Origin of the sequence: Corallococcus exiguus (assembly GCF_009909105.1) — a bacterium.
Taxonomy (GTDB): domain Bacteria; phylum Myxococcota; class Myxococcia; order Myxococcales; family Myxococcaceae; genus Corallococcus; species Corallococcus exiguus.
On sequence record NZ_JAAAPK010000010.1, the window covers coordinates 56,395 to 285,694 of the forward strand.

The 229,300-nt window shown below is 68.8% G+C and carries 184 protein-coding genes and 1 pseudogene (2 of these 185 running past the window's edge); 99 read left to right on the forward strand and 86 right to left on the reverse strand.

The genetic code is table 11. From position 1 onward, the window contains the following. From GTZ93_RS31150 to dacB, 4 genes are all read right to left on the reverse strand, one after another. Window positions 1–673, reverse strand: the 5' portion of a protein-coding gene (locus tag GTZ93_RS31150; protein WP_180946125.1) for an alanine racemase. Its footprint begins 422 nt before the window's first position; 673 of the gene's 1,095 nt are visible here — the first part of the coding sequence; its start codon is at window positions 671–673; its stop codon lies beyond the left edge, outside the window. 56 nt (window positions 674–729) lie between these two features. After that, window positions 730–1,152, reverse strand: coding sequence for a hypothetical protein (locus GTZ93_RS31155; RefSeq protein ID WP_139920458.1), 423 nt, complete (start codon window positions 1,150–1,152; stop codon window positions 730–732). A 90-nt stretch (window positions 1,153–1,242) separates the two neighbouring features. Then, window positions 1,243–3,423, reverse strand: a complete 2,181-nt coding sequence (locus GTZ93_RS31160) for a prolyl oligopeptidase family serine peptidase (RefSeq protein WP_139920460.1) — start codon at window positions 3,421–3,423, stop codon at window positions 1,243–1,245. A 37-nt stretch (window positions 3,424–3,460) separates the two neighbouring features. After that, the gene (gene dacB / locus GTZ93_RS31165) at window positions 3,461–4,948 is read right to left on the reverse strand and encodes a D-alanyl-D-alanine carboxypeptidase/D-alanyl-D-alanine endopeptidase (RefSeq protein WP_161663165.1); all 1,488 of its coding nucleotides are present in this window, start codon (window positions 4,946–4,948) and stop codon (window positions 3,461–3,463) included. 190 nt (window positions 4,949–5,138) lie between these two features. Between dacB and rdgC the strand changes: the two genes are divergently transcribed. From rdgC to GTZ93_RS31180, 3 genes are all read left to right on the forward strand, one after another. Then, window positions 5,139–5,789 (forward strand): recombination-associated protein RdgC, encoded by a 651-nt coding sequence (gene rdgC, locus GTZ93_RS31170; protein WP_120578242.1) that lies wholly within the window; start codon window positions 5,139–5,141, stop codon window positions 5,787–5,789. After that, window positions 5,776–6,465, forward strand: coding sequence for a hypothetical protein (locus GTZ93_RS31175; RefSeq protein ID WP_139919567.1), 690 nt, complete (start codon window positions 5,776–5,778; stop codon window positions 6,463–6,465). Before rdgC ends, GTZ93_RS31175 begins: the two co-directional genes overlap by 14 nt. A 107-nt stretch (window positions 6,466–6,572) precedes the next feature. Beyond that, window positions 6,573–7,445 (forward strand): SGNH/GDSL hydrolase family protein, encoded by an 873-nt coding sequence (locus tag GTZ93_RS31180; RefSeq protein ID WP_139919568.1) that lies wholly within the window; start codon window positions 6,573–6,575, stop codon window positions 7,443–7,445. Between the two features lie 36 nt (window positions 7,446–7,481). Here the strand turns inward: GTZ93_RS31180 and GTZ93_RS31185 are convergent, their stop codons facing one another. Continuing rightward, on the reverse strand, window positions 7,482–9,095 hold the full coding sequence (locus GTZ93_RS31185) for an alkaline phosphatase family protein (RefSeq protein WP_120578244.1): 1,614 nt from the start codon (window positions 9,093–9,095) through the stop codon (window positions 7,482–7,484). Window positions 9,096–9,188: 93 nt separating this feature from the next. On the opposite strand from GTZ93_RS31185, the gene GTZ93_RS31190 reads away from it, so the two are divergent. The 4 genes from GTZ93_RS31190 to GTZ93_RS31205 all read left to right on the forward strand — a co-directional run bounded on the left by GTZ93_RS31190 (window position 9,189) and on the right by GTZ93_RS31205 (window position 11,680). After that, window positions 9,189–9,599, forward strand: a complete 411-nt coding sequence (locus GTZ93_RS31190) for an acyl-CoA thioesterase (protein WP_139919579.1) — start codon at window positions 9,189–9,191, stop codon at window positions 9,597–9,599. A gap of 42 nt (window positions 9,600–9,641) precedes the next feature. After that, window positions 9,642–10,607 (forward strand): class II fructose-bisphosphatase, encoded by a 966-nt coding sequence (gene glpX, locus GTZ93_RS31195; protein WP_121781475.1) that lies wholly within the window; start codon window positions 9,642–9,644, stop codon window positions 10,605–10,607. Window positions 10,608–10,655: 48 nt separating this feature from the next. Beyond that, window positions 10,656–11,081 carry a type II toxin-antitoxin system RatA family toxin gene (locus GTZ93_RS31200; RefSeq protein WP_120578247.1) on the forward strand — a complete coding sequence of 142 codons (426 nt, stop codon included), beginning with the start codon at window positions 10,656–10,658 and terminating at the stop codon, window positions 11,079–11,081. 419 nt (window positions 11,082–11,500) lie between these two features. Then, window positions 11,501–11,680, forward strand: coding sequence for a hypothetical protein (locus GTZ93_RS31205; RefSeq protein ID WP_043321424.1), 180 nt, complete (start codon window positions 11,501–11,503; stop codon window positions 11,678–11,680). Window positions 11,681–11,784: 104 nt separating this feature from the next. Here the strand turns inward: GTZ93_RS31205 and GTZ93_RS31210 are convergent, their stop codons facing one another. Then, complete coding sequence (locus tag GTZ93_RS31210; RefSeq protein WP_139919569.1) at window positions 11,785–12,873, reverse strand: ADP-ribosylglycohydrolase family protein; 1,089 nt, start codon at window positions 12,871–12,873, stop codon at window positions 11,785–11,787. An 80-nt stretch (window positions 12,874–12,953) separates the two neighbouring features. Here GTZ93_RS31210 and eno point away from each other — a divergent pair, with 80 nt between their 5' ends. Genes eno through GTZ93_RS31225 form a run of 3 tightly spaced genes read left to right on the forward strand, consistent with a single transcriptional unit; the run spans window position 12,954 to window position 15,975 of the window. Further along, the gene (eno, locus tag GTZ93_RS31215) at window positions 12,954–14,252 is read left to right on the forward strand and encodes a phosphopyruvate hydratase (RefSeq protein ID WP_120578248.1); all 1,299 of its coding nucleotides are present in this window, start codon (window positions 12,954–12,956) and stop codon (window positions 14,250–14,252) included. A gap of 2 nt (window positions 14,253–14,254) precedes the next feature. Continuing rightward, window positions 14,255–15,046 (forward strand): 5'/3'-nucleotidase SurE, encoded by a 792-nt coding sequence (surE, locus tag GTZ93_RS31220; protein ID WP_139919570.1) that lies wholly within the window; start codon window positions 14,255–14,257, stop codon window positions 15,044–15,046. A gap of 44 nt (window positions 15,047–15,090) precedes the next feature. Beyond that, window positions 15,091–15,975: a LysM peptidoglycan-binding domain-containing M23 family metallopeptidase gene (locus GTZ93_RS31225; RefSeq protein WP_257979279.1), complete on the forward strand. Its 885-nt coding sequence runs from the start codon at window positions 15,091–15,093 to the stop codon at window positions 15,973–15,975. Here GTZ93_RS31225 and GTZ93_RS31230 read toward each other — a convergent pair. Beyond that, window positions 15,972–16,982, reverse strand: a complete 1,011-nt coding sequence (locus GTZ93_RS31230) for a 2-dehydropantoate 2-reductase (RefSeq protein ID WP_139919572.1) — start codon at window positions 16,980–16,982, stop codon at window positions 15,972–15,974. The genes GTZ93_RS31225 and GTZ93_RS31230 overlap by 4 nt on opposite strands. Continuing rightward, complete coding sequence (locus GTZ93_RS31235; RefSeq protein ID WP_139919573.1) at window positions 16,979–18,508, reverse strand: acyl--CoA ligase; 1,530 nt, start codon at window positions 18,506–18,508, stop codon at window positions 16,979–16,981. Before GTZ93_RS31235 ends, GTZ93_RS31230 begins: the two co-directional genes overlap by 4 nt. A 131-nt stretch (window positions 18,509–18,639) precedes the next feature. Here GTZ93_RS31235 and GTZ93_RS31240 point away from each other — a divergent pair, with 131 nt between their 5' ends. From GTZ93_RS31240 to GTZ93_RS31265, 6 genes are all read left to right on the forward strand, one after another. After that, window positions 18,640–19,422 (forward strand): SDR family NAD(P)-dependent oxidoreductase, encoded by a 783-nt coding sequence (locus GTZ93_RS31240; RefSeq protein ID WP_139919574.1) that lies wholly within the window; start codon window positions 18,640–18,642, stop codon window positions 19,420–19,422. 63 nt (window positions 19,423–19,485) lie between these two features. Next, on the forward strand, window positions 19,486–20,517 hold the full coding sequence (locus tag GTZ93_RS31245; protein WP_233597151.1) for a CsgG/HfaB family protein: 1,032 nt from the start codon (window positions 19,486–19,488) through the stop codon (window positions 20,515–20,517). 17 nt (window positions 20,518–20,534) lie between these two features. Then, window positions 20,535–21,677: a tetratricopeptide repeat protein gene (locus GTZ93_RS31250; protein WP_139919575.1), complete on the forward strand. Its 1,143-nt coding sequence runs from the start codon at window positions 20,535–20,537 to the stop codon at window positions 21,675–21,677. A gap of 2 nt (window positions 21,678–21,679) precedes the next feature. After that, window positions 21,680–23,014 carry an AHH domain-containing protein gene (locus GTZ93_RS31255; RefSeq protein ID WP_139919576.1) on the forward strand — a complete coding sequence of 445 codons (1,335 nt, stop codon included), beginning with the start codon at window positions 21,680–21,682 and terminating at the stop codon, window positions 23,012–23,014. Between the two features lie 8 nt (window positions 23,015–23,022). After that, window positions 23,023–23,589, forward strand: coding sequence for an imm11 family protein (locus tag GTZ93_RS31260; RefSeq protein WP_139919577.1), 567 nt, complete (start codon window positions 23,023–23,025; stop codon window positions 23,587–23,589). A gap of 38 nt (window positions 23,590–23,627) precedes the next feature. Beyond that, the gene (locus GTZ93_RS31265; RefSeq protein WP_139919578.1) at window positions 23,628–23,834 is read left to right on the forward strand and encodes a hypothetical protein; all 207 of its coding nucleotides are present in this window, start codon (window positions 23,628–23,630) and stop codon (window positions 23,832–23,834) included. 125 nt (window positions 23,835–23,959) lie between these two features. On the opposite strand, the gene lexA is transcribed toward GTZ93_RS31265, so the two are convergent. After that, complete coding sequence (gene lexA, locus GTZ93_RS31270; protein ID WP_120578257.1) at window positions 23,960–24,628, reverse strand: transcriptional repressor LexA; 669 nt, start codon at window positions 24,626–24,628, stop codon at window positions 23,960–23,962. Between the two features lie 196 nt (window positions 24,629–24,824). Between lexA and GTZ93_RS31275 the strand changes: the two genes are divergently transcribed. The 6 genes from GTZ93_RS31275 (at window position 24,825) to GTZ93_RS31300 (ending at window position 39,869) form a co-directional block, all read left to right on the forward strand. Then, window positions 24,825–28,163: a response regulator gene (locus GTZ93_RS31275; protein WP_139922659.1), complete on the forward strand. Its 3,339-nt coding sequence runs from the start codon at window positions 24,825–24,827 to the stop codon at window positions 28,161–28,163. Beyond that, window positions 28,160–29,998: a sensor histidine kinase gene (locus tag GTZ93_RS31280; protein ID WP_139922656.1), complete on the forward strand. Its 1,839-nt coding sequence runs from the start codon at window positions 28,160–28,162 to the stop codon at window positions 29,996–29,998. The genes GTZ93_RS31275 and GTZ93_RS31280 overlap by 4 nt, the downstream gene beginning before the upstream one ends. Before the next feature lie 32 nt (window positions 29,999–30,030). After that, window positions 30,031–31,029 (forward strand): FecR domain-containing protein, encoded by a 999-nt coding sequence (locus GTZ93_RS31285; protein ID WP_139922654.1) that lies wholly within the window; start codon window positions 30,031–30,033, stop codon window positions 31,027–31,029. 183 nt (window positions 31,030–31,212) lie between these two features. Next, on the forward strand, window positions 31,213–33,117 hold the full coding sequence (locus GTZ93_RS31290) for a hypothetical protein (RefSeq protein ID WP_139922651.1): 1,905 nt from the start codon (window positions 31,213–31,215) through the stop codon (window positions 33,115–33,117). Window positions 33,118–33,140: 23 nt separating this feature from the next. Further along, window positions 33,141–36,746, forward strand: coding sequence for a flagellar motor protein (locus tag GTZ93_RS31295; RefSeq protein ID WP_261778918.1), 3,606 nt, complete (start codon window positions 33,141–33,143; stop codon window positions 36,744–36,746). Window positions 36,747–36,761: 15 nt separating this feature from the next. Further along, the gene (locus tag GTZ93_RS31300) at window positions 36,762–39,869 is read left to right on the forward strand and encodes a hypothetical protein (protein ID WP_139915502.1); all 3,108 of its coding nucleotides are present in this window, start codon (window positions 36,762–36,764) and stop codon (window positions 39,867–39,869) included. On the opposite strand, the gene GTZ93_RS31305 is transcribed toward GTZ93_RS31300, so the two are convergent. Then, the gene (locus GTZ93_RS31305) at window positions 39,853–41,208 is read right to left on the reverse strand and encodes a response regulator (RefSeq protein WP_139915501.1); all 1,356 of its coding nucleotides are present in this window, start codon (window positions 41,206–41,208) and stop codon (window positions 39,853–39,855) included. The two genes, GTZ93_RS31300 and GTZ93_RS31305, sit on opposite strands and share 17 nt — an antisense overlap. Before the next feature lie 27 nt (window positions 41,209–41,235). Here GTZ93_RS31305 and GTZ93_RS31310 point away from each other — a divergent pair, with 27 nt between their 5' ends. After that, the gene (locus GTZ93_RS31310; RefSeq protein ID WP_121760309.1) at window positions 41,236–41,625 is read left to right on the forward strand and encodes a VOC family protein; all 390 of its coding nucleotides are present in this window, start codon (window positions 41,236–41,238) and stop codon (window positions 41,623–41,625) included. A 59-nt stretch (window positions 41,626–41,684) separates the two neighbouring features. Beyond that, on the forward strand, window positions 41,685–43,265 hold the full coding sequence (locus GTZ93_RS31315; RefSeq protein WP_139915504.1) for a GspE/PulE/PilB domain-containing protein: 1,581 nt from the start codon (window positions 41,685–41,687) through the stop codon (window positions 43,263–43,265). Between the two features lies 1 nt (window position 43,266). Here the strand turns inward: GTZ93_RS31315 and GTZ93_RS31320 are convergent, their stop codons facing one another. Beyond that, window positions 43,267–44,226, reverse strand: coding sequence for an alpha/beta fold hydrolase (locus GTZ93_RS31320; RefSeq protein WP_139915500.1), 960 nt, complete (start codon window positions 44,224–44,226; stop codon window positions 43,267–43,269). A 514-nt stretch (window positions 44,227–44,740) separates the two neighbouring features. Here GTZ93_RS31320 and GTZ93_RS31325 point away from each other — a divergent pair. Beyond that, a complete protein-coding gene (locus GTZ93_RS31325; protein ID WP_139915499.1) occupies window positions 44,741–45,571 on the forward strand; it encodes a hypothetical protein in 831 nt (276 codons plus the stop codon). Here GTZ93_RS31325 and GTZ93_RS31330 read toward each other — a convergent pair. Next, the gene (locus tag GTZ93_RS31330) at window positions 45,564–46,487 is read right to left on the reverse strand and encodes a serine protease (protein WP_139915498.1); all 924 of its coding nucleotides are present in this window, start codon (window positions 46,485–46,487) and stop codon (window positions 45,564–45,566) included. The genes GTZ93_RS31325 and GTZ93_RS31330 overlap by 8 nt on opposite strands. A 421-nt stretch (window positions 46,488–46,908) precedes the next feature. On the opposite strand from GTZ93_RS31330, the gene GTZ93_RS31335 reads away from it, so the two are divergent. The 15 genes from GTZ93_RS31335 to GTZ93_RS31405 all read left to right on the forward strand — a co-directional run bounded on the left by GTZ93_RS31335 (window position 46,909) and on the right by GTZ93_RS31405 (window position 61,667). Next, window positions 46,909–47,910 carry an isopenicillin N synthase family oxygenase gene (locus tag GTZ93_RS31335; RefSeq protein ID WP_139915497.1) on the forward strand — a complete coding sequence of 334 codons (1,002 nt, stop codon included), beginning with the start codon at window positions 46,909–46,911 and terminating at the stop codon, window positions 47,908–47,910. Further along, window positions 47,903–48,634, forward strand: coding sequence for a PIG-L deacetylase family protein (locus GTZ93_RS31340; protein WP_121753201.1), 732 nt, complete (start codon window positions 47,903–47,905; stop codon window positions 48,632–48,634). Before GTZ93_RS31335 ends, GTZ93_RS31340 begins: the two co-directional genes overlap by 8 nt. Then, window positions 48,631–50,544: a glycosyltransferase family protein gene (locus tag GTZ93_RS31345; protein WP_139915496.1), complete on the forward strand. Its 1,914-nt coding sequence runs from the start codon at window positions 48,631–48,633 to the stop codon at window positions 50,542–50,544. Before GTZ93_RS31340 ends, GTZ93_RS31345 begins: the two co-directional genes overlap by 4 nt. 38 nt (window positions 50,545–50,582) lie before the next feature. Next, window positions 50,583–51,686 (forward strand): class I SAM-dependent methyltransferase, encoded by a 1,104-nt coding sequence (locus GTZ93_RS31350; RefSeq protein WP_139915495.1) that lies wholly within the window; start codon window positions 50,583–50,585, stop codon window positions 51,684–51,686. Between the two features lie 171 nt (window positions 51,687–51,857). Further along, window positions 51,858–52,538: a thioredoxin domain-containing protein gene (locus GTZ93_RS31355; protein WP_139915494.1), complete on the forward strand. Its 681-nt coding sequence runs from the start codon at window positions 51,858–51,860 to the stop codon at window positions 52,536–52,538. After that, on the forward strand, window positions 52,538–54,037 hold the full coding sequence (locus tag GTZ93_RS31360) for a methyl-accepting chemotaxis protein (protein WP_139915493.1): 1,500 nt from the start codon (window positions 52,538–52,540) through the stop codon (window positions 54,035–54,037). Before GTZ93_RS31355 ends, GTZ93_RS31360 begins: the two co-directional genes overlap by 1 nt. A gap of 42 nt (window positions 54,038–54,079) precedes the next feature. Next, the gene (locus GTZ93_RS31365; RefSeq protein WP_139915492.1) at window positions 54,080–55,291 is read left to right on the forward strand and encodes a proprotein convertase P-domain-containing protein; all 1,212 of its coding nucleotides are present in this window, start codon (window positions 54,080–54,082) and stop codon (window positions 55,289–55,291) included. 98 nt (window positions 55,292–55,389) lie between these two features. Beyond that, on the forward strand, window positions 55,390–55,821 hold the full coding sequence (locus GTZ93_RS31370; RefSeq protein ID WP_139915491.1) for a MauE/DoxX family redox-associated membrane protein: 432 nt from the start codon (window positions 55,390–55,392) through the stop codon (window positions 55,819–55,821). 334 nt (window positions 55,822–56,155) lie between these two features. After that, window positions 56,156–57,679, forward strand: coding sequence for a hypothetical protein (locus tag GTZ93_RS31375; protein WP_139915490.1), 1,524 nt, complete (start codon window positions 56,156–56,158; stop codon window positions 57,677–57,679). A 162-nt stretch (window positions 57,680–57,841) separates the two neighbouring features. Then, entirely contained in the window at window positions 57,842–58,195 is a 354-nt protein-coding gene (locus GTZ93_RS31380) for a hypothetical protein (RefSeq protein WP_161663166.1), read from the forward strand. Window positions 58,196–58,199: 4 nt separating this feature from the next. Further along, window positions 58,200–58,814 carry a fimbrial protein gene (locus tag GTZ93_RS31385; protein ID WP_161663167.1) on the forward strand — a complete coding sequence of 205 codons (615 nt, stop codon included), beginning with the start codon at window positions 58,200–58,202 and terminating at the stop codon, window positions 58,812–58,814. An 89-nt stretch (window positions 58,815–58,903) separates the two neighbouring features. Beyond that, window positions 58,904–60,013, forward strand: a complete 1,110-nt coding sequence (locus GTZ93_RS31390) for a tetratricopeptide repeat protein (RefSeq protein WP_139915487.1) — start codon at window positions 58,904–58,906, stop codon at window positions 60,011–60,013. A 75-nt stretch (window positions 60,014–60,088) separates the two neighbouring features. Further along, the gene (locus GTZ93_RS31395) at window positions 60,089–60,715 is read left to right on the forward strand and encodes an SRPBCC family protein (RefSeq protein WP_120594446.1); all 627 of its coding nucleotides are present in this window, start codon (window positions 60,089–60,091) and stop codon (window positions 60,713–60,715) included. Next, the gene (locus GTZ93_RS31400) at window positions 60,715–61,044 is read left to right on the forward strand and encodes an ArsR/SmtB family transcription factor (protein ID WP_014396181.1); all 330 of its coding nucleotides are present in this window, start codon (window positions 60,715–60,717) and stop codon (window positions 61,042–61,044) included. The genes GTZ93_RS31395 and GTZ93_RS31400 overlap by 1 nt, the downstream gene beginning before the upstream one ends. A gap of 107 nt (window positions 61,045–61,151) precedes the next feature. Further along, window positions 61,152–61,667: an OmpA family protein gene (locus GTZ93_RS31405; protein WP_126933813.1), complete on the forward strand. Its 516-nt coding sequence runs from the start codon at window positions 61,152–61,154 to the stop codon at window positions 61,665–61,667. Window positions 61,668–61,717: 50 nt separating this feature from the next. Here the strand turns inward: GTZ93_RS31405 and GTZ93_RS31410 are convergent, their stop codons facing one another. Beyond that, window positions 61,718–62,743 carry a methyltransferase gene (locus GTZ93_RS31410; protein WP_139915486.1) on the reverse strand — a complete coding sequence of 342 codons (1,026 nt, stop codon included), beginning with the start codon at window positions 62,741–62,743 and terminating at the stop codon, window positions 61,718–61,720. Between the two features lie 75 nt (window positions 62,744–62,818). On the opposite strand from GTZ93_RS31410, the gene GTZ93_RS31415 reads away from it, so the two are divergent. Both GTZ93_RS31415 and GTZ93_RS31420 read left to right on the forward strand, forming a co-directional pair. Continuing rightward, a complete protein-coding gene (locus GTZ93_RS31415; RefSeq protein WP_139915485.1) occupies window positions 62,819–63,556 on the forward strand; it encodes a class I SAM-dependent methyltransferase in 738 nt (245 codons plus the stop codon). Between the two features lie 68 nt (window positions 63,557–63,624). Then, window positions 63,625–64,929, forward strand: coding sequence for a hypothetical protein (locus tag GTZ93_RS31420; protein ID WP_139915484.1), 1,305 nt, complete (start codon window positions 63,625–63,627; stop codon window positions 64,927–64,929). Window positions 64,930–65,056: 127 nt separating this feature from the next. Here GTZ93_RS31420 and GTZ93_RS31425 read toward each other — a convergent pair whose 3' ends face one another. The 5 genes from GTZ93_RS31425 to GTZ93_RS31445 form a co-directional block, all read right to left on the reverse strand. After that, complete coding sequence (locus GTZ93_RS31425) at window positions 65,057–65,476, reverse strand: hypothetical protein (protein WP_257978949.1); 420 nt, start codon at window positions 65,474–65,476, stop codon at window positions 65,057–65,059. Window positions 65,477–65,567: 91 nt separating this feature from the next. Then, on the reverse strand, window positions 65,568–66,395 hold the full coding sequence (locus GTZ93_RS31430) for a crotonase/enoyl-CoA hydratase family protein (protein WP_139915483.1): 828 nt from the start codon (window positions 66,393–66,395) through the stop codon (window positions 65,568–65,570). Between the two features lie 48 nt (window positions 66,396–66,443). Beyond that, window positions 66,444–67,400: a hypothetical protein gene (locus tag GTZ93_RS31435; protein ID WP_139915482.1), complete on the reverse strand. Its 957-nt coding sequence runs from the start codon at window positions 67,398–67,400 to the stop codon at window positions 66,444–66,446. Between the two features lie 5 nt (window positions 67,401–67,405). Continuing rightward, on the reverse strand, window positions 67,406–68,722 hold the full coding sequence (locus GTZ93_RS31440) for a hypothetical protein (protein ID WP_139915481.1): 1,317 nt from the start codon (window positions 68,720–68,722) through the stop codon (window positions 67,406–67,408). A 112-nt stretch (window positions 68,723–68,834) separates the two neighbouring features. Further along, window positions 68,835–70,469 carry an LVIVD repeat-containing protein gene (locus GTZ93_RS31445; RefSeq protein ID WP_139915480.1) on the reverse strand — a complete coding sequence of 545 codons (1,635 nt, stop codon included), beginning with the start codon at window positions 70,467–70,469 and terminating at the stop codon, window positions 68,835–68,837. Window positions 70,470–70,598: 129 nt separating this feature from the next. On the opposite strand from GTZ93_RS31445, the gene GTZ93_RS31450 reads away from it, so the two are divergent. Then, the gene (locus tag GTZ93_RS31450) at window positions 70,599–70,982 is read left to right on the forward strand and encodes a hypothetical protein (protein ID WP_139915479.1); all 384 of its coding nucleotides are present in this window, start codon (window positions 70,599–70,601) and stop codon (window positions 70,980–70,982) included. Window positions 70,983–70,992: 10 nt separating this feature from the next. Here GTZ93_RS31450 and GTZ93_RS31455 read toward each other — a convergent pair whose 3' ends face one another. Further along, window positions 70,993–71,586 (reverse strand): hypothetical protein, encoded by a 594-nt coding sequence (locus GTZ93_RS31455; protein WP_139915478.1) that lies wholly within the window; start codon window positions 71,584–71,586, stop codon window positions 70,993–70,995. A 22-nt stretch (window positions 71,587–71,608) separates the two neighbouring features. Then, window positions 71,609–72,634, reverse strand: coding sequence for a methyltransferase (locus tag GTZ93_RS31460; RefSeq protein WP_139915477.1), 1,026 nt, complete (start codon window positions 72,632–72,634; stop codon window positions 71,609–71,611). A gap of 91 nt (window positions 72,635–72,725) precedes the next feature. On the opposite strand from GTZ93_RS31460, the gene GTZ93_RS31465 reads away from it, so the two are divergent. From GTZ93_RS31465 to GTZ93_RS31475, 3 genes are all read left to right on the forward strand, one after another. Continuing rightward, window positions 72,726–73,736 carry a methyltransferase gene (locus tag GTZ93_RS31465; protein ID WP_139915476.1) on the forward strand — a complete coding sequence of 337 codons (1,011 nt, stop codon included), beginning with the start codon at window positions 72,726–72,728 and terminating at the stop codon, window positions 73,734–73,736. 102 nt (window positions 73,737–73,838) lie between these two features. Further along, window positions 73,839–76,712 carry an ATP synthase subunit B family protein gene (locus GTZ93_RS31470; protein ID WP_139915475.1) on the forward strand — a complete coding sequence of 958 codons (2,874 nt, stop codon included), beginning with the start codon at window positions 73,839–73,841 and terminating at the stop codon, window positions 76,710–76,712. A gap of 127 nt (window positions 76,713–76,839) precedes the next feature. Continuing rightward, on the forward strand, window positions 76,840–77,169 hold the full coding sequence (locus GTZ93_RS31475; protein WP_139915474.1) for a hypothetical protein: 330 nt from the start codon (window positions 76,840–76,842) through the stop codon (window positions 77,167–77,169). A gap of 68 nt (window positions 77,170–77,237) precedes the next feature. Here the strand turns inward: GTZ93_RS31475 and GTZ93_RS31480 are convergent, their stop codons facing one another. The 3 genes from GTZ93_RS31480 to GTZ93_RS31490 form a co-directional block, all read right to left on the reverse strand. Further along, window positions 77,238–77,633, reverse strand: a complete 396-nt coding sequence (locus tag GTZ93_RS31480; protein ID WP_161663168.1) for a hypothetical protein — start codon at window positions 77,631–77,633, stop codon at window positions 77,238–77,240. A gap of 39 nt (window positions 77,634–77,672) precedes the next feature. Next, window positions 77,673–79,442, reverse strand: a complete 1,770-nt coding sequence (locus tag GTZ93_RS31485) for an SH3 domain-containing protein (protein ID WP_139915472.1) — start codon at window positions 79,440–79,442, stop codon at window positions 77,673–77,675. A 121-nt stretch (window positions 79,443–79,563) separates the two neighbouring features. Next, a complete protein-coding gene (locus GTZ93_RS31490; protein WP_139915471.1) occupies window positions 79,564–80,346 on the reverse strand; it encodes an endonuclease/exonuclease/phosphatase family protein in 783 nt (260 codons plus the stop codon). 180 nt (window positions 80,347–80,526) lie between these two features. On the opposite strand from GTZ93_RS31490, the gene katG reads away from it, so the two are divergent. From katG to GTZ93_RS31515, 5 genes are all read left to right on the forward strand, one after another. Beyond that, window positions 80,527–82,719: a catalase/peroxidase HPI gene (gene katG / locus GTZ93_RS31495; protein ID WP_139915470.1), complete on the forward strand. Its 2,193-nt coding sequence runs from the start codon at window positions 80,527–80,529 to the stop codon at window positions 82,717–82,719. A 126-nt stretch (window positions 82,720–82,845) separates the two neighbouring features. After that, on the forward strand, window positions 82,846–83,136 hold the full coding sequence (locus GTZ93_RS31500) for a hypothetical protein (RefSeq protein ID WP_139915469.1): 291 nt from the start codon (window positions 82,846–82,848) through the stop codon (window positions 83,134–83,136). Between the two features lie 18 nt (window positions 83,137–83,154). Beyond that, window positions 83,155–84,654 (forward strand): hypothetical protein, encoded by a 1,500-nt coding sequence (locus GTZ93_RS31505; RefSeq protein WP_139915468.1) that lies wholly within the window; start codon window positions 83,155–83,157, stop codon window positions 84,652–84,654. After that, entirely contained in the window at window positions 84,651–85,280 is a 630-nt protein-coding gene (locus tag GTZ93_RS31510) for a hypothetical protein (protein WP_139915467.1), read from the forward strand. The genes GTZ93_RS31505 and GTZ93_RS31510 overlap by 4 nt, the downstream gene beginning before the upstream one ends. Before the next feature lie 157 nt (window positions 85,281–85,437). After that, a complete protein-coding gene (locus tag GTZ93_RS31515) occupies window positions 85,438–87,837 on the forward strand; it encodes a M20/M25/M40 family metallo-hydrolase (protein ID WP_139915466.1) in 2,400 nt (799 codons plus the stop codon). A gap of 117 nt (window positions 87,838–87,954) precedes the next feature. Here the strand turns inward: GTZ93_RS31515 and GTZ93_RS31520 are convergent, their stop codons facing one another. Next, entirely contained in the window at window positions 87,955–89,478 is a 1,524-nt protein-coding gene (locus tag GTZ93_RS31520) for an Ig-like domain-containing protein (RefSeq protein ID WP_139915465.1), read from the reverse strand. Window positions 89,479–89,900: 422 nt separating this feature from the next. Then, the gene (locus GTZ93_RS31525) at window positions 89,901–90,827 is read right to left on the reverse strand and encodes a LysR family transcriptional regulator (protein ID WP_139915464.1); all 927 of its coding nucleotides are present in this window, start codon (window positions 90,825–90,827) and stop codon (window positions 89,901–89,903) included. A gap of 108 nt (window positions 90,828–90,935) precedes the next feature. Between GTZ93_RS31525 and GTZ93_RS31530 the strand changes: the two genes are divergently transcribed. After that, window positions 90,936–91,574 carry a glutathione binding-like protein gene (locus GTZ93_RS31530; protein ID WP_121754941.1) on the forward strand — a complete coding sequence of 213 codons (639 nt, stop codon included), beginning with the start codon at window positions 90,936–90,938 and terminating at the stop codon, window positions 91,572–91,574. Between the two features lie 95 nt (window positions 91,575–91,669). On the opposite strand, the gene GTZ93_RS31535 is transcribed toward GTZ93_RS31530, so the two are convergent. After that, the gene (locus tag GTZ93_RS31535) at window positions 91,670–92,959 is read right to left on the reverse strand and encodes a hypothetical protein (protein WP_161663169.1); all 1,290 of its coding nucleotides are present in this window, start codon (window positions 92,957–92,959) and stop codon (window positions 91,670–91,672) included. Window positions 92,960–93,285: 326 nt separating this feature from the next. Here GTZ93_RS31535 and GTZ93_RS31540 point away from each other — a divergent pair, with 326 nt between their 5' ends. The 4 genes from GTZ93_RS31540 to GTZ93_RS31555 all read left to right on the forward strand — a co-directional run bounded on the left by GTZ93_RS31540 (window position 93,286) and on the right by GTZ93_RS31555 (window position 97,935). Then, entirely contained in the window at window positions 93,286–94,083 is a 798-nt protein-coding gene (locus tag GTZ93_RS31540) for an endonuclease/exonuclease/phosphatase family protein (protein ID WP_257979518.1), read from the forward strand. Window positions 94,084–94,097: 14 nt separating this feature from the next. Next, window positions 94,098–94,751: a hypothetical protein gene (locus GTZ93_RS31545; RefSeq protein WP_257979517.1), complete on the forward strand. Its 654-nt coding sequence runs from the start codon at window positions 94,098–94,100 to the stop codon at window positions 94,749–94,751. A gap of 144 nt (window positions 94,752–94,895) precedes the next feature. After that, entirely contained in the window at window positions 94,896–97,367 is a 2,472-nt protein-coding gene (locus GTZ93_RS31550; RefSeq protein WP_139923320.1) for a PQQ-dependent sugar dehydrogenase, read from the forward strand. Window positions 97,368–97,416: 49 nt separating this feature from the next. After that, window positions 97,417–97,935 carry a GFA family protein gene (locus tag GTZ93_RS31555; protein WP_120596921.1) on the forward strand — a complete coding sequence of 173 codons (519 nt, stop codon included), beginning with the start codon at window positions 97,417–97,419 and terminating at the stop codon, window positions 97,933–97,935. 13 nt (window positions 97,936–97,948) lie between these two features. On the opposite strand, the gene GTZ93_RS31560 is transcribed toward GTZ93_RS31555, so the two are convergent. The 5 genes from GTZ93_RS31560 to GTZ93_RS31580 form a co-directional block, all read right to left on the reverse strand. Beyond that, entirely contained in the window at window positions 97,949–98,326 is a 378-nt protein-coding gene (locus GTZ93_RS31560) for a hypothetical protein (protein WP_257979516.1), read from the reverse strand. After that, complete coding sequence (locus GTZ93_RS31565; protein WP_261778919.1) at window positions 98,323–99,075, reverse strand: DUF1361 domain-containing protein; 753 nt, start codon at window positions 99,073–99,075, stop codon at window positions 98,323–98,325. Before GTZ93_RS31565 ends, GTZ93_RS31560 begins: the two co-directional genes overlap by 4 nt. A gap of 145 nt (window positions 99,076–99,220) precedes the next feature. Then, complete coding sequence (locus GTZ93_RS31570) at window positions 99,221–100,018, reverse strand: hypothetical protein (RefSeq protein ID WP_139916023.1); 798 nt, start codon at window positions 100,016–100,018, stop codon at window positions 99,221–99,223. 116 nt (window positions 100,019–100,134) lie between these two features. After that, window positions 100,135–102,120, reverse strand: a complete 1,986-nt coding sequence (locus tag GTZ93_RS31575) for an ankyrin repeat domain-containing protein (protein WP_139916022.1) — start codon at window positions 102,118–102,120, stop codon at window positions 100,135–100,137. Window positions 102,121–102,239: 119 nt separating this feature from the next. Further along, window positions 102,240–105,833: an InlB B-repeat-containing protein gene (locus GTZ93_RS31580; RefSeq protein ID WP_139916021.1), complete on the reverse strand. Its 3,594-nt coding sequence runs from the start codon at window positions 105,831–105,833 to the stop codon at window positions 102,240–102,242. A 188-nt stretch (window positions 105,834–106,021) separates the two neighbouring features. Between GTZ93_RS31580 and GTZ93_RS31585 the strand changes: the two genes are divergently transcribed. Then, the gene (locus GTZ93_RS31585; RefSeq protein ID WP_161663170.1) at window positions 106,022–107,488 is read left to right on the forward strand and encodes a serine hydrolase; all 1,467 of its coding nucleotides are present in this window, start codon (window positions 106,022–106,024) and stop codon (window positions 107,486–107,488) included. A 28-nt stretch (window positions 107,489–107,516) separates the two neighbouring features. Here the strand turns inward: GTZ93_RS31585 and GTZ93_RS31590 are convergent, their stop codons facing one another. The 4 genes from GTZ93_RS31590 to GTZ93_RS31605 form a co-directional block, all read right to left on the reverse strand. Further along, window positions 107,517–108,440: a hypothetical protein gene (locus tag GTZ93_RS31590; RefSeq protein ID WP_139916019.1), complete on the reverse strand. Its 924-nt coding sequence runs from the start codon at window positions 108,438–108,440 to the stop codon at window positions 107,517–107,519. Between the two features lies 1 nt (window position 108,441). Further along, window positions 108,442–111,192, reverse strand: a complete 2,751-nt coding sequence (locus GTZ93_RS31595) for a TonB-dependent receptor (RefSeq protein WP_139916018.1) — start codon at window positions 111,190–111,192, stop codon at window positions 108,442–108,444. A gap of 144 nt (window positions 111,193–111,336) precedes the next feature. Beyond that, complete coding sequence (locus GTZ93_RS42195) at window positions 111,337–111,921, reverse strand: hypothetical protein (RefSeq protein WP_167548520.1); 585 nt, start codon at window positions 111,919–111,921, stop codon at window positions 111,337–111,339. Window positions 111,922–111,954: 33 nt separating this feature from the next. Next, window positions 111,955–112,161 carry a hypothetical protein gene (locus tag GTZ93_RS31605; RefSeq protein WP_139916017.1) on the reverse strand — a complete coding sequence of 69 codons (207 nt, stop codon included), beginning with the start codon at window positions 112,159–112,161 and terminating at the stop codon, window positions 111,955–111,957. 46 nt (window positions 112,162–112,207) lie between these two features. Here GTZ93_RS31605 and GTZ93_RS31610 point away from each other — a divergent pair, with 46 nt between their 5' ends. Next, window positions 112,208–112,789, forward strand: coding sequence for a hypothetical protein (locus GTZ93_RS31610; RefSeq protein ID WP_139916016.1), 582 nt, complete (start codon window positions 112,208–112,210; stop codon window positions 112,787–112,789). Here GTZ93_RS31610 and GTZ93_RS31615 read toward each other — a convergent pair. From GTZ93_RS31615 to GTZ93_RS31635, 5 genes are all read right to left on the reverse strand, one after another. After that, window positions 112,706–116,626: a M36 family metallopeptidase gene (locus GTZ93_RS31615; RefSeq protein WP_139916015.1), complete on the reverse strand. Its 3,921-nt coding sequence runs from the start codon at window positions 116,624–116,626 to the stop codon at window positions 112,706–112,708. The genes GTZ93_RS31610 and GTZ93_RS31615 overlap by 84 nt on opposite strands. A gap of 87 nt (window positions 116,627–116,713) precedes the next feature. After that, entirely contained in the window at window positions 116,714–120,373 is a 3,660-nt protein-coding gene (locus GTZ93_RS31620) for a choice-of-anchor A family protein (protein ID WP_139916014.1), read from the reverse strand. A gap of 135 nt (window positions 120,374–120,508) precedes the next feature. After that, on the reverse strand, window positions 120,509–122,362 hold the full coding sequence (locus tag GTZ93_RS31625) for a Hint domain-containing protein (RefSeq protein ID WP_139916013.1): 1,854 nt from the start codon (window positions 122,360–122,362) through the stop codon (window positions 120,509–120,511). A 61-nt stretch (window positions 122,363–122,423) separates the two neighbouring features. Then, a complete protein-coding gene (locus GTZ93_RS31630) occupies window positions 122,424–123,815 on the reverse strand; it encodes a S8 family serine peptidase (protein WP_257979023.1) in 1,392 nt (463 codons plus the stop codon). A 269-nt stretch (window positions 123,816–124,084) separates the two neighbouring features. Then, window positions 124,085–124,975: a sigma-70 family RNA polymerase sigma factor gene (locus tag GTZ93_RS31635; RefSeq protein ID WP_139916012.1), complete on the reverse strand. Its 891-nt coding sequence runs from the start codon at window positions 124,973–124,975 to the stop codon at window positions 124,085–124,087. A gap of 154 nt (window positions 124,976–125,129) precedes the next feature. On the opposite strand from GTZ93_RS31635, the gene GTZ93_RS31640 reads away from it, so the two are divergent. Then, a complete protein-coding gene (locus GTZ93_RS31640) occupies window positions 125,130–126,311 on the forward strand; it encodes a serine/threonine-protein kinase (RefSeq protein WP_161663171.1) in 1,182 nt (393 codons plus the stop codon). A 156-nt stretch (window positions 126,312–126,467) separates the two neighbouring features. Here the strand turns inward: GTZ93_RS31640 and GTZ93_RS31645 are convergent, their stop codons facing one another. Then, window positions 126,468–126,968: a hypothetical protein gene (locus GTZ93_RS31645; RefSeq protein ID WP_120578743.1), complete on the reverse strand. Its 501-nt coding sequence runs from the start codon at window positions 126,966–126,968 to the stop codon at window positions 126,468–126,470. Between the two features lie 86 nt (window positions 126,969–127,054). On the opposite strand from GTZ93_RS31645, the gene GTZ93_RS31650 reads away from it, so the two are divergent. Beyond that, entirely contained in the window at window positions 127,055–127,633 is a 579-nt protein-coding gene (locus GTZ93_RS31650; protein WP_139916010.1) for a hypothetical protein, read from the forward strand. Here the strand turns inward: GTZ93_RS31650 and GTZ93_RS31655 are convergent. From GTZ93_RS31655 to GTZ93_RS31670, 4 genes are all read right to left on the reverse strand, one after another. Beyond that, window positions 127,620–128,372 (reverse strand): class I SAM-dependent methyltransferase, encoded by a 753-nt coding sequence (locus GTZ93_RS31655; RefSeq protein ID WP_139916009.1) that lies wholly within the window; start codon window positions 128,370–128,372, stop codon window positions 127,620–127,622. The genes GTZ93_RS31650 and GTZ93_RS31655 overlap by 14 nt on opposite strands. Window positions 128,373–128,449: 77 nt before the next feature. Beyond that, window positions 128,450–130,900, reverse strand: a complete 2,451-nt coding sequence (locus GTZ93_RS31660; protein ID WP_139916008.1) for an ATP-binding cassette domain-containing protein — start codon at window positions 130,898–130,900, stop codon at window positions 128,450–128,452. Then, window positions 130,897–131,226, reverse strand: a complete 330-nt coding sequence (locus tag GTZ93_RS31665; RefSeq protein WP_120595786.1) for an ArsR/SmtB family transcription factor — start codon at window positions 131,224–131,226, stop codon at window positions 130,897–130,899. The genes GTZ93_RS31660 and GTZ93_RS31665 overlap by 4 nt, the downstream gene beginning before the upstream one ends. A gap of 46 nt (window positions 131,227–131,272) precedes the next feature. Then, window positions 131,273–131,917 (reverse strand): nuclease-related domain-containing protein, encoded by a 645-nt coding sequence (locus GTZ93_RS31670; RefSeq protein ID WP_158626951.1) that lies wholly within the window; start codon window positions 131,915–131,917, stop codon window positions 131,273–131,275. A 186-nt stretch (window positions 131,918–132,103) separates the two neighbouring features. On the opposite strand from GTZ93_RS31670, the gene GTZ93_RS31675 reads away from it, so the two are divergent. Further along, on the forward strand, window positions 132,104–132,739 hold the full coding sequence (locus tag GTZ93_RS31675) for a collagen-like protein (RefSeq protein ID WP_139916007.1): 636 nt from the start codon (window positions 132,104–132,106) through the stop codon (window positions 132,737–132,739). Window positions 132,740–132,744: 5 nt separating this feature from the next. Here the strand turns inward: GTZ93_RS31675 and GTZ93_RS31680 are convergent, their stop codons facing one another. From GTZ93_RS31680 to GTZ93_RS42485, 3 genes are all read right to left on the reverse strand, one after another. After that, the gene (locus GTZ93_RS31680; RefSeq protein ID WP_139916006.1) at window positions 132,745–133,281 is read right to left on the reverse strand and encodes a DinB family protein; all 537 of its coding nucleotides are present in this window, start codon (window positions 133,279–133,281) and stop codon (window positions 132,745–132,747) included. Window positions 133,282–133,384: 103 nt separating this feature from the next. After that, on the reverse strand, window positions 133,385–133,930 hold the full coding sequence (locus GTZ93_RS31685) for a hypothetical protein (protein ID WP_139916005.1): 546 nt from the start codon (window positions 133,928–133,930) through the stop codon (window positions 133,385–133,387). Next, window positions 133,927–135,108, reverse strand: a complete 1,182-nt coding sequence (locus GTZ93_RS42485) for an SH3 domain-containing protein (protein ID WP_222595349.1) — start codon at window positions 135,106–135,108, stop codon at window positions 133,927–133,929. Before GTZ93_RS42485 ends, GTZ93_RS31685 begins: the two co-directional genes overlap by 4 nt. A 157-nt stretch (window positions 135,109–135,265) precedes the next feature. Here GTZ93_RS42485 and GTZ93_RS31695 point away from each other — a divergent pair, with 157 nt between their 5' ends. From GTZ93_RS31695 to GTZ93_RS31705, 3 genes are all read left to right on the forward strand, one after another. Continuing rightward, on the forward strand, window positions 135,266–136,063 hold the full coding sequence (locus GTZ93_RS31695; RefSeq protein WP_139916004.1) for an endonuclease/exonuclease/phosphatase family protein: 798 nt from the start codon (window positions 135,266–135,268) through the stop codon (window positions 136,061–136,063). 102 nt (window positions 136,064–136,165) lie between these two features. Next, window positions 136,166–137,155 carry an alpha/beta hydrolase gene (locus GTZ93_RS31700; RefSeq protein ID WP_139916003.1) on the forward strand — a complete coding sequence of 330 codons (990 nt, stop codon included), beginning with the start codon at window positions 136,166–136,168 and terminating at the stop codon, window positions 137,153–137,155. Next, on the forward strand, window positions 137,152–137,661 hold the full coding sequence (locus GTZ93_RS31705) for a GNAT family N-acetyltransferase (protein WP_139916002.1): 510 nt from the start codon (window positions 137,152–137,154) through the stop codon (window positions 137,659–137,661). Before GTZ93_RS31700 ends, GTZ93_RS31705 begins: the two co-directional genes overlap by 4 nt. Here the strand turns inward: GTZ93_RS31705 and GTZ93_RS31710 are convergent, their stop codons facing one another. From GTZ93_RS31710 to GTZ93_RS31735, 6 genes are all read right to left on the reverse strand, one after another. After that, on the reverse strand, window positions 137,662–138,696 hold the full coding sequence (locus tag GTZ93_RS31710; RefSeq protein WP_139916001.1) for a hypothetical protein: 1,035 nt from the start codon (window positions 138,694–138,696) through the stop codon (window positions 137,662–137,664). A 66-nt stretch (window positions 138,697–138,762) separates the two neighbouring features. After that, a complete protein-coding gene (locus GTZ93_RS31715) occupies window positions 138,763–140,031 on the reverse strand; it encodes a hypothetical protein (RefSeq protein ID WP_257979022.1) in 1,269 nt (422 codons plus the stop codon). Window positions 140,032–140,112: 81 nt separating this feature from the next. After that, window positions 140,113–141,948: a hypothetical protein gene (locus tag GTZ93_RS31720; protein ID WP_161663172.1), complete on the reverse strand. Its 1,836-nt coding sequence runs from the start codon at window positions 141,946–141,948 to the stop codon at window positions 140,113–140,115. A gap of 42 nt (window positions 141,949–141,990) precedes the next feature. Beyond that, complete coding sequence (locus GTZ93_RS31725) at window positions 141,991–146,145, reverse strand: MG2 domain-containing protein (protein ID WP_139918700.1); 4,155 nt, start codon at window positions 146,143–146,145, stop codon at window positions 141,991–141,993. Window positions 146,146–146,330: 185 nt separating this feature from the next. Next, on the reverse strand, window positions 146,331–147,749 hold the full coding sequence (locus GTZ93_RS31730) for a hypothetical protein (protein ID WP_199733850.1): 1,419 nt from the start codon (window positions 147,747–147,749) through the stop codon (window positions 146,331–146,333). Between the two features lie 257 nt (window positions 147,750–148,006). After that, entirely contained in the window at window positions 148,007–149,620 is a 1,614-nt protein-coding gene (locus GTZ93_RS31735) for an LVIVD repeat-containing protein (protein ID WP_139918702.1), read from the reverse strand. 123 nt (window positions 149,621–149,743) lie between these two features. Here GTZ93_RS31735 and GTZ93_RS31740 point away from each other — a divergent pair, with 123 nt between their 5' ends. The 5 genes from GTZ93_RS31740 to GTZ93_RS31760 all read left to right on the forward strand — a co-directional run bounded on the left by GTZ93_RS31740 (window position 149,744) and on the right by GTZ93_RS31760 (window position 155,519). Then, window positions 149,744–150,226, forward strand: coding sequence for a hypothetical protein (locus GTZ93_RS31740; RefSeq protein WP_139918704.1), 483 nt, complete (start codon window positions 149,744–149,746; stop codon window positions 150,224–150,226). 232 nt (window positions 150,227–150,458) lie between these two features. After that, window positions 150,459–151,244 carry a hypothetical protein gene (locus tag GTZ93_RS31745; protein ID WP_139918706.1) on the forward strand — a complete coding sequence of 262 codons (786 nt, stop codon included), beginning with the start codon at window positions 150,459–150,461 and terminating at the stop codon, window positions 151,242–151,244. A 50-nt stretch (window positions 151,245–151,294) separates the two neighbouring features. Further along, window positions 151,295–151,909: a hypothetical protein gene (locus GTZ93_RS31750; protein WP_139918707.1), complete on the forward strand. Its 615-nt coding sequence runs from the start codon at window positions 151,295–151,297 to the stop codon at window positions 151,907–151,909. A gap of 149 nt (window positions 151,910–152,058) precedes the next feature. Further along, window positions 152,059–153,948, forward strand: coding sequence for a hypothetical protein (locus GTZ93_RS31755; protein WP_139918709.1), 1,890 nt, complete (start codon window positions 152,059–152,061; stop codon window positions 153,946–153,948). Then, window positions 153,945–155,519, forward strand: coding sequence for a tetratricopeptide repeat protein (locus GTZ93_RS31760; protein WP_139918711.1), 1,575 nt, complete (start codon window positions 153,945–153,947; stop codon window positions 155,517–155,519). Before GTZ93_RS31755 ends, GTZ93_RS31760 begins: the two co-directional genes overlap by 4 nt. Window positions 155,520–155,618: 99 nt before the next feature. Here GTZ93_RS31760 and GTZ93_RS43005 read toward each other — a convergent pair whose 3' ends face one another. After that, window positions 155,619–155,750 carry a hypothetical protein gene (locus GTZ93_RS43005; protein ID WP_257979185.1) on the reverse strand — a complete coding sequence of 44 codons (132 nt, stop codon included), beginning with the start codon at window positions 155,748–155,750 and terminating at the stop codon, window positions 155,619–155,621. 132 nt (window positions 155,751–155,882) lie between these two features. Between GTZ93_RS43005 and GTZ93_RS31765 the strand changes: the two genes are divergently transcribed. The 6 genes from GTZ93_RS31765 to GTZ93_RS31790 all read left to right on the forward strand — a co-directional run bounded on the left by GTZ93_RS31765 (window position 155,883) and on the right by GTZ93_RS31790 (window position 165,053). After that, complete coding sequence (locus GTZ93_RS31765) at window positions 155,883–156,422, forward strand: hypothetical protein (protein WP_139918714.1); 540 nt, start codon at window positions 155,883–155,885, stop codon at window positions 156,420–156,422. A 58-nt stretch (window positions 156,423–156,480) separates the two neighbouring features. Then, complete coding sequence (locus GTZ93_RS31770; RefSeq protein WP_139918715.1) at window positions 156,481–157,290, forward strand: methyltransferase domain-containing protein; 810 nt, start codon at window positions 156,481–156,483, stop codon at window positions 157,288–157,290. A gap of 42 nt (window positions 157,291–157,332) precedes the next feature. After that, window positions 157,333–157,602 carry a hypothetical protein gene (locus GTZ93_RS31775; RefSeq protein ID WP_139918717.1) on the forward strand — a complete coding sequence of 90 codons (270 nt, stop codon included), beginning with the start codon at window positions 157,333–157,335 and terminating at the stop codon, window positions 157,600–157,602. Window positions 157,603–157,732: 130 nt separating this feature from the next. Then, window positions 157,733–159,496, forward strand: a complete 1,764-nt coding sequence (locus GTZ93_RS31780) for a hypothetical protein (protein WP_139918718.1) — start codon at window positions 157,733–157,735, stop codon at window positions 159,494–159,496. A 210-nt stretch (window positions 159,497–159,706) separates the two neighbouring features. Further along, window positions 159,707–163,702, forward strand: a complete 3,996-nt coding sequence (locus tag GTZ93_RS31785; protein WP_139918720.1) for a tetratricopeptide repeat protein — start codon at window positions 159,707–159,709, stop codon at window positions 163,700–163,702. A gap of 385 nt (window positions 163,703–164,087) precedes the next feature. Continuing rightward, window positions 164,088–165,053, forward strand: coding sequence for an IS630 family transposase (locus GTZ93_RS31790; RefSeq protein WP_139918722.1), 966 nt, complete (start codon window positions 164,088–164,090; stop codon window positions 165,051–165,053). A gap of 182 nt (window positions 165,054–165,235) precedes the next feature. Here GTZ93_RS31790 and GTZ93_RS43325 read toward each other — a convergent pair whose 3' ends face one another. Continuing rightward, window positions 165,236–166,264 carry a TIGR03915 family putative DNA repair protein gene (locus tag GTZ93_RS43325; protein WP_276528797.1) on the reverse strand — a complete coding sequence of 343 codons (1,029 nt, stop codon included), beginning with the start codon at window positions 166,262–166,264 and terminating at the stop codon, window positions 165,236–165,238. Between the two features lie 83 nt (window positions 166,265–166,347). Between GTZ93_RS43325 and GTZ93_RS31800 the strand changes: the two genes are divergently transcribed. From GTZ93_RS31800 to GTZ93_RS31810, 3 genes are all read left to right on the forward strand, one after another. Further along, window positions 166,348–167,034 (forward strand): sigma factor-like helix-turn-helix DNA-binding protein, encoded by a 687-nt coding sequence (locus tag GTZ93_RS31800; RefSeq protein WP_257979186.1) that lies wholly within the window; start codon window positions 166,348–166,350, stop codon window positions 167,032–167,034. 10 nt (window positions 167,035–167,044) lie between these two features. Beyond that, on the forward strand, window positions 167,045–167,839 hold the full coding sequence (locus tag GTZ93_RS31805) for an alpha/beta fold hydrolase (RefSeq protein WP_139918723.1): 795 nt from the start codon (window positions 167,045–167,047) through the stop codon (window positions 167,837–167,839). 77 nt (window positions 167,840–167,916) lie between these two features. Then, window positions 167,917–168,420, forward strand: coding sequence for a hypothetical protein (locus GTZ93_RS31810; protein ID WP_161663173.1), 504 nt, complete (start codon window positions 167,917–167,919; stop codon window positions 168,418–168,420). A gap of 48 nt (window positions 168,421–168,468) precedes the next feature. Here GTZ93_RS31810 and GTZ93_RS31815 read toward each other — a convergent pair whose 3' ends face one another. Together GTZ93_RS31815 and GTZ93_RS31820 are read right to left on the reverse strand one after the other, a co-directional pair. Next, a complete protein-coding gene (locus GTZ93_RS31815) occupies window positions 168,469–169,428 on the reverse strand; it encodes an NmrA/HSCARG family protein (RefSeq protein ID WP_219629100.1) in 960 nt (319 codons plus the stop codon). Window positions 169,429–169,463: 35 nt separating this feature from the next. Further along, window positions 169,464–170,750, reverse strand: coding sequence for an SET domain-containing histone-lysine N-methyltransferase (locus GTZ93_RS31820; protein ID WP_161663174.1), 1,287 nt, complete (start codon window positions 170,748–170,750; stop codon window positions 169,464–169,466). A gap of 164 nt (window positions 170,751–170,914) precedes the next feature. On the opposite strand from GTZ93_RS31820, the gene GTZ93_RS31825 reads away from it, so the two are divergent. Then, on the forward strand, window positions 170,915–171,448 hold the full coding sequence (locus GTZ93_RS31825) for an RNA polymerase sigma factor (protein ID WP_161663175.1): 534 nt from the start codon (window positions 170,915–170,917) through the stop codon (window positions 171,446–171,448). Between the two features lie 52 nt (window positions 171,449–171,500). Here GTZ93_RS31825 and GTZ93_RS31830 read toward each other — a convergent pair whose 3' ends face one another. Beyond that, window positions 171,501–173,318 (reverse strand): PHA/PHB synthase family protein, encoded by a 1,818-nt coding sequence (locus tag GTZ93_RS31830; protein WP_139921620.1) that lies wholly within the window; start codon window positions 173,316–173,318, stop codon window positions 171,501–171,503. Window positions 173,319–173,330: 12 nt separating this feature from the next. Then, a complete protein-coding gene (gene phbB, locus GTZ93_RS31835; RefSeq protein WP_120576496.1) occupies window positions 173,331–174,056 on the reverse strand; it encodes an acetoacetyl-CoA reductase in 726 nt (241 codons plus the stop codon). 210 nt (window positions 174,057–174,266) lie between these two features. On the opposite strand from phbB, the gene GTZ93_RS31840 reads away from it, so the two are divergent. Together GTZ93_RS31840 and GTZ93_RS31845 are read left to right on the forward strand one after the other, a co-directional pair. Next, complete coding sequence (locus GTZ93_RS31840) at window positions 174,267–175,409, forward strand: patatin-like phospholipase family protein (protein WP_158627563.1); 1,143 nt, start codon at window positions 174,267–174,269, stop codon at window positions 175,407–175,409. Window positions 175,410–175,445: 36 nt separating this feature from the next. Further along, window positions 175,446–175,772, forward strand: coding sequence for a hypothetical protein (locus GTZ93_RS31845; protein ID WP_120576498.1), 327 nt, complete (start codon window positions 175,446–175,448; stop codon window positions 175,770–175,772). Window positions 175,773–175,845: 73 nt separating this feature from the next. Here GTZ93_RS31845 and GTZ93_RS31850 read toward each other — a convergent pair whose 3' ends face one another. Continuing rightward, window positions 175,846–177,297, reverse strand: coding sequence for a hypothetical protein (locus GTZ93_RS31850; protein WP_139921624.1), 1,452 nt, complete (start codon window positions 177,295–177,297; stop codon window positions 175,846–175,848). Window positions 177,298–177,480: 183 nt separating this feature from the next. Between GTZ93_RS31850 and GTZ93_RS31855 the strand changes: the two genes are divergently transcribed. Both GTZ93_RS31855 and GTZ93_RS31860 read left to right on the forward strand, forming a co-directional pair. Beyond that, a complete protein-coding gene (locus tag GTZ93_RS31855; protein WP_120565777.1) occupies window positions 177,481–177,786 on the forward strand; it encodes a hypothetical protein in 306 nt (101 codons plus the stop codon). 122 nt (window positions 177,787–177,908) lie between these two features. Next, window positions 177,909–178,331, forward strand: coding sequence for a hypothetical protein (locus tag GTZ93_RS31860; RefSeq protein WP_120576500.1), 423 nt, complete (start codon window positions 177,909–177,911; stop codon window positions 178,329–178,331). A gap of 61 nt (window positions 178,332–178,392) precedes the next feature. On the opposite strand, the gene GTZ93_RS31865 is transcribed toward GTZ93_RS31860, so the two are convergent. The 4 genes from GTZ93_RS31865 to GTZ93_RS31880 form a co-directional block, all read right to left on the reverse strand. After that, entirely contained in the window at window positions 178,393–179,004 is a 612-nt protein-coding gene (locus tag GTZ93_RS31865; RefSeq protein WP_120576501.1) for a glycoside hydrolase family 19 protein, read from the reverse strand. Between the two features lie 97 nt (window positions 179,005–179,101). Continuing rightward, window positions 179,102–183,838, reverse strand: coding sequence for an nSTAND1 domain-containing NTPase (locus GTZ93_RS31870; protein ID WP_161663176.1), 4,737 nt, complete (start codon window positions 183,836–183,838; stop codon window positions 179,102–179,104). Then, the gene (locus tag GTZ93_RS31875; RefSeq protein WP_139922190.1) at window positions 183,835–185,019 is read right to left on the reverse strand and encodes an ABC transporter substrate-binding protein; all 1,185 of its coding nucleotides are present in this window, start codon (window positions 185,017–185,019) and stop codon (window positions 183,835–183,837) included. The genes GTZ93_RS31870 and GTZ93_RS31875 overlap by 4 nt, the downstream gene beginning before the upstream one ends. Continuing rightward, a complete protein-coding gene (locus GTZ93_RS31880) occupies window positions 185,012–187,327 on the reverse strand; it encodes an MFS transporter (protein WP_139922192.1) in 2,316 nt (771 codons plus the stop codon). Before GTZ93_RS31880 ends, GTZ93_RS31875 begins: the two co-directional genes overlap by 8 nt. Before the next feature lie 125 nt (window positions 187,328–187,452). Between GTZ93_RS31880 and GTZ93_RS31885 the strand changes: the two genes are divergently transcribed. The 5 genes from GTZ93_RS31885 to GTZ93_RS31905 are packed head-to-tail and all read left to right on the forward strand — an operon-like array spanning window position 187,453 to window position 193,551. Beyond that, window positions 187,453–188,691: a porin gene (locus GTZ93_RS31885; protein ID WP_161663177.1), complete on the forward strand. Its 1,239-nt coding sequence runs from the start codon at window positions 187,453–187,455 to the stop codon at window positions 188,689–188,691. Window positions 188,692–188,706: 15 nt separating this feature from the next. After that, a complete protein-coding gene (locus GTZ93_RS31890; protein WP_120576506.1) occupies window positions 188,707–189,465 on the forward strand; it encodes a cache domain-containing protein in 759 nt (252 codons plus the stop codon). Continuing rightward, window positions 189,462–191,525, forward strand: a complete 2,064-nt coding sequence (locus tag GTZ93_RS31895) for an MFS transporter (RefSeq protein ID WP_161663178.1) — start codon at window positions 189,462–189,464, stop codon at window positions 191,523–191,525. Before GTZ93_RS31890 ends, GTZ93_RS31895 begins: the two co-directional genes overlap by 4 nt. Beyond that, complete coding sequence (locus tag GTZ93_RS31900) at window positions 191,522–192,574, forward strand: D-alanine--D-alanine ligase family protein (protein ID WP_139921104.1); 1,053 nt, start codon at window positions 191,522–191,524, stop codon at window positions 192,572–192,574. Before GTZ93_RS31895 ends, GTZ93_RS31900 begins: the two co-directional genes overlap by 4 nt. Beyond that, the gene (locus tag GTZ93_RS31905; protein WP_139921106.1) at window positions 192,571–193,551 is read left to right on the forward strand and encodes an ABC transporter substrate-binding protein; all 981 of its coding nucleotides are present in this window, start codon (window positions 192,571–192,573) and stop codon (window positions 193,549–193,551) included. Before GTZ93_RS31900 ends, GTZ93_RS31905 begins: the two co-directional genes overlap by 4 nt. Here GTZ93_RS31905 and GTZ93_RS31910 read toward each other — a convergent pair. The 4 genes from GTZ93_RS31910 to GTZ93_RS31925 form a co-directional block, all read right to left on the reverse strand. Next, window positions 193,523–194,356, reverse strand: a complete 834-nt coding sequence (locus tag GTZ93_RS31910; RefSeq protein WP_139921108.1) for a hypothetical protein — start codon at window positions 194,354–194,356, stop codon at window positions 193,523–193,525. The genes GTZ93_RS31905 and GTZ93_RS31910 overlap by 29 nt on opposite strands. A 109-nt stretch (window positions 194,357–194,465) precedes the next feature. After that, window positions 194,466–195,707, reverse strand: a complete 1,242-nt coding sequence (locus tag GTZ93_RS31915; protein ID WP_139921110.1) for a hypothetical protein — start codon at window positions 195,705–195,707, stop codon at window positions 194,466–194,468. A 102-nt stretch (window positions 195,708–195,809) separates the two neighbouring features. Next, window positions 195,810–196,559: a hypothetical protein gene (locus tag GTZ93_RS31920; RefSeq protein ID WP_161663179.1), complete on the reverse strand. Its 750-nt coding sequence runs from the start codon at window positions 196,557–196,559 to the stop codon at window positions 195,810–195,812. Between the two features lie 9 nt (window positions 196,560–196,568). Then, on the reverse strand, window positions 196,569–196,913 hold the full coding sequence (locus GTZ93_RS31925; RefSeq protein ID WP_139921114.1) for a putative quinol monooxygenase: 345 nt from the start codon (window positions 196,911–196,913) through the stop codon (window positions 196,569–196,571). Window positions 196,914–197,162: 249 nt separating this feature from the next. On the opposite strand from GTZ93_RS31925, the gene GTZ93_RS31930 reads away from it, so the two are divergent. Both GTZ93_RS31930 and GTZ93_RS31935 read left to right on the forward strand, forming a co-directional pair. Beyond that, window positions 197,163–198,560 (forward strand): hypothetical protein, encoded by a 1,398-nt coding sequence (locus tag GTZ93_RS31930; protein ID WP_139921116.1) that lies wholly within the window; start codon window positions 197,163–197,165, stop codon window positions 198,558–198,560. 167 nt (window positions 198,561–198,727) lie between these two features. Next, the gene (locus GTZ93_RS31935) at window positions 198,728–200,566 is read left to right on the forward strand and encodes a glycoside hydrolase family 15 protein (protein ID WP_139921118.1); all 1,839 of its coding nucleotides are present in this window, start codon (window positions 198,728–198,730) and stop codon (window positions 200,564–200,566) included. A gap of 53 nt (window positions 200,567–200,619) precedes the next feature. On the opposite strand, the gene GTZ93_RS31940 is transcribed toward GTZ93_RS31935, so the two are convergent. Together GTZ93_RS31940 and GTZ93_RS31945 are read right to left on the reverse strand one after the other, a co-directional pair. Further along, entirely contained in the window at window positions 200,620–203,088 is a 2,469-nt protein-coding gene (locus GTZ93_RS31940) for a phosphoketolase family protein (RefSeq protein WP_180946143.1), read from the reverse strand. A 13-nt stretch (window positions 203,089–203,101) separates the two neighbouring features. Continuing rightward, complete coding sequence (locus tag GTZ93_RS31945) at window positions 203,102–204,166, reverse strand: class I fructose-bisphosphate aldolase (RefSeq protein WP_139921121.1); 1,065 nt, start codon at window positions 204,164–204,166, stop codon at window positions 203,102–203,104. Between the two features lie 206 nt (window positions 204,167–204,372). On the opposite strand from GTZ93_RS31945, the gene GTZ93_RS42490 reads away from it, so the two are divergent. Then, complete coding sequence (locus GTZ93_RS42490; RefSeq protein ID WP_261778920.1) at window positions 204,373–205,887, forward strand: Cof-type HAD-IIB family hydrolase; 1,515 nt, start codon at window positions 204,373–204,375, stop codon at window positions 205,885–205,887. A 66-nt stretch (window positions 205,888–205,953) separates the two neighbouring features. On the opposite strand, the gene GTZ93_RS43015 is transcribed toward GTZ93_RS42490, so the two are convergent. Both GTZ93_RS43015 and GTZ93_RS31955 read right to left on the reverse strand, forming a co-directional pair. Then, window positions 205,954–206,103 (reverse strand): hypothetical protein, encoded by a 150-nt coding sequence (locus GTZ93_RS43015; RefSeq protein WP_257979539.1) that lies wholly within the window; start codon window positions 206,101–206,103, stop codon window positions 205,954–205,956. Further along, on the reverse strand, window positions 206,046–206,360 hold the full coding sequence (locus GTZ93_RS31955) for a DUF488 domain-containing protein (protein ID WP_257979538.1): 315 nt from the start codon (window positions 206,358–206,360) through the stop codon (window positions 206,046–206,048). Before GTZ93_RS31955 ends, GTZ93_RS43015 begins: the two co-directional genes overlap by 58 nt. Before the next feature lie 233 nt (window positions 206,361–206,593). Between GTZ93_RS31955 and GTZ93_RS31960 the strand changes: the two genes are divergently transcribed. From GTZ93_RS31960 to GTZ93_RS31980, 5 genes are read left to right on the forward strand one after another with little or no spacing between them, the layout of a single operon-like run. Then, window positions 206,594–208,045 carry a cytochrome ubiquinol oxidase subunit I gene (locus GTZ93_RS31960; protein WP_139923613.1) on the forward strand — a complete coding sequence of 484 codons (1,452 nt, stop codon included), beginning with the start codon at window positions 206,594–206,596 and terminating at the stop codon, window positions 208,043–208,045. A gap of 36 nt (window positions 208,046–208,081) precedes the next feature. After that, on the forward strand, window positions 208,082–209,089 hold the full coding sequence (gene cydB, locus GTZ93_RS31965; protein ID WP_120576519.1) for a cytochrome d ubiquinol oxidase subunit II: 1,008 nt from the start codon (window positions 208,082–208,084) through the stop codon (window positions 209,087–209,089). A gap of 7 nt (window positions 209,090–209,096) precedes the next feature. After that, window positions 209,097–210,782, forward strand: a complete 1,686-nt coding sequence (gene cydD / locus GTZ93_RS31970; RefSeq protein WP_161663180.1) for a thiol reductant ABC exporter subunit CydD — start codon at window positions 209,097–209,099, stop codon at window positions 210,780–210,782. Then, window positions 210,779–212,425 carry a thiol reductant ABC exporter subunit CydC gene (cydC, locus tag GTZ93_RS31975; RefSeq protein ID WP_139918623.1) on the forward strand — a complete coding sequence of 549 codons (1,647 nt, stop codon included), beginning with the start codon at window positions 210,779–210,781 and terminating at the stop codon, window positions 212,423–212,425. Before cydD ends, cydC begins: the two co-directional genes overlap by 4 nt. 27 nt (window positions 212,426–212,452) lie before the next feature. Then, entirely contained in the window at window positions 212,453–212,599 is a 147-nt protein-coding gene (locus GTZ93_RS31980; RefSeq protein WP_161663181.1) for a hypothetical protein, read from the forward strand. A gap of 24 nt (window positions 212,600–212,623) precedes the next feature. Here the strand turns inward: GTZ93_RS31980 and GTZ93_RS31985 are convergent, their stop codons facing one another. The 6 genes from GTZ93_RS31985 to GTZ93_RS32015 form a co-directional block, all read right to left on the reverse strand. Then, complete coding sequence (locus GTZ93_RS31985; protein WP_139918624.1) at window positions 212,624–212,926, reverse strand: hypothetical protein; 303 nt, start codon at window positions 212,924–212,926, stop codon at window positions 212,624–212,626. Between the two features lie 13 nt (window positions 212,927–212,939). After that, window positions 212,940–213,290 carry a hypothetical protein gene (locus tag GTZ93_RS31990; protein ID WP_139918625.1) on the reverse strand — a complete coding sequence of 117 codons (351 nt, stop codon included), beginning with the start codon at window positions 213,288–213,290 and terminating at the stop codon, window positions 212,940–212,942. Beyond that, on the reverse strand, window positions 213,212–213,805 hold the full coding sequence (locus GTZ93_RS31995) for a hypothetical protein (RefSeq protein ID WP_139918626.1): 594 nt from the start codon (window positions 213,803–213,805) through the stop codon (window positions 213,212–213,214). The genes GTZ93_RS31990 and GTZ93_RS31995 overlap by 79 nt, the downstream gene beginning before the upstream one ends. A gap of 202 nt (window positions 213,806–214,007) precedes the next feature. Continuing rightward, window positions 214,008–214,313, reverse strand: coding sequence for a hypothetical protein (locus tag GTZ93_RS32000; protein ID WP_139918627.1), 306 nt, complete (start codon window positions 214,311–214,313; stop codon window positions 214,008–214,010). Between the two features lie 293 nt (window positions 214,314–214,606). Further along, window positions 214,607–216,004 (reverse strand): DUF1552 domain-containing protein, encoded by a 1,398-nt coding sequence (locus tag GTZ93_RS32010; RefSeq protein ID WP_139918629.1) that lies wholly within the window; start codon window positions 216,002–216,004, stop codon window positions 214,607–214,609. Window positions 216,005–216,009: 5 nt separating this feature from the next. After that, window positions 216,010–218,346, reverse strand: coding sequence for a DUF1588 domain-containing protein (locus GTZ93_RS32015; RefSeq protein WP_139918630.1), 2,337 nt, complete (start codon window positions 218,344–218,346; stop codon window positions 216,010–216,012). Between the two features lie 269 nt (window positions 218,347–218,615). Between GTZ93_RS32015 and GTZ93_RS32020 the strand changes: the two genes are divergently transcribed. Further along, on the forward strand, window positions 218,616–222,311 hold the full coding sequence (locus tag GTZ93_RS32020) for a tetratricopeptide repeat protein (protein WP_167548522.1): 3,696 nt from the start codon (window positions 218,616–218,618) through the stop codon (window positions 222,309–222,311). A 61-nt stretch (window positions 222,312–222,372) separates the two neighbouring features. Here the strand turns inward: GTZ93_RS32020 and GTZ93_RS43445 are convergent. Then, window positions 222,373–223,070: pseudogene (locus GTZ93_RS43445) on the reverse strand (IS5 family transposase). A 90-nt stretch (window positions 223,071–223,160) separates the two neighbouring features. Here GTZ93_RS43445 and GTZ93_RS32035 point away from each other — a divergent pair. Further along, window positions 223,161–223,589: a transposase gene (locus GTZ93_RS32035; protein WP_257979182.1), complete on the forward strand. Its 429-nt coding sequence runs from the start codon at window positions 223,161–223,163 to the stop codon at window positions 223,587–223,589. 23 nt (window positions 223,590–223,612) lie between these two features. Continuing rightward, complete coding sequence (locus GTZ93_RS32040; protein ID WP_139918635.1) at window positions 223,613–224,137, forward strand: DUF1993 domain-containing protein; 525 nt, start codon at window positions 223,613–223,615, stop codon at window positions 224,135–224,137. Between the two features lie 71 nt (window positions 224,138–224,208). Here GTZ93_RS32040 and GTZ93_RS32045 read toward each other — a convergent pair whose 3' ends face one another. The 6 genes from GTZ93_RS32045 to GTZ93_RS32070 all read right to left on the reverse strand — a co-directional run. Next, window positions 224,209–224,622 carry a Tsi3 family protein gene (locus GTZ93_RS32045; protein WP_139918637.1) on the reverse strand — a complete coding sequence of 138 codons (414 nt, stop codon included), beginning with the start codon at window positions 224,620–224,622 and terminating at the stop codon, window positions 224,209–224,211. Between the two features lie 120 nt (window positions 224,623–224,742). Then, the gene (locus GTZ93_RS32050) at window positions 224,743–225,498 is read right to left on the reverse strand and encodes a DUF5953 family protein (RefSeq protein WP_139918639.1); all 756 of its coding nucleotides are present in this window, start codon (window positions 225,496–225,498) and stop codon (window positions 224,743–224,745) included. After that, window positions 225,495–225,707: a DUF6310 domain-containing protein gene (locus GTZ93_RS32055; RefSeq protein ID WP_139918640.1), complete on the reverse strand. Its 213-nt coding sequence runs from the start codon at window positions 225,705–225,707 to the stop codon at window positions 225,495–225,497. Before GTZ93_RS32055 ends, GTZ93_RS32050 begins: the two co-directional genes overlap by 4 nt. A 53-nt stretch (window positions 225,708–225,760) precedes the next feature. Further along, window positions 225,761–226,621 carry a hypothetical protein gene (locus GTZ93_RS32060; protein ID WP_139918642.1) on the reverse strand — a complete coding sequence of 287 codons (861 nt, stop codon included), beginning with the start codon at window positions 226,619–226,621 and terminating at the stop codon, window positions 225,761–225,763. A 145-nt stretch (window positions 226,622–226,766) separates the two neighbouring features. Then, window positions 226,767–227,957: an ARPP-2 domain-containing protein gene (locus GTZ93_RS32065; protein ID WP_139918643.1), complete on the reverse strand. Its 1,191-nt coding sequence runs from the start codon at window positions 227,955–227,957 to the stop codon at window positions 226,767–226,769. Then, window positions 227,954–229,300, reverse strand: partial view of a hypothetical protein gene (locus tag GTZ93_RS32070; protein ID WP_257979181.1) — the 3' portion only. The gene runs 156 nt beyond the window's last position; the window shows 1,347 of its 1,503 coding nt (coding positions 157–1,503); the start codon falls outside the window, past its right edge; it ends in the stop codon at window positions 227,954–227,956. Before GTZ93_RS32070 ends, GTZ93_RS32065 begins: the two co-directional genes overlap by 4 nt.

A 229,300-nucleotide genomic window follows, 5' to 3' on the forward strand; every position in this document is an offset into this window, starting at 1 on the left:
GGGATTGCCAGAGCGTCGGCGTGGAGCCGCCACTGACCACCTCCGGCGGCAGACCCGCGCTTTCCAGTGCGTCCACGAACGTCGCGACCGCATCGGACTGGGACTGCATCACCGCGGGCAGCTCCGCCTGGGGGACGCGGATGTGGCCCGCGTAGAAGGTCAGCCCGCGAAAGGCCACCCCAGACGTGGACGCCGCCGCGCGCGCCAGGGCCAAGGCTTCGTCCGGCGAGCGCAACCCCACGCGGCGCATGCCCAGGTCCACCTCCACGAGCACGCCCACGGTGCGCCCCGCATCCCGCGCCGCGCGCGCCAGCCCCTCCAGCACCTCCAGGGAGTCGAGCGCCACGGTGAGTCGCACGCGCGAGGGCAGGGCCATCAGCCGTGCCAGCTTGCGCGCACCCACCGGCGGATACGCGAGCAGCACGTCGTCGGACACGGCCGCCATGACCTCGGCTTCCAGGAGGGTGGCCACCGTGACGCCAGAGGCTCCCGCCGCGACCTGCATCGCGCCCAGTTCCTCGGTCTTGTGCGTCTTCGTATGGGGGCGCCAGCGCAGGCCATGCTCGCGGGCATAGGCCGCGACGCGCTGGAGGTTCCGCTCCACGCGGTCCAGGTCCACGAGCGGCGCGGGCGTGTCGAGCGAGTCGAGGAAGGTCGAGGACATGCGGCGCATGCTGGCACCGCGCTCCTCGACCCGTCATCCGAATCCCTGGACTTGCGTTCGCGAGGCTACGCCACCGGGTCGAAGCTCACCGTGGGCCGCTGCCAGCTCCAGCCGCCGCCCTTCAGCGCCTCCGTCGCCTGCGCATCCAGCACGCGCAGCGCCGCGAGCACCTCCGCGGGGGGCCGGGGGGCTCCGGGCGCGCTCTCCACCTCGAAGCGCGGCGGAATGGTGCTGGCGTCCTGGCCGCCCAGCACCACGCGGATGCGGCAGTTCTGCGGGGACAGCTCCGTCTCCCCGGACCAGGACACGTCCTGGACGACGAGGTCCACCGCGCCCAGCACCTTCTGCCCCTTCAGCCGCGTCACCACCGCGTCCAGCGAGCCCTTCGCGCGCGCGTTCCGCTTCTTTCCAAGACGGGTCAGCGTCCACCACGCGAGGCCGCCCGCGACCACGGGCGAGAGGATGAAGTAGGGGATGAGCGGGCTCATGGGGCGGGAGGCTGCCACGAAACCCGAAAGAAGAAACGCCCGTCTTCCGAGCCGCAAGGACTCGGAGGACGGGCGCAGGCAGAAGCCCGGCTACTGCGGCGCGGGCGCGGCGACCTTCTTCGTCGCGTTGGGCTTGTACGTCATGCCCAGCTCGTTGAAGACGAAGGAGTAGACGTCCACCTCCTCCTCGATGCGCGAGGACAGCGGCGTGCCCATGCCGTGGCCCGTCTCCGCGTCGGCGCGCAGCAGGATGGGCTTGGGGGACGCCGTGGCCGCCTGCATCCGGGCCACCATCTTGCGCGAGTGGAACGGATCCACGCGCGGGTCATTGGCGCCAGAGGTGAAGAGCACCGACGGGTACTTCGTCCCGTCCTTCACGCGGTGCACCGGCGAATAGCCATACAGCGCCTTGAACTGCTCCGGGTCCTTCACCGAGCCGTACTCGGTCACGTTGAACTGGCCGTTGGGCGTCAGCTCCGTGCGCAGCATGTCGTAGATGCCCACGCGCGCCACCACCGCGCCGTACTGCTCAGGGTGCTGCGTCAGCGCCGCGCCCATCAGCAGGCCGCCGTTGCTGCCGCCCTGGATGGCCAGCTTCTTCGGCTGCGTGTACTTCTGGTCCACCAGCAGCTTCGCGCACGCGTAGAAGTCGTCGAACACGTTCTGCTTGTTCGTGAGCGAGCCGGCCTTGTGCCACTCCTCACCGAACTCCGAGCCGCCGCGCAGGTTCGCCACCGCGAACACGCCGCCCTGCTCCAGCCACATGCCCGTCAGCGGGCTGTAGCCCGGGTTGATGGACACGTTGAAGCCGCCGTAGCCGGTGAGCCACGTGGGGTTGTTCCCGTTCAGCTTCGTGCCCTTCTTCTTCAGGATGGAGAGCGGCACCTTCGTGCCGTCCTTGGACGTGGCCTCCGTGCGCACCACCTCCACGTCGCTCATGTCGATGGGCGCCGTGCGCGCCATCGCCGTCTTCGTCACCTTGCTGTCCGCCGCCGTGAAGCGGAACCACGCGGCCGGCTGGGTGAAGCTGCCGTTGACGATGAGCAGGTCGTCCGCGCCCTGGCGCACCAGGCCGCCCACGAACGACACCGGCAGCGTGGACACCAGCCCCAGCTCCTTGCCCGTCAGGTCCACCATGCGCAGCTGCGACGGACCGCCCAGCTGCTCCAGCAGGTACAGGCGGCTCTTCGTCGGCACCACGGCCTGCACTGTCGCCTTGCCCTCGGGGACGACCACGGTGGCCTTGTCCAGCGTGGGCGTGGCCAGCGGCAGGCGCAGCACCTTGCCCTTCGACGCGTCCTTGCGGCTGAGCAGGTACGCCGCGCCGTCGCTGCCGAAGCGCGCCGACACCACCTTGTCCGCGTACTTCGCCACCTGCGTCCACGTGCCCTTGGGGCCGTGCAGGTACAGGTCGAACTCGCCGCCGTCGCCGTTGGCCACGCGCGCGAAGGTGTACTGACCGTCGTCGCTGGACTCCAGGTCCGTCATCGCGATGCGCGGGAAGTCCTTGCCCAGCGCGTACGTGTCCTTCTCCGTGGGCGTGCCCAGCGTGTGGAAGTACACCTGCTGGTACACCTCGCGGTCCACGGGCGGGCGCTCCTCGCCGCGCGGGTAGCGCGTGTAGAAGAAGCCCGTGCCCTGCGCGTTCCACGCGAGGCTGCCGCCCGCCGTGCCGCCGTTGACGCGCGGAACCAGCTCGTTGGCCATCGCCTTCGCCGTGGCCACGTCCCACACGGACACGTCACCGCTCTCCGTGCCGCCCTTGGACATGGAGACGGCGACCTTCTTGCCGTCGTGCGACAGCTGGAACCAGTCGATGGTCGTCTTGCCGGACGTGTCCACCTGCGTGGGGTCCACCAGCACGCGCTCCTTCGACGTGTCGTCCAGCGAGCCCACCACGATGAGCGTGGGCTGCTGCTTGGGCGGCTGGAACTTCAGCCCCAGCAGCGTGCCGCCCTGTTCGTCCAGGGCGCCGTAGGAGGGCGACTTCCAGGACAGGAGCTCCGTGATGCGCTGGCGTAAGGGCTCACGGCCCGGGAGCTTGTCCAGGTACGTGCGCGTGTACGCGTTCTGCGTGTCCGTCCACTGCTGCACCTTCGGCTCCGTGGCGGACTCCATCCACTGGTAGGGGTCCGAAACGGCGGTGCCGTGGTAGGTCGTCTCCACGGGCTGCTTCTCCGCGGCGGCGGGCTTCGCGGGAGCCTTCCCCGCGGCTCCGGACACGAGCGGCAACAGCAGCGCTGCGGTCGTGACTGCGATTCTGGACTTCATGGTTCACCTCGCATGCGGGTGTTTCCCTGCGGGACGCTCATCGCAGGGGCAGCTCCACCAGGGCGGTGGAGAAGGTGTCGAAGGTCTCGTTGGCGTTGGGCTTGGTGCCCTCGTCCATGTTGCCGAGCATCAGCGCGAAGACGACGCGCGGGTGCTCCGTGTCGTTCGGCCGCTCCGCCACGCCCACGAAGCACTTCTGGCCCGTGAGCGTGCCCGTCTTCGCGCGGATGCGGCCCGCGGTGGACTGCGTCGTCTTGCGGCCCGCCAGCGTCCCGTCCACGCCCAGCACCGGCAGGCTGTCCACCAGCGCGGCGCCATACGGCTCCTGGAGACTGGTGAGCAGCACGCGCGCCATGCCCCGAGGCGACGCCAGGTTGTAGCGGGACAGGCCGCTGCCATCCACGGGACGCAGGTCCTTGGTGGGCACGCCCCGGCGCGCCAGCTCCGCCACCAGGGCCGTGCGCAGCGCGACGTAGCCCTCCTGGCCGGTGCGCTCGCGAGCGAAGCGCATGCCCAGCCGCTCCGCGTACAGGTTGAGGCTCTCCTTGTTCGTCACGCGCACCAGCTCCGACAGGGGCGGGCTGATCAACTCCACCAGCGGCGACGGCATGGGGGGCAGGGGCGGGGTGGGGGCTTCAAGGGACAGCGGCAGCCGCGTGATTCCGTGCCGAGCCAGCGCGTCGTCCACGCACGCGGCGAAGAGGGCTTCCGGCGCGTCCACGGACAGCTTCACCGCGGCGGCCTGGGGGCACGGCCCGCCGGTGGGCGAACGCCACGTGCAGCGCACTCCGCCGCCGCCGCGCACGCAGGCCAGGTTCGCGCGCTCGGCGTTGACGTCCACGTTCACCACCGCGGACAGCGTGGCGAAAGTGGGGGTCCACTGGACAGAAGGCGCGTCCGCGCAGGTGGCTCCGGGGGCTCGCGCCAGCGCCAGGTCCACCACGTTCTCGCGGAAGACGAAGGGCGTGGGCGCCGCGCTGTAGGCATAGGCCGCGTCATCCCAGGCCCAGCCCGGGCCCATGCCGCCGTCCATGCCGTCCGTGCCGGAGATGCGCACGTTGCCGCGCCACTGGTGGATGCCGCGCGCCTGGAAGGCCTCCGCCACGCGGTCGCACGCGAGCGCCGTCTCCGGGAAGCGCCACGAGCCCAGCGACGGGTCCCCGGACGCCTGCGCCACCACGTCGCCCAGGAACAGGCCTCCCGCCTGCGAGCCCTCCAGGAAGACCGGGGTGGTGAAGCGGAAGTCCGCTCCCAGCGCGGACAGCGCGGCGGAGGTGGACACCACCTTCATCGTGGACGCGGGCAACAGCCGCACGTTCTCTCGGTGGGTGAAGAGGGGCTCGCCGGTGCGTGCGTCCACCACGTACGCGCCCGCGAGCGCGCCGTCCGCCTCCAGGGTCTCCAGCAGGGCCCGGGTGACTCCGGGCAGCGTGTCGCGCGGGGCGCCGTCCGGCGTGGCGGCCGTGTGGGTGCAGGCGGACAGGAAGAGGGCAACGACGCTGGCGGAGAGGAGTGCGCGGCGCATGGCGGCGGCCACCGTATGTCGCGTGCCTGGGAGTGTCATGGATTCCCGCCAGCGGGGTGGGGCGGAGACGTGCACGGTTGGACGGAGCCCGGCCAAACGAATATCGGCGGGGGCTATTCCCGGCCCTTCGCGTCCAGCCACACCGAGTGCCTTGACGCGACGCCACGCGACCCCCATCCTGCCGCGCCCCATGCCTGTCCTACGTGGTGCAGTGACCTTTTCGCGCTTCCGGACCGAGCCGGCCAAGGATGCGCCGTCCGACGTCAAGCGCTGGATGACCAAGGGACTCAAGTCCCATGCGTTCGAGCCCATCGACCGCCGCTCCGAGGAGGAGCGCGCCGCTGGCTTTGTCGAGCTGGAGAACCCGGAGTCCTCCGAGTTCGCCACCGGCAACCTCTACTATGGCGAGTACGCCCTGTTCTCCTTTCGCATCGACACGCTGAAGGTGCCCGCGTCGATGATGAAGTCGGAGCTGGACAAGTGGTCCGCCGCCTTCGGCAAGGAGAACGGCCGGCCGCCCGCGCGCGCGGAGAAGAACAAGCAGCGCGCGGAGTTGAAGCAGCTCTTGCGTCAGCGCGCGGTGCCGCGCACCAGCACGCTGGACGTGACGTGGAACCTGAAGACGCACACGGTGCAGGTCTGGGCCGCGTCGCGAAAGACGGTGGATGAAATCTGCGTGGCGCTGGAAGGCGCCCTGGCGGTGAAGGTGATTGGCATCACGCCCGCGTCCATGGCGCAGCGCGCGGGCATCGACGAGAAGGCCCTGGGCCCCACGGCGGAGCTCATTGGCATGGACCTGCCGGCGACGGCTTCGGTGGAGGACACCCATGGCGAAGCGTGAGCAGGCGAGGGAAGAGGCGGCGTTCGCTCGGGGCGACGTGGGCGTGGATGGTGCCGCCACCGAGGAGGAGAAGGACGAAGCCGAAGTCGAAAAGGGCAAGGCCCGCGAACAGCTGCTGCGCGGCCGGGCCTACCTGGGCCGCGAGTTCATGACGTGGCTGCTGTGGCGCTCGGAGTCGGGCGACCCGCTGGTCGAGTACGCCGGCGCGGGCGTGGTGGTGCTCTACCTGGGCAAGGTGGTGCTGCGCGGCGTGGCGGGCGACGTCACGGAGATGAGCGCCAAGGGCACGCTGGCGCCGTATTCGGAGAACGTGCGCCACTCGCTGGACCGGGGCCTGCTGGTGTCCCAGGCGCGGCTGCGCATCTCGCACGGCGAGCGCGAATACGAAGTCACCCTCGATTCCGAGTTCCTGGACATCCGCGCCGCCAAGCTGCCCGCGCTCATGACGGAGGAAGAGGATGATCAGCTCTCCGAGCGTCTGGAGCTGACCGAGCAGCTCTCCGCCATCGTGGACGCGCTGGTGCAGGACTTCCTGGCCGTGCGTGCTGGCCGCGCCTGGAGCAAGCAGGTGGTGCCCGCGCTGAAGGCGTGGATGAAGGGCGAGGAGAAGGGGAGCGACCTGCTCTCCAAGGCCGCCCGCGCCAAGGGCCGTGACGCCCGCGCCGCCCGCGGCTGAAATATCCGGATTAAAACAAGCAAGAGCTGAAATTCATGTGAAAGCTCCGAGGCTGGTGACACACTGCGTAGCGTCGTGTGTCTCCACCACCTCGGAGCCTTCTCACCATGAAGTCAGCTTCCTTGTTGTTCGCGGCCGTCGCGGCCGTGCTTCTTCCGCTGCACGCGGGTGCGCAGAGCAGTGTCATCGCGTTCGGCGACAGCCTGAGTGACAACGGCACGTACAGCACCGCCACCAGCGGTCCGAACACGAACCCCTCCAGCCAGATTTCGGGACCGTGGGTGGAGCAGCTCGCGGAGCAGCTGGGCCTGACGCTGGTGGCGTCCGACGAGGGCGGGACGAACTACGCCCAGGGCGGCTCGGTGACGGCGGATATGACGAACCAGGTGAACGCCTACCTGCGGGCGCACCCGGTGGCGTCTCCCACGGCGCTCTACGTCCTGTGGGGCGGCGGCAATGACATCAACCACAAGGCGCAGGACAACCCGTTCGATTCCGCGGCCATCAAGGCCTCCGCCACCAAGGCCGCGTCGAACATCGACGGGCAGATCCGCAAGCTGGTGGCCGCGGGCGCGAAGTACGTCCTGTGGGTGAACATGCCGCCGCTGCACAGGACGCCCGTGGCGCTGGCCATTCCCTTCGGCCTGGGGACCACCGTGCTCTCGCCGCCCACCAACGAGTTCAACACGCGCTGGACGGCGGCGCTGACGAAGCTGCGTCAGGACTTCCCGACGGTGAAGTTCATCGGGATGAACGCCAATACGAAGTTCAACGCCATCATCGCGTCGCCGTCCTCGTATGGCCTGACGAACGTCACCGGCACGTGCAAGGGCAAGAACGTGGACCCGGACACGTACCTGTTCTGGGATTCGCTCCACCCGACCAGCTATGCCCACAGCATCTTCGCGGACTACGGCTACGACCTGGTCACGGCCGCGTACAGCACCAGCGCGGCGCTGAGCGCGGCTTCCAGCGACTGACGAATGCCGGGCTGGATGCGCTGGAGGACCCCACCTTCATTTCACCAGCGCCTCCACGCGAGGCTTGCCCTCCGCCGACGCGGGCATCCCCATCTCCAGCAGCGCGGACAGGGTCGGGGCCACGTCCACGGGGTTGATCTCCTCCAGGAACAGCCCCGGCTTCACGCCCTTGCCGGCGAACACCACCGGCACCTGCGTGTCGTACGAATACGGCGTGCCGTGGTTCGTGCCGCGCGGGTAGTCGCTGACGACCTGGAACGGCTTCGCCATGAACAGCACGTCGCCGCTGCGCACCGGGTAGTAGCCACGGCGCATCGCCGCCATGAGGCCCCCCTGGTCCGGCGCCGTGTCCAGGTCGTCCTTCGCCACCGCCCATACGGCATAGGGCTGCTTCGCCAGCCACACCGCCGCCGCGCGCCGCACCGCCACCGCGTCCACCTGGCCGGACTCCAGCGCCTTGCCGCCCAGGTACACGTCCAGCTCCAGCAGCTTCACCGTCACGTCCACGCCGAACTTCGCCTTCAGCTCCTGCGCCAGGCCCTTCGCCGCCTCCACCGGGTTGAGCCGCGCCGCCGGCACGCCCGCCTGCGCCCACGCCTCCGGAATCTCCGCGCCGCCGTGGTCCGCCGACAACGCGATGACCAGGTTCGCCTTGCCCCCCGCCGCGCGCTCGGCCGCGGCGATGAGCTCTCCCATCGCCACGTCCAACCGAAGCATCGTGTCCTGCATCTCCCACGAGTACGGCCCGAACGCGTGGAACACCGCGTCCGTGCCGCTGAAGCTCACCGCCAGGATGTCCGGCACGTCGTCCTTGCCCAGGCCCTCGCCCTCCAGCGCCGCCTTCGCCGCCTGCACCAGCAGGTCATGCGAGAACCCCGACACCGCGAACGCCCGGTACGACGCCGGCCCGGGCGCCTGGAGCCCGCCCTTGAGCTCATGCGGGAACACGCGGCCCATGCCGTATGCCTCCGGCTCCATGGGGCGGTCGTCCTCGCCTACGTACTCGGCGCGCGGACGCAACAGCTCCCACGTCTTGCTGAACGCCGCGTCCGGCATTTTGCGCGCGTTGAACGCCTGCATCCACGCGGGCTCCGCCTTCGCGTACCAGGTGCTCGTCACCATCCGGCCCGTCGACTCGTCGAACCACCAGGCCTGACCCTGGCGCCCGGCCAGCGGAATGGCCGCCCGCGACTTGTAGGACAGCGCCACCACCTTGCCCCGGCCCTGCGTGGACACGCGCAGCCGGTCCGCCAGCGTCTCCGCCATCAGGTTCACCGGGCTGGTGTCCGACCCTGGAGGCGTCTCCCCGTTCAGCACCGGATGCGTCGGGTCCGTGTAGACCTGGACCGCCTGGCCGGCCGCGCGGTCGTAGATGTCGTTGTCCACGATGCCGTGGCGCCAGGGGTTCGCGCCCGTGGCCAGCGTGGCGTGGCCCGGCGCCGTCCGGGCCTCCGCGTAGGCGTACCGGGCGTAGGGGTAGTAGGCGCCCGTGGAGAGCAGCCGGCCCAGGCCCCCTGTCAGGCGCGGACGGTTTCTCAGCAGGACGTCGCTGCCCATGGCGTCCACGCTGATGAACAGCGTGAGCTTCGGGGCCTTGGCGGAGGCGGGCAGGGCGAACAGGACAAGGAGGGCGGCAATCAGGCGCGACATGGTGCGGCAGCCTCTCCGGCCGGATGAACAGAAGCAACCAACATGCGCGCCCACCGCTTGGACACGTCACCCCGCCCTGATATGGGCGCCTCAATGGTCGAGGCACGGCTGCGCGTCATCTACGGCGACACGGATCAGATGGGGGTCGTCTACTACGCGAACTACTTCCGCTACTTCGAGTTCGCCCGCGGCGAGTTCTTCCGTGCCCACGGAGGCAGCTACCGCGAACTGGAGAGCACCGGGCTGCTGTTGCCCGTGGTGGAGGCCAGCGCCCATTACAAGGCGTCCGCGCGCTACGACGACATGCTCCTCATCCGCACCACCCTGGGAGAGTTGCGCCGCGCGTCACTCGTGTTCACCTACGAGCTGCTGCGCGACGGTGACTCCCCCACGCTGCTGTGCACCGGCCGCACCCTGCACGCCTGCGTGGGGCGCGACGGCAAACCGCAGCGGCTGCCCGAAGCCATCGCCCGCCTGAAGGCCGCGGACGACTCCGACACCTGACCTTTTTCCCTTCCCGAATTCCCGAACGAGGAGCACCCGACAATGGATCGCAACCTGGCAATGGAGGTCGTGCGCGTCACCGAGATGGCGGCCATCGCCTCCGCCCGCCTCATGGGCCGCGGCAACAAGGACGAGTCCGACCAGGCCGCCGTGGACGCGATGCGCCGCGCCTTCGACGCGCTGAACATCGACGGCACGGTCGTCATCGGCGAGGGCGAGCGCGACGAGGCGCCCATGCTCTACATCGGTGAGCGCGTCGGCGCCCGCACCGCCGGCGCCCCCGAGGTGGACATCGCCCTGGATCCGCTGGAGGGCACCAACCTGTGCGCCTACGGCCGCCCGGGCTCCATCTCCGTCGTGGCCATGTCCAGCCACGGCGGCCTGCTCAACGCGCCCGACACGTACATGGAGAAGATCGCCGTGGGCCCGCGCGCCAAGGGCGCCATCGACCTGACGAAGTCCCCCACGGAGAACCTGCGCGCCATCGCGGAGCGCATGAAGCTCTACGTGGAGGACCTCACGGTCATGATCCTCGACCGCGAGCGCCACGCCGACCTCATCAAGGAGGTCCGCGCCGCGGGCGCGCGCGTGCGCCTCATCGAGGACGGTGACGTCGCGGGCGCCATCGCCACCTGCTTCGAGGGCTCCGGCGTGGACGTGCTCATGGGCATTGGCGGCGCGCCGGAAGGCGTCATCGCCGCGGCCGCCATCCGCGCCACCGGCGGCGACCTGCAGGGTCGGCTGGTGCCTCGCAACCAGGGGGAGATCGACCGCGCCAAGAAGATGGGCATCACCGACATCCACAAGATCTACACCGCGGAGGAGCTGGCTCGCGGTGAGGTGATGTTCGCCGCCACGGGCGTGACGAGCGGCGACTTCCTCAAGGGCGTGCGCTTCTTCGGCGGCGGCTGTGAGACGCACTCCGTCGTCATGCGCAGCAAGACGGGCACCGTCCGCTTCATCCAGTCCATCCACAAGTTCGACAAGAAGCCGGGCTACGCGCCGTAAGCTGTCCGGCAGCCTCGCCCGTTCCTCAAGCCTTCCGGAGACACCGTCATGGCCGGCGCCACGCGCACCATCACCATCAACGCCCCCGTCGAGAAGGTCTTCGACATCATCACCAACTACGACCGCTACGCGGAGTTCCTCCCGGAGGTGAAGAAGGTCTCCACCTCCCAGCGCCAGGGGAACACCGTCCAGGTGCACTACGAGGTCGATGTGGTGAAGCGCATCCGCTACACCATCCGCGTCACCGAGGAGCGCCCCAAGCGCATGTCCTGGACCTTCGTCGAGGGTGAGGTGATGAAGGACAACAAGGGCAGCTGGACGCTGGAGCCCGAGGGCGAGGGTAAGACGCGCGCCACCTACAACGTGGAGATGGCCCTGGGCGCCCTCATCCCCAAGGCCATCATCAACACCCTGACGGAAACCCAGCTCCCCAAGATGCTGGAGGCCTTCAAGCGCCGCTCGGAAGCCCCCTGACGGCTTTCGTCGACAGCTTTCGTCACCCCTGACGTCACGCGTCAGTTTTCCGCCCGCCTGCCTGTCATCCCGTACGGCCCGTGCCGTGCAAGGGAGCAGGAAGGCGGGCGGGCCCTTTCAGGCTGGAGCCGTGCCACGCGAGCGGAGGGGGGCCACCTGAAGTGAGTCGTGTTGCGGCGCGCGGCGGACCCATTAGGATCATGCGAATTTTGAACGTCCACGGACACTTCCCTGACATCGGTGGCACGGTTGCACTGTCCCGGATGTCAGGAGGTGGACGAGCAGCCATGCGGAATCAGGGCGCCATCCCCAGAAAGAAACCGGGGTTCTTAATTTGCATCAAAGAGATGTGGAAGTGGTAAGGGGGCGGGACGGCGGGCGTACATCGGGGTACGTAGGCTGAGGGAGAAACCGAACCCATGCTCGACGCGTTCATCATTGAAGAAATCAAGCGCCGCGAGCGGCTCCGCCGCGAGGATTACGAGCGGCCGGTGGTGGAGCTCCCACTGCCTGCACCCGATGACCGTCCCCACCGGAGGACGGACACCGAGGAAGAGAAGCCGTCACGAGGCGTCGTCGTCATCGACCTTCTCGGCTGATGACCCATCCCACCCGTGGCCCCGGAGCCACGGCGTGTCCCGGAGCCCGCGCCGGGCTGTCCCTCAACGGACAGCCCCCGCGGGCTTCGCACTTGCGGGCTTCCTCACCCCGGAGCCAGCAGCAGCAGGTGCCGGGGGTGGTACACCTCCCACAGCACCGTTCCCTTCTGGAGGGGGTTGTAGGGCTGGAGGGCCAGGAGGACCTTCTGGCGCCATTCCTCCGGCAGCGCTCCTTCACCGTGGAAGGCGCCCACCAGCGCCCCGGTGACGGAGGCGTGGACCTCCGTGTCTCCGCCCCGGTGGACGACGTCCAGGAGCGCCCCTTCCGCGGTGGGGACGTGGAGCAGCTCCCAGAAGGCCAGCCGGAACGCCGCACGCACCGCGTTATTGCCGGGCCGGTGCATGTGCAGCTCCGGGCCGTAGAGCTGCGGGTCGTCCTGGGCCGCCAGGGCCAGGTCCTCGCGCAGGAGCTTCGCGGCGAAGGTCACCTCCTGGACGTAATCTTTCTCCGTCTTCCCCAGGGCGGCGGCAGCCAGGGAGATGCCCACCTCCGCGGCGGGCAGCAGGTCGGCGGCCTTCAGGTTCGGGCCGCCCGTCACCGCCTTGGCGATGGCGGCGCACAGCCCCGCGCCAGCCAGCTGGCTGCGCGGGTCGAAGTGGGTGAGGGCGGTGTCCTCCAGCGCCGCCTTCGCCAGGGCGAAGGAGTCCTTCGTCAGGAGCACGCCCAGGGGCACCACGCGCGGCAGGGCGCCCGCGGGGGCCAGCCGCCGGAAGTTCTTCAGCCACACGCGCTTGCCGGCGTCCTTCACCTGGGGCGGGAGGCTGGCGTCACACTCCTGGAACAGCTCCTTCATGGGGTCGCTGACGGAGATGGCGTGCGACTGCCAGGCCCGGTAGCGCTTGAGGGCGTCCCCCGCGTCGTAACGCTTCATGTCGCGCAGGCTGAGGGCCAGCGCCACCGCGAGCTGGGTGGGCTCCGTCACCTGCCCCTTGCGCAGGTCGTGCGGGCCGCCTCCGTACATGCCCAGGTACGGCCCCTCGGCGAGCTGGGGGAAGGCCGGCGCGTAGAGGGGCTTGCCCGCGACGGGGACGGCCAGGGCGTTGCCGATGGCGAGGCCCAGGAGGGCGCCCCGGGCGCGCTGACCGGGGAGCGGGTCGGGGCCCGTGACGCGGCGCTTGGGAGGAGGAGGCATTCGGCGGCTGGACACTGTAGCAGGCGGCCTGTGCGAGCGTGCTTGCCCGTTCCGTCCGTGCTTCGTAGAACCGGCGCCCTATGACCGAGATCGCTCAAATCCTGGCGCGTGAAGTGCTCGATTCCCGTGGCAATCCGACCGTGGAGGCCGAAGTGCTGCTCGTGGGCGGCTCGCGTGGCCGCGCGACGGTGCCCTCCGGTGCTTCCACCGGCGAGCACGAGGCGCACGAGCTGCGTGATGGGGACAAGGGCCGCTACCTGGGCAAGGGCGTGCGCAAGGCCGTGGACCACGTGCGCGACACCATCGGGCCGGCGCTCATCGGCATGGACGCCGTGGACCAGGTGGCCGTGGACCAGCGGATGATCGAGCTGGACGGCACGTCCACCAAGTCCAAGCTGGGCGCCAACGCCATCCTCGCCGTCTCCATGGCCACCGCGCGCGCTGCGGCGGACGCGCACGGCCTGCCGCTGTACCGCTACGTGGGTGGTCTGCAGGCGCGCACGCTGCCCGTGCCGCTGATGAACATCCTCAACGGCGGCGCGCACGCGGACACCCGCGTGGACGTGCAGGAGTTCATGGTGGTGCCCGCCGGCGCGAAGACGTTCGCGGAGGGCCTGCGCTGGGGCGCGGAGGTGTTCCACGCGCTCAAGAAGATTTTGAAGGGCCGCAAGCTGGCCACGGGCGTGGGCGACGAGGGCGGCTACGCCCCGGACCTGCCGGCCAACGAGGAGGCGCTCAAGCTCATCATGGAGGCCATCGACGCCGCGGGCTTCAAGGCGGGCGAGCAGCTGTTCCTCGCGCTGGACGTGGCCGCGAGCGAGTTCTTCGACAAGGGCTCCAAGAAGTACAAGCTCAAGGGCGAGGGCAAGGAGTACGACTCGCAGGGCCTGCTGGAGTACTACCGGGGCCTGTCCCAGAAGTACCCCATCATCTCCATTGAAGACGGCATGGCGGAGGATGACTGGGAGGGGTGGAAGAAGCTCACCGACGCGCTGGGTGACAAGATGCAGCTCGTGGGCGACGACCTCTTCGTCACCAACGTGGAGCGTCTGTCCAAGGGCATCGAGATGGGCACGACGAACTCCATCCTGGTGAAGGTGAACCAGATTGGTTCGCTGACGGAGACGTTCGACGCCGTGCGCATGGCGCACAAGGCGGGCATGACGTCCATCATGAGCCACCGCTCCGGCGAGTCCGAGGACACCACCATCGCGGACCTGGCGGTGGCGCTGGACTGCGGGCAGATCAAGACGGGCTCGGCGTCGCGCTCCGACCGCGTGGCCAAGTACAACCAGTTGCTGCGGATTGAAGAGGAGCTGGGCGCCGGTGCGCGGTACGCGGGCCGGTCCGCCTTCCGCTCGCTCGCGAAGAAGCAGTGACCGTGAGCACCTCTCGCCCCCGCATTCTCGTCTCCAACGACGACGGCTACTTCTCCGAAGGGCTGCAGACGCTCGTGGAGGCGGTGAGCCCCCTGGGCGAGGTGTGGGTGGTGGCGCCTGACCGCGAGCAGAGCGCCGCCTCCCATGCCATCAGCCTGCACCGGCCGCTGCGCATCAAGGAGGTGCGCGAGCGGTGGTTCGCCGTGGACGGCACCCCCACGGATTGCTCGTATCTGGCGGTGAACCACTTGCTGAAGGACAATCGTCCCCAGCTCATGGTCTCCGGCATCAATCACGGCGCGAACCTGGCGGACGACATCATGTACTCCGGGACGGTCGCGGCGGCCATGGAGGCCGCGTTCCTGGGCATCCCGGCCATCGCGTTCAGCCTGGTGACGCGGGGTCCGTTCGACTTCGGGCCGGCGGGCCGCTTCGCGCGGGCGCTGGTGACGGAGGCGCTGTCTCGGCCCCTGCCGCCCCGGATGCTCCTCAACGTGAACATCCCCGGCGGCGTGGAGCCGGACGGCTACGTCATCACGAAGCAGGGGCGGCACTCCTACGGCAGCAACGTCGTGGAGAAGGAGGACCCGCGCGGCCGCAAGTACTACTGGATTGGCGGCACGGAGTACGCGCACGACGACATCCCGGGCAGCGACTGCAACACCGTCATCGACGAGAAGCGTGTGTCGGTGACGCCGCTGCACTTCGAGATGACCGACCACGGTCGCATCCCCGAGCTCTCGGGGTGGAACCTGCAGGGCTTCAAGCGGCACGGTTCGGGCGGCGGTGCCTGAGGTTGGTGCCGGGCGGCTCCAGCCGAGCGGGCAGGGCGCTCTGGGTGTTGCTCGCGGCCGCGCTGTTCAGCGGCTGCGTGGGCACCCAGGCCGCTTCCTCCTCGCAGCTGGACACGACAGGCGCACTGCCTGCTTCCACGCGTGACGGCAAGCCGCTGGCCTTCGCGCTGAGGCCCACGCACGAGGAGCCGGAGCTGGTGGCGGTGCGCCACCGCGTGGCGGCGGGCGAGACGATGTACCGCATCGCCAAGACGTACGGCATCACGGTGGAGGAGTTGGCGCGGGCCAACGGCATCAAGGATCCGCGTGAGCTGGCGGTGGGAAAGGACCTGCTGATTCCGGGCAGTGAGCCGCCGAAGTACGGCGACCCGGGGCCGCTGTCCGACGAGGAGCCGGAGTTGGTGCTCTCCAAGCCGGGGCAGGCGCCGGTGTCCACGCCGCGCCGCTCGGTGCCGGCGGTGTCGCGCCGCGAGGATCCGCCGCGTGCGCGCGTGGTGTCGGGGCGTCCGGGCGCGCCGTCGCGTCCAAGGCTCGCGACGCAGGGGATGCTCGACTGGCCGTTGAGGGGCGTGCTGTATGGCCGCTTCGGCAAGAAGGGCAAGGAGCCGCACGACGGCATCGACCTGGCGGCGCCCGCGGGCACGCCCGTCAAGACGGCGCAGGAGGGCACGGTCCTCTACGCGGGCGAGCAGAAGGGCTACGGACTCATCGTCATCGTGGAGCACGCGGCGCCGCTGATTACGCTCTACGCGCACAACCGCGACCTGCGCGTGAAGACGGGGCAGAAGGTCCGGCGCGGGCAGGTCATCGCCACGGTGGGCGAGTCCGGCCGCACGTCCGGTCCACACGTCCACTTCGAGGTGCGCGTGGACGGCAAGCCGGCGGATCCGCTGGAGTACCTGGGCGTGATGCCGTCCGCGAACGACTAGGTCGCTTCGGGAGCGGGCGGCGTTGCGCGGGGCGGGTAGCCTCCGGCGTGGCGGGCGCGCTCTCGCACCAGGGCGAGGATGTTCTCGCAGGTGGGCATGGGCTTGCCGGTGAACTGGCCCAGCTCCACGACAGCGCCCAGCAGCGCGTCGATTTCCATGGGGCGCCCGCGCTCCAGGTCCTGGAGCATGGACGTCTTGTGCGCGCCGACCTGGGCCGCGCCCTGGATGCGCTGGTCCACGTCGATGAGGAAGCGCGTGCCCAGCGTTTCCGCCACCGCCTGCGCCTCCAGCATCATCGTGCGGGCCACGAAGCGCAGGTCCGGCTGGCGAGCGAGGACGTCGAGCGTCGCGCCGGTGAGCACGGACAGCGGGTTGAACGCGAGGTTGCCCCAGAGCTTCACCCAGATTTCATCGCGGATGCGCGGGCGCACGGGCGACTTGAGGCCCGCCTTCATCATGAGCTGCGAGAGCGCCTGCACGCGCGGGCTCTTGCTGCCGTCGGGTTCGCCCAGCGTCACGCGGTCGTTGTACGTGTGCACGATGACGCCGGGAGAGACGACCTCCGCGGCCGGATACACCACGGTGGCGATGACGCGCTCGGGAGGCAGGGTGCGCAGAATCACGCCGCCTGGGTCCACGCTCTCGACGTGGCGGCCCGCGTACGGGCCTTCGAGTCCGTGGAAGTACCAGTAGGGCACACCGTTGATGCCGGTGACGAGCGCCGTCTCCGGGCCCAGCAGCCGGGCGATTTGAGGCGCGGCGGCGGGCAGGGCGTGGGCCTTGAGCGTGAGGAAGATGTAGTCCTGCGGGCCCGCGTCGTCGGGCGAGTCCGTGCAATGTGGACGCACGGTGACCGTCTCACCGCCGCTGGTGAGCGTGACGCCGTGGGCGCGCATCGCGTCCAGGTGGGCGCCTCGTGCGATGAAGGTGACGTCCGCGCCGGCCTGGAGCAGCTTGACGCCCAGGAAGCCGCCGATGGCGCCCGCGCCGAAGATGGCGATCCTCATGACGTGAGCCCCAGCCGCTCCGCGAGCCCGATGCGCTGCACCTTGCCGGTGGGGCCCTTGGGCAGCTCCGTGAGGAAGACGATGCGGCGGGGCACCTTGAAGTCCGCCACGCGTGAGGCCACGAAGTCGCGCAGCTCGCGCTCGGTGGGAGTGTGGCCCTCGCGAGGCACGACGGCCGCGGCCACGTCCTCGCCGAGCTTGGGGTGGGGCATGGCGAACGTCACGGCCTGCTGCACGGCGGGATGATCCAGCAACACGGTGTCCACCTCCAGCGGGCTCACCTTCTCCCCGCCGCGATTGATCAGCTCCTTGAGCCGTCCGGTGAGCCGCAGGTAGCCCTGTGCGTCGAGCGTCCCCTGGTCGCCCGTGCGGAACCACCCGTGGGTGAAGGCGCGCACGTTGGCCTCGGGGTTGTTCACGTAGCCGGACATGACGTTGGGGCCCCGGATGACCACTTCGCCCAGAGCACCTGGAGGCAGCAGCTTGCCCGAGTCGTCCATGATGGCGACCTCCGGTCCGGCGGCGAGCCCCACCGACCCCGCGTACCGGGGACGCGGAGGCAGCGGGTTGGATGCCATCTGGTGCGCGGCTTCGGTCATGCCGTAGCTCTCGATGACGGGCACGCCGAAGACGCGCTCCAGTTCCTCCATCACCTGCGGCGGCAGCGACGCGGAGGAGGACCGGATGAAGCGCAGGCGGTGTTCCTTCAAGCTGTCCGCGTTGCGATGGGCTCGCTCTAGCAGCGCTTGATGCATGGTGGGGACGGCCGTGTACCAGGAGGGGCGGACCTCCTCGAACCAGGAGAAGAAGCGCAGGGCGTTGAACCCGGGAGTGCACACCACGCGGCCACCGGCCCCCAGACTGGAAAGCACCGCAGCCACGAGCCCGTGGATGTGGAACAGCGGCATGATGTTGAGGCACGCATCCGTGGGACCCAGGCCCAACTGAGCGCCGATGTGCCGCGCGGAGGCGCTGAGGTTCGCGTGCGTCAGCGGCACCTGCTTGGGCCGCGCGGTCGTGCCCGACGTGTGCAGCACCAGCGCGACGTCGTCCACGGCGGCGAGGCCAGGACGATGTGCCGTGCCCGAGAACGGCTGCCCGGCCACGAGCGTGAAGTGCCCCGCGGGCCCCTCCTGCGTCGGACGCAGTTCGATGAGCGGGAGGTCGCGTGCGCGCGCGACATCGCGAGCAGGCCCCTCCGCTCCTTCGAGCACGATGAGGGCACGGGCCTTGAGGTCGTCCAGGTAGAACGTGAGCTCGTCCGCGCGGTAGGCGGGATTGAGCGGCGCGGTCGTCGCGGCACCTGCCACGGCGAGGAAGGCCGCCGCCATCTCCGGTCCGTTGGGGAGCACGAGCGCGACACGGTCTCCTTGTCCCAGGCCCCACGCATTCAGTTGCTCGCGGACCGTCGCGGTGAGGTCCCGCAGCGCGCCGTACGTCATGCCCTGCCTGCCGGGCGCACCGAGCGCTACGTCCTCCGTCCGTCCGCGTGCGAGCAGTGCTTCGAGGGTGTCCATCCGCTCCATGCCGGGCTCCACGTCCTCGGGGTCCTCATCCGAATATGGCCGAGGATCCCCAGGGGCAACCGCTTTGTGCGCGGGCTTGGGGCCTGCTGCTCGCGGAGTGCTGCTATATCGGCCCGCCAGGAGGCATCACCATGTCGCGGAAAGTGGCGCTCATCACCGGCGCGTCGGCGGGGCTTGGAGTGCAGTTCGCGGAGCAGTTCGCGAAGGACGGGTACGACGTCATCCTCGTCGCGCGCGGCGTGGCGAAACTGGAGGAACTGGCCCGCAGGCTGGAGCAGGCGCACGGCGTGAAGGCGCACGTGCTGCCCGCGGACCTGGGACAGGCTTCCGCGCCGGAGCAGCTCTTCGCGCGCGTGCAGGAGCTGGGGCTCGCGGTGGACTTCCTCGTCAACAACGCGGGGTTCGGTTCCTCCGGGCCGTTCCTGGAGCAGGACCTGGGGCGCGAGGCGGAGATGGTGGAGGTCAACTGCGCCGCGCTGCTCAAGCTCACGCACCTGTTCGCGAGGCCCATGCGCGAGCGCAAGCAGGGGCGCATCCTCAACATCGCGTCCACCGCGGGCTTCCAGCCGGGGCCGTACATGGCCACGTACTACGCGACGAAGGCGTTCGTGCTGTCGTTCACGGAGGCGCTCGCGGTCGAGCTGGAGGGCACGGGCGTGACGGCGACCTGCCACTGTCCGGGCGCCACGAAGACGGAGTTCGCCGGGCGCGCCGGCAACGCGGAGTCCCGCCTGTTCAAGCGGCCGGGCGTGGCGGAAGCGCCCGAGGTCGCGGGCCATGCCTACGCGGCGATGATGAAGGGACGGGTGGTCTCCATCCACGGCGTGCTCAACTGGCTGGCGGCCTTCTCGGTGCGGGTCAGCCCCCGCGTCGTGGTGCGTTCCATCGCGGCGAAGCTCAACCAGCAGGAGTGAGCGGGCAGGGAAGCAGCCACGGAAGGCCTGGGCGTGGGCCGGGAGGAGGGTAGAGTGTCGGCCGTGTCCCGCCTCCCCCGGCTCTTCATCGCGTGCTTTGTATCGCTGGCGTCGCCTGTCTTCGCCCAGGAGGGGGCGGCCGTCGCCGAGCCGCTCACGGTGGCGGTCCTGCCCCTGGCGGCCAACGCGGCGGGGAAGGATGCCGCGGAGGGCATCACGTTGCTCCTCTCCGGCCGGCTCGCGGAGTCGCCCCGGCTGCGCGTGTTGTCCCAGCGAGAACTCCAACAGCGGGTCGGCACTGAGCGCCAGCTGGAGCTGGTGGACAGCGCCCCTTGCGAGAAGGGCGAATGCGTCCAGGAGCTGTCCTCGCTGACGGGGGCGCGCTACGTCCTCACGGGGCGGTTGGATCGCTTCGGGGGGCAGTACCTCCTCGACGCGAGCCTCGTGGACACGCGGGATGGCCGCACCCTCGCGCGGCCGCGCACGGAGGCCTCCGAGGACGGTGAGCTCCTGCGCGCGGTCGTCGCCGTGTCCGACGAGCTGCGCGTCGCGCTGGAGTCGCCCGGTGAGGTCGTTCCGGCCCGGCCGCTCCTGGGCGGCGCGGTCGCGTCGTCTCCAGGGGGCGGGCTCACGTTGGGGCTGCGCTTCAACAACAGCTTCATCGACAAGGTGTCGTCGTTGAATCCCGGCCTGGACCTGGAGGTGGGCTACTGGTTCCACCCGGAATGGCAGGGCTTCGTCCAGGTCGGCTTCACCTGGGTGCATGCCGGCGGCGACGAGGAGGGCGAGCTCAACGTGCTGCCCAGCATCGTGGGGGCGCGGCACTATCACCGCCTGGAGAAGGACCTGCGGCCGTACTGGGGCTTCGGCCTGGGCGTGCAGTTGTCGTTCGGCGACTACGGCATCTTCCAGAGTACGGGCCCGCTGCCGTCCGTCGTGGGATTCGTGGGGTTGGAGTACCTGCTGGCGGGCCACGTGGGCTTCCAGTTGGAGCTGGGAACGAACATCGCGCAGGCGGTGCTGGGGCTCGCGGACGACGGCGCGGGCGACGGCCTCAACTTCGATGTCAACGCCGGCATCGCGTATCACTTCTGAGTCTTCCGGAGCCTTTCATGTCCTCGCGTCTGCGTGCCCTGCCGCTCATCGCCCTGCTGGCCTCCGGGGCCTGCACTGAAACGCCGAAGCTCGACCCGAAGGACCAGGCGGAAGGGCTCTACCTCCAGGGCAACTCCGAGTACCTCAAGGGCAACTTCGACGCCGCGCTCAAGTCCTTCGACGAGATGAAGACGCTGGCGCCCGCGGATCCACGCCTGCCCGCCGCGAGGGGCGAGGTGCTCCTGTCGATGAGCCGGTTGGAGGAGGCCGAGAAGGAGTTCGAGGTGGCGCTGCGGTTGGATGCGAAGCGCTCCACCAACTGGAGCCGGCTGGGGTTCATCCAGGCGCAGCTGGGCAAGAAGAACGAAGCGCGGCAGTCGCTGCAGAAGGCGCTGGCGCTGCATCCGAAGGACTTCAACGCGCTGGAGCAGCTGGGCGAGCTGGCCGAGGAGCGCGGCGACCACGACGAGGCGGTGCGCGACTTCACGCAGGCGGCCGAGGCCGCGCCAGACGCGTCGAAGGCCGACCTGTTGGTGCGGGCGGTGGACGTGCTGACGAAGCAGGGGCGGCAGGACGAGGTGCTCGGGCTCTTGCGGAAGGTGACGGGGCAGGGCGTGCGCACGCCGGAGGTGCTGACGGCGCTGGGAGACGCGGAGGTGCGAGCGGGCCGGTTGCCGGAAGCGGCGGCGGCGTACGAAGAGGCCGCGAAGAAGTCGCCGAAGGATCCGACGCTGTGGGAGCTGGTGGCGGAGATCCAGCTCAAGCTGGGCAAGCGCGAGGAAGCGCTGAAGGCCTACGGCGAGTCCCTGAAGGTGAAGGACCGCGCCATCGTGCACGTGGCGCTCGCGAGAGCGCACCTGGCGACGGATGCTCGAGCGGCGGCGGAAGGGGAGCTGCAGAAGGCCCTGGAGACGGTGTCAGGGGCGGACGTGGGGGAGATGCAGGCGCTGGCGGACCTGCTCACGGTGATGGGGCGCAAGCAGGACGCCCTGCGCATCCTGACGAGCCTGGGCTCGGAGCCGGGGCACGCGAACAACACGGAGCTGCAGTTGTCCACCGCGAGGCTCGCGCGTGACTTGAAGGACACGGCCACCGTGCAGGCCTCGTGCGCCCGGGTGGCCGCGGCTGCGACGGATGGTGGCGTGGTGAAGTGCCCGTAGTAATGCGTCGTGGGGGGCTTTGCCTGCTGTTGCTGGTCCTCCTGACGGGCTGCGCGTCCGGCCGGGTCGTGCGTCTGGACACGGGGCGTGCGGAGCCTGTGCTCGTGACGCCCCAGGTGGAGGAGGAGGCTCCGCTGGAGGACGCGGAGCTGACGAAGGGCGAGTTCAAGCAGGCTGTTGCGGAACTCGCGCGGGAGGTTCGCCCGTTCGCGCATCCGCTGCGAGACGCGCGGCTGTTGTTCGGCATGCCTGAACGCAGTGGCGTGTTCGGCTACGAGGCGAGCACGCATCGGATCCGTCCCCTGGGGGAAGCGGAAGCGCGGGAGCTGCACCTGCTGGACGATGCGTCGGCGGAACTGACGCGTGCCTACGGCCGTTGGTGCGAGCGCAAGAAGCAAGGGCGGGACTGCCTGTCGTTGCTGGAAGAGGGCCCACTGCTCGGAAGCGACGGGCGGTATGCGTTGGCCCTGGCGTTGGCGATGGACTCCGTGTGGGAGGAGACGGCGGAGGCGCTGCGGGGCGTGGTGAATCCGCAAGCGGTCCTGGCCACCGTGACGGCCTCCGTCACCGTGTATCTGCTTCTGTGGTCATTGCCCGAGCCCGTGTCGAAGGGCATCTCGGCGCTGATGACCGCGACTGCCATCGCGTACCTGGGCGTGGACACGGTCTGGGGACTGCTGGACGGGTGGTTGACGCTGGTGAAGCAGGCGGACCGCGCGCTGACGTTCGACGATTTGCGCGAAGCAGGGGAGGGCTACGGAAAGGTGCTGGGGAAGAACGCCGCGCGGGTCTTCGTGATGCTGGCCACTGCAGCGGTGGGCAACACGGTTGGACTCGCGGCGAAAACTCCGATGCTCCCGGGCTCAGCGCAGGCCGCGATCGCGGTAGAGGCCCAGGCGGGCTACGCGTACGCGGGCATGGGTGGCGTGCGGTCCGTGGTCATGACCGCGGATGGCTTCACCATCGCGCTGGCGCCCAACGCGGTCGCCATGTCGTCGCGGGGCGACAGCCAGAAGCACCACCTCGCGACCATCAGGAACAACGTTTCCACGCAGCGTGGCGGACCCTGGACACCGCGGTTCCAGCGCATCTTCAAGAAGGCCGGGATGCAGCTGAAGGACCCGGAGAACGTCGTCGAGGTTGCAGGACATCGCGGTCCGCATCCCGAGGCGTATCACCGCATCGTGTACAAACGTTTGTACGAGGCGACCGAGGAATGCCGCACGGTGACGACCTGCCGAACGGCACTTGAGGAGGCCCTCAAGCGATTGGCGAGGGACGTCGCGACCCCTGGAACCGACCTCAACCTACTCGTGACGCAAGCTGCTCGACCCTGACTGTTGCCATGACCTCACGCTTTTTTGAACTCTCGGATGACGCCTCTTGGCCTGGGCGCTGGCTCCTGGATGACCCCATGGATGCAGGTCTGCAGGAGCTCGAGGATGCTCGAATCTTCAATCGCGGGCATCGCGTGCGAATTGAAGGGCGCCTTCGGATCCCCGTCGAGCATCCCGGACAGGCGCTCGACTTCACTCAGACCTCGTCGATGGTTCCAGTTGTCGGTCGTCGTGTCGCGGCCATCTTCGCGGACCTGGCTCCCAACGACGTTCAGCTCATTCTCGCCAACGTTGAAGGGGAAAAGGATCCCTTCCGCATCCTGGTGGCGACCCGGCTGATCCGCTGCATCGACGAGCCGCGCTCGCGGGTCCAATTCTGGACCGCTGAAGACGGACTGCCTGAGAAGGTCGGGAAGTACTACGCCGTGGATGATCTGCACATCGACCCAACCCAGGTCGGAGAGGCGAAGGTATTCCGGCTGGAAGGATGGGCCGGAACCCTCATTGTCTCCGAGGACATCAAGCTCGCGCTGGAACGCATCCGCGCCACGGGAATGCGGTTCACGGAAGTCTGATTGTCATGCCGTGACGGAGCGCGCCGAGGATGGGCCGCGTGCACATCGCCCAAGGCTTTCCCGTCTGGCGCAATGGTCAGCTGGACATCATCGAAGACGGTCTGCTGATCCGCATGGCTGTCGCGAACTCGGGCCTGTTCTTTCCCAAGAACATCAGTCCGCCGCTGTTCGTCCTGGGAGACAGCGTGGGGCTGACGCTGCTCACGATGGCGAACGCCTGCCGAAGTATTCGCGTCAGCTGCTGAGACGACCGCTTGAGAGCGCCGGTCAACGGCACACCGCCTGGTCGCATCGACTGCGGCGCCTGTCCCGTCCGCTGAAGCCGCCCGCCCGGGCTCACGTTGCCCGGGCGGAAGTGCCACGAGCTGCTTTAGGTCCGGCCGCCCTGCAGCTTCCGGTACACGCCCACGACCTGCCCCAAAATCATCGTGGAGCGGAAGTCCGTGCGGTTCACGTAGATGGGCTGCATCGTCGCGTTCGCCGGCTGGAAGCGGATGCGGTCCTGCTCCGGGTAGTAGCGCTTCACCGTGGCCTCGTCCTCGATGAGCGCCACCACGATTTCACCCGGCTGCGCCGACGGAGTCTTCTTCACGAAGAGGTAGTCCCCGTCGTGGATGCCGTCGTCGATCATCGACTGGCCCTTGACCCTCAGCGCGAAGACCTCCCGGCCGTTCACCCCGCCCAGGAGGAAGCTGTCGATCTTGACCGAGTCCTCCATGTGCTCCTGCGCCAGCGCCGGCGCACCCGCCGCCACCTTGCCCAGGAGGGGAATCTCGATCATGCCGGACTCCCGGCTCTTCATCCCCAGGCCCAACAGCAGCCTCGCCCGCTTGGTGGGCACCAGCGAGCGGCTCTGCTGCTCGCCCCGGGTCAGGTAGCCCTTGCGCTCCAGGGCCTTCAGGTGGTCGTTCACCCCGTTGGTCGACCGGATGTCCATGTGCTCCCCAATCTCCCGGATGGTCGGGGGGAAGCCTCGGACCTCCGACTCCTTCACGATGAAGGTCAGGATTTCGCGCTGGCGCTCCGTGAGCTCTTCCATGGCCGCACTCCTTCGCTCGGTCGCCCGCCTGCTCTGGCGGTGATGGGCAACAGAATTTCAGTGCCCCATGCTCCCTGAACATACGTGTAGAGTCAATCTGTTCAGTACCCCCACCCATACCCGCCGTGCTGCCCCCCGCCCGACCTTCTCGCGGCTTGAGGAGGTGCGTTGATCTCGGCGTACACTTGGCACCGCCGTGTCCGACCTCCGCCACACGCTGCTCTTCGTCGATGACGAGGCCGACGTCCTGGACATCCTCAGCCGGATGTTCCAGCGACGTTACCGCGTCCTCACCGCTCCCCACGGCAAGGCAGCCCTGGAAATCCTGCGTACTGAGTCCGTGGACGTGCTCGTCACGGACCAGCGCATGCCGGAGATGACCGGCATCGACCTGGTCAACGCCGCCAGGGCGGAGGGCATCGACGTCACCACGTTGCTGCTCACCGCCTACACGGATCCGCAGGACATCATCGCGGCCATCAACCAGGGCCAGGTGTACCGCTACGTCACCAAGCCCTGGGACGTGAACGACCTGCTCATCACCGTGAAGAACGCGGTGGAGTTCGCCCAGCTCAAGAAGGACAAGGAGAAGCTCATCCGCCAGCTGCACCAGCGGGTGGAGGCCCTCTTCGTCCTCTATGAGGTCAGCCGCGCCAGCGCGAACGACCCGGCCAGCTACGACGCCATCATCGACCGCGTGCTCACCGCCGTGGCCCGCGTGCTGCCGTACGACTGCGGCGCGGCCCTCATCGCGCCGGACGGGCAGCGGGGCGCCACGCTGCGCCTGCGCTGCGTGGGCAACGTGGGTGAAGAGGCGCTGCTGGGCGTCAAGGAGTCCATGCTCGGCGCGTACCGCAAGAGCAGCGGCCTGACGCTGCCGGAGGACCGGGTCATCACCCGCGTCACCGGCACCACCACCAAGGACTCCTCGTCCCCCGTCGTCTACCCCAACCAGCTCACGGTGAACCTCACCGCCGCTGGGAAGCCCGTGGGCATGCTGTCGCTGTTCTCCCACCGCGCGGACGCGTTCACGGAGGACGACGGGCTCTTGCTGGACGTGCTCGCCAACCAGACGGCGGACGCCATCCAGTCGCTGCGCTCCGCGGAGGAAGAGGCCCGACACCGCATGGAGCGCATGGTCGCGTCCATGGCGGACGGCGTGGTGCTCACCGACGAGAAGAACGACATCGTGGTGATGAACCCCGCGGCCCGCCGCATCCTGCACGCGGGGGAGGAAGGGGAGGGGCCCTCCAACCGGCTCCTGGAGGAGCGCCTGGGCTTCCAGCCGTTCCAACTGGTCCGCAACCTGGAGTACAGCGGCCACCAGGTGCTGCGCGAGGACGTGAAGCTCTTCGAGCGCACCGTGCAGACCACCGTGACGCCCGTCAACGACGCGCGCGGCACCCTGCGCGGCGTGTGCGTGGTGCTGCGAGACATCACCGACCAGAAGCGGTTGGAGGAGCGCAAGGACACCTTCGTCTCCATGGTGAGCCACGAGCTGCGCACGCCGCTCACCTCCATCACCGGCGCCCTGGACCTGGTGCTCAACCGGATGGCGGGGGACATCAACGAGCGGCAGCACCGCTACCTGTCGCTGGCCAAGGACTCCGCGGAGAAGCTCAACAGCATCGTGGATGACCTGCTGGACCTGTCGAAGTACGCGCAGGGCCGGCTGAAGATGAGCTTCGAGCGCATCTACCTGGAGGAGCTCGTCCAGCGCGTGGTGGAGAAGTACGGGCCCGCCTTCGCGGAGAAGCGCATCCGCGTGGTGCCCCTGCTGCCCCAGCACCCGCTGCGCGCCATGGTGGACCCCAACCGCGTGAACCAGGTGCTCAACAACCTGCTCAACAACGCGGTGAAGTTCACGCCGGACGGCGGCGAGGTGCGCGTGGAGCTGCGCGCCACGTCCAGCCTGCCCGGCTACGTGGTGCTCTCCTGCTGGAACAGCGGCGACCCCATTCCGGAAGAGAGCCTGGAGCGCATCTTCGACCGCTTCGAGCAGGCCCGCACCCAGGCGAACCGCACCGTGCGCGGCACCGGCCTGGGCCTGCCCATCTGCCGCAACATCGTGGAGGCCCACGGCGGACGCATCTGGTCCGAGCCGTCCCACAACGGCGTGCGCTTCATCGCCGTGCTCCCCACGGAGCCGCCCCAGGACGTGCTGTCGCAGGCGACCGTGGACACGCTCCTGCCGTCGCCGCAGCCCATCCGCGCGGACTCTCGCGGCAAGGTGCTCATCATCGAGGGCGAGCCCGAGGTGGGCCACATCATGAAGGCGCTGCTGGGCGCCCGGGGCTACCGCGTGCGCCTGGCGGGCTCCGCGGAAGAAGGACTCTCCGCCGCTCGCAACCTCCACCCGGACGTGGTGCTGGTGTCGGTGCGGCTGCCGGACGTGGACGGCCTGCGGCTGGCGGAGATCCTCCGGAATGATCCGGAGACGCGCCGCGCGCCGCTGCTGCTCACCTCCGCGTTCGACGAGCGCCAGCGCGCCTTCCGTGCCGGCGCGGACGCGTTCCTCGTGCGCCCCCTGGCCGGCGACAAGCTGCTGGCCACGGTGGACTCGCTGGCGCGGGGCCGCGCCGGGGCACAGCACGGTCGCGTGCTGGTGGTGGACGACGACGCGAAGATCGCCTCCATCTGCCGCGAGGTGCTGGAAGGCCTGGGCTTCGAGGTCGGCGTCGCGCACACCGTGGAGGAGGGCCGGCGTTCCCTTCGCGAGCGCAGGCCGGACGCGGTGCTGCTGGACGTCACGCTGCCGGACGGCGACGGGTTCGCGTTCCTGGAGGAGATCAAGGCCGAGCGCGCCAGTGGCCACATCTCCGTCATCTTCATCTCCGCTCGCACGGAGACGTCGTCCAAGGTCCGCGCGCTGAAGCTGGGCGGAGACGACTACATCACCAAGCCCTTCGACGCGCTGGAGCTGGGCGCGCGCGTGGAGAGCATGCTGCGGCGCAAGGAGCAGGAGCTGTCCTCGTCGCCCACCACGCAGCTGCCGGGCTCCACCGCCATCGAGCGGGAGGTGCAGCGCCGGTTGACCGCGCGCCAGCCGTTCGCGTTCTGCTACCTGGACCTGGACAACCTCAAGGCCTACAACGACTACTACGGCTTCGCGAAGGCGGACGGCGTGGTGCGCCAGACGGGTGACCTGATGCGGGAGGTCTTCCAGCAGGAAGGCGGCCCGGGGGACTTCCTGGGCCACGTGGCCGGCGACGACTTCGTCTTCATCACCTCCGTGGAGTCCGTGGACCGGGTGTGCCAGCGGGCCATCGAGCAGTTCGACCGCATCATCCCGCTCTACTACGACCGGCAGGACCGGGAGCGCGGCCACATCGAGGCGGAGGACCGCTTCGGGGAGAAGCGCGAGTTCCCCATCATGAGCGTGTCCGTGGTGGCGGTGATGACGGACGGCGTGGCGCATGACCACGCGGAGCTGGCGCGCCGGGCCGCGGACATGAAGAAGCGGGCCAAGGCGATTCCCGGCTCCGTCTTCCTGCGCAGCGACTTAGAGCGCGTGGTCCGGTCCGTCACCGGATGAGGCTCTACCAGCAGCTCGTCCTCTTCATGCTCGCCGCGACGGTGCTGCCCCTGGCCATCGTCGGCTTCCTGCTGCTGTCGCGCTCGGAGCACGCGCTGGCCCAGCGCATCGATGAGCAGCAGCGTGCGCTCGCCACCGCCACCGCCGAGGCCGTGGAGGCGAGCCTGATGGAGGTCGTCAACGGCCTCGCCCGCTCCGCGGAGCTGTTGCCCTGGGAGCGCGCCACGCCCGAAGAGGTGCGCGGCATGCTGATGCTCCTGTATGGCCAGTCCACCTCGGTGAGCGCGGTCATCCAGGCGGACTCGAACGGGCAGCCCCTGGGGCCCGCCGTGTTCCGGAGCGCGGAGCCGTTGGAGCGCCATCCCGCCTTCGACGCCGCGAACGTCCGTCAGCTGGCGCACGCGGTGCCGGTGGAGAACTTCCGGGACGGTGGCAAGGGCCAGGCGGCGCTGGGCAGCGCGTATGTGCACCCGGGCTCGGGCGTGGCCGCCGTGGCGGTGGCGGTGAAGCTGGGGGCCTCGGAGGACGCGCCCTACGCCATCGCGGAGCTCGTCTTCACGCAGTTGGAGGCGCTGCTCGCGCGGCGCGCGATTGACGGACAGCGGCTGGACGTGGTCGACGCCGAAGGGCGCGTCGTGGCCAGCTCCCAGCCCGCGCGGCGCATGGCGGCGCTGGAGCCCGAGCTTCGCACCTCGCTGGAGTCCGCCCTGGGCGCGGAAGGCGGGCGCAGCTTCCAGCTGAAGGACCCCGCGCGCCGGGTGAGCGTGGCGTGGGTGAACACGCTGGAGATGGGCGTCGTCGTGACGGAGGACGAGGCCCTGGCGCTGACGCCCGTGCGGGAGCTGCGCACCACGGTGCTCGCGTCCGTGGCGGGCGCGCTGGTGGTGCTCCTGGCGCTGGGCGCGCTCTTCACCCGGCGGCTGGACCGACGGCTCGCGGACGTGGTGCAGGGCGCGGAGGCCTATGGCCGAGGAGAGCTGGAGCGCCGCCTTCGCGTGGAGGGTCAGGACGAATTGAGCGAGCTTGCGTCCACCTTCAACCGCATGGGCGCGGAGCTGGAGGCGTCTCGCTCGCGGTTGATGAGCTGGAACGACGATTTGCGTGTCCGGGTGGAGGAGGCCACGGCGGACCTGCGCGCGGCGCAGCTGCAACTGGTGGAGGCGCAGAAGCTGGCGGCGGTGGGCCAGCTGGGCGCGGGCGTGGCGCACGAAATCAACAATCCGCTGGCCGGCATCCTGGGCAACGTGCAGCTGCTGCTCCTGGACCGCGAGGCGGATGACGTGGACTTCGAAACGCTGCGCAAGATCGAGCAGAGCGCCAAGCGCTGCAAGGACATCACCCAGAACCTGCTGCGCTTCTCCCAGCAGCGCGAGCGCCCGGACCTGCGGCCCATCGACCTGAACGCGGTGGTTCGCGACGCGCTGAGCCTCACGGAGAACCAGACGCGCGGGGAGGGCATTGACCTGGTGACGGAGCTGAGCGTGGAGGTGCCTCGCGTGAAGGCGGACCCCGGGCACCTGTCGCAGGTGGTGCTGGCGCTCTTGTCCAACGCGCGCACCGCGATGCTGAAGACGCCGGTGAAGCGGCTCACCCTGCGTACCGGGGAGCGCGACGGGATGTGTACCCTGGAGGTGGAGGACACCGGCAGGGGCATCGCGGAGAACATCCGGCCGCGCATCTTCGAGCCCTTCTTCACCACCAAGGACATCTGGTCCAATGTGGGCCTGGGACTGAGCGTCGCGTGGCGCATCGTCACGGAGGCCGGGGGGACGCTGGAGGTCCGCTCGGAAGAAGGGCAGGGAGCCCGGTTCACCGTGGTGCTGCCCCGGGCATGACGCCCGCCGCGTGTGGTAGCTAGGACCTTCGCATGGCTGCTTCTCCATCCCACAGGCGACAGGCTCCGTTCCTCATCGGGCTCGTGCTCATCCTGGCCGCGCTGCCGGTGGGCTGGTTCGTCTTCCTGCGGGAGCCTCCCGCGCCGCTGCCGCCGCCCGAGCCGCCCCGCCGCGTCGTCACGGATGCGGAGGCGGAGGCGAAGAAGGCCGTGGAGCTGGTGCTGAGCTCCTTCGAAGGAACCGTGGACGTGAAGCACGGCGAGGCCGGGACCTGGGAGCCCGCCAGCAAGGACATGCCGCTGCGGCCCACGGACGTGGTGCGCACCGGCCGCGGATCCTGGGCGGTGCTGCTCAACGGCGAGTCCGTGGAGCTGCGCATGGAGGCCGAGACGGAGATCTCCGTGGAGGAGATCTCGAACGAGCTGTCGAAGGTGATGCTGAGCAGCGGTCTGGCCACCGCCACCGTGCGAGGCCGTCCCAACGTGCGCCATACCTTCGTCCTGAAGGCGAAGAACGGCAACGCGGAGGCCAGCACCTCGCAGGGTACCTTCACCATGAGCAACAACGGGACTGGCACCGTGAGCGTGGGCACGCGTGAAGGTGACGTGAAGCTGTCCGACAAGGAGGGCAAGTACGTCATCGTCCGCGCCGGCCAGCGGTCCATCGTCCGCCCCGGCAAGGGGCTCTCTGAGCCGGAGCCCATCCCCAGCACCGTGTTCCTGAAGATGGAGTGGCCCACGGGCGAGCAGCGCCAGCGCGAGGTCACCGTTGTCGGCCGCACGGATCCGTTCAACCGGGTGACGGTGGACGGCGTCAGCGTGTTCGCCAACGAGGCTGGGACGTTCAAGCTCGACGTTCCGCTCGCGGAGGGCTCCAACCTGGTCAAGGTGGCCGCCGTGGGCGTGGGCGGCGCGCGCCAGGACGAGCAGCACGAATTGACCCTGGTCCCGCCGCCGCCTCCTCCTCCGCCTTCGCGGAAGAGGCCGGGGACAATCGAGGTCGACGCCGGAGGGATCTGGGATCCTCCCTGATCCACCGGGTCGGCCTGCGGGTCCTACGCGGAGGACCTCACATGGCGGGTGGGGTGGTTTGACGGAAATGTCCGCGGGCCGGACGGAGAGCCCCTTCGCACGCCCTGCGGCACCAAAGTGGTGCAGTCCCGGCGGAGGGCCTTGTAGAGTTGGGAAGCCCTGGAACGTCTCCTGCTCTCCGCGATGGTCTTGTTTTGTGCCCCGGTCTGGGCGGCTTCGCTGGAGCTGCTCGGTCCGGACGTGCCCGTGCCTCCAGAGGGCTTCACGGTCGCGGTGGTGCGCCGGGACGCCGGAGGTCGGCCGGTAGCGTTCACTCCGTCGTCGGTGACGGCGGAGGGCGCGGAGCTCAAGCCCGGACCGGACGTTCCGCCGCTGCGCACCTGGGTCGTGGTGCCGAAGGCCCAGGCGCGCGAGGTGGTGGTGCGCGTGAAGGGGGACGGCGAGGAGGCCCAGGCCCGCTATGACGTGGGGCCGCCCGCGAGCCACATGGAGTTGTCGCTGGAACCCGCGCTGCCCGTGAAGGGGCGCGACACGGAGGCGACGCTCACCGTGAAGCGCCTGCGGCCGGACGGGACGCCGGATGACAGCGGCGCGCCGCCGGTGCTGCGCGCGAGCACCGGACAGTTGGAGGGGCTCAAGCACACCGGGCCGGGCACGTACACCGCTCGCTACGTGCTGCCTCCGACGCGCCTGCCCGAGGCGGCCATCCTGGTGGCGCTGTCCGCGTGGCCGCATCCACAGTCGGTGCATGGGGCGTACGGGCGGCTGCTGGTGCCGCTGGCGTCGTCGGTGAACCTGCCCGGCAAGAGCGAACCCGGAGGCCAGGTGTCGCTGGAGGTGGCGGGGACGCGCTTCGGGCCCGTGCCGGTGGACGCGGCCGGGCGCTTCGTGCTGCCGCTGGTGGTGCCTCCCGGCTACCCGCTGGCCCGTGGCGAGGTGAAGGACGAATCCGGCCACGTGGAGCGCATCAGCATCGACCTCCAGCTGCCGCCCACGGATGGCCTGGCGTGCGTGCTCAACCCGCAGCGGCTGCCCGCGGACGGCGTGTCCCAGGCCCGGCTGCTGTGCGCGACGAGTGATCCGAAGGGGCAGCCCGTCGCGGATGCGCGCGTCACGGTGAAGGCGAAGCACGGCCGGCTGGAAGGGCCCCGGCGCGACGCGAACGGCATGCTGGAGTGGCGCTACACGGCGCCGCGCACGCTCGCGGCGGATGAGCGCATCGAGGCGGCGTGGCCGCAGCGGGGCCCGGGGTCGCGCGAGTCGCTGCCGATGCAACTGGTGCAGGGCGCGGTGCGCGACGTGACGGTGTCGCTGTCCGAGCCGGTGGTGCACGTGGGGTCGGTGGCGCGGGTGGTGGTGGCGGCGCGGGACGCGGCAGGGCAGCCCCGGCCGGAGGCGAAGGTGGTGCTGACCCCGGCCGAGTGGACCGCGGGGCCGGCGGTGGAGTCCCCTCCGGGGACGTTCACGGTCCCGTGGACCGTTCCGGAGAACGGGTATCTGGTGAACGCGGACGTGACGGTGCGCGCGTACGGTCCGCTCGGGATGGAGCCCGCGCGGATCGCGGTGTGGCGGCAGGACACGGAACTCGTCGCGGGCGTGGTGGACCTGGCAGGCTGGCCGGTGCCCCGTCAGCCGCTGCGGGTGAACGGCGCGGCGCGGGTGACGGGGGAGGACGGGACGGTGTTCGTGGGCGGGCTGGTGACCGGCAAGGTGCGCGTGTCGCACGACGTGTGGCCGGGGCTCGACGTCACGGTGCACGTACTGGCCCCCCAGGGACCGGTGTTCCCGGAGTCCGCGCCGCTGGTGCCCGCGCCTGTCGTGGAGCGGGTGAAGCTGGCGCCGCCGCTGCCGGTCAACGTGCGGGTGCGCGTGGAGGGCCCCCGGGTGACGTGCTGGGTGGAGGACCCAAGCGGGCAGGTGCTGCGCGACCGCCCGGTGCACGTCGCGTTGTCCGAGGGCGAGCGGGGTGAGCAGTCCGTGCAGGATGGGCTCACGCGCTTCACCGTGCATGGCGCGAAGGGCCCCGTGAGCGTGTCCGTGGCGGACGTGCGCACCGGCGTGACGGCGGTGGAAGAGGTGCGGCCTTGAGGGCTGGGGTGTCGCGGAGGGCCTTGGGTCCGGGTACCACCGCGGGCTTCCTGCTCGCGCTGCTCCTGCTGTCGTCCGTGGCGTCCGCGCAGTCGCTGTCGTCGGACCTGCCGACGCAGGCGTCGACCATCGCCGGGCGCGTCTGCGTGGACGTGGACGGAGATGGACTCTGTGGGCCCGACGAACCCGGGCTCGCGGACGTGCGCCTGGTGCTGGCCACCGGCCGTGAGGTGCGCACCGATGCCTTCGGCCGCTACCACCTCACCGGCGTGGACTCGCGCGTGCCGGACCTCATCGGCGGCCCGCACCTTCGCCCCGGCCGCCATGCGCTGAAGGTGGATCCGCGCAGCCTGCCGACGTCCAGCCAGGTGGTCCCCCGCGTCGCGACCGTGGAGGTGCCCTGGGGCGCCGTCGCCCTCCAGGACTTCGCCGTGCGTCCGCCACCCACGCCCCCGCGCGCGGCCCCCACCTCCGAGCAGAGCCGTCCCCCGGAAGCGCGCGCGGCCGACAGCGGGAAGCTGCGCTTCCTCATCAGCGGCCAGGCCTCTCCCGGAGACCGGGTCCGCGCGGGCGACGTGGACGCCACCGTGGAGGACTCCGGCGCGTGGCTCGCGACCGTGCTGCTGACGCCGGGCTCGAACGTCATCTCCATCACCACCACCTCGCAGGGCGGCGCGGTGGAGTTCGCCCAGCAATCCTTCGACGTGGTTCGGCGCGGTGAGCACGGCTGGATCGTCATCCCTCACGCGAAGGAGCGCCTGGGCGCCATGCGCGGGCTGTCCCCGGACGTGCCCCTGCCCACGGGAGACACCTTCCTGCGGCTGGAGGTCGCCCCTGGTACCCAGGTGACGACCCCTGACACCCAACTCTTCGCGGGCCCCGACGGGGAGGTCCGCCTGCCCGTGCGACTCGTCCCGGGACGCAACACCGTCCGCATCTCGATGGCTCCGCCGCAGCGGTCCTGGAGTGCCGTGACCGTGACCGTCGAGGCGCGTGCCCAACCCTTCGTCGTGGGCCTGCTCGACGTGGAGGCCAGCATCGCGCCGGCCGGTGGTGGCTTCCGGTTGCGGGGACGCGGTGCCCTCCATGGCGAAGCCCAGCTGGGGCCCGTGCAGGTGGTGGGCGAGCTGGACCTCACCGACACCGACCTGCGCCAGTTGGACGACGCGCCGCTCGCGGACTGGCTGCGTCCCCGGAGGCCCGAGCGCTTCGACCGCTGGCCCGACCCCGACCTCGCCCCGGCGGAGTGGGGCGACAATTCCGTGTCCCTCACGCCCAACCCCGCGGAGGGACGCCTGCGCCTGGAAGCGCGGCACGAGCAGTACGGCCGCGCGGGCTTTGGCACCTATCGCGCGCTCCTGCAGGACCGCGAGGTGGGCCGCTACCACCGCCCCCTCTTCGGTCCCTACGCGGAGCTGCGCGAACAGCTGGGCCCCGTGAGCGTGGGGCTGGACGCCTTCGCTGGCGGGCTCGTGGACCCCACGCGTGGCCTGGCCGCGACGCCCGCGCACGAGGAGCTGAGTGCCACCGGCGGCAGCCTCTACTACCTGGGCGGCGGCATCGTGGCGGAGGGCTCCGAGCTGGTTCGCGTGGAGGTGCGGGACGGCGTCACCGGCCTGCCGCTGGGCGAACAGCACCTCATCCGGGGCCGCGACTACGAAATTGATTACCTGGCGGGCCGCATCCTCCTCGCGCGCCCGCTGTCGTTCCTCATCGGCGCGTCGCTCCTGCGCACGGACGCGCTCACCGAGACGCCGGCGCCGGTGCTCGTCGTGGACTACGCCGTGCTGCACACGGGGGATCCGCGCGACTCGGTGGGCGGCGAAGCCTGGGCGCGCTGGCGCGACTCCACCGTCGCCCTGGCCGCCGTGCGCGAGCGCCGGCTGGGAGCCCCCTTCCAGCTCCTGTCGGGGCGGGGACAGACGAAGCTGTGGGGATACTCGCTCCTCGCCGAGGCCGCGAGCAGCCGGGGCATCGCGGTGGAGCCCACCGTCTTCGGTGTGTCGGACGACGGCGGTCTGTCCTTCCTCCGCCCGGTGGGCACGCTGGACGACCACGGCGGCGCGGTGACCCTGCGCGTGAGTGGCCCCGGCGTGCTGGGCCCCGGGAAGGGGGGCTCCGTGGACGCCGCGTGGCGCGAGCGCTCGAGGGGCTTCTCCGACGGCGAGCACCTGGACGCGGCCCGCTTCCGGCAGCTGTCCCTGCGCGCAATGCAGCCCGTGAGCCCGGTGGCGATCACGCTCCTGGGCGACGAGCGGCGCTCGGCGGATCCGCGCCTGCCCTTCGAGGACACGCCCTTCGGTGCCCGCACGCTGGGCGCCGCCGTGGCCTATGAGCGCTTCGACGGAAGCGTGCGCCTGGAGCTGCGCGACAGCTGGCTGCGTGCCACGGAGGTGCCCGGGGAGGGCCCCGCGCTCGAAGGCGGCCGGACGTCCCTGGGCGTATCGGTGTCCCGCGTGCTGACGTCCCGCCTCACCGTGTCCGCGGCGCACCGGCAGCGGCTGCTTGAGCGCGGCGAAGGCCTGGGCCGGATGAACGACACGTTCACCTCCGCGGGCGTGGAGGTGCAACTGGACGACGCCGCCGCCGTGGGCGTGAAGGCCGGCTGGGGCCCGGAGCTGGGCCCCCAGGCCTGGCTGGATGCGCGCGTGCAGCGCGGCCGCGAGACCTACTACGGCGGCTACTCCGTGGACGTGGACGGGCCGGACTTTGGCGCGGGCCGCGCGGTGACGGGCGCTCGCACGGAGGTCGGGGATGGCACCACCTTGTTCGTGGAGGACGTGAGCGCGCACGACGCCATGGCGATGCGGCGGGCGCGCGCCGTGGGCTTCCAGTGGGCGGCGGGACAGAGTGGCTTCAGCGCGGGTGCCCGCTACGAGCGCGGCGTGCGCAGCCCGCTGGACATCCAGAGCGACCTCACGCGCGACGTGGCCAGCGTGTCCGCGCAGTGGCTGCGCGAGCGCTTCCGCGCGGACGTGCGCGCCGAGCTGCGCCATGAAGAGGGCACGCCCGTGCGTGGCGCCTCTGGCCCGGTGGACCGCACCCAGGTGGTGCTGGCGCTGGCCGCGGAAGGCCAGTTGATGAAGGACGTGACGGCTTCCGGACGGTTGGACTTCGCGCACACCGCGGGCCAGGAAGGGCTGGAGGCCCGGTTCGCGCAAGGGTTCGCGGCGCTCGTCTGGCGGCCCGGTCCCTGGCTGGTGGTGGCCCGCTACGGCCTCACGCGCGAGCTGTCTCCGGGTGCCCGCTTCGCCTTCGGAGACCGGATGCTCCAGACGGTGTCGCTGATGCCGGCGGTGCGGCTGGGCGAGCGGCTCTCCGTGGCGTCCGGCCTGCACGTCGGACGCTCCAGCCTGGGCGAGTCCTCGCGCTGGGTGTGGACGGGGACGCTGCGGCCCTCGGTGCGGCTGCTGGGCGGACTGGAGGTCGCGGTGGAGGCCGCCCGGCGTACATCGGCGGCGGACGACCAGGGCCTGACGGCGCTCCGGCCAGAGGTCGCTTACCGGCTGGACGAGCGCCTGCGGGTGGCCCTGGGGTACACGGTCCTGGGGTTCAGCGGCTTGGGTCTGGAGGCCGAATCGGAGGATGCTCCGGATCGCCTCTATCTCCGGGCGGAAGTGGCCTGGTAGGCGCCGGGCAGAGGGATGACGAACGTGCGATTCGGGTGGCTCATCCTGGGACTGGGGTTGTGCGCGGGCGTCGCCCAGGCGCGCTGGAGGAACGTCGCGACCCAGAGCTATCCGAAGGACGTGACCGTCTTCCGGCCCGGCTTCTTCGCCGTGGCGACCGATACGCAGTTGTACGTGTCGCGGGATGGCGTCGTGACGACCCTCAACGTCGGCACGGCGGGCAGCTTCCTGCGCGGGTCCAACTGCGTGGTGGGCATCCGCATGGACGGGACGCTCCAGAGCGTGGCCGGTTGCTCGCCCGCGGATGACGGCAAGCGTCTGTTCCCTGACGACGGCAACGACTACGAGGTAAAGGCCGCGCGCGTCACAGCTGATGGGGGCGTGGGGTATGCCGTCGCCGCCGAAGGTCCCTTGCTGACACCGCGGTTTCGGACCTCGCTCCTCCCGAAAGAGGGAACGGCCGAGTGGGGCACCCTGACGACCCCGCCGACGGACCTGAGCGCCCAGCCGCATCTCGCGGTGCTGCCCCCTCAGTCGGATGGGCAACCCCAGGCGCTGTTCTCCGTCTCCGCGAACAAGGCGAACTTCCTCTGGTACCGGGGCACGGGCGCGGTGTCCTATATCGCCACGGGCATCGCCGCTCCGAACTCGGCCCATGGCGTCGCCCTTCTGCCGGGCTCGACGGCGGAGCAGCCGCTCGCGTTCTTCGGCAACGACTTGGGTCTGTTCCGAGGCACGCTTGGCGGCTCCACCTATCCGTTCGAACCCATCCTGCTGGCGCCTGGGTCGGTCGACGCGCTCGCGCTCGACGTGACGAGCGGCTCCAGCGCGGGGACGGGCTTCGGGCTGCTGCTCATCAAGCAGAAGTCAGACGGCAATGTGGTGGCGTACAGCGCGGAGCCTGTGGTTCCCCCCGAGCGTCCAGGCACGCTCTGGCGCCGGAATACGGACTTCCCCATGGGCATCACCCAGACCGCGGTGCAACTGGCCTGCGCGGATGCGTCCTACTGCGTCGCCATTCTCTACGGCTCCGCGCAGAACGTCCTCATCTACGAGAACTTGAGCCCGCCCAACGTGAGCGAGCTTCCTGACACCATCTTCGTGGACGAGGGCAAGACCGAGAACGTGGAGCTCAAGCTGCGTGACCCGGATGGGGATGCCGTGCGGCTGTCTGCCACCGTGCGAGCGGGCAGTCCCATCCGCGTCGTTCAGGGGCCGCTCGACTCGCACGAGGACAGCGGGCTCAAGCTGACGCTCACCGCGCCCACGGGCATCTGCAAGACCGAGACGTCCTGGCTGGACGTGGTGGCCTCCGACGGTCTGGGGGCGCACGACACGCCGAAGGATGTGAAGCTGGTGGTGAACCACACCGTCAAGCCTGGAGCCCCCCAGGTGACCGTCGACGCGGTGGATGGCAACGACTTCTTCGCGGGAGGGCCTTCCGGCACCTTCACCGCCACGCGAGGCATCACCGGCTGCGCGCCCGTCAAGTACACGTGGACGGTGCCTCCCGGGGCACCCGGGCTCGTGACGAATGCGGGCGTGGCCACGTTCACGCCCCCTTCCACCCGGGAGGACCGCTGCAAGCCGGACACGGCCAACTTCACCTACGCGGTGACGGCGAATGACGGAACCTGGGACTCCCCGCCCTCGACCGTCACGGTGCGGCTCCACCCATGGGGCCCCCCTGAGGTCCCGTTTACCGCCCCCTCGCGTGAAGTCTTCACCAAAACGGCTTTGCTTCCCCAGGCGACCCACGTGTGCGGAGGCTCTCCCGGAACGCCAGGACTGCCGCCGGTGTCGACGTTCTGGTCGGTCCTGGAGAAGCCCTCGGGCGCGACGGTGACGGCCGTCCAGGGGAACGACCGGCGTCCCGTGGACCTGGAACCCGTCGAGGGCAACTCCGTGCTGCTTGACGGGGCGACGTGCGTGGAGGCCCTGAAGCTGAAGCTGCGTGCCTTCAACCGCATCACCGTGGAGGGCTTCGTCCTCGACAGCCCCACGGCCGCCGTGGAGGTCACGGTGAAGCCGCGCTGGGTGCCCGTGGAATCGGTGAAGACGCTGGTGAAACTGGAGCCGGCGGAGGAGCGCATGCTGCGCGGCCACGTGACGACGGATCAGCCACTCAACTGCACGGGCATGCGTCTCCTTGCCACGGTGGTGACGCTGGAGGACCGGGACGACCCCAAGAAGGTGTTCGACACGTGGACGGCCACCGGAGGCGGAGGCGACTTCGCGCTGGACCTGCCCCCTACGTGCGGCAGCGCCAACTACACCGTGCGCGCGCGCGTGCATGAGACCCTGCCCGATGGCGGCGTCATGGCGCCGGAGGCGACGACGGAATTCCTCCGGTCGGCGCGCGAGGTGGTGCTGGGCGAGCTGAGCGGTGAGCTCATCGCCACCTGCGGCGAGGGCGCCCGGGGCACGCTGCGCCAGACGATTCCGGAGGGGGCCTGCTCGGCGGTGAAACTGAAGTGGGACCCTGCCGGAGGACCGGAGCTGGCGCCGCCCGTCACCCAGGATGACTCGGCGTCGCTGGCCACGGTGGACACGCAGCTGGAGTCCCTGGTGGGCGAGTTCGTCACCCTGAAGGTGTCGGCCGAGGGCGAGGGCGCCAGCGGGGCGGAGCGCGAGCACGCGGTGCGCATTGGCGCGCGGCCCTTCGTGACGGTGGAGCGGCGCACGGAGACGGGGGAGGGCATCAACTCCGGCCAGGTGGGCGTCACGGTGACGCTGCGCAACGACACTGCCTGTGACGTGAGCTCCATCCGCTACCAGGAGACCGTCACCGGCGCGCAGGTGGTGCCCCAGAGCGTGACGTTGAATGGCCGGCCGGTGACGCCGGCGGACGCGTCCGCGCAGCACTTCGCGGTGGAGCCGGTGCCGCTGCCCGCGGGCTCGACCGCGACGCTCACGTACGTGGTGCGCACGGCGCTCCTGGATCCGCCGAAGTACTCGGGCACTGCGTCGCTGCGCGAGGTCGTCGTGTCGCACACGGAGCCTCCGCCTCCCTCCACGTCGGGCTGCGGCTGCTCCGGCGGAGGCTCGGGAGTGACGGCGTTCGGGCTGGGCGCGCTGGCGTGGGCCGCGCGGCGCCGGCGGGGCGTCAGAGCCCGAAGCTGATGCGCTGGCGGCGGTTGGGCGTCTGCTGACGCTCCTCCAGCACGCCGGACAGCTCCAGGCCGCGCAGGGTGGCCAGGGCCTCGCGCTCGGACAGGTCCGTGAGGGCGAGCAGGTCCTCCACCGTCTTCGTGCCGTCCGCGAACGCGAGCAGCATCGCCTGGGGCCCCGCCAGCTTCAGCTCGTGCAGGCCGTAGGGCGGATCCGCCGTGGGGAACAGGCGGCGCCCGGGCGCCATGCGCTGGCGCAGCGCCACCAGCGTCTCCGTGCGCGTGACGCCTTCGAGGATGAGGTCCCCGGGGAAGAGCGACAGCGGCACCAGGTCCGCGCGCTGCGGCCTCATGGGGCTGAAGCCGTAGCCACCCTCCGTCCACGCGAAGGTGGACCAGAGGATGTCCTTCACCTGCTCCTCCAGCAGCTGACGGCGCTGCTTGGGGCTCAGCAGGCCGCGCTTGAGCAGGGCGTCGCCGGTGCGCAGCGAGTGCTCGCGCGCGTAGCCCGCGGCCTCCGCGAGCTGCGCCTCCGTGAGCGCGCCCTTGCGCAAGCAGAACCGGCCGAAGCGCTCCGGGGCCAGGTTGGAGGCGGCGTACACCACGCGGCCCGCCTCGAAGTAGACGACCTTGAGCACCGTGCCCTGGCGCAGCTTCAGCTCGCCGTGGTGGCGCGCTTCGTAATAGGCGTTGAGCAGGCGCGGCACCGACGTGTGCGCCAGGTCTCCGCCGAGCGACCACTCCGGCAACTGACGCCGCTGACGCACGGGCGCGGGCGCGGCCTCCGTCCACACGGCGCCACGCTGCGCGAAGGGCAGGGGCAGGGCCTCCGACACGTCGGCGGGCGCTTCCGAGGGCGCGGGTTCGTTGGACTCGGACGGGGAGAGGACGGACTCGAGCGCGGGCTCATCCTCCGCGGGCGTCTCCTGGACCAGCTCCTCCAGGACGAGCAGGTCCACCTCATCGAGCAGCTCCCCGTGCGTCACGGGCGGCACGCCCGCGGCCTCCTCCAGCGCGTTGATCACGCCGTCCAGTTCGAAGGGCTTCTCGAAGAAGGCGCAGGCGCCGTGGACCTGCGTGGCTTCCCGGGCGAAGCGGTCGCCCTTGTACACACCGCTGACGGCGATGGCGGGGATGGCGTGCGCGCGCAGGGCTCCCAGCACCTCGCTGCCGCGGATGTCCGGCAGCAGCAGGTCCACCAGCGCGGCGTCGAAGCGCGAGTGGGGACCCAGGGCCTCCAGCGCGGATTCACCCGTGAAGACGGTGACCGCCTCATGGCCTCGGGTCTCCGCGACCGTGGCGATGAGGGAGGCGAGTTCCTGGTTGTCCTCCACGATGAGCAGTCGCGCCATGGGCCGGCAGACCCTACCATCAACCCCATGAAGGACGTTCAGGGCTTCCACCACGTGGCGATTCAAGCGAAGGACGTGGAGCGCGTGACGGCGTTCTATCGCGACCTGCTGGGCTTTCCGGAACTGAAGCGCCACCTGCGGGAGGACGGCACCCTGCGGAGCGTCTGGGTAGGCGTCCCAGGGGGCGCCTTCCTGGCCATCGAGGCGGTGGACGGGACGCCGGAGGTGGAGCCGTTCCGCCATCCGGCGCCGGGGCTGCTGATGCTCGTGTTCCGGATTGCCCGCGAGGCACGGGGTGGGGTGGTGGAGACCTTGGCCCGCGCGGGCGTGCCGCTGGAGCACGAGACGCGCTGGACGCTCTACGTGCGGGACCCGGAGGGCAACCGGGTGGGGCTGAGCCACCATCCAGACGACTAGGGGCGAGTGCCCGGCCGGGTGCTTGCGGAGGGTGACGGGGCATGGCTACAAGCGGCCCCATGCGCCTGGGTGAATTGCTCGTGAAGGACGGCCTCGTGTCGGCGGCGGGGCTGGAGGAGGCGCTGGAGTCCCAGGTGGTCCACGGCGGCCGGCTGGGGACGAACCTGGTGGAGCTGGGCCTCCTGTCCGAGCAGGACCTGTCCAAGGCGCTGGGTCGGCTTCACAACTGCGCCTACGCGTCCGGGGAGATGGTGCCCGACCCGAAGGCCGTGGCGCTGGTGAACCCCAACGATGCGGACGACAAGGAGTACCTGCCCATGCGGGCGGACGCGACGCGGTTGAGCGTCGCGGTGCTGAACCCGCATGACTTCACGACGTTGGACGCCATCGCGTTCAAGACGGGCAAGCGCGTGGTGCCGGTGGTCATCCCCGAGTTCCGGATGAACCAGCTGCTCCGTCGGCACGCGAAGGCGTTCCGGCAGCTGCGGGCCATCGACATGAACGCCGTCCGCCCGAGGCCCGCGAAGGGCGCGGCGGCGGCGGAGCTGGCGAAGGCGGCGGAGCGGCCGCCGGACCTGATGAGCGAGGAGGAGTTCCAGTCCGTCTACGCGCAGGCGCTGCGCGGTGGCTCGGATGCGGAAGCGGACGTGCTGGAGGGGGAGATCATCATCACCGGCGAGGAGGTGGTGGAGTCGCCCGTGGCCACGCCGCCCCAGGGCCGGCCCGCGATGCCGGCGCAGCCGCGTCCCGGAGCGGCCGTGCCGCCGCGAGTGGACATCCCCGCGCACGTCGCTCCGTCCGTCCCGGCGCAGGGAGTACCCGCGCAGATGGCCCGTGCCGCCGCGAGTCCGGCGGGGCAGGGCGCGGCGAAGCAGGGAGTGCCCGCGCACGTCGCGGGGCAGCCCGGAGCAGCGCAAGGCGTTCCTGCCCATCTCGCGGGTCAGCCTGGAGCGCAGGGCGTCCCAGCCCAGGCTGCGGCGCAGGTGCGTGGCGGGCCGGGAGCCGCCGGTGTCCCCGCGCATGTGGCTGCCCAGGCGGGTGCGCAGGGCGTCCCCGCGCACGTCGCGGCCCAGGCCAGTGCGACGGGCGCGATGCCGCCGGGCGCCGCCGCGAGCCCACCCGTGGCCGCGAAGCCGGTGGCTCCCCCTCCCACGCCGCTCACGTTCCCGGAGGCCCAGGCGGAGCTTGCGCGCAGCTCGGACCGCGAGGACGTGGCCCGCACGGTGCTCCGCTTCGCGATGGGCAAGTGGCGCCGGTGCCTGCTGCTGTCCGTGCAGGGCAACCTCGTCACCGGCTGGCACGGCATGGGGCAGGGCGTGAGCGACGAAGGCGTCCGTCGCATCGGCGTGCCGCTGCGAGACCAGAGCACCTTCCGCCTCGTGCGCGACCTGCGCTCCCACTACGTCGGTCCAGTGAAGCGCGACGCGGCGATGGGCATGTTCTACCAACTGCTCGGCGGCGGGTTCCCCACCACGGCGGTCATCCTGCCGCTGCTCGTGCGCGGCAAGGTGGTCCACCTGCTCTACGTGGACAACGGAGCGGAGCAGTTCACCCCGCCGGACGTGGGCGAGCTGCTCATCCTCTCCCAGGGCGTGGGCCGTTCGTACGAAGCGATGATGCGGCGTCGCAAGAGCGCGTAGCTCAATCGCCGCCGGTGGACCGTTCAGCTGTGTGCGCCAGCACGGGCATCGCATCCGGGCGGTCCCACAGGACGAAGTGGCTGCACCCGTCCAGCTCCACCACGTCGAGCCCCGGCTTCGCGCGCCCGGCGCTCTCGCGCATGGACGCGGACTCCAGCACCCGGTCCTTCCCCGGAACGAGCACCGTGCCGCGCCGCAGGTTGCCGAACAGGGACGCATCGCGCGCCTGGCTCCAGGCTTCGATGTCCCGCAGGTTGGCCATCATCGTCGCCACCCGCTTCGGGTTGAACGGGAAGGCCATGATGAGCTCGCGCTTGCGAGCATTCTCCAGCGGCCCCCATGCGCCCCGGTTGTGCCGCGCGATGGGCGCGAGCCGCCACAGCGGGATGAGGAACGGCAGCAGCCAGAGCTGCGAGGGCGTCAGGCTCCGGTAGGGGCGGGCCTGCGGGAGCACGGGCGCCTCCAGCACGACCTCCACCCGTTCGAAGAGGTCCGGCCGCAGCTTCGCGGCCTCCAGGACCACGGCGCCTCCGCGCGAATGCCCGTGGACGCGCACGACGTCCGTCCGGGGCAGGTGCTCCAGGGCCTGCACCAGCACCGCGGCGTCATGGGAGATGGTGCCCTCCGGTTCGGCAGGCACCTTGGCCCAGGGGGCGGGTTCCTCGCGAGGGTCGGTGATGGGCAGGTGGTAGTCGCAGCTCGTCAGCAGGATGAGCTGAAGGTCGGGCTCGCGGTAGTGGTGCGTGAAGTAGCGCATGTCCGCCACGAAGCCGTGCATGACGATGACCGTGGCGCGGGGCTGCTCGCAGCGCCGTTCGGCGATGACGGCCTTGCCCACCCGGTAGACATGTCCGTCGAAGGGCTCACTACCGCGGGGTGTGCCCACCCGGTGCATCAACCACCAGCGCGCGGTGGGCACCAGCACGGCGATACCAGCGAGGACTCCAAGAGCGACGGACATGCGTTCACCCACGGCAGGAAGGGCCCGTGACACGGCGCGCATCATAAGGACAGGACTCAGCGTTTCACGAGCAGGACCGGGTCGCGTGCGCCAGGCGCGGACGGCGCGTACCCTTGCCCAGGAGGGCTTGGAGCGCGTCAGGCCCCTTCGAGGCGGTGCGTCCCCAGCGCGCACTCGCGATGTGGAGCTTGCGATGAACGACGAGCCGGAAGCGCGCCTGACCTGTCCCCGCTGCGGAGGGAGCTTCGGGGATTCCACCCGTGAGCGTGGCATCGTCTTCACCCCCTGTCTTCGGTGTGACCAGGCCATGGCGGCTGCCTGCTGTGCGCCCATCCCTGGGACGGCGTCTGGGTGGCGCGTCCAGATTCTCTGGCGCGGGCCCGAACTGACGCTGAAAGAGGCGGCCTCCCTGCGGCAGATCCTCCCCGTCCACGCGAAGGAGTCGATTCAGGAGGTGCGCGACCAATATCGAGGTCTGCCGGGGTGGACGGGGCGGAGACTCTCGCACCCGGAGATGCTCGAGCTCAGTGCGGCGGCGGAGGCCTGTGGGTTCAAGGTGATTGTGGAGGAGGAGGACAAGCACGTTCCCCGGCTGCACCTGCCTCCGCATCCCGCGACGTTCCATGGCGTCGAGCTAAGCCCCTCGTTCTTCGAGAAGGGCGCGCTCGCCACGATCTTCCGCGAAGCCCACGGCACCCTGGTGATTGCCAGCGAGAGCCTGCCCCTCCCGGAGTGTGTCCCCATTCCCCAGGAGCGAGGACGCCAGTTCCTCGATGAAGTCGCGAGCCTGGATCCGTTGGGGATGACCGACTCGGACGTCATCGGGATGGATGGAATCAGCCTCTATTTCCGCCTCCGTCATTCAGGCGAAGAGCGCGGCTTCGTCGCGTGGAGCCCGGGCACCCACCATGCGCCCCGGCATCATGCCCTGGTCCTGGCGCTCTTTCGGCTCGCGACCGAGCTGGCTCGAGAGGCCGGCAGCATCACGTTTCTGGAAGGCATCCACGGCTACCTGGATGCGGGGCTCCCCGTGAAAGTGTTCGAGGAGACGCCGCGCCGAGTTCGTCTCTTCGGAAGGCTGTCGTCGTTGTCGTCCGAGGCCCTGGACTCGCTCTTCGCGGCGACTCCCCCAGAGACACCGCTGTTGATGGATCTGACGGGCTTCGAGGGAATGGGGACGCTGCTCTATCCGCGCTTCGCCCGGTTTCACCAGCGTCCCGGGGGGACGGTGTGGTGGGTCAACCGCATCGCCGCTCGTCAGTTGAAGGAGGCGGGAATCCCCGAGGCGAGCCTCTACACGGACCTGGAGTTGGCGAAGGCAGCCCTTGCCGCGAGCCCTACCTGACGGCGCTGAGGCTCCGGATCTGCGTGTTGATCCACGGGATGTAGTTGGAGACGCGCGTGTAGATGCCGGGCAGCCCTGCCCGCGCGCAGCCCACCCCGAAGCTCACGATGCCCTGGAGCACGTAGCCTTGGGGTCCATTGACGACGAGCGGCCCGCCGCTGTCGCCCTGGCATGCGTCCCTGCCTCCTTGCGCATACCCAGCACCGAGCATGGCATTCTCGTCGATGACGATTCCTTGTGAGCTGTAGCTTTGGGCGACGCTCCGAGGATTGAGGACGGGGACTCCCACCTGCAGCAGGATGCTGGACGTGTCTTGGCCCCCCTCCCGTGTCAGGCCCCAGCCCGCGACCGTCGCCATCGTGTTGTCAGCGACGCGCTCCCCGGAGGCTGGGAGGCACACTGGGAAGCGCGCGCTGCCGCCCGCGAGCTGGGCCGCCGGGTTGGGGCGCATGCCCGAGGACTGGCCGCAAGCCCCGGCGGAGGTCGTGTCGAACTTGATGGGCTTGTCGAGCTTGAGGACGGCGATGTCGTTCATCGTCGTGTCTGGATTGTACTGGGGGTGGTAGACGGCCTTCGTCACCCGGGCTGTCACTTGCGTGGACGTGGGGTTGTACAGGTTATGCGCCCCTGCGACCGCCGTGACATTGGAGAGACCGTCATAGACGCAGTGGGCCGCGGTGAGGACGATGTCGCTCTCCTCCTTGTTGTCGCTCACCCGCACCAGGCTGCCCCCGCAGAAATGGCTGCCGTACTGCTGCAGGCTGACGATCCAGGGGTGGGAGTTCGGCCGGGCCTCGACGCCTCCCACGATCTCCTGCGCCGTGTGACCCACTGTCTCGTAGGGGGCCTGCTCGGCCTCCGGACCACCGCACCCGAGAAGACCGACCGCGACGACGACTCCGCTCATGAAGCGCATGCATTCTCCTGGAACAAGTGCGGAGGGAGACAGCAAGCGACGTGCCGCGCTCATGTGCCGTGGTTGTCCGGACGCGACGCGCACCTGGACGTGCGACGGAGCGTCGTCTTCGTCGCCGTGTGACGTGTCAGCGGAGGTGCATGACGCGTCAGCCGCGCCGGGCGGGGAACCGGCACGCGGCCGGAGCGAGTGATGATCAGACGTCTCGCATGCGGAGCCATGACAGGAATTGGGCGCGAGCCCTGGGGCCCCCGTTCACGGAGCGCGACCCTTGCATGCGTGAATGACGGCGCGTGCGTACCGGGCGACCTGGGAGGTGACTGGGTTTGAGAGGCATTGGACCCGGGTCCGGGTCCGGGTGGATCCACGCATGTCAGACGCCACCCGTAACCTGCGACACGTTCCAGCCTGAATCCCACCCATGACGACCCGACATCCCATGCCCGCCACCGCGCCACGGACACCGGCACCGTCCCTGCCACCCAGACCCTTCACCTCCGCGCGGGACGGCCTCGTGCGCCGCCAGCCCCAGCGCTTCGCGGGTATCCGGCCGCTCAAGCTGGAGGACTTCGTGTCCGGGACGCCGCGCCAGCGGGAGTCCTTCGCGCGGCGCCTGGTCACCCAGCTGTCGGAGCGCGGCTTCTTCTACCTGGAGCGCCCCAAGGCCTTCCTGGAGCGCCATGCCCTGGCGGGGCTGTTCGAGCGCTACGAGGCAACCTTCCAGCACGCGCTGCTGGCGCATCCGTACCTGCACGCGCTCCTACCCGCGGCGACGGTGTTCGAGACGGGCTACAACGCCACCTGGTACCCGGAGTCGCCGGTGGTGCGGCAGCCCATCGAGGCCTTCATGGCCAAGCCCGCGACGTGGACGGTCTTCCGCCGCCGCGTGGTGCCGGAGCCGGTGCGGGAGCTCCTGGAGGCCTCGGAGGACGCGTACGACGCCTGTCATGCCGTGGGCATCGTGCTGCTGGAGGCGCTGGAGCTGGGCTACGGCCTGCGCGCCGGGGGGCTCACGCGGCTGTTCCGCCGCCGCACGGAAGGGGCGGTGCGGTTCGTGAAGTACCACGCGCCCAGCACCGCGCGGCGCAGGCGGGAGGTGGTGGCGCACGCGTCGGAGCCGCACTCGGACAAGAGCTTCTTCACCTTCAACCTGGGCGAGTCCCGGCCGGGGCTGGTGTGGCTGGACGGGAACACGCCGCGCCTCATGCCCAACGACGAAGGGCACTGGCTCATCACCTCCGGCCGCTTCTCCGAAGGGCTGACGCGCGAGCTGGACGCGCCGGTGCGGGCCTTCCGGCACACGGTGCACAACGACGGTGAGCGCGTGGTCATCCTGGGCTTCGTGACGCCCGAGGGCGACCTGCACGACCTGCCGCTGGACGCGTGGCCCGCGCCGCCGCTCGCGGGAGGCGCCCGTGGCTGAGCGCGCGCGCAATGGAAGGAGCGAGGGGCCGGAGCACGTCTTCTTCTCCCCGCATCCGGACGACGTGGCGCTGGGGGCGTACGCGAGCCTGCTCGACGTGCCCCGGGGCATCGTGCCCACGCTCGTCACGGTCTTCTCCCAGAGCTGCTGGGAGTTCGTGCTGCCGGTGGACCCGTCGCGGGCCATGGCGGTGACGTCGCTGCGGATGGGCGAGGACCGGAGATTCGCCCGGGCGCACGGGTTGGACCTGGTGCACCTGGGCTTCCGCGACACCAGCCTGCGCGCGCCACCGGGCGGCCCCGTGGAGTCGGAGGAGGCGCGGTCGGCGCTGGCCTCGCGCGTGCTGCTGGCGCTGGACGAGGTGCTGGCGAGCGTGTCCCAGGACGCGGTCTGCTACGTACCGCTGGGCATCTCCAGCCACGCGGACCACTTGATGGTGCGCGACGCGGTGCGGGCCCTGCGCGGCGAGCGCAACGTCGTCTACTACGAGGACCTGCCGTACTCCGCGCACCACCCGGAGGATGAAATCGTCGACTACGCGTGGGCGCTCGGGCTGTCGCCCCGGTGCCTGGACGTGACGACGCTGTGGTCCGCGAAGCTGCGCGGGCTGTCCTTCTACGCGAGCCAGCTGGAGCCCCAGACGCTGCCCGCGGTGGAGTCGCACGCGCGGCGGCTGGGCGCGGGCCGGGGAATGGCCGAGCGCGTGTGGACGGTGGCGCCATGAGCACGCGGGAGCCCTGGGCGGAGGGGGAGATGCTGGTGCACCTCTCCTATGAGGCCACGCGCACGCTGGGCGGGATGGGCGTGGTGCTGGAGCACCTGCTGTCCGCGCCCGAGTACCGGCAGGCCTTCCCGCGCACGCTGCTGGTGAGCCCCACGGTGCGGCCGTGCGGCCTGGGGAGCTACGCGCCGGAGGAGTCGCTGGCGCGCGACCTGGAGACGCACGGCGAGGTGTTCTACAGCGGCCTGCGCCGGGACAACCCGGAGCGGTGGGCGCGCGTCTTCCGGCCGGTGGAGGAGCAGCACGACGTGTCGTTCGTCTACGGGCGGCGCGACGCTCCGGGCGGCCCGGTGGAGGTGCTGCTCGTGGACCTCACGGACGTGCTCCGGGGCTACCGGGTGAGGATGGGCACGCTGCCGAAGTTCCTCGCGCGGCTGCACACGCTGCTCGGGGTGGACCTCCCGTTCGACTGCCGGGGGCCGCGTCCGGCGGCGTGGCGGGGGCTGTCACGCGTGTGGCGAGAGCGCTTCGGCACGCGGCTGGGCGCGGCGCCCTGGGTCAACCGCCTGTTCCGCAAGGCGGTCCGGCACGGCCTCCTGGACGCGCCCGCGTTGGACCACGACGCGATGCTGGCCATCGTGCTCGCGGAGCCCGTCTTCGACGCGCTGGAGCGGCTGCGCCCGAAGGACGGGGCGGGGACCGTCATCCTGGCGCAGGAGCACCTGTCGCTGCCGCTCGCGTACAAGGCGCTGCTCGACGGGCGGCGCTGGTGCCGCACCGTGTACTACGCGGGCGAGGTGCGCACGCCCCGGGTGCTCGTGGAGTACGGCGAGGCAGGGCAGGGCGCGTCCGACGCGCGCTTCTACAACATCCAGCGGCTGGGGCTGGAGCAGGGGAAGACGCTGGACCAGGTGTACCCCGTGAGCACCTGGCCCAACTTTCAAATCCTGCGCAACGGCCACCTGTGTGACCGCGTGGGCGCGGTGAGCGCGTCCGTGGCGGACGAGCTGCGGTTCCTGGATGAACGCTATGCGCTCCAGCCGGTGACGGTGGTGCCCCACGGGCACCGGCCCATCGAGACGGGCTGGGACGCGAAGGAGGCCGCGCGCACGAAGGTGCTGGCCCATGCGCGCAAGGCGTGGGGGAAGGACTTCCGCCTGCTGCTCACGCACATCGCGCGGGACGAGGTCTGCAAGGGACTCTGGCGCGACGTGGACGTGTGCGAGCACCTGGCCACGTTGCTGCCACCGGAGCGCAAGCCCGCGCTGCTGATGATGGTGACGGAGTGGAACGAGGCGGAGCCGTCCGACAACCTGCGTGCCCTGAAGGCACGCGTGGACGCGTTCAACGCGAAGGACACGGGCCTGCACATCGCGCTGGTGAACCAGCCCACGTGGCCCGCGGGCCTGGACTTCACGCGGGACGACCTGCACCGCGCCACGGACGTGTCCCTGGGGCAGTCGCTGTATGAGTCCTATGGCCTGGCGCAGCTGGAGGCCCTGGGCTGCGGCGCCATCTGCGTCATCTCTGGAGCCAGCGGCGCCCGGCGTGCGCTGAAGGCGGTGTGCGAGCGGCAGGGGCTGTCGGAGGCCGCGCATCCGAACCTCGTGGTGTCGGACCCGGTGGCGGATGCTCGGGTCGCGGGCCTGGCGCACTCGATGGAGACCTGGAAGGCGCTGCCCGCCAGCGTCCTGCGGGATGAGGAGCTGCGCACCGCGGTGCGCGTGGCGGAGGAGGTGGTGCGGCGGCTTCCGCGTGACGCGCACGAAGGCCGCCTCCTGCTCGCGACGGGCTGGGCGCTGTCGGAGCGGCTGCACTGGGAGCCGCTCATCCGCGAGCAGCTGCTGCCGCTGCTCCGCTTCCCGAAGGAGGAGGCGCAGGACGTGTCCGACTGGAGCGCGGCCCATGGCTGAGCCCCTGGCGGAATCCCTTTCAATGTGGAGCGCGGAACATGGCTGAGAACGAGCAGGCCCCGGCGCTCATCGTCGTGGCACACCCGGAGGATGTGGTCCGGTTGTTCAGCACGGTGGCGCCGGGGGCGGACGTCGCGGTGGTGACGGAGGACGGGAGCGCGGGCCGGGAGCTGGAGGCCGTGGGCCGGGCCCTGGGCACGAGGAGCACGCACCTCCTGCTGTCCCCGTCGGAGGTGGGGCCATGGTGCCGCGAGCAGCGCTCCCGGGGCGACGTCCGCGTCTTCACGCACAGCCCGCAGGAGGACGCCCCGCTGCACCGCGAAGTGGCGCTGCTCGTCAGCCGCGTCTTCGAGCGACTGTGGGTCCCCGCCACGGGTGCCAGGCCCACCGCCTGCACGGTGCTGGACGACGCGGCCTTCCAGCGCAAGTTGGGCCTGCTCAACGCGCTCTACCGGGAGCGTCCGGACGGAGCCCGCGCGGGCGCCTGCACGGACCCCGTGCGAGACGGGCCCGGCATCGAGGCCTTCGCGGAGGTGCGGGCCGGAGACGTGGTGCGCGCCCTGTCCCTCACGAAGCCGGAGATCTTCTCCGAGCTCGCGGACCCCTGGGGCTTCGCCCAATCCACCTACGAGGGGGAACGCTTCGCCCTCACCGCGAAGGTGCTCGGGACGCTGCGCGACGCGGGCGCGCCCCGGCGCGTGGTGGACGTGGGCGCCTGCGAGGGGCTGATGACCGAGCACCTGCTGACGCTCTTCCCGGAGGCGAACGTCCGCGCCGTGGAGTCCGAGCCCCGCTTCGTCACGCGCCTGCGCGAGCGGCTGGGCAGCCACGCGCGCGTGCGCATCGTGGAGGCCAGCGCGGAGGACGTGGCGCTGGAGGCGGACCTGGTGCTGCTCGCGGAGGTGCTCTACTACCTGTCCGAGGACGCTGGCCACGACCTGTTGAACCGGCTGCGCGCGTCCCACCTGCTCACGTCCTATGGCGGAGGCTTCGGCGCCCAGGTGCACGCCGCGCTCGTCGCGCGCGGTTGGAGGTGCGTCCAGTCCGCGACGCTTCCGGGCCGCATCGAGCCGGTGGACGGCGCCGCGAGCCCGCTGCTCGTGCGCCGTGCAGGGACCGAAATCCGGCTCTGGGAACGGTGATAACAAGAATTCAGGGGTAGAAGTCCGGGCTTGCCCGCAAGGAAGGCGGGCTTCTCTCCCGGAAGAGGCTGACGACCGGGCTTGTCGTTATTCCCGGGTTGGGGAGTGTATGGACTTGGTTGCTTGAATACGCGTTGCCATTGGCACGGGAATTCTTCAGCATGACCATGCATGTCCGCCCCGGTTGTCTCGCAGGGCCCCGCGGATGCCCCGGCCCGGGCGTCCCATGACGAGGGCCTGAAACACAGTGCGCTCCGGCGCCGGGCGCTGCCGTGGTTGGTGGGTGGCTGGCTCGTGGCGAGCGTGTTGGGGCTGGGGCTCATGGGAGCGCGGGCGAATGTCGCGGGGCTCGCGGCCACGCCCCCTGTCCGGTTGCCGGAGCGCTTCACGCGGGCGCCGGGCATGTGGACGTTGCTCGTCTTCCTCCACCCGCGGTGCCCGTGTTCCCGCGCGACGCTGTCGGAGCTGGCGAAGCTCCTGGACCGGCACGGCGCGCGGCTCTCCACGCACGTGTTCGTCTGGGCGCCGCATGAAGCCCCGCCGGGCTTCGAGCGCTCGGAGCTGTGGACGCGCGCCGTGGCCCTGCCAGGGGTGGAGGTGGTGGCGGACGTGGACGGGCAGGTGGCGCGAGAGCTGGGCGCGCGCACCTCGGGACAGCTGGTCCTCTTCTCTCCGGACGGAGTGGAGCGCTTCGCCGGCGGCATCACCCCCTCGCGAGGCCACGAAGGTGACAGCGAGGGGGGCGGTGCCATCCGGGACCTCCTGGACTCGGAGGCCTCCAGCCCCGCCACCGCGCCTGTTTTTGGCTGTGCCCTCGAAACACCGCTCACGCCCGCGGGTGATGACACGTGATGAGAATCCAGCTGTCCGAATCGGTCGTGTCCGAGCGTGCGCGCCAGCTGTTCGATGCGCAGTGTCTGTCATTGGGCCGGCGGACGGACCGGACCTTCGTGGTCCTGATGGCGTTGCAGTGGCTGGGCGGCATCGCGGCGGCGGTGTACCTGTCGCCCCGGGCCTGGGAGGGGTTGCAGAGCACGGTCCACTCCCACGTGGTGGCCGCTGTGGGGCTGGGCCTGCTCCTGGGCGGCCTTCCGGTGGTGCTCGCGCTCACGCGGCCCGGCCTCGAGTCCACACGGCACGTCATCGCGGTGGGGCAGGCGCTGATGTCCGGGCTGCTCATCCACCTGATGGGCGGCCGCATCGAGACGCACTTCCACATCTTCGGCTCGCTGGCGCTGCTCTCCATCTACCGGGACTGGAAGGTGCTGCTCACCTTCAGCGGCGTGGTGACGGCGGACCACCTCCTGCGCGGCCTGCTCTGGCCGGAGTCCATCTTCGGCATGCACGCCCGCGAGTCCTGGCGGTGGATGGAGCACACCGCGTGGGTGGCGTTCGAGGACATCTTCCTCATCGCCTCCTGCGTGCAGGGCCGGCGCGACCTCCGGGAGTCCGCGCGGCGCGAGGCGCAGCTGGAGCTGTCCCGGACCGCGGTGGAGGAGCAGGTCGTCCGGCCGTTGATGGGATCCGCGGACGCGCTGCGCGACTCCGTGCGGACGCTGACGGAGTCCACCGGCGAGCAGCGCCACGAGCTCTCCCGCCAGGCCCGCGCGCTGGAGGAGACGCGGGTGACGGCGGAGGAGATCCGTCAGACGTCGCTGGTCGCCTCGGAGCAGGCGGCCCGGGTGCTGAATGCCACGCAGCAGGCCGGGGACGTGGGCGCGGCGGTGGAGGAGGCCATCGGCCGGAGCGTGGAGGGACTGGCGGACCTGCGCGCGCAGACGGAGGACCTCTCCGCGCGCATCCAGGAGCTCGCGGCGTACACCGAGCGGATCGCCGGCATCACCCGGACCGTGCAGGACCTGGCGGACCAGTCCAACGTGCTCGCCATCAACGCGGCCATCGAGGCGGCGAGGGCCGGAGAGGTGGGCCGGGGCTTCGCGGTGGTGGCGCGGGAGATCCGGGGCCTGGCCACCCAGTCCGTCACGGCCACGCAGCAGGTGCGCGGGGTGCTGGATGACACGCGCTCCCGAATCCAGGGGGTGGTGGACCTCACCCGCCAGGGTGGCGAGCGCATGGGCCGGGGCATCGAGACCATCCGCGCCTCTGGCGAACGGCTGGGCATGCTGTCCGGGCTGGTGAAGGGCAACGTGGACGCCGTCCGCCAGATTTCGGCGTCGGTGAGCCAGCAGTCGGCGGGCGTGGCACAAATCTTCACCGCCGTGTCGGACCTGACGGCGCTGATGCAGGCCTCGGTGGCCCGCGTGGAGGCCACCCACGCGGCGGCGGACCGCCTCCAGCAGGTCACCGACCAGGTCCACGGCGTCATCGCCCTGTATCAAGAGAGAACCTGAACGGTCACCGACACGCGGCCTTTCTTGGAGTACATGGACGCCATGAACTCCAGACTCCGTCGTTTTCTGTCGTTTTCCTCGGTTCCCCTCCTCCTGAGCTGCGGCGCTGCCGCGGTGTCGGACACGCCGGCCGAAGCGCTGGCGGTGCAGACGCAGGAGCTGGCCACGGGCACGCCCGCGGGCATCGGAGTGGTGATGTTCCTCAACGAGTACGCCCTGACCTTCAACGTGCTGGACACGCAGGTGCCGCTCAACGCGCTGGCGGCGCAGAGCATCATCAACTACCGCTTCGGGCCGGACGGCATCCCGCACACGGCGGATGACAAGCGCTTCGTCTCCATCGAGCAGGTGGACGCGCTGCCCCAGGTGGGGCCCGCGGCGCTGGCGGCGTTGGAGGCGTACGCCCGGGGCACGGGCCGGGTGGAGCTGCCCGTGGACGGCTGGGTGGGCACGTACCAGGGCGTGCCGTTCAACGTCGCGGAGGCGCGCCGGGTCCTGGCGGTGGTGAACACGCAGTCGCTGACGGCGCTGCAGTCCACGTACAACGTGCCCTCGGCGGCGGCGAACGCGATGGTGGCGGCGCGGCCCTTCTACGACATCCTGACGCTGGGCCGGCTGCCGGCCGTGAACACGGTGGCGCTCCAGAACCTCAAGGCGGCCACGCAGCTGGGCGAGGAAGGCGACCCGTGCACGGGCGCGGGGACGTGCGGGACGAACCTCCACTGCGAGGGCAAGCCGTATGACGCCTCCAGCCTCTACGGCCGCTGTGTGACGACGCTGGCCATCCCGGGCGACCACGAGTCGTGCTCGCGCTTCGTGCCGTGTCAGGAGGGGCTGGCGTGCCACGGCCTGGACTCGGGCGCGACGGAGGGCTGGTGCCGTCCGGCGTGGATGTCGGGCGAGTTCACGGCGTACGCGGACCTGACGCTGCAGGGCAACACGACGCCGCTGACGGCGACGCAGGCGGTGGTGGGCCTGGCGACGGTGCCGGAGGACATCACGGTGGAGCTGGACCTGGCGCACAACAACCCGTCCAAGCTGGTGCTCACGTTGGAGGATCCGGGCGGTGAGACGGCGCTCCTGTGGGACGGCCCCAACGAGGGCACGCCGCCCAAGCGCATCCCGGTGACGCGCGGCATTCCCCGCGACGGCACCATCAACGGCCTGTGGAAGCTGCACATCGTCAACCCGTCGGGCGTGGGTAACGGCAAGCTGCGCGAGTGGAAGCTGAAGCTCACCAGCCGCTGGGACTGACGCGCATCCTTCGAGTCCATCGAAGAATGATTTGACGCCCGCGAGCCTTGTCCTCGCGGGCGTTCAGAGGGACACGGGAAGCCTCTGGAGGTTTCCCGATGCCCGCGCCCTCGCAGCCTGTCGACAACGCACGCCTCGCGCACGCCCTGGCCCGGGTGGGCCTGGGGATGAACATCGCGCTCCACGGCCTCTTCCGCCTGCCGCAGCTCACGGCGTTCGCGGTGGGCATGCGCGACTCCTTCGACAAGAGCCCGCTGCCGCCCTCGTGGGTGTACGCGGTGAGCCTGGCCATCCCGGTGGCGGAGGCGGTGGTGGGACTCCTGCTGCTGGTGGGCGTGGAGGTGCGGCGGGTGCTCGTGGCGGGGACGCTGCTGATGATGTTGCTCATTGGAGGCGCCTGCTCCGCGCAGAACTGGAACGCGGCGAGCATCCAGATGACCTATCTGGGCTTCTACGTCGCCCTCCTCGCCGCCGTGCAATACGACCACCTCTCCGTGGATGCGTGGAGGCGGACCCGCGGCGCGGAGTAGGGCTGTGCTATCACTGAGAGTCCCTTCAGCCGGGAGCCTTTCGTGAAAGCACGTCTGTTGATGGTGTTCGCGTCGGTGTCGTTGGGATTGCTTGCCGCGTGCGGCAGAGTGGACATGGATTCCACGTCGCTGGCGCGGAGCGAATCCGCGCTCGGGTCAGAATGTCCCTGTGGTGGCGTGGGCCCGTGGAACTGTCTGGCAGCCTGACGTGCGGGGATTACCTCTGCGAGGCCCACGAGATGGGCTGGTGCTTGGACTGCGGCCCCATCTGCACGGGGCCGAACTGCCCGCAGGTGCCGCAGGATCCGTAGCCACGGGGGCAGGCCAAAGAACCATGCAACACATCCATCGTCGTAATGTGCCCGCTGCGGCCCTGTCGCTGGCGGGATTGCTGGCGTTCGCGGGTTGTGAGCCAGAGGCCCGCGAGCCCGCCGCGGTTCCTCGTGAGGCCCTCGCTGCCACCGCGGCTCCACTGGCCCTCGGACTTGGAGGCGACACCTCCTGCATCTGGGGAAGCCCGGACTGCAACCTGTGCAGCCCTGATGTGCCGCTGCGCTTCCAGGAGTTGAGGGATCACGGCGAGGTGCTCGGCTTCCAACCCGGGCCGTTCAACCTCAACGTGGCCTACCCGGGCAGCAATCACTGGCAAGGCATCCAGCGCCTGTCGACCCGCTCGGGACGCCTCCTCGTCCTGTCCAAGCGGGATGACGCCCCCGGGGGCAACGTGGGGCACCTGGTGCACATGGCCACCCGCAACGGGGAGGGTGGTCGCTTCCGCTCCAACCGGCTGAGCCCCTCCATCAAGAAGCCCGAGGATACCTCTCCGCCGGGCGCGGACGCCGCGGTGGCGGCGCTGCCGGTGCTGGACGGCTACCGCCACGGCGGCGGCATGCAGGCGGTGGGCAGCATCCTGGCGCTGCCCATGGAGCAGGGGCCCGGTCTGGGGCGCATCGCGCTCTATGATTACAACCCATCCCTGACGCCGAGCCCGTTTGCCTTTGTCCACGGTGAAACGGCGACCGCGGGCACGGCCTCGTTCACGAAGCTGTCGGACGGGCATTTCCTGCTCCTGCTCGGGCAGGTGGACGCGAACACGCTGGAGGTCTTCCGCTCCTCGGAGGCCGACCTCCACTCCGCGACCAACCAGTGGGTGCGCGTCGACACGTGGCGGAAGTCGGAGCTGCCGGACGGGCAGTGGGGCGCCTTCCAGAACCTCAACTTCGTGACGGACTGCAATGACTCACAGCTCTACCTGGTGGGCACCCGGCTGGGGGGCCTGCGCTGGGGCGCGGTGAGTGACGACTACGCGCACCTGTACCGGGTGCACCTGGACGGCCACATGCGCCTGGAGCACGTCGCCTCCAAGCACCTGTACTGCAGCAACGATGGCTCACGGCAGTGCAACCTGGACGCCGCCGCGGGTCTCTTCGTGGGGCCCGACCGCGGCCTCATCCTCTACGGCACCGAGCACGCGGATGACGGTCCCGGTTCGACGGTGAAGATGGTGGAGTTCCGCGGCATCTGGGCGGACTCCCGCTGCCGCACGGACATCTGGCACGCCTACGTCGACTTCTACGACGACTCGAACTTCAGCGACCGGGGCGTCATCTTCGACTTCGAGGACCAGGGCCTGAAGAACTGGGCGCGCTTCGACGACGTCGACAGGTTCAACGACAAGACCTCGTCGGTCCGCTGGTGCATTCCGCCGGGCTACCGGGTGCGGCTCTACGACGACTCGAATTACAAGGGCAGCTACAGGGACCTCGTGGGCGACGGCACGCTCCACGAAGCCAACCTGAACAGCAAGGCCTGGGGCTTCAACGACAAGGTGTCCTCCGCGCGCTGGCTGAATGAGTGACGCGGAGGGCGGCTGGCGGTGCGGTGCGGGGAGGTGTTATCGCAGGGGGTCATGCGATCTCGCCTCTCGCTGCTCGTCCCACTGCTGCTCTGCGCGTGTGCAAGCGGTCCGTCACCGCGCGCGGAGGAACCCGGCGAGGAGCGCCTGCCGCCAAGGAGCCCCATGAATCCGGATGCCCCGTCCCTCAAGCGTGGTGAGGCGCTGTTGCGCCATGGCACCGGCAGCGACGCGGTCCTGCCGGCCGAGCCGGTCCCCACTGCCCAGGAGCTCGGAGCCCTCGCGGGGTTCGGCCAGACCTGGACGTCGTGCTCGGCCCGAGCGTCGGTCTACCTGTTCGACAGCTACGGCGACGCGACCACGGCGGATGCGCGGCTGAGGAAACAGGTGCCCGAAGGGAAGCACGGCGCCGTGACGGTCAACGGAGACTGGCTGATATGGGCCACCGCCGATGCGACGGACGAGGCCGGCCGCGACGTCATCGAGCGGGTGGTCTCCGCCTTCGCGGGCGAGGAGTGAGGCCGTGAATCAGGACGCAGGGACCCGCACGGGTGAGGAGGGTCGCTCCCGCCGGAAGTGGGTCTTCATCGTCCTTGGCGTGATGGCCTGTTCGTGTCTGGGCGTGGTGGTTGTCAACACGGTCCGCAACTTCGTGCGCTTCGGACAGCGCTCCAAGGCAGCGGAGTGCAAGACGAACCTGAGGTACTGGTACGTGCTCCAGAAGCGCCACTACCAGGACACGAAGACCTACGAGCCGGTCTTCGCGAAGGTGGGCTTCGTGCTCGAGCGGGGCAACCGCTACGCGTACTTCGCGGGCCGGGGGCCGATGGAGATTCGCGACCATGAGCGAAGCGAGGTCCCTGACGGAGCGGTGTCCATCGGCGTGGACACCTTCCGGTTCACCTACCTGCGCCCCATCGACGTGGAGGCGCTGCATCCGTCGTTGAGGGCCCGGCTTGGTGTCTCCGGCACATGCCCCGATTGCAACATCACCCTGGCGTGCGCGGGGAACACTGACGAAGACGCGACCCTGGATGTCTGGATCATCTCCACCGGACCGTTGGATCTCCAGGACGTGGACGGAGAGGCCGCGGAGCCCGGCTTCCTCGTGCAGCTCGTGGACGACACGAAAGACTGATCATGTCCTAACCATGATGAAGGCATGTGGGGCGGGTGACGCGGAGCGAAGGGGCAGGCGTACGATGCTCACGCCCAGAAAGGCGGACCATGCATCGCCCCTTCTTCTTCCTGCTGCTGCCGCTCACCTTCGGCTGTGCCTCGACGCCCGCCACTCCTCGCGCCGCCGCGCCCGTGCAGGCGGCCCCCGCGGAGAAGAAGGGCCTGCTTTCGCTGCCGGAGATCCTCCAACGCATGGAGGCTTCGCCCGTGAAGTACGAGCTGGGCGAGAAGGACTCCCCGCCGGACGGATGGGCTGACACGCTCTGGCCCCAGCGGATACCTCCGCTGCCCTATGCGCGAGTCGTGAGGGAAGGGGGCTCGGCCACCCTCGCGCCGCCACACGAGACCCCCGAGTCAGAGCGACTGCTCGCGGAGGCCGAGCCGCACTTCAAGGACAACCGCTTCGACGAAGCCGCGAAGTTCTACGCGCGCGCCACCGACGCCTGTCCGACGTGCGCGAACGCCTGGATCTTCCGAGGCGACGCGGCGCTCTTCGCCGCCAGGCCAGAGGAGGCGCTCGGCTACTACCGCAAGGCCGCCGAGCTCAACCCCGATGACTATCGCGGGCACTTCTTCATGGGGCACGCGTTGTCGCGGCTGGGGCGGCGTGCCGAGGCCCGCGAGGCCTTCGCCTCCGCGCTGGTACTCAACCCGCGCCTGCCCACGCTGCGCACGCTGCTCAAGAAGTATCCCGGGTTCGGGCTCGTCATCACGCCAGACGTGGTGGTGCCGCGCGGCATGGCCGAGCGAACGGAGACCGGCGTGGCGGCGAGGTACGACGGTCACTACGGCACCGCGTGGCTCGCGTTCGCGGCGTGCAAGGCGATGTGGCTGGGGGAGCCATCGCATCGCAAGGAGATGACGGGCAGCGACAGTGACACCCAGTTCACCTCCACCGAGGAGCTCGAGTGCCTGAGCGCCGCGCTCACGGGCTACGAGGTCGCGAAGGAACAGAAGGACGCGGACACGGACACGACGATTCCAGACAAGGGCCTGGAGCGCCTGGAGCGCATCGTCGAGGCCGGGATGGTCGACATGCTCGTGCTCTTCGAGCTCGCCTCGCGCGTCCATCCGCAAGCGACGTTGACGATGAGCGAAGACGCGCGCCAGCGGCTGCGCGCCTACATCCTCGAGTTCGTCCTGCTGGAGCGCGGCTGAAGCCCTGGAGTCATATTAGAATTGACTAATATGAGTGTGGACTGTAGTGACTCCGTGAACGGAGGAGGTCCACACATGCTTCACCAGCTCATTGGCGCCCAGTTCCGCACCTGCGTCGAACGTGACTACGAAGGCAAGCCGGCCCACGTGGTCGTCGCGCAGCGCGTGTACCCCACGAACATCGAGGACCTGTGGGACGCGGTCACCAACGCCGAGCGCATCCCTCGTTGGTTCGCGCCCGTCGAGGGCCAGCTGCAGAAGGGCGGCCGCTATCAGATCAAGGGGAACGCGGGAGGCACCATCACCCGGTGTGACAAGCCCTCGGCGTTCGACCTGACCTGGGAGATGAACGGCGGGATGAGCTGGGTGACCATCCGCTTGGCGCCGGAAGGGAAGGGCACGCGGCTGACGCTCGAGCACATCGTGCACTCTGCGGACGTGGAGCAGTTCTGGAGCCAGTTCGGCCCTGGCGCCACGGGCGTGGGCTGGGATTTGAGCTTCCTGGGCCTGGGCATGTACCTGGAGACGGGCAAGGACGTGGCCGCGGAGGCCGCCGCGTCGTGGGGGACGTCCGACGAGGCGAAGACCTTCATGCGCGCGAGCGCCCAGGCCTGGGCCGACGCACACGTGGCGGGCGGAGAGGCGCCGGACGTGGCACGCGGGATGGCCGAGCGCACGGCCGCGTTCTATACAGGGGGCTGATGCACGCCTTCGACGTCCTCGGCGATCCGGTCCGCCGCCGCATCCTGGAGCTGCTCGCGGAAGGCGAGCACGCTTCGGGCGAGGTCGTGGACGTGATCCAGCGTGAGTTCGGCATCACGCAGTCCGCTGTCTCGCAGCACCTGAAGGTCCTGCGGGACAACGGCTTCGCGACGGTGCGGGTGGATGGCGCCCGGCGTCTGTACGCCGTGGACGCCGCGCCGCTGGCGGAGGTGGACGCCTGGTTGGACCGCTTCCGTGCGTTCTGGACGCCGAAGCTGGACGCCCTGGCTACAGAAGTCGCGCGGGGAAAGAAAAAGAGGGGCGAGTAGGCGGCAGGCGCCCCCACGGCCCACGCCGTGTCACTGGACGCGGCGCGCTGCCCTCGGCAGCGTCTGGCTCCGGCTCCCTTCCCCCTGGAGCCCAAGGAGTCCCAAGGATGAAGCTCAAGGCGCTCTGCATCGCCGTATCGCTGCTGGCCGTCCCGGGCGTGGCCACCGCGCAAGGCGCGCTGGATTCGCTCAAGAAGGCCGCGGGCGACGCCGGCAAGTCCACCGTGGAGAAGCGCGTCAACACGAAGCTCACGGACGAGGGCCGCAAGAACCAGTGCAGCTTCAAGACGGGCACCGCCGAGTTGGCCCCCGGCTGCGACGCGAAGCTCAAGAAGCTCACCAACGCCCTCGTGGACGCGAAGAAGCAGCTCGTGGCCGCCGGTGTCAAAAGCTACAAGTTCGAGGTCTCCGGTCACACCGACTCGACGGGTGACGCCGCGAAGAACAAGGCGCTCAGCGAGCAGCGCGCGGAGGCCATCGTCAAGGAGCTCGTCGCGCGAGGCATCCCCCGCGGCGAAATCACCGCCGTGGGCTTCGGCTCTGAGCGCATGCTGGTGAAGCCGGACAACACCGAGGCGAAGAAGGCGCAGAACCGCCGCTACGAGCTCCAGGTCCGGCTGTAATCCGTCTCACGGTGTGACAGAGGGCGGCGGTCGTGGCGCCGCCCCCTCACTCAGGCCTTCACCACATCGAGGATGCTGGTCCCGCTCTGGGTGGGGATGAGGCGCTGGACCTTCCAGCCGGTCGCGCTGAGCAGTGCCTGGAACTCGTTGTAGGTGCGCTCGCGCCCGTTGGCGACCACCAGCATGTTGAGGTCCATCAGGTGGATGATGTCGGGCGTCCGGTTGTCCGGAATCACCATCTCCACCACGAAGAGCCGGGACGAGGAGGGAGCGGCCTCATGGAGCCGGCGCAGGAGGGTGGAGCAGGCGTCATCCTCCCAGTCGTGGAGGATGTGCTTGAGCAGGTAGGCCTCGGCTGCCGGAATGCCGGGCTCGAAGAAGTTCCCGGTCACCACGTCCACCCGGCTGGCGATGCCCCGGGACTCCAGGACGGGCTTCGCGCTTTCGGCGACCTGGGGCAGCTCGAAGAGGATGCCCCGGCAGGAGGGATGGGCGCGCAGCACCTGCGCCAGGAGGTCTCCGTGGCTGCCTCCAATGTCCGCCACGCGGGCGAAGGGGGAGAAGTCGACGTGCCGGGCCACCTGGCTGGCGACCATCTCGGACCAGTCCCCCATGGACCGGGCGAAGTGCTCCGCCTCGTCGGGGTTCTTGGCGAAGTGGGCCCAGATGTCGGAGCCCAGCGCGGCCTCGATGGGAGACTTCCCGGTGCGAATCGCCTCGGGGAGGCGCCCCCAGGGCAGCCAATGCGACGGGCTGGCCTGGATGATGGCCAGCTCCCTCAGTGAGCCCGGGACGTTCGAGCACAGCCCCTCGCCCATCGGCGTCAGGGCGAAGGTCCGCTCGGCGAAGGCCACGAAGATGCCCGTGGCGAGGCCGGCGCGCATCAGCCGGAACAAGGCGTCTGGGTGGACGCCCAGCTGGGTCGCCAGCGAATCACTGTCGCGGGCCCCTTCCTCGAGCAGGTCCGCGATTCCCAGGCGGGCCACGGTGCCAATGACCTGGGTGCGCCAGTAGCTGGTGATGGCCAGGTGGAGCTGCTGCGTGGGGGACGGACTCTCGCCAGGCATGTTTTCCATGGCGCGAGTCTAACGCCGGGATTCCCGGAGTAGGCTCTTTCCGTGGAAGGCGGATGCCAGGAAAGGTCGTGCGGAATGTCGGCGCAATACGATGACATTGGCGTGAAGGTGGCGGACTGGGATGTCCTCCCGGTGCGTTCGGAGTACATCGAAGGTCACACCTTCTTCAAAGCGCTCGGCTCCGTGAAGGGGCAGTCCGTCCTGGACCTGGCCTGTGGTGACGGGCTGTACACGCGGCAGTTCCAGGCGCGGGGAGCTCAGCGGGTGGCCGGCGTGGACATCTCGGAGGAGATGATTCGCGCAGCCCGGCAGCACGAAGCAGCCCAGCCCCTGGGAATCGAGTACCACGTGTCGGACGTGGCGGACATGGCGCCGCTGGGTGTCTTTGATTGCGTGACGGCCGTCTATCTCCTGCACTATGCGAACTCGCCCGAACACCTGCTGCGCATGTGCCGGAACATCCACGCCCACCTGAAGCCCGGGGGCCGCTTCGTCACCTACACCTTCAACCCCGGGTTCAGCGCGAAGGGGCCCAACAGCACGCGCTATGGCATCACGATGTTGGACTTCCCGGAGTCACCCAGGGAAGGGCAGGGCATCTCCGCGCAGTTGCACACGAAGACGCCCTTCACCATCCACTTCTCCCACTGGAGCCGGGACACGTACGAAAGCGCGCTGCGCGAGGCGGGCTTTCAACACCTCACCTGGATGCGCCCGGAATGCTCCCCCGAGGGCATTGCCCGGTACGGCCAGGAGTTCTGGCAGGACTATCTGGACAATCCGCACGCGGTCGCGCTGCGCTGCGAGCGTTGATCCCTCGTTACGCTCCTCCCAACCGGCTGCCAGGGTTCGGTTCGCCGGATCCTGATAAACAGGAACTTATGAGAAGCAATCTTCTTTCCCTTTTTGCGTTTGTCACCGCTGCTCTCGTCCCTGCTCCGGTTCTGTATGCGCAGACCCAATCGGCGCCTTTCGTGCTGCGGCTGGACATGCAGGGCAACAAGGACCGCAATTTCAACAATGGCAGCTACAGCGTGCTGGTGAACATCCGGCCCGACAGGGTGGTGTATGCCAATAATTTCTTGGTGGAGAGCGCCTCCACGAAAACCTACCTCAGTGGTCATATCTCCACGATCACGTCGCCGGTTGTGTCAAAGCCTTTCGTCGTGAGCCTCGAAGAGAATCGCCTGAATCTGCCCTACGGCGCTCCCGACGGATTCGTGGAACTTGATCCCAGAGCGCAGGCCTTTACCCGTTTCGAAAATTTCAGCTCCGTGCTGACGACCAACAACAGTGTCGCTCTGTTCGGTGCAGCCGTACGATCGGAATCGGAGTTCTATCCCTTCTCCAGCCGGCTGACCAACGTGGGGCACCTCGACAACTCCTACCGGGAAGGCGGCACCTTCCTGATGCTGGACTGCGCCAACTGCCGGATCAAATCTGTCGATGCCAACGCGAACTTCCAGGCGGGCGTGTTGGAATCCTATACCCCAGAAATCTCGTACAAGGTCTTCAGCAGCCAACTCAATGGCGCCAGCGTCGTGGTGGGAACCGACGTTGTGCAGAAGTTGAATGACCCGATTGCCCGCATCTACCAGGATAATGTCTTCGTTGCTGCAACAACCCGAGCCTCGGCTACGGATTTCATCCGGGATGGCGGTTTGACGCTCGCGAAGTTCGATCGTGCGGGAAAACTGGTCGCCGAATTCGGAAGCAATGGAAAGGCTTCTATCCCAATCACCTCCGGCAAATTCACACCGCAGACGATCGCCTTTCAAGGGAATGCAATCTATGTTGGTGGGAAGCTCGGCGAAAAGGGGCTCGCTGTCATCAAGTTGAAGGCGGATGGAACATTGGACGAGAGTTTCGGTGGAGACGGTATTTCCGTGAAGTATATGGTCGGTAGCAACATCCAGTACGGCGATTTGGTGGTTGGCCCTTTAGGTGTCTACATTAGTGGTAGTTATGGGAAGGCCGCCTTCGTCACCAAGCTGAATCCCGACGGGAGCTACGATCAAAGCTGGGGTGTGGTTGGAACCATGGAATGCAGTGACCTGAGCGATTGGTTCGGTTCTTCTATCCCAATCGATAAGGTCGAGCAGATGACTCCCTTCAAGATAGCTCTCGTCGGCAGCGGCATCAGTCAGCGCATAGTGGTCGCTGGAAATGCTCAGGTGCGCCGATAGAAGTCGCATGCCTTTCCCTTGGGGTCTGCCGTTTCCCTATGTCTTGCCTTTTGCTCGTCGGGCAGATGTGTCGAGGATGAGCCCCCCTCGGCCCTATCGCTTTGGGGCAATTCATCATGCGTCTGATCTAAAAGGAGGGTGCGTCGATGCGTCGTCGCTGTGACCGTGTCGACCGGTGTTCAGGCCACCAGTCAATGTGACCGCGGCTGCGTGAGAAAGAGATGCCACGGTTGGCATCCAGGACCTTCTCCCAGACACTGCCGCCGTTCTTCTTCTTGAGTTCGCCCGTTGGCTTGCCCAGGAGCTTCGACGCCGTGAAGTCGTTCACGCCCGAGGGCAGCTTGAGCGCGAGCGGACCGTCGTAGTTCTTGCCGAGATGCACTTCGCGGATCGCACCGTCGCGCCCGACACTGACGGTGATGCCGCGCTTCGCGTCGCTCACATGCCTGCCGAGCAGCGACACCCGCCCGCGCGGAAGGGGCGCGCGCTTCTTCACGCCCGCGCTCACCACGGGCGCGGGCGTGGCTTCGCGCTGGTAGGTCCGCACGTTGAACTTCGTGGGCTTCGGTGTCTGGACCTGCTCCTTCGCAAGCCACATGCGCAGTGTCTCGCGCTCGTGGCCCTGGAAAGCCCTTTCCTCAGCGTCCCTGGAACTTGGGTGGACGGCGCTCGGCGAAGGCGGAGAAGGCCTCCGTCAAATCCAGTGACTGGAGGAACGCCGAGTTCCACACCGCCACGTAGCGCAGCCCGTCCGCGATGGACTTGTCCGCGCAGTACTCCATCACCTGCTTGGCGCCTTGGACCACGAGCGGCGGGTTGTCCGCGATGCGCCTCGCCGTCGCCCGCGCCTCCGTGAGCAGGGCCTCGGGGGAGGGGAAGACCTCGTTGACCAGGCCCATGCGCAGCGCGCGTGCCGCGTCCACGTCACCGCCGGTGTAGGCCAACTCCCGCGTGTTCCCCTCGCCGATGATGCGCGGCAACCGTTGCAGAGCGCCCAGGTCCGCGACGATGCCGACCTTCACCTCTCGCAGGGAGAACTTCGCCTCCTGCGAGCAGTACCGGAAGTCACACGCCGCGATGAGGTCCATGCCACCGCCAATGCACCAGCCATGCACCGCGGCGATGACGGGCTTCCTGCACCGGGCCATTCCCTCCGTGGCCTGCTGCATCTCCCCAATCAGCTTGAGCAGCCGACTGCGCTCCAGCGCCAGGTTGCTCTCGCCGGTGAGCAGCGGCCCCAGGGACTCCATCATCCCCATCAGGTCCAGGCCGTAGGTGAAGTTCTGCCCCTCACCGCGCACCAGCAGCACGCGCACGTCGTCGTCGGCGTCCAGCGCTCGGAGCGCCTCGGGCATCTCCCGCCAGAAGTCGGGGCCCATGGCGTTGCCCTTGCCCGGGCCGGTGAGCACCAGCTCGGCGATGCCGTCGGCCTTCCCGATGCGCAGTGACTTGTACGTGCCGTCCATCCGTTCCCTCCCAGCGAAGTGAGCGGACGGCACTTGAGCAGATGCCGCTCAGGCGGGCCAGAACCGGTGGCACTCCGCGCTCCATTCGGCATGGCGGGCGCGGCCGGACATCCAGGTCTTGTAGCGGTACTCATGGCGGCTGCGCTTCTGGAAGTAGAAGGACCAGCGCCCCGACTCCCGCACCCCGAACACGGTGCCGAACTGCATCAGCTCGTCCTGGTCCACCTTCCAGAACGACCGGAAGCCATGCGTGCCCACGTCGTACCAGGAGGCGCCGCTCACGCCGCGCTCGTATTCGAGCTGGGCGGTGCCCGCCGTGCTCAGCATTCCGGGCATGTAGTCATGCATCGACGCGGAGGCCGACGACTGCTGGCTGCCGCCCAGGGTCCTCCGGGCTGCGTTGAAGCGGGCCTCCATGACCTGGACCTTCGCCTGATACCTCGCCGCGTCGTTGGGCGCGTTCGCTCCCGCCGAGTTCGCGTTCAGGTGGTACACCGTCGGCGAAGCGGGGTCTCCGGTGACGAAGATGGAGCACCCCTGGAGGGCGGCGGTGACGAAGTAGTTCGCGTGCGAGCCCAGCCGCACGCTGTGGGTGCTGTCGAAGCCCCAGTGCAGGTAATAGATGTCGAAGGACTGCGCCACCACGGGGCCGCCCACCACCAGGGCCAGCAGGTTGTGGTCCCCGTTGAACATGACGCCGGTGCCCGGCTCGGTGATGGGGTTGGTGTTCTCCGACAGGTCGACGGCCTCGTGCAGCGCCCCGCTGAGCACACAGCCCTGCGTGTCGTAGACCGTGGCCTCCAGTCCGTGCGGGTCCAGGTTGCGCTCGTGCATCAAGCGCTTCAACCCGACGAGCGACCGCTGCTGGGACGGCGGCGCCGGCACCGTGAGGGACGGGAAGACGGCCTGCTTCGAGGCCTTCTTCACCAGGTCTTGCGGCTTGTAGAGGGGAACGAGCGCCAGGGGCCATCCTCCGCGTTGGGGGCCGCGCGAGCATAGCGCCATCGGCGTCAGGGCACGTCCATGGCCGTGGGATCCGCCTTCCAGCGCTGGAGCTGTTCCTTGGAGGGAAAGCCCGTCACGCGGTAGCGCTCCGGGTACACGCCCAGCTCGGGCATCAGCAGCGTTCCGGCGTCGCGCACCACGAGGTCCCAGCGGACCGTGGCCACCGGGGGCGCGTCGGGGCCCAGCGTCGCGTCCACGAAGAGGATGACGTCCGCTCGCGGGAGCAGCGACTCGCCTTCGTTGGACCAGACGGTCTGACCGAAGTAGCGCCCCTCGGCGTCCTTCACCGGGAGGAGGCTGGCGACGAAGACCTCGCCGTGCTCCTGCTCCTGTTGTTTCCGGAGCCTGTCGGTCTGGTCCTGGTAGCCGCGCACCTTGCTGGTGAACGCGAGGTTCTCCAGGATGCTCCGCGCCGGGCTCTTGGGTCCGGGGAGGAAGGGCTTCCATCCGTCGGCGGTGAGGCGCAGCGCGCTCCCGTCCACGGGGCGCGGCGCCTGGACGCCCTCCAGCGCGGCCTCCGCCAACGTGAGCAGGCCCGTGGCGTCGTCGGCGCCGGTGATGAGCACCGTGTCCCGGTTGGGGACGACCACCACCGGATCGCCCTTCACCTCGCAGCCGCGCACCACGTCGTCCAGCAGCAGCCGTGAGGCACCGTAGCTGTCGTTCGTGAAGATGGCGCAGACGCCCAGGGTCAGGTGCCGGAGCGGCACGGCCTCCATCCGCCGCAGGTTGGCCATCGCATCGGCGCGGGCCTGCTCGTAGGAGATGCCCCAGCGCGCCAGCTCCTCCGTGGGCACGTAGCGCATGGCATCCGGAGTGTCCTGGACGATCGCCTCCGCCAGCACCTCGCCCACCGGCCGCCAGGACACCGGCGCGGACTCACCGGCCTGCTGGGAGAATGCCTCGAAGGTGTCGCGGGCACGCACCACGAGCCTCAGCAGGGGACGCGCCTGTTCGTAGGTGGCCGCGGCTTCCGGGAGCACGCCCGCCCGCCCCAACCGCGCGAGCACCTCGCCGCGCCGCTCGGGCGGGGTGGCCTGGTACTCGCGGTAGAAGTTCGCGAGGAAGAGGGACATCCCCAGGCCGCCGTCCGGGGCGATGCGCTGGATGAGGAATTGCTCCGGGTCGTACTTCAGCTCGCCCGTGGGGTCCGCGTCGCGGAGGGCGGCCAGGGCCAACTGGACGTATTCCTCCCGGTCGCTCCGCGCCGAAGACAGCGTTTCATGAACCTCAGGCGAGCCGTTGGCGAGGACCAGCGCGGCGATGAGCACCAGGGCCGACACACCGAAGCCGGCCACCTTCCACTGCGTGTTGCGTGACATGGGCCCGGCAGCAGACACCCGCCGGGCCGCATCGCGCAACCACGCCGCTCCGGCAGCCTTCCTACGCCGTCCGCGCGCGGCGGCGGCGCAGCTCGCACCCCAGCACGCCAGCTCAGGGCTCGTTGAAGATGAGCAGTCCCCTTGCGGTGTCCACGACATACACGTGGCCGTCTCCGGGAACGCGGATGCCAATGGCTCCTTCGAGCAGGTCATCACCCCGGTGAATGTCGGACTCACGGAACGTGTTGAAATGAGCGATTTCACGCGGCTGTGGGGGAACGGAGACGTCCAGCACGCGCAGTCCCTCCTGGTACCAGGCGATGTAGAGCCGCGTGCCCCTGAGGATCATGTTGTGGATGGAGGTCTGCGGCCGCAGCTTGAAGCGCCCCATGAGCTGGATGTTCGTGGGGTCCGTGACGTCCAGCACGCGCAGGTGGGCGCCCTGGTACTCGCCTCCCTCGAATGCGACGGTCTTCCCCGCGAAGGTGCCCACCGCGCTCGCGTGACTCGTCGAGAAGCTGTTGTCGGTCTCGAACGTGTAGTGGCCCAGTTCCAGCGGGCTCATCGGGTCCTTCACGTCGAAGACGACGTAGCCCGCGCTGAAGTGGTTGACGTAGAGCCGATCCTGGTAGGCGAAGGAGTCATGCGCCGAGGGAACCGCGGACTCCGTGTCGGCGGCGGTGAAGCGATTGAGCAGGACGGGTTGAAGCGGCGTGGAGATGTCGAAGATGAGCGTCTCGCCGGTGGGGGCGGGGCCCGGCGACACGGCGTAGAGCCGGTTGCCATCCACGAACATCGTGTGGACGTCGATGGGTCCGCGGCCGGGCACGCTGCGCACGAAGGTCGGGTCCGCGGGATGGCTGATATCGAAGACGATGACGCCCGAGCTCTTGCTGGCGATGTAGAGCGCGTCGTCCTTGGCCCAGGCTGCGTTCCAGTACGAGTCTCCCGGGAGGGTGATCTGCTTCTTGATGACGGGGTGACTCGGGTCACGGACGTCGATCACCGCGAGCCCTCCCGGGGCCTGCGTGAGCGGGTCGTCAATGGAGACGACGTAGGCGTGGCCCCGGTGGACATACACATCCACCGGGCGCACCGCCTGGACATGGGTCTCGGAGAGGAGTCGCAACCCTCCCGAGGATTCAGCCTCGCCCCGCGCCCAGGTCATCCGCGCGGCTTCGAAGGTGCCGGAGGTGGCGACCTTGCCATCGGTGCAGCGGGCGAAGCAGCCCGTCACCAGTCCGGGCCCGGTGACACCGCAGCCCGCGAAGACCAGGTTCCGGACGGTGTCCCGGAAGGTGTACTGCGCGGAGAAGCGGAAGCCTCCCTGGAGTTGCTGCCGGGTGACGGGAGCGCTCCGCATCGTCGGGAGGTAGTTCATCGTCGCGGTGCCGCCATCCTCGGGGACCCGGATGCCGGCGAAGTCCGCGAAGCCCGAGGCGTGGCGCATGTCCACCTGGTAGATGCCATGCGGTTCCAGGGTGGCGAGCGAGGCGGTGTCACACTTCGACAGGTCGAAGAGGGACGGGTCGTCGCAGTCGGCGACGGTCCCCGGGGGCGGTGTGAACGCGCAGGGCGCGTACTCGCCCCGGTCGACCCAGTCCGACGGATCGACCAGGGGCGTATAGCTCCCGTCCCAGGGGTCCTCGGGAGGAGGCGGCGGGGGCTCGGATGTTTCGGAGCAGGAGGACGACAGCAGGGCACAACCGAGGATGACTGCGCGCAGGGCAGGGGACTCGAGGGCCATGCCCGGGAGTGTATAGCGTTGCGCCGGGTGAGAGGGATTCGCCTCCTGCCTTTGTGGCCCGAGCGTTCAGTGGCCAATCACTCGCGAGGAGGTGCGCATGTCGGGTAGGTTGCCCCGATGCTGGTAGCCATGTTCATCTTTGTCGTCGCACTCTTCCTGGCCATTGGAGGCCTGCTTTTCGTCGGCATCCCGTCCTGGGAGCAGAACCGATACGAACGCGTCCGTCGCGAGGGTCAACGCTATCTCGCCGTCATCAAGGAGGTCAGCACCTCCAATAACGACCGAAGCCAGGCGTGGCTCCTGCTGAAGCTCGAGACTCCGTCGGGACCGGTGGCGAAGCGGCTGATCGTGAAGTTCACGGAGGCGATCACCTGGGAGTTCCTCTCCACGGCGCGCGTGACGGATCGGCCGGTGTACGTGCACTGCCTCCTGGACGAGCGCGTCGGTGAAGACGTGCGTCAATTCGGCTTCGTCCTCGAAGAAGCGCCAGTCACGCCTGGCGCAAGGGGGTGAAAAGCCCTGCTCAATCCGTCATCAGCACCATCAGCACCTCCGTCAGGGACCGGGCCTCGGCGTGATTCGGATTCAGACGCAATGCCTCGTCGACCATCGCCTGGGATTCCCCCAGCCTGCCATTCTCCTTGAGGTACGCGGCGTAGGCGTAGAAGGCCTCCGCCGACTCCGGCTCCTTCGCGATGCGGTCCAGGAGTGGCTTCTCCTCGGCGTCAGGCGGCAGGAAGGCTGAGTCGGGAGGGCAGGGGTCGCCGTACTGGCCCTTGATGCTCTTGGAATACGCACCCGGCGCGTGTGCCTTCACCGCCTTCATGAGCTTCTTGATGTCCGTGTCGCCGCCCTTGGGGCACAGGCCGAGGACGGCGATGTACAGCCCCTTGTTGAGGCCGGGATATTCATCTGACTTCGACACGCCCGGGAACCCGGTGGTCGACAGGCGGACCCAGAGCACCTTGGGCTTCAGCTTGTCGAGCGCGGCCTGGGCTTCGGCTTCGGTCTTCCCTCCGTCGACGATGACGATGTCATAGGTCCGCGGCTTGGGCTCCTTGGCCAAAGCCGTGAAGGGAAGACAGACGCTGAGGAGGAGCAGGAGTCGTGAGGTCATCCCACGACTCTAGTTCAAACGCTCAGGCCTTCACCGTCTCGATGATGCTGGCCCCGCTCCGGGTGGGCAGGATGCGCTCCACCTTCCAGGACGTGGCGGTGAACAGCGCCTGGAACTCGTCCCGGGTGCGCTCGCGCCCGTCGGCGAGCACCAGCATGTTGAGGTCCATCAAGTGGCTGGGGTCTGGATTCCGGTTGTCCGGAATCACCATCTCCAGCACGAAGAGCCGTGCCCCGGAGGGTGCTGCCTCGTGGATGCGGCGCAGGAGGGTGATGGAGGCGTCATCCTCCCAGTCATGGAGGATGTGTTTGAGCAGATAGGCTTCGGCCGCGGGGATGCCGGGCTCGAAGAAGCTCCCGGTCACCACGTCCACCCGGCTGGCGAGGCCCCGGGACTCCAGCGCCGCCTTCGCGCCCTCGGCGACCTTGGGCAGGTCGAAGAGGATGCCCTGGCAGGAGGGATGGGCGCGCAGCACCTGCGAGAGCAGATCGCCGTGGCTGCCTCCAATGTCCGCCACCCGGGCGAAGGGGGCGAAGTCGATGTGGTGTGTCAGTTCGCTGCCCACCAGGCCGGACAGATTTCCCATGGCCTGGGCGAAGTGCTCCGCCTCGTCGGGATTCCGTGCGAAGTGCTCCCAGATGTCGCAGCCCAGCGCGGCCTGCACCGGGGCCCTGCCGGTGCGCACCGCCTCGGTGAGGAGCCCCCAGGGCAACCAGTGGGACTTGTCGCTCTGCATGATGGCCACCGCCCGCAGCGAGCCAGGGACGTCCGCGCGCAGCCCTTCTCCCATCGGCGTCAGGGCAAAGGTCCGTTCGGAGGCGGCCGTGAAGAGGCCGGCGGTGATGCCGCCTCGCATCAGCCGGAACAAGGCGCCCGGGTGGAGGCCCAGCTGCGCCGCCAGCGAATCACTGTCGCGGGCTCCTCCCGCGAGCAGGTCCGCGATCCCCAGGCGGGCCACGGTGCCGATGACCTGGGTGATCCAATGGCCATTGATTGCCGCGAAGAGCTGCTGCGTGGGAGACGGATTCTCGCTGGTCATGGTCTTCATGCCGCGAGCCTAATCCCGTTTCCATCGGGCCGGCGCCGCCTTTTCCTCCGGTGGATTGACGTCTGGATTTGACCGGGAGTACGACCCGGAGATGACCTCACCGACCGTCCATCCGGCGCAGCTCATCGTCGACCTTGGCTTTGGTTTCATCGTCTCCGGCGCGCTGGCCACGGCAGCGGAGCTGGGGGTGGCGGACCACCTGGAGCAGGGCCCGAAGAGCGCGGCCCGGCTCGCGGAAGACGTGGGCGCGGATGCGGCGTCGCTGTACCGGGTGCTGCGGCTGCTGGCGAGCGCTGGCGTGTTCTCCGAGGACGGTGATGGCAACTTCGCGCTCACCCCCGCGTCCGACCTGCTGCGCACCCAGGCCCCCGGCTCCCTGCGCAGCGCGGTGTTGATGCTCACGCAGGACATCTTCTGGGCACCGACCGGCGCGCTCACGCAGACGGTGCGGACCGGGAAGAACGCCTTCGAGCGCATCTTTGGCAAGCCCTTCTTCGACCACCTCGCCAGCAACGCGGCGGCGGGTGCCACCTTCCACCGGGGCATGTCCAGCCTGTCCGACCTGGAGAACGGCGCCATCGCCCGAAGCCATGACTTCAGCGCCTGCCGCCAGGTGGTGGACGTGGGTGGAGGCCACGGCGGCTTCCTCATCGAAGTGCTTCGCTCCTCGCCGTCAGTCCGGGGCGTGCTCTTCGACCACCAGCACGTCCTGGACGAGGCACGCATCGCCTCGGAGGGGCTCTCCGAGCGCTGCGAGCTGGTGGCAGGAGACTTCTTCCAGACGGTGCCTTCCGGCGCGGACGCGTATGTCCTCAAGCGCATCCTCCACGACTGGAGCGATGAGGTGTGCGTGGACATCCTGCGCCACTGCCGCCGCGCGATGGCCGAGGGCGGCCGGGTGCTGGTCGTGGACACGGTCATTCCACCGGGGAGCGCGCCGCACGGGGGCAAGGTGCTCGACGTGATGATGCTGGCCTCTCTCCCGGGCCGGGAGCGCACCGAGGAGGACTTCCGCAAGCTCTTCGCCCAGGCGGGCCTGCGCCTCTCGCGCGTCATCCCCACGCCCGCCGCGCTCAGCATCGTGGAGGCCGTGGCGGGGTAGGGCGCCGACGGTTTTTCGCCGGGGAAATGCAAAAGAATTCAGCGGGGTGACATCCCTCTGGTGGGCGCGGATTTCGCGCTCGTCGAGGGGGATGGGCACACCATGGGGATTCAAAGCACCACCGCCGCCAGCACCTTCCGCGCTCCGACGTCGCCGGGGACGGGGCCCACGGCGGTTCCCAGCCGTCCGGCCACTCCCGCGCCCGTGCAACGGGCCCCGCTCTCCTACACGAGCCGGGACAGCTTCGCCGCCGCGCCCACGTCGCGAGGCCCCAACCTCACGGGAACGGCTCCCGCCGCTCCACTCGCGGAAGCCCCGACGTCGTCGTCCCTGGTCATGCGCGCCATCAGCACCGGCGGCGTCCAGAAGGCGCCCCAGGCCGGCGGTGTCTCCATTCCGTTCCGCATCAAGCTGACCGGCCTGTCCGCCCAGCAGCGCAAGGAACTCACGCCCGGGGAGCTGCTCGTCCAGTTCGCCATGCAGTACAACCGCGTGGACCGGACGCGCGCCGAGGCCATGGTGGCCGCCAAGGAGGTGGGCTGGACCAACGGCACGCCTGAGATCACGGACGCCATTCGCAACGGAGCCTTCTACGAGATCAACGTCACGGACACTTCGCTCAAGCCCTTGAGTCCGAAGGACGAGAAGGCCGTGGACGGGCTGCTCAATGGTCTGCCGCCGGGCGACAAGAAGCGCCTCAAGAGCGAGGCCAACAAAGAGTTCGAGTCGCGCACGAACGGCATCTACCGAGGCACGCCCCAGGACAAGGCCTACCTGAAGAACATCGAGGGAGACCTGCTCGCGAAGGAGCTCTTCAAGAACGTGCCTCCGCACGTGCGCGACATCCTCTTCAAGGAGGGCGCACCGGCGCCCAAGGACTATGCGTCCGCCCTGCGTGCCGCGGAGGCGCTGTCGAAGCTGTCCCCGCTGGAACTGGCGGACTACCTGAGCAAGACCACCGGCACCACGTCGGACTGGGCCGCGTTGGACAAGTCCATCGACTCCTACCGGGCCGACCGCGCGGAGCGGCTCCAGGGGTTGGAGGCGCTCGATGGCTACTCGAAGCGGCTCGAAGGGACCGCCGCCCTCTACGAGGAGCTCAAGGCGTACGACTACCGGACGAACAACCCTCCGGCCCTGGCGGCGGAGGACTCCAACGAGCTGACCCAGCATCTGAACAAGCTGGATGGGATGAGGGCCAACCTCGCCTCGGAGCTGCAGCGGCACGGCATCTCCAGCATCGAGGAGTTCCGGGGCCTGCTGAGTGACTACCGGACCTCCTTCGAGAAGGAGACCGTGTCGGTGGCGAAGGAGCTGATGGCCCGGACCGACCACTCGCTCTACGAATTGCAGAACAAGTACCAGGACCCGGCCGTGGCCCAGGACCTCTACCAGCGCCTGGCGAAGGCGCGCGAGTACGAGGCCAAGGTCGTCGAGGCTGAAACCACGGCGGCCACCCTGAAGCAGGGCGCCGTGGACTCGCCGCGCCTGCAACCGCCGCAGCTCCTCCGGCAGGCCGAGGAGGCCAGGAACGAGGCACGGTCCTTCCGCGCCCAGGCGCGCGAGGAGGCGAACCGGATCGCCCGAGACCACCCGCTCCTGCGCGACGAGAAGCTGGACCTGCGCACGCTGGTGCAGGCCCGTCCGGAGGGCATCCAGGCCCTCATCCAGAAGCACCTCGCGGCGCGCCGGCAGGACATCCAGAAGACGCGGAGCAACATCGAGCAGGACCCCAGCCTCATCTACGGCTTCGACGTGCTGATGAAGTCCTCCAAGCAGCTCCAGGGCATCCAGCCCGGCTCCGTGCAGGACCTGGTCATCAACGACCGGGGCGCGGAGATCCAGCGCAAGGAGCAGCTCATCGACCTGGGCCTGTCCGCGATGGGGCTCGCCGTCGGACTCATCCCCGGGGGCGCGGCGGTGCTGCCCATCATCCTGGCGGGTGGCATTGGCGCCGCGCAGGTGGTCCGCAAGGCGCAGGACTACATGGTGCAGGACGCGGCCCACGGGGCGGGCCTCTTGAAGGATGATCCGTCCATGGCCGAGGTGGTGATGGCCGTGGTGGAGACAGGCTTCGACCTGGCCGCCGCGGGCCCGCTCCTGGACGCCGTGAAGGCCTTCCGCATGTCCAAGGCGAAGGACCTGGGGAAGTTGGAGAAGGAGCTGAAGACTCTGCCCGACGTGAGCGATGCGCTGGCCGGGCGCATCGTGGACGTCGAGCGCCGGGGCCTGTCCCAGGCCGCGACCCAGGGCACGAAGAGCGTCGACACCGCCGTGACGGACCTGCGCAAGGTGATGCGCGCGTACGCCAACGAAGAGGTGGACGGCGCGGCCCTGCGCGCGGCCTACCTGCGCTCGGTGGAGGACGCCGGAGGTGATGCCCGGGTGCGCGCGACGCTGGGGAAGTTGAAGGACTCCGTGCTCCGCGAGGCCTTCGGCTCCCCGGAGGCGTTGCTCGCCGCGGCGGCGTCCAAGGACCCGAAGCAGGTCGAAGCGCTGCTGTCGCTGCTGGAGCGGCAGGTGGGGCGGGACTCGGCGGACGTCGTCATGTCCAACGCGGTCCGCGACGTGGCGGGCAAGGCGAAGGTCGGTGTCGGCCGGGTGGTAACGGATCCCAAGGAGATCCAGCGGCTCTTCCGCGAGAAGTTCGGCGGCAACGAAGCCGTCTTCTACCGGGGCATCCGCGTCCAGGAGGGCGCACAGCTCCAGGGCACGTACAAGGGGGCCCAGGGTGGGCAGATGCTCAGCGACAGCAAGAGCGCGGCGCTGACGTACGCGAACCAGGCGCCGGGCCTCAAGGCGGGCCGCGACCAGGCGACGAAGCGCATCGTCATCGAGGTCCGCATCCGCCCCGAGGACATCCTCCAGGACCCGTACGGGACGATGGAGCACGTCATCCTCAAGCCCGGCGTGGACCTCACGAAGTTGCCGGGCTACCGGCAGCTCACCCCGGAGGAGATCGCCAACCTGAAGTAGCGCATCAAGCATGTCTGCTGATCCGCTTCAGCGGACCTACTGCGGGTGTGAGCAGGTTTCTCGATATTGCAAGTCATTATCGATATCCTCCGATTCAAAGACAATCCAGTCTTGGGAGGATATCGCCATGCGCAGAACCGCTCTTCGTGCTGCTCTTGCCGTCGCCACCGTCGCGGGCATCGCCATCTCATCCAGTGCCGCGTTCGCCGAGTCCGCGACCGACTGGGAGTCGGGCCTGACGTTCTACAGCGGCAATTTCGTGACGCCCGTGGCGAACTTCCCGGTCCCCGACGGCCAGTGCCATGCGTTCCCGGCCACCGCTGGCACCCTGGTGGGGTGGAGCAACTTCGAGAACGTGATCGCCTATAAGACGGCGGACTGCACCGGCCAGCAGATCTGGCTCGGCACGCTGCGGTCGTTCCGCCCGGGCGAGTTCGCGAGCTTCAGCGCCTACTGAGGCTCCACGGCGGATGGGCGCTTCTTCCGGGGGCGCCCGTCTGCAGCGGCACGTCAAGGAGCCGCGGGTCACGCGTCGTCGGGCATAAAGACGAAATGATCCACGGGCAGTCGCCCCGACCCTGCAAGCTCGAGGTATTCATCGCGGCTGCGGATGGTCGCGACGACCTCTGGGGTGCCGTTCTTCATCACCACCACCGCGCCGATGGTCCCGGGCTCATCGGCGTTGAAGATGGCGGTTAGCGCGGCCCGTTGAATGGGGGAGGGGCGCGCGCGGAACTCGCGAATGATCGCAATGACGATCCCCGTGACGGCGGTCGAAAGCAGTGTGACGAACAGCCAGTCCACCTGTCCCGTGGACCCGGGCTCGCGTGAACTCACATGGAAGACCAGTCCCGTGGCGATGATGGCTGTTCCCAGCCACAGCAGTCCCGCGAGCACCCACCATGGAGTCTGTCTCTTCACCCGCTACCCCACCGGACCGTGATGGCCCTGTGCCCGAACTCACCGAGCCATCGACTGGCGAATCCCTTGCTCGACTTCATCACCCACCAGTGCGTCCACGATGTAGTACCCGGCGAAGCCGATGATGAAGCCGACGGCATTTCCAAGCAAGGGGACCTCCGAGCCAGCGAGCGCGCCGATGGCCCCTGCTGACAGCGCGCCACTGATGGTGCCCGCGACAGCGGCCCGAGTCCCCGTGGCGACATAGTCCGTGGTCGAGTGTTCCTGCTCATCGAGTGCCAGCATGGCCATCGAAAAGACGGGAGCCGCCACGCCGCCCCCCGTGGCGCCGCCGACCCCTCGGCCAAGGCCCGAGGCCATCCAGGAGCTTGTTCCTCGGCTCGTGAGCTGACGCGCCAGAGCGCTTCCCATGTTGCTGGTGACAAGGTTCTCGGTGACTCCGCCCGTCAGCCCCGACGCCGCGCCCGCGAGGCCCACCTTTCCCAGGCGAACACCGGCGTCTGATGGCCATGGGTTCAGCAGCATCGTCCCTCCGTCGAAGGCCATGGAGACGAAGGCCCCTCCCATAGAGCCCCGTCCTCCGGAGATGCCCGCGGACGCCAGATTCCCGCGGAGTCCTCCTCCATACCTCTGGGCCATCAACAGCTCCGGGAAGAGCCACGTCCTGAGCTGGGCCGTGGTCATCTGGGGATTGGCACGACCCACCTGCTGACGGAAGTCGAGCAGGCGGACGAGGTGCTGCCTGCTGATGCCGTTGGATCGGACACGGTTGGCCAGTTGCTGCCGTACGCCACGAAGCGCTCTCTCGATCTGCTTGCGCACCGTGAAGTCCGTCCCGGACGCGTGTTGGAGACGCAGCAGCGTCTGGTACGAGCGGTACGTCGCGCCGTTGACTCGCACGGGCTCGGCGTTCAGGAGCTGATCGGCGAGCTGCGAGTAGGCCTTCTTCGTGTAGTTGGCGGGGTCCTTCAGCGCGGCCTGGAATGGTTCGACGTGATCGGCGTTGATGGAGATGTATCCATCCTCCATCATCAATGCTGTGCCCTCTGCGGCGGGGAGCTGCGGAAACAGCAGGGTGCGCGCTCTCACGAACTTGCCACTTCGGATCCCCAGCATGTCCGCCATGCCTTCCAGGTAGGTCGAGTGGGGGTCTCCTCCTGAACCTGGATCGCGGACGCTGGTCTTCACCGAATTGAGTCCGCCGAACGGTCCACTCAAATCGAAGACGGGATGATTCGCCTGGATGATGTTGAGGTTCCGCTGAGGAAACAGTCCCTTGTGCTGGGCGGAGAGTTCCCCGAGGGAACCGCGCCACTTGTTCTGGCTGGGGACGGAACTCCCTGGAGCCTTCGAGAAACCGCCGGCCGCGTGTCGATCAAAGGCTGGGAGGTGATGCAGGCTGTTGACATAGCCCGCCATCGCCGACTCCGACACGATGGGGACGGAGTGGTGCTGCAACTGTTCTTGGAGCTGCGCTTCCGTGAGTACGCTCCGGGCCTTGTTGCACTGATGGGCCGGGACCTTGTTGACGACGAGTACGTCTCCATGCGGCACGAGCTCGTAGTAGGTTTTCGACGTGTCGGGCCGGGTGGGCGCGACCGTCTCTTGCGAAACGTACCCCTGGAGCGTCTTGCCCTGGAGCGTTACCTTGATTGCGAGCCATCCACCCTGTTGCCCCGTCACCTCGACTGGCGTGCCACGGGGAAGGTCCGCGACAATTCCTTGGTGCGGATGTTCGGAGTCCTTGTAAGGCTTTGAGCGAAGCGCCACGCTCCAGCGGCAAACGATTCCACTCCTGAATCCAGCCACGACAGCCTCCGCGTCGTTACCTTCTGGGAAACGGTCAGTGATACGGAGGGAGAAGAGAAGGACCAGCGGGGTTGGATGAGGCCACTTGTCCCTGTGCCGGGTGCGTCTGCCCTGACACCTATCAGCGCAGCAGCCGCGCGGAGATGGGCAGGTGGTCGGAGGGCTCTTGCTCCGAGGGCATGGGCGTTTGCTCCTCCAGCGCTGGCAACGCGTCGGGTTGGGCTCGCAGCGCGATTGAATGGAAGAGGAAGTCGATGGACTTGGGGATGCCGTTCGCGTTGCAGGTCGGCTGGTGCCGCCCCGCGTAGGCATCCCGCAGTCCAGCCGCTTCGAACGCCTGGACCAGCGGCTCTCCGGGCCGGGCATTGAAGTCACCGCACACGATCCACAAAGCCTCCGGGTCCTTGCGGATCAGTTCGTCGATCAGCTCGGTGGCCTCCTGCATGCCCTGGTGTTGCTCCACCGGTCTGTCAGGCCGGTCCCAGCGCAGGTGCGTGCAAGCCACGCGCAGCCGCTCTCCGCCGACGTCGAAGTCCACGACCAGGGCCAGGTGCCCGGAGATGCGTCCGTCCTCCAGCCGGTCCCTGAAGTAGTGGGCCCGGTGCCCCAGACTCTGTCCTATGCGGTGGAGCACCGCGCAGCCATCGGGACGGTCTTGCTGCTTCTGGGCCATCACCCCTGTGTATCCGTGCGGCTTCAGCGCATCCTGGAGCGCGGCGAAGCTGTCTGGCTCCACCTCCTGAAGGCAGACGATGTCCGCGTCCAGCTCCACGATGCGGCGGGCCAGCAGCGCGTGGCGGCTTCGTGGCCGGAGCAGGTCCGCGGGCGTGTGCGGGAACCACTCGGGCTTGATGTAGGCATCCGCCAGGATGTTGTACGAGGCGATTCGCAGGTCCACCGTCATGGGCAGGGTCTCCCGGTCCTCCCCATGCTGCCATGAGCGAACCGTCCGCCACAGGCGCTCGGCGCGGAAGTTGGGTTCGGTAGCGAACGGCCGTCAAACCCAACCGGAGGGCCGGAAACCGGCGATCGCGACGCCGACCTACGGTTTCGGTACACGGCGCCCCCCGCTCAGGAGACCCGCATGAACGACGAATCGAAGTGCCCCGTCGCGCACGGCCCCCGTCGCGCACGGACGAACACGCAGTGGTGGCCGGACCAGCTCAACCTCGCGATGCTGCACCAGCACTCCTCGCTGTCGGATCCGATGATCGAGGACTTCAACTACGCGGCGGAGTTCCAGACGCTCGACCTCAACGCGGTGGTGAAGGACCTGCACGCGTTGATGACCGACTCGCAGGACTGGTGGCCGGCGGACTACGGCCACTACGGCCCGTTCTTCATCCGCATGGCGTGGCACGCGGCGGGCACCTACCGCATCTTCGACGGCCGCGGCGGCGCGCGCTCCGGTGAGCAGCGCTTCGCGCCCCTCAACAGCTGGCCGGACAATGGCAACCTGGACAAGGCGCGCCGCCTGCTGTGGCCCATCAAGCAGAAGTACGGCCGCAAGCTGTCGTGGGCCGACCTGATGATCCTCACGGGCAACGTGGCGCTGGACTCCATGGGCCTCAAGACGTTTGGCTTTGGCGGCGGCCGGGAGGACATCTGGGAGCCGCACTCCATTGACTGGGGCCCGGAGTCCACCTGGCTGGGCGACGAGCGCTACAGCGGCGAGCGTGAGCTCGCGCACCCGCTGGCGGCCGTGCAGATGGGCCTCATCTACGTCAATCCGGAAGGCCCGAACGGCAAGCCGGATCCGGTCGGCTCCGCTCGCGACATCCGCGACACGTTCGCGCGCATGGCGATGAACGACGAGGAGACCGTCGCGCTCGTCGCCGGTGGCCACACCTTCGGCAAGTGCCACGGCGCCGGCCCGGTGCACCACGTCGGCTCGGAACCCGAGGGCGCGAACGTGGAGGAGCTCGGGCTGGGCTGGAAGAGCACCTACGAGAGCGGCGTCGGCGAGCACGCCACCACCAGCGGCCTGGAGGGCGCGTGGACGCCCACGCCGACGAAGTGGGACATGACCTACTTCGAGACGCTGTTCGGCTACGAGTGGGAGCTGACCAAGAGCCCGGCCGGCGCGCAGCAGTGGAAGCCCGTGGGCAAGAGCGGCGACGGCACCGTGCCGGACGCGCACGTGGCCGGCAAGCGCCACGCGCCCATGATGACCACCGCCGACCTGGCGCTGCGCTTCGACCCCGTCTACGAGCGCATCTCCCGCGACTACATGGCCCACCCGGCGAAGTTCGCGGACGCCTTCGCCCGCGCCTGGTTCAAGCTGACCCATCGCGACATGGGTCCCAGGTCGCGCTACCTGGGCCCGCTGGTGCCGAAGGAGGACCTGCTCTGGCAGGACCCGATTCCGGCCGTCAACCATCCGTTGGTCGACGCCGCGGACATCGACGCGCTCAAGGCCGAGCTGCTCGGCTCCGGCCTCTCGGTGCAGCAACTGGTCAAGACGGCCTGGGCTTCGGCGACGACGTTCCGGGGCAGCGACATGCGTGGCGGCGCGAATGGCGCGCGCATCCGCCTGGCGCCGCAGAAGGACTGGGAGGCCAACGAGCCCGCCGAGCTCGCGAAGGTGCTCGGCAAGCTCGAAGCCATCCAGCAGAAGTTCAACGGCGCGCAGCGCGGCGGCAAGCGGGTGTCTCTGGCGGACCTCATCGTGCTGGGTGGCACCGCGGCCGTCGAGGCCGCCGCGCGCGACGCCGGCCACAAGGTCGCCGTGACCTTCACGCCGGGCCGCATGGACGCCTCGCAGGAGCAGACCGACGTCGAGTCGTTCCTGGTGCTCGAGCCGGCGGCGGACGGCTTCCGCAACTACGTCCGCGCGGGGGCCGAAGCGACGACCACCGCCGCGCTCATCGACCGTGCCAGCCTGCTCACGCTCACCGCGCCGGAGATGACGGCACTGGTGGGCGGCCTGCGCGCGCTGGACGCCAACCACGGCCACACGCAGCACGGCGTGTTCACGAAGCGCCCGGGCAAGCTGACCCCGGACTTCTTCGTGAACCTGCTCGACATGCGCACCGCGTGGAAGCGCTCGGAGAAGACGCCGAACCTGTTCGAAGGCCGCGACCGCGCCACGGGCGACCTGCGCTGGACGGCGACCATCGCCGACCTCGTCTTCGGCTCGAGTTCGCAGCTGCGCGCGCTGGCGGAGGTCTACGCGGCCCGCGACGGCGAAGCGCACTTCGTGCAGGACTTCATCGCCGCGTGGACCAAGGTGATGAACCTGGACCGCTTCGATCTGCCGGGGAAGAAGACGATTTAAGCGACGAAGAGCCCGGAACCTCGCGTTTCCGGGCCCTCGCACGGCACTGCCAGATGCGTGTAGGTTCGAGCATCCGCGCCTTCCGCCTGACGGAGCCACGTGATGCCTCATGACAAGCCACAGTGGATGCTGGACCGTCTCGCCGCGCTCGAGTCCTCTCCTCGCGAGAAGTCGACTCCCTGGTCGAGGTTCAACGACCAGGCCCGCGTGTCGGTGGTCCAGCTCGTGGACGCCACGCCTCCGGCGCCGGGGGTGGACGTCCTGGCCGACTCCTTCCAGACGCAGATGACCGTGGTCAAGCCGGTCAACCCTTCGGATCCCTGGTCGTTCCTGGAGCCGTTCGATTTGACGTACCGAACCGAAGGAATCTGGCCCCCCGAGGTCCCCGCGTCTGTCGACACGGATCCGCTGGTGTGAGCGGGAAGGAAGACCGTCATGGGCATCATCAACTACCCTGGAAACCTGTCCCCGGCGGTCATCCTGACGTGGCAAGGCGAGACCGTCGCCAACGCCATCAGCACGACCCTCAAGAAGTTCCCGTACACGCTCGCCAACGAGTCGGTGACCGAATTCACCATCACGGCCGCGACGAGCGCGAAGACCCTCACGCTGACTCGAAAGGCGGCAAAGGGTCAGCGGTTCTTCAACGAAACGCTGAACACCTTCACGACCGCGCCCACCTCGGGCCTCGGCCTCGAGGACCTTGTCGCCGCGGGGACGAAGGCAAACTGCACCATCGACCTGACCTTCACCTACGCGCGCTTCTTCGACGCGCTGTTGGAGCAGATGACCCTCACCGGGCCCGCCTCGAACAACCTGGCGAACCCGAGCGATTCAAAGGCCATCCTCGATACCTTCACCCATGCGGTGCCATCCGGGAAGATCACCATCGGTTACAAGACGGCGACCCAGTCGTTGAAGGCGCTCCCGTGCCGTCTGGTGAAGAGTGACGTGAAGCCGGGGCCCGCGGGCAAGCCGCCAGCGGTCACGCTCACCTTCGAGTTGGACTTCCTGACGGGCATCGACGCCGTTCGCAGGGAAGCTATGCGCAAGCTCATCGCCATGGATTGGTCCAAGATCGCCCGGTTGGGGACCGACGCGGCCTCTGGCAAGCCGGAGATCAAGCTCTGGCGACAGAACGTGATGGCCTACCTGGTCAACTACACGGACATGGCCCGGGGAGAGCAGTTCCGTGCCGGCCTCGTCAGCCGCCACAAGGGCAAGAGCGCGGTGGTGCTGGCTACGGATCTTCGAGACGACATCGATGGCCTGGTGGTGACCGCGAATCACTGGGGCCAGGCACGAGAGGATCTCAAGACGGAACGGCACCAGCGGCTGCTCTCCGACCTCTTTGGAACCCTGCACCAGTCGACATGGGTGTCATCGCCGGTCAGCTTCCTCCGGGAGATTGGCAGCACCTACGGGTTCAACGTCCATAAGAGCGCGGCGCTGGCGCTGCAATATGGTTCCGGGCACTGCGGTGAGCACGCCCAGGTTTCATTCTCCGTGCTCGCGGACATCATCAAGTCCCCTGGGGCGCAGGTCTCCCATGCGGTCTTCACTGGCAACGCGAACATCGACCATGCGTTCGTGGTCTACAACCTGGACGTGGCGACGGTGGTCCAGACCCTTGCCACCGCCGCGAACAACACCCGCGTGAAGAAGGGGGAAGAGATCAAGGTGTGGAACCTTCGCGACGCCATCACCAAGAATTCGCCAAAGCTCGGGTACGTGATGGATCCCTACCTCGACAAGACCGTGATGAAGCCCACCGCCGATGAGCTGCTCACCGCGCTCAACAACAAGGCGCGGAAGGCCTCGGTCAAGGACACGGACTTCCTGGCCTTCGCGGGGGAGTATCCCTCCAGCTTCACGACCGAGGACCTCCGCAAGAAGACCGAGGCTGAGCGCAAGAAGCTCGTGAAGAACGTATGAGGCTCGCATCGTTCGTCGCACGGCTCCTGTGGGTGCTGCCGCTCCTCGGGTGTGCGGAGCGGACGCCGAAGGAGGCCGTGCGTCAGAAGGCGCCGGAGCAGGCGAAGGGAGCGCAACCGATGAAACCGATGGACGACACGTGCGCCTCACCCAGGCCCGCAGGTGCCCTAGCGGATCAGGCGCGTGAGGAGCTGGGGCAGGGCATGGTGGGCGCGGAGCTTGCTCCCGTGCTGCCGACGCAGTGGCCCCCGAAGGGGGGCGGGCTCGAATACTTCGTGTACCGGAAGAAGTCGCTCCCGACCGGGCTGGTGAAGTTCGAGGTCCAGGGGCCCACCGAGCGGGTTCATTTCGCCACGCCCGGTGCGAAGCCTCGCGTGGAGTCCCTCGAACCGGTGGCGGCGCTTGGGATCGAGGACACGACCGTGCAAGAGCTGTCGGACTCCTCCCGGAGCCACGTCGAGCGAGCGGAACAGGCCCTGCTGGACGTGGTCGCTGGGTGCCGTTCGCTGGATGAGGCCCGGGGCGACCTGGAGGGCTACCTCGAATGGGTGGCGCAAAATCCGCTTCAGGGCCAGGACCTGGAGCGGCGCGGCGCCACGCTGTTCTCGTGGCTGCGGAGGCGCTGAACACGGAGGCGCAGCAGTGCCTGCCGCCGGCCACGGCGGCGTGTCCGCCGGATTCCGGGTGACGTAGAGTGCCCGCGCGATGGACACCCCCTTCAACGGGGACTCCGCGAACCCCCCGCGGCCCCCGAACGGGTGGGCGCCCTTGAAGGATTGAAACATGAGCGACACCGCCCCGACCGCGGGCCTGGACCGGAGTGCCTCCTCTCGCGCGTCGTCGGTAGCACGGTGGGTGACCGCGGTGCTCGGCCTGGGTGTGATCCTCCTGGTGCTGCGCGGAAGCCCCCTGCCAGAGCCGGTGCCCGCCTCCGCGCCCGGGGAGCGGTTCTCCGCCGAGCGCGCCCGGGAACACCTGCGCTTCATTGGCGCTGAGCCGCACGCCCTCGGCACGCCGAGGCACGCGGAGGTGCGCGACTACCTGCAAGCGCGCCTGCGCGACGTGGGCGCGGAGGTTCAAATCCAACGCGAGCCCGTCTTCGCGCCCGCACAGGGAATCCCCCGGCCCGCCGCGAACGTGGAGAACGTCGTGGGCCGGCTGCGCGCGAAGGACGGCGCGAAGGGCACGGCCGTGATGCTGGTGGCCCACTACGACTCCGTGCCCACGGGGCCGGGCGCGTCCGACAACGGCGCCGCCGTCGCGTCCATCCTGGAGGTGGCGCGGGCGCTCCAGCAGGGGCCGGCGCTCGCGGGCGACGTGCTGTTCCTCTTCACGGACGCGGAGGAGCAGCACCTGCTGGGCAGCACGGCCTTCGCGGCCTCGCACCCCTGGGCCCGCGAATCGGGCGTGGTCCTCAACGTGGACGCGCGCGGCAACGCGGGGCCGCTCCTGATGTTCGAGGTCTCCCCGGGCGGCGGCTGGCTCGTGCGCAGGCTCGGCGAGGAGGCCCCGGACGTCGGGGCCGGTTCGCTCTTCGCGGCCGTGTATCAGCGCATGAAGAACGCCACGGACTTCACGGCGCTTAGGCAGGGCGGTTGGCAGGGGCTGAACTTCGCCAACGTGGAGGGCACGCAGGCCTACCACTCACGCAAGGAGACCGTGGACGCCGTCTCCAACGGACTCCTCCAACAGCAGGGCGACACGCTGCTCGCGCTCACGCGGCGCATCTCCCGCGAGGCGTCCGTGCCGGAGGGCGAGGAGCTCATCTTCTTCAACGCGGGGCCACTGCGCGTCCACTACCCCCGGTCCTGGGCCGTTCCGCTGGCGGTGGTCTGGGGCGGTCTGTTCGTGTTCGCCATCTTCCGCGCGCGCCAGCGCAAGCAACTGCGCCTGTGGGCCATGCTGCGGGAGTCCCTGGTGTTGTTGCTCGTGGGCTTCCTGGCCAGCAGCCTCGCGCGGCTCGCGTGGCCGCTGCTGCGCGCCCTCCAGCCCGGCTTCCGCGCCCTCAGCCGGTCGGAGACGCAGGACAACTCGCGCTTCATCCTCGCGGTGGTGCTGTGGGTGATGGCGGCGATGGGCGTCGGGCTGTACCTCCGCCGGCGCGCGCCGGTGATGGAGCTGGCGGCGGGCGGATGCGTGCCGTGGGCGGTGATCTGCATCGCGGTGAGCATCGTGTTGCCGGGCGCGAGCGCGCTGTTCCTCTGGCCCCTGGCGGGCATGGTCCTGCTGCTCTTGTGGCTGGGCGGCCGGGGGACGGAACCACTCCCTCGATGGCACGTGCCGCTGTGGGGGCTGGCGGCGCTGCCGCTCCTGCTGTTGCTGCCGAACGTGCTGGCCACTTTCTACACCGTGCTGCCTTTGGAGCGGGCCGCGGTGCCTTCCGACCTGTTGATGCTTGGCATCTGTCTGCTCGCGCCGGGCTGGCTGTGGTTGGCGGGCCGTGGGCTTCCGTGGGTCTCGGGCGGGGCCGCGCTGCTGGGCCTGGGCCTGCTGGTGTCGCTCGCCGTGGGGCAGCGCTTCGACGCGCGAAACCCGCGCCCCACGGGCCTGCTGTATCTGGTGGACGCGGACGCCAGGACGGCGCGCTGGGTGTCCTCGGATCCCGTGCTCAATGATTGGACGCGCGCGTACCTGGGCGGCGACCCGAAGCGGGAGGCCATGGACGCGCTGCCGGAGGTGAAGGGCCCGTTCTGGAACGCGCCAGCGCCCACGCCAGGGGAGGACGTGCGGGGGCCCGCGGTCGAATCGCGGCTGGAGGCAGGGGAGGGCGGGCGCCGGAAGGTGTCGCTCCACATCACCCCGTCCCGCCCGGACGCGGCCTTCGTGGATGTGCAGGTGTTGCCCGGGGACGCGGTGCTTTCAGCGCGGCTCGCGGGCCAACAGGCCCCGGGCGACACGCTGCGGACTCGCAACGCGGCCCAGGGCGTGCTGTTTCGCTACTGGGTTCCGTCCACCGACGGCTTCGACCTGGAGCTGGAGCTGACGGCCAGCGGCAGCCCCACCGTGAGGGTGGGCGAGCACACCTACGCGGTGCCTGCGTCGGTGACGCAGGGGCTGCCCGCGCGCCCGGAGGACAGCATGCCGGTGCCCTTTGGAGAGGGCCTGGACGAGGGCACGCGGGTGACGCGGACGCTGCGGTTGGATGCCTCGGCAGCGGAGGGCTCTCCCGGCCCCATGCCCTGACCGGCAGCCAATCCCGGATGCCTGTCATTGAACCGGTGTCCCGCCGACCAGGGTTACTGACGACGTCTCACCCGGAGGCCGGGCATCCGCGCAGGGCGGATGCCCGTCTCACTCAGCTCAGGGCACGGTCACCGTCACCGCGTTGCTGCGCCGGCTGTTGCCCGCGCGGTCAGAGGCAATGGCGACAATCGTGTGCGTGCCGGACAGGCCCGCGGTGTTCCAGGTCCGGGTGTACGGGCTGGCCCCGACGAAGTACGTCGCCACGCCGTCGATCTCGAAGATGACCTGGAGCATCGCCTGGGAATCGCTCGCGTTGGCCGTCAGCGTGACATTGCCGCTGACCACCGCCCCGTTGGCGGGCGAGGTGAGGATGGACGTGGGCAGCTGGTTGTCGACGATGAGGTTGCGGGTGCTCGTCTGGACGTTGCCCGCGTTGTCCGTGGCGCGAAGCGCCAGTGAGTAGGAGCGGTTGCCCAGCACCCGCGTGTCCCAGGTGAAGTCGTAGGTGTAGCCGGAGTAGCCGGGCGCCGTGGCCTTGACGATGCCTTCCTGGATGAACTCCGTCTGCGCCACACCGGAGAGGCTCTGGTCCGTCACGGACCAGCCCACGGTGACGATGCCGCGCACGTAGTACTGGCTCGTGGGGTTGTACTGGGGGACCCCGAGATTCACCACGGGCGCGAAGTTGTCCACCATCACCGTCACGGCGCTGGACGTCGTCGAGTTGCCGGCCGCGTCGAAGGCCTGCGCCGTCAGCGAGTGGTTGCCGGAGGTCGCGCCCGTGGTGTTCCAGTTCACGCTGAAGGGCGCGGCGGTGGAGGAGTCGATGAGGGTCGCGCCGTCGTAGAAGTCCACCTGCGTGACACCCACGTCGTCGGAGGCGTTCGCGGTGATCACGAACGTGCCACGCAGGAAGCTGGCCGGGGCCGGCGAGCTGATATCCACGGAGGGCGGCGTGGTGTCATCAAGCAGCAGGGCGCCCACCTGCTGGCGCGAGTTCGCCGAAGCCGCGGCGACCCGTCCCTGACCCGGAGAGGTCGTGACGCGGTCGGTGAGGGCCTGGAGCGCCGTCTTGTACGCCTCCGAGCCCGGCGCCCGCGAGGCCAGGTCCTGCCAGCGCTGCGTCCAATCCCGCGCCTCCGCCGGAGTCCGCGCCGCCAGGACGTAGCTCAGCGTGACGGTGAGGCCCAGCGGGTTGCCGCTCGCGTCCACGCCGCCGAAGACGAAGCGGCCCTCGCCAGCGCTGCCCCGCGACGCTTCGAACGCTTCCGGGTGGTGGACGATGGCCTCCAGCCGCAGGGGCGCCTTCGCCAGGTCCAGCGAACCGTCCGCCAGCGTTGGCCACGTTTCGAGCAGCCTCGCGACGAGCGTCCGCGTGGTGGCGTCCTGTCCCGCCCACCGCGGAAGGTTGTCGCGCACGAAGTCGGAGGGCGCCACCGGGCCGCTCATCGCGGTCACCAGCTGGCCGAAGCTCCACTCCGTGCGCGTCGAATCGTTCAGCACCGCCGCGTCCTGGATGACGACCTGGGACGGGGTGTTCTCCTGCGGGGTGGGGAGCTCGCCACAACCCGCGGAAACCCATGCGCCTGCACCGACCAGCGCGAAAGCGAGGCGACGGAACCTTCTCGAAACCATGCTCATTGGGGGTGTTCCTTTCGGAGCGCGGCGCCTGCGAAGAGGCGGCACCGGCGGATGCGCAATATCAGACTCCACCAGACTTCAGGGAGAGCCAGCGCCTACCCGTTCCCGGGTGTCCAAGGACTCGCCGCCCATTCGAGAACGGCGGCCCGGCAGATGCCAGGCCGCCGAAAATCTCAATGGCAGTAACACTCCGTGCGGGTGCACCAGCCAGAGCTGAAGCCCATTTCGATGCACTGCTCGATGCAGGCGGAACATTCATACGGCGCCGGAGCATCGGGAGGCGTGGCAAGGGCTTGCGTGGCGCTGAATGACAAGACAGCGCCCGTGGCAACGGCGAGCAAGGTCTTTCCCGCCTTCTTCACGAAGTCAATCATAGACACCTCTGGGAGTGGTGTGGCACCGCTGTGGACAGCCACGGCACGCTACCCCACCGCGAGTCCCCGAGGCACCGTGGACTCGAGCGCGGCGAGGAGGCGGAGCGCGGAGTCTCCGACCTCCTTCCTCCAGGCCATCCTCCACGGCCGCCGCAAGGGCCCGGACGCGAGCCGCTTCACGACCAGGTCGCCCTTGCCCAGGTGCGGGGTGGAGATCCACTCGGAGAGCACGGCGACGCCCAGGCCCGCCCGGGCCACGTCGAGGATGGCCTCCGTGAGTGGCAGCCGCTCCACGCGGAGCCGGGGCCGCTCGCGGCCGAAGACCTGCGTCATGAACCAGTGCGACTCCGCCGCGGGCGTCTGCCCCGTGAGAACGGTGTGCTCGCGGAGGTCCTCCCGGGTGAGCGCACGGCGGGACGCCAACGGGTGCGACGCGGACACCACGAAGATGATCTCATCGGAGAAGAGCGGCCGGGTCTCCAGCCCGGCGCGAGGGACGGTCGACGTCGTGAGGAGCGCCACGTCCAGCTCTCCGGCCACCAGGGCGGGGACGGGGTCCTGGGTGTGCTCCACCGCCAGGGACAGGTGGAGGCCCGGCAGGCTCTTGCGCAGCGTCACCAGCGCGGACGGCAGCCAGTGATAGGCGGTGTAGCACTCGCACACGAGGCGCAGGCGGATGGACGGGGCTACCGGCGCGCGCACCCGGTGCTCCAGGTCGCCCAGCTCCACGAGGATCCGCGTGGCGCCCGCGACGAGCTCATGCCCCGCTGGCGTGGGCACGAGCCCGCGCGGGGTCCGGTCGAAGAGTCGCGCGCCCAGCCGCTCCTCCGCCGCGAGCAGCGCGCGGCTCACCGCCGGCTGCGTGAGGTGCAGCGCGGCCGCGGCCCTGGCCGTCGTTCCGGCGGCGGCCAGGGCCAGCACCACGCGCAGGTCGCGCACGTCGAGGCGGGGGGAGGGCGGGGCAATGTCTTCCATGCATCGAGTCTATGCCAACGATGCGTTGGACGCATCCCATCCGGAGGCGGAGAGTGGCCCTCGCTTCTTGCCGCGAAGGCCCACGCTCGACGTCCTGGAGGACATCCCATGCAGCTCTACTTCTCTCCCCTGTCCTGCTCCGCCGCCACCCGCATCTGCTTCTACGAGGCGGGCACGGAGGCGACGTACATCGAGGTCGACTCGAAGACGAAGCGCACGCTCGATGGGAGCAACTACCTGGAGGTGCATCCGCTCGGGCTCGTCCCCGCGCTCCGCACCGACGAAGGGGACGTGCTCACGGAGAATGCCGCCATCCTGCAATACCTGGCCGGGGCGCTGCCCCAGGCTGACCTCGCGCCGGCCGACAGCCGGGGGCGTGTGCGGCTCCAGCAGTGGCTGTCCTTCATCGGGACCGAGCTGCACAAGGCGACGTTCTCCCCGCTCCTCGACGCGTCGTCGACCGAAGGCGCCCGGAGTTATGCGCTGGAGAAGGGGACCGGCCGGCTCGCCTACCTGGAGAAGCACCTCACCGGACGTGAGTTCCTCATGGAGCGCTTCAGCGTCGCGGACGCGTACCTGGCGACGGTGCTCGGCTGGAGCGTGGCGACGCCCATCGACCTGAAGAAGTGGCCCGCGCTCAGCGCGTACTTCGCGCGCATGCTGGAGCGGCCCAGCGTCGCGAAGGCCTTCTCCGAGGAGCGGAAGCTCTACATGGCCCAGCTCGAAAAGCGCCAGCCGCGTCCGTGACGGCGGTGGCGCGGTCCTCGGACGGCAACTCCCTCCACCTCCTCCTGAAGCGATGGAGGAGGGGAGGGAGCTTTCAATCCAGGGCGAGGTGCCCGTCAGGAGGCCAGGGGCTGGGTGCCGCCGGGGCCGTTCTTCAGCTCCTTGCGCACCGCCTCGGCGACGCGGTCGCGGACCATGTTCGCCATGCGCTCGCGGAGGTCCTCACCCACGCGCTCGCGGATGGCGGACACGAGGCTCTCCGTGTCCACCGGGCCCGGGCCCTGCGCCTGGTAGCCGCCCATGTGCTGCTCCCCGAACCCGCCCCGCATGGTGTGACCCATCCCGCCCACGGCGCCCAGCGACTCGCGGAGGGCGTCACCCAGCCGGTCGCGCAGCGCCTCCTGCAGGTGCTCGCGGAGGTTGCTGGACAGCCGCTCGTGGAGCGCGTCGACCAGGCGCCCGCGGAGCGCCTCGGCGATGCGCTCGGGGTCCATCATCCCCACGCCCTGCGGCTGGAAGCCCATCACGCCCTGGGTGCGCTCGCTCATCCGGGCGCGCAGCTCGTCGCCCAGCCGCTCGCGCAGCGCGTCGCGCACGCGCTCACGCAGGCCGCTCTGCACGCGCTCGCGGAGGGTGTCCGCGAGGCGGTCGCGGAGGGTGTCCGCGAGGCGCTCCGGGTCGATCTGGCCCATCTGCACCCGGCGCTCGGACAGCGCGGAGCGCAGCATGTCCGTCAGCCGCTCCTTCAGCGCCTCACGGATGCGCTCGCGCACGACGGTGTGGATGCGCTCGGACACGTTGTCGGCGAGCCGGGTGCGGAGGGTGTCGGCGATGCGCTCGGGGTCCATCCCGAAGCCCTCCATGCCCATCCTCCGCTCCGACATCGCGGAGCGCAGCGCCTCGCCCAGCCGCTCGCGGATGGCGTCGCGGACGCGCTCGCGCACGACGGTGCCCAGCCGGTCGCGCAGGGCGTCCTCCAGCTTGATGCGCACGCGCTCGGCGATGCGCTGCGGGTCGAAGTGCCCGTGCCCCTGCTGCATGCTCATCCAGTTCTCGGCCAGGGCGGAGCGCAGCGCCTCGCCCAGCCGCTCCCGGAGCACCTCGCGGGCGCGCTCGTGCACGCCGCTCACGACGCGCTCATGGATGACGTCGGTGAGGCGGTTGTGGATGGCCTCGGCGATCTGCTCCGTGTCGAACTGCGTCCCGGCCCCCTCCCCCTGCGGCATGTTCATCATGCGCTCACGCACCGCACCGCGAATCGCGTCGCCGACGCGCTCGCGGATTTCCGAGCCGATCCGCTCCTCCAGGCCGGACACGACGCGCTCGTGCACGGCGTCGACGATCCGAGCCTTGAGGGCTTCGGCGAACATCTGCTGCCCCTGCATGGAGAACTGTTCCTGATTCATTCAGCTGCCTCGTGGGTACCGCGGGTAGGACGGCGGGCGCGGAAGGTTTCGGCCTGCCACGCGAGGCGAAGAGATAGAGGCAGTGGGCCAGCGCGAATACGGGGCCCGGGTCTCGCGCGAGAGTTGGCGCGCGCATTCCAGGCCGTGCTCGCGGGGAGGGTAGGCGTGCGCACCAGCCAATGGTGAACTGTGTTCCCTCCCGAGCATGCAGGCATGGGCCTCATCCCCATGGAAGTCTTGGGGGTTGCGCGGCGTTCGTTGCCGGAATGAGTCAGTCCTTGCGGTGCGAAAAAGCACGCCCGGCCGTCTGGTTGGGGGCGCTCCTGATGCTCGGTTTCCTGACCGGGTGCCCCATCATGGCGGGTTATTCCGACGCGGAGGGCCCGCGCTACAGCGGAGACTTCCGGCCCGTGCAACCCGTCGCCGTGGAGGGCCCCTCCTCGGTCACCGTGGTGACGTACAACCTCGCCTTCGCCGAGCAGGTCACCGAGGCGGTTGCGTCCCTGTCGAGCCCTCCGCTCTCGGAGGCGGACGTCATCGCGATGCAGGAGATGGACGCTCCCGCCGTGGAGAGAATCGCCCGGGAGCTGGGGATGTCCTACGTGTACTACCCCGCCTCCGTGGCCAAGGACGGTGATGACTTCGGCAACGCGGTGTTGAGCCGGTGGCCCATCACCGCGGACCAGAAGATCAACCTTCCCCACGACGACCCGTATCACCAGCAACACCGCATCGGGGTGGCCGCGACGGTGGACATCCGGGGGACTCCCTTCCAGGTGGTCTCCGTGCACGGCGCGACCCCCATCGTCGGGCTGGGCGCGCGGCTGGATCAGGCGGAGACCGTCATCCAGGCGGTCGACGGCGCGGCGCGGTCGCAGGTCATCGCCGGCGACTTCAACACCTCCGACCCGGGGAGCCTGACGCAGACCGTGAAGCTGTTCTCGCAGTGGGGCTTCCAGTGGGCCTCCGAAGGGGTGGGGGACACCGTGGACTCCGTCATCGGCGGACTGCCGCTCGACTCGGTCTTCGCCCGCGGGCTCACTCCGGTGGCGCGCGGCGTGGACAAGCGTCCCTCCGGGAGCGACCACCAACCGGTCTGGGTGCGCTTCGCATGGCCGCAATGACGCCGAGGCCTTTCATGCGCGCCCTGTGGATGGGTGCGCTGCTCCTCTGCGCTCCCGGGTGTCTGAGCGGCGCGCGGAACCTGGGCGCGGCGACGACGCCGGTGGGGACGACCGAAGTGGGCGTCTCCGTGAACACGATTGCCTTCGAGCGAGGCCGGGAGCGGGCGTATCTGCCCAACCCCGAGCTCACGTTCCGCAAGGGCGCTGGCGAGAACTGGGATTGGGGCGGACGCATTACCTTGCTGGGCCTGGAGCTCGGGACCCGGCATCGGCTCATGGAGCGCTCACCCTGGACCGTGTCGGTCGCCCCAAGCGCGGGCGTCTGGTACGTGCCCGTCACCAACAACGGCACGGAGCCCGTCAACTTCCGTCTGGGAGGCCAGACGCTGGTCGACTATCGGCTCAATGCAAGGTGGACCCTGACCGGGGGCGCTTCACTGATGGGGGCCTTCGCGGGCCCGCTCACCGTCTTCCAGGGCAAGCTCGGCGGCTCGCACCTGATGGTCGCGCCGGGCGGTTCGCTGGGCGTGGCGTACCGGCTGAATCCCTCGCTCGAGCTGCGAGCGGAGGGCGGCATCGAGCTTCCGTTCGACGTGAGGGACGGCCGCCGTCAGCCAACGGGTTATGCCGGACTGACGCTCCGCTGGGGGCGCACCTCCCGTCGCTGACGTGGGAGGCCGCGAGCGCTCGGCCCTCTTCGGCTGGGGTGGCGCGCGTAAGGTGACAGCGGTCCATGGCCCCGGGACGGGTGGCTGGAAGGAGTGGAGGCACCAGCTTGCGCCCACTCTTTTCGCACCCGTTGGAGGGGGCCCATGTCCTTGCCGCGCCGCTGGCCGGATCCATTCGCCATCTGTCTTTGTCTCGGGCTGGGCTGGGTGTTGCTGGCGGGGGCCAGGGCTCCAGGGCCCCCCGCGCGGGCGCTGCCGGGAGGCTTCTCGTCCGAACTCGTGGTGGGAGGCCTGCACTACCCCACGACGTTCGCGCACCTGCCGGATGGGCGCATCCTCGTCGCGGAGAAGGCGGGGGTGGTCCGGCTGGTCAAGGACGGCGCCCTGGTGGCCACGCCCTTCCTCGACGTCAGCGCGCGGGTGAACAACCACCATGACCGGGGCCTGCTGGGGCTCGCGGTGGACCCCGCCTTCGCGCAGAACGGCTACGTCTACCTGCTCTACACCTACGACGACGACGCCACGGACGACGACGGGCCCAAGACGGGGCGCCTGGCGCGGTACACGGCGGTAGGGGACACGGCCTCGCCTGACAGCGAGTCGGTGCTGCTGGGCACCGCGGTGGCCGGCTCCTGCAAGGACCTTCCTCCCGGCTCGGACTGCATCCCCTCGGACAGCGCGTCGCACTCCGTGGGCAACGTCCGGTTCGCGCCGGATGGCACCCTCTTCGTGTCGCTGGGGGACGGGGCCCGCTTTGACGCGGTGGATGACGACGCGCTGCGGGCGCAGGACCCGGACTCGCTGGCGGGCAAGGTCCTGCGCGTCTCGCGCACCGGCGCGGGTGTGCCGTCGAATCCGTTCTGGAGTGGGAATGGCCAGGACAACCGCTCGAAGGTGTGGGCGCTGGGGCTGCGCAATCCCTACCGCTTCAACCTGCGGCCCGGCACCGCCACGCCCTACGTGGGAGACGTCGGCTGGGGCGACCACGAGGAGATCAACGTCGCGACGCCCGGCGCGAACTTCGGCTGGCCCTGCTACGAGGGGCCGGGGCGCCAGCGCGGCTATGAGCCCAAGCCCGTGTGCCAGGCGCTGTATGCCAAGGGGCCGGACGCGGTGCGGCCGCCGCTGTATTCCTGGACGCATGCCGAGGGCCAGACATCCACGGGCGGCGCCTTCATCCAGGACCCGGCGTTCCCGGCGCAGTGGCGGGGTGCCTACTTCTTCGCGGACTACACCCAGCAATGGATCCGGATGCTGCGAGTGGATGCCAATGATCAGCTCGTGCCGGACAGCGTGGCGCCCTTCGCCACCGAGGCGGGCGGCGTCGTCGACCTGAGCAGCGGGCCGGGCTCCCAGCTTCACTTCGTGGACATCCTCGCGGGGGAGCTGCGCCGCATCCGCTACCCGGCCAACAACACGCCGCCGGTCGCGGTGGCCTCGGCGACGCCGCGCGAAGGCGTGCCGCCCCTGCGGGTGTACTTCTCCAGCGCCGGCTCCCGCGACATGGACGGCGACACGCTCCAGTACGTGTGGGACTTCGGTGACGGCAACTCCGTGTCAGGCGTGGCGAACCCGGAGCACCTGTATGAGATGGCCGGCCTCCATGTGGCCCGGCTGACCGTCAGCGACGGACACGGCGGCAGCCACACGGCCTCCGTGCGCATCTCCGTGGGGAACCTGGCGCCGGTGGTGTCCATCCACGCGCCGTCGGAGACGTTCCGCTTCAAGGTGGGGGACGTGGTGACGTTCGCGGGCTCGGCGAGCGACGCGGAGGACGGCGCCATCCCGGGTGACCGGATGGCGTGGACCCTCACGCTGGTGCACTGCACGCCGGGCGCGTGCCATTCCCATCCCTATGAAGAAGGCCAGGGGCCTGGCGGGACCTTCACCATCCCGGACCATGGCGACGACGTGCGCTTCCAACTGACGCTGACCGCGACGGACTCCGCGGGGCTGACGGGCAGCCGGATGGTGACGCTGTTGCCCCTGAAGGTGCAGGTGACGCTGGAGACGTCGCCTCCCGGGCTGGAGGTGGTGTTCGACGGGACTGCCAGCCCGTCACCGCTGGTGCGCTCCGTGGTCGCGGGCTCTTCGCACGCGCTCTTCGCGCCGTCGCCCCAGGGCAACCAAGGCTTCGTCGGCTGGTCCAACGGCGGGGCCGCGGAGCACACCCTCCTGGTGGGCACGGAGGACGTGAGCGTCACGGCCTCCTTCGAATCCGTCGCTCCCGCGGAGTGCCCGGCCGGGCAGTACCGCGCGGAGTACTTCGCCAACCGGGAGCTGGCGGGCGTCCCGGGGATCGTGCGCTGCGAGGGGGCACCGCTCTCGAACTACTGGTGGGCGGGCAGCCCCGTGGAGGGCGTGGGCCCGGATGACTTCTCCGTGCGCTGGACGGGGCGGTTCTACTTCGCGACGGGCCTGTACTTCTTCATGGCCCAGGCGGATGACGGCATCCGGGTCTTCGTGGACGGCAGCCGCATCATCAATGGCTGGAAGGACCAATCTTCCACCAACTACATGCAGGCGCGTTGGATGCGCGCCGGTGAGCACACCGTCGTCGTCGAGTACTACGAGCACGACGGTGACGCGGTGGCCGGGCTCGGGTGGTTCCGGTAGCCCGGCGAAAGCGCTCGTGATTGCGCCGCCGTCGGAATAGAGGAGGCGGATGCCCGAGAAGAACGACGTCATCCGGATCGCCACCTGTGCCTGTGGACAGGTGGAACTCGAGGGGCGGGGGCCGCCCATCATCCACGTCGAGTGCTACTGCGACGACTGCCAGGAGGGGGGGCGCCGCATCGAGGCCCTTCCGAACGCGCCGTCGCCTCGCGGCCCCTTGGGCGGCACGGATTTCCTCCTCTACCGGAAGGACCGCCTCCGCGTCTCCCGAGGTGAGTCGCTCCTGTCGGGCTTCAAGCTCAAGGACGCTTCAGCGACGAAGCGGCTCGTCGCGACGTGCTGCAACTCGGGGATGTTCATGGACATGGGCCCGGGGCCGCACTGGTTCTCGGTCTACCGGAACCGGTTCACCGGCGAGGTGCCCCCGTTGGAGCTGCGCACCTGCACCCGGTACAAGCCCGCGGGCGTGGAGCTCCCCAACGATGTTCCGAACCATGCGAGCTTCCTGTCGGTCCGGTTCATGACGAAGCTCTTCCTCGCGTGGCTGCCCATGCTGATGAAGCGCTGAGCCGGCGGCCCCCTCAACCCAGATACGCGGCGATCTCGAACCATCCTTCGTCAATCACCTCGATGGAGAGCGACCGCGTGGACAGCTCCACCTGCATGCGCACGAAGTCCGCGCCGTCCGGCCGCTTCAGGTTGGCGTAGAACGTGAGGCCCCGCGCATCCCGTCGCGGGGCCTCCCAGGCCGCCAGCCCGCGCTCGCCAAGGGTCCCGCTGTGGATCACCTCCGGCCCCGGCTGATCCAGCGTGAGGAAGTGCAGGGACTCCTCCGTGCGAATCACCTTGGCCCCGGTCGTGAGCTCCACGAGCTCCAGCAACTCCTCGAAGCCCGCCTCCGAATCCAGCTCCACCCGGGAGGCGCGCAGCGCTTCGTTGAGGTCGCGCTCGACTGTCACGGTGCATCCTCCCGACGGGCCTGGCGGCGCCATGTCCACCTCGCTCCGGCGCCGGGAAGTGTAGCGCGCTGGCGGCACAGTCGGGCGACGAGCGCCTCATAGCCGGCGTAGGACAGCGGCAGGAGCAGGGCGAAGAAGAGGGTGAGCGAGGGCAGGGCGGGATGGGCCAGGGGATCCCTCACGTGTGAGGCCATGGCGCGCAAGAGGCGGCCCGGCTCCGAGAGCACGTCCCAGCTGTTCCAGCGCTCCACGCGGCCCAGATAGATGCCATAGCCACACAGGCCGGAGGTGATGGCGACGAAGGCCCATGCCGCCGTGCGGCCCCAGCGCTCTTCCAGCCACCGCTTCCAGATGTCCAGGGACAGCAGGCCCAGCAGCCACCCGGTGGCGGCGAACAGGGCCAGGAGCGCGGCGTCGAACCAGAGTGGAACCACGGGCCGCTGACGCAGGTGGATGAAGTCGGTGACGAGGTAGGGCGCGTTGGGAAACAGCGCGAGCCAGCCAAGCGCCAGTGGGGCCAGGAGCCACGGACGGCCCAGGCCTCGCACCATCAGCCCCCGTGCGATGAGGGCCAGGGTGTACGGCGCCCAGGCCAGGAACAGGTTCCACGACAGGAAGGCGAAGCTGGCGCGCTCGCTCCAGTCGAGCCGCAGGGCCAGCAGGTCCACCGCGAGGATGCTGCACAGGATCGCGGGCAGCAGTCCGTGACGGCTCGGGATGGAGGCGAAGGGGGAGTGCGGTCGGGACATGGTGGCGTGTGGCGCCACAGCCGCGCACCGTGTCGGAATGGCCACGGTGCAACGGCTCCGGGAAGGGCGTGGACCCGGAGCGCCGTCATTGGAGCCCTCGGGTCTGCCCTTCAGCAATGCGCGGGCCAGCTGCCCCGCTCCGTGCTCAACAGTCCAGGTTGTACGTCTTGACGTCATCGTTCGGCGCGACGACCTTGACGGTGTTGGAGCCGTCGAACGTCGCGGTGAACGTCCCTTCGCTCGTATCCACCTGCACCATCCCCGCCGTGGGGCACTGGTGGTCGCAGCGCTGGTAGCCAGACACGGTCGTCGTCGAGCTGAGGCCGCCCTTCGTGGCCTGTGACGTACTGTCCACGGTGATGCACCCGCTGCCCGCCACCCAGGTGACCGTGCTCGTGGACGTTCGCGAATCGAAGCGATTCGGCGAGAAGCTGTTGGAGGTGACGGTCACCTTGCGCTGGTCACCTTGCGGCGGGGAGCCGGCGATCTGCAGCGAGAGGTTGTACGGCTCCCCGTTGATGGTGAGGTCGGTGGAGTTGGCCGTGGCGGCGAGCTGCCCCTGGTTGTCGGCGAGCACCACCTCCACGCTGCCGGAGATCTGCGTGAGCGAGATCGCCGCCTGGCAGTTGTTGAACGTGTAGTTCACCGTCGCGCCCGTCGCGGTCGCGGTGGCGCAGCCGGAGGGAGTGAAGGCGGTGGAGGCATTCGCCGCGAGCTGGGTGGCCGCCGTGGCCGGGTCGACAGCCATGGCCTGCACCTTGCCGATGGCGTAGTACCAATAGCTGTAGACAGGGTCGACCCATGCGTAGGACCAGGCCGCGTCATACGCCCCGTAGTACGGATCGTAGTAGGCGTCGTCGTAGTAGTACGGGTCGTAGGTGCTGGTGCAGGCCATGCCCGCGCCCAGCGACAGGAACAACAGCGCCGCTTTCATCTGTCTCATCCACCGCCCCCTTGAGTGGTTTTTCCGAACGGGCCCAAGGTGGGTCCCGGTGGTGGGCGGGAGTACTGACCCGCGGAACAGCCCGACTGCGGGATGTTGGTCCGCGGGCTCACCTGTCAGTCCGGGCTCCGGAGCGCACTTCCCGCCTTGCGCAGGACGTTGAAGAGCTTTTCGCGGTCCAGTCGCGCTCGGTCGAAAGCCTTTGGCACGAAGAGCTTTTTGAGTGATGCGTCCGTGGCGTCGAAGTCCCCCGCGGCGAAGTGATGCGGTGCCTTCACCTTGGCCTGCATGTCGTGGTCATCCGCGATGACCGCCTCGGCCTTCAGCACGCCGCCGACCCGGAGCGTCGCGTCGTTGCCGTGCCCCCAGACGACCTGCGCCTCCAGGTCCTGGCCCACGACCAGCTCCCCATCCGTGTCCACGCCGCTGGCGCGCAGCGAGCCGCCCACCACGAGCAGGCCTTCAGGCCCTGCGTTGCTCAGCACGCCCTTCACCGTGAGGTTGCCTGTCACCAGCAAGGGACCGTCCACATGCACGTCCCCCTTCACCACCAGGTCCCCGCGAACGAAGCGTGGGAGCTTGGAGGGGGAGGGCGCCTTCGCTTCGGCAGGGAGCGCTTCCCGGGCGAGCACCACCAGGGCCATGGCCGTCCAGGGAGGCAGGCCTTGCACCGCCGCCGCGAGCGCGTCCCACGATGTGGCGCCTTCCAACGCGAGCCGACTCAGGACCTGCTCGACGGAGTCCACATCCTTGTCCTCGTAGTACCAGGCCTTGAGCAACGCCTTCCGCTCGCGGGCCAGCGCGTCCAGCATCGGCTGCACGTCCAGCGCGCCCTTCTTCCCCGAGGGCGCCCTGGCACCCATGAGCTGGGCGAGGTGCGCGTTGCCGTGCTCCAGCGCCTCCTGCACGGGCGTCTGTCCCGCCGAGTTCTTGCCATTCACATCCGCCCCGGCCTGGAGCAGGACCTCGATGACGGGCCCCCGCTCCTTGACGCGCGCGTGCTGGTGCAGCGGCGTCCAGCCCTTGCCCGCGTTGGGGTTGGCGCCCGCGTCGATGAGCGCTTGCGCCACGTCCGCCCGCCGCGCGTTGAAGAGCGCCGTGCGCCCCGCGTTGTCGAGCGCGTCCACGGGAACGCCGCCCTTCGCCAGCAGGGCGATGCAGGCCGTGCAGCCGTGTTCCGCCGCCGCGTGGAGGGGCGTGGCCTTCGCTGAGTCGGTCGTGTCGGCGGGAGCCCCCAGCCGCAGGAGCTCCTTCACCAGCGATGCGTCCTCCACCCGCGCGGCCAGGTGGAGAACGCCACCCTGGGTCTTGTCCCGGGCCTCCAGGTCGGCCCCCAGTGCAAGCAGGGCCAGCACCCGGCCCGTGCGCCATTCCCCTTCGAAGCCAGGGCCGAAGAAGGGGGCCGCGTCGAGCCCCGCCGCCTGCAGGAGTCCGTTGTCCAGGGCCTTGGCCTTCTTCGCTGGGGGACGCGCCGCGGGCTTCTGCTTCCGGAGCCACGCGTGGAAGCCTTCGTCGGAGAAGGCACCTTCCAGGCCCTGGAAGGGGAACGGATCCTCGTTGCCCTCGTCGTCGCGGGCGCGTGGGTCGGGCGCCGCCTCCACCAGGGCGAGCAGCTTCCGGTAGCCCTGCTCCGGAGGGCCCCGCCGCAGCGCGTGCCACGCTTCCAGCCCTCGACGCGCGCGGGCATGGTCCGCGAGGTCGCGCAGGCCTTCAGCCTCCACCAGCGCGGCCTCCGCCTGCTGCAGCTGCGCGTCCGTCGGCTTGCGCCGCAACAGGTCGTCGGCCCACTGGCTCAGCGCCAGCGCGCGCGCCTTCTGCCCGGTCGACAGCTTTCCTCCGGGCTTCGTCCCTCGGGTCAACTCAAGGACGCGGTCGCGAACGCGCCAGTGCTCGGCCTTCACCTCGCGCTCCCAGCGGTGGGGCTCCACGCGCCGCGTCGGGTCCAGGGCCCAGTTGAGCGAGTGCAGCGCCAGCAGGTGCTCCGGATCCGCCTCCACGATTTCGCGCAGGAGCAGGATGGCCGGGTCCAACTGGGGCGGCATCTCATCCAGCAACGCGTCCGCCTTCTTCATCAGCGCGGCGGGGTCGGGCTTCTTGGGCATGGCAAGGGACCTTGCCAGGAGGCGCCTTGTGTTGCCCGGGCAAACAGCGGCGTCACACGACAAGGCCCCGGATGCTCACAGGCAATCCGGGGCCTTCGTTCTTCAGCCGCGACGTGTGGCTACTTCACCGTCACGCGCCAGGTGCGGCTCTCCGTGGTGCCACCCCGGCCGTCCTCGGCGAGGACCTTCCAGAAGTAGTCCCGGCCGCCCTCCAGCTTCACCGTCCTGGACTGCTCGGGCACGCCCTTCGTGCAGGCCGCGTAGGTGAAGCGGGTGTTCACACTCCAGACGCAGTGCCGGTAGACGACGGCGTCCCCGTCCTTGTCGTACGCGTCCTTCCACTCGAAGGTCACGCTCGACGAGGTGATGGCGTTCTCCTTCGGAGTCACCAGCTCCAGCGTCTCGGGCGCGAGGTTGCGGCCCAGCTTCTCCGTCGTGACGAACGTCTTGGCGAAGACCGGATCGCCGGTCGCGGCCACGTCCTGCGCGCAGTCGCGCAGACGCTCCTTCGAGACGCCCTTGCACAGCGCCTCCGCCTGCTCCAGCGGAATGGCCTTCAGCGGCTCCACCACCGGGATGCCGGGCGGCGCCTTCTCGATGCGGCAGCTGTCCGCCTTGTATCCGGGCCATTCGCGCAGCGTGTACGACTCGGTGGAGTACCCGGAGGCGTAGTCGAAGAGGGACGTGTTCTTGGTCACCCGCCAGGACTCGCCGAACTTCTCGTACAGGCCGACGTAGCGGTCCCCCAGGTCCGAGGGACGCTCCCCCAGCTGTGAGCCGTCCGGCAGCACGGGCAGCCAGTTGCCCGGGGCGATGGGGCCCAGCAGGCCCTCCCTGGCGCGCGCCTGCCGCACGTCGATGTTCATGTACCAGAGGCCGTAGTGCGCCCACCAATCCGTGGTGACGGTGATGCGCGTGCCGCCTGCGGATTCAATGCGGATGCCGCCGGTCGTCCCCGTGGACGTGATGCGTCCTCCGGCGGGGAGCAGCAGCTCCTTGTCCAGCGTCACCGGCTTGCCGTCGACGCGCAGCACCAGCAGCTCCGGCTTCTCCGCGTTCATCTGGTAGCTGACGCGATGCGGGCCGACGCGCACCGCCACCGCCGTCGTGATGCTCGCGCAGGCCGTCAGGCCGGTGTGCGGATCCGGCCCCACGGGCTGCTCGGTCTGCACGGGCGTGTGGCGCGCCTGGAGCTCCAGCCCCGGGTCGCGCAGGAGCACGTACTCACCGGCGCCCTGGAAGTCGTAGCGCACGCCGTCCATCGTCGTCAGGTGCGGGTCGCCCCAGAGGGAGGGATTGCCGCCGATGATCCACCGCCGGAGGGTCTCGACGTCCGTCTGGCTCAGCGGCGGTCCGCCACACGGCATCATCCCGTTCGGGCAGTCCTCTGATGTGCGGGTGATGCGGTCGAAGAGCGGCCCCGTCTCGCTGGTGGCCATGGGCGCGGCAATGGCATACGACGCCGTGAGCGGATTCACGCCGGGCGCGCTCTGGTCCTCGGCCAGGTTCAGGTAGGTGCCGAAGTTCTTGTACGGCGGGTAGTCCAGGCCGCCGTGGCACTCGATGCAGGCCTTGTTGAAGATGCGCTGCACGTCCGTGTACGTCGGGTAGTCGCCCACGGGTGGCAGCGAGGCCAGCGTCGTGTTCACCGCTGGAATCAGGCTGGCGCAGGAGAAGGGCGCCGCCAGACCGGGGATGGGGTCCGCCGTCAGGTTGGCCTCCAGCTCCGTCTGGAGCGCGCCGGTGTACGTGCTGAACACGTCGGCGAAGCCATAGGCGCGCGAGCGTCCGCGCACGCCCAGGGACCACTTGTCCACCGACACGCCGAGCGGCTCCAGGAAGTACCGGTACAGGGCCACCAGGTTCGTGTTGGGGCTGTAGTTCTCCCGGTCCACGAGGATGCCGCCCATGACCGTCGAGTCCGGGGCCGGGTTGTCGATGGGCCGGCGGAACACCTCCTGCCTCAGCCGGGTCAGCGACACGTCCGTCGACGCGCTGGTCGCGGCGCCGTACTGCGGAATGAGGCCGTTCACCGTCGTCCCGGTCATCAGATAGGGGTCGCCCGCGCGGCTCAGGTTGAGCTTCTCGATGTCGGCCTTGCGGCGCGGGATGCTCTGCGTGCGCGCCAGGGTGTCGTCGCGCAGGGCGTTGATGCCCATGCCGTTGCGCGACGTGAAGAAGGGCAGGTTCACCGCCAGACCCGAGGGGCTGCTCTGAACCGTATTCAGCGAGCTGTTGATGGTGAGGCAGCCCTTGGTGATGGCCAGGGCCACCGGACGCGGATCGACGTACACGCTGCCAGTCGCCCAGCGGTGGCTGGCGAGCTCGTCCGCGATGCGCCGCTGGTTGAGGCTTCCATCGAAGCCGCCCAGCAGGTCGAACAGCTGGACGCCGCGCCCCTCGTCCCCGGAGATGAGCGAGTCATGGAACAGCGTGACGGACGGGCCACCCCGGGTGACGGAGGTGAGCGCGCCCGAGCCAGGCTGGGCGTTGAAGGCATACGCCGTCGCGATGGTGGCGGTCCCCGATGGAACGGGCTCCGTCGTCACCGGGGGCGTCAGGTCGAAGCTGAAGCGCGGCGTCCCGTCGTTGGGGCCGCCCCGGTAGCGCGTGATGAGGTGGGGGCTCCCCGCCGAAAGCCGTCCGGGCGGTTGCAGCCGGAGCTGTTCGATGAGTCGGCGGACCTCGGGTTGCGTTCGCCACGTCCAGGGGTTGAAGAGCTTGCGGAACGCGGCGGTGTCCACCGAGCCCTGGTAGAGGCGATCCCGGTTGAAGGGGAGCATCCCGCCCCAGCTGTCGTAGGGGTCCCAGTTGGGCTTGTTCTTCGTCTTGATGACGCCCACCGGGAAGCCAGTCGTACCGGGGATGCCCGTGAGGTTCAGCACGTTCCGCGTCGAATGGCAGGCCGCGCACTTCCCATCATCCTTCTCGATGTGGCGCGAGCGCGGAGGGATGGAGCCCATCTGGGGGATGGTCGTGAGGATGATTTCGTGGAAGCGGAAGTTCTTCGTCGCCTCGTCCCACTGCATGTATTCGATGACGTCCGGATGCGAGCCTGGATAGGACGCATGCGGCGCGGGCCCGATGGAGAAGACGGACCGGGCGGTCTGGCTGGAGAGCAGCAGGCGCGGGTGCTCCGCGGTGCCCGTCTGGAGGCTCTCTGAACGCGCCATCAGGATGGGGCTGGCCCTGTACTCAGCCGGCAGCGCGCTGATGAAGCGGGCCACGGTGTTCGTGGCCGCGTTGGCGGGATTGTTGAGATACGCCTCGATCTCCTCGGGCGTGATGGCGCTCGTGTTGACGACGGGGATGGGATTGACGGTGCCCGCCGCGAGCCGGAAGACAGGCTTCACGGAACGAGCCACGCCCATGGACAGGGTGCAGCTGGGCGTCGTCCCCGTGCAGTCCGGCGTGGACGACAGGTCCGCGTCCAGGTCGACGTTCCAGCCCTGGAAGGAGGACCCCGCGGACGGCGTGGCGGTGAGGGTCACGGACGCGCTGGCGCTATAGGTTTCATCGCAGTCGCTGCCGACGATGTTGGTGCAGTTGATGCCCGTGCCGGTGACGGTGCCGGAGCCAAGCCCCAGGGGCATGACCCGGAGGGCCGCGGCTTCGGCGGTCGCCGTGCACAGCGACGCCGCGAGAACCAGTGTGCCCAGTGCGGGGCGGAGATGGGGAAGGCGGAACGAAGCAATGAGTCCGTTGCGTCTCATGCGTGGACCTCCGTGGGAGTGCCCGGAAGCGCTGCAAGGAAATGGCCGCGTTCAACCGCGCGGAATCACACCCTGGCGTCCACCTCTCACGTGGCCCGAGAGGCTACGAAGCCCGCGTGGAGGTTGCTTCGCTGGCAACGCCTGGCCTTCGGTGCTCGTGTACTCTCGCAGTGAAAAAGGAGAACACCGTGGCCAGTTCCAATCCCATCATCCGCGTCCTGACCCTCGCGAATCAGACCCTCTTCGTGACCGGCTTCGAGGGGCTCGCCCCGGGGGAGTGCCTCATTCCGGCGGGGACCCGGATCCTCCCCGGCGAGAAGACCTACGCGGATGTCGCACGGCTGGACCTGACCCCGGCGGAGCCGCGGCAGATCGGGGTCTATCTGGGGCTGACGCGCGCGAGCCGGGACTTCACCTGTTTCATGCGCACGGATGGCAAGAGTCCCCAGCTCCTCTTCGGGCTCTACCAGGGAGACGGCGCCGCCCCCGGGCCTCTGGATGACCAGTACGGTTACGCCAAGCCGTTCACCGACGGGCTGCGTGAAGACATCTGGCAATATCAGTTGAGCAAGATGCCGCCATTCCCGGCGGCCCATGCCCGGCTCCAGCCGCTCGTGGAGGGCGCGGCGTTCGCGGGCGACGTCTTCCAGCTCAAGTACCAGCTCCCCAAGCTGGTGATGGGCGCCATCGTCCGGGGCTCCGATGGATCCTTCGCGAGCTCGGTCCTCGGCTGGGGCGGTAGGGATTGCCTGGAGCCGGATGCACGGACGCTCGTGCCGCTCGGCTCCATCACCAAGGCCTTCACGGGACACCTGCTCGCCAGGATGGTCGTGAAGGGGCAGGCCCGCTTCACGACGCAGGTCTCCCAGAATCCGGCCATCCGTCTCATCGACCTCGTCACGCACACGAGCGGCCTGCCCCGTGAGGTCTCACCGAACATCGGGCTCGAAGCGCCGGAGCCGGAGCTGCTGCCGTCCGTCTTGTTCCCGCCGGGAACGGGGGCGCTCTATTCGAACGTGGGCTTCAACGCCCTGTCCCGGGCGATGGTCGAACAGTGCAACCCGTCCGGGGCCGCGTCCTTCTACGAGCTGTTGAACCAGGAGGTGCTGGCTCCACTCCAGCTCGGACACACCTCGTACAACGCGCCGCCCTGGAAGGTCGGGTGCACCGACGACCGCACCCAGAACCTGTTTGGCGGCTACCAGCCGGACGGCAAGCCGTGGCCCATGGCGAACGGCAACGGCCAGCCGACCCATGACTCCACGCCACGGGGCGCCAGCGGCCTGTACTCGACCCCCGGGGATCTGCTCCGGTGGCTCCAGTGGCACCTGGAGGCCGGTGGAACCGACACGGAGACGCGGTTGTTGAATCACGCCACCTACGTGCAGCGTGACGGGCTGCACCCCGTCCTCGGCCTCGACGAGTCCGGCCACATGGATGCGATGGGGCTGGGCTGGGTCGTGATGATGCCCAGGGGCGACCGGCCGTTCATCCTCCAGAAGGCCGGGGCCACGAGCGGCGTGTTCAACTACCTGGCGTTCTCACCCGTTCGCGGGGTCGGGTTCTTCATGAGCATCGACAGGTTCGACGTCGGCGCGGCGACGGAGATGCCGCAGATGATCAACGACCTCATCGCCAGCGCCGCACCGCGCTGAACCCGGTTCCCGGGAGGGACGGCGGTGCTCAGGGCGTCCAGCGAGCCCGGCGCACCACCCATGAGCTGCCGCCGCGCCCGTCCCGCACCACGGCCCAGAACGTCACCTCCTGGGCCGCCGCGCCTTCCGCTGGCTCCCACTCCACGCGGTGGCGTCCCTGCTGGCCACCGAAGTCCGCGCCGCCCGTCTCCGACAGGTTGAACTCGCCCAGCGTGGTGTACCAGGCGATCTCCCACGCCTCCTTGAGGTTCACGGCCTGCAGGCGCAGGCCCGGGACGATGTAGTTCTCCTCGCGGTCCGACACGTCCTCGGACGTCATCACGAAGGGCCCGGGGCCGCTCAGCTCCAGCGGCTCACCTTCCGGCCAGGCCACGTCGTCCACCCGCAGGCCCGGAAGCACGGGCTGCTCGTTGGCCTTCATGCCCTCCACCACCGGGCACCAGAAGACCATCAGCTTCTGCGCGTAGATCTCCTCGTCGCCCGCCGACACCCTCAGGACGAGCGGCATGCGGATGCCTCCCAGCCCCTTGTAGGCGTCCTCCGCCAGCACGCGCTCCAGCAGGAGTTTGTCCTGAGAGACGCGGGCCGCGCCGGGACGGATGGGGAGCGTCAGCTCGCCCGCGGTCGTGGTGCCCTCCGCGAGCAGGGCGCGGTCCGCCTCCGTCGCGCACGTGCGGTCGTCCTGATCCGCGCAGGCCCACAGCTGGTACTGGATGGGGCGTCCCGCGCCGGCGGGGTCCACCACCAGCGCGCGGTACGTCACCTCCTCCGCCAACTCGTCGAAGGCCTCCGGCGTCTGGTCGCAGGTGGAGGCGATCAGCTCGGGCCGTTCCGTGGATACGCCGAGCACGCGGAGGTCGTGCACGCTCGACGGCTTGTCCTCGGGTTCGACGCACGCGAGGGCGGTCAGCGCCAGCAGCAGCAGGCTTCCGGTGTTGAGCAGGGCTTTCATGTCAGAAGCTTCCTTTCACGCCCACCACGGGGAGGATGGGGATGCCGGGCACCTCGTACTCCCGGCGCTGCCGGTAGTCGTTGAAGGTGAACTCGACGTTCTCCGCGTTGTAGAGGTTCTGCACGTCCAGGTAGACCCCCAGCGTCCAGCTCTGGAATTGCCAGCTCTTGTCCAGCCGCATGTCGAGCTGGTGGAACCCGGACGTGCGCGCCGAGGCGTAGGGGCCGTACGTGCCGTTGAAGCGGTTTCGGTCCACCTGGTACTGGTCGAACGTGTGGTTGAGCGGCGTCGTCGGGCGGCCGGTGGTGTAGCGGAAGCGCCCGCCCAGCTCCCAGCCGTTGCCCAGCACGTAGGTGCTCACCAGCGTGAGGATGTGTGTCTGGTCGAAGGGGCTGAGGCCATACGTCTCGTCGCCGCTGCCACCGAAGCCCCCGCCGAAGTCTCCACCATTCCCTTCGGGAGCGCGGCCCGTGCGCCCGTCGAGTGACTGGCTGAAGGTGTACGACAGCCATCCGGACCACTTGTCCGTCGCGGACGCGCGCTGCTTCTTCACCATCACCTCCAGGCCCAGGGCGCGGCCGATGCCCTGGTTGGAGTACGGCAGCTGGACCACGCCTCCACCCGGGAGCGAGAGGATGTCGCCGGGCGCCGCGATGTTGTCGAAGCGGCGGTTGAAAAAGCCCGTGACGTCCACGTTGAGCACGTCGGTCAGCCGGTGATCCACGCCCAGGCTGCTCTGGAACGCGCGCTGGTAGGCCAGGTCCGGGTTGCCGTACGGCAGGGAGATGAAGCGGAACGTCTCCGCCGGCTGGCTGTAGAGGCCGAGCGAGCCCTTGAGCTGGGTGCGCTCGGTGGCCGCGAAGCTCACCCACAGCCGGGGATCCAACGCCACGTTCCGCGCGTCGCCCGCGCGCTGGAAGTTGCCGCGCACGCCGGGGGTGAAGGTGAACCTACCCACCTTCAGGTCCGCCTCCACGAAGAGCGCGCCGTCGAAGGAGCCGAGGCCAATCTTCTCCACCAGCAGCTCGCCCACGGACTCGGCGCCGGGGAAGGCCACGTACTCGAAGTTCTCCGGGGCGGGGAACTCCACGTCGAAGGACTGGTGCTCGTAGACGAGGTCCAGGCCGGTGCGCACGGTGAGGCTGGAGGACAGCTCCAGGCCCAGCACCTCGCGCGCGCCCACCGTGTAGCCCACTCCATCCTGCTTCGCGGCGCCGAACTTGAAGCTGGTGCCGTCGTAGCCCACGTACGGCGTGAAGACGGACGTGAGCTGTCCCTTGCGGTACGTCCAGTCACCCTTGATGCGGTGGAAGAGGGTGTGCGTGTCGACCGTCAGGTCGCGCTCCGTCTCCGGGCCGCCGGTCACCAGGCGGAGCTGGTCGTCACTGCCGAAGGCCATGACGTAGCCGGTGCTGCGCGCGCTGCCCGCCAGGGCCTGGGCCTCCTCTTCGGAACGGGCATCCCGCTTCGCGCCGAAGTCCACGCGCAGCTGGTAGTCCCAGTATTTGGGGACCACGGACAGGGTGCTGCCCTCGCTCTTGGGGAGGACGGCGGGGAGGATGGTGTCGATGTACGAACGGCGCGCGGCGGCGGCCACGCTGATGCCGTCCGTCACGGGGGCTTCCAGGAAGAAGCCCGCGTCCAGCAGGTCCACCTTCACCGAGCCATGGAACGTGTCGGCGGCGCCCTTGCGCGTGCCGACCTCCACGATGCCGCCCACCGCGCGGCCGTACTGGCTGCCGTAGCCGCCCGGGAAGAAGTCGAGCTGGTCGATGAACTCCGCGTTCACCACCGAGGGCCCACCGAGCAGGTGGAAGAGGAGGGGGATGCCGACCCCGTCCATCATCGTCGCCGTCTGACCGGGGTTGGAGCCGCGCACCAGCAGCTGGCCGGAGATGAAGGGCGCACGCGCCACGCCCGGCAGGGTCTGGATGACGCGGATGGGGTCGCCGAAGGTGCCCGGCGTCCGCTGCGCCTCCTGGCGCGTGATGGTCCGGCGCACGACCTCCTTCTTCGGCCGGTCGGAGCGCACGACGGTCTCCAGCGCGCCGCCGGTGGGGGCGAGGAAGAAGTTCACCTCCGTCGTCTCGTCCTCCTGGAGCAGCTCCTTCGTCTGGTAGAGCTGGTAGCCGGACGCCACTACGCGCACCGCGCACTCACCAGGGGGCACGTCGAGGCTGAAGCGGCCGTCCGCGTCGGAGAGGGCCTCGGGCGCCTCCGGGTCGTCACCGCAGCGCACCGTGGCGCCGGCCACGCGCGAGCGGCTGCCTCGCGAAATCAGCTGGCCCTTGAGCGTGGCCTTGCGCGCCACCGGGGCCTGGTCGGGTCCGGGGGCCTCCTCCGGAGGGGCGTTGAGGGTGAAGTGGTAGATGTATTCCACCTGCACCGGCGCGGGCACACCGTCCACCTCCGCGGGCGAGAAGCGGAACTGGCGCACCGCCGCGATGGCCGCCTCGTCGAAGCCATGGCCCGCGGGCTCCGTGGGCAACACCTCCGACACGGAGCCATCCGCGGCGATGGTGATGATGAGGCGCACGGAGGCGGTGACCCCCTCCGCGAGCGCTTCGGGAGGGTAGGTGGCCTCCACCTGCTGCAGCAGCTCCGGAGGCTTGGTGATGACGGGCTGGGCCTGCGCGGGCGGGGCCGCTTCCGCGGGCGGCGCGCCGGCCTGCGGTGCCTGTGCCAGCGCCGGGGGCGTCAGCAGGAGCGAGGCCGCGGCGAGCGCGCTTCGGGCGTTCAGGGACGGGGACATGGGGCGCGGAGCATACGGGATGAGGCCCCGGGTTCCGCATGCCTGAAGCAGTCACGGGACTGAATGTCACCGGCCCGTGCGCGCCGCGATGCCCGGCTGCTCCTACCGGAGGTGCTTGCCCGGGGCCAGACGCCGCCGGGGCCCTCAGCCGCCTCGCTTCGCCCTCGCGGCCTTCTTCGCCACGGTCTTCTTCACGGCGGTCTTCTTCACCGTCGCGGCCTTCTTCGCCGGGCTTTTCGCCTTCGCTGCCTTCTTCGCTCCTGCGCCCACGGCCTTCGGAGTCCGTTCACCCGGTGAGCGCGGGACGGTCGCCTGCTCCATCGCGGGCACCCGAGGTTCGGCGGGCAGGCCCGGGCCGACGTCGTGGGCGGTCGTCCGCCAGGCCATCCGCGGGCGCAGGTGCTCCCCCCACGCCGGGTGCGTCAGCTGGATGTCCAGGAAGGGGCCGGACCGCGTCACCTTCGACACGAAGGCCCGCGCGTTCGCGTTCATCCACTCGCTGGTGAAGACCTTGCGCCCCCCCACCTCCCGCACGAGCGCCGCGTCCTTCAGGTGTCGGTAGTTGCTGAACTCGGCGTCCTCCGCCTTCTCGATGGGGTCGTAGATCAACATCAATGCGAACACGGCGTGAGGCGCGGGCTTCCCGGCGTCAGGGTGAACGCGCGCCACCGACAGGCGGACGGCCTGCCGGGACACACCGAGGACTCGGACCGCGTAGAGATCAGACATCCCACGAGGATACCGCGCGCACCGCGGGCCGGCTCAGCTCCCCGGAGCGGTCGAGGCGTGGGCCATCATGGGCAGGACGTTCCGCGGCCCGGGCACGTTCGAGCCCAGGCGCAGGAAGCGCAGCCAGGCGCCCCGGGGGGAGCGGTAGGGGCGCACGCGGCCGTCGTCGACGCGGTGGACCTGCGTCTCCAGCTCCACCACCGCGCCCCCGGGGTGGGCCGCCGGGCGGCACACACCCATCCTCGGGCCTCGCACCGGAGTCAGCGAGCCCGAGGGAGCGCACACCATGTCACGGTCGCAGCCACGTCCCGCGCAGCCTTCCCTCGAAGCGATGACGGACGCGGTGCGCTCACCCGACGCGACCCGGGCGGACACCGACCTGCTCATCGCGTCGCTGCGACGGGCCCCCACGGAAGAGGAGACGTCCCGGGCACGGGCGGATCTGCTGCTGGAGTTGCTGGCGCCGGACCACCCGCTGGGCGACCGCGCGGGCCGCGAAGGGGTGACGGTGCGGCAGGCGGCGAAGGACGCCCTGTTGGATCTGGGCCATCCCTACGCGCTGGAGTTGCCGCCGGAGGTGCTGGCTCGGGAAGCGCGGCGCCGGACGCGACTCGGAGGGTTCGGGGTCGCCGTCGCGACGGCCTCCATGCTCTACCAGTCGGGCCTCTTCTACGCGTTCCTGCTGCACGACGGCGTGGTGCACAACCAGCACTCCAGCCACCGCCCGCCCGAGCAGCTCACGCGAGACCGCGTGGTGCCCTGCTGGAGGACGCGACTGAGCTCCTCAACGCCCGGCCCGGCGCAACGCAAGGCGCCGGGCCGCGAGCATTCCGACCAGCCACCCCACCCAGGCGGTGGAGGGCTCTGAGGTAGGGGAGGCACTGGCGCAGCCCCCGCCACCTACGTTCGGATCCGGATCCGGGTCGGGATCCGTCGTCGGGTCCTCGGGCTTGACCCGGATCTCCAGCGTGTCCGTGTCAACGAGCAGCGGACCGACGCTCACGGTCAGCTCGAAGTGCATCGGCGTTTCGCTCGAAACGATGGGCGCCAGGAACCACGCGGACGCGGTGCCTCCGCCCGTCAGCTCCACGGGCGGACCATCGAGCTGCCGCCACGTGTACGTCATCACGGTCCCTGGCGCGGTCGAGTGCCCCGAGCCCTGGAGCGTGACCGCCGCGCCACTTTCGACGAGCTGATCCTCACCGGCGTTGGCGCTCGGCATACAGGTGCCCGCGTTGGGGATGACGGCCTTGAACGGCTTGCCGACCACGCCCGACAGCACGACGTTGTCCACCTCCCAGCCATGGGACTCCACGTACCAGGGTGAGCCGAACCGGAACCGCAGCTGGACCGTCTTCCCGGCGAACCGCGAGCCGAAATCCAACTTCGTGCCCTGGTTCATCCGTGGCCAGAGGCTGCTCTGCGCGACGTATGCCTGCTGTCCGCCCAGGGGGTTGCTCGTGGTCGAGTCGAGCTTCCCCCCGTACCCCGGGTCGACATGCTTGCTCACGTCCTCCCAGGGCTGGCCACCGTCCTGGGTGAGCTCGATCACGCCGCCCGTCCAGAAGGTCTTCTGGCCCGTCCAGGAGTCCACGTCGAAGGCGAAGCGATGCCGGTGGTCGAACGTCACCGTGAAGGGCACGGAGCCCGACACCGTGAGGCGGGGCGACACCAGCGCCGTGTCCGCGAGGTCCGGGCCGTCCGCGATGAACCAGACATGGTTGGCCGCATCCACCGTGCTGTCCGGGGCCAGCACCCGCTGCCACGCCTGGTCCGCGGCCCCCTTCAGCACCACCGTGCTCCACGCCGTCGAGGGGCTCTCGAACGTGTCCGTCGTGGAAGCCTCTTCGTCGTGATCCACCTTGAGGATGTGCCGGAGCGGGACGGGGGCCTGGCAGAAACCGGAGCCGCTCGGCGTGAGCGTCAGCTCCAGGTCCCGGGGGCGCGTGGGGGCGACGGCCAACTCGATGGGGATGGCCATGGAGATGGACCCGAAGGGCGGCACCGGCGGCACGGACAACTTTCCCGTGGGGAGGGACACCTCGCTCGGCCGGCTGCTGGTGACGGTCACGTGGGTTTCCGGGGAGGCCTTGGGCCCCAGGTTCGTGATCTTGAGGTGCAGTGAACCCGCCTCCCCGGCATCGAGGATGCCATCCGGCACCGCGTCGCACGTGCGGCGGGCATCATCCACCTTCACGAACTCGAATCTCAGGTCCGCCTGGACCGTATAGGCCTCGTGGACCTCCGTGAAGTTCAGGGACCTGCGTGGAGGGGAACGGGCGCAGGTGCCCGCGCCCCGCCCCGCGAAGGCCTCGGCCAGGAGGTGCATGTCGCGCGGGTCCTGGCTGCCAGCCGCCATGAGCAACGCGTCGCGCTGCTCCGTGAGCGTGGGGTCCACGGGCGCCGCCACCATCCCGGCGACGACGTAGTCCGCCATGCGCCGCTTCGCCTCCGCGAAGGACGAGCCCGTCTTCTCGGCCTCGTCGATCAGCGCCAGGTAGCCATCGAAGAGCATCGAGGCCCAGACCTCGCCCGCGTTGTGCGATTCGGAGTTGAACCCGCCGTTGTCGCGGAGCGGGGGCCCCACGGGAAGGGTTTCGTCGTCGCTGATGTGGCGCAGGCGGAGCGCATTCTTCGTGGGGTCGCGGGAGTAGGGGACCCGGCGGATGCCGTAATAGAGGCTGTCGCCAAGGACATGCGCGGCATATCCGCCAATCCCATACGTGCCGTTGTATTCGGAGGCGTCTTTCTCCCGGACCATCAGGTGGAGCGCGATGAAGTCCCCCCAGCCCTCGCTCTGCGCGAGGCACACGGGCAGGTGGCACTCCACCAGCCGCAGGTGGAGCAGGTGTCCCCACTCATGCGACACGATGGTGTTGTCAATCGTCCCGTCCCGTTCAGGGTCTGACGTGATGCTCATCGTCCCCGCCACCGGCCCATTGGCGAGCAGGCCCTTCAAGGTCTGCCCCGTCTCATATGAAACGGACATCAGCGGAAGGGTGGGATTGAGCAGCGGATCCGACTCGAACATGTTGGGGGGAGGGGCGCCCTCGGTGTGGTTGAGGACGATGAGGCCGGCCGCTCCCGCGGCCTGGGCATTCACCGCCTTGAGCTCGTAGGAGCAGGTGCCGCCCCGGTCGGCCAGGACGATGGCGCCCGAGACATCATTCGTCAGCGCCTGGCACGCGGTGGTCACCGACGCGGAGCCGCTCTGCGCCAGGACGAGCCGGAGCGAGTCCAGGTGGAAGGTGCGTGGGCCGAAGTTGGCCCGGCCCGTGGCGTAGTCCACCTCCGCGACCTGGAACGACCGGGTCTCTGGCATCTCAAAGAGGTACATCTCCATGCGGGGAGGCAGCCCGTCAGCCGGCACGTAGATGGCCGCGTTGTTGCGGACCTGTGGGTTGGGCCCCTGATTCTGGGCCTCGGCGAGCAGCGCGTCGCCCTCCTTGCCGCCCCGGCCATGGTTGTTCTGCTGCGCGTTGCCTTTGTCTTCCGTGAAGCCAGACGCGTAGTAGTAATCGTGCAGCCAGTTGGTCGTGTAGAAGAGGCTGGTGATGGCGGCCTGCGTCTGCGACGGCCGGGCCAGGGGGCCCAGCGTGGGCTCGTAGTCGTAATGGAAGTTCCGGGTGGCGGGATTCACGAAGGCCCAGGTGTCGGAGCCCTCGGTATAGCCATCCGGGTCGAAGTGGTCCGCATAGGCGGACACGTTGTTGCCGGAGGTGGTGGTCGCGCCCGGAGGCAGCCAGGAATCCACTCCGCCCGCATGGGCGCGTCCGTCCACGGTGATGTTCCGCGGGGACACGAAGGCCGGCTCGGGCGGGTCCTTGCGATACGGCGTGAAGTCCTGCAGGGGGCCGTCCTGGGGCGTTCCATCCGCGTCCGCCCAGACGCGGTAGGAATAGCTGTCATGGAAGATGCGATTGCTGCGCTGGAGCGTGCCACCCTGGTCGGCATCCACCAGGTACTCGTAGCCGCGCCGGCCTTCCTGCCCGGTACGCTCCGCGAGCACGTTCACGGACCACGCGGGCACGAGCCGGTTCGCCTGGGGGAAGTACACCTGCCGGACCTCGGCGGGGACGACCAATGAGACGCCCGCGCGCTTCACGCCCCGGCTGGACGTGAGGTCGAACCGCTGGCGGCCCGACGTCGTGGCCTCCGCCCGGGCCACCACGGCCGTGTCCTCCAGCGTGATGCCGTAGAGGTCTCCCAGCGTGGCGGCCACCGCCTGGGACGCGGACGTCCGGAAGGCGCTCCGGGCTGTCGCCGGTGCACCCTCCACGCCGTCATACAGGTTGCCGGTGATGGCGACGAGCGACAGGTCGCGCGTCATCAACACCTTCAGCTCGTTGCGGACCACGTCGATGCCACCCACGCGCTGGCGGAAGGCCACGATGATGCCGCCGCGGCCCGTGTCGTGGACCCGGTGCACGAAGGCGGCTTGCAGCGCGGTGGGGGACAGCCGGTACAGGGACGCGTGCTGCTCCAGGTGCCGCCGCGCGGCGGCTTCAGGCGTTTTCTGCCCCGAGCGAGCGGCAGGTGCTCCCAGCGGTGCCCACGCCATCGTCGGGACGCCGCGCTCCGCGTCCCTGGCGACGACGGTGAGTGGCTGTGTTGCGTCCGTGACGTCCCCGGCCTGCGTTCCCAGGCCGGGGACCTTGTCAGTGGGGGCTTCCGCCGCGCAGCCCATCCAGAAGGCGAGCAACATTCCTCCCGTGGCAGCGCGGCTCCTCAGATTTTTGAGCACCTTGGTCCCCCACTGTCGCGGTTTCTCGCGGATGCGTGAATCCTGCCATCAATCGCAGATGTCGGTGTCCCGCAGCCGGCTGAGCTGCCCGACGGCATTGCCTTTCAGTGAGCGTGCGTAGATTCCACCCACCCAGCTCCCGCCTGAGAAGGTGACGTTGGCATTGGGGGCAAGAACCGTGCCGTAGAAGCCATAGTCAAAGGCAGTGAGAGCGGTGGCATCCGGGAGGTTGAAGAGGACGCCGTGCTCGTCGATGCCGCCGCTGAAGGCGTGTCCGAAGTTGGTGAAGGTCGCGGCCTTCCCCCGGATGTTGATGACCGCCAGGCTGTTGGCGGGAGCCGTGATGGACAGCAGCGTGGCGCCGGTGAAGTACGAGGCCTTGACGTCGAAGACATTCACCTTCGGATCCTTGCCGGTGAGCATGACGCCTCCCCAGGACTCGCGCGTGGCGACGCCGTTGGAGGGCAGGGCCCCCAGTTCGGCGGAGAGTGCCTTCAGCGCGCTGCCCTGGTTGGTGAAGTTGATGGGCGTCGCCCGGGCCACGGTCCCACGGGGATAGAAGACGTTGGAGTCCTGGGCGAGCTTCCCGCCGTACCGGGCATCCCCCCAGACATAGCCATTGGCCAGGGAGAGGGTGCCGCCCGCGACCAGGGCGTTGGCCGTGTCGGTCGCGGGCAGCTTCTCGCCCACGGAGAAGTTCTGGAGGGTGATGTTGCGGCCCGCGGCCAGCTTGCCCTGGATCTCGTTGCCCTCCTGGTAGTCCTCCAGCACGAAGAGGTTGTACTCGCCCAGCCGGATCGGGATGCAGGACGCGGGGCTTTGGTCCCCCACCGAGACGGTGATGCTGGTGAGCACCGTGCCGTTGCGGACCATGACGGTGGCCATGCCCTTGGAGACGCCCGTCAGCGTCCCGTCCGCGGTGATGGTGGCGATGCTCGTGTTGGAGACCGAGTAGAGCGTGCCTCGCGAAGGCGAGGAGATGTCCCTCACCACGCCGTCCGAGTACTTGCCGTTCACCACCAGCTTCAGCTTCGCGCCGGGGCCTCTCAGGAAGGCGTCCCCGTTGAGGAGCTGGATGGAGCTCAGCTGGGCGGAGCTGCTGACGGTCAGGGGGATGCTGGTGGAGCGCACCATCCGGCCCTGGCTGTCGATGCCGAACGCGACGAGCGTCAACGAGCCGAGCGCCTGCGCCGGAATCTTGAACGTGGTCGTGAACGGCCCCGACTCGAGGATGGAGGCCGCGCCCTCGGTCATGATGAGGACGGTCTCTGGCTGGAAGCCCACCGCCCCGGCGACGCTCACCGTCAGCTTGCCGCCCGGCGAGACCACGGTGCCGGGCTGGGGGGACGTGATGACCACGGTGCCCGTGGCGGCGGTGGCGACAGCCTCAACGGCGGGCCGCGGGGGGGGCAGCGCGGTGAAGCCCGCGCAGCTGTTCACCGTGGGAACCGTGCTCGGCCTGGGGATGGAGGGGACGAAGAGCGGCCCTCCCACAGGGCTGTTGAGCAGCTGGAGGATCCGATCCCGGTGGCCCGCGTTGATCTGGACCTTGAAGTGCTCCGTGTTCCGGTTCGCCAGCGCCACGGTGAAGGGGGTGATGGCCTGGCTGCCCGTCACGGTGCCGCCCTGCTGTTCCGCGGTCCCGGCGAAGATGTCGTGCGGGTCGTTGCAGAAGAGCGTGCTGTCGGGACCCAGGATGAGCTTCTGCCGCAGCTGCAGGGTCTTGCCGCGGGAGTCCGGATGGTAGGTCTCCATCTGCTGGTAGAGCACCCGGATGCCGTCCGGAAGGAGGGCCAACGTAGAGGTCCGTGGCAGCGGCTGTGCTCCCTGGCCGGTGATGAAGTGCGTGGGGACGTCCGTCTGCCGGAGGTTGTTGATGAGCGCGCTGCCCACCTTGAGGTCGTCAATGGCCGAGCCTCCATCGACGTCGAGCGAGATCTTGTGAGGTATCGCGAGGGCGTCCCGAACCAATTCCCAGGGGCCGGAGGTCTCGGCCTTGAGGATGTCGCGCATGCGGACGAGCTCGGTGGCCATGCGCGTCCCCTCATGGGGCGTGTTCAGGCTGATGAGCCGGTTGATGTCACCTTCCATGAAGTTCGTGGAGCTCCGGTAGTTGGCCCAGTCGATGTACTTGCGGGTCAGCAGACCTCCCGCGCCGTGGGCGACGACGTCCACCTGGGTGACGGCGTTCTGGTCCTGGCGCATCTTGGTCAGCGCCGCTTGGATGGCGTCGGGGAGCGCTTCATCGTTGGCCTTCAGGTTCAAGCTGGCGGAGCTCGTCTCGGAGTAGTTCGCGCACGTCGTGTTGAAGAGTTCGCTCGTGGCGATGCCGTCCGTCCCCTGCCAGGCGGAGCACGAGGACCAGACGTCATGCACGAGCACCAGGGGCGGCCGGAGGATGGAGAGCTCGACCGTCGACGTGTAGCCCACTCCTGACTCTGGCGTGTACGCGCCGGAGAGGGTGACGGACCGGGTCCTGGCGTTCTCGAAGCCTCCGGTGTTGAAGTCCGGGGGGCTCGTGTAGAGCGCGAACGCATGGTGCACGCCACCCACGAGCACGGTGGGGACGGTGACGGAGGCCGCCCGGGTGGAGGTCCCGACCGCGCCCAGGCCGCCGTTGGCCGGGCTGGTCCCGCTGAGCGAGAAGGTCATGGACCCGGCGAAGGACACCTTGGTGCGCACCAGGACCTGCGTCACGCCGTCCGCCGCCACGCCCTGGACCGGGGGGATCGCGTCGGACGAAGGCCTCGTCAGCCGCAGCGGGTCCTCATCCACGGCACCCGTATATGTGCGGATGAGGTTCGGGTTCGGGTCGACCACCTCCAGGCTGGTGAAGGTGATGTTGTCGATGATCACCGCGGAGTCCAGGACGCCGTCACCCAGGTCGCTGATCTCGAATTCGATGGTGGTCTGCCCGCCGCGCATGACCTCGAAGTTGACGGTGCGGAAATCGGTGATGCCCGCATCGGGGAACAGCATGATTTCAGGCGGGTATGTGGCCGGGAAGTAGTCCACCCCGGACGGATCGTCCGCGAACAGCGTGTCGTAGCCGGTGCCCGCCGCGCGCGTGGAGGAGACGTCGAAGAACTGCGCGCTGTTCACCGACGCGTCCGCGACGGTGCGCGTGCCCAGCCCATCGAGGGCGCGCGCGGTGAACGTGTCATTGAACTGCGTCCCGATGTACTCGGGGGACTCGGCGCTGAGGAACCGGAAGTCGAAGGTCACCCGGTTGCTGTTGTCCGGCACGTTGAGCGTGACGCGGTAGGTGACCTTGTCGCCCTCGGCACCCGCGGGCGGATAGTCCGTGCCCGGCTCCGGCAGGTTGGCGACGTTGATGTTGCCCGTGCTCATGATGAACAGCGAGCTGCCCCTGCGCGGCAGGATGTTGCCGTAGCTGGGCGCCACCATGGACGCCTGGGGATTGGGGCTCGTGAGCGAGGCGCTCGCCACCACCCCCGCCGGCAGGTCCAGCGCAGTGTTGACCTCTGCGGTGCTGACAAGCGAGGCCTTGACGGTCCCGGGCCTCGCCAGGGCCTTGCTCGCGATGCGCTGGCGCTCGGCCAGGGCCTCGGCGCTCAAGACCCGGAGGGGCTTCTCGGGAGTGGCGGGCTCGGGAGTGGTGGGCTCGGGAGTGGCGGGCTCGGGAGGATCTCCGCACGCCGCCAGGGCGACGAACAGCGGGAGCAGGTAGGTCTTGAACGGCTGCATCGGGTTCACTCCGTGACGTTGAACGCGTGGGTGCTTCGCGAAAAGGGAAGGGCGTCCCCACGGCGGCAACGGCACGGCCACCCCACGCTCGAAAGCCGTGGGGTGGCCGCATCAGCCATGCCGTGGGGGCTGGGGTTACTTGCGCTGGAGCGACAGCTGGTAGTCGCGGTGCCAGCGGCTGGGGAGCCGGGCCAGCATGTCGCCCGTCTTGGGCTGCTGCGCGATGGCCTCGTACTTCTTCTGGATCTGCCCGTCGCCCACCAGGAAGCCGTTGGCGTACACCGCCGTCTGGTCTTCACCGAGCAGGGCCTTCTCCGTCTTGGAGCCGACCTTGACGTTGTAGACCTTGCCGGTGAACGCCTCGCGGGTCACCGCGGTGAGCTTGCTGGGACCCGTGCGGGTCATCACCAGGTCCCCCGTGCGCAGGTCGCGGGCCTGCACCATGCCGCGCGCCACGGCCTGGATGGGGTGCATCTCCGTCATCAGCAGGCTGCGGCCCGCCTCGTCGCGGATGCGCACCATGGGGGTCGTCTCGATGCCGACGGCCGTGTCCATGATGGTGAGGGACGGGTTGTAGGGGTTGGTGACGTGGTCACCGGCCTTCAGGGACTCGATGGCGGCCGGCTTGCCTTCGGCCATGGCGATTTCGGTGCCCTCGGCCAGGCAGCTGTTGGTGACGGTGATCTTCTTGAAGACGTAGTCCGGGCGGACTGCGGCCGGGTCGTTGCTCAGGGTGATGGAGGAGCGGTACTTCGTACCTGCGGAGATGAGCGGCAGGGAGATGAGCGCGGTCAGCTTCGCGGAGTCCTGCATCTGGCGGCAGCCGTCATCGAAGAAGGCGGCGTTGGTGCCCGTGAGGTCCCAGGAGAAGGTCTTCTTGTCCGTGCTCAGGGTGACGCGGTTCCAGAACTGGTTCATCTTGCCCACGAGCGTGTTGCCGTCGGTGACGTCGCAGCCGCCGCCCGTGTTGGTGAGGATGAGCTTGAGGTGGCCGGCGTCCGGGCGGGCCACGCCCGAGTTCAGGTCCGCCTTGAGCTGGGTGATGACGGCGTCGTCGAAGACGTGGCTGCTGGTGACGGAGATGGAGCCCTGCAGCGGCAGCTTGACGGAGTTCAGGTTGCCCGTCAGGTCGTAGTCGCAGTCCTGGGTCCAGGTGCGGTTGAGGCACACGGAGATGAGGTTGTCGTTGAACGCGACGTCGAGCGGCGCGAGCACCGTGAGGCCGCCCAGGCGGGGCGCCTCGTTGACGACGGGGCCGCCTTCGACGCCCATCTCCGTGAAGATGTACGAGTCCGTGACGTTCTGGCCGGCGGACTCCTCGACCTTGTAGGAGGACACGCGGTAGCGCTTGAGGGTCGTCAGCGCCAGGTTGCCCGTGGCGTTGATGGTGACGTTGTAGCCACCGTCGAACTCCTCGCGCCACGCCAGGTCGCCCAGCGCGTTGCCGCTGGAGTCCGAGTAGCTGGTGTCGACGTAGGTGTAGATGGCGCCGCCCGGGAAGGTGGAGCTGGCGGTGCCCAGGCCGTCATTGGCCACCGCGGTCGTCTCACCCGTGCTGGCCTCCTCGATGAGGTGCATCTCCTGGCGGTCCGCGGTCCCCACCAGGCTGTTGGCCTCCGGGGGCAGCAGGCCGGGCGCGTAGCCACGGGCCACCTGGTCCTGGCGCCGCTGCTCCAGGGCCTTGAACAGGTAGGGCGAGTTCTCCGGCGTCTTGCCCGCGAGCTTGAGGCGGGACAGGGCGAAGCGGTGCTGCGCCGGGTCCGCCAGGTTCAGGCGGATCCGCACGTCCGGCTTCGCGATGGAGTGCAGGTACTTCTGGTCGGAGAGGTAGGTGGTCCACTCGGCCCGGCTCAGCCGGCCCGGTTCACCCAGGCCCTGCTGGTTGCGGCCGTGGAACTCCGGCGTGGACTCCTGGGGATTCGACGTGCAGCCGGACAGCAGGCTCAAGCCGGTGCCCGCGAGCACCAGATAACGACGCATGCGCATCATGTTGCATCCTCCTTGCTTCAGACGATGGGGTAGGGACGCGAGAGACGAGACGGCTTGAAGGTCACTGGCAGGCGTCGGCGTAGTCCGGGCAGCAGTCGCCGTACTGGACGCAGCTCTCTTCGCAGAAGCAGCCGTAGCCGGGGCCACCGCACAGGCCCCTGCAACTGGCGACCGTGTTGCTGCAGGTGTAGTTGCCCTGGTTCAGGTCGCTGAAGAGGAAGGTGTTGGGGGAGCCGCGCGTGTCCGTGACGCACTCCAGGCTCGCGGAGCCCTTGACGTTGGCCTCCACCTGGGTGGTGCGGGCGTTGAGGTGGTCCGTCAGGTATTGCGCGGCCACGCCCGCGACGTGGGGACTGGCCATGGACGTGCCGTCGATGACGTTGGTGGCGGTGGTGCTCCCAATCCAGGCGCCGAGGATGGTGACGCCCGGCGCGAAGATGTCCACGCAGTTGCCGAAGTTGGAGAACCACGCGCGCCGATCACTGTCGTCCGTGGCGGCCACGGTGATGGCCCCGGGCGTGCTCGCCGGAGAGCGGGTGCACGCGTCCGTGGACTCATTGCCCGCGGCGACGACGAAGGTCACGCCCGCGTTGATGGCGTTGGTGACGGCGGCGTTGACGGTGGGGGACACCCCGCCGCCCAGGCTCATGTTGGCGACGCAGGGGCCGTTCTGGGTGGCGCAGTTGGAGCGGACGAAGTCCACACCGGCGATGACGCCCTCCCACGTTCCGCCGCCGCCACAGTTCAGCACGCGGACGGGGTGGATGCGGGCCTTCTTGGCCATGCCGTACTGGGTGCCCGCGGCCGTGCTGCTCACGTGCGTGCCGTGGCCGTGGCAGTCCTCCACGCCGCGCCCGTCGTTGATGGCGCTGAAGCCGTTGCCGATGCGGCCGGTGAACTCGGTGTGGGTCGAGTTGATGCCGGTGTCGACGACGTAGAGGTGCACGCCGAAGCCGGTGCGGCCGTGGTCGTTGTAGATGCCGTCGCGGCCCAGCCGCTGATCCACGCGGTCGGTGCCGTCCGCGGGGCTGGGGAAGGTGGTGTTGATGCTGACGGCCGCGTTCTCTTCGATATAGGCGACGGCCGGGTTGCCGCGGAGCCTGGCGAGCTCCGTGGCGTCCAGCTTCGCGGAGAACCCGGGCACGATGGAGTACTGGTGCATCAGCGCGTTGGCGCCGCCCGCCTGGACGACCTCCGCCACCGCGGTGTCGATGGCGGACGTGTTCACCTCCGACTCGAAGACCACGATGTACTCACCGGAGATGGCCAGGCCCGGAGGCGCCGCGTTCAGGGGCGCCACGCGGCTCATGAGCTTCGCCGGCGGCGGCGTGCCGGCGTCCTGGGCGCCCGGGTCGCTGCATCCGCCCAGCGCCAGCGTGAGCATGCCCATCCAGGGCAGGAGTTGGCTTCTCATGGCGGTGGCGCGGCTGGGGCGTGTCTGGTTTGTCGACATGTGGCCTCCTGTGCTGCAGGTGTGGATGTGCCTCCGGCGTCGTGGCCGTGGGGGCCGAACGCGCTCGGGCGGAAGGTGGGTGATGGGTGCGGTGGGGCAGGGGCGGGTGCCGTGCTCCACCAGGGCGATGCTGTGTGCTGTCCGGCACAGACCGGGTGTTCGCGTCTTAAAGACGCGACCCGGAATCAAGCTATGCAATCTTTATCAGAATTCACGAGGAGTGAATTGTTATTGCGTGGCTGTGCGGCGCCGCATCGTGGAAAACCGCATCAGGCTTCCGTGAGGATGCGGCTGAGGCTCAAATCGAGCTGGCTCTCCACGGAGCGCAGGACGCTGGTGAAATCCTGGGAGGAGAGGTCCAGGCGTTCCTTCAACAGGCGCCGCGTCTCGTCATGGACGTCCTGCTGGGCGCTCTGGAGCCACCGGGACGCGGTGGATTGGTTGACGTTGAACAGGGCGCCAATCTTGGTGGTGGACAGCCGGTCCACGAAGTGGAGGCGCAGCAGGTACCGGGGCTTGCTGGACAGGGCGGCGAAGGCGTCCTCCATGGCCTGGCGGAACTCGCCCTCGTAGCGCCGCTGGATGGCCTCCGTCTCTGGGTCTCCCACGGAGGCGGGCAGGGACTCGAGGATGGCCTCGTCGCCCGTCGCGTCCTCCTCGCGCGCCGTGCGCAGCATGCTGAGGGCGGTGCGCACGGACACGACGCGCAGCCAGTTGGCGAGCGGGCTGCGGCCGGAGTACTCCGAAATCCGAGGAGGCCTGTTGGTGCGCACCAACAGGTGTTCACGCACCTGTTGCCGGACGTCATCGAGCACGGACTCCGTCAGCTTCATGTGCCCCAGCGTCGCGGGGATGCTCGCGATGTAGCGTCGCTCGAACGCGGCCAGCGCCGCGGGGATGCCCCCGGCGCAGGCGCAGGCCAGGTAGAGGTCGCCGGGAGTGAGCTGAGCGAAGACCCCTGCGATGCCGGTTCGGACTGACGGACTGGGAGTGTGTGTAGCCAGGGAGGCAACGAAGGCGGCCTGGGAGAGGGGAATGTCCGGCCAGGGCCGACATCCTTCCGCCCAGACCTGCAGCAGCACGCCCTCCAGGGCTTCGAGTTGTGCTGCCTCGTCGACGTGCCAACCCGCGCGCGACAGGAACGCTGGTGCGAGTTTCATGCTCCCCCCCTTCACACGACGACCTGATTATGCCTTGAGTTCTCGTTTTAAGGCTAGTCGTATGGTCATGGCCCTCTGGAACCACGAAACATCGCAATGGATCCGGAACATGAACGTTACATGCGAGGCTGCCGCTGGCTGTTTCGAGGGGGGGATGAGATTGCCGTCTAATTGCCTATGCGATGAGGACGTTGTTGCCCTGTTCGAGGGCCGGCTGCCGGTGACGGCGAACGTCCTGGCGCATCATCATGCGGCTCGCTGCACCGCGTGCCGGGCGCTGCTGGTGACGCTCGCGCATGGAGACGCCCTACCGCCAGAGGCCCAGCCGCTGGAGGGCGGAGGGCGCTGTTCGCGTCGTCCTTGCGTGACAGGCGCCACCTGGACGCCGCCGGAGGTTCTGGACGGGTTCCGGTTGGAGCGGTTGTTGGGGCGGGGTGGCATGGGGGCCGTCTACCTGGCGCGGGACGCGTCGGGGGAGCGCCGGGTGGCGCTGAAGGTGTGTGTCGCGCTCCAGCCGGATGCGGGAATGCTCGCGAGCTTCGCCACCGAGGCGCGCGCCATCGCACGGATCCAGCACCCGAACGTGGTGACCATGTATGGCGCGGGTGAGTTCGACGGGCGGCCGTACCTCGTCTACGAGTACGTGGACGGAAAGAGCCTGGCGGAGCTGCGGACGCCACTGCCATGGCAGCGGGTGTTCGACATCGCGGAGGGGCTCGCGTCAGGGCTGCGCGCCGCGCACCAGGGTGGGGTGCTGCACCGCGACCTCAAGCCCGGCAACGCCATCCTGAAACCCGACGGCACGGTGAAGCTGATCGATTTCGGGCTCGCGACATTCGTGGGGCGCGGAGTCACGGCGCCGCGAGTGGTGCGGGAGGTGGTGGGGACGCCGCGCTACATGGCACCGGAGATCCGCATGGGCGAGTCCGCGACCCCGCGGAGTGACCTCCATGCGCTGGGGTTGCTGTTGTTCGAGCTGTGCACGGGCCGGTTGCCTCCGGCGCGGTGTTGCCCGGCGGCGCTGTTGACGGAGTGGCTCCCTGGAATCAATCCGGGCTTCGCCGCCGTCATCGCGTGCTGTCTCGCGGAGGACCCCTCGGAGCGATTCGCACAGGCGGACGTGCTCTGCGCCGTGCTGGAGCACCTGCGGCCGTGGTTGGCCTCAGTCCCGTGCCCAGAGCACATCCCAGGTCCAATCCGGGAAGGTCTGCCCGGGTCGGGTGATCCGCACGCGAACCTGGGAGGCGGCGACCTGGGCGCCCTGTCGTCGCGCCTCATCGAACAGCTGGGTGCGCAGGCCGGGCACGTCCACGTAGCTCGCGAACAGCATGCCTGACTCCCCCACGGGCTCGGGCGGGGAGAGGCCAGGCTCGGCGGGCTCGAGCCCCCATTCCACCATGACGTCCGGATACACCTCGTCCAGGTCCATCAGTTCGACACGGACGCCCCGGGCCCCACAGGGACAATGGGTTCGGGCTTCATGGGGGCACGATCAGAGCATGGGGGAGAAGGGCTTCTTGAGGGTCAGCGTGAGGCCAATCTCCCGGCCATACGGGAGGCGGCCTGACAGGTCCCTCCCGTCCTGGAAGGGGACGTTGAAGCGGAGGCCCACGGAGCCGTAGACGAAGCCGAGGAAGGGCGCCACGTGGAGCGACGTCGTGGGCCGGTGGGCCGCCGTCCCCGTTTCGTGGGCCACGCCCGCCTCAAGCCCGAAGAGCAGGAAGGTGCCCTGGACTCCGCCACACAGCCGCGCATGGTCGCCGTCCATCCACTGCCCCTGTCCAAAGACGCCCACGGCGCCCGACCTGAAGGATCTCATGCTGTTGTTGTGCATCGCCACGTTGAGCGTGGACTCCAGGCCCACGCCCCAGGTGGTGTCCTCCTGGCGGCGGCTCACGCTCAGCAGCGGGCCCACCGTGTACCAGGGTTGCGGCGAGCCGTAGTCAGGCGACGCGGCTGGGACCATCAGGGCGAGCAGGGCAAGGGCGTTCATCGCGCCAGGGTACGCGGGAGCCCCGCCATCACCCCGGTTCCCCTCCAGACACTGTCCATGCAAGGGGATGCGTTACGCTCTTCCCCATGGCTCCTTCACCCTTCCATGCGGAGTTCCGCGTACTCATCGGCCCGGACTGGGTGCCGCTTCAGTCCCTGGAGGGGCTGGAGGCCGAAGCGGTGGGCATGTACCTCCGTCGCCCGTCCGTGACCTGTTGCAGCTTCCAGGGCGGATTCTTCATCGACGTGGGCGGCCACCCCTTCAGCGATGACGGCTCGGTGGACGAGTTCTGGATGACCTGGAGCTGGTTCTTCGCGCTGAAGGCGCTGCTCGATGGCGCGGCGGAGGCGGGCGCCAACCCCTGGGAAGAGTCACACATGCGGCTCTGGCGCCAGGGGGACGTCTTGAGCATGGAGGACCGGAGCGCCTCGGAGAAACCCCTCTCGCCCCGGGTCGAAGTGGCGTTTCTTCCCTTCGTCCAATCCCTGGCGCGGCAGGGGTTTGCGTTCCTTGCGTGGGCGGAGCGGGTGCTCGCGGCGCTCGATGCGCGCGAGCCTCCGGTGCCTGATGCCCTGAAGGCGGAGTTCAGGCAGTCCCTGACGCTGCCCCGCGACGTCCTGGAAGACGTCGCCTCCAAGGTGGGCGTGACGGCTACCGGGAGATGAGGATCACATCCTCATCCTGTTCCAGCCGGTACGTTCCGTCAGGCTGCTGGCAACGCTCGGCATGCGCACGGATTCGCGCATCGAGCCTTCCCGCCTCGTCCGGGTTCAGGACCGCCAGCTGCGCGGCCGTGTAACACCCCTCCAGCACGAGGAAGCGGCAGAGCGTGTACATCTCCTCGAAGGTCTGCGCGGCGAACCCGCTCATCGTCGGGATCGCCTCGTGGGGTAGGTGCTTCCGCTGCAACTCGGCGACGACCTCCTCGCTGAAATGCAGGGTGTCGGAGAACTCACGGCACATCGCATGGGTCGGCCCGCGGGCAGCGGCCATCACAATCAGACAACTGCCGCCGGGCCGCACGAAGCCGAGCAGTCTGTCAATGAAGCCGCCCCATTCAGACACAGGGACGTGATACAGGACGTGCGAGCAGACGACGAGGTCATATCTGTCATTGGAAGCATACCGCTCCAGGGGGACAGGGATGACCGTCGCCTTCTCATGATGGAAGCCGGAGCTCTGCTCGGGGTGGGGTTCGAGCAGGGTGAGCGAGTCGAAGTGCGGCGCGAGCCGTTCCGCGACCTTGCCCGCCCCCGCTCCGACGTCCAGCAGGGTGGGGTGCTTGGAGAGACCTGGGAGCAGTCTCTCCGTGACGATCTGGTGGAGGTTCGTTGGATGCCTTGCGGACGCCGCGAGAATGCGGAACGCCGTGGCGTACTCCTGCGGTGACATCGTGATTGCCATGATTCTCCCCGGTGTCAGGACGACTGCCGGGGAGAGGCTACCATTCCGTCGCGCGGGGGGCTCGGAGACCCGTCTTGCTAAGACTTCTTCTGGGAACGAGCCCGGGTCGGCTCGGGTGCCTTCCCCGAGGCAGCCTTCGCAGCGCCACTGACGAATTCCGCCAGGTGCTTGCCGGTCAGCGTCGACTTCGCCGCCACCAGGTCGGCCGGGGTGCCTTCGAACACGATGCGTCCGCCGTCGTGGCCCGCGCCCGGCCCCAGGTCGATGATCCAGTCCGCGTGCGCCATCACCGCCTGGTTGTGCTCGATCACGATGACGGACTTCCCGGAGTCGACCAGCCGGTCCAACAGCCCGAGCAGCTGCTCGAGGTCGGCCAGATGCAGACCGGTGGTCGGCTCATCGAGCACGTAGACGCCGCCTTCGTCCCCCATGTGCGTCGCGAGCTTGAGCCGCTGCCGCTCGCCACCCGACAGCGTGGTGAGTGGCTGGCCGAGCCGGAGGTAGCTGAGGCCCACGTCGGCCATGCGCTGAAGGATGGCGGACGCGGCCGGCGTCTGCGCCTTGCCGGAGCCGAAGAAGGCGACCGCGTCCTTCACGGGCAGGTCGAGCACCTGGGCGATGTTGAGCCCGCAGAGCTTGTACTCCAGCACCGACGCCTGGAACCGCCGGCCTTCGCAGTCCTCGCAGACCGTGGTGACGCCGGCCATCATCGCCAGATCGGTGTAGATGACGCCAGCGCCATTGCAGGTAGGGCAGGCGCCTTCGGAGTTGGCGCTGAACAGGGCGGGCTTCACGCCGTTGGCCTTCGCGAACGCCTTGCGGATCGGCTCCAGCAGGTCGGTGTACGTCGCCGGGTTGCTCCGCCGCGAGCCGCGAATCGGAGCCTGGTCGATGGACACCACCCCGTCCCGGTTGCCCACCGAGCCGTGGATCAGCGAGCTCTTGCCGGACCCCGCCACGCCGGTCACCACCACCAGCACGCCGAGCGGGATGTCGACGTCGACCTTCTTCAGGTTGTGCGTGCCGGCGCCGCGCACCTTCAGTACGCCGGACGGCTTGCGCACGGACGACTTCAGGGCGACCCGGTCGCTCAGGTGGCGCCCGGTGAGCGTGTCGCTCGCGCGCAGCGCCTCGACGGTGCCTTCGAAGACCACCTCGCCGCCAGCGGTGCCGGCTCCGGGGCCCAGGTCGACGACGTGGTCTGCGATCGCGATCATCTCCGGCTTGTGCTCGACCACGAGCACGGTGTTGCCCTTGTCGCGCAGCCGCAGCAGCAGTTCGTTCATCCGCTGGATGTCGTGCGGGTGCAGTCCGACCGTCGGCTCGTCGAAGACGTAGGTCACGTCCGTGAGCGAGGACCCGAGGTGGCGGATCATCTTGGTGCGCTGCGCCTCACCGCCCGACAGCGTGCCGGCGGGCCGGTCGAGGCTGAGGTAACCCAGGCCGATCTCCACGAACGACTCGAGCGTGTGCCGCAGCGACGCCAGCAGCGGCGCGACGGACGGCGAGTCCAGGCCGCGCACCCACTCGGCCAGGTCGCTGATCTGCATCGCGCAGGCGTCGGCGATGTTGATGCCCTTGATCTTGGAGGACCGGGCGGGCGCGCTGAGCCGGGTGCCCTTGCATTCGGGGCAGGAGGTGAACGTGACCGCGCGCTCCACGAACGCACGGATGTGCGGCTGCATGGCGTCCACGTCCTTGGACAGGAACGACTTCTGGATCCGCAGGATGAGCCCCTCGTAGGTGAGGTTCATCTTGTCGACCTTCACCTTGGTCTGTTCCTTGTAGAGGAAGTCGTGAAGCTCCTGCTTGGTGTACTTGCGGATCGGCTTGTCCGGGTCGATGAAGCCCGAGGCCCCGAAGATGCGCACGAGCCAGCCGTCCACGTTATAGCCGGGGATGGTGAGGGCGCCCTCGTTGAGCGACTTGCTGTCGTCATACAGCTGGGTCAGGTCGATGTCGCTGACCTGCCCCATGCCCTCGCACTTCGGACACATGCCGCCGGTGACGTTGAAGACCTTCTTCTCGGTCTTGCTGCCCTCGCCCTTCTCGACGGTCATCTCGCCTGTGGCGCGGACCGACGGGACGTTGAAGGAGAACGCGTTGGACGAACCGATGTAAGGCTTGCCCAGGCGGCTGAACAGCACGCGCAGCATGGCGTTGGCGTCCGTCGCGGTGCCGACCGTTGAGCGGGAGTTCGCGCCCATGCGCTCCTGGTCGACGATGATGGCGGTCGTGAGTCCTTCCAGGACGTCGACCTCGGGGCGGCCCAGCGTGGGCATGAAGCCCTGGACGAACGCGCTGTAGGTTTCGTTGATCAACCGCTGGGACTCCGCGGCGATGGTGCCGAAGACGAGCGACGACTTGCCGGAGCCGGAGACGCCCGTGAAGACGGTGAGCCGCCGCTTGGGCAGCTCCACGCTGACGTCCTTCAGGTTGTTCTCGCGAGCGCCCTGGACGCGGATGAGGTCATGGCTGTCCGCGGGGTTCGAACGGCGCTGAGCGGCGGTCTTGTCGGAGGAGGTCATGGGTCCATTTTCTCCAGCAGTTGTTCGAGGCGGTCGACGTGCTCCGACCAGAACGCGCGGTAGTGCGCGATCCAGTCGATGAGCGGCTTCATTCCGCGTGGATCCACCCGGTAGTAGGTGCAACGCCCTTCACGCCGGCCCTTCACCAGGCCAGCGCCCTTCAAGGCAGCGAGGTGCTGGGAGACCGCGGGCTGCGAGATGTCGAATCGCGCCGTGAGGTCCTTCACCGCCGCTTCGCCACGCGTGAGTGACACGAGAATCGCCCGGCGGTTCGGGTCCGCCAGTGCCTGGAAGATCTTGTTCTCGGCCACGGCCACGCGCTGCATGCGCGACGCATAAGTTGAGGCTTATGGATAGTCAAGCGCGGGGCGCTCAGCCCCAGGTCGCCATCTGCTGGGCGGCCCTGGCGAGCGCCATGACTTCGTCCCGCCCCAGCGTGACTTCCTGGGCGAGCAGGGCCGTAACCAGTTCGTGATCTCCGAGCACCGGGACGTTCCTCGGTGGCTCCCTCACCACGAGCTCCGCGTCCACGAAGACCAGCAGGCTTTGGACCCAGAGCGAGCGGAGTCGCGTCGCCGCGAGCAGCTTTTCACGGACCCGCTTGGCCTCTGCTTCGCCCTTCCTCACGTAGTCCTTGTTGGAGCCGCCGACCTTGATGACGTTCCCGGCGACCCACACGTTCTGGCGGAGGAACTTGGTGTTGATGACGTAGACGCCCGGCGGGCCAATCACGAGGTGATCCACGTTCGCGCCGTTCTGGCCAATCCTGACGTCGTGCTGGATGAACCAGCCCTGCGCTCGCAGGGGTTCGAGCAACCGGCCTACGCGTTCCTCGCCTTCGGCGCCGCGCCCCCAGGCACGCTCATCGGTGTGCATTCCGAAGAGCCGCGTGAAGAAGGTCTTGATCGGCGCGGCCTTCGCGAGCGCGTTCTGCTTCTCTCGTGCGCTCTCTCCGGGCCGGCGGACGGAGTACCCAGCGGCGTTCGGATCATCCGCTCCGTTGTGTTGCTTCGGCATGACACCCCCACGCATGACCTTGGTTGAGCCCGACTGAGCATACCCCTCCGGAGGGATTCACCGGAGAGGGTGCGGAGGCCTATTGGTTCCGCCATGCCAACGCGCTCCCTCGTCGTGGTTTCAATGTGTGTCTTCCTGTCTCTCGTCACTGCCTGTCTGGGGGATGAAGGGTCCCTGGGACCCCAGATGTCTCCGGAGTCCCTTGTCACCGTTTCCGACAGCCTCGTGGGCGCGGTTGTCTGCGAGCCCGGCAGGACCTTCTGCGACGGCGCGCACCTTTTCTCGTGCAGCCGCTCTGGTAGGGATGCGTTCAGCCTTGGTGCTTGTGCTGGAGGCTCGGACAGCAATCCGGTGGGCTGCTTCACGACGGATTGTCCCGGTGGCGCCACGGCTTGCTGCCGGCCCGCGAAGGCCACTTGTGACTGGTCGTTCACGAGCCCCGCCATCTCGGGTCAGACCTTTGGCTTCGATGAAAAAAGGGACAAGGAAAACTATTGCGTGGCGCCTTCGACCTGCGACCAGAACAGTTTCACCTTCTACATTGCTCCGCCCAAGACGACGGGAAGCTGCCCCGAGATGATCGGCCGCTCCATCCAGGTCATCATCGGCCGCCCGCTTCCGCTGGCTGGACAAGTCGTGACGCTGCCAGATTCGAGAGTCATCATTCATTCCGGCAGTGCCACGACCGCCTGCTCCGCATGGACAGGGACGCTCATCATCCATTCGGATGTTCCCAGTTGGCGGGTCAGCATTGATGCGACGTGCAGCAATCCGGGGTCGAGCGACATCCGCATCGTGGGAACCGCCAGCGGCGACGTCTGATCCAACTACCTGTCCGCCACGGCCAGGACGAAGCGCGCGTAGCCCAGCTCCGCCGCGTTCTTCATCAGCTCCAGGTTCACCCACGCGACGATGTCCGCGAAGGGCCTGCCCTCCAGGGGCCACCGGGTGCGCTTCGACGCGTGCAGCTCTGCGCCGTCCAGTCCCGTGACGGAGTTCCTCCACTGGTCGTGCAGGCGTGCAATCCATGCCTGCACGCCCTCGGCGGTTCCGGGCCAGTGCACGTCCTCGCGCTTCAGTGTGCCGAGCCCGAATGAGTGGTCATGCACCATCGACCACCAGAAACCCATGTGCCAGGTCAGCCAGGCGATGGACGCGGGCCCGATGTCGTAGCCCTCTGACTCCGGCCACTCCGCGCGCCAGACGCCGTCCGTGCCTTGCTCCACGTGCAGGCCCTTTCGTGCGGGCCGGAGCAGGCACTCCTGCGTGGTGAGCCCGTTGAGATGGTATTGGGTGAGCGCCCAGGCCGTGTCCAGCTGGGTCAGCAACACGATTCGAAGGCCGCTGTTCTCCTGGTTTTCCATCCAGCGAGCCTTCCATGGCGGAGCACGTGCCTCAAGACCCAGCTGGACCCCACCGGCGGGTCATGGAGAAGCGGGCGGAAGGGGAGGTGGCCCGCGGAGTCCTTTATCCGATGGGAACTGGCGAAGGCGGACCCCCGATGAAGCTCGCGGGCGTCAACAAGTAGTGAAGGCAGAGCGCGAAAAGGCCACCGAACAGCAGTAACGCCACGGCCAGCGCGGCTCGCCGTCTCATCGGCGAGTCTAGGCGCGAATGGAGGAGCACCGCAGGGCCAGTAACGCCGATCGCCAACCAGATGATGAGGCAGGCCAGTGAGGCCCCGAGCCAAACAGTCGCCAGCAATCCCAGCCGCTCGGAATCGGTCATCAGCGTGAAGCCCGACAGGACCCAGAGGCTCGTGAGCAGACTACCTACCGACAGGGCCGCTCCCAGTCGCCGGAGCCGCGTGAACCCATGGAGCCGTGCGAACGCCTCCAGTCCGAGGTCCAGTGTCGCTACGACCAACAGGGGGGCCACCATCAAGGCAAAGGGTGGTGGAAACGCGAAGAGCGCATTGAAGGCGACGACATAAACCCAAGGCGCGGCTAGCAGGCCCGACAGCAGCGCACCGAGTCCGATCGCGCCCGGGTTCTTCCAACGTGCGGCGGTCATCGGCGTACGGCTCCTGCGGCGGGAACGGGAACCGTGAACTCCCGCTCGAAGGCGATTCGGGTGATGAGCGGTACATACCCATGTTGGAACTGTAGCTGCCACCAAGCCGTAATGCCCTGTGACGCGTCGCTGTCGAATCCGCCATCCGCGCCATACTCTTGCAGGTCGTCATCATCCAGACCGAAAACGTCGTAGAAGACATACTCTAGTTTGATGGTGTACTCGCTCTTGGGTCGGTCGAACCGGTACTCCTTTGCGATGACGACGACGTGCTGGATGCCATTGATCATCACCCCCAGTCCATTGCTGAAATCACCTGTGTGCCACGCGGGGCTGCCTTCGTTGAACGCGGGTACGCCCAACCCTTTTATGGGCGTGACCGCATTGATGTTCCAGCCCACTTTTTCGAGCGCCTGATGGATTCGCACCTGTCCCGCTGTGCGCTCCGGCGAATTCGGTGCGGACAGTGCTCGATGGACGAAGGTGGTGATGTTGGGATGAGCCTCAGCATCCGCGGTGAGGCCAGAGTCACTCCAGAAGAGCAAGGCGCGCTGTGGCTTGAGAAAGGCATCAAACAGCCGCCGGGCCTTGCCTCGGGTGTCATTGCCCGCGAACTCCTTCAACAGGCGGCGCATCTTGCCATCCAGGGCAGCGGGAGTTGTACCCACGCTGGGTCCATGAGGCTGCGCACGTCCCGTTGCGAACGAAAGGTCCTGGCCGAACCCCAGTACGTGCTTGCCCGGAAGCTTTGGGTCCGCAATGAAATGCGTAGGCTTTAAATATGTGTCCGTGGCGATGGCGATGATCTTCGGTTGGGTTAGTTGAAATGCTACAGAGGGGTCGTGAGCCGAACTGTAATCTTGCCGGACGGGGGAACCAAAGTGCTGCGGTGTGACGACCGTTTTGGCGTTCTGAGAGCCGGCCGGGGACGAGTGTGTGGGTTGGGCGTGCTTGATTAGCTCACGTGACACGTATCCCTTCAAGGGCATCCGGCTTTCGTGACGGCACTCAACGTAAAGCCAGTCACCCGAGCTGGAAACGATCTGGACGTTTTCTCCATGTGGCAGATCCGCCAGCGTACGAGTGCTTTTGGCCGGCCCGTGCCTGAGCGCGGCACTCCAAGGAATGACTTTGCCAGGCCAGGGATACGTGGTGGGCTGCTGGGCTTCGAATGGCATGGCATCCGCCAGTGGTCGTATGGTTCATCGCCATGGTATCACCCCTTTTCTGTCCCTTGCGATGTGAGTCACTGTCTGGATTCATGGTGGGGTGGGTATCGAGAGACGCGCCGTAGACGAAAGCCCCCGCGATGCCCGCGGAGGTAGTCTGTCCGGCATGCCGCTGAAGGTGATGACGCTCAACACCCTGATGGGAGGCGAGGAGCGGATGCCGCTGCTCCTGGCCCTCATCGCCCGTGAGCGCCCGGACGTGCTCGTGCTGCAGGAGTGCCTGGGTTGGGAGGACGGCGAGCGGCTCCGTCAGGTCGCCGCCGCGCTCAACCTCCCCGCCACCGACGCCCACGTGAGACTGGGCATCGCGCGTCCCCGTCCCAGCGGCAGCCGCTACCACGTGGCCGTAGCGAGCCGCTTGCCCCTGCGCTCGGTTCGCGCCCATGCCAATGCCCATTTCATCGGCCACTGCCTCCTTGAGTGTGAACTGGAGACGGGCGCGGAGCCGCTGACCCTCTTCGCCGCCCACTTCGACTCCCACCATGAGTCCCTGCGCTTCGTGGAGGCGCGCTATCTGAGTTCCCTCATCGAGCCCACGGTCTTCGGTGAGCGGGCCTTCATCCTGGCCGGGGACCTCAACTCCCTGTCCCGCGCGGATCCCTATCCGGTGGACCTGGCCGACCGCGTCCGCCGTGCGCGGGTGGACAAGTACGGGCATCCGCCACGCTTCGACGTCATCGACGACCTGGAGGGCTTCGGCTGGCTGGACACACTTCGCCTCAAGCCGGCCGATTCCCAGTGGGTTACCGCCCGGCGCCAACGCGAGGGGGAGGTCATCGACTTCCGCACGGACTTCGTCTTCGCCTCGCCCAGGTTGGCTTGGCGGCTGCTCGCGGCTCAAGTGGTGGACGTAGGCACGGCCTCCGACCACCACGCCGTGACCGCGCGCTTCAGCGACGCGTAAGGCGCCTCCTCGTGAACAAGAAGAGCAACCTCTGCTTCTCGGCCCAGCGTTCAGTCGCAGAGATCGTTTGACGCGAGCACCGAGGCTTGATCCTCTTCGAGGATGAGCGCTCACCCTATTGAATTCGACCCACAGTTGGCCGCCCTCCTGCCCGCGCTGGAGGGGTATGTGCCCCGGCAGATGACGCTGGCGCAGTTGGAGCATTTCCGTGGCTTGAGCCGCGTGGCCCGGGAGGACCTGATTGGCGACGCGAAGGTCCACTGCGTCGATTACAGCATCCCCGGTTATCAGGGCGCAGAGATCACGGTCTCGGTCATTGCCCGGCAGGGCCACTCGGTCCCGGGGCCTGCCGTCTATTTCATCCATGGCGGCGGGATGGTGATGGGGACCCGCTTCGCGGGAGCGAAGCCGCTCGTGGACTGGGCGCTCCGTCATGACGCGGTCTGCGTGACGGTCGAATACCGGCTGGCGCCCGAGCATCCGGCGCCGACCCTGGTGGAGGATTGTTACGCCGGGCTGCTCTGGATGGCGGCGAACGCCGACCGGCTGCGGTTTGATCCGAAGCAGTTGGTCATCTTCGGCGGAAGCGGTGGTGGCGGGCTCGCGGCCGGAACCACGCTCCTGGCCCGGGATCGGCACGGCCCGAAGCTGTTGGGTCAACTGCTGCAATGCCCGATGCTGGATGACCGCAACGAGACGGAATCCGCCCGTCGGTATGACGGCGTCGGAGTCTGGGACCGCACCAGCAATCTGACGGCCTGGCGCGCGGTGCTGGGCGAGCGCTGTGGGGGCCCGGACGTGTCTCCCTATTCCGCGCCCGCGCGCGCCACGGACCTGCGGGGGCTGCCGCCGACCTTCATCGACGTCGCGGCAGGGGAGACGTTCCGGGATGAAGCCGTCGCCTATGCGCGTAGCATCCTCGATGCGGGCGGCGAGTGCGAACTGCACGTCTGGGGCGGAGCCTTCCATGGCTTCTACGACATCGCCCCCCAGTCCGACGTGGCGCGCGCCTGCATTGCGACGCGCGACGCGTGGCTGGGACGGATGTTCGCCCGCGGTGTTGCGAGCGGGGGCACACTGCCTGTCCCATGAGTGTGCATCCCCCTGCGCGCCTGCGCCCCGCCCGCCTCGACGAGATCGCGCGTGTGCGCGAAATCGAGCGTCTCTCCGCACGCCGTTTCCTGGGCACGGACCTCGCGGCCCTGGTGGAGGATGAACCCACCGACGCGGACACGCTCGCGGCCCGCATCGCCACGGGCGGGCTGACCGTCGCGGAAGGGGAGGATGGGCGTCCGGTCGCATTCCTGATGGCACGACCCGTGGAGGGTTGCGGTTACATCGAGCAACTGGACGTGCTGCCGACCCATGCCGGACGGCGGTTGGGCGCCGCGCTGATTTCGGCCCTCGAGCCGGCATGGCCCGCCCTGTTGCTCTCCACCTTCCGCGACGTGCCGTGGAACGCGCCCTACTACGCGCGGCTGGGCTTCCGGGTCGTCGAGACCCTGACGCCGGCCCTGGAGGTCATCCGGGCCGAGCATCTTGCACGGGGGCTCGACGAGAGCCGGCGGGTGTTCATGCGCAAGGACAAGATGCCCTGATCACGGTTGTGCCACGCCCATCTCGTACGCCTTGCGGACGGTCTGGGCACAGGCGCGTGACTTCTCGCCCTCCTCGGTGCCGAGCTGACGGCTGCGGGCCAGGACCATGTACCGGGTCCTGGCCGCGTTCACCCAGGGATAGAAGCCGAACGCCCCCGCCGACGAGTGGCCCGTCACGGTCCAGGAGCTGCCGACGGTCTCTCCTTCAATCCAGTGCCCAAGCCCGTAGTACGCCTCGCCCGCGGCGGACCACGGCGTGTAGGCCACGTTGGGGCCTCCCGACCAGGCGGGGACGGAGTCCACGGACAGCTTGGAGGACAGCGCGTACTGACTGTTGATCATCTTCAGCAGGAAGACGCGGTACTGCGCCGCGCTGCCGGAAAAACCTCCCGCCACGGCGACATCGCTGTCGGACTCCGGGAATGTGGTGCCCAGCAAGGGATTGAGCCAATCCATGACGCTCAGGAGGCCCGTACCCTTGCGCGCGCCGATGTCATCCAGGGCCAGCTTCTGCATGTGCCCGCCGTTGTAGAAGAAGCGGCCGTTCTGGAGCGGGCGATAGGTGACGTCCTTGAAGGAAGGCCCGTAGCACGCGGAGACGGTCGTCCCGGCGGCGTCACACAGGGTGGTGTTCTCGTCGATGTAGCCGCTGGTGAAGTTGAGCCGCTTCTTCTCATCCGCGGTGAGGTTCGCGTACCCCTTGGACTGCACGTAGGCCCCTGCGTAGAGCCACTTGCTCGCGGACGCGATGGGCATCACCGTCGTGGCCGTGACGCCGCTGCCCTTCGTGAGGCCGTAGAGCAGCCCGGACCCGTTGCCAATCTCCCAGTAGAAGTTCCCGAGCGACTTGCAGCCCGCCGCGTTGTTGGCCGTATCCAGCGCGGCCTGCTCGTACACGGTGAGGGCCGCCTGCGACGTTCCCCAGGTCACGCCATCGCCGGAGTCGAACGTGTCCTCCGGGCTTCCACAGCCAGCGGTGCCCAGGGTCCACAGCGCGCACGCCCAGATGAACTGCGTCGTTCCGCTTCGCTTCATGGGGAATTCCTCCAGGAAAGCCCCCATGAACCCGGACCGCGCGCGGAAGTTGCGCGGGAAACGCGCTCAGAATCTGAGGTTCCACCCGGCCAGGTGCTGCAGGTCACGGGCGCCGCCGTGGGGGATGCGCTCCGGTACGGGCTGGCCGTGCGCGGGGGCGGGGACATCCATCGCGATGCGTTTGACCCCAGGAGTCTTATCGAGACCGCCGCACCAGGTCTGCCATCGCTCGCCATTCAGGCGGTCCCGGAAACCGATGCCCGTCACCTGGTCCGCCGTGGGCGGAGTGGGGGAGAGCAGGTCGAGGAACTCCATCCGGCCTCGGCCGTCGGTGCGCACCTCATGGCAATAGGCGGCACCCCACAAATCCTCGCGGAAGCGGATGGCATACACGCTGCCCGGGGCTGGCGGGCCGGGGATGGACTTGGGCCGGGCGCCGGCCGGGCTGGCCGTCTTGCGGCGCGCGGTAGACGCTGCTGAGGGCGGAATGGGCTCCGCCGTCGGTCGCTCGAGATGGCCGAACAGTGTGGCCACCAGCGTCTCCTGGAGGCCCTCCTTCGCCGACCACCACGCCAGCGGCGCCGGCACCTCGACGCGGACGGAGGGGCGCTGGTCACGCTCGATGGCGGTCGTGAAGCAGGTCATCAGGCCCGGGTGCTCGGGCGTCTGCAGGATGCCGATGAACGCGAGCGCTTCCAGCACGGTCCCGCAGCGCGAGGGACGGCTGGCACTCAGGAGTCCAGCCTTGTGGAGCGCGGTGCGCGCCTGGCTGTAGCGTGCCGTGGAGGGAAGGCCACGCAGCAGGTCGAGCACCTGGTGGAACACCCAGACGTCTCGCGGCGTGGGCTTCGGCCAGGCGGACGGTGGACTGGCGATGGCGGCGTTCAGTGCGAGGACGCCGTTGACCGGTTGGGTGTCGCCCCAGCCCGCGCCCTCCAGGTGACGGAAGTACGCGGCCTGGGTGGTGTCGATGACGTCCGCCTTGAAGAAGCAGACACGGCAGCTGCCGCCGCCCATGGGGTCCTCGGCGTGGACCGGCATGGCGCGCCCGAGGACAGCGGCGGGCAGCACGGTCAACCAGGCGAGGTCGGCGGACCCCATCGAGGCCACGAACGCATCGGCCGCCGGGCGCAGGTCGACCTTCGCGGCAGACTGGCGCAACCGGGTGATGACCTCGTCATGTCCCCACTGGATGAAGACATTGGGCACCAGCCCGGTGTCCCTCAGTTGCTGATGCTCCGCCTCCGTGAAGGTGGAGGGGATCCGATGGCTGTAGCGTCCCTCCGCATCGAAGTGGCTGTTGCGGGAGTCGTAGACGCGGGCCAGCAGGGCCATGACGGAGGTATCGGGATGGGCCATCTCAAGGGTGCGGCGCGGGAAGAAGCTCCCGTTCTATCGTAGAGAGAGGCTGTCACGTCACGGCCAGAAGCGGACCAGTCCCGGCTCCGGCACCGTCTTCGCGAGCAGACAGCCATTGGGCTCACGGATGAAGCCAGACACGGAGTTCAGCCGGACGTCCAACCGGAGGATGCCGTTGGTGCCAAACCCCGGGTCCACCGGCCCGTGCCGGGTGAAGCGCACCACCGCCAGCCCTCCACCCCCCTCAATCTGTCCCACCGTGTAGGGCGTGCCTGCGTCATCGAAGAACAACTCATTGGCCGAGCCGATGGCGAGCTGGCGCGGCGGCATCGTGGTGCTTCCCGTGCCGAAGTAGATGCGCGTGCCGGTCTCGTCGTACCACTGCACGAGGAGGTCATAACCGGGGGCATACGTGTTGAGGAGTGAGACGAACCGGCCGTGCCCGTCCGTGGCGACGTTCCGATGGAGATTGGGGCTGCTTTCCACCGACCACCTGGCCTGCCCGGTCTTGCCGTCCATGCGGACGAACCCCAGTCCGTGGTTGCCCGGGCTGCCACTGTCGAAGAGCGAGACGGCGATGACCACGGTTCCGTCCTTCGTCTGGAGGGCCTCGCGTAGGTTGTTGAAGCGCTGTTCATAGGCCGGGAGCGCGTACGTTGCCCGCCCCTCCGTCCCGAACCCCGCGACAGGCCTGCCATCCGCTTCCCACCGTTGCACGGCGTAGACGTAGGGTCCGCTTTGGGTCAGGTCGTAGTCGTAGTACGTCAGGGCCACCGACACCCGGCCCGCCTCGTCCACGAGGAGTTTCACCAGGGAGCGGGAAGCGGAATTGAAGCGCGTCGACGCGACGCCCTCGTCCCCGAAGCTCGTATCGAGCATGCCCGTGGCGAGATGGCGCGAGACGCGGATCGTGCAGGGGGTCGCGTTGTCGCCGTCGTGGCAGTCGGCGGCGGCGCCCGCCACGAGGCTGCCTCCCGTGGGCAGGGCCTTGAACGCGAGCATGCGTGACATCGCCGGACGCGGGTGCGTCACCGACCCGAGCATCCCGAACGTCAGGTCCGGGATGCCGTCCGCATGGTGGCGATCGAGGACGTAGCCCTGGGCGCTCGGCGAGGAGGCGTTGGCGATGGGATAGGCCGTGAGCAGCTTGCCGTCCGGCGACACGTCGAGGAACCGCGACCAATCCGCCCAGCCCAGGGGCACCACGGGGAAGGTGGGGTCCAGCGTGAAGGAGGGGCCCGCGACCAGCATCCGCAACGGACGAGAGGTGGACCGGCCCTCCGCGGTGGCCACCAGCGTGGCGTCAAGGCGGGTCCCCGGCCCGACGCGCCCGGACACACTCACGGCCAGCGCCGCCGCGCTCGTGCCCTCCGACACACTCCGGTCGGCCACGAAGAACTCGGAGGGCAGGCCACGGATGGAAAGGGTGACGGGACCGGTGAAGCCCTCGTGCCGCTCGACGCCGACGCGCAAGACCGCGAAGTCGTCGCTGCGCACGAGCAGCTCGGACGGGGCGCTCAGGTCGACAGGCAGGGGCAGGGGCACGTCCGGGCCGGCATCCGGAGCGCCGGCATCCGCCGTGCCGGCATCCGTTACACCGCCATCCGCGGGGCCCGCGTCGGGGGATTCGACGATGACCCCCGCATCGCAGGTGGCGCTGGCACAGGAGGCGTCGGGCGTCGTCGAGGTGGACGCATCCTGACCGCCCGCATCGGCCTGGGTTTCGACGGGGCCGGGCTTCTGGATGGGCTCCTCGTCACCACAAGCGGTGGTGAGCGGGAGGAGGAGGGCGAGCGCCACGAAGAGGGCGCGCCGGCACTGGGGAGGACGGGAGGGCTGGGGCCGGTGGGTCATGGACGGGAGCAGGTACGGGTGTACCTGCCTATACGTCATGCCCACCGGTCCCTGGTCGGAGGCCCGGTCGATTCGGTCCGGCTACGGCTTCGGTGCGATGGAGACCTTCACGCCCTCGCTCCACACCTTGTGCTCGTCCGCGTAGTACAGGTACGCGCGGCTGGACGGGCCCGTGTAGGTGCCGGGCACCGCGGCCACCAGGGACAGCGGCACGTCGATGCGCTTGTTCGGCTCCATGCCACGCCAGTACAGGACGACGTCGCGCCCGAGCACCTCGTACGCATCCACCACCTGCCGCTTCACCAGCTCCTTGAGCTGGTCGTGGCGCACTTCCAGTCCGCCCGGCACGCCGAAGATGGCCACCGCCGTGGGCAGCTTCTGGCCCGTGCGGTTGGCCACCACCACCCGCGCCTCCGTGGGCTCACCCTCGGTGAGGGCCGTCTTCGCCAGCGCCACCTCCAGCGTCACGGCCGTGTCCTTGGAGCTGTCCGGCGTCAGCATGTTGTAGGTGACCTCCACCGAGTACGGCAGCTCCGCGCCTCCCTCCATCCGCAGCTCCACGCGGCGCTCGCCCGTGCCCAGCAGCGCGCTCACGTCGGGCAGCTTGAGGGCTTCCTGGGTGGAGCCGTCGAAGCGCACCGGTTCGCCCACCGGACGGCCATCCACGTAGACGCGCACCAGCCCCGGGGTGAGCTTGGACGCGCGCGCCTTGTCGTAGGCGATGATGGCGCGCAGCGCGAGCACCGTGCTCTGCGTCGCGCCGTAGCGGCCACCGTCGCTGGACTCCGCGAGGAACTTCATCGCGCGCTCCACGTTACCCACGTAGGCGGGGTCGCGCATCCACGCCAGCGTCGCCAGCGCGGTGGTCTCGATGTTCAGCGTCTCGCCCATGCTGCCCACGATGGACTGCGTCGCGCCGTCCACCACGCCTGCCTTCCCCTGCGAGGAGGCGAGCCGGCCCATCAGCTTCCGGGCCTCGGCGGTGTCACCGGCGAGCGCCAGCACGTTGGCCGCCAGGGCCACCACGTAGCTGTTGGTGCTCTTCGCCGCCGCGGCCTTCACCGAGGCCACCTCGCGCGACAGCTCCTTCGCCTGCGAGGCCGGCTGGCCCGCGCTCTCCAACAGCGTCCAGACGATGTACGCGTTCGACGTGTCCGGGTCCTCCACCCACACGTGCAGCGCGCGGCGCTTGCGATTGAAGCCGCCCTGGCCGTCCCGCTGCTGGAGCAGCCACTCGCGCGTGCGCTCCATCATCGCGGTGTCCACGTCGCGCACCTGGCGCATGTCCGTGAAGTGCAGCAGGCCGAACGCGGTCAGCGCCTCATGGCCGGGCTTCTCCCCGAACCACTCGTAGCCCTTCTCGGGCGTCTCGAAGCCCATCAGCCGCTGGTAGCCGCGCTCCAGCTTCTCTTTCGCGCTCGCCACCAGCTCCGGGTTCACGCCGGTGTGCGTCTGGAAGTACTGCTGCGCCATCGTCATGGGGTACGTCGTGGAGCTGGTCTGCTCGAAGCAGCCGGAGGGCTCCTGGATGAGGCGGGCCAGCGACTCCGTCATGTTGGCCAGCGGGCCCGGGTACACGGCGATGGACGTCCGCACGGTGCCGGGAACCAGGCTCTTGGGCAGCACCACCGGGTGCACCGCCGGTGCCTTCGCGGACACCAGCCCGCCGTAGGACACGCGGCCCGGGAAGCCCCGGGGCTTGATGGACAGCGTGCGGGTGACGACGTCCGTGTACTCGCCCGCGCTCGCCGTGAGCTTCACGTCCACCGGCTTTGCTTCCTGGCCAATCTCCAGGGAGAAGAGCTGCCGGCCGCGCGCCTGCGAGGCCAGGTCCAGCGTGGAGCCGCCGGAGACCTTCACGTCTCCCTTCAGCTCCACCTTCACCCCCGCGCCCGAAAGCCGCGCCTCCGTCCCGTTCACCAGCGCCACCGGCAGCCGCACCACGTCTCCTGACGTCACCTCCAGCGGCAGCTTGGGCTCCGCGTAGAACGGCTGCACGGACTCCAGCTCCGCCACCGCCGAACCGAGCGCGCCGTCACCGCCCACGGCTCCCGCGAACGCCTTGAACGTCGTCACCGAGTCGCTCATCGCGAAGGACACCCGCGCCTCGCCGGTGCGGGCATCCGTGCGCACCCCGGCGTTCCAGTAGAGCGTCTCCGCGAAGTCGACCCGGTCTCCCGACTTGCGGTTGGGCCGCGCGGTGTGCGCGAACTCGCGGAGGTAGATCAGCTGCCCCTGGATGACCTGCTTGTCGTCGGCGTTGAAGTCTCGCTTCGCGCGAAGGCTCCTCCTGCGCTCCATTGGCGCCTCTTCCTCCTTCGCCGCCTGGAGCACGGGGGCCGGTGCCTCCACTTCCGCGGGCGCATCCGCCGGGGGCATGGGAGGCGGAGCCGCCGCGGCGACGGGGGCCATCTGGGGGATGGCCGCGCCCTCGGCCGCGCCGGCGAAGGCGTCATCCTCGTCCTCGACGTTCCGGTCCATCAGGGGCTCTTCCATTCGCAGCATTCCCCCCACGGCGGCGCCGCGTCCGGCCTTGGCGATGGCGGACGGCCGGGGCTTGCGGACGGGCTCCGGCGGCCAGCGCACCGCGAGCACGCGCATCGCCGCTTCACCGTGCCGGGCGAGGAAGGCCTTCGTGTCGGTCAGCGCGAAGCGCCGCCAGCCCTGCGTTCCCAGCAGCAGGTCCACCGCCAGCCTGGACTTCGGATTCTTCGCGTCGAGGTAGAGCTGCGCGTCGGCCAGTTCCTTCACCTCCGGCTCCAGCAACACCATGACCGGGAGCTGCGGCGCCTGGTCGCGATTCTCCTGGAGCTCCAGCACCGCGTCATCCGTCACGGTGAGCATCACCAGCGCGGAGACCGGCTGACCGCCGCGCGTCGTCCGGGCCGTGAGCTGCACGGGGCCACCGGGCACGTAGCGCGTGCGGTCCGCCTTCAGCTCCACCGACAGCTCCTTCGAGGGCTGGCGGAACACCAGCCGCTCCGCGAGGGGCCGCCCGTCGTGGTCCCACACCGTGGCGACGAGCACGCCGTCCGCCTCGCCGGGGTTCAACGTCACCGGCCCGCCCTTCACGTCGTCCAGCACCGCGGAGGCGACGCGCACCTCGCGCTGGCTCAGCGTCACCGTCGCGCGGCCGACGTTGGTCAGGCCCACGACGAGCTGCACCAGCTTGCCCGCGGGAACCACGTCCTCGCGCACGCGGATGACGGCGCCCCTCGGCTTCACCTCCGGCAGCGGGAAGCTCTTCCGGATGCCCGACGGCGAGTCGATGCGCAGCGCGTACCGCACCCCCGCCTGCGGGGTCAGCTCGAAGCGGCCACGGCCCTCGTGCTCGGAGCTCACGCGGGCGACGACCTTGCCGCTCTCTACCTCCACGATCCGGCCCATCAGGTCCGCCGGCTTGCGCGCGGGAGTGCGCGCCTCGAAGTAGACGCGCGAGGCGAGCCCCGCCACCAGGTCGCCGCCCTCCGGGTACATGGCCAGGTCCAGCGTCTGGAGGAGGATGGGGATCGTCTTCGCCGCGGACTCCACCACGCCGCCGTCCTGGATGGTGAAGGCCAGCGTGCCCTCGCCGCGCTCCATGGCGGCGGGCAGCGGGAAGCTCACCGTGCAGCGCCCCTTCGCGTCCACCGTGCACGGCACCTGCGCCACGTTGGCGCCATCCACGAGCGCGTTGGCCGTCACCTTCGCGCCCGCGGGCACGCCGCCCTCCGCGCGCTTCACGTCCAGCGTGGCGGTGACGGTGTCGCCCGGCCCGTAGCCGTCCCGGAGGAACTCAATCTGGGACTTGAGCCGGGGGGCCCGGTAGGCGCGCACGTCGAACTTCCGCTCCGCGGGGGCCGCGCCCGTCCACGGATAGGTGACGCGCAGGGTGTACTCGCCGCCGGCCTGGCCAGCGGGGATGGGCCAGGCGTAGCCCCACACGGAGTCCGCCGTGGACGCCGTGCTGGTGGTGACGACGTCCCCCTTGGGCCCGCGCACCTCCACCTGCGCATGGAGTGAGCCCGCGTACGGCTTGCGGTTCAGGGCGTCCAGCACCAGGCCCCGCACCAGCACCTGCTCCCCGGGGCGGTAGAGCGGCTTGTCGGTGGTGACATGGGTCAGGTAGCGGTTTTCGCCCCCCAGGGAGCGTGAGGTCGCCCGGGCCGCGAGGACCTGGGGCGATAACGTCACGAAGACGGCTGCGAATCCCAGCGGCAGGAGCGCGCGCAGGGCAAACGGTACGAAGTGGGCCATGGCGGCATTCAACGGCCAGGCACGCCAGAAGTTCTAGCCCTCCCCCAGGAGGTACTGGAGGACTCCGTGCCGCCGCTCCTGCGAGGCGCGGATGCGGTGGTGCAAGCGCACGGAGTTCGTGGCCTTGTCCCGGTTCCGCGGCGCTCAGCGAGGAGTGCCACGGAACCGAGACCCCTCCGGGTCCTTCAGCGGTCGTCGCCGTCTCGCCCCGCGGAAGCGTCTACCGTGGGACTGACCTCCTGGCGCCCGCCCGTCAGCAGCCAGGCGCGCTGACTGGGGGCGAAGCGAGGTGCGAGATAGCCATCGTTGATCTCGCGAGTCACCGCGAAGCGGTTGAACGCCGTGGCGGGGATGAACAACCGCGAGTTGTCCGCGAAGCCATCCGAGGAGGAGTCGACGTCACCCTCGGCGGCCGAGACGACGCCGTCACCATTCATGTCGACCCGCGCGACTTCCCGGGCATAGGCCTGGAAGAGGCGGCGGTTCAGGTTCTTCTCCCAGGGCATGAACGACGCCAGCCGGACATAGACATCCAGGAAGATTTCGTTGGCGAGCCCGCTCGGGATGAATCGCTGGCGGAACTCACGCTGGGAGTCGATTTCCGCGTCGAAGAGGTCCGGATCGCGGGGACGATACGGGCTGTCTCCATACTCTTGCGGAAAGTTCTTCACGCCCAGGGGTCCCGAGCCGGGGACGATTGACTTCAGCAAGCCAATTTCACCGTCCTCGAAGGCGTCAGGAGGCGCCCCAATCTTGTCGGGGAAGCCACCGGTGAACGGCAGCTCGTAGAGCGGGTGGACCCAGTTCGTGGTGTAGTTGAACTCCCAGTAGTTGTGGACATCCAGTTGCTGCAGGGCGTTGTACGCCCCCATGCTGAGCTGGATGGGAACGACGTTGCTCTGAATCCACGGGAAGCGATCGTTCTCGCTCGGGAACCGGACGCCCTTCCCATCCGTCGTGAAGAGATTCCCGGGGACGTTGTTGTGGTGGCCGATCTTCGCCAGCATCGCCGCATCGGCGGCGGTCATCGTGCCGAACTGGGCTCGCCCGTCAGGACGCGGGGGCGCGACCGGCGGGACGACCAGGTCGTGGATCATCCAGCCTTCGTACCACCCGCTCTCGTTGTTGATGACGAAGAGCCCGGAGATGTCCGTGAAGACGTCGATGAAGGCACGGACGTTGTTCGGGTCGGTGGGAAGCCCGGGCTTCGGCTCGACGACGAGCCGTACCGACGCGATGGTGGGCAGCCCGCAGTTGCCGCCCGTGGCCGTCAACATCGCGGTGTCATTGACGCCGGGAATGATGCTGACGAAGACGTTGCGCTCGAAGCCATTGGTATCCAGCAGGTAGTACTGGAAGAGTTGGCTCGGCGTGTCCGCCTCCGCATAGGCTTGCATGGGGAGGAAGGTGTGCGGCCGGCTTGCGAGCCGGAGGATCCGATCCTTCAGCGGCGTGGGCAGCGCGACGATGTCCCCACGTTTGGCCACAGTGGCGACATCCGCGTTGGCATTCGGGTTGGGATGGCACGGCGGCGGCGGTTGCTCCGCGTGAGCCTGAAGCGGAATCCATGGGGTGACCAGCGCGAGCCATGCGATGGCACCCATGGCGCGTCTGCGCACGTGCATGAATGGAGAGACAATGTGGGGAGCTTGCACTTCGATCCTCCTTCGGGCGGCGTGCCGACCGTGTACGGAAGAGGACAGGGGACGCCTGCCTTGCTTCCTCGACTGCGCCGTGGATCTAGGCCCTGGCCCGCTGGACGTTCAGTGTCCGAACGTCCTTTCCGCGTGAGCAGAATGCGACGGCCAGGGGGCCCGATCGTCTCAGGAGCGCAGGCTCCTCCCTCTCACTTCTCGCGCACTCAGGGCTCGTTGAAGATGAGCAGCCCGCGCGAGGTGTCCACCGCGTAGACAAACCCGTCGCCCGGGACGCGCATCCCCATGACGCCCTCGTAGACGACGCCCAGCCGCTTCGGGTCGGTCTCACGGTAGGCGTTGAAGTAGGCAATCTCCTTGGGGAGCGTGGGGTTGGCCACGTCGAACACGCGCACGCCTTCCTGGTACCAGGCGACGTACAGCTTCGTGCCCTTCAGGATCATGTTGTGGATGGAGGTGGTGGGACGCAGCCGGTGCTCGCCGATGAGCTGGATGTTCGCCGGGTCGGTGACATCCAGCACGCGAAGGTGCGCGCCCTCCTGCTCACTGCCCTCGAACGCGATGGTGCGGCCCGCGAAGGTCCCCACCGCGCTGGCATGGCTGTACTGCCGGTTGTAGTGGTACTTGCCCAGCTCCTTGACCTGCATCGGGTCGCTCGGGTCGGTGACCAGGAAGCCGATGTCCGTGTGGTTGATGTAGAGGCGGCCCTCGTAGGCGAAGGAGTCGTGCGGATAGCTGGTGACGAACTCCTCGGACGAGAAGACGACGCGGTTGAGCAGGACGGGGTCTCGCGGGGACGTGATGTCGAAGATGATCGTCTGCGCGGGCCGCAGCGCCATGGCGTAGAGCCGGTTGCCATCCACGAACAGGGTGTGGACATTCGGGGGCGCGCCGCTGGGCACGCTGCGGAGGTAGGTCGGATCCCCCGGGTTTGAAATGTCATACAGGATGACGCCGGAAGCCTTGGTGGCGACGTAGAGGACGTCGTCCTTGGCCCACGCGGCGTTCCAGTACCCGTCGCCCGGCAGGGAGATGACCTTCTTCAACACGGGGTGGTTGCGGTCGCTGACGTCGAAGACCGTCAGGCCTCCCGAGGGCATGTCCGGCTTGAGCTGGATGGACACCACGTAGGCATGGTTCTTCGTGACGTAGACATCCACCGGATGGCCAATCCCGACGACGGACTCGGAGACGAGGTTCAGGCCCCCGGAGGACTCGGCCTCACCGCGGCTCAAGACCAGGCGGTCCGCGTCGAACGTCCCCTTCTCCGTGAGCACGCCGTTGGTGCAGACCGCATAGCAGCCGGTGATGTGGTGGGGCTGGGGCACGTCACAGCCCGCCAGCGCGGTCTTGATGGCCACGCCCCGGGTTGTGGTGAAGACGCTCGTGAGGAGCATGCCCTGGTCATCGAACTGCTGCCGGGTGAAGCGATCGAAGTTCGAGGTTCCCGTGCCGCCCCCTTCCGGGAGCAGGAGGCCAGCTCCGCCCCAAGGGTACTCGCCGGTGTCCGGTCGCAGCTCGGTCTGGTAGATGCCGTGCCGTGACGCCGTGCGGAGCGCGCTCGGGTTGCATTGCGACAGGTTGAAGAGGGCCGGGGTGTCGCAGTCGATCTCGGTTCCCAGTGGCGGGGTGAACTCGCAAGGAGCGAAGACGCCGCGGTCAAGCCAGTCGCCCTTCTCTTCGATGGGGGTGGAGGTGCCATCCCAGGCCACGACAGGGGGCGTGCCGGCATCCGGTGTCCCCCGGGTTTCAGCGCAGGCCGTCAGCACCAGGGAGCAGGCAAGCAGCCGCACCCCCAGACCACGAGGAAGAAAGGTCATCGATGGGCTCCCTTGCAGCGTTGTTCTCTGAATGGATAGGAGCCCCGCGCCGCCGCCGTGATGCATTCCGGTTCCAGGATTGTGTCCTGGCGAGGTGTCACCCGGGGGAGTATGAGCAATGCCATGAGCAACGAGCAGACGCCCGCCGAAGCCGAAGTGATGGAGCCGACGTTCTGGCGGAAGAACGGCTGGACGGCCAAGGTCATCAAGAACGAGGACGACGACGGCTGGGCCGTGGAGATCCGCAAGCAGGGGATCCCCGAGCCCGTACTCATCAGCCCGTGGGTGATGGGCCGCGACAAGAAGAATCCCAAGCCCTTTGATGCGCCGGCGTTCGCGACCTTCGTGAAGACGGCCTCGGAGGTCCTGGATCGCTCCGCGCGACAGCACGAGCAGGCCATGACCAAGAAGCTCTCCATCGCCTGGGAGGGCCTCTGGTACGAGGTCCGGCTCGAGATGGTGGCCGATGAGTATGACCCCCACGCGCTGCTGTCAGCCATCGACGACGCTGGCGCGACCGTCGCGAAGCATCGCGTGCCGGTGAACTTCAAGTTCACCCGGGATGCCGCCAACGCGTGGGTGCGCGGCGGCTTCAGCGAGCCCTGAGAACGCAATCCGGACGCAGGACGACTTCGAGCTCGCCTTCCTGCGTCCGGACTTGACCGACAGGGTTTCATCGTCGCCGTGAGCCACCGGGCTGGATGGGTTGGGGTTGCCTTTCCAGTGTCTCCATCATGTTTTGATCTTCTTGCAATATCCGGGTTGCTGCCTCAGGCTGGAAGTCTACGAACACCCGATATCCTGGTTTCGAGGGGGTGTTGCAGAGGGGGAGTCTTCCATGCCGATGCGTCTCAACGTTGCCGCGCGGAACCTGTTTGACCTGGCCATTCCTGGCGGTGCCAGCCATGACCATCCGTCGTTCACGGTGGATCAAGCCCTCTCACGGCTGGACCAGATGGGGATCCTCCAAAGCAACGTCCGCTACTACGACGCCGGTCGGCAATCCCATGCCGAGGTGGAGATCGTAGGGGGAAAGATCGTCCGCACCAGGGATCGCCACTTCTGGAGCAGCACCCGGGAACTCCTCAATTACAATGGGCTCTTCGCTGTTGGAATGGATGGCCGGGTCCTCGTCACGCAGGACGAAGGGGCGAGGGGCGTGGGCGCGGAAACGAGGAAGAAGCACAGCACCATGTTGGCGGGAGGTCAGGCGTTGGCTGTCGGTTGCTTCTCGACGAACGCCCAGGGATTCTTGACCTCAATCGACAACAACTCCGGGCATTACGTACCCAGTGCTCAATCCCTGAACTGGTTCCTCGCGCAGTTGATCCAGCAAGGCCTCAACCAGATGAACCTGGCTGGGGTCCGTTACGTGTATTCGACCCAGTACGGCCCACAGAGTGTGGTGGTCAACCTGATCCGGTGGAATGCTCTTCAAACAGCGATGAGGTTCAATCAGCCGGCTCAGGTGCCTACAGGCAATGGGCTGTTGAGTTTCAACCGGGTGGTAGGGCCGCAGGCGAACGCCGCGCGTGCGGTCGCCCCTCAAGGTGCGGCGCCCAGGCCGGGCAGGCTTGTTAACTGCTGTTTCTCATGTTGCAAAATCGACCTGGAGGGGGAGTGACAGCGATGAACATGTTCAGGCCGATGTGTGTCCTTGGCTGTGGAGTCCTGGTGTCGTGCGGCGCCCCGATGCAGGACGAAGAGGCGGCGGTGCTCGGCGCGCGGCAGGAGGGCCTTGCCCAGGTCTTCACCCAGCAGGCGGACTTCGCCGTGGCCACCGGGGCCACCCAGCTCCCGTTCCCCGCGAATGCGTTCGACGCGTATCCCGACCATCCCTCAGGTGCGGCGTCGAGCTGCGTCCAGACGCAGCGGGGCGTCGACCTGCCGTGGGGCTTCAGTGCGCCCACCGTCAACGTCCTGGCGCCTCGCGCCAAGACCTGGCTCTGCTTCGTGGGACCTGGCTGGAATCACAACAACACGAATCCCCTGCCCGTGACGCCCACGCTCCTCGCCAACGGTGAGGACGACTTCGAGATCGCCTTCTTGCGTCCCGTCTCCGCCGTGGGCCTGGAGCTGCTCACGAACAGTCTGGCCCAGCACAAGGTGACCCTGACCTTCACGGACGCCACCCAGGAAGTCTTCGAGGACGCGGTGCTCGATACGGGTGCCAATGCCTTCGAGTTCGTGGGGTTCCAGTCCTCCAAGCGCATCCGGTCCATCTTCATCGACTCAACGGGCGGCGCCTCGCAGAACGAGGGCATCGCCGCCATCTGGACCGCGCCTTGACGGACCGCGGCCTGTAGCCGCGGGGCCCATGCCAGTCGCGGGTGGAGACTCACCGATAAGCCTCACTGGACTGTTGCCCGGGCCAGCCCTGCTGCAAGGAGCGGAGCACCATGTACCGATGCAGTATGTGTGCCGCCACAGGCCCTTCCATGCGTCGCTTCGTGCACAAGTGGAAGGGTTGCGCGGGTTCAGTCGACGAGATGGCTTCGAGCAGCCCGGCTGCCGCCGCGGCCCCTGCAGGGGCTTCGTTCTCCTTGTTGTCCGCCCCCGCGGCGAAACCCGCGAAGAAGAAACGCGCCGCGTCGCGCAAGCCTCGCCCCTCGGTGGCCTTCATGGACCGGGAACTCAAGGCCGTCACCAGCAAAGCGAATGTCACCTTCGCCGGGAGGTGGACGCCCGAAGTGTGGCTCAGCGGCGCCGCCTCATTCTCAGGACGCCGAGACATCCAGGTCCTGCGCCATCTCTCGGTGCAGTTTTTCCACTACATCCGAAACACGCTCAATATGAAAGGCGAACAGGAGGTCCAGGCAATGCTCGTGAATGATCGAATCGTCATTGCCGCGAACCTCGACGACTCGATCAATGCTTTGTTCAAGGCGCTGCGCCAGGATGACACTGGAGGGCCGCCCTCCAACGCCGTCCAGAACCTGCTGCAGTCGGTCCAGAATCCCGATGACAAACGGGCCGAGGGGGCGGCGAAGAAGCTCGGGGGGCTCTTCTCGGGGACGAGGTCCCTCTCCAACATCCCCACGGCGATGAACGTGCTGGGCAATGACAACGAGCGCCTCCTCCAGCGGCTGGACTATTCGAATGCAGCCGACTGCGCGGCCAAGATCGTTGGGGCGGCGCACCACGGGCGGCTCATCTTCGTGAACGCCGGTGGAGACAGCATCCACGCCGAGCAGAAGCTCCTCCTCGCTCTGCTTCGCTCGGGTACAAGTAAGTCGACGGTAGCAACGATTTACGGAAAGAAGCGGCCCTGCGCGGGTTGCTATCTCACACTCCTTTTCGCGGAGGAGAGACTCGGACTGAAGATTGAATTCAACCGTCACCCGGGCGGCTTCTGGGGGCCCGCTTTAAAGGGGTTTCGCGCGCTGTTCGACCAGGCCAAGGGCCACATGCAATCCAATTCCCCTGGAGACGTATGCACGTGGCTCCACGACCAGGCCGCTGCACTGGTGACGCACCAGACACAATACCTGGGCGCTGACGAGAAGCGCTCGATGCTTCAGGACGCGAAAGCACAGTTCGTTGCCCTGGGGAAAGTCGATCCCCGCCACACAGGCTACGATTCGCCATCGGATAGCGATCCGGATGACGACGATGGGGATGACGACGATGGGGATGACGACGAGCTGGCTGGCAGCGCCATGGAGGATGACGGCCCTATGGAGGATGACGGCGCGCTGTCCGCGGCGGGTTCAGGAAATCCCTTCTCGCTCCTTCCCTCGCCCCCGGCCGTTCCGAAGACTCCAGCTCCAGCGGCGGCAGCCGCGGCATCATCATCTGCCGCAGTGGCGGCGCACCCCTCCGCTCCCTTCTCCGTGGTGCACTTGAAGAGCGATTCAAAAGCGAGTGATGGCAAGTCAATCGTCGCGCCCGCACCGGATCTCTCCGCTGTACCAAGCCCGACGCTCCAGAGGGCGCTTGCAGCGAAGAATTTTGTCCGAGGGGCGGCCTCCTCGCAGGGGCTCAACTGTTTCCTGCACAGCTTCCTTCAGCTCTTCCACAACATGCCGGACGATCCCAATTACACACTTATAGGCGAAGTTTTGAGGATTCGCCGTAATTGGAATGTGATCGGAGCCGCGGTGAAAGGCCAGGATCTCAACCTGGAGAATGCTTTCACACGCGAGGAAGTGCATCAGCTCGCAAACTTCCATAGGTGCCTCATCTTGATATGGGGCTTCAATTCAGGCACCAACCAACTCTACGAGGTGTGCCGCATGGGCGGCATGGGCGGCATGGTGGGGCAGCCTCGTGAGATCAACATCCTCTGGTATGGCCCTCACTTCGAACCGCTCAGGAAGAGGGCATGACGATTGGCGCCGAGGACAGCTTGACGACGCTCGAGACGAACAAGCCCCTCTCGGAGTCGGTGCTGTGGCGAGCCCAGCGCAGCTACTTCGAGCGTGTGGGAATTGACGCCTGGCGTGATGCCACGGTGCCACACTATGTCACGTGCAACCCGACGCTCGCGCACGCCATGGCCCAGGTGGTGCTCGGTTTCCTTCGGGACTGTCACGCAGGAGAGGCCCGCGCAGGTAGTGAGCCGTTCCATGTGCTGGAGCTTGGAGCGGGGAGCGGGCGCTTTGCCTTTCTCTTCCTCCGGGTGCTCGCCGAACTGCGCGAGGTCATGGGCTGGAGCCACGTCCCCATCCGCTACGTGATGAGTGATTTCACGGAGTCCAACCTGCGGTTCTGGCGGGCACATCCGGCTCTGCGTCCATTCGTCACCGCGGGCTTGCTGGACTTCGCGCTCGTCGACGTGGAGCGCATGGACAGCACCCTCGAGCTCCTGGAGTCCAAGACGATGCTTGGGGCCGGAAGCCTGGGGCGGCCGCTCACGGTCATCGCGAACTACGTCTTCGATGGCGTTGCGCAGGATGCCTTCTTCATCGAGAAGGGGCAGCTCTCCGAGTGCCTCTTCACGGTCGCCACCGAGACCCCGGAACTCGACCTGAGTGCTGCGAACGTCCTCACGCGATTGCGCCTCGCGTCCTCTCGGCGTGCCGTGCATCCCGACTATTATCCCGAGCCGGAACTCAATGGGCTGCTGCGGGGTTATACCGACCGGCTCGATGGGGGCTCGGTGCTCTTTCCGGCCCCCGCCCTGAGGTGCCTGGAGAAGCTTTCTGCGCTCGCGAGCGGGAGCCTCTTCCTCCTCTCCGCCGACAAGGGGCACCTCGACGAGGCCTCACTCGCCCTGGAGGTGGATCCTCAGGTGACGGTGCATGGGAGTTTCTCCCTGCCGGTGAACTACCACGCCTTCCAGCAGTGGTTCCTTCGCAAGGGCGGTGAGCACATCTGCGCGGACCACCGGCAGTCGAGCCTCGTCGTCGCCGCGTTCATCCTCGGCGCGCCAGCCCGAGGCATGCCCGAGGCGCGCCTCGCCTATCACCTCGCCTTCAACGGCCCCAGTCCCGATGGTTTCTTCCGATTGCGGCAGGGCCTCGAGGCGCACTACGAGATGCTTGAGTTCGAGCAACTCCTCGCGCACGTGCGACTGAGCCGGTACGACGCTCGCATCCTCGGCGACTGCCTCCCAGCGTTCAGCCAGAAGATGACTACGCTGTCAGCGCAGGAGCGCGTGGCGCTCGCGCAGGCCATCGGGCGAGCGTGGGCGAACTACTTCCACATTGGTGAGAGCCGGGATCTGGCGTTCGCCTTCGCGGCTTGCCTGTACCAGCTTGGCGAACCTGCCTCGGCACTCGCGCTGTTCGAGGAGTCGCTCGCCCTGTACGGAGAGGATCCGCGCACGTTGTGGAACCTCGCGATGTGCCTGTTCGCGCTGGGGCGCTCGGAGGATGCGGCGCGCTCGCTCGTGAAGGCCGGCGAATCGTTCCCTCTGCTTCACGCGCACATCGGATTGCTGCCGAAGTCGGGGTGAAGGAGTTGCCCTCGTCAAAGGCTGGACTCGATGGTGAAGGTCTTCTGCCAGTGCGACGAGCCCACGTTGCGGAGGGAACTTCGACGCCTTGGGGCTCTTCTAGCGCATCCGGTCCATCTTCATCGACGCAACGGGCGGCGTCTCGCAGAACGAGGGCATCGCCGCCATCTGGACCGCGCCTTGATGGACTGCCTCCGCCTCACGGTTCAATACCACCATCGTCGCCAGCACGTTCCCGCCTCCCCGGGCGAGCGCCCGCATGTTCCTTGGGATGTAGCGGGGCTTGGGGTTTTATTGCAATTGTGTTGCGGTTTTGACGGGCGGGCTGGGATATAGCACCGGCCTGTGAACAAGCACTCCAGCATGAAGGTATTCGTCATCATCAGCGCCACGGTCGCCCTTGGCATTGGCGTGGGCGTGGTGAGCATCGGCCTCAAGGAGGGGGGCTTCCTGACGACCTCGGACGTGGGCGGACTCCCTGAGCTGGCCCAGGTCCAGGAGCAGCTCCGGCCGCTCGAGGCCTGTTCGCTCACCTACCAAATGCGCGACAAACGAGGACAGCGCAAGCACCCGGACGCGGTCTTCATCCAGCCGTGCACGCGGGGTGAGTACATCAGCGTTGTCATCGACGTCCCGAAGACCTGGGCGGCCAGGGGAGTTGGCTTCGAGATGACCCGTGGCTCCATGACGGAGCCATGGGAGATCCTGGTCGAGAAGAAAGAGGTTCCCTTCCCCGACCTCAAGGAGGCCCTCGAGCACTTCGCCCCCCTCATCGTCGCGAGCTACCCCGAGAGGCTTCGTGAGCGACGCGGGGGCGCGAGTGAGATGGAGCGCCAGCTGAACGAGCAGCGGCGCATGGAGCAGGAGCGCAAGGAGCGCGCGAAGGGCTCGTATCCGGAGTGATGCTCGGCGTGCGCGGGTGATTCCGCGGGTGTCGGCCCTCGGATCGAAAGATTCGCCGATGCCATCCGAAGCCGCGCCCTTCCGGGGTCTTCGCAAGCTGCCTACCGTTGGCTGCATGGACAACGTGGCGACGATGACGGAGAGGCTGCTGGCGGGCGCGGGACTCCGGGCGGGAATGCGGGTGCTCGATGTCGGCTGTGGAAGGGGCGACGTGACCTTCATGGCCGCGAGCCAGGTGGGCGCGCAGGGGCAGGTCGTGGGCGTGGACCGCGATTCCGGGGCGATTGAACAGGCCCGCGTGAGGGTGCGGGAGCAGGGCCTGTCGAACGTCACGTTCGTGGAGGGAGACCTCCATGCGCTCCCGGAAGAGCAGGGCCTGTTCGACGCGGTCGTGGGGCGGCGGGTGCTCATGTACCAGGCGGACGCCGTTGAAGCCGTGCGGAGGCTCGCGAGGGCCGTGAAGCCCGGAGGGCTGGTGGTCTTCCAGGAGCACGACTCGACGGTGGGCCCGGCGAGCCTCAGGCCCTTGCCGCTTCACGCGCAGGTGCGTGAGTGGATCTGGCGCACGGTGGAGCGCGAAGGCGCGAACATCCACATGGGCTTCGACCTGGCGTCGGTCTTCACGATGGCGGGACTCACGGTCGAACAGGTCCGGGCGGTGGCCGTCGTGCAGACGCCGACGCAGGCGCATCCCACGGGCGCCATCGTCCGCGCGATGATTCCCCGAATCGTGAAGCACGGTGTCGCGACGGAGGCGGAGCTCGATGTGGACACGCTCGACCAGCGGCTCACGGAGGAGCGCGTGAAGGCGGGTGCGACCTACATCGGGGAGCTGGCCTTTGGAGCCTGGGCGAGGGTGCCCGGGTAGACTGGGGCCCCTGGAAGTCCACTGCGTCTGTATGCTCGGGGGATGTCCCCGTCATTCCTGGTGTTGTTGTTGATCGCAGTGGTCATGGGAGCCCTCATAGGCTTCTGGTTGCGCTCCTCTCATCGTGAGCAGCCAGCGGAGCCGCCCACGCCGCTGTCTCCGGAGGAGGGGCAGCAGAGCCTCGCGGAGTTGATCGAGTCCGGGCAGATGATCAACGCCATCAAGCTCTACCGCGACCAGCACGGCGTGGGCCTGAAGGAGGCCAAGGACGCGGTGGAAGCGATGCGAGCCGACCTGCTCCGGCGGGGATGAGGGGCCGAAAGAGCCAATCTCAATGATTGGCGAAAGGTGCATGACCTCCTGGGTTGGAGGCGGCCATCGTCGGCGCATCTGTCCATTTTCACTGATAGTGTGGCGTCGCTCCCTTCGCGCTGGAGGTTCGATGCCGTTCACGCCCGTTCCTGGAACCAATCCCATCGAATACACCTGGACCAACGGCATGGGGACCGTCGCGGTCAACAACCACATCGCGGCGGTCGGTGGCGTCGCCACGGGAGGAGCGCCAGGGGGCCCCGCAGCCACCCAGCTCACCGCGAAGGACTGGGCCATCGCCATCGACCCGCGTGACTCCGCCCCGGGGGCTCCCGTGCGGCCTGGCGGCGTCAACCTTCAGGCGCGCTACAACACGCTGGGCGTTTGGTTGAACCGGGCACCTGCCGAGTCCGCCCGTGTCTTCGAGGAACTGGCGGAGAGCGTCCGTCAGGCGGAAAGCGCGGCCCATGGACTGCCCACCGCGACGCCCGCGGCGCGGTTGGTCGCCATGCCGGCTGGCACGACGACGGCACTCGCGATCAACAGCGACATGACCGGCGACCTGTGTTGGCTCATCGTCGCCATGAAGCTCTGCCCCGAACTCGCGGTGGCGGTCCGCATCGGTCCGACCGAGAAGCATCTGCGGGTCTGCTCCGACATGATTGGTCAGCTGGTCGGCGAAGGCCTGGGCGGGCGGACCATCCTCGTCACCGGGCCCACGCCGCACCGGCACGCTCCGGTCCCGGACTGGGCGAGGGGGGCCAAGGCGACGCACTGGCATCCCGTCCACATCACACTCTTATCCCTGCCGGCGCGGACGTTTGTCGAAAGCTGTTTGAGCACGTCACGCCGGGTCTTCGAGGCCGCGCGGGAGCAGGCGTTGGATGATCAGCGCTCGGTCGCGGATGTCGCCTGTGAGTTGTTCAACCAGAGCCTGACGCAAAACCTGGGGAACGCGGATCGGCTTGCCATTGATGGCGCGATCCAGACCTTGACCACGAATCCTGGCTGTCTGAGCACCCATGCTGGCTACATCCTGCTGGCCAACCGCGTCGAGGATTACAACTACCAGCACAACACCACCGCGGCCCGGCTCGCCGCGGTCGACGGAGCCCGTGGCGCTCGAAGGCTGGTGACCTTCGGGCGCCCTCCGGTGGGCGGTGGCGCCAATCACATCGACCTCTACACGAATCATGCTCGCACCGACGGGCAGCGCGCCTACTTCTGGGCCGCCCTCAAGGTGAGGATGCGGCAGCTGGGACGCGATGTCGTGATCGTCGGAGGGCGGAGTGGAACCTTCGATATCGCCTACCACTCGGGAGAGGAGCCCACCGGTGGTGGGTTGTGTTGGGACATCGCCGGTGCGGCACGGCGCGATCCCGAAGTCGATCGACTCCAGCAGCAGGCCGGTCCCGGCGGTAACAGCGGCCTGAGCCTCGCCGCCCTGGCGCTCATCGCATCGGACCGCAACAACGGCGGCGGCGAGGTGGGCGATATCGCCGCGAGGCTGACCGCTCTGCTCAACGGCGGAGCACCGGGCGCGGTCCGCAATGCCACCTTCGCCGTCGGTCCAGCGACCCAGATTGCAGGTGCCGAGAGCCAGGCGATGCGCAACGCGGAGGTGGGCCGCGCCCTCTTTCAAGGTCAGACCGCGGGGACCATGGGCTCCGTCCAGCTTGGAACGACGCAGCGACTGTCGGATCAGATCGTCAGCGATGTGGCCTGGAGGGAGGCCACCACGGCACGTCGGGCAATGCCGGGGGTGGCATTGGCTCATCCCGCGGCGGTTCCGAAGCCCAGTCCCCACGCAGTCCAGTTCCGGTGCCCGGTCTGTGGCGACACGCAGCCAATGAAAGCCAGGTACCGGCTCCGCCGGATTTTTGACAAGCATTGATGGTGGAGGCGGCGGGAGTCAGGCCCGCATCAAGGACGTGCGGCTCAGGGGCTCCCCGTCAGCGTCCCTCACCTCCTGCTCTGCCCCCGACCGCTACGCCCAAGAGGGCTCCTGTCCTTCCTATGCTCCGGCGCGTTGGGCGGTGAGGGAGGAGGGGGCCTCGCCTGTCCGCATGCTGGGCGTAGGGCCAGCAGACGGTACGATGAGACCATGAGCGCAAGCGTTCAGAGCCCGCGCAGGGTCGATGTCGTGATCCTCACGGCGATTACACTGGAGTATCAGGCGGCACTGGAGGTGGAGGCGGGAGCTCTGCCCGGGAGTCATTGGGAACGGCAGCAGGGTCCCAATGGCCTTCCTGTGGCGTTCCGCGTGGTCCGTAGCAAGAGTGGCCGGCCCCTCCGTGTGGCCGTGGCCCAGGCTGCGGGCATGGGCGGCGTGGAGGCCGTGAAAGCCCTGCTGCCCCTGGTCACAGCCTACCGCCCGAAGTGCGTGGCGATGTGCGGTGTCTGCGCGGGACGCCCGGGCAAGACGAACCTCGGCGATGTGATTGCGCCGGATCGCCTGTTCTTCCACGACACGGGCAAGAGGCTGCCGGACAAGGTGCAGCAGGACCTCAAGACGTACAACCTGCGCAACGATTGGAAGGTGGCCCTCGAGCACTTCGATTTTCGCGGGCGCTTCCGGAACGAGGAGTGGTGGAGAAGGAGGCCCATCCCCTACGAGTGGCAGGAGAACTGGCTGCTGGCGAAGCTGCACCAGGGGGTCTCGGATCCGGCGTCCCTCCCGGAATGCGATGTGTTCTGCCCGAAATGGGAGAAGGTCACCGGCTCGCTATGGAAGTCGGGCCATCTGGTGGACGGTACACTCTCGCTCACCGATGCCGGGAGGCAGCGCATCGGCCGGGTCTTGACTCAAAACCGCAATCGCCTCCCCGACCTATCCGGCGAGGGCTCACTGTTCCCCTTCAACGTCCATGTGGCCCCGATGGGCAGCGGCAATCAGGTCATCGAGGATGAGGCCATCTGGCCGTTCATCTCCGAGTCCATGCGCACGACGCTAGGTTTGGAGATGGAGGCCTCGGCCATCGGTGCGCTGGCGGAGGCTCAGCGTGACATGAGGCTCGATGCCCTCGTCATGAAGGGGGTGATGGACTTCGCCAACCCGGGCCGGGATGACCACTTCAAGGAGTTTGCCGCTCGCGCCTCGGCCGAGTGCCTGCTGGCCTTCCTGCGCGAGCACCTCGAAGGCGAAGTCGTCGCTGATATCGACGATCTTCTGGTCCCAGGGAGCGATGCGGCACTACCGAAGGACCCACCCGCATCGGCATTGCTCCATGCGCGCTACGAGGTCGTGCCCTTTCACGGCCGTGAAGGGGTCCTCGCGGAGCTGGATCGCTGGAGTGACGAGGGGCCCTCCGTGGCGGTGCGCCTAGTTCATGCCGAAGGCGGCGTGGGCAAGACGCGGCTCGCGATCGAGTGGCTTCGCCGCCGCCGGGAGCAGCATTGGGCCGCCGGATTCCTCCCCAAGGAGGTTCCCGAGGACTGGTTCACACGGCTGACGCAGCTCGGCCAGCCAGTCGTGGTGACGCTCGACTACGCGGAGAGCCGAGCCGATTTGAGCAAGACGCTCCTTCGAGCGCTTCGCTACGCTCAGCAAGAGGGGACGCGAGCGCTTCAGCGGATCCGGCTCCTGCTCCTGGCTCGCAATGATGGCGACTGGTGGCAGGCGCTGCGGCAGACCGATCCCGCGCTGGATGCGTGGCTGGGGAGCACGCCCCCGCTCGAACTGGCGCCGCTGGCACCGAATGAGCTCGAGCGCGAACAGGTATTCCACGAGGCCGTGCGGAGGTTCGCCGCGCAGCGAGGCAGGAAGTACGCGGGGCAGGCCACGGCCTCGTTCGCCGACGCGCGCTTCGAGCGGGTGCTCTATCTGCACATGGCCGCGCTGGCTGCGGTGGAGGGGCTCGAGTTCCAGGCGAACACGCTCATGGACACCATCCTCGACCACGAGGAGCGCTTCTGGGAGCTGCGCGCGCGTCAGGATGACATCAGCGGCTCGATGCAGCGCTCGGTGGCCCGGCAGATGGTCGCGGGCGCAACGCTCCGGGGTGGGTTTGCGGACTTCGAGTCCGCGGTGCGCGTGATGGGAAGAGTCCTCGGGCAGTCTCTCTCCGAGGAAGAGAAGAAGGTTCTCTGGCTGCTCCACCGGATCTACCAGCGCGCGGACACGGGCTCCGGCGCGTTCCTGCCCCCCTTGGAGCCAGATCTCCTGGGCGAAGGACTCGTGCTTCGAGTGGCAGCGCCGAAGCCCAAGAGGGGGGAGGTCCCTCCACCTTCCAACTGGATCGAGCGGATGTTTCCTGCTGATGAAGCAGAGGCGTTCGTGAGCACTGGCCTGGAGGTGCTCGGCCGTGCCTCCGTTACCGCTCCAGAGCTGGCCCGGCCGTGGATCGACCGGCTGCTGGCGGAACCGCTCCATGCGAGGGCAAAGCTCGCTTTGGAGGCGGCCAAGGCCATTGGGTTGCGTACCGCGTTCTCGGCGCTGGGGGATGCTCTGGCGGACCGGCTCGAAGCCGGTGGGGATGCCCAGCTCGCCCACGCGCTGGAGGCGGCAGGAATCCCCTACCCAACGGTTTCTCTCCTCAGGGTCTCCGCGTGGACGAGCCGCACGCTCTCGAACGCGCTGGCTGGCGAGAAGGGAGTCGAGGCGATGGCTGCGCGCGCGGTGTTCCTCGACAAGCTGGGCACCCGGTTGGGTGGGCTGGGAAAGCTCGAAGAGGCGATGCGCGTCTCAGCCGAGGCCGTGGCTACCTACCGGGAGCTGATACAGCACGATCCCCAGCTCCTGCACAGCCTTGCCTGCAGTCTCAACAACCTGAGCACCCGGTTGAGCAACCTGGGACGCAGGGAACAGGCGTTGGACGCCTCTGCCGAGGCGGTCAAGCTCTACCGGGAACTGGCGCAGCGTGATCCTGACGCCTTCAATCCCATGCTTGCTGGCAGCATCATCAATCTCGGTAACTACCTGAGCGAGCTGGGGCGCCTCGAAGAGGCCTTGAGAGCCTCAGGAGAGGCCGTCGAACTCCTCCGGACCCTGGAGCGGCACCATCCCCGCCGCTTCCAGGCCGACCTCGCCTTGAGCCTCAACAACCTGGGGGCAAGGTTGGGCGATCTGGGGCGCTGGAAGGAATCGCTGAAGGCTCTGGCTGAATCCGTCGAGTTCTACCGTGCCCTGGCGCAGCGAAACCCCGATGCCTTCCAGCCGGCTCTCGCCAACAGTCTCTGCAACCTGGGCGCCATAACGAGCGTGCAGGGCCAGCCCGGGAAGGCGCTTGAGTTCGCGCGTGAGGGGGCTGACATCGCCCACGCCCTGGCCGAGCGCAATCCGGACGCCTTCCGGCCGAAGCTCGCCGTGAGCTTCAGGACCCAGGGAGACGCCTTGAGCAAGCTGAGCCGGCACGAGGAGGCGCTGGAGGCCACGAGCAAGGCCACGGCGTTGTACCGGTCGCTCGCTCAGGACAATCCAGAGGCCTTCCAGCCAGCCCTTGCCAACAGTCTCAACAGCCTGGGGGTGGTGCTGAGTGATATGGGCCGCTGGGAGGAGGCGCTGAAGGTCAAGAGTGAGGCGGTGGAACTCTTCCGAGGGCTGGAACGGAGCAATCCTGAGGCAGTCCGGCCGGACCTCGCCATGAGCGTCAACAATCTCGGGGTCGCGCTGAAAGCCTTGGGCCGCGGCGAAGAGGCGCTGCGCGCCAAGGGAGAAGCCGTCGAGTTGTACCGGTGGCTTGCCCAGCGCATCCCCGAGGCCTTCGAGCCGAATCTCGCTACCTGCCTCCACAATCTGGGTGAAGACCTGCTCCAACTGCGGCGATGCGAGGAGGCGCTGAAAGCCCTGAGCGAGGCCGTCGAACTCCGCCGCGCCCTGGCCGCGCGCAATCCCGAACGCTGTGTGCCCAAGCTGGCGAAGAGCTTCTACCGCCTGAGCTATTGTTTCATCGGCTTGTTCAATCCCGGTGAAGCGCTGGGGGCACTGGAAGAAGGCCTCGATACGGTATGGCCGCACTTCGAGCGCTCCCCAAGCGTGTTTCAGGCAGACGTCTGGCTTCTGCTTGAATTCTTGAAAAAACTCTACGAAGGTTTCGATGTCCCTCCCTCTTCCTCGCTCCTGGAGCGTCTCGCGACCTTCGAACGACTCACGAGGACCTGAGCGGCTCCAGCGTCAGTGAATGCTCGTGGGACCGCGGCCTTTATGTGGCCGACCCGTATGTGTCGCGGATCACTCGTGTCAACACGGTGGAGGGCGCGGGAGGCCGTCGTCAGCGATCCGGTGCTCACCGATACTCGAAGCTCGGATTGAGGAGCGAGCCCGCTAAACGGCGAGGCGTGATTCCCGATCGGCCCGGAGGGTAGGCAGGCGCGGGACGGGTGGGGAAGCGGCAGGAACCCGCTCCGTTCGGCCTTGTGTGCGCAAGAACCAGAAGGAGAAGCGAGCCCTGCCACAGGGGGAACAGCTCCGCCTACGCAGTCGTGACCGCAGGCGCCTGATTCGCTGGGGTGAGAGGACTGGCTGCCCGCTCACCCTGCGACGGTGCATGGCGGTGGCGAAGGTGGCCAGTGGCCAGTCGCGAGCGCAGGCATCGCGAGAGTTGCTGTGCGCTACCTCCACCGTGGTGGCCGCCGTCCAGCGCTACCTGGAGAGTGGACGTGAAGGGCTGGTGGACCGACGTGCTCGAAATGGACAGCGCAAAGTGGATGAGCGCTTCCGAGCAACGCTCTGCCGGGTGCTGAAGGGCACACCTCAGCAGTCCGGCTGGCGACGCACCACGTGGACACGCGAGCTGTTGGCGCGCGAGGTGGAGAGGCGCGGCCGCGTGCGCGTCTCGCCTACCACCATGGGACGCGCCCTGGCGTCGGTGGGCGCACGGCTGAAGCGGCCCCGCCCCGTGGTGCGCTGCCCCTGGCCCGCGCGCCAGCGGCAAGAGCGACTGTGGCAACTGAAGTGCCGGGCGGCCTACGCCCGGCCCGAGGAGCCCGTCTTCTACGAGGACGAGATGGACGTGCATCTCAACCCCAAGGTGGGGCCCGATTGGATGCTGCCCGGAGAACGGCGGGAGGTCGTCACTCCGGGCAACAACCAGAAGCGATACGTGGCCGGAGCGCTCAACTCACGCACAGGCGAGTTGACGTGGGTGAAGGGGGAGCGGAAGACGAGCGCCCTTTTCATCGAACTGGTACGGGCGGTGAGCAACGCCTACCCCACGGCCAGGCGCCTGCACTTCATCCTGGACAACGCGGCCACCCATTCGAGCAGGCAGACGAAGCAGGTACTGGTTCAGATGGGCGAGCGGGTGGTGCTGCACTTCCTGCCGCCGTACTGCCCCGAGGGCAACCGCATCGAGCGGGTGTGGTGGGACGTGCACGCCAACGTCACCCGCAACCACCGGTGCAAGAAGATGTCGGCGCTCATGGCCGAGGTGGATGCCTACCTGGAAGCTCGCAACGCGCAGCAGACTTCAAGTCCGCTGCTGCGCGTCGCTCCCTCTCGACGCGCAGCATGAGACCATTCGAGAATCACGGTTCGTCGTTTAGGCGCTCGGACTCGAAGGAGGGCGACTCGTGCAGCTTCGCGGTGAAGCGGCCGAGACGCCCCCAGCGTGCTCGGCAGGGGATGTTCCTCGCACAGCGTGCGAGACAGCCAGAAGAGCTGTCGGATCGTCTCCGGACGACCCTCGTGACTACATCAAGCAGGGCGGAGCCGAGGCTGGAGGAGGAGAGCCCCGCCTTTGCCTCGACGGTGGAGGAGTCGGGGAAGGAGCGCACACCCCGTTTGGACTGGGCCGGGCTGCTGCGCAGGACGTTCGCCCTGGATGTGTTCGCGTGCTGGAGGGTCCTCCGTGTCTCCGGGCTGCTCACCCACGAGCATCAGCCGTGCCCCTACGGGCCCTTCGCCGAACACCGTGTGCGTGGCTCGCTCGTGCAGCGGACAGGCCCGGCAGCCTCGCGCCGCCTGGGCGAGCGACGCGAGGTCCCGATGCTCGGGCAGGAAGCGGCTCGACTCGGAGTGCTCCAACTTCGGGCTCACCATGTGCGAGGTGCGCTCAGGCGCCTGTCGCACCAGCTCTGGAATGAGCCGGGTCTCGGGCAGCGTGGCCCAGTGCTTCTTGGGCATCTCCGCGCGCATGGCCCGCACGTTGAGCCTCGCCGGATTGAAGGTCGACGCGTAGTACGTCCCCCACATCTCCTCCAGCGCGTCTCCCTCCGGGGCTTGCGAGCGCGGCACGCCCGGCCCGTACGTGAGCCGCTCCAGGTCCCAGGACACGCTCGCGTCCGGCGTGAGGATGCTCCAGCGCATGGAGGGAAAGCGCCGCGCGAAGAAGGGCGCCACGTGGCGCACGATGAGGTGCTCGGGCCGGTGCCACGCGATGAAGTACTCCTCGCCCTCACGCTCCACCCGCCGGAAGCGCACGAAGGCCTTCATCTTGTGCGCGTCGCGCTGCACGCCCTTGGCCAGCATGAGCACGCGGTACACGTCCGCGTCGCTCTCGACCTCCAGCAACTTGCGCTCTCCGTGCGTCAGCCGCCACAGCACCCAGTAGAGCAGCCCCCAGCGCTCGGGTGAGCGGTGGCAGGCCACTTTCTCCGCCAGCTCCAGGAACGCCGGAGGCACGGACAGCCCCGCCACGGGCGCGCTCGCGGCCACCACGTCTGGCGCGAGCAGCGAGCCCTGTCCGTGCCCCTCCTCGGTGAACAGCACCTGCTCCGGGGACACTTCGCGCGCGAGCAGTCCACGCGCCGCCGCGCAGCCCTCGGGCCTGGCTCTTCCGGGTCGCGAGCAACCTGTGGATCAACCGGATGCGGCAGGCGCGAGAGCTCCCGGCCTCCGATGGCGTCGAGGTCCCGGAGCCGGCGACGCACCCTGAACCTCGCGCGACGCGTGAGGCGGCGGGGACGCTGATCTCGCAGCTCTCGCCGCAAGAGCGTGCCGCGGTCGTGCTCAAGGATGCCTTCGGGCTGTCACTCGAGGAGACCGCCGAGGTGCTCTCCACCTCGACCGGAGCCATCAAGGCAGCCCTGCACCGGGGGCGGGCGAAGCTGGTGACGCCGGAACCGGACGCGCCGGCGCCGGTGACTCCCGCCGTCCTCAACGCCTTCTGCGACGCCTTCAACGCGCGGGACCTCGATCGTCTCACGGCGCTCCTGCTCGACACCGCGACCCTGGAGTATCCGGGCTTCAAGATCGAGTCCGGGGCCCGGGCGGTCAGGGACGGCTCGTTCACGGGAACGCTCTTCGGCTGTCCCGAGGCTGGCTACGTGGTCGTGGATCCGCCTCGTTGCGAGCTCCGCGCGCACCGTGGCGAATCGCTCTTCCTCTGGTGGTCGGGAGACGAAGTGCATTCCGTCGTACGCGTCGAACTGGACGGCGACCGCATCGCGCGGCTGCGGAACTACTACCACTCGCCCGAGGTCGTGACCGAGGTCTGTCGCGAGCTCGACGTGCCCTTCCGCACGCACGGCTATCATCCCGCAGCCTCACCCTGAAGGAACTGCCATGACCCTCCACACCGTCACGTCCGCCGATGGGACGCGCATCGCGTTCGAGACCACCGGCCATGGGCCACCGCTCATCCTGGTGGGCGGAGCGTTCTGCGACCGCACGGCGCCGACCTCGGGGACACCGCTGGCGGCCCTGCTGGCCCATCGCTTCACCGTGTTCAGCTATGACCGGCGCGGCCGAGGGGACAGCGGGGACACACCGCCCCATGCGCTCGAGCGGGAAGGGGAGGACCTCGCGGCGCTCATCACCGCCGCCGGCGGATCCGCCGCCGTGTTCGGCAACTCGTCGGGCGGCCTCCTGGCCCTCGACGCCGCGGCGCGAGGCCTGCCGATTCCGAAGCTGGCCGTCTATGAGCCTCCCGTCATCCTCGATGCGGGGCGGGCCCGGGCATTCGAAGACCTCGCGAAGCAACTGGATGAGGCCGCCGCGGGGAATCGGCGTGCGGAGGCCGTCGAGCTGTACTTCACGAAGGTGATGCAGGTGCCCGCGCCAGCCGTCGCACAGCTGCGCAAGGCACCGATGTGGACGGGCCTCGAGCACCTCGCTCACACGCTGAGTTACGACCTGCTCATCACGGCCCGTGGCCCCTCGCGGCTCGAGCAGGTGTCGGCCGTCCGTGCGGCGACGCTCGTCATGGACGGAGGCGCGAGCCCGGGCTGGATGCGCGAGGCGATCCAGACCCTGGCACGGGCCATTCCCAGCGCACGCCACCGGACGTTGGAGGGACAGGCGCATGCCGTGGACCCCAAGGCGCTCGCGCGAGCGCTGGAGGAGTTCCTGGGCGACTGAAGCCCCGGGCTTCACGCGCGACCAGCTCCTCCGTCTCCTCCGAGGGAGCCATCTCCCATATCCAAGGAGACAAGACCGTGAGCGGCGACGACAAGCAGAAGCAGTATCCCTTCTTCTGGGGCATCTACTACGGCCTCGCGAGCAAGCCACCCCAGCTGTTCGTCGGTGGGCTTCGCACGCTCGGGCAGCTGGGCCTGCAGGGCCCGCAGCAGCAGCAGGTGATCCAGTACCACAACCTGCTCACGGCCCGGGCGATCCGGGCGGGGCTCCGGTACGCCGCGGGGCTGAACGTCGATCCGGCGACCGTCGCGACCCTCTGGAAGGCGCTGCCTCCCGAGGCTCAGCAGAGCACCCTCGACTGGGGACAGCAGCAGGTGGGGCAGTTCATCGGCGGCTCGGCGTTCAGCTGGGTCCTGGGCAAGGGGCTCGTGAAGTACCTGCCCAAGAAGATCGTCACCCCCGCGCTGTTCTTCCTCAGCTGCCAGGGCGCGATGGGGCTCTTCTGGAAGGATGGCTGGGACAAGGGGCCTCCGCCGCCTCCTCCCGGGGTGGGTGGGGGAGGCCGGGAGATCTCGGTCTGAAAAACAGGCCCTGCCTTCCGTGGACCGGGAGGCAGGGCCTGGCGCCCGTCACGCCGCGCGCACGAAGCGGGCCTTGTTGCGTTCAATCCACCGGGCCAGCGACTGCACCTGCGGATTCAGCTCACGCGTGCGCTCGGGGTCCCGGGCGGCGCAGTACTCCTCTGAGAAGTCCCGCATGAACTGGAACATGTTCGCGAGCTCCGACGCGCCGGGGAAGTTGAACGTCCGGTAGACCTCCGGCTCCATGGAGTGGAAGCGCACCTCCTGGCCCAGCACCTGCTGCAGCGTCCGGGCGATCTCCTGGCCCGTCAGGTGCTCGCTGGCCAGCCCCACCGTCTTGCCCGCCCATGCCTCCGGCCCGCGCTGGAAGAGGGTGTGGACGCATCCGCCCACGTCCTCCGTGGCGATGCCGGGCAGCTTCTGGTCCTCCGTGGGCAGCACGAAGTCGAACGTGCCGTCGGCGTTGCGCTTTCCTCCCAATCCGAACGACAGCAGGTTCTCCCACGAGAACGAGGTGCGCACGAACGTCACTGGCAGGTCCAGGCCGCTGAAGTACGCATCGCTCGCGCCCTTCACGTCGAATTGCGGCACGCGGTAGTGCCTCTTGAGCATGGGCATCCGCGTGTCTTCCGCAGGGATGAGGCGCCGGGTGTCTTCCTGGGTGGACCAGATGACGTGCGCCACCCCCGCCTCCTTCGCGGCGTGCGCCATCGTCCGCGCCTGTGCCAGCTCGCGCTCCGGGTCGGGCTTCTCCCAATAGCTGGTGACGCAGAAGGCGCCGTGCGCTCCGGTGAACGCGGCCTTCAGGCTCTTCGCGTCGCTCACGTCCGCCGCGACGACCTCCGCGCCCAGCTTCGCCAGCCGGCGCGCCAGCTCCGAGCCTGGCTTGCGCGTGAGCGCGCGCACCGTGAAGCCGCTCTGCGTGTCCGCGAGGATGGCGCGCGCAAGGCCGCCTCCCTCTTCGCCCGTTGCTCCCACCACCGCGATGATCTTCTTGTCCATGGTCATGTCCTGTCGTCCTGAAGTCTGGGAATGAAGCCGGCTCATCCGCCCACGACGGGGCCGGGCAGGCTGGGGCTCAGCGCGGGGAGGAAGGCGAGCGCCAGGCCCGCGTAGGCCCGCAGCAGCCGCTTCTCACCGCGCCGCAAGAGCAGGCAGTTGCGCGCGTTGCGCGACAGGTCCGCCTCCTGGAGCAATTGCTCGTCCTCCTCCAGCGTCGTCTCGAAGCCCGCGAGCCGTGCCTCGCACGCGTCGTGGAGGTAGCGGAAGACGCGCTCCTCCGTCTCCGCGCTCAGTGGTGGCACTTCGCCCAGGCCCTGCTCCTCGCGGGCCTCCTCGGCGAGCCGGGCCAGCTCCCGCGCGTTCGCGCACGCCACGCGCAGGAAGGAGAACATCGCCACCGTGGAGGCATGCCCGTAGTGCAGCGGCACCTCGAAGCGCCGCCGCGACGGCGGAGTCGCCAGCGCGAGCAGCTCCCGCTTTCCCTCCGCCTCCACCGCGTCCTCGAGCACGCCCAGGTAGAGCACCAGCGTGTCGTCCGGGTTGTCCTCCGGCACGAAGCCGTAGCTCAGCAGGAACCGGCAGCTGGACTTGATGCCATAGCTGATGTGCAGTTCCTCGCGCGCGGCCACGGGCTCGTGCGCCACCAGCACGAAGGCCTCACCGTCCTCCGTGTTGCCCCACACCAGGCGCGGCGAGGCCCGGTGGTTGAGCATGTCCGCCACCGGCACGAAGCACCGCGTGAGCTTGCCCGCCACCGTCAGGCCGAAGCTGCGGCTGATCAACACGTGCTGCGCCCAGAGGTACGCGTCGGGCGTGAAGCGCTCGAAGCCCGGCACCCGCTGCGCCAGCATGGCGTAGCGAGCGAGCAGCATCTCCTTCCACCGCGCCACCTCGCGCAGCGCGGAGGAGCCCTGGAGCAGCGACAGCTCCTGCGCGTCGAAGAACAGCGGCAGGTGCGGGAAGGACTGGGGCAGCACGTCCAGGTACGGCTTCCAGGCCGAGTCCTCGCGCTCCTTCTCCTGGAGCAGGAATGCCGCCAGGTAGCACTCCTCGCTCGTGTCCGGTGCGTGCGCGTCGATGAGCCGGCCGATGTCCGACGCTCTCGCGACGTCCAGCGTCACCAGGCACGCGCGCGGCACCCGCAGCACCTCTTCTCCCGCCGCGATGGGCACCTTGGCGAAGACGCCACGCTCGTCGCCCTCCAGATGACCCACCCACAACTTCGGGAAGCTCGCGCCCGCCTGCCTGCTCCACTGGAGTGCGAGGTGTTCCTTCAGGGGGTTCGCTTCCTCGAGGGTGTCCTGCTCCGCTTCCTGTCGCGCGCTCATTGGCTCCGCCATGCGTTCGGGGGGTGAACGCCAGGAAGACGCTGGTCGCTACGGCTTGTGATTTCCCGTGGATTTCCGGGCTGCCCTTTTTGGAGATGATCAAGGGTTGTTCACAGACATCTCGCTGCTCCGTTTCCAGATGCACTTTTGGAGCCCTGGAAACCGTGAGCGAAAACACCAATCCCTCTTTCTGGCGTGTATGGGAGCAGCACAAGGAGCCGTTGTTGCAGCAGGCGCTGCGGCTGATGGGCGGGAACGTGGTGGACGCGGAGGACGCGGTGGACACCGCGATGCTCCGGGCCCACCAGAACTACGTGTCGCCCGGGAAGATCCTCAACCCGAGGGCGTGGCTGGGACGCATCCTCCACAACGTCTGCATGGACATCCACCGCGAGCGCCAGCGCTGGGGCGACACCGAGGAGTGGATGGAAGACCTGGAGGCCGCGGAGCCTCAGTCCCAGGAGCAGCTGCCCGACGCGGGCCTGCTCCAGCGAGAGAGCGCCGCGGCGGTCCGCGAATGCATCGAGGCGCTGCCCCCCAATCTGAGGGTGCCCCTGGTGATGCGCTACCTCCAGGACATGTCCTATGCCGACATTGCTGAACAGCTCCGGTTGACCAGTTGCAACGTGAGAAAGCGCATCCAGCTCGCGTACGGAATCCTTCGGACCACCCTTTCGCAAGAGCCGTGCCCCCGCTGAGCGCAAGTCCGTGCTCCGTCCGAGCAGGCCGGCGGAGCACGGCTCGCGCGACTCATTCCGGGAGGATGCGCGAGCGCACGTAGCGCCCCGGAGCCGCTTCAATGACGCGAAGCCCTCCCTCGCCGGGGCGCCGAGCCGGGACGCGTTCTCCCGAACGCTCGGATTGCCAATACTCCCAGTCCGTCCACCAGGACCCTGAGTGTTCTTTTGCGTCCTGAAGCCACGCATCGGCGTCCGCGTGCGACGCAATTCCATCCGCGTCCATGAAGGACGCCGATGCGTCCGGTGTCGACGCAATCACATCCGTCTTGCCGCGGAGCGCAATCTCATCCGCGTCCTGGAATGACGCGACTGCGTTTGAATGCGACGCAAATGCATCCGCGTTTGGGATGGACGCAGGTGCGTTTCCAGGTGACGCGCCCGGACGGGGCTTCGGGACCCAATAGCGATACCGGTTCGCGGACGGCGGGTTGATGACGCCAGCGACATGGCCCGAGCCCGCGAGCACGAACCGCACGGGACCCCGGTAGTTCCTCGCTCCCCGGTACACCGAGCGGAAGGGCGCGATGTGGTCCTCCCGGCAGGCTTGCACGTAGAGGGGCGTCTTCACGCGGCCCAGGTCCAGGGGGACGCCAGCGAGCGACAGCGCGCCCGGCTGGACCAGGCGGTTGTTCAGGTACAGCTCCCGCAGGTACGTCGCGTGCGCGCGCGCGGGCATGCGCGTGGGGTCGGTGCTCCACGCGAGGAAGTCACTGGGGGCCGGCTCCCGGCCGAGCAGGTAGTTGTTCACCACGAAGGGCCAGACCAGGTCCTTCGCTCGGAGCAGGTTGAAGGTGGTCATCATCTCCAGCCCCTCCAGATAGCCGCGCTCGCGCATGTGGGCCTCCAGCCGCTCCAACCGCGGCGCGTCGATGAAGGCCCCCAGGTCCCCCGGTTCGCTGAAGTCCACCTGAGTGGTGAGCAGCGTCGCGCTGGCGATGAGCGAATCATTCTGGGCGGCGAGCCACGCGAGCCCCGACGCCAGCAGCGTTCCTCCGATGCAGTAGCCCAGCGTGGAGACCCGCTCCTCGCCGGTGGCGCGGCAGACGGCCTCCAGCGCGGCAATCAGTCCGTGCACGAGGTAGTCCTCCCAATCCACGTCCGCGTGCGTTTCGTCGGGGTTCACCCAGGAGATGAGGAACACCGTGTACCCGCGGTCCACTGCCCAGCGGACGAACGAGTTCTCCGGGCGCAGGTCCAGGATGTAGAACTTGTTGATCCACGGCGGCACCACCAGCAGCGGCTGGCGGTAGACGGTGGGCGTGGTGGGCCGGTACTGGATGAGCTGGAACAGGCGCTCCTCATGGACCACGTCGCCCGGCGTGGTGGCCAGGTTCTCCCCCAGCCGGAACGTCCGCCGGTCCGTCATGCGCGTCGCCAACTGGCCCTGGCCACGCGCCAGGTCCTCGCACAGCGCCTCCAGTCCCTTGAGCAGGCTCCGGCCGTGGGACTCGCGCGCGGCGCGGAGCACCTCCGGATTGAGCGCGGGGAAGTTGGACGGAGACAGCGCGTCGGTGAGCTGGCGCGCGTAGAAGCGCGCCTGGTGTGCCGTGTGCCGGTCCACGCCCGGCGCTTGGGCCACCAGGTCCTCCAGCCAGTCCGCGCCGGTGAGGTACGCGCGGCGCAGGCCGTCGAAGAAGGGCTGCTCCCTCCACGCCGGGTCTCGGAAGCGGCGGTCCGGCGCGGAAGGGGCGGGCTCCGGTGGGACGCCCCCGCGCAGGGAGCGTCCCCACAGGTCGATTCCCGCCGCGAGCATCCGCTGGGGGTCCATCGCCAGCCGGAGGAGGACTTCCAGGAAGGCGCGCCGCATGGGCTCCAGGGATGCGTTCATTCGCGGCCTCCTTCAGTACATGTGCTGCCCACCATTGATGGTGAGCGTGGAGCCGGTGATGAAGCCGGCCTTGTCGGAGGCGAGGAACGTCACGGCGCGGGCGATTTCGTCGGCGCGCCCCAGGCGGCCCACGGGGATGCGCGTGCGAATGCGCACCAGTTCCTCCGGAGGCACGGTGCGCACCAGGTCCGTGTCGATGTAGCCCGGCGCGATGAGGTTGGCGGTGACGCCGCGGGCGGCGCCCTCGCGCGCCAGCGCCACGGTGAAGCCATGCATGCCCGCCTTGGCCGCCGCGTAGGCCGTCTGTCCCAGCTGGCCCGTCTGCCCGTTGATGGACCCGATGTTGATGATGCGGCCGAAGCCACGCTCGCGCATCGGGCCCACCACGACGTTGCACAGGTTGAAGCACGAGGTGAGGTTCGTCTGGATGACCTCGTTCCACTGCTCGGACGTCATCTTGTGCAGCATGGCGTCCCGGGTGATGCCGGCGTTGTTCACCAGCACCTCGATGGGACCCAGCGCTTCGACGATCTTCTTCACGCCCGCGACACACTGGGCGGTGTTGGCGGCGTCGAAGCGGAACGCCGGGATGCCGGTGCGCCCCGTGAAGTTCTGCGCCGCCTGCTCATTCGCATAATAGGTGACCGCCACGCGGTAACCCTGCTGCCGCAGGGCGTCGGCGCTCGCCGCGCCAATGCCGCGCGTTCCTCCTGTCACCACTGCCACGCGTCCACTCATGTCTGTCTCCAGGGTTGAAAGTTGCGCCTGAAGGACGCGGACGCCCGCCGGATGTGAATGAGGACCGGCGTGGATTCACAACCGCGTGGCCGCGGCCGTCCCTGGAGCGCTGCCTCGGGGAGCGGGGGACTGGGAAGGGTGGATTGGGATCCATCAGCCCCCCGCTCCTCCGGGGCAGCACTCCACCGCAGCATTCGCGAGAGGACATCCATGACACAGCCGCAAGCACCCCAGGAGCGCCCGCAGGTCATCGTCGTCTTTCAAGGCGGCGGGGCCCTGGGCGCCTACCACGTGGGGGCCTATCAGGCCCTGGAGGAGGCTGGCCTGCATCCGGACTGGGTCTCCGGTATCTCCATTGGCGCCTTCACCGCCGCGCTGGTCGCGGGCAACCGCCCGGAGCAGCGGCTCGAGCGGCTGGAGGCGTTCTGGCGCGAGGTGTCCTGGCCGGGAAGTGAGTGGGGCTCGCTCTTCAAGGGCCGCCTGCGCCAGCTCTTCAACCTGGGCAGCCACATGACCAGCCTGCTCTTCGGCCAGCCCGGCTTCTACGCGCCCCGCGCGCTGTCCCCGCTGCTCGCGCCGCCGGGCTCTCCGGAGGCGCTGAGCTTCTATTCCACCCGGCCCATGCGCTCGACGCTGCGGCGGCTGGTGGACTTCGAATACATCAACTCCCGTGCGACGCGGCTGAGCCTGGGTGCCACCCGTGTGAGCGACGGCCACCTGGTGTTCTTCGACAACACGCGAAGCGCCCTGGGGCCGGACCATGTGCTCGCCAGCGGCGCGCTGCCGCCCGCCTTCCCGCCCAGCCTCATCGACGGGGAGCTGTACTGGGACGGCGGCTGCGTCACGAACACGCCGCTCAACGCCATCCTGGACGACCCGCCCCAGCGGCACTCCCTGGTCTTCATGATTGATTTGTTCGAGGCGCGCGCGCCGCTGCCCCAGAACATGGACGAGGCGAGCTGGCGCATGAAGTCCATCCAGTTCGCGGGCCGCACGTCGCAGCAGGTGGACCAGTTCGCGACCGTGTGGAACCTGCGCCAGACCTCGAGCCGGGTGACGCGGCATATGTCAGCGTCCTCGCCGCTCGCGTTCAGCGACGAGCCCCTGGCGAAGCCCGCGCCCCGGCTGGACATCATCCACCTGACGTACCAGCGCGGTGAGCACCAGATCTCCAGCAGCGATGCGGAGTTCTCCCGCGCCTCCATCGCGGAGCGCCAGGCGGACGGCTACCGGGACATGAAGCGTGCCCTGGCGACCTCGCCGTGGACGCAGCCCATGGCGAACGGGCCCCAGGCGTTCGGTGACGAGGACCTGGCGCCGGCCGAAGGGGGCGCCGTCGTCCACCGCCTCTAGAAGAACCCACCTGTCTTGACCCGAAGGAGCAATGCCATGACCGAAGCGAAGAGAGTCGATCCGTACGCCCACCTGATGGACCTGGGGCGGGGCGCCCTGCACCAGGCCATCGCCGCCCAGCGCTCCGCGCTCGAATACTCCCGCCAGTTCGTGGAGGGGGACGCCGCCGCGCGGCCGCTGCGCTCGCAGCACGAGGAGTGGGCGCGCAAGGCGCTGGAGACCCTGGCGCCGTTCTACGCGCTGGAGCAGCTGGTGCACGACCAACTGCTGAAGGCGCAGGCCAGCATCTTCGAGCTGGCCGACGACACCCTGCGCAACCTCACGCTGCACGGTGTGGAGCGCCGCGGGCACCGCTCGACCTGAGCCCTGGGCGTCGCGAAGCTCGAACCCCGGGGGGCCCTTGCGCGCCGCCCGGGGTTCTTGTTGTTTCAAACCGTCAGCGCGGAGCCAATGGCAGACGCACGGCCGGGTCGCCCAGGAGCACGTAGCCGCCCAGGTCCTGACGGAGCATCCACAGGTGCGAGCGCCGCAGCGGATCCACCGTGGAGGGCTTCCCGGCGCTCCGGGCCGCCTCTTCCTGGTCATACAGCGTGGTCAGCTCCAGGTTGGCCTGGTGTCCCCCTCGCAGCAGCCAGCTCAAGCCCAGGCCCACGCGCCGGCCCCGGGCCAGCTGCTGGAGCGGCTCCATGAAGCGGGACACCTTGCCCTGGCGGTGGTCGCGGTCCTGGAAGCCATACGTCCACGCCAGGTCCACGTGGCCGATGACCGCCAGCGGTCCCTGGGGGTTGGCCAGCACGGACTGCGGCAGCGCGGCGACGAAGGGGCGTTCCCCGGGCCGGGGCAGCGCCGCGGTGAGTGATTCCAGCCTCCCGCTGAACTGGCCTCCCGCCTGCAACTGTTTCAGCCAGTGATGGAAGGCGCTGCGCGACGGCGTGCCCGCGCCGAAGCACGCGAAGAGGAACCAGATGCCGCCGGGCAGGAAGGGCCGCTGGGCCAGCGCCGCGCCATCCAGGTGCTGGCCTTCGCCCAGGTTGAGCGCCCCCTGGAGCGCGAGCTTCGCGTCGGTGCTCCGCCAGCCCGCGCGGGGACTGCCCAGGCCGTGGCTCATGGAGAAGAGCAGGGTGGGGTCCTGGTGCGCGGCCTGCTCCAGCAGTGCGTTGGCGCCGGGCTCTCCCGGCATGCCCAGCTCCAGCACGTCCCGCGCGGGGAAGCGGCCCAGCTCCCGCGCCTGCCGGGCCGACGCGATGGCCGGGGCCACCAATGATTGGTAGCCCGTCCGCGTCGCGGCGGTGCCGTCGTGGACGGTGAAGAAGAGCGAGCGGGGCTGGCGCTCGGCGGAGGGCGCGTTCTCCCAGCGCAGCACCTTGTCCACGTAGGCCGCGTAGTCCTCGTCGCGCCGGAAGGCCAGCCGCCCCACGTAGGCGTCGTGGGCCGCGGCCTGCTGCAGCTCGAAGGGCACCTGGTGGAAGTCCCCCAGGAAGAGCAGGTAGCGGGGCCGGTCCGCCACGGGCACCGCTTCGTCGTCCAGCACGACGCGCACCCAGCGGGTGAAGTCCTCCAGGTTCCGCCCCTCCGCCGCCAGCTCCGCGCTCACCCGGTAGACGCGCACCGGGTGGCCCTCCTGCTGCTCCTGCCGGTGCCGGCGCAGGGGCTCCATCAGCGCGAGCAGCCGGTCTCCTTCAGGCCCCTCCGGCGCGACCAGCCCCCAGCGCTGCGCGGGCAGGGAGTTGGGGTCTTCCCCGTCGTCCCAGAGGTGGCGCTCCTCGCGCCCCTGCGCGTCGTCGTCGCGCGGAGCCTGCATCGCGGCGTCGGCGGGCAGGCCGTCGGGGGCCACCGGCTCGTGTGAATCGGCGTGGGACAACAACAGCTCGACGTTCTGCGTGCTCATCTTTGGGGATGGCTCCTGGCGTGCGCGCCCGGGAAGTCGTGCGCGTGACGGCAGGACGCGGCGGAGGGCGGCCGTGTGAGCCGGGGATGTCTGGCGTTGGCATTCACACACAAATGGCGTGCGCCGTCCTCTGGACGCAGTGCCCGGCACATCCGCCGTCAACCCAATCCCAGGAGCACGCCCATGCAGTCCGCCGCCCAGCTGTCCGCTTACATCATCGCCTTCGCGGGTGCCGCCCGCACCGCGCAGCGCCTCATGTCGTCCGGCATGGATCCGATGACGATCGCCGAGTACTACTTCGAGGTGAACCTCACGAGCGACTTCGAGATCAAGAGCGAGACGGACGTTGCCCTCAACGTCTGGCGCATGAGCATCAAGGAGAAGCTCACGCTCGACTACAAGGAGCACATGGGGCTCACCGTGAAGTGCACCATCAAGCCCGCGGCGTTGCTCGCGGCCCAGGGTGGCAGCACCGGCGGCGGCGCCTGAAGCCAGCCGTCTGTCTGACCGGAACACGCTGAAGCAAGACACACCCGTCGCCGCCGGTGCTTCGTTCTGGAGCACTGGCGGTGGCGGTTCGCCATCCACCCTTCCTTTCTCAATCCCATCCCATGGCAAAGCCCAATCCCACGCCTGACCACGCGCAAGTCCTCATCCACGACCTCATCCTGGCCGTCCAGTCCTCGCTGGACATCGCGGAGGAGACGGCCCGAAAGCACTATTCCTTCTCCGTGGCGGAGCTGGAGGTCTCCGCCAGCTTCGAGTTCGAGATGACGGAGCAGGACAGCGACATCCCCGAGGACAAGCCGCAGCCCAAGCGCTGGTTCTCCCTCTTCGGCGGCGGCACCAAGAAGGAACACACGCGCCTGCACGACCTCAACGAAAAGGACTCCAGCAAGCTCACGGTGCGCATGCTGTTCCGTCCCGGAGGCAAGCACCTGGCGGGCGGCACCGTCGAGTCCTCCGACGGCAGCGCCTCCACGGAGGAGGAAGCGACGACCGAGCCCGCGTCCACTCCGTCCAAGCGCAAGTAGACGCCATGACGACAACGGAGCCCGCGGCCTTCTTCAGGTCGCGGGCTCTTCGTGTTTCAGCTCACTTCTTGTCCAGCAGCCGCAGCGCGCGCTGGTAGTAGGCTTCGCGCGAGGCCTTGCCGTTGTAGCCGCCGTTGATGCGCCGGGTGATGGCGTCGAACTCGCCCTTGTCGGCGTGCTTGTTGAGGTTGCGGCTGTTCCAGAACCAGGCGGCGGTGCGGAAGCCCACGTCCAGGTCGGCCGCGCGGGCGGGGTTCTCCTCCAGGTCCAGCTCCAGCGCCTTGCCCGCGGCGCGGTAGTTGGTGCGGCCGGTGATTTGGATGGGCCCGCGGCCCTTGTAGCGCGCGCCGTCGCCCGGCTTGACGTTGCCCAGGTCCTTGCGCCGCTCGTAGGCGCGGCCGGTCGCCAGCTCCTCGAAGTAGCGGAACTCGGCGCTCTCGTGCGCCAGCTGCGCCAGGAACGCGGCCTGGCGGCGCGGGGTGTTGATGCCCGCCTCGGACATGGCGTCGTTCAGGTGCGGCAGCACCTCTTGCGCGCGCGCCTTGGGCAGTCGGGTCAGGAACGAACGCAGCTGCTCCAGCGTCAGCGCCTGGAATGTCTCGCCTTTCGGCTCGGTGGACTCGTCGGACTGCGAGGGTTTGGGGGACTTGGAACCAAAGCCAAAGAGGGCCATCGGGTGGACTCCCGGGTTGCCGGCCCCGGCGGAGGCCGGGCCGTGGGTGCCTGGAAGACGCCGGGTGTCTGGGATTTGTGAGCGCCGCTGGGAGGCTTCAGGGCTCGTCCGGGAGCGGTGCGCGTCCGTGCCGCTGCTCACACGCGGCGTTGGCCTCCAGGGCCTTCGCGGGCAGGTCGCCCAGCAGGCCGCGCCGCTCGCCGGGCGTCAGGCACGCGGAGCTGGTCGCCTGGAGCTTCTCCTGGAGCCGCTCGATGGGGAGCGGCTCGCGCGGACGCCACACCCGGGCACTGCCGTCCGTGGAGCCGGTGACGAGCCGGGGTTCCTCCGCGCGGGGGCTGAACACGGCCGAGGTCACCTCGCCCTCGTGCGCGGAGAGGACGAGGTACGGCTCGCCGGGCGCGTCCGTGAGCCAGACGCGGGCACGGCCGTCCGCGCACGCGGTGACGACGCGGCCGCCATCCGGGCTCCAGGCGGCCCAGGGCACCGGCGCGTCGTGGCGCAGGAGCGCGCGCACGCCTCGCACGCGGCCGTTCTCCACGGTCCAGAGGCGCGCCGTGCCGTCCTGCGAGGACGTGAGCACCTGGGTGGGGTCCTTCGGATGGAAGGCGGCGGAGAGGACCCAGTCGTCGTGGCTGTAGAGCGTGGCGGTGAGGCGCCCCTCCGCGCTCCAGATGCGGGCGGTGCCATCTTGAGATGCGGTGATGAGGCGCTGGCCGTCGGGGCTGAAGGCCACGGAGCGGACCTGGTCGCCGTGGCCCTCCAGTGCAACGGGCGGCCGCGCCCCAGCCACGCTCACGATGCGGGTGGCACGCGGGCTGGATGCGAGCGCCACGCGCTGTCCATCGGGGCTGAAGGCGGCGCCGAAGAAGGGCTCGCGCTGGGACGCCAGCACGCGCCGGCCCGCCGTGCTTCCGTCCGTCGGCCACAGGCGCGCGGTTCCATCCAGCGAGGCCGTCAGCAGCCACCGGCCATCTGGACTGAAGACCACGGAGCGCACGTCCTGCGCATGGCCCCTGAGGACATGCGTGGCCCGGCCGTCCTCCGACCAGAGGCGCACCGCCCCGTCCTGCGACGCCGTGGCCACCTGCGTGCCGTCCGGGCTGAAGGCCACAGACCAGAGGAAACCGGCGGACGTCTGGAGCGGGAGCGAGTCCTGGGGCGCGTCCAGGCGCCACACTCGCGCGGTGGCGTCGACGGAGGCGGTGACGACCTGCTTGCCGTCCGGACCGAAGCCGCCCCACAGCAGGGTGGACCGGTGGCCGAGCAGCAGTCGGGGCGGCGTGTCCTCGCGCGCGGACCACAGCCGCGCCGTGGTGTCCGAGGAGACGGTGAGGATCCACTCGCCCAGCGGTCCCCCGAAGGTGGCCAGGCGCACGGCGCCCTGGTGGCCGCGCAGCACGCGGGGCTCGCCTCGCCCATCGGCCTGGAAGAGGCGCGCGGTGGTGTCCACCGACGCGGTCACCACCCATTGCCCGTCTGGACTGAAGCGCGCGGTGGTCAGCTCGCCCTGGTGTCCCTTCAGCGCCACGGGGGCGGTGGTTCCGTTGACGGGCCAGACGCGCGCGACGCCGTCCCGGGCCACCGTCAGCACGTGGGTGCCTTCCGGGTCGAACGTGGCGGAGGTGACGGGGGCGGGGTGGGGCAGCTCGCGCGGGCCTTCCGTCCCCTCCACGCGAACCAGGCGCGCGGTGCCGTCCAGCGAGGCCGTCAGCAGCCACCGTCCATCCGGACTGAAGGCCACGGTCTGCACGGCGCCCCGGTGCCGCACCTCGCGCGGCTCGCCGGTGCCGTCCACCCGCCACAGCCGCGCCAGCCCGTCTCGCGAGGCCGTGGCCACGCGCTGGCCGTCCGGGCTGAAGGCGCCCCACTGCACGACGCCGCGGTGCCGGAACGTGTGCAGCAACGCGCCGTCCTCCGTGTTCCACAGCCGCGCCGTGCCGTCATGCGAGGAGGTGAGCACGCGCTGCCCTCCCGCCGGGCTGAAGGTGGCGTGGTAGACGGGCCCCGCGTGGCCGGTGAGCACCACCGGCGCGCCCTCGCCACTGGTCCGCCACAGCCGCGCGGTGCCGTCCTTCGACGCCGTCACCACGCGCTGCCCGTCCGAGCTGACCTCCACGTGGACCACGGCCTGGGCGTGGCCGCGCAGCACCGCGCGGCTCAGCGGCTCCTGGAGGACCGCGGACACATCCTGGGCCCAGCCCCGGAGCCGGCCGGGCTCCTGGACCTCGCGAAGCATGAGCAGGGCCAGCGTGGGATTGTCCCGCCGCAGCTTCCGGGCGACGTCCAGCAGCACCAGGTCCCGGGCGCGCTGCGCGTGGTGCTGCGCCTCCTGCCGCTCACTCTGGGCTCGGGCCTCCAGCTGGCGCGCGTTCCATGCGAGCGCCGCCATGCCCCCCGCCACCACCAGCGCGGCCACCAGCATCCGCACCAGGCGCTGGCGCGCCGACGCGTCGTGGGCCTCGGCGGAGGCCATGCTGGCGTCCAGCAGTTGGAGGACGTCCTCGCCCGGCTCCTCGCTGTAGCGCCGCAGGATGTCCTGCGCGTAGCCCAGCCGGCTTCCGGACAGGAGGTAGGGCGCGCCGCCGTCGGGAGCGCTCCGGTGCGCGATCCAGTCCCGGGCCCAGGACTCCAGCTCGCGGAAGTGTTGGATGCGCTCGCGGTCCGCGCGGGCCCACTCCGCCAACTCTGGCCAGGTGCGCAGCAGTGACTCGTGCGACAGCTGCAACCACTCCACGCCCGCCGCGTCCTCTTCCCGGGTCAGCAGCCGCGCGGTGAGCAGGACGCCCAGCACCCGGTCGAAGTCGGCGCGGGGCTCCGGTGGAGTGGGGCGCAGCTGCTGCGAGCGCACCCGCCGACGCCTGCCATGCGAGGGCCCGCCCTGGAAGTCCACCAGCTCCACCAGCAGCCGGCGCGCCTGCTCCTGCGCGCTCGGGGGCAATGATCCATAGAGCCGGTTCGCCGCCCGCTTCAGCGCCCCCGCGACGCCGCCCAGGGCCGCGTAGGCGCGGTGGGTGAGCTGCTGTCCCTCGCGCTCCTCCCAGAGTTGATCCAACGCGTACTGGAGCAGCGGCAGCGACCCGGGCTCCTGCCCCACCTCCTGGAGGAGCCGGTCCACCAGCCCGGCCTCGAAGCGCAGGCCCACTTTGTGCGCGGGGCCCTCGATGGCCGCTCGCAGCGCATCGCCCTGGAGCTCCGTGACGAAGAGGCGGTGGGCGTCCGAATACACGGCTGCGTCCAGACGCGTGCCCTCCTCGTCCACCACCAGGTCGCCGCAGCGTCCCAGGTAGTCCACCTGGAGCGTGGCCAGCACCACCACCCGGCGCTCCGGATCCTTCGCGAGGCTCCACAGCGCGGTGGCCAGGTCGCGGCGCGCCGGGGACTCCATCGCGGTGAAGAGGTCCTCGAAGGGGTCCACCAGCAAGAGCTGCCAGCGCTCGGGTGGGACCTGGCGCACCTCGTGGAGCGCCTCCGCCGCGCCTTGTCCGGGCTTGAGCAGCCGCACCTCCCAGTCCGCGGCCCGAAGCTCCTGGGGCAGGCCCGCGAGGGCGAGCGAGGACTTGCCGCTGCCGGAGACGCCGGCCAGCACCTGGAAGCGGGGACGCTGGCCCTCCACGGCCTCGTGGACGCGCTGGAGCAGCTCCTGCTGGAGCGACCCGCGGCCGAAGAAGAAGCGGCGGTCCTCCTGCTGGAAGGGCAGCAGGCCCCGGTAGGGCCGGAGCGCCACCGGGCGCGTGTCTCCGCCGTGCTCCGCGCGCGCGTAGAGCTGGAGCGAGACGTGATCCACCGCGGTGGTGTCCAGCGCCAGCAGGCGCCGGGCGTGCCCCACTGCCTCCTCCAGCGACGCGGGCGTCACCAGCAGCGCTCGGTAGAGGGCGCGCGTGAGCACCACGGAGCCCGGCACGGAGAGCAGCAGGCGCGAGGCCACCACCGCAGGCAGTCCCGCGCGATGGAGCGCCTGGGCCACGCTGCCCAGGTGGTTGTCCGTCGCGCCCGCGCCACTCTGGCACGCGCACAGCACCACCAGCCGCAACGTCGCCGCGTGGGGCATGAGCAGCTGACGCAGCGTCGCGCCATCCACCAGCTCCGGTTCGCCGCCCTCCCATGACGCGTCCCAGAGCAATCCATACGTCTGTCCGCGCCGGCCGCCGTGGCACAGCAGGTGGAGCACGGACACGGGTTCGCCGGGCCGGTTGAGCGCCTCCGACAGCGACGCCAGCGAGACGTGCGGCAGGACGTCCCGGTCCGGCTCGAATGGGTACGCGCCCTTTCGACAGGCTTCGCTCAGCTCCCGCTGATGCGCGCGGGCCGGCACCTGGCCTCCAGCGGCGGACCAGGCGAAGAGGACGCGGCCCTGCTGTGAGGTGCCCTGCGTGGGCACGTCTCCGGTCGCGGGCCATTCGTAGCGGATGAAGACGCCGGGCAGCTCCGCCACGGTGCGCCCGGAAGTGCCCAGCGTGAGCAGCTCCCAGGGAAGCGCGAAGAGCTCCGCCGCGGCGAAGCGGAAGGTGAGGTGCACCGGGCGCCCCACCTGGACGGCGGCGGTGATGTCGTTGGCCTGCGCGTCCCAGCCCACGCCTTCCAGGAAGGCGCGCAGCCGTTCCCCCAGACGCTGCACCACGTTGCGGTCCGGCTGGGGCTTCTCCAGCTCCGCGAGGTCCGACAGGAGCGCCGGCTCCCAGTCGAGCGCCGCGCGCGCGTAGCTGCCCCGGGCGCGCCGCAAGAGGTACTCCTGCGGCTCCATCCGGAAGTGGAAGGGGTCGCCCGCCTCCTGCGCGCGGACCAGCTCCAGCAGCAGCTCCAGTGGCGCGGGCTTCGCGACAGCGGCGCTCATGGCGAGGCCGCGGGAGCGGACACGGCGGGCTGTCCGTCCTGGCGCACCAGCCGGCCATCCAGGTCGTAGAGGGAGCTGGCCTGCTCCAGGAAGTGGAAGGGCAGCTTGATGTCCAGCTGCTGCGCCCGCCGCAGGTGGATGGCCAGGTCCGGCGGGGAGATGACCCCCATGGGCAGCCGCGACGCCGGGAGGCGCGAGCCCAGCACCTCCAGCATGTAGCGCGCGCTCAGCTGGCCGGCGCTCTTGAAGGGCACGCCAATGGACATGACCGCGCTGGAGTTGCCCTCGCGCACGGCCTCGCGCACGGAGCCCAGCACCGGAATGCCTTCGGAGTACCGATCGATGCGCTCCAGTTCGTCGTACACCGCGGAGGAGGTGGTGACCCAGAAGAGGCTGTGCCGGCCGTCGGGGTCTATCTGCCGCATCGCGCGGGCCATGCGCGGAAGCTGTTCGGAGAGCGTCTCCTCCGCGCCGCGCTTTCCCTCCACCGCCAGCTCCAGCAGCTGGAAGCCGTCCCGAGCGGACAGCCGCCGCATGGCCTCCGCCTCCACCTCCACCGTGCTCTGGTTGCGGCGGTCGTACACCACCGTCAGCGCCTTCAACGGGCCCAGCAGCTCCTGGAGGTAGTGCAGCTGTACATCGGGGGAGAGCGACAGCGAGACGAAGGCCATGTTGTCCGGCTTGGCCTGCTGTGAAGCGCCTTCCTCGAAGCCCAGCCACAGCTCCGGCGCCTTGCACAGCGCCACCACCGGCGTGGGCTGGTTGCCGAAGCGGTTGTAGAGAAAGCGCGTCGCGTCCGAGCCCATGGCGACGATGAGGTCGAACTGGCCGGAGTCCGCCAGCGCCAGCATCCGCTCCTGTTCCTCGCGGCCCGTGCCGAGCTTGTAGAGCGTGAGGCCCACCCGCACGCGCTGATTGCGCAGCACGGGCAGCATGCCCTCCAGGATCCAGTTGAGGCTGCTCTGGGCCACGGTGAGCAACACCAGCACCTCGCGCACCTGGAGCTGGGGCGTGGGTGGCTGTTCAGGGGTGATGAGGATCCGCTGCGCGGTCGCCTCCACCCGCCAGCCGCGAAGCGTCTCCGGCGGCAGGGCCACCCAGGTGGAGATGTCGTCCGGCTGTGCCTGGACCGGACAGGGCACGCACAGCAGCAACATCAGGCCCAACAGCCAGTCACGCATGGCGCACCTCGCGACCGGGCGAGGCCCGGGTCATCCAGGAATGGGCGGCCCCCAGCAGCAGCACTCCGACGCCCAGCCCTCCGAGCACCGGGAGCGGATCCTCCGAGGGCCTCCAGAAGGCGCTGACGAGGAGCGGCCCCACGCACTGCGCGAGCGCGCCGAGCAGCGGCGTGATGGAGGCCCAGGAGCGCCTGCGCGTGCTCTCCGCCGGCTGGCTTTCGACGTGGTGGTCGAGCGGGACGTGAACGAGCCCGAGGGACATTCCCAGAAGGCAGAGCGCCAGCGCGCGGACGGGCTCCAACGAGCCGAAGGCCGCGAGCGCGAGCAGTGACAGCCCGGTGCCCAGCACGCCCCCCTGAAGCAGCCTCCTGCTCCCGTCGAGGCGCGCCGGTACGGCATGGGGAAGCAACGCGCCCAGCGCGACGAGAGCGAGCAGTTGCCCGATGCGGTCCGTGTCCTGACCCTCGCCCACGAGCCATAGGGGCAACACGAGTCCGAGCACTCCCCCGCGCGAAAGCCACGACGGCAGCCCGACGAACAGCAGCGCCCAGCGGTGATCGCGCGGACTCCACGCCCCCGGAGGCAGGGGCGGAAGCGTGAGGGATGCGCGGAAGGCACGAGGCCCGGCGGACCGGTCCCGAGCTTCCACGGGGGGCAGCCAGTGCCGCGAATACGCGAGCGCGCCCAGGCCACAGAGGGCCGCGAACAGGAACACCGGGGACGGTCCCAGGTGGGCCGCCACGAGCGCGCCCAGCACCGTGCCGGCGAGCAGGCCGCCACCCCGGGCCAGGGTGAGCCGCGCCATGCGCCGGGGCGGCTGTCCCGAGGGAAGCGCGGCGAGCAGATACGCCCGCGTCCCGGCGGCCAGCGCCCCCAACCCGAACCCGCAGAGCCCGCGCAGCACCAGCCACGCGCGCAGGTCCGAGGTGAACGCCATCAACGCGAACGCCGCGGTGGACACGCCCAGGGCCACCACGAGCCAGCGCCCGAGGTGACCCCGCCGCGCGTAACGCTCGGAGGGGACGAGCGCGAGCGCGCAGGCCCCCTGGAATACGACGGCGAGCAGCGCGGCGCCGCCGCCCGGGAGGAGGGCCTCCGCGGCGACGGGGAGGAATGCGAACGGGAGTCCCTCCAGGAAGCCTCCGAGGAAGGCGAGGGGCTGGAGCCGGCCCACCGTCCGCTGCTCGAAGACGCGCGAGCCAGAGCCACGCCGGGGCAGGGGCGACAGTGCTCCGAGCACCAGCAGGCCCAACAGGCTCGAGGCGGCGAAGAGGAAGAGGAAGCCGGGGACGGTGCGCCACAGCCGCGCCTGGAGCGCGCCCTTCGCGGCGTCCACCTCCAGACGCACGGGGAGGTTCCACGGGCCCTCCGTGAGCTCCAGGTCGATGGTGTACTCGAAGCGCTCGTCTCCCGTGCGCCCAGCGCCTGCGTCCACCTGCACGAGCACCCGCTCATCCGCGATGAGCGCCAGTGAGCCCAGGTCTGCGTTGGTGCGCTGGTACTCCTCCAGCAGGGTGTCCAGGCCCCGCAGGTGGGAAAGCGTCAGGCCCAGCCGCGCCGCCTCGTTCAGCCGCCGCGCCAGCGAATGCGCCAGGCTGCTGGTGCGCTGGTGCAGCCCATCCGAATAGAGGTCCGCAAGCGCCAGGGACGTGGCCAGCGTCAGGGCCAGGAAGCTCAAGGAGAACGCCGCACCCAGCCAGCGCCGGGGATGCCGCATCCACAGCCGCTGCGCGCCCGACACGAAGGCCCCCAGGAACAGCAGACATCCCCCCAGCAGCGTGAAGAGGGGCTGGAAGCGCCGCAGCACCCGTTGGGACACGGCCTCCCGGGACATCACCAGCTCCAGTCGGCCCACTTCCCCGAAGCGGTCTGACAGCGGCAGCGACACGCGGAAGGAGTGCGCGTCCTCCGTCACCGCGAAGCGCTGGTGGGGCAGGGGAGGCACGCGGCGAGCCGCGGGGGCAGGAACCTCCGGGCCGGGGGGCTCGGAGAAGAGCAGCCGGCCCTGGTCGTCCAGGACGCGGACCGCCTCCAGCGTGGGGTCCGCCTGGCGCAGCGTGCGCGCCAGCTGGGTGAAGCCGGTGAACTGCTCCAGCGCCATGCCCACGCGCAGGAACATCTCCACCGGCCCCTGGAGGATCGCGCCCTGCGCCGCGAGCCGCTCGAACTGGAGGCGGGCATCCCCGCGCCACGCCTCGCCCAGTCCCAGGGCGACGACTCCTCCGAGCGAGGCGGCCAGCACCAGGAGGAGGGCGCCAAGCCGGGCCCGGCGCAACCCGCGCCCGTGCCGGAGGGAATGGACAGACATGGTTCACTCGCGAATGAGCGGCTTCATGCGCCGCGCCCTGTCTCCAAGGACGGCCTGGCCCCTGTCGGTGTGAACGGTTCACAAAGGCATCCATGTGCCGTCCCACGGGCATGCCCACACCCCAAATGCGTGCCTTTGTCTTGATGTCTGTTTTTGTATCAATATTCCTGCTGGCCACCCAGGCCCGCGCGGAAGCCCCGCCGCCGACGGGGGCCACCGTCCTCCAGAGCCGCGACGGCCGGTCCGCGCTGCGCGTGGGCATGGGTCTGCAGACGGACCTGCGGCTGACGCCCACCGACGATGGGCTCGCGAGCACCTTCTACGTCCGCCGCGCGCGCATCAACCTGTCCGGCACGCTGGCGCCCTTCGCGGACGTGCGGCTCATCACCGACGTGGGCTTGCGTGACACGCCCCTCTACCAGGATGCATGGTTGGAATTGCGCGCCACGCCCTGGCTGCGGCTGCGCGCGGGCCGGCTCAAGGTCCCCTTCGGCTACGAGTGGCTGGAGACCTCCTCCACCTTCCTGGACTTCGTCGAACAATCCCTCCTCTTCTCCCTGGTGCTGCCCCGGTACGACCAGGGAATGGCGCTCCACGGAGAGTTGGCCGGCAACCGCGTGGAGTACTGGCTGGGCCTCTTCAACGAGGCGAGCAGCAAGGCGCGTGACGAGGATCGCGGGAAGATGCTGGCGGGCCGGATCGCCGTGGTGCCCGCGGAAGGCGTCTCCGTCGCGGTGAGCGCCACCCGCGCGCTGGGCGACAACCTGCCGGAGGAGGCGCGCGGCAAGCTGCCCACGGGCTTCTCCTTCCTGACCGCGCCCCAGTACAAGCTGACGTACGCCACGGGCGCCACGGGCCTGTTCGTCGTTCCACCCGAATGGCGCCTGGGCGCGGACTTCGTCTCCTTCCAGGGGCCCACGTCGCTGAAGGTGGAGTACGCCCGCTTCTTCTCTCCTTCGCGCGAGGGCTGGCTCACCGCCGCGGACCTGGGCAAGGAGGACCGGCGCGTGCACCTGGCGGGGCTGCGCTCGCAGGCCTTCTACGTGTCCAGCACGTGGGTGCTGACGGGCGAGAAGAAACAGGAGCGGGGCGTGGATCCGGAGCGGCCGTTTGATCCGGGCGCGGACAAGTACGGCGCGGGCGCCTGGGAGCTGGGGCTGCGCTACGGCTTCGCGCGGCTGCGTTTCGAGGGACTGCCTGGCCACGACGGGCCTTCCGAGGAGCGCCTCCAGGAGGTGACCGCCGGCCTCAACTGGTACCTCAACACCAACACCCGCTGGATGTTCAACGCCAGCCGGTACGTCTTCGCCGGAGGGCGCGCGCCCTACGACGAGTTCCTCATGCGCATCCAGTGGTTCTTCTAGAGGGGAGCCGGGGCCATGAGTCTGTTCTTCAAGCTGGGGGCCGCGACGGCGGCCATCCTGTGCTTCTCCATCGCGCTGGTCGTCCTGCTCAACTTCGCCAAGTTCGAGACGACGCTCGGGGAACTCCAGCAGTCACGGCTGCGCGTGCTGGCGCTGGACGCGAAGGCCTCCACCGAGGCGGCCATCGACCTGGGGCTGGCCCTGCCCGCCGTCCGCGACGCGCAGCAGATCCTCACCCGCGTGTCCGGCATGGACCCGGACATCCGGGGCGTGGCCATCCTCGACCGCCGGGGCACGGTGCTGTTCCAGAGCGGGCTGCACGCCACCACCCACCTGCCCGGCTCAGCCCGGGAGCGGGCCGCCTGGTTCGAGGCCGCCGCCGCCGCGCACGGCGGCACCTGGAGCCATTCGGACCGCGAGGCCCTGCTGGTGGGCGCGCCCATCCTCAACCCCTTCAGCCAGCCCGTGGGTTTGGTGCTCATCGCCTATGACCGCAAGGCGCTGGATGCGCGCGCGAGCGCCTTTCTCCACACCTTCGCCCGCCAGGCGCTGTGGCCCCTGGCCATCGGCTTCTCGCTCGTCTGCGCCCTGATGTGGATGTTGCTGAGGCCGCTGGGCCAGCGCTTCCAGGCGATGGAGCAGGCCTTCCGGAACATGGACGGTCCGGCGCACACGCCCCCGGCCGACGAGGCGCTGCGTGCCTTCGACGCGCGCTACCAGGAGGCCTCCCTGGCCCTGGCCCGCGCGGAGCGCTCGCTGGAGGGCCCGGCATGAGCTCCACGAACGACGGAAGTCTGTCCCGGAGCCGCATCTGGAAGGTGAGCCTGCTGCCCACGCTGCTCATCGTGGCGACGCTGGTGGCTGCGTCCATCCAGGCCTCGCGCCTGTTCGAGCAGTCATTGCGGCCGGACCTGCGCGCCAAGGCGGAGACGCTGGCCCAGACCGTGGCGCTCCAGTTCCACCGCGCCGCGGACCTGGGCATCCCGGTGAACCGGCTGGGCGCGGCGGATGCCTACCTGGATGACGCGGCCCTGGGCCACGAGGAGATCCGCTACATCGGCTTCGCCTCGCCGGACGGCCACCTGCTGTACGCGTCCAGGGACCTGAAGGCGAAGCCCGCGTCCTTCTTCGACAAGGTGCTCAAGGCCCACGCGATCGAGGAGGCGCGCGGTCTGGCGCGCCTGGACGGAGACCTGGACCTGGTCCACCCCGTGGTGTCGCGGGGGCGCGTCATCGGCCAGCTGCACCTGGGCATCGACGCGACATACGCCGAGCAGCGGCTCCAGGAGATCCACACCGACGTCCTCATCACCCTGTTCGTGACGGCGCTGGTCACCGTGGAGGTGCTCATGGCGCTGATGGGCCTGCTGGTCATCCGGCCGCTGCGGCTGTTGCGGCGCCTGCTGGAGTTGGGCGGCGCGGGGGACTTCACGAGGCAGGCCCGGGTGCGGCTGCACGACGAGGCCACCCGGGCGCTGGCCTCCGCGGGCAGGCTGGTGCGCGGCCTCAACCGCCGCCACGCGGCGCTGGACGAACGCGCGGCGCCGGAGCTGGCGACGCTGCGCGAGCGCTTCCGCTTCGGAGACCCGAAGGCCCCCGCCGCGCTGGAGGAGCCCGGGACGAGCGACCTGCGGCTGCCGCTGTTCGTCTTCCTCTTCGGCTCGGAGCTGTCGCGTTCGTTCTGGCCGCTCTTCGTCAAGCGGCTGTACCAGCCCGGCCCCTACTTCTCCGAGAGCTTCATGGTGGCGCTGCCCATGTCGCTGTGGGTCACCGCGATGGTGGTGTGCACACCGCTGGCGGGGCGCCTGCTCAACACCCGGAGCAGCCGCGTGGCGATGCTGGTGGGCATGGTGCCCGCCGGCCTGGGTCTGTTCATGACGGGCCTCGCATCCAGCCTCACGGAGCTCTTCTTCTGGCGCGTCGTCACCGCGGGCGGCTACGGCATCGTGACGACCACGGCGCTCTTGCACGTGGCGCGCACGTCGAAGCAGAGCCACGGCGCGCGGAGCATGGGCGTCTTCGTGGGCGCGTCCACGGCCGCCAGCGTCTGTGGCACCGCCATTGGCGGCATCCTCGCGGACCGCATCGGCTACGCGGCGACGTTCGGGGTGGCCTCGGCGCTGGTGGGCCTGGCCATGGCGCTGGTGCTGCTGCTGGCTCCGGACCTGGGGCCTGTCCGGGGGCGGGAGGAGGGCGAGCCCCGCGCGATGGCGGCCTACCTGGGCATCCTCAAGCGCGGGCGCGTGCTGCTCTTCATCTTGCTGGCGGCCATGCCGGCGCGCCTGGTGCTGACGGGCTTCCTCTTCTACCTGACGCCCCTGCGCCTGCATGCGATGGGCTTCACGGAAGCCGCCATCGGCCGGTTGATGATGGGCTACTTCATCGTCACGGTGTTCGCCACGCCGGTGGTGTCGCTGATGGCGGACCGCCATGGCTGGCACCGGGGGATGATGCTCGTGGGCGGTGGGCTCTCCGGGCTGGGAGTGCTGCTGTTCGCGTCAGCCGGTGGCTCGTGGCCGTTGTTGGCCGCGGTGCTGCTGGTGGGCCTGGGACAGGCGTTGGCGGCCACGCCGCTGCTCGCCAGCATCCCGCCGCTCTTCGCCGAGGAGTGCGCCGGGTTCGGCCTGGACTCGCTCCTGTCTGTCTTCCGGATGATCGAGCGGGTGGGCAGCCTCGTCGGCCCGCTGCTCGCCGCCGCGCTGCTGGGCGCCAGCGGCTTCGTGCGCAGCACCCACGTCATCGGCGTCGGGATGCTCGCGCTCACCGCGGGCCTCGCAGCCTACCTCTTCCTGCGTTCCCTTCCACCCACCACTCCCACTCCGAAAGCTCCATGACCGCCATCACCCAGAACCTGTTGAAGCTGACGCCCACGCAGCGCGAGCACCTGGACGTGTTGTTCCTCGCGCAGTACGCGCCGGACCCCGGAGCCCCGTGGCCGGAGCTGCACCCGGAGCACGGCGTGCTCCCGCGCTACAACCACGAGCTGTTCCACACGCTGACCGGACTGGGGCTGCGGTGCTCGCCGTGCCGCTCGCTGGAGGACCTGGTCCACATCCGCAGCGAACCCAACTACGTCTTCACGCTCCTCAACCGCGCGCCGGTCCGCAACTCGGAGGTCTTCACGTCGGCGTTCTGCGAATGGTTGCAGGTCCCCTACCTGGGCGCGCCGCCCAACATCCGCGCGCTGGCGGAGGACAAGCACCTCACCAAGCTGATGGCGCGCTCGCTGGGCATCCCGACGGCGCCCTGGGTGACGTGCCCGGCGGAGGGGAAGCTGCCGCCCGCGCCGGACTTCCGGGGGCCGTGGATCATCAAGCCGCGTTTCGGCGCCGCGTCCGTGGGCATCTCCGAGGACAGCATCCAGGAGACGGAGGCCGGGCTGCACGAGCGACTGCGCCTGTTCCAGGACCTGGGCCAGGCCTGCCTCGTGGAGCAACTGGTGCCTGGCCTGGATCTGACGGTGCCGGTGCTGGGTGGCGAGGAGCCCATCGTGCTGGGCGTCGCGGAGGAGACCTCCTCGCTGCCGCACGGCATCGTCACCCACCGGCAGAAGCGGATGCTGGACGGCGGGCGTGAACGCCGCATGGTGCAGGATGGCCCGCTCGCGGAGCGCCTGCGGATGTACGCACTCCGGTTGTGCGCCGCGGTGCGGGACTTCGACTACCTGCGCGTCGACTTCCGCCAGCACCGCGACACCGGCGAGCTGTTCCTCCTGGAGTTCAACATCGGCTGCAACCTGGGCAGCCACGCGGCGGTGATGTTCACCGCGCGCAACGCGGGGTTCCAGCAGGCGGACGTCATCGAGCACATCCTGCGGCACAGCCTGGACCGCCAGGGCCGGATGTGGCGGAGCGCGTCCGCCCGGACGGAGGCGGGGCGATGACGGCCCGCGCCTTCCTCGCCGCGCTCTTCCTGCTGTCGGCGGTCTCCGCCTCCGCCGCGCCGTACCGCGTCTTCATGGTCATCCACCGCACCGGCGCGGAGGCGGACCAGGGCTTCCGGGACTACCTGCTCAGCGCGGGGCTGGAGGTGGAGTTCACCGTCCGCAACATCGAAGGCGACGCGAACCGGCTGCCTGCGGTCATCCAGGAGATTCGCGCGCGGCGTCCGGACCTCATCTACGCCCAGAGCACGCTGGTGACGGAGGGGCTCGTGGGCCGGCTGGGCGAGGTGGATCCCGCGCGGCACATCACCGACGTCCCGGTGGTCTTCGCCATGGTGTCGGACCCCATCGCCTCGGGGCTGGTGACGCGGCTGGAGGGCTCCGGGCGCAACCTCACCGGCGCCATCCACGTGGCCTCGCTGCCGGTGCAGCTCAAGGCCATGCAGTCGTTCATGCCGCTCAAGCGGCTGGGCGTCGCCTACAACCCGTCCGAGCCATCCCAGCGCAACATGTTCGACAAGCTCACGCAGCTCACCGCGCAGGCGGGCATCGAACTGGTGGCGGTGCATCCGCTCGGCAAGGACGGGAAGCCGGACGCGGCGCGCCTGCCGGCGATGATGCAGGCGCTGGCGGCCCGGAGGCCGGACCTGGTGTACCTGCCTCCGGTGAACTTCTTCGCGCCGCACAGCCAGCTGCTGATGGACGAAGCGATCCGCCTGGGTCTGCCCACCTTCTGCGCCATCGAGGTGCAGCTGGAGGCGGGCGGCATGATGGGCCTGGTGGCGCCCTTCTACAATGTCGGGGGCCTGGCGGGCTTCAAGGCCACGCAGATACTGCGTGAGCACCGCTCACCGGCGGAGCTGCCCGTGGAGACGCTGTCCCGCTTCTCCTTCGAGGTGAACATGCCGGCCGCGCACGCGCTGGGGCTGTACCCGCCCATGCACATCCTCAGGTACGCGCGGATTCGCGAGCGGTAGCGCGGGCCGCCTCCACGGTCCCCAGGTGCAGCAGCTCCTGCAGCAGGTCGAGCAGGAGCTGCTGGCCCAGGTCGTGGCCCACCGCGTGAGAGAAGCAGTACGCCAGCCGCAGGGTGCCCCAGCGCTGCGCGAGGGTCGCGGGTGCGAGCGCGATGTCCGTCAGCCGCTGGCACAGCGCCTCCAGCGGCGAAGCCACCTGGGAACCGAAGGCAATGCGACGCAGCAGCTGGCCGGTGAGCTCCTGGAGGAAGGACGTATCCTCCCGTGACGCCTCCAGCGCCAACGTCTCCGCCTCCGTCAGGTGGGCCTCCATCCCCGCCGCCAGCAGCACCGCCTCCAGCACGCGAGCGTGCCGCGGGTGGGCGGGCTCCGCCGCCAGCGCGACGGGGGACATGCCATCCATGATGCCCAGGCGCATGTCGCGGGCCTGGGCCTGTGTCAGTCCCAGTTCGCGGCACAGCTGGGCCAGCGGCAGCTGCGCCGGACCCGGGTGGCCTCCGTGCGCGGTCGCGGCCCGCAGCGCCAGTCCGTAGGCCAGCAGGCGGTTGGGGACGTCCGGCAGTCGCACGCGCAGCGACGCGAAGAAGGCGTCGCCCTCCAGCGGGGCGGCGGTCCGGCGCGCCAGGCGATCCGCGAGCAACTCACGCCTTGGATCAATGACCTCCGGGTCGCCCAGCACGCCGCGCCAGGCCTCCAGGTGATTCGCCCGGGTGAGGGGTCCCTGCGTCCGGATGACGAAGACCACCGCGTCCAACAGCGCCAGGTCCCTTGCTTCACAAGCCTCTGCGATGTGCGTTCGGATCATGCCGCCAGGACGGCACCGGCGGCGAGGCTGTGATTCCCAGCGGAAATAAAAGAAGCCCCACGGGGCGCTTACCCCGTGAGGCCTGTCTGAAGTCACCGCATGCGTGTGATTACTTGAGGGTCCGGTTGATGCGACTCACCTCGGAGTCGTGGACCGTCACGGCATCGAGGATGAGGTTGGCGTAGGCCTGGGCCGCGGTGGCCGGCGTCTTGTTCACCCCGTTCGGACCATTGAGGTAGAGGTCGAGCGCGCCCACGCTGAGCTTCCACTCGTCCTTCAGTTGGGCCGGAGCCTTCTTCAGGCACTGGAGCCCGGCGTCGATGATGGTCTTGCAGTAGTCCTGCCACTGCGTGTTGCACGCCTGCCAGGCCTTGTGCTGCGTGGTGGTGGCGTTGGGGGGCGGATACAGCGGGCTCCAGGACTCGCCGCGGCCCAGGTGCGTGGAGGAGGCCGGGTGGCCGGTGGCCTCCATGAAGATGCTGCAGGGGAAGCACGAGGCCAGCTTCGTCGTCTTCTTGCCCACGGCGATTTCATACGGCGTGCCGGGGTTGTAGGGCGTCTTCTTGTTCGGGCTGAGGTCGTTGGCCAGCTTGTTGACGCGCACGTCGTAGATGGCCTGGATCATCCCGTGCGTGTACGCGCAGATGTCGCGGTTGCGCTGGGGCGCCGGGCCCTCGAAGTGCATGCCCTGCTGCTTGAGCCCTGGCTTCGCCGGGTCGTTGTTGTCCTGCTCATTGGCGGCGCCGATCATCCCCCAGGGCTTGTCCGGGAGCGCCTCCGGGGGATGCCACCGCCGCCCGTAGGTGATGTCGAACGGCACGTTGTGCCGGAAGGTGCTCATCAAGCCGGTCTGCCCATCCGTCCGGCCATCGATGAACCCCGTGTAGGCGCCGCGGCCCTGGTAGCCCAGCTTGTCCGCGGTGTCCGCCTGGGTGGCCAGCTGGAACAGCCTGTCTGCGGTGCCGACAGGCAGCGGCGGGTTGTAGCGGTAGGGGTCGTTGGCGCTCGCGTCGCCGCTGCCGCCGGTGATGCGGCCACCGGTCGTCCAGATGGGCGTCTTGCCCAGCTCCACCCTCTGGTCGGGCTTGAGTCCCGACGCCTGCAGCAACTGGTTGAGCTTCTGGATGGCGGAGAGGTGGGTGGGGTCCAGCGGCTTCTCCCGCAGCTCCTGCTCGGACAGCTTGTGGCCGTCCTCCACCTCGAAGTCGACCCGCGCGTGCCGCTTGTTCACGTCCGTGTTCGTGAGACGGCTCCAGGCCCACCCAAGGACCGCCGCCGTCATGATGACATCCGCGTCCTTGGCGTATTGCGTACCCGGGCTCAGGATGCCCTGCTGTTTCACCAGGCTCATCGAAGACCTCTCCCTCTGGAGCTTTGAGCGCCCGCTCCGATAGGCGTTGGAGCCAGGACGCGGAGCTGGAGCCCGTTGTGAAGGAGAGGGGACTTCAGGGCCTCAGGGGACAGAGGGCCGGGGAGGTGGAACGCAGGTGCCGACGGAGTAGGGGCGGCTGCGCGCGCACCAGTCCGGCCGACCCGCGGCGGTCCAGGAGAGGACGAGGTCGGAGGCCCCCCCTCCCTGGACGTCTCCGGGCCATGTCTCCACGCGTTGGAGGCCCTGGTCCGCGCTCCAGCGGTGCAGCTCGATGGGCGGCCCGTCGTGGATGGTCGAGAGCACGAGCGCCACCGTGTGCTCGGGGCCGCAGAGGACCCGGGGCACGTGGCGTGGGCCCTGGTAGACGGTGGCGCGGTGGACCTCCGTGCCGTGTTCAAGCCACACGTGCTCCAGGTGGGAGCCCTCGCTCTCCCCGGTGGAGCCGGAGTCCATCACGAGCTCCGCGTCGCCGCACCACTCCTTGACGCTGGTCTGGGCGGGCAGCGTCGCGCGGACCGCACCGGAGCGCGTGTCGACGAGCAGGCTGTCCCCCTGCCTCAGGTTCACGAGGGCCAGCTCCCCGTGAGGGCTCTCCGAAACGAAATAGACGCCCTCGATGCGCCGGGAGCCCGCCGTCATCACGGAGTCCACCCGGCAGGAGGTGTTCTCCCAGTCCAGCCACTGGCAGGTCCTCACGTGGCGGACGGTGGCGGAGCCCACGGCTTCGGTCCTATCGGAGTCCACGCGACGGCCACACGCCGCCGCGAGGAGCAGGCAGGAGAGGAGGGCGGCGCGGTGGGGGAGGGCCTTGGGATGCGAAGGAGCAATCATCGGAACTGGTCATCCTTTCAACGGCACGTGGATTGAGACTCCGTCACGCCCCGTGACCCAGTCGCGCAAGTACTTGTTGAGTTCGCCGTAGAGCGACACCGACACCAGCTCGGCCACGGAAAAGAGCTCGACGAGCAGCGCTCCGACGTTTCCGTTGTGCGTTTCAGCCGCATCGGCGTCGACGTACTCCTCGAGGATGGAGTAGTGCCCCGGCCGCTGCGTGGCAAACCACTGATAGCGCAATGTTCCCGGTTCGCTCGCGGCGGCGGAAGCCAACGCCCGGACGAGCCGGATGAACTCCGGCTCATTGTCAGACCGCTTCACCCGAAACTCACACTGCACCAGGAGAGTCATCCGATGATGCTAGCCCACGGGGGTAGGCAACGGCTCCGCTTAAGTGCGACCCCATCTACCGCCAGTCGGCCGAGGGCAGGGCAGCCGCCCTCGACGGACACCCCCTAGCGAACCTCGGGGCAGTCCCAGATGCGCTGGGTTGGGTATGCTCCGCCAGTTGTGCCGGATTGCTCCGATGCTGCACCATGGGGAATCGGGGGGACGAACTGGCTCTCCTTCAATTCCTCGAGGTCGATTGGAGCTCTCGCCATGACATGCACGAACTGTGGTGCCCCGCTCCAGCCCTTCTCGTTCGGACGCTGCGACTGTTCCAAGCAACCGAGCACGAACTCCAAGAAGCGCAGCCGGGCGGTGTTCGAAGCGACGAATCAGCCCTCGGACTCGAACGATTCCGCGATTCTCAAGAAGCGCAAGCGCCAGCAGAGCGCGCTGTCCGTGCTGTTCATTCCGTTCGACGCGGGCGGCACCTCCAGGACGCAAAAGGGCCTCTCGGACTCCGGCACGCGCGGCGAGATCTTCTTGTCGGAGAAGGACTCGTTCCGGCGCATGCCATTCGACAATGCGTTCTTGGAGAAGCGCAATCTCGACCTCATGCCTCCGATGACACCGAAGGACCTGGTGAGCATGTCGACCAACTCCAATGTGACCTTGGCGTTTCGACCGGAAGGAGCCAATCCGTTGCTGTCGAAGACCGTGGAGAACAAGGTCAGATGGGACATCAACTACGACGTCATCGCGTGCGCGGCCGTCGACAAGCTCGGTTCGGAGCACGATCGCGACTGGGAGAAGTTGCTCTTCACTCACGTGGCGGTTGGGTCTCGTCAATCCCGTGTCAAATGCGGCTGCACCCAGCACTTGATGCCCCCCTCGCTGGTTCCGAAGGTGTTTCCAGAGTTGATTTTTCTGTCGGAGGAACTGAACTACAACAAGTTCCCCGACGAATTGAACATTCATGACGTCAAGTACCTGCGAATGGACGAGTCGGCGCTCCCCTACAACGACCAAGGCGGGGTCAAGGACTGGAAGCAGCAGATCGCCGGCTACGTCCGCTCCGCCCACCGCGACGCTGAGGAGAAGCAAGCCAGGTTCACAGCCGAGAGAGCGGTCACCAACAACAATGAGAATGTCTTGTTGGTCACCAAGGATCTGGCGGGTATCAAGCTGGTCGCGTGTGGCGTGCACTTCTCGTCCAAGTACGTCAGTGCGTGCAAGAACAACGATGTGAAAGCGCGCGCGGTGCTCGAGGAGAAGATCGCGTGGAGCAAGCTCAGCGGCGCCGACCTGTTGATCGGCGACTTCAACTTCGATTGCTCCTTCAATCCGCAGTTCATGCCCGAGTATGTGTCGGGTCCGCAGTACCTCTCCGTCGGAAAGCGGATCGAGCAGGTGGTGTCGACGCGCGCGTCGAATACCAGCCAGGAAGCGCCACAGCGGTTCATGAACGCGGTGGTGACCAACGACTCGACCCAGATCGAGCCCACCCGCTTCTCTGGTATCGCGCGCCCCGTGATCGGCGACCAGTCGCTCGAAAGCGGTTACTACAGCGATCATCCGTGGATTTTCGTCACGGTCAGCAAGACGCGGGACAATCTCCTTCCCGAAGACTTCCTGAAGATCCCGACCTTGCCGATGCTCACCTGGAAGTAGGTTGATTCGCTCTTCTCCCAGCCGCCATCACGGGAGCCATGAGCTTCGGGGATCTGCTCGCCCCCGGAGCACCAAGCGGTCGCTCTCCCTCCGCCGCGGCGGTTGCGCCTCCGCGCCCCGGGCGCCAGCGTCAAGGCTTGATCATGAGGCATACGGGAGCCAACGCAATGGCGGAACAAATCACGCAGAAACAGAAGGCCCAGGAGCCTGTCATCCCGGCGCAGCTGGGGGTCCAGACGAACCGCAAGATCGAGGACCACGCGCTCATCGGAAACATGCGCTCGGCGGCATTGGTCGCCCGGGACGGGACCATCGACTGGTTGTGCCTGCCAGACTTCGACTCGGACGCCTGCTTCGCGAGCCTGCTCGGGACGGAGGAGAACGGCGAGTGGGCGCTCGCACCGAGGGAGTCCATCCAGAAAATCACCCGCCGCTATCGGAAGGACACCCTGATCCTCGAGACGGATTTCACCTGCGCCTCGGGCACCGTCCGGTTGATCGACTTCATGCCCGTCGGCCAGGAGTTCCCCAGGATCGTCCGGACCGTCGTGGGGGTGAAGGGGACGGTGGCGATGCACTCGAAGCTGACGCCACGCTTCGCCTTCGGCCGCTCCATCCCCAGGGTGGAAAGCGTGGGCGGCTCGCTCCGTGCGTTCGCCGGCCCGGACGCGTTGTTCCTCCGGCGCACGGACAGGGATACCGCGTCCCCGCTGGTCTCGAACTTCGAGGTGACCGCGGGCCAGCGATTCTCCTGGGTGATGAGCTGGAACTACTCGTGGTTGGATCAGGTCCCGCCGAACCTGGATGCGGAGAAGGCCGAACAGGAGACCGACCGCTACTGGACCCAGTGGGTGTCGAAAATCGTCCCGCCGCCGAGGTACCGCGACGAGGTCGTCCGCTCCCTCATCACCATCAAGGCCTGCAGCTACGAGAGCACGGGCGGAATCGTGGCCGCGCCCACCACGTCGCTCCCGGAGACGCCGGGAGGCGAACGCAACTGGGACTACCGCTTCACGTGGCTGCGCGACGCCGTGCTCGCGCACAACGCCCTGAACCGCGCGGGCCTGAGCGATGAGGCGTCCTCGTTCTGGAAGTGGGTGATGCGCGCCATCGCGGGAGACCCCGCCCAGATGCAGATCATGTACGGAATCCGAGGCGAGCGCCGCCTCACGGAGTCCGAACTGGACTGGCTCGACGGTTACGGTGGCGCGAAGCCCGTGCGCATCGGCAACGGGGCCTACAACCAGTTCCAGCTCGACGTGCTCGGCGAGGTGGCCGCGGTGCTCTACGCGGGCGCGAAATACTTCGGCGAGGTCGGCCCCGTCGCGCAGCGCGCGCTGCTCAACGTCGCGGAGCACGCGATGAAGGTCTGGCAGAATCCCGACAAGGGCATCTGGGAGATGCGCGGACCCAATCGCCACTTCACCGCCTCCAAGGTGGCAGCGTGGGCGGCGCTCGACCGGGCCATCAAGGCCTCGGATGAGACGAAGATGGCGGCCCCGATGGAGCGGCTGCTGGAAGCCCGGGAGACCATCTTCGAGGAGGTCTGCGCGCAGGGGTTCAATCGCGAGCTGAACAGCTTCACGCAGTACTACGGCGGCAAGCAAATGGACGCGAGCCTGCTCTACATCCCGCTGACCGGGTTCCTTCCGGCAACGGACCCGCGGGTGGTGAGCACGGTGGAGTGCATCGAGCGCGAACTGCTCCAGGACGGGCTGGTGCTCCGCTTCAAGCCGGACCCCACCGGCTCCGTGGACGGGCTCAGCGGAGAGGAGGGCACCTTCCTCGCGTGCTCGTTCTGGCTCGCCGACGTGTACCAGATGATGGGGCGCTTCGAGGATGCCCGGCGGCTGTTCGAACACCTGCTGTCCTTGAGCAACGACCTGGGCCTGCTCGCCGAGGAGTACATGCCGAAGCTGCATGCTCAGCTGGGCAACTTCCCGCAGGCGTTCAGCCACTTCTCGCTCGTCACCGCGGCCTACACCCTCACCGAGCCCCGCGCCTGACGCGACGACTCCCGGGCCTTCTTCGAAGGCCCGGGAGTTCCATGGCGCGAACCTCAGTCCGGCCAGGTCCAGTCCGCGATCTCAGGCCGGTCCCGGCCGTGCTCGTGCGCGTAGGCCAGGTTGTCGAGGATGGCGTTCTTCATCTCCTCCTTCAGGTGCCCCGCCTTGGCGCTCAGCCCTGGCACGCGGTCGATGACGTCGATGACCAGGTGGTAGCGGGACGTCTCGTTGAGGATCGCCAGCTCGAAGGGCGTGTTGATGTTGCCCTTCTCCCGATAGCCATGCACGTGCAGGTTTTCGTGGTCGATGAAGCGATAGGCCAGCTTGTGGATGAGTGACGCATAGCCGTGGAAGCTGAAGATGATGGGCTTGCCCGGCGGAAACAGGCTCTGGAGCTCGCGTTGCGTGGACCCGTGCGGGTGATCCGTCGACGACTGGAGCTTGAACAGGTCGACGATGTTGACGAAGCGCAGCTTCAGGTTCGGTGCGCGCGCGCGCAGGATGGAGGCGGCGGCCAGGGCCTCCTGCGTCGCGACGTCACCGCAGCAGGCCATGATGACATCCGGCTCCGCGTCCTCGTCCGTGCTGGCCCGCTTCCAGATGCCGAACCCCTTGGCGCAGTGGGCGACGGCCTCGTCGATGCTGGTGAACTGCAGGTGCTTCTGCTTGTCCGCGACGATGACGTTGACGCAGTCCGTGCTGCGCAGGCACTGGTCCGCCACCACCAGCAGCGTGTTGGCATCCGGCGGCAGGTAGATGCGCGTGACCGAACCGGACTTGTTCGTCACCAGGTCGATGAAGCCCGGGTCCTGATGTGAGAACCCGTTGTGGTCCTGACGCCACACCGTCGAAGACAACAGGATGTTCTCCGAGGCAACAGGCGCCCGCCATTTCACGTGGTTCTTGCTGATGTCCAACCACTTGGCGTGCTGGTTGAACATGGAGTCCACGACGTGCGCGAACGCCTCGTAGGTGTGGAAGAGGCCGTGGCGCCCCGTGAGCAGGTACCCCTCCAGCCAGCCCAGCAGCGTGTGCTCCGACAGCATCTCCATGACGCGGCCGTCCCGCGCGAGGTAGCCCCCGTCGGCATCCTCCGGCACCAGGTTGGCCATCCACGTCTTCCCGCTCACCTCGTAGAGGGCCTGGAGCCGGTTGGAGGCGGTCTCGTCCGGACCGAAGACTCGGAAGCTCGTCGGGTTGTCGCGCATGATGTCGCGCAGGAACTCACCGAGCGGCTTCGTGTTCTCATGCAGCGTGGTGCCGCGCGAGCCGACCTTGACTGCGTAGTCGCGGAAGTCAGGCAGCCTGAGTGCCTTGCGGAGCAGGCCGCCGTTGGCGTGGGGGTTCGCGCTCATCCGCCGGGCCCCCTTGGGCGCGAGCGACCGGAGCTCCGGCATCAGCCGTCCCTCCGCGTCGAACAGCTCCTCGGGCCGGTAGCTGCGCATCCAGTCCTCGAGCGCCTTCAAGTGCGCCGGGTTGCCTCGCACGTCGCCGAAGGGGACCTGGTGTGAGCGCCAGGTCCCCTCCAGCTTGTGTCCGTCCAGTTCCTTCGGGCCGGTCCAGCCCTTGGGCGAGCGCAGGATGATCATGGGCCAGCGCGGACGCGTCGGGGTGTCCGTCAGCCGTGCCGTCTTCTGCAGGGCGCGGATCTCCTCGACGGCCTGCTCCAGCGTCTGCGCCATCTTCTGGTGCATCTGGGCCGGGTCGCTGCCCTCGACGAAGTAGGGCTTGTAGCCGTAACCGACGAACAGCGCCTCCAGCTCCTCCGGGCTGATGCGGGAGAGGATGGTCGGGTTGGCGATCTTGTACCCGTTGAGGTTCAGGATGGGCAGCACGGCGCCGTCCCGCACGGGGTTGAGGAACTTGTTCGAGTGCCAGGCCGTCGCGAGCGGCCCTGTCTCGGCCTCGCCGTCACCCACGACGCAGGCGACGATGAGGTCCGGGTTGTCGAAGGCCATGCCGTACGCGTGGGAGAGGCTGTAGCCCAGCTCGCCGCCTTCGTGGATGGAGCCTGGCGTCTCCGGGGTGACGTGGCTGCCGATGTGCCCGGGGAAGGAGAACTGCTTGAAGAACTTCCGCATCCCCTCCGCGTCCATGCTCTTGTCCGGATAGACCTCCGAGTAGGTGCCCTCCAGGTACGCCGGCCCGAGCACGCCCGGGGCGCCGTGGCCCGGCCCGGCCACGAAGATGACGTCGAGGTTCTGCTCGACGATGAGCCGGTTCAGGTGGACCCAGGTGAACGAGAGCGCCGGGCTCGCGCCCCAGTGGCCGAGCAGCCGGTGCTTCACGTCCTTCGGCACCAGGGGCCGCTGCAGCAGCGGGTTGTCCTGGAGGTAGATCATCCCCACCGCCAGGTAGTTGCACGCCCGCCAGTACGCGTTCATCAACTCCACTTCCCGGGCGGTGAGCGGTCCCCCGCCTCGGGTCTGCTCGCGGCCTGGAGCGGAGGGCCCCTGGCCGTGCTCCCTGGCGGACAACGGCGACCCATGCTCCGACGCTTCCGTTCCTTCGGGGTGTGCCATGACATGCCTCCCATCAGTGGTGGGTGTGGAGTGTGGAATCGGATGGGGCGAAACCCGCTTCGCCCTCCATGTCCGCGCTGTACGCGCCCAGGGCCGCCGCGCTGTCGCACCATGCGCGGTGACGGAACGCCTGCTGGGCGGCGGGCACCTGCGCGCTCTGGCCCCGCCAGGCTTCGAGCGCCTCGTCCTGCAGCGCGCGTCCGTAGGAGAAGCTCAGCGCCCAGGGCTTCGGGCCTTCCAGCGCGTTGATGGCGTTGAGGTGCTCCGTGGCCAGGACCGCGTCCTGTCCGCCGGACAGGAAGACGATTCCGGGGACCGCGGGCGGCACGTGGCGCGTCAGGAGACGCAACGTCGCCTCCGCCACCTCCGCCACCGGGACGTGCCTCGCGAAGCCGTGGCCAGCGGTGACCATGTTCGGCTTGAGCAACATCCCTTCCAGGGACGCACCCGCGGCGAAGAGCTCGTTGAAGACCGCCTGCAGCACGCGCCCCGTCACGTCCTCGCACTGTTCGAGCGCGTGCGCGCCCTCCATCAGGACCTCGGGCTCCACGATGGGCACCAGGCCCTGCTCCTGGCAGAGGGCGGCGTAGCGCGCGAGCGCGTGCGCGTTCGCGTGGATGCACGCCGCGGAGGGCAGCCCGGCGCGGATGACGAAGACCGCGCGCCACTTGGCGAAGCGCGCGCCCAGCTCGCGGTACTCCTCGAGCCGCTCGCGGAGCCCGTCGAGCCCTTCCGTGACGGACTCTCCGGGCGCGCCGGCCAGGGGGTGGACGCCGGCGTCGACCTTGATGCCGGGGATGATGCCGCGGTCCGCCAGCAGTTTGACCAGCGGAATGCCAGCCGCGCTGTGCTGACGGATCGTCTCGTCCTGCATGATGACACCGCCGATGAATCCGGTGATGCCGGGCGTACTGAAGAGCAGCTCCCGGTAGGCGCGGCGGCTGTCCGCGGTCGACTCGATGGCGCGCGCGGTCAGGCGCTTCGTGATCGTGGAGACCGTCTCATCCGCCGCCAGGATGCCCATTCCGTCTGCAATGATGGCTCGCGCGGTTTCACCGAGCCCTGGCCTCGTCGGCATGTGTTCCTCCCATCCCTCGGACGGAAACCTGAGGGCGTCCCGGTGCGCCAACAACTGGCGGTTGGGCGCTTGGCAACGGGTCTGCCTTTGCGCACCGGGCTGATGGTGCGGCCCACGTCGCGATGCCATCTTGATGCGGGCCCCCAGTGTCACGGATGCCGCCCGGTGTGCGGAGGCGGCGAGCGGGCGGGCGGGCGGAGACGGCCATGACCATCAAGTTGCTCATCGCGGACGTCGACGGGACGATGGTGACGCGGGACAAGATCCTCACCCCGCGAACCTGCGAGGCCGTCGCTCGGCTGCGCGCCAGCGGCATCCAGTTCACCCTCACGAGCGGGCGGCCGCCGCGTGGGATGGCAGCGCTGGTGGCTCCGCTGAAGCTCACCGCACCCCTGGCTGCCTTCAACGGTGGCGTGTACGTCAAGCCCGATCTCACGACGGTGCTGGCGCAGCGGACCCTGCCGCCCGCCATTGCCAGACAGGCCGTCGACTTCATGCTCCAGGCCGGCCTGGATGTCTGGGTCTACCAGGGGGCGGAGTGGTTCCTCCGCGCCCCCGAGGCCTTCCGCGTGGCGCGCGAGCGGAGCAACGTCGGGTTCGACCCGGTCGTCATCGCTGACCTGTACGGCGTGCTCGATGCAGTCATCAAGCTCGTCGGGGTGAGCGAGGACACGGCGCGGGTCGCGCGCTGCGAGGCGGAGCTCGCCTTGCGGCTGGGAACCGATGCGTCGGCGGCACGTTCGACGCCGTACTACGTCGACGTCACGCACCCTGAAGCGAACAAGGGGATGGTCGTCCGCGAGGCCGCGCGTCTGCTCGGGCTTCCCCTGGAGCAGATAGCGGCCATCGGGGACATGGCCAACGACCTGCCCATGTTGAGCATCGCCGGCATGGGCATCGCCATGGGCAACGCCAGCCCGGAGGTCCAAGGGCCCGCGCGCCACGTCACGCGCACCAACGACGAGGAGGGATTCGCCCACGCGGTGGACACCTTCATCCTGGGCCAGCCGCCCCTCGCGCGGACGAAGCTGGGGCTTCCGCCGCGCGCGCGCGCCTGCCTCTTCAGCCTCGACGGCGTCCTCACCCAGACCGCCAGCCTCCACGCCCGGGCCTGGAAGCAGCTGTGCGACTACTACCTGCGGCAGCGGGCGCGCTCCTCGCGGCAGCCCTTCATCCCCTTCGACCTGGTGCGCGACTACAGCCGCTACTTCGACGCCAGGCCGCCCCTGGAAGGCCTCCATGCGTTCCTCGACGCCCGCGGCATCGAACTGCCGGAGAGCACGGTCCACGCGCTGAACGACCGCAAGGGAGAACTCCTGGTGGAACTGCTCCGGCAGGAGCGGGTGGAGACGTATGAGGGGACGGTCCGCTACGTCCAGGCGGCGCGCGCCGCGGGACTCCGGACCGCGGCCGTCTCCGCGAGCAGGCACGGCGCGGAGCTGCTCCAGTCAGCCGGCATCCCGGACCTCTTCGACGCGCGGCTGGACGCCACGCAGCCCCCCGAGCTCTACCTCGCGGCCGTCCGGGCCCTGGGGGCCGATGCCGAGGAAGCGGTCATCTTCGAGGACACGCCCACCGGCGTCGCGGCCGCGCGGGCAGCCCACTTCGCCTATGTCATTGGCGTCGACAGGGTGGGCCGGCCCGCCGAGCTGCGCCGCCACGGCGCGGACCTCGTGGTGGCGGACCCCGCTGTCCTTCTGGGGCAGGACGAGGCCTCCTGAAGGCGCGCCTCGTCCCTGCTGGGAGGGCGGCAGGGTAGGCGTGTGCCTGTTGAAGATGACCTGACCTTACGTCGCCGGGTACAGCACCTGTCGCCCCCGCACTTGTACGAAGGCGGTGAGCCGGTGCGGCTCCACGCGGGTGGGGCTCGTGATGTGCGTCACCAGGACGCCCCGCGCCCAGAGCGCATCCGCCACCAGCGAGCGATGGCAGCGCAACCTCGCGCAGCGCCCCCAGCCCTTGCGCGAAGTCCTCCGTCATCCGCGTAGCCGCGAAAGCTCAGGCTGCGCCAGGCTGCATTGGGCGAGTCCTTGCGCGCACGCCGCAGCCTACCGAGCGCTGTCAGGTGCAGGTGCTCGACCCCCGCCCGTGCCAGCGTCCTTCCCAGCACGTCCACGTTGAACCGCGGGATCGTGCGGGAGCGGGGCACCGTGCGGATGTCCACCCGCGTCCGCACGCCGTTCGTCCACGGCATCTCCACCAGTTCCTCGAGGGTGCGCGTGGAGTGGGCCAGGGCCGCGAAGCCCTGTTTTCCCGGACGGTGTGAAGTTCGCGGCGCCGCAGGGAGAGCCGGTTGGGCCTCGAACCGCCGCGCTGGAACGCAGAATCTGCGCGGGCCCCATGGCGCCGCGCAGGGGTTGCGCGGGTGGAAGGGGGCATCCGAGGCAGCGTGAACGGCTGGGGGATTGCAATGACGCCTTTTCCGTCATGACCAGCCTAGAGCTCGCGCGGTGGCAGTTCGGAATCACCACGGTCTATCACTTCATCTTCGTCCCTCTCACCATCGGGCTCGCCCCGCTCGTCGCGCTGCTCCAGACGCTCTGGGTCGTGACCCGGAAGCCGGGGTGGCTCCGGCTGACGCGGCTCTTCGGCAAGCTCTTCCTGATCAACTTCGCGCTCGGCGTGGTGACGGGCATCGTCCAGGAGTTCCAGTTTGGAATGAACTGGAGCGAGTACGCGCGCTTCGTGGGGGACGTGTTCGGCGCTCCGCTCGCGATGGAAGCGCTGGCGGCCTTCTTCATCGAATCCACGTTCCTGGGGCTCTGGATCTTCGGCTGGAAGCAGCTGCCGCGCGCGCTGCACCTCGCCTCCATCTGGCTGGTGGCGTTCGCCGTGAACCTCTCAGCCTATTTCATCCTCGCGGCCAACTCCTTCATGCAGCACCCCGTCGGGGCGCGTTTCAATCCCGCCACCGGGCGCGCGGAGATGACGGACATCCTGGCGGTGTTGACCAACAACACGGTGCTCGTGGCCTTCCCCCACACGGTGACCTCCGCCTTCCTGGTCGCGGGCACCTTCGTGGCGGGCGTCTGCGGCTGGCTGATGGTGCGCTCGAGCCAGTCGGGTGAAGCGGCGGCGGCCCAGACCTTTCGCGGCGGGCTCAGGCTCGGCCTGGTCACCGTCATCGTGTCCGGTATCGGCGTGGCGGTGAGCGGGGATGCCCAGGCGAAGCTGATGTTCGAGCAGCAGCCCATGAAGATGGCCGCGGCTGAAGCGCTCTGCGACGGACGCGCCGGGGCGCCCTTCTCCCTGCTCGCGGTGGGAGACCTGAACAACGACTGCCGGGGCGTGCGCCACCTGCTGGAGATTCCCGGCCTCACGTCCTACCTCGCGCGCGCGGATTTCCAGGCACCGCTCGAGGGCGTCAATGACGTCCAGAAACGCTACGAGGAGCGCTACGGGGCGGGTCCGGACTATGCGCCCAACCTCGCCGTCACCTACTGGTCCTTCCGCTTGATGATTGGCCTGGGCGTGGGAAGCGCGGCGCTGGCCCTGTTCGGGTTCTGGCTCACGCGCGGAGGCGTGGCGAGCAACTCGGAGCGGTTTGCCCGGCTCAGCCTCGCGGCGCTGCCCACCCCGTTCCTCGCGTGTTCCTTCGGCTGGATCTTCACCGAGATGGGACGGCAACCCTGGCTGGTGGCGCCCAACCCCACCGGGGTGGACGCGCTTCGCCTGCTGACGGCCAGCGGCGTGTCCACCGCCGTTTCCCCCGCCATGGTCTGGACGACGCTGATTGGCTTCACCTGCGTCTACGGCGCGCTGGCGGCGGTCTGGTTCTACCTGATGCGGCATTTCGTCCGGGCGGGTCTGAAACATCCGGCGACCCTCGCGAGCGAGGACAGCCATCCTGAAACCGCGCCGCTGTCGTTTGGCTACTGAGCTCTCGGCCCTCTTTCCTGGCATCGATAAACAATCATGGAACTGAATACACTCTGGTTCTGTCTCATCGCGGTCCTCTGGACGGGCTACCTCGTGCTCGAAGGTTTCGATTTCGGCGTGGGGATGTGGCTCTCCGTCCTGGGCAAGACCCCGGCGGAGCGCCGCGCGGTGCTGCGCACGATTGGCCCGGTCTGGGATGGCAATGAGGTGTGGCTGCTCACCGCCGGGGGCGCGACGTTCGCGGCCTTCCCGGAGTGGTACGCGACGCTCTTCTCCGGCTTCTACCTGCCGCTCTTCCTGATTCTCGTCGCGTTGATCGTCCGCGGCGTCGGGCTGGAGTTCCGCTCCAAGCTGGAGAGCCCCCGGTGGCAGCGCCGCTGGGAGCAGGCGATCCAGGTGGGGTCGTGGGTCCCCGCGCTGCTCTGGGGTGTCGCCTTCGCGAACATCGTGCGCGGGGTGCCACTCGACGCGAATCATCAGTTCACCGGGACGTTCCTCGGCCTCCTGTCTCCGTTCGCGCTGCTCGGCGGCCTGGCCACCACCTTGCTCTTTCTCAGCCACGGCGCGGTCTTCGTCGCGCTGAAGACCCAGGGCACGCTGCGGACGCGGGCGCTTGGCTGGGCCCGGCGGATGGCGCTGCCCACGCTCGGCGTCAGCGGTGCCTTCGGCCTGTGGACGCAGGTGCGTTACTCGGTGGCCTGGACGTGGCCGGTGCTGGGGTTCGTGGCTCTGGCGCTGGGGGCGGCGGCGCTGAGCGTCTGGCGGGAGCGGGAGGGCTGGTCCTTCACCTTCAGCTGTCTGGCCATCGCGGGCGTGGTCGTGCTGCTCTTCGGCTCGCTCTTTCCGGACGTGATGCCAGCGCTCGAGCCGGCGCACTCGCTCACCGTCCAGAACGCCTCGAGCACCCCCTACACGCTGCGGATCATGACCTACGTCGCCGTCGCGCTGGTGCCGTTCGTACTGGCCTACCAGGGCTGGACCTACTGGGTCTTCCGCCAGCGCGTCACCGTCGACGAGCTCAACCCGGCGCTGGGAGAGGGCTGACCGACCGATGAAGCCGCTCGACCCGAAGCTCCTGCGGCACGCGGGCGCCGCGCGGCGCTACGTGCTGCTCACCGCGGGCCTGGGGCTCGGGATGGTCGCGCTCACGGTCCTGCAAGCGCGGGGGCTGGCCCGGCTGCTGGGGCATGCACGCGAGGTGGCCGGGGGCCATGGAAGGCTCCTGCTCTGGCTCGGCGGCGTGTGGCTGCTGCGCGCGGCCCTGGCGGGGCTCCAGGAATGGACGGGGAAGCGGAGCGCGCACCGGGTCATCGCGCAGCTGCGGGAAGGACTGCTCACGCGGCTGGCGTCCGGCTCGGAGGGGGGGCGCGCTTCGGCGGGCGGGGTGGCGCAGGTGGAGCTCGCGACCCGTGGGCTGGACGCGCTCCAGCCCTATCTCGAAGGCTACGTACCGCAGCTGCTGCTCACGGCGCTCGCGACACCGGCCCTGCTCGTCTGCGTGTGGCGCGCGGATCCGGTCTCCGCGGCCTTGATGGCGGGCTCGCTGCCGCTCATCCCGCTCTTCATGGTCCTGGTGGGCCGCTTCACGCGCGAGGCCACGGCGCGGCAGCTCGCGAGCATGCAGCAGCTGAGCGCGCGGGTGCTGGACCTCATCACCGGGCTCGCCACGCTCCGGGCACTCGGCCGGCAGCGCGGCGCCGCGGCCCAGGTCCTGCGGCTGAGTGAGGCGCACGCGCGCACCACGCTCCAGGCGCTGCGGCGGGCCTTCCTCTCCAGCTTCGTGCTCGAGCTGATCGCCACGCTCTCCATCGCCAGCGTGGCGGTGGGGATTGGCCTGCGGCTGCTCGAAGGGGCGATGCCGCTGGAGACGGGCCTCTTCGTGCTGCTGATCGCGCCAGAGGTCTATGCGCCGCTGCGCCAGGTGGGCGCGCTCTTCCACGCGTCCGCGGAGGGAGCCGAGGCGGCGGCGCAGGCCATCGCGCGGCTCGAAGCCCCCCAGCCCGCACACGGCACGCTCGCCGCGCCACCGCTCACCTCCGGGACGCTGGAGCTGCGGGACGTCTCGGTCGCCACGCGCGACGTCGGGCGCCGCGCACCGGAGGGGCTCTCGTTCGTGCTGCCGTTGGGGCAGGGACGCATCCTCGGGTTGCGAGGGGAGAGCGGCGCGGGCAAGAGCACGGCCCTGGCGGTGGTGCTCGGGCTCCTGCCGCCCACGTGCGGTGGCGTCTTCCTGCGGCCCGAAGGCGCGGCGGCGCTCGCGCTCGGGTCGCTCGACCTGACGACGTACTGGGCCCAGCTCGCGTGGCTGCCTCAGCGGCTCCACCTGGAGCCTGGCACGGTGCGCGAGAGCGTCTGTCGGGGGCGCGTGATTCCGGCCTCCGCCCTTTCGGCCGCCGCGGAGGCCACCGGCTTCGATGTCGTCGCCGCGCGGCTGCCCGAAGGCTGGGACACGCGCTTGGGGCGTGACGGGCAGGGCCTCTCGCTGGGGCAGCGGCAGCGGCTGGCGCTCACCCGGATCCTCGCGGGCGACGAGCGGCTGCTGCTGCTCGACGAGCCCACGGCGCATCTGGATGAGGCCTCCGAGCAGCGCGTCCTCGAAGCGCTGAAGCAGCGCGCCCGGCAGGGGACGACCCTCCTCCTGGTCAGCCACCGCGCGCGGACGCTGGCCATCGCGGACGACGTCCTCACGCTCCACTCGCACGCGGCATCCCTGGACACCCTCGCGGAGGCCGCATGAGCCACCATCCCTTGCGCCAGGTGCTGCCGGAACTCGGGCTGCGTCCCCGCACGGTGGGCTTCGCGGTCGCGCTCGGGACGGCCTCGCTCTTCGCCTCGACGGCGCTGGGCGCGTTGTCCGCGTGGCTGATCGCGCGCGCCGCCGAGATGCCGCCGGTGCTCGACCTCACGCTCGCCATCGTCGGCGTGCGGGCCCTGGGGCTTTCTCGCGCGGGCCTCCGCTACGCCCACCGGCTCGTCGCGCACGAACTGGCCCTGGGGGGCGTGGCGCGGCTGAGGGCCAGGCTGGTGGACGCGCTCGCGCGGGGGCCGCTTCCCCGGGTCCTCGGCCTCAAGCGCGGAGACCTCGTCGCGAGGCTCGGCGGTGACGTGGACGCGGTGGGCGAGGCGGTCATCCGCTCGCTCGTGCCCATGGCCATCGCGGCCGGTGTCGGCGTGGGCAGCGTCGCGCTGCTCGCCTTCTTCCTCCCGGCGGCGGCCGGGGCCCTGGCCGTGAGCCTGGCCGTCGCGGGGGGCGTGGCGCCCTGGATGAATGCGCGCGCGCTGGCCCTCGCGGAGAAGGCATCGTCGGCGACCCGGTCGCATCAGCTGTCCACCGCCCTGGAGCTGCTCGAGGGCGCGGCGGAGTGGAGGGTTTCGGGGCGAGCGCCGGTCTTGCTTGGAGTCCTGCGCGAGGATGACCTTCGCCTGGAGCGCCTCTGCGCGCGGGCCGCTCGCTGGACCGCCGCCGCGACCTTCCTGCTGCATGGCGCGTGGAGCGCGAGCGTAGGGGCGGCGCTCGTCCTCGGCTTCGCGGCGCTCGAACGCGGAGCGCTCTCCCAGGTGGAGCTCTGTGTCGTCGTGCTCGTGCCGCTCGGGGCGTTCGAGGCCCTCCAGTCCATGCCCGCGGCGCTGACCCAGTTGCTGCGCTCGACCGAGGCGGCCCTGCGGCTGCTTCCGTTCCTCGAGACGCCCGAGGCGGAGACTCCGGCCGCCGCGCTTCCATCTCCCGTGCTGGGGGGCCACCTGCGCGCGGAGGGGCTCGCGTGCGGCTGGCCGGGCCGGAGCGCCGCCGTCTCGGGCATCGACCTCACCGTGCTGCAGGGCAGGTCGCTCGCCCTCACCGGGCCCAGCGGGAGCGGGAAGACGACGCTGCTGCTCAGCCTCGCGGGGCACCTCCCTCCGAAGGAGGGGAGGGTGATGCTCGGCGGGGTCCCGCTCGAGGACGTGAGCGAGCAGCGTCGAGTGGAGCTGCTGCACTGCTCGACCGAGGATGCGCACCTCTTCGACACCACCCTGCGAGAGAACCTCCGGGTCGTGCGCGCGACGCTCACCGACGACGAGGCCATCGCGGCGCTGCGCAAGGCGGGCCTGGGGGAATGGTACGCGCGGCAGCCGCGGGGGCTCGACACGCCCCTGGGCCGCGGAGGCGAGGCCATCTCGGGAGGCGAGAGGCGGCGTGTCCTCCTCGCGCGCGCCTGGCTCTCGGAGGCCCCCTGGCTCCTGCTCGATGAGCCCACCGAGCATCTCGATCCGCGCACCGCGGCCCGTGTGATGCGAGACCTCGACGGGATGAAGGCACATGGGCGCGGCCTGGTGGTCGTCACGCATGACGCGGACGTGGCGCGCGCGCTGGACAGCGTCCATGCACTCGCGCCGGCCTGACGCCCCCCGGTAGCCACGGCTTGGCGCGTGCCGGATGACGGGGCCGCGTTCGAGGAGGCCCGCCTGTGCCTCATCCGGCGCTACCTCGAGCTCAAGGGCAAGCGGGACCTCGCCCCGGAGCTCTCCGCCCGGTGTCCGGGCTCCGCCAACGCCACGTCCCGGCCCGGTCCGTGACGCCTGTGCCTCCTGCCCGCGTCCTCAGCGCGGGGCCGGTGTCCTGGAGGCGGGCACCTTCACCGTCATCAGGTCGTTCGCATCGGCGGGGTCGAGGAACTCGGTCTTCCCGTCCTCGCTGTTGATGACGCCCACCGTGAGGTACGTGTCGGTGAACTGCACGAGCAGGAAGGTGTGCATGTCGGAGGAGCCGCTCAGGAACACGGGGATGTCCGTCTCTGGCACCTGGGTCCTGTAGCCATGCTTCTCATGGATGTGGCCGGCGAAGACGGCCACCACGTTCTGCCCTTCGATGGCCTTCAGGAACTCCGGTTCGTCCTGCTTCATGTGCTCCCCATAGTCATGCAGGTTGAGGATGATCTTGCGGCCCGCGGCTGTCGCAGCGGCCAGGTCCTTCTTCAGCCAGTCGATGGACGATGAAGTCCCGGGCGTTTGCCGCCGCGCCGTTGTCCCCGGGCGTGAGGTAGTAGGGCGGCTCGAGCCACCAGCCATCCCCCAGGTTGTTGGCGTAGTCGTGATTGCCCAGGCCGATGAAGAGCGGCCAGCGCAGGGTGCCCGGCAGCGTGTAGTAGCGCTCGAAGAGGTCCACCTGCCAGTCGAACCAGTACGCCGTCAGGTCCCCGTTGATGATGACGCCCCGGGGCTTCTGGATGGGCGCTCCACCCCCTGGATGTCCGGCCTGGAGGGCCACACCCCGGGGGGGCCCGGCTGGAGCGGATTGGACGCGCGTTGGATGTCATTCATTGCCCGGACCTGGTCGCTGTTGGCGCGTTTGGAGTTGCGCTTCGTGCACTTGTCGTCGTCACAGGGCGGCGTGTCCTTCCACCAGGGGAACTGGGGGTCGGAGGCGATGATCATCGTGAACGCGTTGAGGTCCGACACCGGAGGCACGGGCTTGGTGAAGCTCGGCGTCGCGCAGGTGGGCGGGACCGTGCCCGCGCCCCGGCCATAGGAGTCCTTCGGGATGATGTGCGCGTCCTTGCGGCACAGCGCGCCGTCGTCCTTGTAGCCGTCCGGGCAGTCTGCCCAGCAGACCGGGCCCACGCCCTTGAAGTCTTCCTTGCACCGCTCGTAACAGAGCCCAGCCTCGTAGTGCTTCCCGCGGTTGCAGGTCGTCTCCACGTTGCGAGGCTCTTCGTCCGCGCCGGAGCGGACCGGCCCCCCCACCACGCACAGCATCGCGAGCAGCAGCCACGCGCTCTTCATGTCACGTCCCCCTCTTGGGGTCCCGTGCACCGGGACCTGGATGAGACGTCGACAAGGCAATTCAGGCGCGAACCCGCTGCTCACGGCGGTCCGGAGTGTTTCGTAGGGCCGGTGCCGCGCGCCGTGCTCCCGTTGCGTACGCACCGGACGCGACACGCGTCGCATCCGCACGCAGTCGAGTACGGCCCCGCCGGCTCCGCGGCTACAGCGGGAAGCCCATCGCCTTGAAGGTATCGATTCGCTCCAAGACCGTTCCCTGGGGCTTGCTGCCGCACATCTGATGCGTCTCGAGCAGGTTTTCGAGCACCCGCGCGCCGTCGCGGTGGAAGTCCGCCGGGCGGGCCTGGAAGAGCGGCCAGATGACCGCGAGCGCTTCCTCCGCCAGCGTGAGCGACGCTTCGGTCTGATCAGACCAGCTCAGTTCACGGCTGTATTCGTTCAGGCGCAGGGGCAGGGTAGGGGCGTGCGTGTCCGGATCTTCCGCCGCGAGCTGGCGACCAATGGCCACCGCCTCAGCCCTGAACTTGCACTGCCTCCGCTCCAGGTCGTGCAGTTCCGTCGCCAGGATTGAGGGTGTTGGCGTACGTGAAGGGAGCAGGAGGGGTGAGAGCGATTCTGGAGCAGCTGGGGTTGCCCACGGCGAGTGCGCACCTGGCCCCTGCGCGCGGGCCGCCCCAGAGCGCGGGGTGTTGAATCTCAAGCCGCCACAGCCAGCGAAGAGAGCCAAGCCCCTGCTCATGCTCGGGGCTGGACCGCACTGTCTCGTTCACATTGACAGGTTCCGCGGCCCGCCCTCGCGCTTCAGCCATACAGCTCGCTCAGCGGTCCCGGCGCGATGCGCGTGCTGCCCTCCTGCCCGAAGGTGTTGAAGTCCGCGTCTCCGAACGCGTGGCCGAGCGTGTTGAAGAGGTTGGAGACCTGCCGGTTCCGGGGCGCGTCGTACTTCGGGTACACGACCGTGCGCCCGTCGGTCTTCAGGCCCAGCGCGTTGCCGCCCACCACGAGCTTCGGCCACTCACGCGAGGTGGAGTGGTGCTGCTCGCCGTTGTCGGACATGAAGACGATCGCCGTGTGATCCAGCATCGAGCCGCTCGCGCCGACCTCGGGCGTGGCGGCCAGCGTCCTCGCCAGGTTCGCCACCAGCTGCACGTGGCGGCGGGTGACCTCGGCGACGCGCTCCCAGTTCTGCCCCGCATCCAGGCCATGCTGCAAGCTGTGTCGCGGGACGTCGCTCACGTCCGGGCCGTAGGCCACGTCGAAGCCCGAGGTGCCCGTCGCCAGCACGACCGTGTTCGTCAGCCCGCCCAGGAGGGCCGCCGTGGCGATCTGGAACTGCGCCTCGAACCACTTCAGCGAGTCGGGCGGTGAGCCCGCGCCGGTGAGGAGCGGGTTGTCCTTCGGCGCCAGCGGCAGGTAGGGCCGCACGCGGTCCGCCATGCCCGCGAGCTGATCCTCCCGCGTGCGCAGCGACTCGAGCGAGGAGAGGTAGCGCTCCAGTTTCAGCCGCTCGTTGGAGTTGCCCTTGAACTCCGCCAGCGCCTTGCGCGAGTCGGCCAGCGCGAAGTCGAAGAGCATCTTGCGATCGCGCCCATTCGTCGAGCCGCCGAGCAGCGAGCCGAAGGTGCTGTCGAACGCGAGCGACGGGTTGACGATGATGCCCGCGGGCTTGCGGGGTCCGAGCGCGCAGGTTTCGTACACGATCGACACGCGCGCGGAGCTGGTGCCCAGGCGCAGCACGTCGAACGGTGCACCCCGGCGCAGGCGAGGTGCGATCACCGCGTCGAAGGTCGCGCCCGCGCCGTTCACCGCGCAGCTCAGCCCGCCCGTCCCGCTGGAGTGCCCGCCGCCCGCGATGAGGTTCGAGAGCCCCAGCAGCACGGCGGAGCGGTTCACCAGGTCGAGGTTGCCGGAAGACGCCGCCAGCGGCCCGAGACTGATCGCGCTGGCGAGATTGTCGCCCTCACGCACCAGCGGCGTGTCCTTGTACGCGTCCCAGAAGAGGCGGTCGGAGGTGTTGGCGCGTCCCCCCAGCGCCGCGCGGGTGCCCGTGCTCAGGAGCGCGCGGGGGTAGACGCCATTGCACTCGAGGACCAGCACCACGCGCGCCGGCAACGCTGACGACTGGGCGTAGACGTCGTGGAAGTAGGGCGCGAAGAGGCCGGCGGCCATGCCCTTCAGGACGGTTCGTCGCGAGAACATGGCAGTCACTCTCCAGCCTGCGGCACACGCCGCGTCTTCCAGGTGTCGCTTGTCATCAGCGTGGTCAGCATCTTGGAGAACGAGCCGTTGTTCTGATCATACGCCTGCTCCATCTGCGTCAGCGTGCAGGCGTCGCTCACGTTCTCCGGGCGTCCCATGAAGTAGCGGAAGGCCTGTCGCACGAAGCAGCGTTTCACGTGCCGCGAGGTCGCCAGGCGCTCGCTCAACTCCACCGCGTCGCGCACCGGACCGTCCAGCGCGGGGTCCGGCATCGACGTGAGCGTCGAGCTTCCGTCCGGCGTGGTCCAGCCTCCGCTGGGCGAGTGATCCCGCGCGCGCAGGAAGCCCGCGTGGTTGTAGATCTCGAAGGGCAGGCCGAGCGGTTCCATCAGACGGTGACAGCCCTGACACTGCGATCCGGCGGTCGCCTCCTGCAGGCGGCGGCGCGCGTTCTTGTCGGCGGCGTGAGCGCCGACCTGGGCTGCCACCTGCACGCTGCTGAGCGGCGGGACGAAGCCGCACAGGAGGTTCTCGCGCACCCACTTGCCGCGGTGGACGATGGAGGGATCGTCCTCGAAATTGCCGCCGTGCGCGGCCAGCCACACCGGGTGGGTCAGCACCCCCGCGCGCTCCGTGGCAGGCAGCGTCTTCCAGCGGCCCGCGACGGTCGCCGGGAGGATCTCGCTGACGTTGTAGGGGTGCGAGAGGCCCTTATGCGAGTCGTATGCCGCGTTCTGCATGGACGGCACGTAGAAGGTGCGCGTGGTGAGCAGGTTCGCCAGCACGTCCTGATCCTCGACCACCACCCGCGCGATCAGATCGTCGAACTGCTGGATGAAGGTCGGCTCCAGCGGATGGAAGTTGGTGAGCAGGTTGTCGTACGAGACCGAGCTGATGTAGCCGAGCCCCTCGAGTTCGAAGCGCGAGGTCGCCGCCGGGGACTCCTTGAACACCGCGGACACGTGCCCGTAGCCGAGCCACTCGCGGAAGAAGCCCGCGACGCCGTCACCCAGCCAGTACTGCCCGCGCTTGGAGCGCTGCTCCTCGTTGTAGTCCTGCACCAGATCGAAGCGCGGTGTCCCGTTCTGGTTGGCGTCGACGCCGCCCAGGTGCTTCTTGATCAGGGCGGTGGTCGTCGCATCCTGCGTGAGCGAGCCATCCTTCGCGGCAATGGCCACGTCCGCCAGATGCCCCTCGAGGGGCGCGGAGTAGTACGGCCACACGAAGCTCGGCGTGGCCGAGGGCGCGCGCCCTGCCAGCGCGTAGGCCAGCTGCGAGCCCAGCTCGAGGCTGGTCAGTTCCACGCGACCGTCGGCCGGATCGCCGCCCATCTCGCGGCGGAACATGGCGCCGGTCATCATCCATGCGGCGTTGGAGATCCGCGAGATGGAGTCCGCGCGGGTCTGCGGGGAGTAGCTCGGTTCCTGCGCGATGACCGAGGTCGCGAAGGCGGTGATGCGGGTGAGCTCATCCTCGGTGGGCGGGCGGAAGAAGACGCCGAACTCGAGCATCTGGCCGAGGTGGAAGCGCTTGCAGGTGTCGCTCGGGTTCGCGTCGTTGAACATGCAGCTGAAGCGGCTGTTGGTGAAGACACGCTCCATCCGGTTGCCGTCCGGGTAGTTCATCGTCCACGGCGAGGCGGCCGCGCCGACCACCGGCAGGAAGAGCTCCACCGTGGCCTCGTCCAGCGTCTCGTCCGTGGCCCAGGAGCTGTACTGCTCGATGGCGCTGGGATCGAGCGGGTTGTCGTAGAAGCTGAACCCGGTCCAGCTGCGCTCGACCGAACCACCGACGTTGCGGGTGAACTCGCGCCGGTTCATTCGGCGGATGCGCGTCGGCGCATCCGAGCGCACGCCTTCGGTGCAGGTGAAGAGCGTGGACTGTTCGAGCAGGTTGGGCTCGGGCACGACGGTCACGGGCGGCCCGTCCGTGCCACTGCAGAGGGGCATCCCCTCCTTGATCCAGGTCTCGAGCGCGGTGCGCTCGGCCGAGCTCGCGCGCTCATGCGGGGCTGGCGGCATCGGAGACGCGTCGTCGCGCATGCGGCTGAGCGCGCGCTGGGCGTTGCTGAGCTTCCCATCCATCGCCGAGCTCACCCGCATGTCGTGCAGGGTGCGCAGCGGCATCGTCGCCCCCTGGGTCGGCAGCGCGCCGTGACAGCTGGCGCAGCGATGGGTGAGCACCGACTGCACCACGCACGCGGCGCCCACGTTCGCCCCGGCATCCCCGGGCCCACCGGGATCCACTGGGTTGTTGGGGCCTCCGTCGTTGGTGTTTGGCCCGATGTTGCCCTTGCACGCAACGAGGCTCAACAGTCCGACCAGCAGGAGGACGCGGTTCATCCGGTCAGTCTGGCACGGACGGCGGGTGAACTAGCAAGCGGGTTCCGCCAAACGGGCTCAGCCGGGACTGGCTCCCATCCTGATCGCGTGTGTCCGCTGGAGATGAATGGCTTCTGCGTCGGCCCGGAGTGCGGCTCATGGGCTACCCAGGGACTGCGGCGAACCCTGCGCCGTAAACCTGTTCCAGATAACCGGCTACCGCGCAGATTCCCTTGGTATCGATTATTCGGTGCCAGTACGCTCCGAGCGTGTCTGCGAACGGGAGGCGCATGCGTCAAGCCCACGTGGTGATCCTGACAGCGATCACGCTGGAGTACCAGGAGGCGCTCAAGGTGGAAGACGGCGCTTGGGAGGGAAGCCGCTGGGAGGAAGAGAAGGGACCCAACGAACTCCCGGTGGCGTTCCGGAACTTTCGCGGCAAGGGGGGGAAGCCCCTTCGCGTCGTGGTGGCCCAAGCCGGGGACATGGGAGGGGTCGCGGCGGCGAATGCGTTGTTGCCTCTCGTGGAAGCGTACCGGCCCCGGTGCGTAGCGATGAGCGGTGTCTGTGCGGGACACCCTCGCAAGACAAACCTGGGGGACGTGATCGCCCCGGAGCGGTTGTTCTTCCACGACACGGGCAAGCGAGAGCCCGATGGCGTGAAGCAGGATCTCAAGACGTACAATCTTCCAGACGCCTGGAAAGTGGCGCTCGAGCACTTCGACTTCAAGACGCGCTTCCAGAACCAGGAGTGGTGGACGAAGCGCCCCATCCCCTACGAGTGGCAGGAGAACTGGGTGCTGGCGATGTTGCACCAGGGCGTCTCAGACCCTGCGTCCCATCCCGACTGCGAGGCGTCCTGCCCTCAATGGGAAAAGGTCATCGAGTTGCTCTGGAAATCCAGAGACGTGGAGCGAGGCACGCTCACGCTGACGGAAAAGGGGCGCAAGCGCATCGGGGCCGTGCTGATCAAGCATCGCAACCAACTGCCCGACCTCTCTCCCACAGGGACGATGCTCCCGTTCAAGGTCCACGTCGCGCCGATGGGCAGCGGCAATCAGGTGGTGGAGGACGAAGACATCTGGGACCTCATCACCGAGTCCATGCGCAAGACGCTGGGGTTGGAGATGGAAGCTGCGGCGATTGGGGCGGTAGCCCATGCCCAGAGCGACAAGCACCTCAAGGCCCTGGTGATGAAGGGGGTAATGGACTTCGCCAACCAAGGCCGTGACGACCACTTCAAGCAGTTCGCCGCGCGAGCCTCTGCCGAATGCCTGCTCGCGTTCCTGCGCGAACAGCTCGATGTGGAACTCATCCCCGGGGTTGATGACCTCCTCATCCCAGGAACGAAAGAGCGTCTGCCGGAAGATCCGCCTCCCTCCGCGCTCTTGAATGCGCGTTACGCAGTCGTTCCGTTCCATGAGCGCGGACGCGAGAAAGTCCTCGCGGAGCTGAATCGATGGAGCAGAGAGGGTCCGCCAGTCGCGGCTCGGCTGGTTCACGGGGAGGGAGGAATCGGCAAGACCCGACTGGCCATCGAGTGGATGAGCCGCCTTTCTGAAGAGTGGGTCGTAGGCTTCCTGCCCAAGGATGTACCCGAGAACTGGTTCGAGCGACTCTGGGCGCTCGGCCGACGGGTGATGGTGGTGATCGACTATGCGGAGAGCCGCGCCGATCTGAGTGCATTGCTGATGCGGGTACTGCGCTACGCCCAGCAGCAGGACTCAGGAGCGCATCGCCCCATACGCCTGTTGTTGCTAGCGCGCAGTGCGGGTGACTGGTGGCAGTCGCTGCTCCAGTCCGATGCCACGCTGAAGCAATGGCTCGGCACCCCTTATGAATTGACGCCGCTGGCGACCCAGGTGCCCGAGCGTGAGCTGGTGTTCCACGAGGCGGCAGAAAGGTTCGCGAAAGAGCGCGGCAAGTCATACCGGAGGCGGGACAATCCTTCCCTCACCGATGGGCGCTTCGAACGGGTTCTCTACCTCCACATGGCGGCGCTCGCTGAAGTGGAAGGCTCCGAGTTCGAAGCTCACTCGCTGATGGATGTGGTCCTCGACCATGAGGAGCGCTTCTGGGAGTCGCGAGCCCGGATGGATGATGTGAAACTCTCGTTCCATCGCTCACTGGCGAGACAGGTGGTTGCCGCCGCAACGCTTCGTGGAGGATTTGCGGATCAAGACACGGCCGTACATACCGCCCAGGCTCTCTTCGGCGGTACGCTGTCCGAGGGCTCAATGCTGCTGCTGTGGTTGCTTCATCGCATCTACCAGCGGACTGGCGCAGGGAGTTCGACATTCCTTCCTCCTTTGGAGCCAGACCTTCTCGGAGAAGGCATGGTGCTTCGTACCGCCTCCCCGGACCAGGGAGAGGCTTGTCCACCACCTGATTGGATTGATCGGGTGTTCCCTGCGAATGAAAGTACAGGGGCGGTAGGCATAGGCTTCCAGCTCTTGGGCCGTGCATCTGCCGCGCGACCTGATGTGGTGCGACCCTGGATCGAGCGACTCCTCTCCGCCTCTCTGCACCAGCGCGCGCTCCTCGCTTTACAAGCCGCAAAGGCGGTGGGCTTGCACACCGCATTCTCGGTTCTCGGCGATGCACTGGCTGAACAGCTCGAAGCGCTTGGAAACGAGCGTTTGGCTCTCAAGTTGGAGTCGGCAGGTATCCCTTACCAGACCGTATCGCTTCGCAGAGTCGCTGAATGGGTTGATCGAAAACGCCTGGGAGGGCTAGGTGTCTCTGCTCAGGAGGACACGCTCGCGGAGCGGGCACGGCGTCAAAACAACCTGAGCAACAGGTTGAGCGACATGGGCCAGCGCGCGGAGGCCCTGAAGGCCGCTCAGGAGGCCGTGGCACTTCACCGCATCCTCGCTCAGAGCAACCCCGACGCCTTCCAGCCCGACTTGTCCATGAGCCTTAGCAACCTGGGCGCCAGGTTGAGCGACATGGGCCATCGCGAGGATGCCCTGAATGCCTTTCAGGAGGCCGTGGCACTTCGCCGCGTCCTCGCTCAGAGCAACCCCGACGCCTTCCAGCCCGGCTTGGCCCACAGCCTCAGTAACCTGGGTAACGGCTTGAGCGACATGGGCCAGCGCGAGGAGGCCCTGAAGGCAGCTCAGGAGGCCGTGGCACTTCACCGCATCCTCGCGCAGCGTAACCCTAGCGCCTTCCAGCCCGACTTGGCCATGAGCCTCAACAACCTGTGCGCCCTGTTGAGCGACATGGGCCAGCGCGGGGAGGCCCTGAAGGCCGCTCAGGAGGCCGTGGCACTGTACCGCATCCTCACTCAGGGCAACCCCGACGCCTTCCAGCCCGACTTGGCCATGAGCCTCAACAACCTGGCCTTCATGTTGAGCTCGCTGGACCAGCACGGGGAGGCCCTGAAGGCCGCTCAGGAGGCCGTGGCACTTCACCGCATCCTCGCTCAGCGCAATCCTGGCGCCTTCCAGCCCGACTTGGCCCGCAGCATCAACACCCTGGTCGCCATGTTGAGCGGCATGGGCCAGCGCGAGGAGGCCCTGAAGGCCGCTCAGGAGGCCGTGGCACTGTACCGCGTCCTCGCTCAGCGCAACCCCGACTCTTTCCAGCCAGAATTGGCCAGCAGCATCAACAACCTGGGCATCAACTTGAGCGCGCTGGACCAGAACGAGGAGGCCCTGAAGGCCGCTCAGGAGGCTGTGGCACTGTACCGCGTCCTTGCTCAGCGCAACCCCGACGCCTTCCAGCCCGGCTTGGCCCGCAGCATCAACAACCTGGGCGATAGGCTGAGCGAGCTTGGCCAGCATGAGACAGCACTGAAGCCTTACGAAGAAGCTTTGGACATCATCTGGCCCTTTCTCGAGCAGTTCCCCCTGGCATTCGAGGAACAGGCAGAGATGATGCTCCGGGATCTCATTCGAACGCGTCAGACCCTTCACATTCCTCTTTCTCCTGTGCTCTACGCGAGAGTGGAGAAGTTCGTGCTCCTCACAGGGTCCGATTAGGGGCTGTCCCTGATTAACGCAGCCAGAGAAGCATGGAGGCGACGTGCAGGACGGCGAGGTATCAGGTCGCTGTCTTGTCGTAACGGGTGGCAGCGGCGCGAAAGCATTTGAGGTCGTGGAAGAAGCACTCCACCCGGTAGCGCAGCCGGTAGAGGGTTCGGTCCAGAGGTGGAGGCTGCTTCCGGCTGGGATGGGGATGGATGACGGGCTTCATCCCCACCTTCTGGGCGTTGGCGCGAATGCGCTCGGCGTCATAGCCGGTGTCCGCGATGAAGGCGTCGCCTTCGGCGTGCACCAGCAGTTCCTCGGCCATCGTGGACTCATGCTGCTGTCCGGCCGTCAGCGCGAGGTGGAGCGGCTTACCGCCCGTCGTTGTGACGGCGTGAACCTTTGTTGAAAAACCTCCTCGAGAACGCCCCAGAGCATTGCTTCGGACCCCCCTTTTCCGCCCGAGGCGTCCTGATGCGCCCGGACGACGGAGGCGTCTGCCAGCGAGCCGAGCTCATCCACAGGAAGTCGCAGGGCCTTGAAGATGGCTTCCCAGCGCCCGGTTTGCGCCCAGCGGTGGAAGCGGTTGTAGACGGTCTTCCAGTGGCCGAATCGCTCCGGAAGGTCCCGCCATTGCACCCCTGTCTTCACGCGCCAGATGACGGCGTTGATGAAGTCGCGGTCCCCTCGCTTCGAGGGTGGGCCGCTACGCGAGCCCAGCAAGGGCTTGATGCGACTCCACTCGGCATCGCTCAGTTCATGTCGGCGCACAGCCAGCGTTGATCATGTCTGACGCTGGCTGGCAACCTCATATGCTCCTCAAGGCCGGGTCCAACGCCGGTGTTTGATCCACCAGGTTGAATTTCGGGCCGGAGAGCAGGGACAGCCCCTAGCCTCACGGAAGCCACGGCACAGCAGGTGCTGGACGTCTACGCTCGGAGGTTCACCGTCGAGGAGACGTTCCGGGACGTGAAGGACCTCAAGTTCGGCATGGGACTGAAGCAGGTGCGCGTGAAGACGCCGGAGCGCCGAGACAGGTTGCTGCTCATCAGCGCCCTGGCCCAGGTACTACTGACGCTGCTGGGCGCAGCGGGCGAGGCGCTGGGGTACGACAAGCATTTGAGAGTGAATACGGTGAAGCGGCGTACGCACTCGCTGTTCACCCAAGGCGCCTACTATTTCATGGCCATGCCGCGCATGAGCGATGAACGACTCCGCCCGTTGGTGGAGCGATTCGGGCAACTCGTCCGCGAGCACGCTGTCTTCCGAGAGGCCTTCGGACTTATCTGATTCAGATGAGGGGATGCTTCAGGATGGCGACATCACTCTACGACCTCAGCGTGCCCACCTTCCTGCAGACCGTGAGGGCCGTCGCAGGCTTTCTCGACCGTGCGGCCAAGCACTGCGCTGAGACGGGTGTTGATCCCGACGACTTCGTGAACGCGCGCCTTTTCGATGACATGGCGCCCTTCCACTTTCAGGTCGAAGCCACATGGCACCATTCCGTGTGGGGGGTGGAAGCCCTCAAGCCCGGTGTGTTCGCCCCGCCGGCCTTGGTCGGGCCCGTCCCTTTCGCCGACCTGCAGGCGATGATCGGCAAAGCGGAAGTGGCGTTGGAGGCGTTCACGCGCGACGAGATCGACCAATGCGCGGGCAAGGACCTGGACCTTCAGATTGGACCGCGGAGGCTCGCCTTCACGTCGGAGACGTTCATTCTCTCGTTTTCCCTGCCGAACTTCCATTTCCACGCCGTCTCGACCTACGACATCCTCCGCTCACGCGGTGTACCGATCGGCAAGCGTGATTACGAAGGCCGGCTACGCACGAGATCAGCCTGAGCCGGGAATCCGTTGTGGAGGCAGGCCGCGGGTGTTGGCGTACGTGAGATGAGCCGGTCTCACGCCCTCGTTCAAAAGGGCGTCTGGCCTGACGCGGGCTTCACCACCGAAAGCCCCTGTCGGCGGATGAGTTCGTCCAACTCGAAGCTCGGGGCCAGGCCGTCGGCGAAGCGCCCCTGCCGGTAGCGGACGTAGGATGGCCCCAAAGCCTCAACGTAGGTCAGGGTCACGGCTTCCCCGCTGGAGCCGCCCTCGGAGGTTTCCACCGAGCGCCGCAGCCGTCGTGAGCCCACGCGCTCGGTCGACCCGTCATCCGGGGCGGGGCCCGCGACAATGTCCACGGTGAGCTGGATCGGATCGCGGGTCGCGTGGGCACCTGAAGCCGGGGTGATCAGCCAGCCGTGCTCGCGCGTCTCGGCCTTGTAGTGGGAGGCAAGCCAGAGTTCATGACCCGCTACGGGTGGATGAATGCGCAGCGCGGTCATGGGGGGAGTTGCTTCTCGGCAACCGAGCATCCACAGCGCAAGAAGAACGAAGACCCCCACCGCACGGTAGATTTGAGCACGCATCCCAGGACTCAAGGAAAGCCGGGCTCCTGAGTCGGGTCAAGGTGGTGCACGTCCGCCGATCTCCGGGAACCGTTCATAGGCTCGCTGGAGCGCGTCCAGGTGTGCAGGGTTGTCCAGGTCGAGCGGCGCGTCGGTGAGCTGCACGACCCACCCGCCCGACTCCGTGCGACGTGCTCGCGAGAGAAGCTCGGCGTCGCGGGTCGGGTCCGGGAACCCGATGACCTTCGCGGCAGCGGCCGACCAGTAGTTCAGCCATCCGAGGCGATGCGGAATCTCAGGCGCGCGGCTCTTCTCAGGCAGCTTGAGTGCTGGCAGCCCTCGGGGCGGAATCCCTGGCTTGTGGACCGGATCGCGTGTTTGCCGTGCGATTTCGACACCCGCGCTAGACGGCGTCGCATGCCCCCAAAACGCGCGGGCCCCCTCTGCCACGCCTACGAGAACATCCGCTGCGGCTGCGATGACGGCCTCGTCCAGTGGCAGCTCTGCATGGGCATCGAATAGCGGCTGCCCACCCGGTGCCTGGCGCGCGGGAATTTGCAATCCATAAATCATCACTGGGAAGCTCTCGTCACCGTTGCACACGAGAGGGAATCCTCCGTCCCTGGTCCCTTCGGAAAGCCACGTATCGCGCTGCGGTAATGCGATGAGGCGCCCCTCCTCGGAAATCTTCCAAGCGAGGCGCAAGCCAGGGAAGGCCCGCTCCATCCCATGGACGACAGCGAGCGTGCGCTCGTCCCTTGCAAGAAGAGGCGGCGCATAGACAATGATGCCAAGGGTGCTTTGCGTGGTCATCGACTGCATCCTGTGACGACGATCGTCAGTTCGGGCGCCTCTCGCTCCAATGCTTCTTTGTGCGCTTCGGTGCTCACCCCAACGACGAAGCGATATCCACACAACAGCACGATGGTTCGCTCTTCCCGCATCTTGGCTGCCTGCCCTTTCACTGTCTGCCTCGGATAAAGGAATTGCAAGCCGAGAGGAAGAGCAGGAGTGCGGCGCATGCGCGGAGTCGCATGGTTACATTCGTTCAGTCGAGCCAGCGGTCATGATGCACCTACTCCTCCATGCTGCTCGCTTCCGCGTACAACACGAATCCATCGACGGGCATGGGGGCATGGGGGACGAGCGTCTCCACGAGAAAGAGGTTGTCACAGTGCCTGGCGTTCGGTCCGCCAAATACAGTCTTGATGGCCGGCTCAACGCATTCTTCGGCGGGAAGAAACGAACTGCCAGCTTGAGCGAGCCTGCGAACAATGTGCGCGGGATGAACTCGCCACTCTTGGCTCTCGGGGGCGATTCGGGTGCCCAGTTGCCCGAGCCATCGCACGAGATCCGCCCGCTGTGACTCAAGCAGCTTGTCGAAGTCCGTCCGAGGCGGGGCGGCGGGGGGGCGATAGATCCATCCGGTAACACGCGCCTCCGCCATGGCTGACTCTGCCCATGCGGCCACTGCTGATGGATCGATGATACGAAACTGCGTATCCAAACGCTCCATTGGCGGTTCGCTGTTCCAATAGCGCGTTATTTCTTGGCCGACGAACCCCGAGAGTTCGACGCGTCCATCGGCATCCACCTCCATCAGGAACTCTGGGGTGCTGTCATAGATGTTGTATTGAAATGCGGGCACGCCCAGGCGCGAGGAGAGGCGTGCGAGCAGCGGCGGAGTTCCCTGCATCAGGAGTTCGAAGGGGGCCGTGCGCAGGACGGTCCAACCAGGTGCCCCCTGAAACCCCGCCAGTCCCCAGCGCCGCACCTCGTCACCGAGCCCGTACTGCATGCGATCGTACCGCTCCGGGGTGCGCGGCTTGGGCGTTGTCAATCGCCGCCCCTCCTCCACCAACAAGCGTGAGAGTTCTCTCTCTACCCGGGCGGTATCCGCACACTGAATGAAGGCCACGTTCAGCCACGTTCCCATGGAAGATGAGCCTGTCACTTGAGGCAATGACGGTCGACTTCTCGCCAGCCCAGGTGGACGGCATCAACCGCGAACGGGATCGCCTCACGCGCAAGCTCGACGCGCCCGAGGCCGCCCGGCCCGCGTTCACGCCCCGGCGTAGCGCTCAGCGCCGCGCGTGCCGGGTCTCGGCCGCTTTGAGGACGTGCTCCTTGAGCAGGTAGCCGAAGCCCGCGTTGCGCAGCCGGACGATGAGCTCGTCCCGGGTCGTCTTGAGATGCTCGGCGGTGCGCTCCAGGCTCCAGCCCCCCTGCGCGAGCTGCTTGAGCAGATAGGCCCGGCGCGTCTGCGCCGCTGAGAGCCGGTAGGTCTTGAGGTACTCGACCGTGCCGTCGCCGCGCAGGATGGCCTCGCCCATGTGGTTCTCCTCCGAGGGCGACAAGCCCGTGATGAAGCGCTGGAGGTGGAAGGGGCCCGCCTCGTAGAGGGGGGAGGTGATCACCTCGGCGCCGATGATGCCCTCGGCCATGAAGCCCATGAAGTCCGCCCAGTCCGCGCGCATGCGCTCGATGGCGGCCCTCAGGTCCCTCATCGAGTTCACGCTCGCATCCTCCACTCCTGTCCCCAGCACGGGCACGTCTCCCAGGAAGCCGTACTGCACGAGCAGATCCCCGTAGAAGTCCTCGAGCAGGGCCCGGTGCAGGGCGCGGTAGTCCTCGGGGTGCGAGACGATGGCGCAGGAGAGCAGCGCGTCCGCCTGGAAGATGAGCACGCCCACCTGGCGCTCGTGCAGCTCGAAGATGCGTAGCGCCTCCGCGAAGGCCGCGCTGGCCCAACCCGAAGAGGTCCACTCGCTCCGGGGATTGAGCCCCTGGGAGAGCGCCTCCTGGGAGTACTCGCTCCAGGCCACCTGCGGCCCGCCGAAATACAGCGCGAGAAAGCCCTCCATCGTCAGGTGCATGGGCAACAGCCGCAGCCGGTTCTTGTCCTCGCGGTGCACCATGCGGTGCAGCACCCGTGTTGAGGAGAAGGGCCCGTGCTTGAGGCTCTTGCCCTCCTTGGCCTCCGGCTTGCGCAGCCGGGTCTCGGGGGTCACCGCCGCGCCCTTGTCGTCCCAGTCCACCACCAGGCCATGGGGGACGTAGGACACGTAATGGAGCCCGGGCTCCATCAACCCGCCCTGGAGCGACACGACGCTCACGTCCTCGTCGTAGCTCCTGCGGGTGATGCGCAGGTCTCCGGGGATGTCATCGCGCAGCACGGGCACCAGGCGGATGCTCCCCCAGACCTGCGAGGGCGCGAGCCGCAGCCCCGTGAGGGGCAGCCGCCGCACCGCGCTCTTGCCTCCCTCCTTCATGCCACCTCCTCGTCGAGCGACTCTTCCGGGAGCTCGGAGCGGGCCCTTGGGGGCTCGGTCCCGGCGTGGCCTCGGGGCGAGTGCTCGAGCATCCGCCGCACGCGCGCCGCCAGGTAGTCCTCGAGTTCCGCCAGGGGAGAGGCCCCCTCGGCGAAGCGCGCGAAGCCGAGCACCGTGGGCAGGTCCTCCGCGTCCCGCACGCCCACGGTGGGCACGTGCGTCCCGATCCCCCGGGGCGCGTAGAGCTCCGAGGCGAACACGGGGTTGGCGTGGATGATGGTGGTGCGGCGGGCGGGATCCAGCTTCGTGCGAAACAGGCGGGTGACCTCGGCCACGGCGTTGGGGGGATCATTGTCGTAGCCATCCGACACGACGACCACCAGCTCGGGCATCCAGTCCAGCGCGTCCAGCAGCGGGGTGGCGAGGTCCGTCTGCCCCCGGGCGCGCGAGAGCAGGGGGTGCTCGGGAGGATGCATCCAGAAAGCGCGGTATTCGCGCGCCGTGGCGGCCAGCAGGTAGTGCGCCGCGAGCGCCACACCGAGGGGCCGACGGCGCTTCTCGCTCGAGCCCGAGGCGGAGTAGCTGTTGTCCAGCACGGCCGCCACCCGGCCCAGGGGCACCGAGGCCCGGCGCAGGCTGTTCACCGCAGCCTGCTCGAGCGCGGTGTGCAGCTCCGCCAGCCGCTCCCGTCGCACCTCCAGCGGGAGGGAGAGCACGTAGAGCGCCAGCCGGGTGAGCGGTGTGCGCCCCAGGTCGAGGGCGATGGCCCCTTGGGCGCGCGTGGCCGAGCCCTGCAAGCGCAGCCTCTCGGCGGCGGTGAGGCGCGGCTCGATCTTCCGCAGGAAGACGTCCCGGGGGAGCTGGTGCTTCGCGGCGAGCCCCTCGGCGACGGTGTAGGGCAGCTCGAAGAGGGCGGAGGCGTCGTAGTGGGCCTTGCGGAACGTCTCCAGCAGGGGAGCCTGGAACACGCGCTTTCGCCAGCCGTGGAAGAGAAAGGGGTTGAGCTCTCCGGGCAGCTTGAGGTGGGTATGCGCCACGGCGGCGCGCAGCTTGGAGCGGTACTTCACCGCGTCGAAGTGCAGGTCCGCGCGCCCCTTCAGGAACTCGCGCACGATGGCGCGGGAGCGGCGGTTGTTGATGCGCCGCTCGCGCAGCACGTCCAGCACCCGGTAGGCCCGCTGGGGAGGCAGGGCCCGGAGCGCCGCCGCGATGAGCGCGCCCTCCTCGTGCCGGTCCGCGGACGGGGTCTGCTTCCCGCTCGCCAGCAGGTTGAGGATGATCTGCGCCTGGTTGAAGTGGTTGATGCCCGCGGCCAGGGTGCGCGTGTAGAGGCGGCGGTAGTT

Coding starts and splice junctions, on each gene's coding strand:
- GTZ93_RS31925 (WP_139921114.1), bottom strand. CDS start 196,913: ATGACTCTCCTGGTGCAGTGTGAGTTTCGGGTGAAGCGGTCTGACAAT.
- GTZ93_RS31715 (WP_257979022.1), bottom strand. CDS start 140,031: ATGGCCCTGCTGGCCCGCGTCTACGACTCCCGCAACAGCCACTTCGAT.
- GTZ93_RS31875 (WP_139922190.1), bottom strand. CDS start 185,019: ATGCGTGACTGGCTGTTGGGCCTGATGTTGCTGCTGTGCGTGCCCTGT.
- GTZ93_RS31570 (WP_139916023.1), bottom strand. CDS start 100,018: ATGAGACAGATGAAAGCGGCGCTGTTGTTCCTGTCGCTGGGCGCGGGC.
- GTZ93_RS31855 (WP_120565777.1), top strand. CDS start 177,481: ATGCAGTCCGCCGCCCAGCTGTCCGCTTACATCATCGCCTTCGCGGGT.
- GTZ93_RS31920 (WP_161663179.1), bottom strand. CDS start 196,559: ATGATTGCTCCTTCGCATCCCAAGGCCCTCCCCCACCGCGCCGCCCTC.
- GTZ93_RS31615 (WP_139916015.1), bottom strand. CDS start 116,626: ATGTTGCTCGCCTTCTGGATGGGCTGCGCGGCGGAAGCCCCCACTGAC.
- glpX (WP_121781475.1), top strand. CDS start 9,642: ATGGATCGCAACCTGGCAATGGAGGTCGTGCGCGTCACCGAGATGGCG.
- GTZ93_RS31580 (WP_139916021.1), bottom strand. CDS start 105,833: ATGAGACGCAACGGACTCATTGCTTCGTTCCGCCTTCCCCATCTCCGC.
- GTZ93_RS31720 (WP_161663172.1), bottom strand. CDS start 141,948: ATGACGTATAGGCAGGTACACCCGTACCTGCTCCCGTCCATGACCCAC.
- GTZ93_RS31740 (WP_139918704.1), top strand. CDS start 149,744: ATGAGCAACGAGCAGACGCCCGCCGAAGCCGAAGTGATGGAGCCGACG.
- GTZ93_RS31370 (WP_139915491.1), top strand. CDS start 55,390: ATGCCCGCGCCCTCGCAGCCTGTCGACAACGCACGCCTCGCGCACGCC.
- katG (WP_139915470.1), top strand. CDS start 80,527: ATGAACGACGAATCGAAGTGCCCCGTCGCGCACGGCCCCCGTCGCGCA.
- GTZ93_RS31435 (WP_139915482.1), bottom strand. CDS start 67,400: ATGGCGCTATGCTCGCGCGGCCCCCAACGCGGAGGATGGCCCCTGGCG.
- GTZ93_RS31790 (WP_139918722.1), top strand. CDS start 164,088: ATGGCGGTGGCGAAGGTGGCCAGTGGCCAGTCGCGAGCGCAGGCATCG.
- GTZ93_RS31840 (WP_158627563.1), top strand. CDS start 174,267: ATGACACAGCCGCAAGCACCCCAGGAGCGCCCGCAGGTCATCGTCGTC.
- GTZ93_RS31430 (WP_139915483.1), bottom strand. CDS start 66,395: ATGGACGGCACGTACAAGTCACTGCGCATCGGGAAGGCCGACGGCATC.
- GTZ93_RS32040 (WP_139918635.1), top strand. CDS start 223,613: ATGGCGACATCACTCTACGACCTCAGCGTGCCCACCTTCCTGCAGACC.
- GTZ93_RS31700 (WP_139916003.1), top strand. CDS start 136,166: ATGAGCGCTCACCCTATTGAATTCGACCCACAGTTGGCCGCCCTCCTG.
- GTZ93_RS31605 (WP_139916017.1), bottom strand. CDS start 112,161: ATGGGTGTGTGCCGCCCGGCGGCCCACCCCGGGGGCGCGGTGGTGGAG.
- GTZ93_RS31930 (WP_139921116.1), top strand. CDS start 197,163: ATGACATGCACGAACTGTGGTGCCCCGCTCCAGCCCTTCTCGTTCGGA.
- GTZ93_RS31610 (WP_139916016.1), top strand. CDS start 112,208: ATGTCACGGTCGCAGCCACGTCCCGCGCAGCCTTCCCTCGAAGCGATG.
- GTZ93_RS31530 (WP_121754941.1), top strand. CDS start 90,936: ATGCAGCTCTACTTCTCTCCCCTGTCCTGCTCCGCCGCCACCCGCATC.
- GTZ93_RS31675 (WP_139916007.1), top strand. CDS start 132,104: ATGTCTCCGGAGTCCCTTGTCACCGTTTCCGACAGCCTCGTGGGCGCG.
- GTZ93_RS31395 (WP_120594446.1), top strand. CDS start 60,089: ATGCTTCACCAGCTCATTGGCGCCCAGTTCCGCACCTGCGTCGAACGT.
- GTZ93_RS31705 (WP_139916002.1), top strand. CDS start 137,152: ATGAGTGTGCATCCCCCTGCGCGCCTGCGCCCCGCCCGCCTCGACGAG.
- GTZ93_RS31710 (WP_139916001.1), bottom strand. CDS start 138,696: ATGAAGCGAAGCGGAACGACGCAGTTCATCTGGGCGTGCGCGCTGTGG.
- GTZ93_RS31335 (WP_139915497.1), top strand. CDS start 46,909: ATGACGACCCGACATCCCATGCCCGCCACCGCGCCACGGACACCGGCA.
- GTZ93_RS31345 (WP_139915496.1), top strand. CDS start 48,631: ATGAGCACGCGGGAGCCCTGGGCGGAGGGGGAGATGCTGGTGCACCTC.
- GTZ93_RS31595 (WP_139916018.1), bottom strand. CDS start 111,192: ATGTCCCCGTCCCTGAACGCCCGAAGCGCGCTCGCCGCGGCCTCGCTC.
- GTZ93_RS31665 (WP_120595786.1), bottom strand. CDS start 131,226: ATGCAGCGCGTGGCCGTGGCCGAGAACAAGATCTTCCAGGCACTGGCG.
- GTZ93_RS31915 (WP_139921110.1), bottom strand. CDS start 195,707: ATGAGCCTGGTGAAACAGCAGGGCATCCTGAGCCCGGGTACGCAATAC.
- GTZ93_RS31640 (WP_161663171.1), top strand. CDS start 125,130: ATGAGATTGCCGTCTAATTGCCTATGCGATGAGGACGTTGTTGCCCTG.
- GTZ93_RS31785 (WP_139918720.1), top strand. CDS start 159,707: ATGAGCGCAAGCGTTCAGAGCCCGCGCAGGGTCGATGTCGTGATCCTC.
- rdgC (WP_120578242.1), top strand. CDS start 5,139: ATGCCTGTCCTACGTGGTGCAGTGACCTTTTCGCGCTTCCGGACCGAG.
- GTZ93_RS31375 (WP_139915490.1), top strand. CDS start 56,156: ATGCAACACATCCATCGTCGTAATGTGCCCGCTGCGGCCCTGTCGCTG.
- GTZ93_RS31550 (WP_139923320.1), top strand. CDS start 94,896: ATGTCCTTGCCGCGCCGCTGGCCGGATCCATTCGCCATCTGTCTTTGT.
- GTZ93_RS31175 (WP_139919567.1), top strand. CDS start 5,776: ATGGCGAAGCGTGAGCAGGCGAGGGAAGAGGCGGCGTTCGCTCGGGGC.
- GTZ93_RS31160 (WP_139920460.1), bottom strand. CDS start 3,423: ATGAAGTCCAGAATCGCAGTCACGACCGCAGCGCTGCTGTTGCCGCTC.
- GTZ93_RS31910 (WP_139921108.1), bottom strand. CDS start 194,356: ATGATCCGAACGCACATCGCAGAGGCTTGTGAAGCAAGGGACCTGGCG.
- GTZ93_RS31420 (WP_139915484.1), top strand. CDS start 63,625: ATGAGAAGCAATCTTCTTTCCCTTTTTGCGTTTGTCACCGCTGCTCTC.
- GTZ93_RS31355 (WP_139915494.1), top strand. CDS start 51,858: ATGTCCGCCCCGGTTGTCTCGCAGGGCCCCGCGGATGCCCCGGCCCGG.
- GTZ93_RS31655 (WP_139916009.1), bottom strand. CDS start 128,372: ATGGCAATCACGATGTCACCGCAGGAGTACGCCACGGCGTTCCGCATT.
- GTZ93_RS31545 (WP_257979517.1), top strand. CDS start 94,098: ATGCGCGCCCTGTGGATGGGTGCGCTGCTCCTCTGCGCTCCCGGGTGT.
- GTZ93_RS31845 (WP_120576498.1), top strand. CDS start 175,446: ATGACCGAAGCGAAGAGAGTCGATCCGTACGCCCACCTGATGGACCTG.
- GTZ93_RS31775 (WP_139918717.1), top strand. CDS start 157,333: ATGTCCCCGTCATTCCTGGTGTTGTTGTTGATCGCAGTGGTCATGGGA.
- GTZ93_RS31185 (WP_120578244.1), bottom strand. CDS start 9,095: ATGTCGCGCCTGATTGCCGCCCTCCTTGTCCTGTTCGCCCTGCCCGCC.
- GTZ93_RS31725 (WP_139918700.1), bottom strand. CDS start 146,145: ATGGCCCACTTCGTACCGTTTGCCCTGCGCGCGCTCCTGCCGCTGGGA.
- GTZ93_RS31695 (WP_139916004.1), top strand. CDS start 135,266: ATGCCGCTGAAGGTGATGACGCTCAACACCCTGATGGGAGGCGAGGAG.
- GTZ93_RS42195 (WP_167548520.1), bottom strand. CDS start 111,921: ATGTCTGATCTCTACGCGGTCCGAGTCCTCGGTGTGTCCCGGCAGGCC.
- GTZ93_RS31830 (WP_139921620.1), bottom strand. CDS start 173,318: ATGAACGCATCCCTGGAGCCCATGCGGCGCGCCTTCCTGGAAGTCCTC.
- GTZ93_RS31945 (WP_139921121.1), bottom strand. CDS start 204,166: ATGCCGACGAGGCCAGGGCTCGGTGAAACCGCGCGAGCCATCATTGCA.
- eno (WP_120578248.1), top strand. CDS start 12,954: ATGACCGAGATCGCTCAAATCCTGGCGCGTGAAGTGCTCGATTCCCGT.
- GTZ93_RS31200 (WP_120578247.1), top strand. CDS start 10,656: ATGGCCGGCGCCACGCGCACCATCACCATCAACGCCCCCGTCGAGAAG.
- GTZ93_RS31180 (WP_139919568.1), top strand. CDS start 6,573: ATGAAGTCAGCTTCCTTGTTGTTCGCGGCCGTCGCGGCCGTGCTTCTT.
- GTZ93_RS31880 (WP_139922192.1), bottom strand. CDS start 187,327: ATGTCTGTCCATTCCCTCCGGCACGGGCGCGGGTTGCGCCGGGCCCGG.
- GTZ93_RS31230 (WP_139919572.1), bottom strand. CDS start 16,982: ATGAGGATCGCCATCTTCGGCGCGGGCGCCATCGGCGGCTTCCTGGGC.
- GTZ93_RS31390 (WP_139915487.1), top strand. CDS start 58,904: ATGCATCGCCCCTTCTTCTTCCTGCTGCTGCCGCTCACCTTCGGCTGT.
- GTZ93_RS31155 (WP_139920458.1), bottom strand. CDS start 1,152: ATGAGCCCGCTCATCCCCTACTTCATCCTCTCGCCCGTGGTCGCGGGC.
- phbB (WP_120576496.1), bottom strand. CDS start 174,056: ATGAGTGGACGCGTGGCAGTGGTGACAGGAGGAACGCGCGGCATTGGC.
- cydC (WP_139918623.1), top strand. CDS start 210,779: ATGAGCCACCATCCCTTGCGCCAGGTGCTGCCGGAACTCGGGCTGCGT.
- GTZ93_RS31820 (WP_161663174.1), bottom strand. CDS start 170,750: ATGAGCGCGCGACAGGAAGCGGAGCAGGACACCCTCGAGGAAGCGAAC.
- GTZ93_RS31365 (WP_139915492.1), top strand. CDS start 54,080: ATGAACTCCAGACTCCGTCGTTTTCTGTCGTTTTCCTCGGTTCCCCTC.
- GTZ93_RS31255 (WP_139919576.1), top strand. CDS start 21,680: ATGCGTCGTGGGGGGCTTTGCCTGCTGTTGCTGGTCCTCCTGACGGGC.
- GTZ93_RS31765 (WP_139918714.1), top strand. CDS start 155,883: ATGAAGGTATTCGTCATCATCAGCGCCACGGTCGCCCTTGGCATTGGC.
- GTZ93_RS32050 (WP_139918639.1), bottom strand. CDS start 225,498: ATGACCACGCAAAGCACCCTTGGCATCATTGTCTATGCGCCGCCTCTT.
- GTZ93_RS31415 (WP_139915485.1), top strand. CDS start 62,819: ATGTCGGCGCAATACGATGACATTGGCGTGAAGGTGGCGGACTGGGAT.
- GTZ93_RS31405 (WP_126933813.1), top strand. CDS start 61,152: ATGAAGCTCAAGGCGCTCTGCATCGCCGTATCGCTGCTGGCCGTCCCG.
- GTZ93_RS31490 (WP_139915471.1), bottom strand. CDS start 80,346: ATGACGGTGGACCTGCGAATCGCCTCGTACAACATCCTGGCGGATGCC.
- GTZ93_RS31900 (WP_139921104.1), top strand. CDS start 191,522: ATGACCGCCATCACCCAGAACCTGTTGAAGCTGACGCCCACGCAGCGC.
- GTZ93_RS31400 (WP_014396181.1), top strand. CDS start 60,715: ATGCACGCCTTCGACGTCCTCGGCGATCCGGTCCGCCGCCGCATCCTG.
- GTZ93_RS31455 (WP_139915478.1), bottom strand. CDS start 71,586: ATGACCTCACGACTCCTGCTCCTCCTCAGCGTCTGTCTTCCCTTCACG.
- GTZ93_RS31905 (WP_139921106.1), top strand. CDS start 192,571: ATGACGGCCCGCGCCTTCCTCGCCGCGCTCTTCCTGCTGTCGGCGGTC.
- GTZ93_RS31505 (WP_139915468.1), top strand. CDS start 83,155: ATGGGCATCATCAACTACCCTGGAAACCTGTCCCCGGCGGTCATCCTG.
- GTZ93_RS31555 (WP_120596921.1), top strand. CDS start 97,417: ATGCCCGAGAAGAACGACGTCATCCGGATCGCCACCTGTGCCTGTGGA.
- GTZ93_RS31620 (WP_139916014.1), bottom strand. CDS start 120,373: ATGCAGCCGTTCAAGACCTACCTGCTCCCGCTGTTCGTCGCCCTGGCG.
- GTZ93_RS31515 (WP_139915466.1), top strand. CDS start 85,438: ATGAGCGACACCGCCCCGACCGCGGGCCTGGACCGGAGTGCCTCCTCT.
- GTZ93_RS31315 (WP_139915504.1), top strand. CDS start 41,685: ATGCGCCTGGGTGAATTGCTCGTGAAGGACGGCCTCGTGTCGGCGGCG.
- GTZ93_RS31935 (WP_139921118.1), top strand. CDS start 198,728: ATGGCGGAACAAATCACGCAGAAACAGAAGGCCCAGGAGCCTGTCATC.
- GTZ93_RS31210 (WP_139919569.1), bottom strand. CDS start 12,873: ATGCCTCCTCCTCCCAAGCGCCGCGTCACGGGCCCCGACCCGCTCCCC.
- GTZ93_RS31525 (WP_139915464.1), bottom strand. CDS start 90,827: ATGGAAGACATTGCCCCGCCCTCCCCCCGCCTCGACGTGCGCGACCTG.
- lexA (WP_120578257.1), bottom strand. CDS start 24,628: ATGGAAGAGCTCACGGAGCGCCAGCGCGAAATCCTGACCTTCATCGTG.
- GTZ93_RS31850 (WP_139921624.1), bottom strand. CDS start 177,297: ATGAGCACGCAGAACGTCGAGCTGTTGTTGTCCCACGCCGATTCACAC.
- GTZ93_RS42485 (WP_222595349.1), bottom strand. CDS start 135,108: ATGCCATTCGAAGCCCAGCAGCCCACCACGTATCCCTGGCCTGGCAAA.
- GTZ93_RS31960 (WP_139923613.1), top strand. CDS start 206,594: ATGACCAGCCTAGAGCTCGCGCGGTGGCAGTTCGGAATCACCACGGTC.
- GTZ93_RS31445 (WP_139915480.1), bottom strand. CDS start 70,469: ATGGCCCTCGAGTCCCCTGCCCTGCGCGCAGTCATCCTCGGTTGTGCC.
- GTZ93_RS31320 (WP_139915500.1), bottom strand. CDS start 44,226: ATGTCCGTCGCTCTTGGAGTCCTCGCTGGTATCGCCGTGCTGGTGCCC.
- GTZ93_RS31995 (WP_139918626.1), bottom strand. CDS start 213,805: ATGAAGAGCGCGTGGCTGCTGCTCGCGATGCTGTGCGTGGTGGGGGGG.
- GTZ93_RS31475 (WP_139915474.1), top strand. CDS start 76,840: ATGCGCAGAACCGCTCTTCGTGCTGCTCTTGCCGTCGCCACCGTCGCG.
- GTZ93_RS31235 (WP_139919573.1), bottom strand. CDS start 18,508: ATGGAGCGGATGGACACCCTCGAAGCACTGCTCGCACGCGGACGGACG.
- GTZ93_RS31205 (WP_043321424.1), top strand. CDS start 11,501: ATGCTCGACGCGTTCATCATTGAAGAAATCAAGCGCCGCGAGCGGCTC.
- GTZ93_RS31895 (WP_161663178.1), top strand. CDS start 189,462: ATGAGCTCCACGAACGACGGAAGTCTGTCCCGGAGCCGCATCTGGAAG.
- GTZ93_RS31305 (WP_139915501.1), bottom strand. CDS start 41,208: ATGGCGCGACTGCTCATCGTGGAGGACAACCAGGAACTCGCCTCCCTC.
- GTZ93_RS31800 (WP_257979186.1), top strand. CDS start 166,348: ATGCGGCAGGCGCGAGAGCTCCCGGCCTCCGATGGCGTCGAGGTCCCG.
- GTZ93_RS31890 (WP_120576506.1), top strand. CDS start 188,707: ATGAGTCTGTTCTTCAAGCTGGGGGCCGCGACGGCGGCCATCCTGTGC.
- GTZ93_RS31190 (WP_139919579.1), top strand. CDS start 9,189: ATGGTCGAGGCACGGCTGCGCGTCATCTACGGCGACACGGATCAGATG.
- GTZ93_RS31650 (WP_139916010.1), top strand. CDS start 127,055: ATGGCTCCTTCACCCTTCCATGCGGAGTTCCGCGTACTCATCGGCCCG.
- GTZ93_RS31325 (WP_139915499.1), top strand. CDS start 44,741: ATGCTCGAGCTCAGTGCGGCGGCGGAGGCCTGTGGGTTCAAGGTGATT.
- GTZ93_RS31380 (WP_161663166.1), top strand. CDS start 57,842: ATGAATCCGGATGCCCCGTCCCTCAAGCGTGGTGAGGCGCTGTTGCGC.
- GTZ93_RS31985 (WP_139918624.1), bottom strand. CDS start 212,926: ATGAAGCAGGACGAACCGGAGTTCCTGAAGGCCATCGAAGGGCAGAAC.
- GTZ93_RS31290 (WP_139922651.1), top strand. CDS start 31,213: ATGGTCTTGTTTTGTGCCCCGGTCTGGGCGGCTTCGCTGGAGCTGCTC.
- GTZ93_RS32015 (WP_139918630.1), bottom strand. CDS start 218,346: ATGAACCGCGTCCTCCTGCTGGTCGGACTGTTGAGCCTCGTTGCGTGC.
- cydD (WP_161663180.1), top strand. CDS start 209,097: ATGAAGCCGCTCGACCCGAAGCTCCTGCGGCACGCGGGCGCCGCGCGG.
- GTZ93_RS31300 (WP_139915502.1), top strand. CDS start 36,762: ATGACGAACGTGCGATTCGGGTGGCTCATCCTGGGACTGGGGTTGTGC.
- GTZ93_RS31865 (WP_120576501.1), bottom strand. CDS start 179,004: ATGGCCCTCTTTGGCTTTGGTTCCAAGTCCCCCAAACCCTCGCAGTCC.
- GTZ93_RS32010 (WP_139918629.1), bottom strand. CDS start 216,004: ATGTTCTCGCGACGAACCGTCCTGAAGGGCATGGCCGCCGGCCTCTTC.
- GTZ93_RS31745 (WP_139918706.1), top strand. CDS start 150,459: ATGCCGATGCGTCTCAACGTTGCCGCGCGGAACCTGTTTGACCTGGCC.
- GTZ93_RS31645 (WP_120578743.1), bottom strand. CDS start 126,968: ATGAACGCCCTTGCCCTGCTCGCCCTGATGGTCCCAGCCGCGTCGCCT.
- GTZ93_RS31735 (WP_139918702.1), bottom strand. CDS start 149,620: ATGACCTTTCTTCCTCGTGGTCTGGGGGTGCGGCTGCTTGCCTGCTCC.
- GTZ93_RS31520 (WP_139915465.1), bottom strand. CDS start 89,478: ATGAGCATGGTTTCGAGAAGGTTCCGTCGCCTCGCTTTCGCGCTGGTC.
- GTZ93_RS31360 (WP_139915493.1), top strand. CDS start 52,538: ATGAGAATCCAGCTGTCCGAATCGGTCGTGTCCGAGCGTGCGCGCCAG.
- GTZ93_RS31885 (WP_161663177.1), top strand. CDS start 187,453: ATGCGTGCCTTTGTCTTGATGTCTGTTTTTGTATCAATATTCCTGCTG.
- GTZ93_RS31955 (WP_257979538.1), bottom strand. CDS start 206,360: ATGCCGTGGACGAACGGCGTGCGGACGCGGGTGGACATCCGCACGGTG.
- dacB (WP_161663165.1), bottom strand. CDS start 4,948: ATGCGCCGCGCACTCCTCTCCGCCAGCGTCGTTGCCCTCTTCCTGTCC.
- GTZ93_RS31535 (WP_161663169.1), bottom strand. CDS start 92,959: ATGAATCAGGAACAGTTCTCCATGCAGGGGCAGCAGATGTTCGCCGAA.
- GTZ93_RS31450 (WP_139915479.1), top strand. CDS start 70,599: ATGTTCATCTTTGTCGTCGCACTCTTCCTGGCCATTGGAGGCCTGCTT.
- GTZ93_RS31510 (WP_139915467.1), top strand. CDS start 84,651: ATGAGGCTCGCATCGTTCGTCGCACGGCTCCTGTGGGTGCTGCCGCTC.
- GTZ93_RS31310 (WP_121760309.1), top strand. CDS start 41,236: ATGAAGGACGTTCAGGGCTTCCACCACGTGGCGATTCAAGCGAAGGAC.
- GTZ93_RS31660 (WP_139916008.1), bottom strand. CDS start 130,900: ATGACCTCCTCCGACAAGACCGCCGCTCAGCGCCGTTCGAACCCCGCG.
- GTZ93_RS31805 (WP_139918723.1), top strand. CDS start 167,045: ATGACCCTCCACACCGTCACGTCCGCCGATGGGACGCGCATCGCGTTC.
- GTZ93_RS31330 (WP_139915498.1), bottom strand. CDS start 46,487: ATGCGCTTCATGAGCGGAGTCGTCGTCGCGGTCGGTCTTCTCGGGTGC.
- GTZ93_RS31780 (WP_139918718.1), top strand. CDS start 157,733: ATGCCGTTCACGCCCGTTCCTGGAACCAATCCCATCGAATACACCTGG.
- GTZ93_RS31870 (WP_161663176.1), bottom strand. CDS start 183,838: ATGAGCGCCGCTGTCGCGAAGCCCGCGCCACTGGAGCTGCTGCTGGAG.
- GTZ93_RS31815 (WP_219629100.1), bottom strand. CDS start 169,428: ATGACCATGGACAAGAAGATCATCGCGGTGGTGGGAGCAACGGGCGAA.
- GTZ93_RS31285 (WP_139922654.1), top strand. CDS start 30,031: ATGGCTGCTTCTCCATCCCACAGGCGACAGGCTCCGTTCCTCATCGGG.
- GTZ93_RS31250 (WP_139919575.1), top strand. CDS start 20,535: ATGTCCTCGCGTCTGCGTGCCCTGCCGCTCATCGCCCTGCTGGCCTCC.
- GTZ93_RS31575 (WP_139916022.1), bottom strand. CDS start 102,120: ATGCCCAAGAAGCCCGACCCCGCCGCGCTGATGAAGAAGGCGGACGCG.
- GTZ93_RS31685 (WP_139916005.1), bottom strand. CDS start 133,930: ATGACCGCCGCACGTTGGAAGAACCCGGGCGCGATCGGACTCGGTGCG.
- GTZ93_RS31755 (WP_139918709.1), top strand. CDS start 152,059: ATGCGTCGCTTCGTGCACAAGTGGAAGGGTTGCGCGGGTTCAGTCGAC.
- GTZ93_RS31500 (WP_139915469.1), top strand. CDS start 82,846: ATGCTGGACCGTCTCGCCGCGCTCGAGTCCTCTCCTCGCGAGAAGTCG.
- cydB (WP_120576519.1), top strand. CDS start 208,082: ATGGAACTGAATACACTCTGGTTCTGTCTCATCGCGGTCCTCTGGACG.
- GTZ93_RS31625 (WP_139916013.1), bottom strand. CDS start 122,362: ATGATGCGCATGCGTCGTTATCTGGTGCTCGCGGGCACCGGCTTGAGC.
- GTZ93_RS42490 (WP_261778920.1), top strand. CDS start 204,373: ATGACCATCAAGTTGCTCATCGCGGACGTCGACGGGACGATGGTGACG.
- GTZ93_RS31280 (WP_139922656.1), top strand. CDS start 28,160: ATGAGGCTCTACCAGCAGCTCGTCCTCTTCATGCTCGCCGCGACGGTG.
- GTZ93_RS31460 (WP_139915477.1), bottom strand. CDS start 72,634: ATGAAGACCATGACCAGCGAGAATCCGTCTCCCACGCAGCAGCTCTTC.
- GTZ93_RS31860 (WP_120576500.1), top strand. CDS start 177,909: ATGGCAAAGCCCAATCCCACGCCTGACCACGCGCAAGTCCTCATCCAC.
- GTZ93_RS31940 (WP_180946143.1), bottom strand. CDS start 203,088: ATGGCACACCCCGAAGGAACGGAAGCGTCGGAGCATGGGTCGCCGTTG.
- GTZ93_RS31565 (WP_261778919.1), bottom strand. CDS start 99,075: ATGTCCCGACCGCACTCCCCCTTCGCCTCCATCCCGAGCCGTCACGGA.
- GTZ93_RS31680 (WP_139916006.1), bottom strand. CDS start 133,281: ATGGAAAACCAGGAGAACAGCGGCCTTCGAATCGTGTTGCTGACCCAG.
- GTZ93_RS31260 (WP_139919577.1), top strand. CDS start 23,023: ATGACCTCACGCTTTTTTGAACTCTCGGATGACGCCTCTTGGCCTGGG.
- GTZ93_RS32065 (WP_139918643.1), bottom strand. CDS start 227,957: ATGAAGGAGGGAGGCAAGAGCGCGGTGCGGCGGCTGCCCCTCACGGGG.
- GTZ93_RS31470 (WP_139915475.1), top strand. CDS start 73,839: ATGGGGATTCAAAGCACCACCGCCGCCAGCACCTTCCGCGCTCCGACG.
- GTZ93_RS31465 (WP_139915476.1), top strand. CDS start 72,726: ATGACCTCACCGACCGTCCATCCGGCGCAGCTCATCGTCGACCTTGGC.
- GTZ93_RS32020 (WP_167548522.1), top strand. CDS start 218,616: ATGCGTCAAGCCCACGTGGTGATCCTGACAGCGATCACGCTGGAGTAC.
- GTZ93_RS32045 (WP_139918637.1), bottom strand. CDS start 224,622: ATGACCGCGCTGCGCATTCATCCACCCGTAGCGGGTCATGAACTCTGG.
- GTZ93_RS31770 (WP_139918715.1), top strand. CDS start 156,481: ATGCCATCCGAAGCCGCGCCCTTCCGGGGTCTTCGCAAGCTGCCTACC.
- GTZ93_RS31590 (WP_139916019.1), bottom strand. CDS start 108,440: ATGAAAGCCCTGCTCAACACCGGAAGCCTGCTGCTGCTGGCGCTGACC.
- GTZ93_RS31440 (WP_139915481.1), bottom strand. CDS start 68,722: ATGTCACGCAACACGCAGTGGAAGGTGGCCGGCTTCGGTGTGTCGGCC.
- GTZ93_RS31760 (WP_139918711.1), top strand. CDS start 153,945: ATGACGATTGGCGCCGAGGACAGCTTGACGACGCTCGAGACGAACAAG.
- GTZ93_RS32060 (WP_139918642.1), bottom strand. CDS start 226,621: ATGGGAACGTGGCTGAACGTGGCCTTCATTCAGTGTGCGGATACCGCC.
- GTZ93_RS31635 (WP_139916012.1), bottom strand. CDS start 124,975: ATGAAACTCGCACCAGCGTTCCTGTCGCGCGCGGGTTGGCACGTCGAC.
- GTZ93_RS31730 (WP_199733850.1), bottom strand. CDS start 147,749: ATGGGTGCCATCGCATGGCTCGCGCTGGTCACCCCATGGATTCCGCTT.
- GTZ93_RS31670 (WP_158626951.1), bottom strand. CDS start 131,917: ATGCCGAAGCAACACAACGGAGCGGATGATCCGAACGCCGCTGGGTAC.
- GTZ93_RS31350 (WP_139915495.1), top strand. CDS start 50,583: ATGGCTGAGAACGAGCAGGCCCCGGCGCTCATCGTCGTGGCACACCCG.
- GTZ93_RS32055 (WP_139918640.1), bottom strand. CDS start 225,707: ATGCGCCGCACTCCTGCTCTTCCTCTCGGCTTGCAATTCCTTTATCCG.
- GTZ93_RS31410 (WP_139915486.1), bottom strand. CDS start 62,743: ATGGAAAACATGCCTGGCGAGAGTCCGTCCCCCACGCAGCAGCTCCAC.
- GTZ93_RS31240 (WP_139919574.1), top strand. CDS start 18,640: ATGTCGCGGAAAGTGGCGCTCATCACCGGCGCGTCGGCGGGGCTTGGA.
- GTZ93_RS31630 (WP_257979023.1), bottom strand. CDS start 123,815: ATGTCGACAAACCAGACACGCCCCAGCCGCGCCACCGCCATGAGAAGC.
- GTZ93_RS31540 (WP_257979518.1), top strand. CDS start 93,286: ATGCTCGGTTTCCTGACCGGGTGCCCCATCATGGCGGGTTATTCCGAC.